The following is a 230686-nucleotide window of genomic DNA, read 5'->3' as shown; positions in this document are numbered from 1 at the left end:
GGACCTGTGCCGCGAGGCGTCTGGTTCGGTCCGCCCAATCGCGTCCGCTAGTCGCCAGGACGGCCATGTCGCGTTTGAGGTCCTCCATCAAGGCGAATCCATCCGGATAGGCCACCAGGATCTTAAGAACCGTCACCTGGAAGTTCACGGCCGCTCCGGATCAGCGCCACATGGTGGCCGCGTGAGACAGAGCCTCACGGCCAACCCGCCTGAGACCCTCGGGAGAAACTTCGCCCATTGTGGCTGCCTCGAGGATCTTCGAGGTTACATGGACACGTGCTCCGGTCTCGCTGCGCGAGACGCTCTCGCATACTACATCGCGAACCGCGCGCAAAAACGCGGTGGTGGCGGTGTCGAACATGAAATGCCCCACGAGAGAAAACCTCATCCTAGACCGAATTTTCTGGGCTGGTAATTCAGGCATGTTAAGCTTTTTGGTAAGGGCGCTCGGAATTCAGGGAAGCAGCGGGGCCGTGGCGTGCCAAGGTGCGAGGGGCACTGGCCTCGATGAAGCGGGCATGCTCTGCCCGCTTCTGCGCGAATCCTCGCGCCACCCGAAGGAAAACCTCAAGTCTGCGAACGTGGAGCTGACTGCAGCCGACCTCGATAAGATCGAGAAATCCGCCGCGGCGATACGAGTCGCAGGCGAGCGCTATCCGCCGCACCTGACGGCGACCACCGGACATTGATCAAGGCGTGTTCCGTTATTGTCACCCCCAAGAATCGCGGGAGTCCCCGCTCGCATGGTGGGCCACGTTGTGCGTTACTGGCGACCTCGTCGAGGTGCGAGGCTTCGTCCGCGCTGTCGTCGAGAAGGTCTCTCGGTCGCTCGCCGCCTCCGGGCCGGTCGCCTTTCCCGGTTAGTTACTATTACGTGCGGTATAGAAATGACCGCGCACCGCTTCATCATCAAGTATAAGCTATTTGAATTAACAGTCAACTTATTTGATCTACCAGTGCACCGCTTAGGCAAATTTTAGCTTATCTCCATCATCTCATTGAAACACAACAATGTGGTGGGAACAGCGATGAAGATCGGTCAGCTCTTTGCAGTGTCGATGGCCTCTGTGACCGTGCTGGCGGTGTTGCCCGCAGCGCAGATCGTCGTCGGACAATATCGTTCAATGGTCGACAAATCGGATGCGATCAAGGCGGTCGAGGCTTTCGGTGCTGTCCTGCTCTTTTCACAAAATGTCATTGGTCATCGCTTGCCCTACCTCGCACTGTTCCAGGATGGACCGGCCACCAACGCCCAGCTTGATGCGACGACCAAGACCAAACAGTCCTCTGATGCGGCCTTGGCAAAGGCCCGCCAAGCTTTAGCCGAGCTCGATGACGATCGCGGCATTGCCGACGCTCTCAATCAGGCCGCATCCAAATTGGCTGACATTCGCAGCCGGGCCGATGCTGCCCTGCTGGTGCCGCTCGCGTCCCGTGACCAACAAGCGACAATGGGGTTCATGCCCGTTGTGGCCCAAGCCGCCGCCACGCTCGAACCGGTGCTCAACCGGTTGCAAAACAAGGTCGCTAGTTCCGACGCTTCCCTGACGACGTTGTTGAATATCGCCCGCACCGCGCAGGACCTGCGTGCGAGCGTCGGAGGCCGCGCGGCCGCCCTGTCACCAGCGGTAAGCGCTCGTCGGCCAGTTGCTGCGGCAGAAAAGGCGATTATGGACCGCGCCCAGGGCCGGATCGAAGCCGACCGCGAAGTTGTGGAAGCTGGAATCGATCAGCTTGGCAATCCGGCCCCGCTCGCGGCAGCACTCAAAGATGCCAAGGATGCCTATTTCGGTCGTGCGGCTTCGATCATTGACAATGAAATCGCCGCCAGGATGGGCGACGCGAAGGACGCGCTCGATGCCGATCAATTTACGGCCTCGGTGCTCCCCGCCGTACAGAAATTCTTCGACATTCGCGATGCCGCGATCACGCAAGCCCGCGAACGTGCCACAAACGAACGCAATCGAGCTCGCATCCTCTTGGGTATCGCCACCGCCGTCGTCGTCGCCCTGCTCGGCCTGCTTGTCGGTGTGACCATGCTCTTGCGCCGCCGTGTGATTGCTCCGATCGTAAATCTGACCGAGGTGATTGGCGAGATGGCCGAGGGCCGCAACGATGTCGCGATCCCTGCCGGCGATCGTGCCGACGAGATCGGAGCGATGGCAGGGTCGCTCGTGACCTTCAAGGAAGCGCTCCTGGCAAAGAAAGCGGCCGAAGTTGCCGCTGCGGCGGACGCGCAGGCCAAAATCGAGCGGGGCCAGCGCGTTGAGCACTTCACTTCCGAATTCGAGACCGCGATCGGCGAGGTCATCAGTGTAGTCTCGGAGGCCGCAAGTGAGTTGGAGCGATCCGCCGGCACGCTAACGACAACGGCCGGGCGCTCGCTGGAGTTGGCAACAGTGGTCGCGGGCGCCTCCGAAGAGGCATCCAGGAATGTGCAATCGGTCGCCTCTGCCACCGAGCAGATGGCCTCCTCAGTCGATGAAATCAGCCGCCAGGTGCATGATTCTGCGAAGATTGCTCGTGAAGCGATGGAACAGGCCCGTACGACCAATGAACGGGTCAGCGAACTCGCCACGGCCGCGGCGCGGATCGGCGACGTGGTCGAATTGATCAACGCGATCGCGGGCCAAACCAACCTTCTGGCGCTCAACGCCACCATCGAGGCGGCGCGCGCCGGCGAAGCCGGGCGCGGCTTTGCAGTGGTCGCCTCGGAGGTGAAGGCCCTGGCGGAGCAGACCGCCAAGGCCACGGGAGAGATCGGCCAGCAGATTGGCGGCATCCAGAGCGCCACACAGGAATCGGTCGGCTCGATCAAGGAGATCAGCGACACCGTCGCGCGCATGTCGGAGATTGCCTCAGCCATCGCGTCTGCGGTCGAGGAGCAGAGCTCGGCTACGCGCGAGATATCTCGCAATGTGCAGCAGGCCGCGCACGGCACGCAGGAAGTCTCGGCCAGCGTCGCTGATGTGAGGCAAGGCGCCAACGAGACCGGCGCCGCTTCCTCTCAGATGCTCGCTTCGGCGAAGGCGCTCGCCGGCCAAAGCAGCCGGCTCGAGAACGAAGTCGCGGAGTTCCTAGATTCAGTACGGGCGGCGTGAGCGTTTCGGTCAGAGCACAGTTGCCCTCGACCTGTTTGCTTTCTCATTCGAGCGAGCCGGTCCGCATGAAGCGCGGCCGTAGGAGATCTCAAAAAGCGGCCCGCAAGCTCAAATCGCGATCGCTTGCTCCCATCTCCCGAACTCGGATGATTGCTTGGGCACGTTCTAGGCTGCGGTGTGCGCCTCCCGAAAATCGGCGCCGCGATCGTCCAGCCGCTCGTGCGCTTGCGCGGCGCGAATTCGCTCAAATTTCCCTGAAATAAGTCCAGCTCGTGTTGGCGTGCGACATGGAACAGGTCTCTCTGTTGCAAATAACGCCTGTGCTAAGTATCTAGAATATACCAAGCGTCAACTAGGCCCCCTAAATCGCCTTGGTATATCGGAGGAAACCGCCTTGCTCGAGCTACAGCCGCAATGCTTCTCATCGGACTGTCCGAGCCGCGCATTGTTCGACGAGATCGCCGACAAGTGGTCGGCGATGGTTCTGGCCGTTCTGAACGATGGACCGCAGCGCTTCAACGTGATCAGGCGCCGGCTCGAAGGGATCACCCAGAAAGCGCTTACCCAATGCCTTCGCCGCCTTGAGCGCAATGGGCTAGTTTCGCGTCAGGTGATGTCGTCGTCGCCGGTGGCCGTCCAGTATCAGATCACAGACCTTGGCCGTACTCTGCAGCAGCCACTTAGAGAGCTTCACGCTTGGACACTTGCCATGCTGCCACAGGTCCAAGAGGCGCGACAGGCGTTCGATCACATGTCATCAGGGCTGAGTGCCCGATCATCGTCGAGCCGATCGACTGAATCAGGTGCCGGCGAACAGAGGGACCGAACTTAGGGCTGTACTGGGTTGCCCGGAAGGGCACCGTTGGTTGGACCATGCTCGAACACGCTTGCCGGTCAAAGCGCAACGGGTGGAGTTCGCGCTCGAGATCAATTGAGGTCAACATATTCGGCCATCCGGGCAAAGCGCGGGGCTATTGCCGCATAAGGATCCTCCAGGTTTTCTTGCACAGCCCTTTGAACGTGTTCGACAGCGAGTCCGGAAAGACCTTGCCTCCTCCTCTCGCGCCCGTTTGAGGATCTCTCGAATTTGCTCTTGAGGTTAGCCAGGCGCTGACGCAGCGGGCTGCTGCGAAAATGACCGGGTAGCATGATGGCCAAAGTGGCGGCATCGCTCAAGAGCCGGCGGGCAGAAACGTTGGGCAGGCCGCATGAAGCGTGCATCCCCACGGCACAGCACTGTCACGTCACAAAGGTCGTGCTGATGAGCAACTTGCAAGAGCGCTCAACGCATCGTTCTCCCGCCATCGTAGCTCGGAAATACGAAATCCTCTGCGACTTGCTTTTCTCGCTTCGCCGGGCTCGGTCTGAACAGCTTTTGCACGACGGTGCTCGCGAAGGTCCTCTGAGTGAGACGCGTAAGTGAAATCCCGAACCAGGTTTTCGCATGCAGTATCCGAATGAGGCGGGGACTCAACTGGTTCTGTGACACTTCGATATAGGGGCGGACCAACTTTTCATAGGCGCCAAAGGCTTCAGTGTGGGTCTCGCATCGTCCGATCTCGCCAGCGAGCACATAGGCGCCAACCAAACCGAGAGCCGTACCTGTCCCCGTGAACGGCGTCGGAGAGTGCGCCGCGTCGCCGACCAAGACGAACCGGCCTTTCGACCAGGTGGAGGCCTTTACCTGGCTCATCGGCCCAAAATAAAAGTCCTCGACCGTATCGAGCTGCGCGGTGATCCGATCGGCGATCGTGCCTCGGCCTTTGAGCGCCTGGAGCAGCAACCGCCGTCTCGCCGCGACATTGTCGCCCTCGATGTCGAGTTTCTTCCGGAGAAAGGTCGTCAGGACGGTCGTCTCCGTCTCGTTCCCGGGTCGTAGCGTGATGAATGTGCCGCCCACGCCGTTGACCGAATAAGCCCAGTTGCCGTCCTCTGGGCGTCGAGGAATCTTGAAGAACGACATGTAGGCGCCGAGGTAGCGAAAGCGGATTTCTTGGGCCAGGATCCTGGCTCTGGTTGCGGAGTTGGTGCCCTCGGCGCAGATCACCAATTCGAAGTCTTCTACTGAGCCGTCGTCGAAGGTGACCGACATGCAAGCGCCGGTGTCTTCGAGGTCGGTGACGAACCTCCCGAAGCGATATTCGCAGTCGGCGTTCGTGGCTTCGAAGAGGACACGGGCGAAATCGCCTCGCAGAATCTCAAAATCGCTCGTCAGCGTGCCGATGGCTCCCTTCGGAAAGGTGGCGATCAGATTGCCCGCGGCATCGAGATACTTCTGGCCCTGTTCCAGGGTGTCCTTGGATTCGATCTCATCAACGAGGCCCATCATCTTGATGACCTGCTGCCCTGCACCCTTAATGTCGACGTTCTGACCGCCATCCCTGAGGGTCTGCGCCCTTTCCACGACGACGACGGCGTAGCCGTATTTGTGCAGCCAATAGGCGCATGCGGGGCCGGCAATGCCGGCCCCGCAGATCAGGATCTTCTTTCCGACTTTCATTTATCCTCACAAATGGCGATCCGGCCGCTTCCGTGCGGAGACCCATCGCGCCGGAGAGCGACCGAAGTTAGGGCCGTGTGGCGTTGTCCAGGAGGGCACCGATGGTTGGGGTATGCTCGAACAACAAACGGCACGCTTGCCGGTGAAAGCGCAATGGGTGGAATTCGCGTTTGAGGTCAACATATTCGACCATCTGCGCAAAGCTCACTCTCGCGGGGCATCTCTATTGCCGCATAAAGATGCCCAATGGTTTTCGTTGTACAGGCGTGTCCGGCAGTGAGCCTGGAAAGACGGCGCCTCCTCCCGTGCGTTGCTTTTCAGGTGAGCCAGGTCGTCGCCGACCATCAACGTTCATCGCTGGGCTTGGTCCGGTGAGGGGAAACCGAAACGCGTTGTTCCGCTTCTCCAGACCGGATCCAGTTCGTCAAACCTTTATGCGGATTGAATTCGTGTTAGCTGGTTCGAAAGCGGAGCGGGCCCGGTTATCAAATCAGCGCGCACGTCAGGCCGCTTTGCGGAAGCCAACGATCGCCTTGGTTTCCAGGAACTCGCCGAACGCGACCTCTCCCCATTCGCGTCCGTTGCCGGATTGCTTGTATCCACCAAACGGCGCCGCAAAATCCATGTCGGCATAATTTAGCGTCACCTGTCCGGCCCGCAGCTTCCGCGCCACCGCCTCTGCCGCAGAGTGTTCGCCCTGAACATAAGCGGCGAGGCCGAACACCGTATCGTTGGCGATCGCCACTGCATCCGCTTCGTCAGCGTAGCCAATGATCGAGAGCACCGGCCCGAAGATCTCTTCCCGCGCTATGGTCATATCGTTCGTCACGTCGGCAAAAACTGTCGGGCGGATATAGAAGCCTGTATCTAGTCCCTCGGGTCGGCCAAGGCCGCCGGTGACGAGCGTCGCGCCTTCATCTATGCCAGCCTTGATCAGTCGCTGGATCTTGTTCCACTGCGCCTCGGACGCGACCGGACCCATCTTGGCGTTGCTGGCCGGATGTCCGACGACCCACTCCTCTGCTGCAGCGCGGGCAAGCTGAGCGACTTCGGCCATCCGCTTAGCCGGTACAAGCATCCGAGATGGCGCATTGCACGACTGGCCGCTGTTGAGCATGACCTGGGCCACGCCAGCTTTCACCGCCGATGCCAGCTCGGCGCTGGGCAGGAGGATGTTCGGCGATTTGCCGCCCAGTTCCTGATGCACGCGCTTCACTGTCAACGCAGCGTTGCGCGCCACCTGGATGCCGGCGGGCGTCGAGCCGGTGAACGAGACGAGATCAACGTTGGGATGACTCGTCAGGGCGTTGCCTACGCCCTGTCCGTCTCCATGTACCAGGTTGAACACGCCGGCAGGCACCTGGGCATCCTGCAGGATCTCCGTTAAGATCGTCGCGGAAAAGGGCGATACCTCGGACGGTTTCAGCACCATCGTGCACCCCGTCGCCAATGCGGCGGCCACCTTGCAGGTCACCTGATTCACCGGCCAGTTCCACGGAGTGATGAGGGCGCAGACGCCAATCGGCTCACGCACGACCTCGGTGGTGCCGATGCCCTGCTCAAAGCTGTAGTTCGCCAGCGCGGCGCGAGCGATCTGGAAATGGACGAGGCCCACCGGTGCCTGCAACTGCTCTGCAAGCCACAGGGGCGCGCCCATTTCTTCCGACACCGCCAAGGCCAGGTCGCCGATCCGCCGTTGATAGGCGGCGATGATCCGGTCAAACAGCGCAAGCCGTTCCTCGACCGACGTCAGCGAGAACGTCTCAAACGCCTTGCGCGCCGCGGCGACCGCCTTGTCGACGTCGTTGGCGTCGCCGAGCGCGACCTGGCCGGCCACCGATTCATCCGCCGGGTTGATGACGTCGATCACGGCCTGGCTGCTGGGCTGCACCCACGATCCGTCGATATAGAACTGAAGATTGCTACGCATAGGGTCCTCATGATTCTCGAGTTGTCATTGGAAGGTTTCGCCGCCGCGGTCGTCGCGCACAGTATCGGCATCGAAGGCGCCTCGATAGAGGCATACGTATACTGAGCAAGCCCCACGTCAATCAGGCACTTGAAGTCGCGTCAGTAGGACAAAGCATACCGCAAGCATGCTATCGCATCGCTGGTTTCTCGAGAGCTGGAGCGCAACCCCCTCCCCGCTAAGTCGTCGCGCTTCGACCAGCGCCACCATTGTGCAGAGAGCCGGCCGATCGCGCAGCTTAGCCAGCCGACGGAAGCTCCGGATCCATCCGGCGTTGTTACCGCGCCGACCACCGCCCGAATATCTGACGGGCTGCACCGACCTCGCGCAACTTCACGGCTGTCCATTCAGGCAACGCCCGGAATGCATGTTGCAACGTTCGGCACCGCGGGGAGATCTGACGATCCACACCCAACGGCAAAGGCGAGATCACTTGTCGCGAAAACATGCGACTTCACGGCGGAAGCAGTAGGTAGAACCTCCAGCATCACGCCTTGCAGCCGTCGACGAATAGCTCGAAGCGCCGAGGCCATCATCGAACACGGTCAGATCCATCATCGACGATGTGATCGAACAAGGCACGGCTTGAGCATCCCGATTCAACACCTTCGAACGCCGAAGGTTGCCTGAGCAACATGTCGTGAGCCTGCGTGCGCCAACCGTCAGGTCTTGGAATGCCACGCCCGATCGCGCTTGAAACTCATCATTCCTGCCGCCGATAAGACCCTCATTGATTCTGAGCGTTTTCATATTCTTGTAAAGTTTGTTCGACGATTTCCGCGACTGTCTCGACGGCCCGCACGCCTGATACGGAATGGCCCGCACTTTGGAGACCGGTCCACCTCCTAGGACCGGTCGAGCGGGAGCCATACCGCTGCTTCGCTTCGGCCGCGGAAATTGACTCATCGAGCCTGTCCGGATCCAGCCCGGCCGCTACTATCGATGGACGAAGGTAGCTGCCCCAAAGGCCATTGAAGGCCTTCGTTAACACGATATCATCCATCGATGATCGGACCAACATCTCCCGGTAAGCATCCGCCGCCATGCTTTCGCGTGCGGCAATGAACTTAGTTCCCATGTAGGCGAGATCGCACCCCAAGACCTCTGCCGCCCGCAGCGCCACCCCGTCGCTTATGCCTCCAGCGAGCACAATAGGTCCGTCGAAGATTTCTCGGACGGCACGAGCGTAGGCAAATGGATTGAGCCATCCCGTCTGACCGCCAGCGCCAGCAGTGAGCAGAACCAATCCGTCTACTCCGACGTCGATCGCCTTCCGAGCATGTTCGACTGTGGCCACGTCGGCGAAGACGAAAACACCGGCCTGCTTGAGACGCGACATGATTGGCTTCGGAGAGCCGACGCTTGTAATCACCATCTCGACGTCATATCGCAGGATTGCATCCACGTGGTCGTCGAGATCATCGGCTCTCATGATCAAATTGGGGCAGATCGGCGCGAACGCCCCGGACTCCTCCCCAAGGCCGCGCTTGATGTCCGACAACCAGGCATCAAGCCCGCCACTGACCCGAAGTACCCTGGGATTGAGGGTCGGGAAGGCTCCAATGATGCCGGCTCGACACGCAGCAACGACCAGGTCGGGTCCAGAAACGTGGAGCATTGGAGCGGCGATGAGAGGAAGGCGAAGACGATCACGAAACCGCTTAGGGAGCCTCGAGCCGGGGACATGCGCAGACGATTTCATTTTGAGACCCTTCAAGCCAAAACACTGGAGCTAGTCGATCGACCGGAAAGAAAGTCCGCTTGATCCTGTTCCTGCTCGCTCGAGCGCTCAATGCTTCATCTCGGCTCACAGCCAGCGAGTCAGGCTATTGGTCCGAAAGTGAGGCAATGAAATGCAAGGCAGTTCGGTGAAAGCTGCTGCGCTCATCGCATAGCTCATTGAGAACGTCGAAATGGTTGCCCGGAACAACGTGGCGCGAGATATTCCTGTTCAACGATCGGAAGATCGATACGTAACGGTCGGACTGCCATTTGAACTCCTGCGTTTCATCTTTTCCGCAAGCAACAAGCTGCGGAACGTTGGATATTCTTGTCTGATTTACAGGGCTTTGGCTGTATGCTTCATCCGGGTCGAGATGAAGCTGGTCATTGTTGGACGTCGCCAGTAGTGGCCCCAAGTCATAGATGCCCGACACCAAGATGGCGCCTTTAACCAGATCTTGCGGTAGCCCCTCCGAAAAGGAGGGCCAGTTGGTCGTCATCATCATTCCTGAAATATGCGCTCCGGCTGAGTGGCCAACAATGGACAACTTTTCCCGGTCTCCGCCCAGACCATCGACGTTGTGCCACAGCCAGGCCATGGCCTTACGAGCCTGATCGACAATCTGGGTCATGCGCACCCCGGGGCAAAAATCGTAGTTGATCGCTGCAAAGGAAACGCCGTTTTTGACAAATGTTTCGGCAAGAAAGCTGTATGAGGATTTATCTCCTCTCTGCCAGTAACCACCGTGAATAAACACTACCGTGGGCGAGGACTTCGGCTCGGCACTCGGGAAGTAATCCAGCCGATCACGTGGGCCTGCTCCGTATGATAGATCCAACTGGCACTTGCTGGCTTGGCGAAATGCCGTGCTTCGCCCATTCCAGTCCGGAAGAAAATGCAGATCGGGTCGCAGATGCCCCAGCGCGTACTGCTTCTCTAGTCTGTCGTCTATCATCGCTGCCTGCCTGACGCTGATCATGAGTGAGACTTGGCCGAGAGCCCCATCGAATCGGATGTTCGCGCGGCATCTATCTCGGCATCGAAGATGTTGCCGCCGCTGACGCATATGAGGACAGCGCTACGGCTCCGGCTTAGGTCGAGCCAAAGGGCTTCCCGCCACCGAACTGTCGGCTAAGGCCGTCCCAGCAGTTCGGATAAGTGCCGTCGAGCAAGTGCAGCTGTGAAGCGTAAGCCGTGGCGCTCAGCGGATAACGGGTCTCGAACATGAAGGCCATCGTCCCCGACAAACGTTCGGGGGCCAAGGCCTTATGGCTCGCCTTCTCGAAAGCTTCCGCATCCGGACCATGCGCGATCAGGCCATTGTGCAAGCTCATTCCGCCCGGAACGAAGCCATCCGGCTTCGCATCGTAGACGCCGTAGATGAGCCCCATGAATTCGCTCATCACGTTCATGTGGTACCATGGCGGCCGGAAGGAATCCTCCATTACGATCCAACGCTCGGGAAATATCACGAAGTCCACGTTGGCTGTCCCGGCGATCTCAGAGCTCGCGGTCAGAACGGTATAGATCGATGGATCAGGATGGTCGAACAGAACCGATCCGACTGGCGAGAACCGGCGCAGATCGTATTTCACTGGCGCGAAGTTGCCATGCCAGGCGACGACATCAAGGGGAGACTGCGGAAGATCCGTCACGTACAGGCGGCCGAGCGACTTCACGAAAAGCTGGCATGGCTTCTCCTTGTCCTCGAAGCGCGCGACGGGCACCAGGAAGTCGCGTGGATTGGCAAGGCAGTTGGCGCCGATAGGGCCGCGTTCGGGCAGCGTGAGATAATTGCCGTAGTTCTCGCAAACGTAACCGCGGGCCGGTCCGTTCGGCAGATCGATCTTGAATTTCATGCCCTTGGGAACGATGACGATCTCGCCCGGGATAGCATCGAGGACTCCGCATTCCGTCAAGACGCGGATCGAATTCTCCTGCGGCACGAGCAGCAGTTCGCCGTCAGCGTTGTAGAGGTAACGGTTCTCCATCGAACGGTTGGCCACATACACATGCGCCGCCATGCCAAGCTGGAGGTGCACATCGCCTCCTGTGGCGATTGTCCGCAGACCAGAGAGAAAGTCGCACGGCTCTTCTGGAATGGCGATCGGCGCCCATCGCATTTGCGCGATCGGCAGGTTCGACTCATCACGGCAAGGAGCGGTCCGGATCAGTCCGGCATCGACCTGGCGAAAGCCGCGGCCATGCTGGACAGAGGGTCGGATGCGATAGAACCAGGTGCGCTTATTACTGTGACGTGGGGCCGTGAACGCGGTGCCAGAAAGCTGTTCGGCATACAGGCCGAGCGGCGCTTTTTGCGGCGAATTCCGCGCCAGAGGCAGTGCATTGGGAACCGCCTCGGTCGCGAAAGAGTTCTCAAATCCGGTCATGTAGGCCGGCGAACCGTCGCGGGGCGAGAGGACGGCCTCACTGAACTCGAAGGGAGGGACTGTCATGATACGAAACGCCTGTCTGGACGTGGAGTCGGGACGTTGATCATGCCGAGCCGCGCCGGCCTGGTCAGTCCCATGAGCGGGTGACACGAAACGGCTTAGTTCAGCTCACGAGCGACGCCGTTAAGCGGCCGGCAAAGACTGACCGGCGCGGGTGCACTGTTCGCCAGTTGCGCGGCCGACAGGGGTTTCTGCCTGGCGAACGTGCTGTTCAAATATGCGGTGGATCAGCGCGCGACGGTGAACCACACCGCTGCTGACCTGCGGGAAGTTGTCGGAGATATTTTGACTTGAACCGCAGTCACGGGGAGCTATATGCTAAGGGGGCAGTTCTTCCTCCGCCCCGGGCAATTGCTGAGAGCCACGGTGGTGCTGATCAGGACAACCGTTGTTTGTATTACCCGGTTGGGCCGCGATGCCTCTAACAGTCAGTGGCGGCATCGCTAACCCATACGCCTTAGGTATTCACCCTCTCCTGCCTTCCCTGCTAAGGCTCCACGCAAACGGTCTATCAGACTGAACGAATCGCTCGGCAAATCGTCTCCACGCCAAGCGACATGCTGATCGGGTCGCGCTAACACCAGCTTGGTCGAATAAAGCGCAGCTGCTTCTTTCGACACCACATCAAGCACCGTGAGTGGAAATCCACGCTCCTGCGCGGCGGCAACGATTCGGCCGACATCGACCGACGGATCGAATCGCAACAAGGTATATTCCGGCCCAAGAGCGTCGTAGAGCGAGCGGCCGTCGTCGAACCAAAAATGGGGAACACGACACCCGGGCACCGTCGACGAGGTAAAGCTCCCAAGTGTGTAGGTCGGATGCGCGCCACCATCGTAAGCGATCAATGGCGAACCGTCGTAGAAGTAACCAAAATTCAGGCCGGCAGCCGCGAATTGCTTGGTATTCGTCTCACAAGCAACACGACCAGCTTCGGCGCGGGCCTGCTCACCTTCAGGTCCTTCTTCAAGGATGTTGGCAGGAACAGAGCTGCGGCGCCGCGTCTCTTCTTCAGCTTGCGACATCGCCAGATGCGATACCTGCTCAGTGATTGGCCATCGCTCCGCCTCATAGGCATCGAGAATCGCCGCAGGCGCCCAGCCGTTGAGATTCGCGGCGAGTAGCCACGACAAATTCATCGCATCCGCAATGCCGGCATTCATGCCGTAGCCAGCATACGGTGCCCAGAGGTGGGCCGCATCGCCGGCGAGAAAGATGCGCCGGTTGCGAAATCTATCAGCAATCAGGCGCCGTCCGATCCAGTCTTGCTTCGAAATGACCTCATAGCTGAAATCACGGCTGACGCCGAGAATTGCGCGAATGCTGCCGTCACGATCCACCGCATCGAAATCGAATTGGTCGGGCCGGAGAAAGTTGAAGATCATCCATAGCTCACGCCCATCAATCGCGATCACATTGCCACTCAGCTTCGGATTGAGCGAGTAGGTCATCCAGGCTCGTTCGTGCTGCTGTTGAGCAATGAGCTGGGGGGCGCGAATAAAGGTCGCCTGCACGCGCATGAATTCTCCGTCGCCTTCGAGCTTGATGCCGAGCCCCCGCCTCACCGTCGATCGTGCCCCGTCGCATCCAATGAGATATCGGGCGGAATAGGTGTGGACCTCTCCGGTATCGCGATCGCGGCCAACGGCAGTGACTTGACCCTCATCCTGGGAGAAACTCTCGAGTTCTACGCGATTGTAAATTTTGACGCGTGGCGTTGCTGCGACGTAGTCGAATAGGATCGGCTCGAGCATGAGCTGGTTGACGCGATGCGGGAGCTCAGGCGTTGGCCAGTTCGAATCTACACCGGTCCGATCGGTGAAGCGGTCGCGCCGGCACGGGATGTGGATCCGACCGCACTCACGCCCGGTAAAAGCGGTGCGGTAAGCGACTGCGTGCGGATAATCTTCGGGTAGGCCGGCGTTACGCAGCTTTGATGCAACGCCGAGCCGTCGAAAGACCTCCATTGACCGAGAGCTGACATGGTTGCACTTCGGGTCGGGTGCATCGCCCTTACCACGCCGCTCAATGATCGCGACCTCAATGCCGCGCCGAGCAAGATCGAGTGCAAGCGTAAGGCCGACAGGCCCTGCACCGACAATCAGGACAGACGCTGCGCGCTCGCTGGACATGACAGACTTTCCTCGTGTGACGACACGCCGAGCTCACGGCACGGACCAGCCCCAATCACTTGACGAGGCCGGCTGAGCCCGCAAAATGCATCTAATCATGCAGACCCATGCTGCTCAGGTCAGTCCCATGAGCGGGTGACACGGGACAGCCCACGTCAGCCCGCGGCGGCGCCGTGGTGCGGCCGGCGCGGACTCCTGTCCGAGTGACTTCGGGAAGACGGCCTTGGCGTCCGCAGCATGCATCGCCTAGGACTGTCCCGGTTACAAAGAGATCGCCTGCGATGTTGCGGCGGTTGCTCGCCTGATGAGCAAGCATCTGCACTATAGTCGACACAGTTCGTCCATCGACGCCTTGCCGAACACTGCGGAGGCAAGCAGCGATACGTTCTACCCGCCGGTCGTTAAGCTTGGCCGTCCTGCGGCTTTCATCCCGGTGGGTTATCGGATCGGCTGCGTATGGACATTCAACAAAGCGGGGATTCCCGAGCGCACCTTCTTGAAGGCGCGCGCTAGCGCATCGGGAAGCAAAGCTGGATCGTCGACCGCCTCGCCCCAGCCTTGACAGCATTCCGCCACTCTCTCGAAGGCCGGAGATGGATCGAGGCCCTGGACAGGCATGGCGTTCACCCTCGATGCTGCACCGTCTGGATAGACGGCGAGCGTAGATTGCTTCACCGCAAGCCATTGGTGATTGTTCGCAACAATCGTCAGAATTGGTAGATTTTGTGCTCGCTGCACGTAGTGAAACGGAACGGGATTTCCGAACATGTACGAGCCGTCTCCTACGATCGCAATGACATCGCTATTTGGTGCGGCGAGCTTTGCACCAAGTGCCGTGCCGAGACCGCCCCCTAGTCCGCCAGCCGGCGAACTTCCAATGTAGCGATCCTGCCCCGAAAACTCCAAGCGGCTCACCGCCGTACCGAGTTCATTGATAATGATAGATCCTTCGGACGTCGCCTCATTTATGCAGTGCGCAAGCCACGCTGGGTGGATGGGCGATTCGTCTCGCGAACGTCGCACGAGATCGGTCCTAGCTTGCAACGTTTTCGCCCGCTCCGCGGCAATCCGATCCTGTCTCTTCCGTCGAACGTCATCTTCGAGCGTTCCTGCCAACTCATTTAACATCCCAAGTGTCGTTGCGACGTTCCCGGCTACCAACAGATCGGCTTCAAACTCTCGAAAGGGGTGGCGGCTCACTAGGGGATCAGCGCCGATATGCACCACCTTAGTGGCTGGCCTGGGTCTGGAAAAGCGGGGCAACCACGGTACCGCGCAGTCGATAACAAGAACGAGGTCAGCGTCCTGAAGATGAAGCCCAGGATCTTGCGCGAATCCAAGATTCATCAGGTGATTGCTGGGTAAGTTGGCGTCCGTTGCATTGATCTGAAGAACCGGAATTGCCTGAGAACTGCAGAGCCTCGACAGCGCGACCGCTCCCTCTCGCGATCGGCCCGCCGATGATGTCAGAATCAGGGGGGACTGCGATTCGGCCAACATCCGTAACACTTGATCCACGACATGTCTCGACGGTGCGCTTGACGAGACGCCAAGTGGTCGGACGTTATCGCGTCGCATTGGTACTGTTGCGTCGGCAAGTACCTCTCGCGGTAATGCCAAGTAAACCGGCCCGCGTGGCTCACTCATTGCTATGTCGAGAGCGCGATCGACTAGAGCTTCGATGGGTTGACCGGCTCGGAGTTCGTAGTCCCATTTAACGTATTCGCGAAGCATACTTCCCTGATCGAACGATTCCTGCCCCCAATGGATATAGACATCTCGCGAGGCGGCATGTCCGGTCTCCGTTGCTGGCGTACGACCTGCACAAAGGAATACCGGAATGTTATCACGCGCCATATTCATGATCTGGCAGATAGCGTTTGCCGTCCCGACGGTAACATGCAGCATTACGGCAGCCGGCTTCCCCGTGACGCGGTAATAACCATTGGCCATGGCCATCGCTAGGTTCTCATGTGGCACAGTCACGAATGTCGGGTACTTCCGGTCACCGTCGGCGGCCGACAACACTTCGATGATCGGCGCAAAATCGGTACCCGCGTTGGCAAATACATACTCGACGCCACGAGCTACCAACCGTTGCAGAAACGAGGACGCCGCAACCTCCTTGGGACGCATTGCTGAATTCTCAATCTGAGTCATGGTGCCTCGCTGATTTTCATCTTCTCGGCCGATTTGATTTCGCTTCCATCCGAATTAACCAACCGAGCTCTCATTCCGGGCGCCGTGTTCATAACAGGCCGAGGCTAGGACAGGCCACACCGACCGGTCTGGACCCTTGGGTCTGCCGCACTTTGATATCGAACCTCTTGACCACCGTGGTCAACAGGGACGGGACGACCTACTTCAACCCGCGGGCGACGCTGTGATACGGCCGGCGCATCGACCGAAACCGATGGGTGCGAAGCCATTCCGCGCGCAGCGGCCGGTGATGACGATCTCGTCGCCATCCTCCAAAAAAGTGCGCTGCTCGCCGCCTGGTAGTTGCAGCGGCTCCTTTCCGGCGCGAGTGATCTCGAGAAGACTACCCAGGGCGTCTTCCGCATCGCCCGAGACCGTGCCGCTTCCAAAGAGATCGCCCGCTTCGATATTGCAGCCGTTGCTCGTCAGATGAGCGACCATCTGCCCGACGGACCAGTATAGTTCGCGCGTGGAAGTCCTGCCGAGCACTGCGGAGCCGGCGTTCTCCTTTAGCATTCTCGTCGTCGCGAGCCGCGTCTCGAGCATCACATCCACCGCACCGCAAGCGCTATCTCCGTCATCAGCGAGATGCGGCAGCGGCGCAGGATCGCCCGTCGGGCGTTCGCGCAAGCGTACGCGGAAGGGACGGAGAGCGTCCGCCGTCACTACCCATGGTGAGATCGTGGTGGCGAAGCTCTTGCCCAGGAAGGGTCCAAGCGGCTGGTATTCCCAAGCCTGGATATCGCGCGCCGACCAATCGTTGAGTAGACAGAAGCCGAATACGTGTCGCCAAGCCTCCCGCAGCGTCACTGGCCTGCCGCGCTCCGAATAGCCGCCGATAAAGACGCCGAGTTCCGTCTCGAAATCGAGCCGCTGGCTGGGCCCGAACGACGGCGCTTCCTGCCCGTCTACGCGCGTCTGCCCCGCCGGGCGGCTGACCGGGCTTCCGCTGACCACGATGGTCGACGCACGGCCGTTATAGGCCACAGGCACGTATTTGTAGTTCGGCAGTAGAGGTGCGGTTGGCCGGAAAATGCTCCCTGCGTTGGTGGCGTGCTGAATGGAGGCGAAGAAATCTACGAAACTCCCCGGCCGTACCGGCAAGAACATTTCCACCCCGTCGCTTGCATGAAGATGCCGCTCAACACGCCTGTGATCTGCATTCCCCGCAGAAAGCAAGTCCGACAATGCGAGGCGCAGGGCCGTCCATGCACGAGGAGCGAGCGACATCAGCGGCCGTAGGTCGGTAGCGATCAGTGTGTCCGCGATAGGTTTGACCTCCCCCAGAAGCGACGACACGGCTGCGACGTCAAGGACGTGGCCACCGATCGCGACGCAGCCACGTGGAGCGTTGCCCGAGCCAGTTTCGCGGAAAACCCCGAAAGGCAGGTTCTGGACCGGGAAATCGGAGTTCGGCAGATTTGCGCTCGTCACCCAACTGAGGCGCAACGGGTCGTGGCTACGATCAAGATCTGTACTAGTCAACGAGTGCCTCCTTCATAGAACGGACACTCTATCGCTTCGGCCGACCATTCTATGTCCCACAATCAAGTGACATCCGAGTTCACGGGCCGCTTGACCGCGGGAACCAAGCGGCTCAGACCCGCGAGCCGGCAACACTCAGCGATGGTCTCTGATTCAGAATTTCAGGATCGAAGCCTGCTGCGATCTTGAAGCTTCGGGCGATGCTTTCAAGCTCATGGCGCGGAATGATCTCTTCAATGGACGTGAAGCCGTTGGGGGCTCTTTCCTCAGCCATCTGCATGACAATTTCAGGCCCGTACGCGCGATTGCGGAGCATGACTTCAGTGACGACCGGCAAGCGCTCCCTTTCGTAGGAGACCAACGCGCCGGCGGAATCGAGGGGCGACTCGGCGAGGGCCTTCGCAAGCACCCTGGCATCAATGATCGCCTGGGTACCCGCCTGCGAACCGATCGGGCGCATTGGATGCGCGGCATCACCTAAAAGAGTCACGCGTCCGAAACTCCATTTTGGTAACGCATCGCGGTCGACTTTTGGATGCTCGTAAATCTCTGTGGTCTGTTCGATCAGACCTGTGACATCGATCCAATCGAACTTCCAGTCCGCGAAAGGTGCGAAAAACCGCTCCTTGGGAACTCGTCGGTCCCAGACCTCTTGCTTGTCGAGGGTCCACTGCCCACCCAGGACCGTCAACCAATTGATCAGCGACTTACCGCTGGCGGCGATCTTTTTGCTCATCGGGTATATCACGGCGCGTTGCTCGCGGTGGCCAATCATCACCTGGGTCCGACCATCCAGAAAGGGATCAGCGATAACCGAACCGCGCCACTGGACCCGACCACTATCCACGGGTGGCCCTTCATTGGGGTATAAGATCCGGCGAAGCCGGGAATTGATACCGTCAGCTCCAATCAGGATATTTCCCTTGAACGTTCCGGCCGACCTCTGGTTTTGTCGGTCGATGAAATGCGCGCGGACTTCGTTCTCGTCCTGATCGAAGGACTCGAAATGAAAACCGACATGAAGACTGCCCTCGCCGGCCCGTTCGCGTAGCGCCGTAAGCAGGACAGCCTGCAGGTCGCCCCGGTGAATTGAATATTGCGGCCATTTGTAGCCGGCACGCAGACCGCGTGGTTCGCTCCAGATCAGTTGGCCGAGTTTGTTGTAGTAGGATAGCGTGGAAGTTTCGATCGCTGTGGCCGCGAGACCTTCGCCCAGCCCAAGTTCGGTGAACTCACGCACAGCATTCGGTTGCAGGTTGATACCCTGGCCGAGCGGCTTGATGTCGCGGACCGTTTCGAAGACTTCAACGTCAATGCCGGCTGCGTGCAGACTCAACGCGGCAGTGAGGCCGCCGATCCCGGCTCCAATGATAATTGCCTTCATCAAGATCTCCACCCTGGTTGAATTAGTGAGCAGCGACCAGCGCCGGTCGATCGCCAAATGACACCCCGGTCGGGCGCGTCACCTTTGCAGATTGACGTGTTTTCGACCTTCGAAAAGATCAGCTTGGACGGAATCAATACTCTCTAATCTTTTCGCATCGCAGGCCTCTCGCATGACCTCTATCCTGCGTATTTCACTTCTGATGTGACTGTCGCCGCCGAGTTTCGCTTCAACTGCCAAAAGACGGTGATCAAACACACCCCACCGAGCGCGGCAAGCAGGCCACCCGCGGTTGCCAGGGCGTATACCAGCGCGTCAGATCCACCGCCGAACCACTTATCCGCAAGCACCGCCACGAAAGTGGGAGCGAGCGCATAACCAGTAATACCAACCCAAGAGAAATGGATTCCAGAAATTTTGCCGATTGTTGTGCTGGGCGACACATGCACTATGGTCGTTGTACCAACGGTGAATAGTGCCGACGCAAGCAGATTGAAGAGCGCCAGCATCGTCCAGGTCACAATAATTGAATTGCTAAAGGGCGCTACGACGGCGGGAATTGCAATGAGGACGCATCCGATCGCGCCGACCAGTGGCACCCCAGGCTTACCCAGCCGTTTCAACGCGAAATCTATGGCAAAGCCTGAGAGAAATTGGCCGGCCGTACTCAAGAACAGAATGATTAAACCGAGCGCAAATCCAATCTGACTGGGCGGAATATGCCATGTGCGTCCGAGAAACGCCGGGACCCATGACGAGTATCCGACCAACAACATGATCGTTGCGCCGTTGGCGATAAAAAGCGGCACGAAGATCATCCAGCGTGAGCGCAGGTCGTCGAATGCTTGCCGCACCGTGGCTTCCTGGCCGGTGGCCGACGGACGACGCTTGGGTTCGGGAAAGGTGTAGACCAGCGCCGCGATCGGCAGAGATAAGAGCCCGCAAGTGATCAACACCACCTGCCAGCCGTGGAACGATCCCACGGAATCGCCAACGAGCAGAAGGATCATGCCTCCTCCAACCAGAGCCAAGCCGCCGCCCACGCTCGCGCCCATCGACCAAACACCAATCGCCCTCCCTCTGAATTCCGCATCGAAGACGTCCCTGATTAGAGACAAGGCGGCCGGGCCAGAGACTGTTTCGCCAGTCGCAACCCCCAAGCGTCCAGCGAAAAGCGTCGTATAATTGACAAACGCACCGCAAAAAATCGTCGCGGCGCCCCAAACAGTTATCCCGGTCGCCAGAATCTTACGGCGAGAGATCTTGTCGACCAGTGAACCGACTAATGGTGTTATGAAGAAGTATGGCAGAACGAACGCGGCGCCGATAAGAAAGCTCATCTCTGTATCGGTGATACTGAGATCGCGCTTGATGGGCTGCACCAGCAGCGGCAAGACGTTTCGGTCGATGAAAGCGACCGCATTGACGAGGCACAGAATCAGCACCATCCTCCATTGGACCCTTGTCGGTACAGCTGACGTGACGCTCGACTTCATTTTGTTACTCCCCCTCATATTTTGTTTTTAAGTTGACGTGGTTTGCACTTGCACTTTGTCGACAACGCTGATGACTCTCGATCAGCCAGTTCGGACCTATTTTGTCACCGCGTCCTTGAAGCTGGCGGCGTTGCTGCGACGGTTGCCATTTACAGCGCACTAGACGCTCGCCGGGGGCAGTTCGTCTCTATTCGGGGTTTCGGTTCGCGGTCACCTTACGGATCAGCGGCTTGTGGCGTCCCATGAACCTGCCCATTTTCACCGACGTAGCCGAGGCGTCGGGACAGGCTTCGGCCTGCGACACGTAGCGCCTCTGCAAGCGGACTATCGAGTCTTGGCTCGAACTGCCCTGTGTCGCCGACTGCCGTGATTGTAAGGACCGCATGCCCATTCGCGTCACGCACGGGCACGCTCAGGGCGGAGTCTCCGCCGCCAAGGCGGTTGATTGTCATGGCTAGACCATGCGCGCGTGCAGTCTGTAGATCCGCGCTCCAACGTTCGATCGCGGAAGGCGAAAGCTCTGCTTCGACGAACGGTTCGGTCACGCTCTTTGGCAAATGCGCGGCAAACGCGATTCCCGGTGCTGTCAGTGTGACCGGAAGCACGAGTCCGACAGGCAGGGTCTTTCGCGGCGAAGTCAGTGACGGCGCCCAATTAATCACAGTCGGTCCGTGGCTACCCCAGACGGCGAGGGCAAACGACTGGTCGAACTCTGCAGCCAACCGCGCAATGACGCGGCCGCCGAGGCGCATTGCGTGAAACGGACCATCGCCAAGCGGTTTTCCGCTTTGTGGCGGAGCCAGGTCATGAGTATCCGCAACCAGGTATTTCCCGCCACCGAACACCAACGGCTTCCTAGCCGTTCGCCGGATCTGTTCTACCTCCCCGAGGAAGATCGTGTGATCGCCTCCGGGAATTGCCGAAACAAACCTGCAGACCAGCCAGGCGCTGGTGTCCTTGAGGATGGGAAGGCCGTGGTTGCCAATGTCAATTTCCAGGTTCGAGAACTTGTCTGGGCCCGAGCGGGCGAACCTGTTCGAAAGGTCGATCTGATCTTCAGCCAAGATATTGATCACGAAGCGGCCGCTCTTCGAGAAGATCGGATAGCTCGGCGACGAATTCGATTGGCTCCAGAGTACCAACGGAGGATCAAGAGAAACCGAGCTGAATGAATTCACCGTCAGTCCGTGATGGCGGCTCTCCTCATCCACCGTCGTAACCACGGTCACCCCAGTGACGAAGGAACCCAATACATCGCGGAGTTCTCGATGATCAAATTGATAGCTCATCAGCTTACCTGGCTCTCGCAGAAGACTTGAGGACTTAAGCTGCCACGACCTCGACAGCCTCGAGTGCTGGCATCACCTCTTTGGAAAACAATTTGATCGAGGCACAGGCATCGGCAAAGGGCATGCTACCGAAAACGAAGCTCCCCATGAAGTAATTGAACCCGCCTCGGATAATCTGATCGGCCAGTGCGGACGCCACTGTCGTTGGGGAGCCCGCGACAGCCTGGCCGCTCTCGACGAGACTGTCGAAATCAGGAGGAAGCTTCATTCTGATCGGTTGGGCGTTGTTCTTCACCCACAGCTTCATGAAGCTGCTGTAAAATTTCGGCCATGCTTTGCGCCCGATCTCGCGAGCTCTGTCGTCAGTATCGGCCACGATCACGTAACGGTTGATTCCAATCAGGGGCTCAGGACGGCCGTCAACGTCCGATTTCCTCCATTCGGCACGGTAGGCGTCCGAAATTTCCCGCAGACGCGGCGCGGGTCCGCCGCATACAACATTGAAATTATTCTGCGCTGGCCACGCCACCGAGTCGGGTGATCCGACTGCGTACCAAATCTGGGGATGCGGTTGCTGGAAAGGCGTCATCTCGACGGCGAAGTCGTTGACCTTCCAGAACTCGCCCTCATGCGTCAGCGATTCCGACTTGAAATATGCTCTTATGATCGTCAGGGCCTCAGCATACATCTTCGCCGCTTGCTCGGGCTCAACGCCAAGCGCGGCAAGTTCAAAGGGTGAGGCCCCGCGACCAACCCCGAACTGGAATCGACCCTTGCTCAGATGGTCCAGCATGCAGATCTCTTCCGCAAGGCGGACGGGATGGTAGAGAGGCAGCAGATATACCAACGGGCATAAATGCAGATTTTGGGTGCGCTGCGTCAGCGCGGACATGAGAACGCTCGGAGAGGGCGCCGTGCTCAGCGAGGTCCCGTGGTGCTCGCTCATGTGATAGCAGTAGAAACCGCTCACATCGTAGAGCTCCGCCAGCTTCAGACGCTCTTCGTACTGCTGAGCCAGCGGCAAGCCGCCCCAATCGTTCTGGTCGAATATGCCGAACTTCATCACAGAATGCCTTCTACGTTAGAACGCCGCTAGCGCTTGCTCTTCACATCCGCCGACCATTGTGCGGTCCCGCGCTCTCTAATGCTCGGCATCTGAATTTTGGTACTCGACGCGAGCGGCATCGTTTAAGCACAATTGACGCAAGCTAGATGTCACATTCCGATGTGACATCTGAAACCGATCGGTGCCATTCGCTCGTTGTCGTGTTGACACTGCCTTTGCGGAGCGACTCCGCATTTGGATTTTCGCATCGCATGGCGATATGACGACCGGACGACTCGAATATGCCAGAACTCTAAAGACGCGCTCGCCGAACCGGGCCTGGTTCGCTGCTTCGCCCGATGAGGCCCGCTACCTTCCGCTCGAGATGAGAACTTGAAACTCGTTCCCATCCGGATCGGCGAAGGTCACGACGGTGCCGTGCGCTCCCATGTCCCGCAGAGCAAGGAAGGTGCCACCTGCATCTTCGACCTGCTCCCGAACGGTAGCTAATTGTCCGGCCTTGAAGACAACCATCACGCTCTGGGTACTTCCAGCTTCCTCAGGTGAGCTTAGGGAAAATGTCACGCTCCCCGTGTCGAACTGGCACCAGGACGACCGGTCGCGGAATTTCGTGACCAAGCCAAGCGCTTTTTCGTAGAACCGTTGAGCGCGATCCATGTCGCTGATCACCACATAGATGCCGCTAACACGGGCAGTTTGCATTGCTCTCCCCCCCGGTACACACTTGCGAACACTGCTTTTGTACTGAACAGCCTATTCGTGTTCGTGAATTAGAGCCGCCCGCAGTTTCGCACAGGCCGTCCAATCGATTGCGACCCGGCTAAGGCCGCTCCAGCAATGCCTCGTTCATCACAGGTACCAGCCGGGCCGGCTCGGTGATGACACTGCCGTGAGCGGGGCATATAATTTTAGTCGAGTACTCGTTGAGCATCTGCCGGAGTTCAACTACGACCGTGCTATTGTCCGCAAAGCGCGACCAATAAAGTGCCAAGTCCAGTATCTGACGCGCGTCATGCACCGTCGGCTTTTGCGAGAGCTCTTCACTCAACAAAACGCAGTCATTGGAGTCAGAGTGAGAGAACGCGAAACCGTCGGAGACAAAAAGCGCCTGATCAAAGTCATCGTAAGCCCAATATGATGCTTTCAGATCCCGGATCACCGCAGGCAGTACTGTTATGCGACGACCACCCAGGTCAATTACATCGCCGGCATCACTCTGCTGGAATCGCTCCCTAACATATTGATCCGGAAAATAGAGGTGCAGGTTCCGTGTTTCACCGGCGACTATGGCGCGAGGGAACGCGTCCAACAAAAGACCCAGATTTCCCGCGTGAGGATACTCTTCATGCGTAGGAAAGATGAAGGTCAGATCGTCGCCAACAACAGACCGGATGTACGAGGCAATCCTTCTAAAGTCCTTCGGGTGCCCTGTATCAATGAGCATATTGCCGCTTTCGCCGACAACGAGGTAAGCAGAAAGATGCGTATGAAACGCACGTCCGTCTACAGCCAGATGAAAACATCCCGTCATCAAATGAATGCCGTTAGTAAGCTTACGTGCCCCGAAGCCCACATATTTCATATCGTCTTCCATAGCCTCGCTCCCGTGACGTTCGATCCGAATTGGACAATCAGCGCGACAGCACAGACGAGGCATGAAGCGGCAGGTTGCGCGCATCCAGCATCTTCATTGCCTCGATCAGCCCGCACAGTCGCGAGTTAACGGCATCCGCTCCGATGATGACCTGCCCCCGAGTAGGCGCGAGAACCTCTATATTTCTCTTCGAGAAATACTCTTCCAAGATTGCAATGATCCCGCTCAACTGTCCTCGGGAGAGCCATTCGAATTTCATGGCGAGCTCACGCAGCATCAAAGCCATCGCCTCATCCTTGGAGAGGACGTCCGAGTTGGCTCGAATCGCGGGCGTCTTGGACACCGCGGCGCAGAAAATATCGGAGCAGAACAGCGTGCGCGTGTTTGCATCGTGAAACCACAGTGACGGCAGCACGCGGAGCGGTGTTTTAAACGGCTCAAGACGGACTTCACCATTAATGGAGATGCTCTCGCCTTCATCCGCGGCAATACATTGCACTCCAAACTCGAGCATCAACAATTCCGCGCTGCGCTTGTCGAAGCTTTCAGAACGCACTTCCGCAGAATCGCTAGGAAAAAATTGCAAAGAGCTCATCTGGGGCGCCGAATGAACGGCCTCAATTCCGAAGTCTCTGACCAGGTTGGGTATGTTGCACACACATTCCGGTTCATTGCGCGTGACCGCGATCCTCTTAAACTGGTCTCCATCACGCAGTAGATTCCGCAATTGCTCGCGAATGATCCCACGATGGGCAGCCGCGCCCGATTCCACCAGGAGGCAGTCGTTTCCGCTTCTCAACAAATATGAGTTATACGCAACGAACTTCCCTCGATCTTCCGCTGAATACCAGCTTATCCGTTCGTCGATCTGCTCGACGCCGCCCAGCAGAAACAGCTCTCCTCGAACGATTTCAAATGTCTGGTCTCGCATCGCAAGTCCTTTCGTGCCCACCATTATGTCGAGCGCACGGCTACAAGTTCGCAGCCATACTCGAACCGATTATCTGCAACGCGTCCTCCAGGAGACTGGTTGCGCGCCCAAACACACCTATCGAGAGTACCGCGACGAACGTGAGCTGCGCAGCTAGTCGAATGCAATGGGGAGCTAGTCGTATACCCACTGCCGACGTCACAGTGCGAACTAGACTATCCAGGCTGCGACCGCAGAAAGTTGGCCACTTCATCGTAAAGCTCCTCTGCGCGTGGAACGGCGCCGGACGACCAAAACGTTCCATGAATGAGTCCATCCATTCTGACGGCGCGAACGTCGACACCGGCGGCGGCCAACTTGGCGCCGTAAGCTTCGCCTTCATCCCGGCTCGGATCGTACTCCATCGTGACGATCAAGGTGCGAGGAAGGCCCGGAAGGTTTCCGGCGATAGGACTGGCATAGGGATTATTCCGGTCATCGGCGGCCGAGAGATAATGTTCCCAGAACCAGGACAGTGCCGCCGTGTGAAGGAAGTATCCCTCAGCATGCTCACGCATCGAGGGATAGTCCGACTTCGCATCGACTACTGGATAAAGCAGAATCTGACCGGCCAGCTTGGGACCACTCCGATCGCGCGCAATCAGGGCTGTCGCTGCCGCAAGATTGCCTCCAGCGCTGTCGCCCGCCACGAAAAGCTTGTCAACATTTCCGCCAAACGGAGCGATGTGCTGGGCCACCCACGTCAGTGCTGCGAAGGCATCATCTAGCGCCGATGGAAACTTATTCTCGGGAGCTAGCCTGTAGCTTGAGGCAACAACGATTGCGCCTGCTTTATTGGCTAACGCGCGGCATGGCTCATCAACAACATCAAGACCACCTCCGACCCATCCGCCGCCGTGAAAATAAACCACTACCGAGAGAGGCACCTGTCCTCTTGGCACGTAAATCCGGGCTTGCAGCGTTCCGGCAGGGCCAGGGATGTCGACCGAATGCACCTTCGCAACATCTTGTGGCGGCTTCTGCATTCCGACGGCGCTCCCAACAGCCCCACGAAACTCCTGAATGTCCATCAACTCGAACGATTTGGCTCCCGCCTGCTGCAAAAACGCGAGTAGCTCACTCACGTGTTGATCAAGTGCCATAACTTCCTCCGCTTGCAATTGCGCTGTTTAGCGAGCTCAGCCCCTGCAGGGCCAAAAGTGGACGCCTGCATTCTGCGGCTATCCGCACTACTCTTGTTCGATCGCTTGATCGTGGATCTAGCTGCAAAGCCCAAAGCGGAAGTCAGCGGCAACGATTGCGTTCGTTCTCTGATAGAACTCCGCCGCGGTAAACGGATAGTTTTGACCTACTCGTCCGCTTGCGTCCTTGTACCAGCTGTTTACTTTTGAATATCCCCAAGCCCTGGCCTTGTTTGCTTCGTCCACCCGTCTGTCGTAATCCGCGAATACTTCCTCCCGCACGTCCATAGTGCGCGCGCCCTTCTCCAGCATTACACGAACCGCATCGACGATGTACTTCGCCGTCAGTTCGGAAAACATCACGATGCTTGCGCCATGCACCACCAGATTCGTATTCGGGCCGTACATGCAGAACATGTTGGGGAATTGAGGAATCGTCATGCCGAGATAGGCGCGCGCGCCGTTGTTCCAGGCGTCCTGCAGAGAACTCCCATTGGCCCCCCGAACCTTGATTGGGAACAGAAACTTGGAGGCGTGAAATCCTGTCCCATAGACGATTACATCGAAATCGTGATTGGTGCCGTCGCCGCACGTGATCCCACCTGGGGTAATTTCCGAGATGTTTTCCTTAACTACAGCGACATTGTTGCGCTTCAACGTCTTAGCCCATGTACCGTTGTCGCGAAGAATACGCTTCGATCCCACCGGTGAGTTCGGAATAATTGCGCCGCGCAAATCTGGCCGGTCCGCAATCTGGACTTCGAGCCATTGCAGCAATTGTTGCCGGACGAAATTGTTGCTCTCGGAAACCGCCTGCTCGCTAGCAGCGTATTTCGGATCAACGACGACATGATCTAAAATCCCGGGTATTTGCAACATCAGGAGACTTCCGCGATACCACTGGGCGTAGCCCGGAAGGTTCTCTAGAAGCCATCGCTGGCTACCCTCGACCCGCTCGTGTAAATTCGGCGTCGGCAGAAGCCATGTTGCAGTTCGCGCGAACACCGTGACCGTCGCGGCGACATTCGCAATCTGAGGGATGAATTGGCACGCACTCGCGCCGGTACCGATGACTCCAACTCGCTTACCTTCGAATTTGAAGTCGTGGTTCCATTGCGCCGAGTGGAATGCCTCCCCCTTGAAGCTATCGATACCGGCGATCTCGGGCATTTTTGGACGGTTGAGCTGACCGACCGCGAAGACCACCATGTTCGGAGAGACGGTTTCAATCTTGCCAGCAATATTGACCGTCAACTTCCAACCTTGCTCTTCGTCGCTCCAAGCCGCCTCCGCGACCTCCGAGCCAAACTTGATATACTCGTAGAGACCATTGTCTTTCGCGACTTGTTGAAGATACGACAACGTTTCGTCACGTAGACCGAAATAATCGCTCCAGACACGAGGCGCTGAGGCGTAGCTGTAGACGAAGCTATTGATGTCCACCCGGCAACCCGGATAGTGATTTTCAAGCCAGGTACCGCCCACCTCACCATTCTTCTCATAGATTGTGAAAGGTATTCCGGCTTGCTTTAGCCTAACCGCCGCTATTATGCCGCTCTCGCCAGCGCCAATAATAGCGACATTAAACGGACGCTCCGGCGCGATTGCCTGCTTGTTCCATTGCGGCTGACGCAAATCATGCCCATCGAAGATCAATTCCTCGGCGAGCAATGGAATGAGAGGTTCGATGGAGCTACCGAGAAACCACTCCCCAATGCCACGGAGGAGATCATAGGTTGGCCGGACCGGCGCCCCCCCACCTCGCCTTTTATGGTCGGCCAGACGCCGATAGCACTCTTCGCGAATAATCGCTTTCTCTTCATCAGCAACATTACACTGGGCTACGCCGAGCACATCAACAGGGCGCCATTCGTTGCGTAGCACCGAAAGGTCGCCGGTCGTGTGGGCGGTTGTCATAAGAAGCGTCGGCAAGTCCGCGCCAACTCGGATATGACTCTGCAGTTCAGCTCCATCGGACAAACCTTGAAGAAGACCGGCAGCCTGACGCGTTTTCAACTCTTGCACAGTCACAGTTTCCTCCCCGACGGGATACTCGCTCGTTCCGTGCCGTGCGGACCCCTCTGCAAGCTGATATTTAGACGGCAACGCGGCACGCTGCTTGACGTCTAAGGCGAAACCGCTTTGCCCGCAGAGAACTGTGCAGCGCCGACGACGCGTAATTCACCGAATGGATGGATGAACCTCTTATGCAATCTCCGCTCTTAAGTTTCAGGGTCCTGACGAAGCCGAGCGACCCATTGCACGAACCCTTCCTGCATCGAAATTGCTTCGGTCATTCGCCCGCAAAAAAAATTCGGCGCGCTCGAATGCGAGTCTGCCAATGGCGCTTTGTGACCAACAATGGGATCGCAGCGTGATCTGACGATTTCCGGCCGCATATAGTCGAGAACCGCCTTCCGTAAACGATCGCCCGCGCTAACGAAGATCGTATCCGGCTGCTTGATGATGCGGGGCGTCGAGACAAACGACTCCAACGTGCGGATTGGATCCGCGATCGGAGGCTTTATGTCGCGCGAGCGGAGCTCGTGTTCGCCGCTTAACACAGCTCCAGGTAGCGGCCAATTTCTATGAGGTTGCTGTCCGGATCCCGAAAGTAGAGCGAGATCATCTTACCCTCCGCACCGTCGCGCTCAATCGGTCCGAGCTCGATCGTGACGCCGCAGCTTTCGAGATGGGCGCGCATCTCTTCTACTGGCATCCGGGTGATGAGACAGAAATCGGCTGCGCCCGGCGTTGGCGCCAAGGCCTTCGGATCGAAGGTGCGGCTGGCTTCATGAACGTTGATCTTTTGCTTGCCGAACGTCATGGCAGTGGGGCCCGCCGAATCAATGCGCTTAAACCCGAGCACACGCTCGTAGAAAGCACAGGTCGTTTCGAGCGAACGGACGGTGATAACGAAGTGGTCAATGCGCTCGATCATCGTCCGACTCGGAAATGGCGCTGGAAAAGCGAGATCGTCTTGCGCACTTTGCCTCTCCAATTCTGTGCTCAATGAAGCAGATTCGAACGATAGTTTAAACGCATACGCGCGCAGCGCTTAGCATCCAAGGCGAAACAGCTTTGCTTGCAGAGCACTCTGAAGGACAATGCATTATGCGCAACCGGGTCGAGCAAGGCACATAAAATTTACGATCCCAGGATCGGCATTTTCAGACAAATCGGTTGCGCGCGATGACCGAACGGGCCCCGTGACGGCTTCGCCATTTCATATGCAACCAAGCCGCCTGGCAATCAGACGGCCGGCCGGGTTCGCAAGTCAATGGGCGGCCGGGCGTCAATTCCTGTTTATCGGCATGACGTCTCGGGGGGCTTGTCCAAAGGCTTCACGAAACGCCCTGTTAAAACTTGGAATATTGCTGAAGCCGTATTGAAAGGCGATACTGGTGACAACGCCGGGGGTCCATGGCTGACGCGTTAGAGCCATCCTGCAAGACTCCAAGCGGCGAAGCATTACCCACCCCATTGGGGATTGTCCTTCAGACGCAAACAACTCGCTCAGATAGCGGGTACTAATCCCGATCGCGGTTGCAATCTTAGCCGGTGACAAGTTCTCGTCGCCAAGATGGCGTTCAATGTAGTCGCAGGCCCGCTCCCATGTTTTTCGGCTTGCTTTGACGCGGGGGAAGGAATGTGATGAGCCCCGTTCCGACGCTGCCGCAGAGATCAGATCGATCGCTGCTAGATTGATTTGCGAGGAGCAAGAATTGGCCAGGCTATCAGCTTCGGCTCCGACGGAGCGTAAAAACTTGGACGCAATAAGTCCAACTCCGCTCGATCCGCTTATTCGCCGTCCAACATTATCGGAAAGGCCCCTTAACCGCGCCTCGACTTGCGTAGGCGAAAAACTGAGCCAGAGAATATCGGAGCCCTCCGAAATGTCGATCGCGTACTCGTCGCGTGAATCGAGCAGTCCGATGTCGCCTTTTGAAATGTCTGACCGCCGCCCGTGTTGCTGAATAGTCAGTTCGCCAATGAGTGGCAAACATACGAAGACTGCCTGCGGTGACGCCTGGCGAATGTGTCGTGCGCTTCGGAGCACTTGATATCGGCCGCCGCGCGTAGTTCCACGAACGATGCGCATGCCCTCGAGTTCAGAGATGGTATACTGACCGAAGACTTCAGAGGCGTTGATCATGTCGATCTCGACAAAAACAGCTGACATGACGTTCGGCAGCAAGCCCTGCATACGCAGGACGCGACTGGAGTCCTTCCAACTCATGACGAACCTCCCTGTCGGTAAAGTTGTTATGCTGTCCTGGTAAGGACCGCGACGTTACTAATCGTTTAGGCTATTTTTGATCTTGTATCGGGTCAAGCTGTCACGTGGGTTGCTATTAGAGGTGAAAGCGCGCCGACGTGCCGCGGCTTTGGCCATACGTCGGACCGAGCATAAGCGTTGCACGCTGATTTTGAAGGAAGACCGAACGTGAGCCATATCACCTACGGCAGCGGACCTCATCGCGCGGTGTTGCTGCATGGATGGTTCGGGGACGCCCAATGCTTCAAACCCATGCTTCAGGGGATTGATCCGGATCGCTTTGCTTGTGCAATCCCCGATTTTAGAGGGTACGGCAGCGCTAAGGGCTCTACGGGTCCTTTCAACATGGCAACAGTCGCCGCAGATGCGATCGCAGTCTGCGACAGCCTTGGCTGGGCGCAGTTTTCAGTCGTCGGTCACTCAATGGGCGGCAAGGCAGCGCTTCGGACGGCGACACTTGCACCAGACCGCGTTCAACGCATCTGCGCCATTACGCCCGTCTGGGCCGGCAAAGCCCCGCTAGACGCAGACACCCTTGAATTCTTTCGCTCTGCTGCCGAGCACCTCGACGCGCGGCAGGCGATCATAAATACATCGACAGGGGGGCGCCTACCCTCTTACTGGTCGAAGAGCGTCGCAACCTTCTCGATGACGACCTGTTCTGCGCGCGCCTTTGCGGGATACTTCGAATCCTGGGCCCTGGACGATTTCGATCGCGAAGCGGCTGCGCTTACCACCGAAACGCTTGTCGTGACCGGAGGGCACGACTTGGGTATTCCTGAGCAGTTCGTTCGAGAAACATGGCTCAAGCGACTTTCAAACGCACGGCTGACCGTTTTGCCGGAATCAGGTCACTATCCGATGGATGAGTGTCCATTGATTTTGGCAGGGACTGTCTCGGCTTTCCTCGATCCTTCATAGGACGGACAGGTACATCGGCCGCCGATTTAGCATCGATTAATGCAATCACGTCCTATGCGCCATCACGAAGCAGCAGATCCGGAAAATAAGTCATCTCCGCATCGGACAGCCCCGCGAATGAAGCAATACGTTCCCAACAAATTGGGTGGAAGCCCCGGTAGGTTCATGCCAACCCAAATCCCTCATAGTCTTTGCCGGCCACTTCCTCGATAATTTTCTTGTAGACGTGTGCTCCCCCAAGATAGGGCATGAAGACCCGCGGTTTCCCAGGTATATTTGCGCCCACATACCAGGAGTTGCCCTTCGGCATGAGAGTTCCGTTTGCCACCTCATTGACGTGTGACACCCATTTGTCTTCCGCGTCGGGCAGCGCCTCGATGGACGACACACCCTTGCGCTTGAGATGCGCAATGCAGTCGGCGATCCAATCGACGTGCTGTTCGATTGACGCCACCATGTTCGTAAAGACCGACGGACTTCCAGGCCCCGTGACCATAAACATATTCGGAAAGCCGGAGACTGCCATTCCGATATAATTTTTCGGTCCCTCGGCCCATCGGTCTCGCAGCTTCAAACCATCGCGGCCGGTGATATCGATCTTGAGCAATGCACCAGTAATCGCATCAAATCCGATGGCGAGAATAACCGTATCCAGTTCGAACGATCGCGATTGCGTAGACAGGCCGTTCGGATTGAACGATCTAATCGGATCGCTCTTGACGTCGATCAACGTGACGTTATTTCGATTGAACGTCTCGAAATACGCGGTGTCGACACAGATGCGCTTGCCTCCGATACCGTAGTCGCTCGGCATGAGTTTCTTCGCCACTTCTGGATCACGAACAGATGCCGCGATCTTTTTCTTGACGAATTCAGAGGCGTGAGCATTCACGACCGGGTCGGTCATTATGTCGGTATAACCATGCACGAATCCGAATCCGCCGACTTTGGTCCAGCGGCGCTCGAACTCGCGTTCACGCTCCTCGTAACTGACCGAACTGCCCGGGATAGTACCAAAGTCGCTCAGCGTGTTAATGCGAGTGGCTAAAGCTGCTTTCCGCCGCTCAGGGTAGTTTTGCTTCCACGCCTGCTCGTACTCATCGTCGATCGGCCGATTCAGTGCAGGAATGGAGTAGTTCGGCGTGCGCTGAAACACGTAGAGATGCTCTGCTTGCTCGGCCAACACCGGCGTCACCTGTATCCCTGACGAGCCCGTCCCGATGAGCCCAACCCGTTTGCCTTTGAGCTGAACGCCTTCGTGAGGCCAATCCGACGTACGGTAGACGTCGCCCTTGAAATTTTCCATTCCAGGGAACGAGGGAACGATCGGAACCGACAAACAACCGGTCGCCATCACGCAAAATGGAGCCTCGAACGCCTCACCCGCTTCGGTGCGGACTGTCCAAGTCCGGGAGTCTTCGTCGAAAGTGGCGGCGACCACACGGGTTTCGAGTTGAATATCGCGACGAAGGTCAAGTTTGTCAGCAACGAAGTTAATATAGCTTAGAATCTCCGGTTGAGGCGCATACAGCTGCGACCACTTCCATTCGCGCTGGATTTCGTCCGAAAAGGAGTATGAATATTGCATGCTTTCGATGTCGCAGCGCGCGCCGGGATACCGGTTCCAATACCAGGTGCCCCCAATCGATTTGCCGGCCTCTAGAACGCGGACGGAATATCCGTCTTTCCGGAGCCTATGCAGCGCGTACAAGCCGGCGAAGCCGGCGCCAATGACGATCACATCCAAAGGCTTCGCGCTCTTCCTTTCAGACATTTTTGGACCTCCCGTGTAACCTTTTATGCTGGTTGATTCCTCAGTCGTGTCCCTGCAGAGGCTTGCAACTAGGGAGCTTCGAATGCCGAAGCCAAACTCCGCGAAATCAGGTAGTTCCTAAGTGATGCACGGCCACGCCTATTGCGGAGCGGTCCGACTGACCGTCAAGCTAGGACGTCGAGCTTTCCGTCGGCCGCCATGTCTTTCAACGCAACCTTTCGGATCTTTCCGCTTGGCGTGAGCGGAAAAACTTCGATTCGGAAGTATTTGGTTGGAATTTTGTATTTCGCGATTCGACTCGCACAGTGATCGACAAGTTCGGCTGCAGTAACGTTTCCGCACCTAACCGCGGCAGCGACTATTTCGCCGAAGTGCTCGTCCTTGATCCCGAACACTGCAACTTCGGTTACAGCCGGATGTAAAAAGAGAATTCGCTCGACTTCCGCAGGGTAGATGTTTTCGCCACCGCGAATGATCATATCCTTCAAGCGTCCACCGGCGAGTACCAACTTTCCGTCGAGGCGGATTTGCCCAAGATCGCCTGTTTTTAGCCACCCGTCTGCGTCGATCGCCTTTCGCGTTTCCTCGTCGTTTGCGAAGTAACCACGCATGATCAGATTGCTCTTGACCTGGACTTCTCCTATCGCGTCATGTCCAAGGACTGCACCGTTCTCCGCGTCTGCGATCCGAATGCTGTATCCCGGCAAGGGCAGGCCCGCGGCTTCGAAGCGACTCGGATCGTCGGCCTCGGGACAACAAGCGAGCCCCGAGGACTCGGTCAGCCCATACCCCTGAACCATGCATGGAATCGGGAATTCGGCTTCGCATCGGCGCAGCATGTCAGGCTCGACATCTGCTCCCCCACAGGTGCCAACTCTGAGTGACGATAGATCGAACTCTCTCCGGCGCGGGTGCTCAAGCATCATACGCAATGAAGTAGGAACAGCGATGTGGACGGTGGCTCGATGACGCTGGATGATCTCGAACATTTCAACAGCGTCGAAGGCTTCGATCCCAAGGAATGTCGCACCAACCGTCAGGCATCCAGCGATCCCGACGCAGAAGGATGCCGCATGGAACATGGGAACAATGGAAGTTACACGGTCATCAACGCCTATTTTCAGCCTCGAAAAAACGCTCCGACCATTGGCCATAACGCCCTCATGCGTCAGCATCGCTCCCTTCGGGAAGCCCGTGGTACCTGAGGTGTATATGATCGCGGCGTTGTCGCTGCCGTGCACAGATGGAAGAGACGCGCTCGAGGTAGTCCCCTGCGCGATCAGCTCGTCCATGGACAGACATTGCTCAGCGCGTCCGCCGATGATAATTTTGGTCGGATTGTTCTGGCTATGCTTGGTCGCCTCTCTAACCAATTCGAGATATTTATTCGTCCTGAAAGCGGGAGTGAAGAAGATCGCGCGAGCCTGCGAATGCGACAAAGCGTAAGTCAGATCTTCGACCTTGTAATATGTATTTAGTGGGACCAGCACCATTCCAGCTTTGGCGACCGCCAACTGAACAATCAGCCAATGGATCGAATTCTGAGCAAGTAGCGCGATATTCTCTGTAGGCTTGAAGCCGAGATCCAGAAGCGCCTTGGCTAAGGCAGTGGATTTGTCGTTCAGATCCCGGAAAGAGATTGCTTCGGCGGGAAAGGCGAAGGCGTCCTTGGTGGGGTGAGACTCGGCGATCGCAGCCAATGCTTTCACCGAGGTATCGAATGCCACGTTCGCTTGGGCCTGGGACATTGTTTTCACCGGCATGATGGAATCGGCTGTCGATCTGATGCGAGTATCGACCGGACGTCGCCGGTCGATCCCTGACTTTGGCTCGGCGCCGCGGCCGAACGGACAATACTTACCTAGGTTGCGCCCGACATGAGTAGCGCCTGTTCGTAAGTAAGCACCGTCTCGCTCTTTTGATTTTTCACTGTGATGGTCATCGAAACCACGCCCCGATCTTTCTTTTTGGCGCTTGGCCGAACCTCAGTGATCGCGGCCGTGGTCAACACGGTATCGCCGAATCTCACCGGATTGGAGAAACGAACCTTGTCCATGCCCAGAAAGCCGATCGTTGTTCCCTCGAACAAGCCCGTACCATTCATCTGACCGGAGGTCACGGCGAGCGTGAGAAGTCCATGCGCAATGCGCGTGCCAAACTGCGTCTTCTTGGCATGCACTTCGTTGATATGGGCGGGATTGAAGTCGCCGGATAGCCCCGCGAATAGGTTGACATCGCCGCTCTCAATGGTTCGGCCAGCGGTTTCGATTACTTCTCCAACCTTAAATTCGTTCCAATATTTCGCGTTCCGACCTTTGAACATTTGCCGCTCCTTGTTTGCTCTTCCCCTGGCTTCAGACGCGAAATTTGGGCTCGATCTCTCTGCCAGCCTTTGCAAGCAGGAAAATAGCCGGGCCTCGCGAATTGTCAATAGACCTATTTGTAAATTGGTTTGACTTAACAGTTGATTTCCGGCGCCTCAAATCGGCGCACTTGCCCCGCCCGGTCTCAGCGATTTGTGGAAAGCGACCTTCGCTGCGACCGGTGTAGGGCATCAAGCAAGTCGAGGCGGAGATCGCCGTAGCCCGCGGTGCCACGTATTGGAACGGTCAAACCGTCAGAACTGGAAAGTCCTGAATCCGGCATTTCGCAATGGATTCTGAAGACAATGGACCACCGACACCGAGTGGATCGAATTCACTGAACCATGGTCAGCGGCGTTTATCTTCAAGTTCCGGCCGTTTCGTTTCCAGACCCTTAAAGAGCACCTCTACGAGCGAGTCACTGAATGACGAGAGATACTCTTCACGCGTTATGTCCACCTCGTAAACCTCATCCATTAAGACGCTCAGGCTCGAGGTCATGGTACAAGCGGAAACGATGATGTTCGTTACGTTGATTATCGGAAGTGAGCGTATCATTCCCGCCTCGACCGCTTCTTCGATCGCCTGGTCAAAAAGTCTGTAACCGGCGATCATATATCGACGAGCCAGCCAGCGCATCCGGGCGCTGCGTACCATGCCCTCGTGCATAAGAATGCGATTGAGATTGGGATCTGCGGCATTAGCTGCGAGGAATTTCCTGATCATGACCTTTAGACGCGAAAGCGGATCGAGATCCTGAAGATCAAGGCGGCCAATAGGGAAAACGAGGCCGCGCTCGTACATGAGCCGCTCAATGGCGGCCTTCCATATCTTGGACTTTTTGCCGAAGTGGTAGTGAACCATCGATTGCGTGAGACCTGCAGCCGCCGCGATCTGTCCCGTGGATACCGGCTCGTATCCATGCCTTGCGAATAGCTCCATGGCTGCCTTAAGCAACTTCTCGCGCGGCTCTTGACCGTCCGTTTTGCGGCCCGCACGTGCCCGCTGGGGGGTCAGCTTCGCCATCATCTTCCTCAATTCCAAGTTTTGGACGTCAACACCTTTATCGCATCTAGGGGCGACACAGACGGGAAACGATGGCCGGCCGATAGATTTATCGGAAAAAGCGATTGATCAATTTGGGAGGTTGAACTAAGCTGTAGGATAGAAACAGGATATCGATTGGTAGCACCAACCGCTGTTGAGGCGGTCGGGCCGCGGGATAGATTTATGCGGTTCGCCTGCGTAGCGCTGTGCTCGCCGAGTTGTTTACGGACTGACTGCGGCCATCGACGATACCCTCATTGGCCGGCTCCGAGTCACCTCTCCGCAGCGAAGAACGTGGCGTACACGACGCTACCGCTCAGGTGAACAGAACCGCCCCGACACGACGAGGGGCTCTCCGTCAGGCAACATCTGGAGGACCGGCGACATCCTTACCGGTCAGCCGCCAGAAGACGGCGAACGTTCGCTTGATGTGAGCCCGCATCGCTCGTTCCGCGGCGTCTGCGTTGCGTTGGGAGATCGCCGATAAGATGAGCTCATGATCCGCATTGCCCAGCGCCAATTCGTCACCCGTCGCCGCCCGTGCGATCGGCGCGTTGAAATAGAACTGGCCCGAGTGGTAGATTGCGTTCGTCAACCGGCCGTTTCCTGAGGCGGACATAATCGCGTCGTGAAATTCGCGGTTTGTTTTTACCCGCATGTTCTCATTGCTGGAGTGAAGCGCGAGCCTCCGTTCGTGGATCGCCTTCAGCTCGGCAATCTGTGCTGCGGATGCGCGGATCGCCGCAAGGCCGGCCGCGTAACCTTCGAGAGCCAACCGTACTTCCGCGTTCTCTCGGATTTCTTCCGTCGAGAATTCGCGAACCGCCCAACCGCGTTTGCGGGGGACGACCAGTCCGGCGGCAGCAAGTCGCTGCAGGCTCTCGCGCACCGGTGTTCGGCTTACCTCAAAACGTTCCGCCAAATCGAGCTCGATAAGAGGTGAATTCGGGCGAAGCTCTCCCGCGACGATCTCGCGGCGCAGGGTTTCGAACACGCTGGTCAGCCGTGTGGGAGGCTCGAAGGCATACATCGGGGTCGGACGTTTCGTAAGCAATATTGCATACAAGATCGCATACCCTTATAACGAACGAAACAACATCGCAAGGTCGAGGAAAATCAGGGAGCTTATATGCGAGCCCATCGCCTCATCCGCCCCGCGCCCGGCACTGGTGACATTCCGGCCCTGACGAGCCTCATTGAGGACCTCGGCACGCCAGCCTTTTCGGCTTCGCTCTTCCGGGCCGCCTCCGCTTGGGTGATGCCCGAGCATATGACGGCCTTCGCCTTTGACGCCGACACGAAGCCATGGACAATTTTCGCCGAGAACACGGGGCCGGCAAAAGTGTCGCAGGACGTCGCCGTACGATACTGCCGCGAATACTACCAGTACGACCTCGCCAACGGCCAATTGCGCGAAGCGGGAAATCAAGGAAGCTGGATCCTGAAGACGAGCGCATCGGAGGTCATCCATTCGGAATACCGTCACCACTGCTACACCGCAGTAAGGCTGGACGATCGCATTAGTCTGTCTGACACCAGAGACGGCCGCACACTTCGCATCAACCTCTACCGACCCAAAGGAAACGATTTCACTGAGGACGAAATAAATCGTATCGGAGACAAGGCTCCCTTGATGCTCGCGCTGGTGCGTCGTCATGCCGATCAGCAAGCGGCCAACCGCCCGAATTCGCACGCGTACTATCGCGAACGTCTCGCGGCGGTCGCTCCGAACCTGACTTCACGCGAGGCCGACGTTTGTGCCGCCATTATCCGCGGCGTCACATCGGAGGGAATAGCGCTCGAACTTGGTGTCGGGTTGAACACCGTCCTGACCTACAAAAAGCGTGCTTACGCCAGGCTCAACATCTCGTCGCAAAACCAGCTAATGCGTCTCGTTCTAAACTGATGCGGCACCGGATGCTGTCGGCATTTTCGAGCGCCGGTTGTCCCGTGTTCGGGTGACAGAGCTTCCCGAATTGCTTTGATAGAAATCAATCAGCAAACAACGGGATGCATCTAATGAGTAAAAACGACCTCCTAGCCGGCCGCCTCGCAGTCATCACCGGGGGCAGTAACGGAATCGGCGCCGCGACCGTCCGATGCCTGGCCAACGCCGGCGCAGACGTGATCATCGGTTATCATCACAGCAAGGAGCGCGCCGACGCTCTCCTTGGCAGCCTGCCCCGCGGATCGCACGAAGTCGCAAGGTTGTCGCTGAACGATCCCGAAAGCTTCGCAGCGCTATCGGCGCACGTCGCCTCGAGGCAAGGAAAGCTGGACATCCTTGTCAATTCCGCCGGCTTCACGCGTGCCATCAATCATGCTGATCTCGTGACACTCACAGACGCGCTGTTCGAGGAGATCCTTATCGCGAACGTTCGTGGGCCCTACTCCGCGATCCGCGCGCTCCTCCCGGTGCTGCGCGCCTCAGGCGATGCCGTCGTGATCAACGTGTCCTCGATCTCTGGCTTCACGGCGTCGGGCAGCAACGTCGCCTACTGCGCTTCCAAGGCCGCCCTCGACAACATGACCGCGTCGCTCGCGCGCGCACTCGGGCCAGAAGTTCGGCTGCTGACCGTGTCCCCAGGCGCCGTGGCCACGGATTTCGTGCCAGGCCGGGACCGAGCGGCACTCGAGGCCGGCGCAAAAGCGACGCCCCTCAAACGTGTCATCGAACCCGACGACGTGGCTTCGGCCATCTTGGCCTGCGTCTCTCACCTCAGAGCAAGTACAGGTTCACGCATCGTCGTCGACGGCGGGAGACATCTATGAGCCCTGCCTGCCGCCGGTGTACATTCGGCTGCAGCCTCAACACACACATCGCGTACAAGGGCAGTTCGATTTCAAAGCGGACGAAAGCCGCTTTTACCTTGCGTGGCGAACGATCATAGCCGGCCCAACGCAGGTCGGCCGGACTTCCGTACGGTTTTCTGATTAGCGCCGATTCTCGTTCGTCGCGTGCATCAGGTCCGGACGCTCTTCGCACGCCCCGGTCGGGACGGAGCGGCACTCGAAGCCGGCGCCAAGACGACGCCTCTGAAGCGCGTGATCGAACCATGATGTCGCTTCGGCGGTTTTGGCCTGCATTCGCTCACCTTAACGCCAGCACGTGCTCGCGTATCGTCGTAGACGACGAGAGACATCTATGGGCCCAGCGCGCGCCACTCGACGGCTCCTGCGGCCTCACCAAAAGCTTAAGTACAAGACTCCCAAGGCCCCTTGCTTAAGGGCCTATGAAAGCACCGTACGTTGGCTGGGTCGTCGTTTCGGGTCGATCTGCCATTCACGCAGCAGATCATCGACGCCCACACCTAGCTCCGGAACCGGGCCCGGATCATTCGCCGGCGTGCGGCTAAAGCGAGGCGCTGCGGCCGGTTGCACAACCCCCTCAACGTCAACGAAAGTGCGGCGATGACGCAGGTGCGGATGTGTCGGGGCTTCCGACATCGACAGCACCGGCGCGGCGCAAACGTCGAGAGGCTCGAGTTGCGCCTGCCATGCGTCGCGTGTTCTCGTACGAAATCGCTCCTTCAGCAGCTCCCGCATGCGCGGCCAGTTCTCTCGATTCGCTCGTGAATCGGCCAGACCTGGATCAATGCCAATCTGTCGCAGCAATTCGTCATGGAAACGCTGTTCGAGCGCACCAATTGCCAACCATTTGCCATCTGCGCACTCATACACGTCATAGAAGTACGCGCCAGAATCGAGCAAATTGGTTCCACGCTCGGACGTCAAGTTGCCTGCCGCCGCCATGCCAAAGAAAGCAGCCATCAGCGACGCAGTGCCGTCGATCATAGCGGCATCAACTACCTGCCCGAGACCTGACTTCTGACGCTCCACCAACGCTGACAGGATGCCCAAAGCGAGATACAGCGCCCCGCCGGCAAAGTCGCTCACCAGATTGAGTGGAACCGTCGGGGGTTGATCCCTGCGACCTATCGCGTTCAACGCGCCGCTCAACGCCAGATACGTGATGTCATGGCCGGCTCGCATCGCCAGCGGACCGTCTTGTCCCCAACCAGTCATGCGGCCGTAAACCAGCTTCGGATTGAGCGCCATGGCGGGCTCCGGTCCTATTCCGAGCCGCTCCGCGACTCCGGGGCGGAAACCTTCAATCAGCACATCGGCTTTGCCCACTACGCTGAGTACGAAATCACGAGCATCGCTGTTCTTAAGATCGAGTTGCAGCGATGGCCGCCCGCGTAGAATTATGTTGCAGCCGCGAGGAAGATCATCAACGAGATCGGGGCTTCCATCGCGCTCGATGCGAAGTACGGATGCACCGAGGTCGGCCAACAACATCGTGCACATTGGCGCCGGGCCAATTCCAGCAATCTCAACAACACGGATCCCGCTCAACGGTCCCATTTTGTCATGCTCCGCAGTGATACGCGAGCGCACTTAGGGAACGAGGTTGCCGAGCACGATAGTGCTGCTTACGCTGAACATTCCGCCGACACCATGGGCCACCGAGATCTTTGCGTTCGGGACCTGAGCAGGTGCAATTCCTCGAACTTGGCGGACGCTCTCCTGCAACGCGTACATGCCGTACATGCCCGAATGCATGTAGCTTAGTCCGCCCCCATTCGTGTTTACGGGCAGAGAGCCGCCGGGTGCCGTATGGCCCTCCGCAATCATGTCCGCAGCTTCACCGCGTCCGCAGAAGCCCAGGTCCTCCAAGCCATAGAGCGGCAGGTGAGCGAAGGCGTCGTAAATCATCAGGTGATCGACGTCGTGGTGGCTAATACCGGCGTCTTTGAACGCCGCCGCGCCCGAGCTTCTGAAGGCCGCCGAGGACGTAAAGTCCTCCATCTGACTGATCATCGTCGTCTCGCTCGCTTCGCCCGACCCTAACACGTAGACCGGGCTGCTGGAGAATTCGGTGGCACGCTCCGGCGCAGTTATGATCAACGCCCCCCCTCCGTCAGTCTGCGGACAGCACATCAGCAGCGTGAAAGGATAAGCAACCATGCGAGAGGCGAGCACGTCGTCGACGGTGATTGGATCTTTGAACGTGGCCTTCGGATTCAACGCCGCCCACTGCCGCTGGATGACCGGCACCATGGCCAATTTCTCCAGGGATATCCCGTAGGTCTTCAGGTATCTCAGGACAGGTATGGTGAACATGGTGGGAGCGCCGACAACTCCGAACGGCGCCTCGAACTGACCAACCAGACTCATCGGTTGGGGAGGCCAAGGAAAGAAGGGGGCTGGGACCCTCGACTTTCCGCTCTCCCCGTGAGTGATGAGCACGGTGCTGCACAGGCCCTGTCGGATCGCGGCGACGGCATGGCGCACGTGCATCATGAACGAGCACCCACCGACCGCCGTACCGTCGATCCAAGTCGGCTTGATGCCCAGATAGTGTGCTAACAGGACAGGATCTTCGCCTGCCGTTGCTAAGCCGTCGATTTTTCCAGCGGCGATTCCGGCGTCCGCGAGCGCGTTAATCGCCGCGTCGGCGTGAAGCTGCAACTGCGACATGTCCGGCACGACGCCGATCCTCGTGGTTTCCGCTGCTCCGACGATAGCCGCTTGCGCCTTGCTCAAGATGCTTCTCCTTGGGGTTCGAAGAGCGGGAGTGTTATCTCGTTGGAGAGTTCCTTGAACGTCACTCGCAACAGCATGTCCAGGACGAGCGCCTCCGGAGTCTGCGGGACGTTGACGATATTCGTCATCAACCGTGGCCCCTCTTCCAGTTCGACGACCGCGATTGAATAAGGCGCTTCGAAGCCGGGTGCTGCGCGATGGCTGATCACATAGCTGTACAGCCGAGCCCGCCCGCTGCATTCTCTTGGAGCGACATCGCGGCTTCCGCATTTGCAGCAAAACGGTCGCGGCGGAAAATAGGTATGCTCGCATTGGCGGCACTGTTGAAGCACGAGACGACCTTGACGCGTACCGTCCCAAAAGTGCTTCGTCTCGGGCGTCGCGGTCGGAACGTAACGTTTTCCCTTGTCCATGTAGATGTTCCTTAGTGACTGGCTGAGCCGCTCGGATCGACGGTGGCGTTCGTAACCGCGTACTCGACAAAACCGTTGTCGAGGACCACCCTGTTGCGCTCGATCACCTTGCAGCGGAAAAGGGCCGAGCCCTGATGCTCTCGCCAGATTTCCGTTTGGATGGTTTCTCCGGGAAACACGGGCGCCGTGAATCGAACGTCCATCCGTTGAAGGCGCTGAGGTTCGTAGTCGCACAACACTTTAAGTAAGGCATGCCCCGCGATGCCGTAGGCACATGAGCCGTGCAAGATCGGGCGCTCAAATCCAGCGCCCGTTGCGACACTGGGATCGGCATGCAACGGATTGCGATCTCCTGTCAGTCGGTACAGCAGCGCACTCTGCGGCAGAGTCGACAGCGCACAGACGTGGTCGGGAGCGCGATCCGGAACAGCGCGAGGGGACGGCGTCTTTCTAACCTCACCGGAAAAGCCACCGTTACCCCGTAATACGAAACAGCCCCGCTCGGTGGCTAACGGATGATTGCTCTCAGCGTCCCGGATGCCACGCTCGAAGTAGAGCATCGCTCCCTTGCCTGCCCCCTTGTCGACGATGTCCAAGATGCGCATTCGGCTGATAATTCCGCCCACGGGCGAAAGAAGAGCATGAATCGTAAGGCTCGATTCGCCATGCAGCATCTTGCGCAAGTCGATGCCGATAGCCGGGTCAGTCAGGAATCCCGTGTCCGTCATGCCCAGAACGATGGGCATTGTCGGAAATGCCTGAAGGCTCTTCTCGTAGACGAACTTGAGTTGACGCGGATCGACCGGATCTGCCCCGACCCCCAAGCTGAGCGCGTAAAGGATAGTATCCTTGTCGTCGTAATGGCGAACGACGTCCTTGAAGGGCCAGTTCATCAGGCGGCTATGGTCAAGTGTCATGTCGAAGCCTCAGACCGGATCCCAGCTGAACACGTCCAGGTGCGACGTCAGCGGGAAGAAAGACGGCGAAAGCGCGGGCAGCATGACATCCGCAAGGCTTTGCATGCCCCACCCGCCATCCCGATGAACCGATCGGATGGGCCGGGGCTGGCTCATCAGAAATATCTCGTTGCCGCGCACCTTGAAGATCTGACCGCTGACCGACTTGGCAGCGTCACTTGCCAGGAAGGCGCAGAGCGGAGCGATCTTTTCCGGCCCCATCTTCTTCTGGAACATGGCCGCCCGCTCTTCCTCCTCCTTGGACCGAATCGGGACACTTGCGAGCAGACGGCTCCATGCCGAAGGAGCGATACAGTTCGATCTGACATTGTATTTGGCCATGTCGAACGCAATTCCGGTCGACATTCCCACGATGCCCATCTTTGCGGCGGCGTAGTTCGCCTGTCCGACCGCCCCGATCAATCCCGCCGGAGACGTGAAGTGGATGTAAGATCCGGAAGCCTGCGCCTTGAAGTGCGGCGCGGCCGCTCTCGAAACATAGAAGTAACCGAAAAGATGGACCTGCATGACCGAGGCCCACTCCTCCTCCGTCATGTTGTAGAACATGCGGTCACGCAGCATTCCGGCATTGTTCACGACCGCGTCGATTCGACCGTAGTTGTCGAGTGCCGCTGCAATGATTTGCTTGGCCGAAGCTTCGCTAGCGATGCTGTCGCTGTTCGCCACGGCCGTTCCCCCGGCCCGTTTGATTTCGGCAACAACCTCCTCGGCGATGGAGGCGTCGCTGCCGGAGCCGCTGGGTGCGCTCCCCAAATCGTTGACCACGACCCGAGCGCCTTCTTTTGCCGCGAAGAGCGCAATTTCACGGCCTATACCGCGCCCTCCGCCGGTCACCAGAAGAACCTTGTCAACGAGATCGATCTCGCTCATGCGGCGCCCCTCCCGAATTTCCTATGTGTTCAACTAGCAATCCTATTAGATCAACCAGTCACGGCCGTCAATATCCGCGCGCATGATTAAAGTCATTATTGCCGCAGCAGGCCGCCGAGGAAAAAGTCGAGCAGTGCGTCTGGGATCGCACCAGCAGCCTTCCGATCCTTCATGTCCACGCCGTGCGCAAGCCTTATCAGCGGAGCCAGGCAGAAGATGAACGAAGACGAAAGAAGTATACCGTGAGTAACCAGGAAGGGGGGCAAGTCCTTCGCAACCCCTGTGGCTATCGCCGCCTTCACAATATTCTCAAGCACATCTATTCTTTTTTGAAAATGCCTGCGCACAAGCCACTCCAGCCTCTCGCTATCCGCGATCGACTCTAGCACCAAAATGCTCGCAAGCTCGGTCCTCGACGCCGACATGGCGATGAACCTCCGCACAATGACACGGAGTTGATCTACGGGATTTAGATCACGCAGTTCCTGAAGATCTAATGGAAATCGCTTGTCAAGATCGTGCATCAGATAAGTCATGGCATCCTTCCACAACTGATCTTTAGACCCGAAATGATAGTGTATGATGGCCTGAGAGAACCCTGCGGCGGCCGCGATATCTCCGGTCGAAACGCCATCGAAGCCCTTTTTGGCAAACAGCTCAACTGCCGTCTGCAGCAAACTGTCGCGAGAGCTGAGGCTTGCCGCATCGGGCTCCGCTCCACGCTTCCCTGCGGCCCGTTTTGGTTTCTTATTGGGCCGGACAGCGGACGACTGCACCCTCTGATTCTTGCTGCTAAATCCCACAACCGATTCCTCTCGTGCCTCCAAGGCCCGTAGGATGGTTGTAAAGCATTTTTGGGCGACGGTACAACGAGTTCGTCGCTACCGTACTCGCGAAGGGGCTTGCGAGCACCGATGATTGGAAGTTACCGCAGATTCGATTGTGGGTGTTGACTGAGAGCTCGGATCAAAGACGACCACCAAGAATGGTTTCATGCGAAATAAGGATCTTGGGTTGATGGCCGCTGTTTCGCGGGCGGCACTGTGAAAGACTTACAGCACTTGGTGCACGTCGATCACTACGCGGTCACCGAGGCGGGCGATGGAGGCAATGAAGATATGCTGCATCAACCACTTATATTTTGCGTGACCGGTCTCAAATCTTGGCGCGGTACGACAGTATACTAGCTTGGGATCGACCGCCTCGCCGCGACTCAGCTTTTGCAACAATTCGGCGGGACCGAAGCGGAGACCTCTATTTTCGACATAGACAACGGCACCGTCGTCCGTCTCAAAAGCATACTTGGCTTCGATCTCCATCAATCCGTTGGGTCGGATCATCTGGAAGTCGGCACCGGCAGCGCAGAACTCACCGTTGATCTTGCCCCTCACCTCGCCGCCCAATATCGGAACGATCCGGCGGATGCCGGTACCGATGTCGCCCGCCGAGGTTACTTCGCCGACATGTGCCGTGATGGTGAATACGTATTTTGTTTCGAGGGCTGGGGTCATGATCTACATCCTTCGATGTCGACTAAGATGCTGAGGGAAAAAAAGCCCGGTATTCACTTATACCGGGCTTAGTTGAAGGACTCGCCGGCGCGAGCCCTTGGTCCGGCCGGGAGGCGGCCGAAGCGTAGAGTGGGCCCGGACACCCGGCTCGGAGCCGCAGCACCCGGCGCTCGGCGGTTCATTCAATTGGAACGAATCTTTTCCCGTCGAACTGCGTGAGTATTTGATCTGAGATGAGATGCCTTTGTGTAGGGGAGGTGTTTATCTTCACGCCCGGCAGCAGGAGACCGCCGAAGTCCACATTGTGGAGATTCATGGAGATGGAGTTGATATTCTCCCGCGTGAGGTTGTTGCCAGCTTCGCGCAGGATATGAGCGAGAAGTCGCCCGTATAGATAGCCTTGCACATTGATCACGGAATACGGATTTGCGCCGGGACGATACTTCTTCATGAACTCCTTGTACTCGAGCGCAGCCGGTTCTGTCTCCCAGGTCGGATCGTACGCGGATTGGATGTATTGATACGAGATAATACCGACCGCCTTTTCCATTCCGACCGGCTCGAATACATCGATATTGGCCCATTTCCCGTTCAAAAGATGAAGTGGCTTCCATTTTAGGTTTGAGAGCGTGCGAATTGATTGGACTGCCGCCCTGCCCGCACTGACGTTCAACAGGACGTCTGCTTCTGTCGCGGCGAGCTGAGTGATCTGAGAATCGATCGTCGGCTCCGTAACCTCGTAGGCAGCCTCCTTCACTATCTGAATGCCGGGAGACGACGCAATCGCGTCCTTAAATCCTTTTGCGTAGTCCTTGCCGAAGTCATCATTCTGAAACAGGATCGCGACTTTTGCAGTCTTGAACTTGCTGACTACATATTTCCCGAGCGCGACCCCTTCCGCAAGATTGCTGGGAATGACGGAACTGCTCCAAGGGAAGGCGGGATCGTTGAACCGCGAACTACCAGTACCCGCGAATAGCTGCGGGACCTTCTTGGCGTTGAGGTATTTTTGAGTAGCAGTGGCGGTTGGAGTTCCGAACGGGTTGAATATCGCAAGTACTTCGTCCTGCTCAACAAGCTTGCGCGTCTGTTCAATGGCTTTCGCGGGGCTGTAATTGTCGTCCAGCGAGATGAAGGTCACTTTCCTTCCGTTTATGCCGCCGCGCTCATTGATCATGGCCATGTAGGCCGCTTCAGTAAGCCCCAGCTCGCCGACCGATGAGAGCGGACCGCTATACGGATAGGTCTGGCCGATCTTGATTTCGCTGTCCGAAGCGCCCGGGTCGTATTTGCTGGGCGACTGAGCAAGGACTGCGTTTCCTATCAGCCCGAACACGCAAGCGAAGCTAAGGCACCTCAATGTGTTCATCTAAAGTCCTCCCCACTAATGGTTGATTGCTTCATTGCGATCTGCGTTTGAGACGTGCCGCTCACCGCGATCTTTTCCTACTTGTTCGCATATTTTTCCTACTTAAACAACCAGTTTTTGATACTCCATCTCAATCGAGTGTCTCGGCGCGCTACCCCGATTGGGCCGAACGCCCGGGAGATGCGCCCGGATAGCAATCGGCTCGACCCTCTGGTCACTCTCGCGAGCGCGATACTGTTCTCTAGGGGCAAATCCGAGCTTGTCGTTCCACGTGGCGTAAAGGTACCCAAATGGGCGGGAGAAACAGCAGCCGGTCCGCCTTACGCATACTGATGCTCTCGAACGCGCACCTTCGCGACGAACTCATGTACGTCCGAAACGATCGAGCGCGACGGACTGGATCATTGACTCAAAAGTAGGACTGATGGCCTTAGAGAAATAGCCGCGCCAGATATGCCTTCAGGTTCTCCTCCGCTCCACGAGTCTTAGAATATCCCTAGCCCCATGCGGCACGAGGTAGATGACGAGGAACAGCAGCACACCGAACACCGCGCCGGAGAGGCCCTTGGAGATGCCCTCCGCGATATTCGGCACGAAGATGATGAAGGCCGCGCCGACGAACGAGCCGGGCAGCCAGCCAACGCCGCCGACGACCATGCCGAGGAACAGCGAGATCGCCAGCGTGATGGTGTAGCCGTCGGGCGCCACGAACTGCACCGCGATGGCGCCAAGGCCGCCGGCGACGCCGGTGATGGCCGCGGAGACGCCGAAGGCCAGGGTCTTGTACAGCGCGACGTCAACGCCCATTGCGGAGGCCGCGATCTCGTTGTCGCGGATCGCCATGAAGGCACGGCCCGAACGGGAGCGCAGCAGGTTCACCGCGAAGATGTAGATCGCGATCGTCACGACGAGCGTGAAGTAATACAGCCACATGTCCTGCGACATCGGCAGGCCGAACGGCGCGTCCGGCTTGGTGACGACGAGGCCCTGCACGCCGCCGGTCCAGTACTCGAAATAACCGAGCTTCAGCAGTTGCGGCAAGGCCGTGGCGAGCGCGAACGTCGCGAGCGCGAGATAGACCCCGGAAAGCCGCAGCGCAGGCTGCCCGAACAGGTAACCGAAGCCGAAGCAGACCACGCTGGCAATCGGCAGCGTCAGCGCGTAGTTGATGTTGAATTGCTCCATCAGCACGGCGGTCGTATAGGCGCCGATGGCGTAGAACGCGCTCTGGCCCAGCGAGAACTGGCCCGAGCCACCTGTCAGGATGTTCAACGCCAACACCGCGAGCCCGTAGACCAGAAGCATCGTCATCTGGAAGATGATGAAGTTTTTGACGAAGACCGGTAGGATGACTAGTGCCGCGAGAACCACCAGCGAGGTGCCGGTACCCAACGTCATGACTCGCTTCGGAACAGCCTCTACGGCTTGACCTTCCGTGACGACGTCTTCTGCTGCGCTCATGATCACACTCGCTTGACGATAGGCCGGCCGAACAAGCCCGCCGGTTTCACGACCAGGACGGAGATGATCAGTGCGAGCGCGATTGGAAGCTTCAGCTCATTGCCGACGCCGGGGATGTAGGTTCCGACCAGGTTCTCGAAGATGCCGACCAGAAAGCCACCGGTGACGGCGCCGAGCGGCGAGCTCAGGCCGCCGAGCACCGCGGCGGCGAAGCCGTAGATCAGCACGCCGCCCATCATGTTGGGCTCGAGGAAGACGACCGGTGCGACCAGCATGCCGGCGATCGAGCCGATCGCGGTCGCCATGCCCCAGCCGAGCGCGACCATCCAGGAGGTGTTGATGCCGACGAGGCGGGCCGATTCAGGCACGGAGGCGGCCGCGCGCATGGCAAGACCGATCCGCGTGTACTGGAAGAAGAAATAGAGCCCGAGCAGCAGCAGCACGGTGACGCCGATCATGCCGGCCTGGTGGGTCGAGATCAGCTGGCTGCCCAGGAACGGCGAGGAGCCGAACGGGGTCGGATACTGCTTGATGGTGAAGTCCCAGATCAGGCCGGCCGAGGAGTTGATGATCGCGAACAGCGCGATGAAGCCGGCGACGTTGGTCAGCACCGGCGCTTTCGCAAGCGGCTTGAACAGGATGCGCTCGATCGCGATGCCGGCGACGAAGGAGAATGCCAGCGTGATCACGAAGGCGGCCCAGTAAGACACGCCCCATTGCATCAGCTGCCAGGATATGAAGGTCGAGAACATCGCCATCTCGCCTTGGGCGAAGTTGAGATGGTCGATGGCCTGGTAGATCATGACGACGGCGAGCGCCATGCAGGCATAGATCGCGCCCGTGGCAATGCCGGCCAGGACCTGGTTGGTGAACAGCTCCATTGTCCCGGCTCCCTCAGTAACCCAGATAGGATTTGCGGATTTCTTCGTTGTTCGCGATGTCCTTGGCGTTGCCAGACATCACGATGCGGCCGGTCTCGATCACATAGGCCTGGTCGGCGAGTTCCAGCGCGAGCTGGGCGTTCTGCTCGACCACCAGGATCGACACCTTGTCCTCGCGGTTGATCTTGCCAAGGATGCCGAACAGGTCGCGCACCACCAGCGGCGCGAGGCCGAAGGAGGGCTCGTCCAGCAGCATCAGCCGCGGCCGCAGCATCAGGGCGCGGGCGACCGCGAGCATCTGCTGCTCGCCGCCGGAGAGCGTGCCGGCCTGCTGGGTGTGCCGCTGCTTCAGCACCGGGAAATGCGCATACATGCGCTCGATGTCGGAGACGATGCCGGCGCTGTCCTTGCGGGTGATGGCGCCGAGCTGGAGATTCTCCTCCACCGTCATGGTGGTGAAGGTGCCGCGGCCTTGCGGCACGTGGGCGATGCCGAACCGCACGATGCTCTCGGTGGAGCGGTTGTTCAGCGGCTTGCCGTCGAACTCGATACCGCCGGTGGAGCGCACCATGTTGCAGATCGCGCGCAGCGTGGTGGTCTTGCCGGCGCCGTTGGCCCCGAGCAGCGTCACCAGCGAGCCCTCGTTGAGCGAGAAGGACAGGCCATGGAGCGCCTGGACCTGGCCGTAATAGGCGCGCAGGTCCTTGACGTTGAGCAATGTCGTCATTGGTCCTTGCTCCCGAGATAGGCCTTGATGACGTCGGGGTCCGCCTGCACCTGGGCCGGCGTGCCTTCCGCGAGCTTCTTGCCGAAATTCAGCGCAACGACATGGTCGGCGATCGACATCACCAGGCCCATGTGATGTTCGACCAGCAGCACGGTCATGTGCCGGTCGTCGCGAATGCGGCGAATGAGGTCGCCGAGCACGTAGACCTCTTCGTGGTTGAGGCCACCGGCGGGCTCGTCGAGCAGCAGGATTTTGGGATCGGCAGCCAGTGCGCGCGCCAGCTCGACGCGCTTCTGCGTGCCGAAGGGCAGGCCGGAGACCACGGTGTGGGCGACGTCCTCGAGGTCGAGATAGGCAAGGATCTCGTGCACCTTCTTGTTGACGCTGGTTTCGCTGCGGCGAACCCAGGCCAGGCGCAGCGAGTCGCTGATGATGTCGCTGGACGTCCGGGCGTGCGTGCCGACGCGGACATTGTCCATCACCGAGAGGTTCGGAAACAGCGCCACGTTCTGGAATGTGCGGCCAATGCCGATCTCGGCGATCCGGTGCGGCGGCCGCGTCAGGATGCTTGCGCCTTCCATCAGGATGTCGCCGGACGAGGGCTGATAGAGCCGGGACAGACAGTTGAACAGCGTGGTCTTGCCGGCGCCGTTGGGCCCGATCAAGCCGAGGATCTGGCCCTTGTGCATGTCAAAGGACACACCGTTGAGCGCGACAATGCCGCCGAACACGACGCTGACGTCGCGAACCGCGAGCAGGATATTCACGGCTGCGGATGCGCGCAATGTGCTGACCTCATTGGATAGTCGACAGTATTTTTATGCGCAGTCGGGCCACCTACTCAGCGGGGCAGCTCGTGGTTGAGCTGGGAGACCGCCGAATTAGCGCAGTCGGCACCGACATCCAGCGCGCAGTTCCCCTAACCCGTTCATTCAATTCGCATGAACCGTTGCCCATCGAAACCCCTGGCTGATCAAAATCCGCGAAAGGTCGTGAATTCTTCCACCGGCACGCGATCGGTCGTGAAGTTGTTGATAGGGTGAGCCAGATCGGCATAGCCCAGGGACATCCCGCAATAGACGACGAGGTTTGGTGGCAAGCCCAAATGCGCTGATACGGTTTTCGGCCAAGCGGACCACGCTTCCTGCGCGCACGTACCGAGGCCGGCCTCTTCCGCCAGCAGCATCACGGTCTGAATAAACATACCGAGGTGCACCCACTGCGGCTTGTCAAAACAACGATCGATCGCAAAGATCAGGCCCACGGGCGCGCCAAAAAACTCGTAATTCCGGGCGAACTGCTGCAGACGTCCTGTCTTGTCTTCGCGCGGCACTTTTATCGACGCATAAAGATCTTCTCCGTTTTTCTTGCGCCGAGCGTTGAACGTGTCCGGCAGTTGGTCCGGATAGACCTTGAATTCCCCACCCTCTCTTGCCCCTTTGAGGTTATCGAGAGTTTTCTTCTTCAGTTCAGCCAGGTCGTCACCGACCATCACGTAAACGTTCCATGGCTGCAGATTGCCCCCTGACGGTGACCTAGCCGCAGTTTCCAATATGCTTCGCAAGAGATTGGCGCTAACGGGCTTATCAATGAACGCCCTCGTCGATCGCCTCGCCCGCACGGCTTCGCTCACAGACATCATTCCAGCTTCCTCCCCGAATGCGCAGCGCCCGAGCAATGCAGGCCGCTTCATATTTTCCATGGTGATGCCGCGGGTCAGAGCTAGGCCTGCGATCGCGGTCCATCCTACTTCCTATTAGATTACATGTATTCCCTACTTGATCAACCAGTTTTTTCCATAGTTAAGTCAGTAAGCCGGTCGGATTGATTTCTTGAGGAGCCGGTGCTCACTCGCCCGCACCGTCGCGGTGATTGGCGATCGCTGGAGTCTGCTCGTACTTCGCGAGTGCTTTCTGCGCACCCGCCGATTTGACGACTTCCTGGCGTCGCTAGGGATTACCCACCATCTGCTCGCCGACAGGCTGAAGAAGCTGGTGCGCTTCGGCGTGCTGCGGAAAATTCCCTATCAGGAAGCACCAAAGCGTTACGAACATATCCTAACCCAGAAGGGCTTGGATCTGTACCCGATCATTATGTCGATCGTGCACTGGGGCAACGTGCATATGGTCGATTCCCGTGGTCGGCCGAGGCTGCACGAACACAAAAACTGCCAAAAGCTGTTCGACCCCGTCATGGTCTGCTCGGAATGCGGTGAACCGCTGGCAGCCAAGGCTGTGCACGTGCATCCTGGACCCGGTGCCCGGCCATCTTCGCCGGTTCATGCAAAAGCACAGGAACGAGCTAAGGGTGGTCGAGCGGGTCGAAGGTGAGGACGGCCCGCGGGAGGCGCTTCGCGTCGGACAGCATCAATCGAGACGATTCTTTCGCCTCAGTCGCGCTATGGGGTCGGCTGAAGTATCACGTTGTCGATAAGCCTCGTCGAGCCGACATAGGCCGCCACGCATAGCGCCGCAGGGCGGTGCAGCGGACTTACGGCGGGCTTGAGCGTGTCACCGTCGACGAGCTCAAGGTACTGCAGCCGGTCGAACGTTTCCAAATGCCTCTTGGCAATTGCAATTAGCTCGTTCACGTTCCGCTCTCCCAAGCGGAACTCCTCAGCCGCGGCGAATAGCCCACGACTGATGGCGAGCGCCCGCCTTCGGTCTTCCTCGCTGAGATACCGGTTGCGGCTGCTCATGGCGAGATGATCCGCCTCCCGAACGGTCGGCACGGTAACAATCTCGACCGGCAGATTGAGATCGATGGCCATGCGACGTTCGACCGCACACTGCTGAAAATCCTTTTGCCCGAAGAAGGCGACGTCCGGCTGTACCATGTTGAACAGCTTGCTTACGACCGTCGTGACCCCACGAAAATGTCCCGGCCTGAAAGCGCCGCAGAGTGGTTTCGCAAGCTCGCCCGGCTCGACAAAGGTCTCGAATTGAGCCGGATAGACTTCCTTCGCGATGGGCGCGAAGACGATCGCAACACCGGCATCGCGGCACAGTTCTTCATCGCGCTGGAAGTCACGTGGATACGTGCTGAGATCCTCGTTTGGCCCGAACTGAGTGGGATTGACGAAGACGCTAACCACGGTGACGTCGCATTGCGCCCGGCTGCCTCGATCAGCGCCAAGTGGGCGTCGTGCAGATAGCCCATTGTCGGTACAAATCCGACACGTTTGTCGGCTTTTCGAACCTCTGCGAGAGCGCGACGAAGCTCGGCGACTGTCGTGATTGTCTTCATTGTTCACATCGGGTCCGGTTTGAAGGCGTCCAGTTTGCGATCGTCTCACCGATGCCTTCGGGAAGCCGATAGGACTCTTGCGGCGTCGGAAATGCACCATTGCGGACATCGGTAACCCAACGCGACAGCGCATCCTGCAGCACCCGAAATCCGTCGGCGTAGGCACGGACGAATTTTGGGACGTGGCCTTCAATTAAGCCAAGCACGTCGTGAAACACCAAAACCTGCCCCGAACACCTAGGACCTGCGCCAATTCCGATGGTAGGTATCGTCAGCGTTTCTGTCGCTCGCGCGGCGAGCTCGGCCGGAATTCCTTCCAGGACCAGAGCGAAGCAGCCGGCCTCCTGTAGCCGATGGGCGTCGTCGAGCAGGCGCAAAGCGTCGTCAGCCTTGCGGCCCTGCACCTTGAATCCACCCATTGCGTTGACGCTCTGCGGGGTCAGGCCGAGATGCCCCATCACGGGAATCTCGCTGTCGACCAAGGCACGTATCATTTCGACGCGCTTGGCTCCGCCCTCCAGCTTTACGGCGTCGGCGCCCCGTTGCAAGAAACCTCCGGCGTTACGGACGGTCTCCTCTCGGCTGAGGTGAAAGCTCAGAAATGGCATATCGGCCACGAGCAAGGATCGAGGTTTCGCACGCGCAACGGCCTCGAGATGGTGATTCATCATCGCGATGCTGACCGGCAGCGTATTGTCAAATCCGAGGCAGACGTTTCCGACACTGTCTCCGACCAGAATCATATCAACGATCGGATCCGCAATGCGTGCGGTGACCGAATCGTAGGCAGTCGTCATCACGAGGCGCCGCCCCTCCTCCTTCCACCGTTGCAGCCTTGGCATCGAGACCCGCTCGACTGTGGCTTCCGAGGTGTGGCTCATTTTCCGTCCTTATGTCGTCAGCCGGCCTTAGTTCGATTCCGCCGTTCGAAGTGGCATGGGTTTCACGTCGCCTGCCTCACCTAAGATTTCGAAGCGATAGCGCTCCGCATCATCCCGAGTAACTGAATATGTCAGGCGATCAACAATGTGGTTGTTGCGATCGAAGGCGAGAATTTTTGGTCTTAGCCCAGCGATTTTGGCATCATTCACGTACGTCGAACTGCAGACGATGATCTGGTCGCCGACCTGGCAAGTACGCGCGGCAGCGCCGTTGAGAACACAACAACGCGAACCGGCTTCGCCAAATATTACATAGGTCGAAATTCGCGCCCCGGAGTTCTTGTTCCAGATCTCCACGAATTCCATCGGCAGAATTCCCGCCTCATGGCACTGATCCGGATCGAGCGTGATCGAGCCATGATAGTGAAGGTTGGCCTCCGTAACGTGAATGCCATGAAGTTTTGCTGCCAGCACTTTTCTCATCTGAACAATCCGTTGAAATTTGCGGGCGTCTACCGAGCCATCGATTTCCTAAGGGCGGCAACGAAGAACGGTCAACGGTCAGGCGAAAAAAAGAAAGACGCATCTCCAAAACAGGGGACGGCCGCATCGAATCCTCTAATGGTCGCGCGATCATTGAGGGATACTTCCAATTCTCATTCGAAGTCGGCCCTTCGTCAGTGCCTGATTATGAGGCGCGCTCCGCAGAGGTCGCTCCGCCAAGCTTCAATCTAGGCGGTTCCTTCGCCTACCCTCGACAAGATCAAGAATCGCTCGGGCAGCCTCGAGCACATTCGTACCTGGCCCGAATATGGCGGCCACTCCGGCGCGGAATAGCTCATCATAGTCCTGTCGGGGCACCACTCCACCGCAAACGACGATGATGTTCTTTCCACCAGCTGCTTTCAGCTCGTCAACTATCTGTGGGACAAGCGTCTTGTGACCAGCCGCAAGTGATGAGACACCAACCACATGTACGTTAGCGCGAACTGCCATCGTCGCCGCCTCTGCTGGCGTCTGAAACAACGGACCGGCAATCACATCGAAACCGATATCTCCGAATGCGGACGCAATAACCTTAGCACCTCGATCATGGCCATCCTGCCCAAGCTTTGCTACCATGATCCTTGGTGGCACGCCGATCGCCCGCGAGACTTCGCCGACCCGAGATACTAGATTCGTGAACTCGGGATCGTCCCCATAGGCAGCGCCATACACGCTCGAAACAACGTCCGGGATAGCCTCGTGATCACCGAAGGCCTCTCGCATTGCATCAGACATCTCGCCGACCGTGGCACGAGATCTGGCGGCGTCCGTCGCCGCTTCCAGCAGGTTGCCGTTCCCCGTTCGGGCCACGCGAGTTAGCGCGGCCAACGCCACTTCGACCTGTTTTGGATCTCGCGCTCTCTTCAGTTCCGCGAGACGCCTGATCTGCGACGCTCGTACGCTGGAATTGTCGATCTCCAGGATATCGAGGGGCTCCTCTTGTTCGAGCCGATAGCGATTAACCCCGACGATCACCTGATCTCCGCGGTCAACCGCAGCCTGTTTCCGTGTCGCAGATTCTTCGATCAGCCGTTTTGGCCAGCCGGTCGCGATCGCGCGCGCCATTCCTCCCATTTTTTCGATTTCTTCCATGAGCTGCCAAGCCTCGCGGGCTAAATTGTCCGTCAGACGCTCAATGTAGTAGGATCCCGCAAGAGGATCGACGACGTCGGTGACGCCTGTCTCATGCTGAAGGATCAATTGGGTATTGCGGGCGATCCGCGCCGAGAATTCGGTTGGCAGCGCAATTGCTTCATCGAAAGAGTTTGTATGTAGCGATTGCGTTCCCCCTAACACTGCAGCCAACGCCTCGTAGGCGGTCCGCACGATGTTGTTATAGGGGTCCTGCTCCTGAAGAGAGACTCCAGATGTCTGACAGTGAGTGCGAAGCATCAGGGACGATTGCTTTTTGGGCTGAAACTCCGCCATGACACGCGACCAAATAAGGCGAGCAGCACGCAGCTTTGCCGCTTCCATGAAGAAGTTCATTCCGATCGCGAAGAAGAACGAAAGCCGCCCGGCGAAGTCGTCGACATTGAGGCCCTTTTCAAGCGCCGATCGGACGTATTCACGTCCGTCAGCCAACGTAAATGCAAGCTCCTGGACGAGCGTCGCTCCAGCTTCCTGCATGTGATAGCCGGAGATCGATATCGAATTGAACCGGGGCATGTGCTGCGCCGTGTACGCAATAATATCTGCAATGATGCGCATCGACGGCTGTGGGGGATAAATGTATGTATTTCGAACCATGAACTCCTTGAGAATGTCGTTCTGGATCGTTCCGGACAGGGCCTCCCGCGGAACGCCCTGCTCTTCGCCAGCGACGATGAAGGCTGCCAGGATAGGAATCACCGCACCGTTCATGGTCATCGAAACGGACGTTTCCCCAAGAGGAATACCATCGAAGAGGATTTTCATATCTTCGACTGAATCGATGGCAACGCCGGCTTTGCCGACGTCCCCCACGGCGGGGGTGGTCCGAGTCATAGCCGCGGTGTGTCGCCAGATCGAACGCGACGGACAGGCCTTTTTGTCCAGATGCCAGTGCGGCGCGATAGAAGGTATTTGATGCCTCTGCCGTCGAGAATCCCGCATATTGTCGAATTGTCCAGGGCCGGCCGGCATACATCGTCGCCCGCGGACCACGAACAAACGGCCACATGCCAGGCAAGGAGTCCATGTGCCCGATACCGTTCAGGTCCGCCGCCGTATACACGGGCTTAATTACAATATTCTCCGGCGTTCTTCGCACGAGCCTGGCGGGGTCGCCCTTTAACTCCTTCTCGGCAATGTTCTTCCACTCGTCGGGGAACACGATTGACCTCCTTATCTCGCGGCCTCTTTAGGTCCAGTCGTAGATCGACGCACTGGCGATACAGGTTCTTTACTAGCCGCGATTCATGCGAAATCGAGAATCAGCGCGTCCACCGCCAGCGTCGCACCGGCGCTGGCGTGAACCTTCTTCACGGTGCCGTCCTGCTCGGCGCGCAGCACATTCTGCATCTTCATGGCTTCGACCACCGCGAGCGTCTCGCCGGCCTTGACCTCCTGCCCCTCGGTCACCGCGATCGAGACCACGAGGCCGGGCATCGGGCACAGCAGCTTCTTGCCGGTGTCGGAGGCCGTCGTCACCGGCATCAGCCGGGCCGAAGTCGCTTCCGCTTCGGTCCAGACATAGACCGGGACCTCGACGCCCTGGTGCGCGAGACGAATGCCGTTGGGAATCGGCCGCGCCTGCACCGCGACGAAGTGGCCGTCGATGCTGCCTTGCCAGACCGGATCGCCCGGCTTCCACGGCGAGGCCAGCAGATGTGCGTTGCCAGTCTTGCCTTCGGCATCGACGAAACGGATCGCGATCGCCTCGCCCTCGCGAGCGACCTCCAGCAATATCTCCTGGCGGTCCAGCCAGACCGCGCGGCGGCGCTCGCGCTGCACGACGCGGCCGCCCATTTGCCCCGAGATCTGGCGCTTGCGCTCGCCGAGCACGTGATCGATGGCGGCGCCGACCGCGGCGATCCGCCGGGCGACCTCACCTTCGGGCACGCGCACCGCAAAGCCCTTGGGGAATTCCTCGGCGATGAAGCCGGTCGACAGCCGGCCCTCGCGCCAGCGCGGATGATGCATCAGCGCCGACAGGAACGGGATGTTGTGCCTGATGCCGTCGACATAGAACGAATCCAGCGCGGTCGCCTGCGCCTCGATCGCGGCCGCGCGCGACGGCGCGTGGGTGACGAGCTTGGCGATCATCGGATCGTAATGGATCGAGATCTCGCCGCCCTCCTGGACACCGGCGTCGTTGCGGATGGTGATGCCGTCCTTGCTGGCTTCCGCGGGCGGCCGATACTTCACGAGCCGCCCGATCGAGGGCAGGAAGTTGCGGAACGGGTCCTCGGCATAGAGGCGCGATTCCACCGCCCAGCCCGTCAGCGTGACGTCCTTCTGCGCGATGCCGAGCTTCTCGCCGGCGGCAACGCGGATCATCTGCTCGACGAGGTCGATGCCGGTGACGAGCTCGGTGACGGGATGCTCGACCTGGAGGCGCGTGTTCATCTCGAGGAAGTAGAAGCTCTTGTCCTGCCCCGCGACGAACTCGACGGTGCCGGCGGAATCGTAGTTCACCGCTTTCGCCAGCGCGACGGCCTGCTCGCCCATCTTGCGGCGCGTGGCCTCGTCGAGCAGCGGCGACGGCGCCTCCTCGATGACCTTCTGGTTGCGGCGCTGGATCGAGCACTCGCGCTCGCCGAGATAGATGACGTTGCCGTGCTTGTCGCCCAGCACCTGGATCTCGATGTGGCGAGGATCGACGATGAACTTCTCGACGAAGACGCGGTCGTCGCCGAACGAGGCCTTGGCCTCGGCCTTGGCGAGGTTGAAACCTTCGGCGACCTCGGCCGTCGAATGCGCGATACGCATGCCCTTGCCGCCGCCGCCGGCGGACGCCTTGATCATCACGGGATAGCCGATCTCGTCGGCAATCTTGACCGCGTGCTTGCCGTCCTCGATGACGCCGAGATAGCCGGGGACGGTCGAGACCTTGGCCTTGGCCGCCGCCTTCTTCGACTCGATCTTGTCGCCCATGGCCGCGATCGCGCCCGGGTTGGGGCCGATGAAGACGATGCCTGCGGCCTCCAGCGCGCGCGGAAACGCCTCGCGCTCGGACAGGAAGCCGTAGCCGGGATGCACCGCCTCAGCGCCGGTCTTGCGGCAGGCCTCCACGATCTTCTCGATCAGCAGATAGCTCTCGGCGGCGGCCGGCGGGCCGATCAGCACGGCCTCGTCGGCCATCTCGACATGGAGGGCGTCGCGGTCGGCTTCGGAATAGACCGCAACCGTCTCAATTCCCATGCGGCGCGCGGTCTTGATGACCCGGCAGGCGATTTCGCCGCGATTGGCGATCAGGATTTTTTTGAACATGATCACAGAGGTAAGTTGTCGTGCTTTTTCGTTGGCATTTCCGTCTGCTTGTCCTTCAGCATCGCCAGCGCGCGGGCGATCCGCTTTCGCGTCGAGTGGGGCATGATGACATCGTCGATGTAGCCGCGCTCGGCGGCGATGAAGGGCGACAGGAAGCGGTCTTCGTATTCCTTGGTGCGCGCGGCGATCTTGTCGGGGTCGCCGATGTCACTGCGGAAGATGATCTCGACCGCGCCCTTGGCGCCCATCACCGCGATCTGGGCGGTCGGCCAGGCGTAGTTCATGTCGGCGCCAATCTCCTTGGAGGCCATGACGTCGAAGGCGCCGCCATAGGCCTTGCGGGTGATGATGGTGACCAGCGGCACGGTGCACTGCGAATAGGCGAACAGCAGCTTGGCGCCGTGCTTGATCAGGCCGCCATATTCCTGCGCGGTGCCCGGCAGGAAGCCGGGGACGTCGACGAAGGTGACGATCGGGATGTTGAAGGCATCACAAAAACGAACGAACCGCGCCGCCTTCCGTGACGCATCGCTGTCGAGCACGCCGGCCAGCACCATCGGCTGGTTGGCGACGAAGCCGACGGTGCGGCCGGCGATGCGGCCGAAGCCGGTGACGATGTTCTTCGCAAAGGCATCCGCGATCTCGAAGAAGTCGCCCTCGTCCACGACCTTCAGGATCAGCTCCTTCATGTCGTAGGGCTTGTTCGGATTGTCGGGGACCAGCGTGTCCAGCGACATGTCGACCCGGCCGATGTCGTCGAAGCTCGGCCATTCCGGCACGCCGTCGGTGTTGTTGGATGGCAGGAAGTCGATCAGGCGACGCATCTGCAGCAGCGTCTCGACGTCGTTCTCGAAAGCGCCGTCGGCGATCGAGGAGCGCGTGGCGTGCACCGAGGCACCGCCGAGCTCTTCGGCGGTGACGACCTCGTTGGTCACGGTCTTCACGACGTCCGGGCCGGTGACGAACATGTAGCTGGTGTTCTTCACCATGAAGATGAAGTCGGTCATCGCAGGCGAATAGACGTCGCCGCCGGCGCAGGGGCCCATGATGACGGAGATCTGCGGGATCACGCCGGAGGCGAGCACGTTGCGGCGGAACACGTAGGAATAGCCGGCGAGCGCAGCGACGCCTTCCTGGATGCGGGCGCCGCCCGCGTCATAGAGGCCGATGATGGGCGCCCGCGCCTTCATCGCCATGTCCTGGAGCTTTGTGATCTTGAGCGCGTGCGTTTCCGACAGCGAGCCGCCGAACACCGTGAAGTCCTTCGCGAACACGAACGTCTTGCGGCCGTTGACGGTGCCCCAGCCCGTGACGACGCCGTCGCCCGGCACCTTGTTCTTCTCCATGCCGAACTCGGTGGAGCGGTGCTCGACGAACATGTCGAACTCCTCGAACGACCCCTTGTCGAGCAAGAGCTCGATACGCTCGCGCGCGGTCAGCTTGCCGCGGGCGTGCTGCGCCTCGATGCGCTTCTCCCCGCCGCCGAGCTTTGCGCCGGCACGACGCGCGTCGAGGCTTTCGAGTACAGCAAGCATCAGTTGTGCCTCCGTTTTGGGCTACTTTGCGAGGGCCGAATTTTCTGACCTCTTGGCCAGCCCGAAAGCTTCGGCAGGAGGCAAGGTGAATCTTGAGGCCTAGGCGCAATCAATTCGGCGGAGCGGGCTGATACGTGCGAAGCCCCAGGCTGGGAAGGGTTGAAAAGGTATAAACGCGCATGGTATAAACTTGCGAATTGCAAAGTGCGAAATTGCAAAATGCGGTCTGGCAAGCTTTATATCGGACGAAAAATCCGCGAGATCCGCGGAACGGCGAAGCTGACCCAAACCGCCTTTGCGGACCGGCTAGGCATCTCAACCACCTATCTTAACCAGATCGAAAACAACCAGCGTCCGGTCTCGGCCGCTGTGCTCGTATTGCTCGCGGAGCGGTTCGGAATTGATTTCAGCTCGATATCGGCGAACGATAGCGACCGCATGATCTCGATGCTAACGGAAGCGCTGGCAGATCCCGTGTTTGCAGCCTATACGCCCAGCTTTCAGGAGCTAAAGCTCATCGCTCAGAACGCTCCGAGCTTCGCTCAAGCACTCCTCAACTGCCACCAGGCCTATCGGCGCAACAGCGAACAACTTGCAAGCCTGGACGGTCACCTCGGTAGCTGGACCGCCGAACCGACTCCATATGAGGAGGTCCGCGACTTCTTTCATTTCGTCGATAATTACATTCACGATCTCGATGTCTCCGCCGAGAAGCTCACGCAAGATCTCGACATACCCAGCAGCGATACGAGCCTAGCGCTCGCCAAATACCTGGAGGCTCGGCATGACCTGAAAATTGGCAGAACGAGCCCTGGCGATAGCGCTTTGAGACGCTTCGACCGATCGTCCAAGACTCTTTTTCTCAATCCATATCTGCCGGCCGCGACCCGCAGCTTTCAGATGGCGTTTCAGATCGCCGCGCTAGAGCACGAAGAGCAAGTTGAAAAGATTGCGGAGCGTGCCCAATTCCGCACGGCGGGCGCGCGTGAGGTTTGCAAAGCGGGGCTACGAAACTACTTCGCAGGCGCAACGATACTGCCGTATCAGCCATTTCTCGCGACCGCGAAGGACTTGCGTCACGATCTTGAGCTGATAGCGGCTCGTTTCGGCGCGAGCCTTGAGCAGGTCGCGCACCGTCTGTCTACCTTGCAACGCCCAAGTCAAAAGGGCGTGCCAGTTTTCTTTGCACGCGTCGACCGCGCCGGAAACATCACCAAACGTCATAGCGCCGCAAAGCTGCAGTTCGCGCGCTATGGGGCCGCGTGTCCGTTGTGGAATGTGCATCAGGCGTTCGAGTCGCCAAGTCGTATCATCCGTCAACTCGCCGAGACACCTGACGGAGTGCGTTTTCTCTGCATTGCGACTGAGCTTGCTAAAGGCCACGGTGGGTACGGCACACCCCGACCGCGCTACGCGATCGCGCTTGGTTGCGAAATTTCCTACGCTCGAGACTTCGTATACGCTGACGGTCTCGATCTGATGAGCAAGACGGCCTACGATCCAATCGGCATCTCGTGCCGCATCTGCGAGCGAGGGAGCTGCCCGCAGCGCGCCGTTCCTCCATTGAAAAGCAATTTGACGGTCCATCCCGATCGACGGGACATTCTACCTTACGACATCTCGTGAGTATCGATAGAGCCGCCGATGCCCTGGGCCATCGCTACCGCCGGAGAAGGCCCCTCCCTCGGGCATCAACAGCCAACCGTGGAGGCAAATGCCGCCCTGCACCGAAAATATCGAGCTTGCCAGTCATGAGCACTACTCATGTCATAGAACTTGTAGCATCGTTTGGCGCCTCCCCCAAACTTGCACCGCGTCTTTGATCTACTTCCGGAACTTCGAGATGTTTTCGCTCAGCCAACCCGCAACAGACCGCGGTGCGTTGCCCGTCAAATTTTCGACCGTCGACGTCGTTTCACCGAACGCGGAATCGTGGAAAAGGCGATCCAGTCCGACCAGCAAGTCGGCCACAAATTCATTCAATCCCCCAGCAAGCAGTTTTTCCCGTTGCTCCGCGGCGCTTCGCTGCTGATAGGTGATGGTCCGCCCAAGCAGTTTCGATATTTCTTCGGCGATCTCTGGCATGCTCACCGCCCGTGGCCCGGTCAAGTGATAGGCGCGCTGAGCAGTCGGGTGTGCGTCGTCCAGAAGAGCAGCGCGCGCGACATCCGCAACGTCGCGCGTGTCGATCAGGTTAACCAGTCCCTCCCCCGCCGCGCCGCCCCATGAATCATCGGCAACTTGGCCACCGGCACGTGCCAGGATGTCGACGAAGGTTGATGGCCGCAAAACCGTGTAGCCGATGTCAAAGGTCGCCAGATGCGCCTCGATTTGCATGTGCCAGTCCATAGGATGCAACCGTGAGGGCGGACCCATCGCGGACAATTTCACGATTTGACCGACGCCGGCGGCGACGGCTGCGTCAATCAGTGCGATCTCGTTGGCGACCTGCCGAGGCGAGGTGCCGTGGGCAAGAAAAAGCCGATCGACGCCACGCAGCGCGTCATCGAGACTAGACGGCACGTCGAAGTCTACGGCCGCGAGAGCGACACCGGACGGCACGCTTTCGGCATCCGGCTTTCGACTCAACGCTATTAGGTCAAGGGGTTCGGATACCAAGCTTGCGATCAGGCTTGATCCAACGCGGCCTGTGGCACCGGCGACGGCGATCCGGGGGCGGCTGTCGTTGGGCCGGGATGACTTGCACATCGAGGGTCCTTGTATATCTTGGAACGATCAGTCCACCATATCTGGAACGATCGTTCCAAGATGTCAAGCGAGAATCCGATGAGCGGAAAGCCCCAATTTGATGACAGTGCCGTGATCAGCGCTGCGATGGATATCTTCTGGCGCCATGGCTACGCAGCATCGTCGATCGATGAGCTGACGATGGCGACGGGTCTGTCCCGCTCGAGCATGTACAAGCGGTTTCGGGACAAGGACGGTTTGTTCCGGGAGGTTCTTTCGACTTACGCGGAGCGGGTCCTGAAGCGGATGAATGCGGTTCAAGCCAGTACGAAGCGCCAGCAGCTCCAAGCTCTCTTTCACGAATTCCTGCCCAGAGAGGACAAGACAGGGCGCCCCCCCGGCTGCATGCTCGCTCGATCCTGCGCGGAAATGGCTGATCTGCCACCCACGAGCCAGGCGGTCGCGCGGGAGGGACTCATGGGCCAGCGCGCCATCCTCAGCAGAATCTTGCGCGAGGCGATCGCCAGGGGAGAATTGGCACCGACTTCCGACATCGACGGTCTGTCCTGGCACTTCCTCGGTGTATTGCACGCCACGATGAACCTGCCGCAGGCCGGCGCCACGTCCGGAGAGCTTCGCCGCGTTGTCGAACTTGCGATGCTGGCATGGTCATCGGCACCAGCCGCCGTGGCGCCTCAACGGTCTGCCAAACGGAGATCATCCCGCGCAAGGCCTGGCGAGGTCAGTCTGCCGAGGCGCGCCAGCAGCAACGAAGACCGTTCATAAGAGAACCCTCACATCTTCATCGGCCCAAAAAAGGTCGACGCCAAGCGCATGCCCCTCGCTAAAGCAACTCGGATGCGTACCCAATCCCAGGAAGCACCATCACGCCTTGCTTGCTGGCAGCGATCCTACAAGCGTCTGCGCTTCTGACTTGAACGCTTAAGTGAAGTCCTCTCAGCCGATCGTCAATGACGGGTACCGCGGCCCCGCGGCCTCCGGATCGCGATTGCCGAAATAGCTCTGCCCCATCACCTGCACCGGCCCATCGCGCGCTCCATGGACGCGGAATGCGGCGGCCCGTGAGCGGAAGCAACCATGCTCCCGCTCACGCAACTTGCCGTCACACAAGTTCGGCCAGCGACGCTGCATCAAAACCTTTAAAGGCGGCCTGATCGCTCCCCTGAATCTTCGCGACCCAATTGGGATCGGTGATCAAAGCCCGGCCGACTGCGATCAGATCAAATTCTTCCCGCTCCATCCGCTCGATAAGCCGCTCCAGCCCCATCTTCCCCGATCCCTTGCCGGCGAAAGCGTTCAAGACGTCGCCATCAAGACCGACTGATCCGACGCTGATCGTCGCCGCACCAGTCAGTTTCTTGGCCCAGCCGGCGCAGTTGAGACCGTTTTCACCGTCGATCTCAGGGAATTCCGGTTCCCAGAAACGCCGTTGCGAGCAATGCAGAACGTCGACTCCGGCTTCCACCAGCGGGAGCAGCCAATCCGACATTAACGCGGGCGTTTCGGCCAGCCGCACGGTCAAATCCTGCTGCTTCCACTGGCTTACCCGCATGATGATTGGAAAATCAGGGCCGACCGCTTTACGAATTGCCGCCACGACCTCCCTCGCGAACCGTGACCGCTCCTTGATCGTCGCACCGCCATAGCGATCGCTGCGCTTGTTGGTGCCCGACCAAAAAAACTGGTCGATGAGGTAGCCGTGCGCGCCATGGATTTCTACCGTGTCGAAACCCAGCCGCTTGGCATCCGCGGCCGCCTTGGCGAAGGCTGCGACCGTATCGGCAATGGCTTCCTCGCTCATCGCCTCACCCCGCGGCGCGCCCGGCGCATCCAGCCCGGACGGGCTTTCCACCGGCGCCTCGGGCTCCCACGCCGAGTAGCGGGTCGCGCCGGTGTGCCAGATTTGCGGCCCCATTCGGCCGCCTGCATCATGAACGGCATCGATGACGCCCTTCCACCCTGCTAGGGCCGCTTCACCGTGGAAGTAGGGAATGTTCGGATCGTTGCGGGACGAGGGGCGATCTATAACTGTTCCTTCGGAGAGGATCAGGCCCACCTGCCCCTCCGCACGACGCCGATAGTAGGCGGCATTGGCCTCGGTCGGCACACCGTTCGGAGCGGAAGTTCGCGTCATCGGGGCCATGACGATCCGGTTTTTCAGCTTAAGCGTCTTGAGGGAGAACGGGCGGAACAGCGCGCTGGCGTCGGAAGAAGACATCGAGAAGGCTCCAATTGGTTTGAAGCGCTCTAGGTATCCACAATAAACCTAGCGTCAATTAGGCACCTTGGATCGCTCAAGTATCTCGAAGGATACCGTCGGATTGCCCAGCCGCCGTTTGATCACATCGCAGTCGTCGACGACGATGGTATTTGCGGTGCTACTGCTTAGCACTCTTGCGCTGCTCAGCGGTGAGCGGCAACGCTCGAGAGTTCAGCTCCGTTTCCTCGGCACTTCACGGGCCTCCAGGGGTTCGAAATTTCGGCCTAAGTACCCTTTTTGCGTCCGGCGACGGCCCGCCCCGCCTGGCGCCGAAGTTTGCTTCCGAACGCGCGCTGCAATTTAGTGACGAACTCGATTTCAGGCGGCAGCGAATAAGGTGGCAACTGCCCTCTGACGTGTTGAGCAATCCCTCCCGCAACGTCCGGTGACGGCCTCAACCCCGACTTCAAGACGACGAACGCCTTGACCACTTCGCCTCGCAATCTGTCGGGCTTTCCAACGATGGCCGCCTCGGCCACGGCGGGATGAGAAGTCAAGGCCGCCTCAAGCTGGCTCGGTACGACCAGATAGCCGCTGCTGCTGATCGCATCTTCTTTCGTTCCAAGGAAGTAGACATTGCCCATCGCATCCATCCGGCCGAGATCGCCCGTGAGGTAGTAGCGGCGGCCAAACCGATACCGAACTGTCGTGCCTTCCGTCTCGTTGTAGTATCGCTCAAACCAGTACAGCGGCGACTTCTCCGTATCAATTGCAATTTCGCCCTCTGCGCCCGTCGGGCATTCACGGCCGGCAGCATCCAAAATGACCACTTTGAAACCCGGGACTTGATGGCCGATAGACCCTAGCGGCCGACGGAATTGCAGCGTCACGGCCTGATGGTTGGATACGAACACGCCCGTCTCAGCTTGCCCATAGTGGTCGTGAAGTCGTACTCCTAATCGCTCGCCAGCCCATTGGATTAGTTCATCCGGCAGGAGCTCGCCGACGCTTGAAGCGACGCGAAGATGGAGTTCGCCGGAGTTAGGCTGATTTTTCTCGAAACTTCGCATCGCGTGATACCAGTACGGGGACGCCGCAAGATTAGTGACCTTGTGCTTGACCAGCACGCGATAGATTTGACCGGCATCAAAGGGGCCGTCACAAAGCACGGTGGCTCGCCCAAGCAGAAACGGGCCTATGATCGCGTAGTAAAGCCCGCCGCCCCAGGCCGGGTCGCCGAGATTCCAGTACACATCGTCATCCCGGAGGTCGAGGCCAAGTCGCATGTGTTCCTCGATTCCAGCCAAGGCCTTCACCGGAACAGGGATACCCTTAGGCGTTCCGCCGATGCTCAATGTGTACAGAAGGATGAATGGGTCCTCTCCGCGAAAGTTGGTGACTCTGTCCAGAGGTGTCGCCATGTGGAGATTGGACCAGAACGAGACATCCTTGGTATGTCCGGGCTGAGCTCCATAACCCTCGACAACTACGACTCGTATTCCACTCGCAACATCCGACAACGCGCTGCTTCGGAAGGAGCGGGTAGTGATCAGAACTTTACTTCCGCTCTGAGTTAATCGAAACGATATCGCGGGGCTTCCGAAAGCCGTGAAGAGCGGTACGTGGATCGCTCCGAGGCGCCAAGTGGCGAGCATTGCTATCAGCAACTCCGGCCCCTTCGGGAGTAGAGTTGCGACGGCGTCTCCCTTTCTTACTCCGAGGCCGCGCAAAACCGCTGCGAAACGCCTCGAGTGGTCGGACAACTCCGCATAGGTGAGACGGGAGGTGTGTCCGGCAGCGCTTTCGTACACGAGGGCCACCGCCGATCCCCGCTCCGAAGTCTTGTGCCGGTCGCACAGCAGTGCTGCGAGCGGAATCGAATCTCCGACGTATTTCGCATGCGACAGAGCCGACAGTCGGGCAACCGCATTTGCGCTGAGGTTATGCGTGCCGAAGCGCACCGCCGCGATGGTGCCAAGGACGAAGGTGTCGGCACCGAGATAGTAACGGCGCGTGCTTTCGTCCTGCTCCAAGAGGCTTTCTCTAATCAAAGCCGCAAGCAGCCGGCGCACCGTCGCTTTGCTGAGTCCGGAGTCTACGACAAGATCAGTCAGTCGCGCGCCGCGATTGCCATGCGATGCCACCTCTCGAAGCAGAGTAACAGCTCGTTCGAGGCTCTGGGTCCCCGTCCCTCCTTCGGCGACATCGGCATCTAGCATGAACACTCCTCCGGGTTGGCGACCTGCTGGTCCATATATTGGACCTGCCGAAGATGAAATAGCGTTTCGCGCAAGGCACAGTGCCTTGATAGCCGTTGTTTCGGTTCGTAGCATTGAGCAACACACAATCAAGGTCCACCATATGGACCTAAGAAATCAAAGACGGTCTGCGCAGACGGCAGGCGAGAGAAGGGAGGTCAAGCATGCACGTCAGCGCGAGCTGGCGGCACTTCTCCTCAATTTTCGGGTCGTCGTTGCTCGGAACCCAAATTGACAGCTCAGGCAATCAGGCGGGAGCAAGGGAGGGTGTAAGATGATCAAGAGCGAACGACGATGGCGAGGAGCCTCTAGATACTTGCAGTCCGCCGCCGCAGCCGCCGTGATCGGGTTCGCGGCATCACCGGCTTCGGCGACAACTTGCTCGCAACTTGCGAGCAGCTTCCATCGGCCGAATACGACAATAACGACAGCCGAGAGCGTACCGGGCGGAACGTTCGTCACGCCGACCACTCCGCCTCAGTCGATCACTGGTCTACCGAGCTTCTGCCGGGTGGCAGGTTTTACGACGCCGACTAGCGATTCGCACATTGGCTTTGAAGTGTGGATCCCGGAATCGGGATGGAATTCAAAGTATCTGCAAGTCGGCTGCGGCGGTTTCTGTGGTGCGATCTCGTACCAACAGATGGCCGACCCGCTCCAACGAGGTTACGCTGTCGCGGCGACGGATGATGGCCATCAGGCGGCTGTCGTCGACGCAAGCTGGGCGGCCGGGCATCCGGAAAAGCTCATCGACTTCGGTTATCGCTCTCTGAAAGAGACGACCGAGGTCGCCAAGGCCGTCATTGCTGCTTTTAAGTCTGCCGGTCCCCGTCGATCCTATTTCATGGGTTGCTCGGACGGGGGCCGCGAAGCGCTGATGGAGGCACAACGCTTTCCCCGCGACTTCGACGGCATCATTGCGGGCTCGCCTGCCAACAACTGGACGAACCTATTCACCGGCTTCTTGTATAACGAGCGAGCACTGTCCGCTACCAAGGCCGGCGATCTGTCCCAGGCCGACCTCGATCTCGTGAGCAGCGCGGTGCTCGCGCAATGTGCGGGTCGCGACGGCGGCTTGGGCACGGACAAGTTTCTCAACAACCCGCCAGCCTGTAGGTTCAGGCTCGATAGGCTGGCGTGCGGAGCCACGAATTCAGCAAGTTGCCTCGCGCCCGACAAGATCGAAGCCATTCAGAAGATCTTTTCGGGACCGTCGAGGATCTTTCCGGGCTACGGCCCGGGTGGTGAAGCGAACGTGACCGTCGATTGGCCGCTGTGGATTCTCGGCCCAGGTAGCCCCGCCCTGAGTCTGCAGGGGCTATTCGGTAACAGCTACTTCCAGAACATGGTGTATCCCAATTCCGGCTGGAATCCGTACACTTTCAGCATCGAAGAAAACCTCCGTCAGGCTCACCTTCGAACTGGCGCGGTTCTGAACTCCGTTGACCCGAATCTACGGTCATTCAAGCAAGCGCCTTCCGCGCAAGCGAGCGGCCCAATCCACGGACTTGGCAGTTCAGGGCCCACCTTCACCGATCTCGCGTCTAAAGCGTGCCAGTCACCACCTTCGTCTTTTCACTCTTTTGCGTCGTTCACAAACGCTCTTCATTCCTGACCCAGCACGGCGTCCGAAGCCGAAAGCTTAAATTCTCGACCGTGAGCAACCTCGAAAAACTCCCTCGTGTGTTCTCGCGCTGGGTTGCCGCTGGACAATGGTCGGAGGACCATTCGTGTAATAGATCCCCCGCTCAAATGCCGTTAGAAAACAAAAGGCCTCCGGCGGGCATGCCGGAGGCCTACTTGGAGATTTACTCTGAGTTATTATAAGAGCCTATCGTCCTCCTTCTGCTGTGGTTCGTCGTGGATTCACGAGACTTACCAGTTGCGCTGAGCGCGGAGGAGCAGAACGACCGAGTCCTGATCCTTCAGTTCGTAGGTCGCGGCCGGCTTCGCCGGGACAGCGATCAGAGCGGCCGGGGTCACGGTGCCGGAGTACTTCTGGTCGAGGTGCGTCCAAGCGAGGTCAGCTGAGAACGTCAGGTTCTTGACCGGGGTCCAGCGGGTGACGATACCCACCTGGCCGATCGCGAAGTCGGGGTTACAGCCAGTCACGCCAGCAACACCACCGAACACGCCACCAACACCGGTCGGACCGCAGAGGGTGGTCTTAGCCAGCGAGCCGTACTGGGCCTGAGCGTAGGCACCGTAAATCGCGCTGTTCCAGTAGGGATCCCAGTTGTGCGTGTAAGCGCCACGGAAGCCCCAGGTCTTGACTGTCTCCTGCGAGGAGCCGGTCACGAATACGGTGTCTGGAGCCGTGGCGAAGCCAATGCTCTGGTAGGCGATGCCCGAGCTGCCGAACATCGAGTAAGTGCTGCCCGCCAGGTTCTGGAAGTTGTAGCGCGTCGCGCCGTCGGTATAGACGCCCTGGATGTTGATCGTGTCACCCGCACCCGTCGGGATGTTCTTGATCGATAGAGCGAGCTGAACCGCCCAACCCCACTTGTCGTCGGGGTGGCCAGTCGGCTCGGTCGCGCCGTAGTAGGCGACGTGGTTGTCATGCGCAGCCACCGACGCCTGGAAGAGACCCCAAGCCTGGTCGACACGGACCATACCGACGAGGTTCGGCGAACGCGAGCCGCCGATGGCGTTGGTCCCATAGGCGCCCTGGAGCATGCCGTACGCTGACGCGCCGGTCATGTTTAGGTTGCCGGCCTGATAGTAGGAGGTGGTGTCTTCCGCTGAGAACGCCGCCGTCACGCCCTGACCGAAGTCAGCAGTGTAGGTAAACTGGTTGACACCAGTGACCGTGCCGCTGCCGCCGACGAGGCCGTCGAAGTTGTTGCCGGGATAGTTGGTCCAGGGCGCGTCGAACTGCGACACGGCCTTACCCATCGTGAAGCCAGCGAACTGAATGAAGGCATAGTATACGCCGAGCGAGCCGCCCGAGCCGCCGCCATCGGTCGGATTGATCGAGCCGGCGCCCGCACCATAGAGCGTCGCAGCGCCGGTCAGAGGGTTGGTACCAGCAGCCAGCGTGCCGCTATAGGCGGTGGTGCCGGTGCCGCTGTTGGTGCCGACGTAGTTGCCCGTCGTCCACGAAAAAGTCCCGTCGAAGAAAGTACGGACGACGCCGTACTCGGTCGCGGTGCGGGTGTCGATGTTGAGGTCCTCACGAGACCGAACGGTGTAATAGTTTGTCAGACGGTTCCGAGCACCGTTAGCGCCTTGGCTCGAAACGTTGAAGCCGCCAAGGAAGTCCGAGTTACTGCCCAGCGCGACTTCAGCGCGCAGGTAACCACCAAGCTTGATGCAGGTGTCAGTGCCCGGGATGTAGTAGAAACCAGCACCGTACAGAGAGCAGATCTTCACGTACTCGACCGCCTTGGCCTTTACGGGAAGATCGGCCGCCTGGGCCCCGCCAACAGTGGCGATTCCCGCCACTGTGCCCAGAATTGCTTGCCTAAGGGTAATCATTCAAATCTCCAGTTTGCTTGCGTGGTTGCCCCACCACGCTCCTGCGTTGCACGCTCGATCGGTAGCCACGCGACGCTTTTTCAGTTTGGCTCCCCCCCACTCAAACGCGACGAAGTGGAAATGTCCCCTTCGCCGGCAAACTCTCGCAGAATCGGACGGCGTTGCGCGCGCAAACACGGTACGTATCGTACCGGCGATCGGCGCCGCCCGCAGACTGTGCTTTCGCTTGATCAAGTTGGTACGATTTGCACCAACGTGTCGCAATTGATGGCGGCAGTCCTTATAGCTCCGCTTCGCCGACATTTCGCAAACAACTGAGATATTGGCGAATCCTGAACATCCGATTGCTGCTGTCACTTGCTCGGACGTCCGCGAATGCGGACACGTCGAACTCCGCCATCGCGTCCGGACCAGGGCACCCTTGGGCATCAAGCCCTCGCACTAGATGGCAGGTGTCCCCATCGCAGCAGCACCAGGCGACAGAGCTGCATCTTGCCCGTTGTTGAAGCGCTTCACGAGACCCGCGCTGAGATTGCAGCCACTTGCCACTGTCTCAATAGGCAAAACAGCCCAACACCGCGCGGCCCGGACTCACGGACATCCTGTCGGAGTCCGAGTTAACGCGACAAATGATCTGCGCGGCCGCCCTGCTGGAACACCTGTGTCATATTCTCGCGGCAAACAGGCCGTTCTCGCGATGGTGAGTTTTGATAATCTTGATGAGACATACCGAAGAGTAACGTCGTCCCCGGTGGAAGCCTGCGAATTGGGTGCCTCCTCGCGCCGGTCCACGAGTACACGCAAGTGCGCCTCACATGCACCGAAGCACCTTAAGGGCGCTGTTCGAGCGACGCATGGGCTTCAGCCGCCGTATAGGCGTCGGTGATCAGTGCGTAGCAACTGCACGCCTCCAGCTCGAGACGCTTTCGATCCCTCACACGCAATAGTCCTCTGCTCTTTTTTATCAGACCGTGCTGTTCAAATCGGGTGAGTGTCTCTGTTACGCTTGCGCGCCGCAGTCCAAGCACGTCCGCAAAGTAGTCGTGCGTCACCGGGAGACAATCATCGCCGAACGCGTCACATGCAATGCAGAGCCAAGAAGCGAGCCGTTGTTGCAGGGAATGCCGAACACCGCAGAGCCCTGCCTGCGCACTGTGTAGGGCAACCGCCTCTACGTAGCGCAGCAAATGTTCGCGAAGCCCAGGACGTTCGCCGATCAAATCACGCAAATGGTCTTGGCGAATCCTCAATGCATACGCAGGAGAAATGGCAACAAACTGGCTAGTGGGAATGTGCCCACCGAGTAAATATGGCACTCCGATTGCTCCGCGGTATCCGACTAACGTCGTTTCAAGCATGCTCCCAGCAGCAACGATCCTTACAGAAACGACTCCCCATTCGATAAAATGAACGAATTCAACGGTCCTCTTCGGCTCCTGCAAGATTGCCCGCCTCTTTAGCGCAACGGGTTCGAGATACCTCCCTACCGCGGCAAGATCTGGGACTGAAAGGCCGGCCAATAGCCGGTTCCTAACGAAGGCCTTCTTGACGGGCTCGCTCGGCATCTTACCTGGATATACAATCGATGCATGCTCCTGGTCACTTAATAACCGACGGAGCATGGCGTCGCGTGCCGCTTCAACTGACCGGATGCGCGCATTCATGGTCTTCCCCTCCTCGACGGCTTGGTCGCGCTATTTGATCGACCGTCAACGTCTGACGTGCCGTGCCGGGTCTTCTGCCCGGGAGGGTACCTAGAGCCGAATTTTCACCTGTTGCTAAATTTGCTCGCAATGCGATAGAGCTGCGAACACAAGCCTGCCTGTAAGACACTCTGCCGACTTTCTCGGTGCCGGTGCAAAGCGCACTCGAGATCGTCCCATCCTCCCTCTTTGACTGGCTCTCTCGCCGCGATCTAGTTATCGACAGCAAATTGAGGGTTGTATGAGTTCTTTTCTTGAGAAGATGTGACCCACAAGTGCAGCGACCTAGATCGGAGAGCGTTGCCCAATGCCTCCGTTTAAGCAGAATTGTCACAAACCACTTGTCACATTCCGATGTGACATCGACCAGCGTCGCTTGCATCCACCCCACTGAAACAGCTAACTCGATCAGGCTTTCAATTCGGTACGGAACGTACGGTCGAAGGCTGCAGAACCTCCTAGTGAGCCATTGAGCGCTTCGAGTTCGGTGAACGCGATAATTTACCGCGGATTGAAATGTCGAGCGCGATCGAGGTAGAGCCAACGAATGTCCATCGAGTGGAGACTGGCCTGCCGCGTTTCGCGCACACGCCGTCCTCCTAGCCTGTCCAAGAAGTTGAACTCTCGATCGGGCCGATCGTGGTGGTGCAATTTGAGCTAGATCTATCTGCAGATAAGCAACTAAAGGCGGTCAATTCGCATGTCGAGCGCTCGACCCTCGACCCTAAGCTCTGACCCCTCTTTCGATAATTAGAGATCATCAACAGAAGCGCTCGCGTGCTGACATGCAACGTCGTCCCTAATCGCAGCTGAACGCGTCTCTGGAGGCCGGCATGGTCCTCTCGATTGAAACCACGTTGCCCCACCCGCGCCAAGACGGCCGACATCCTCGACTGCTTGCGCGACGAACGACCCGCTTAGGGCCACGCCTGCATTGTTGACGGGACACCAATGCGGCGATCGTCACGTAGCGCTTTTCGACAGCCGCAAAGGTCGCCCTGGTTGGTGAGATCGGTCTGCAGGATGTCGATAGCAACACCCGTCCCGTCGCGAAGCCGCGCCGCGAGGGCCTCCATTCGCTCGCTGTCGCGGGCCACAAGCACCAGATCATGTCCGCGGCGGGCGAAACGGTTTGCGTAAGTCGCTCCGATGCCAGAGGAGGCTCCGGTGATGACGACTGTGGAATTTTTTGCCATGGCCTTGTTCTTTCTCAAGGTCCTGTTGAGCGGCATCGTGATTTCCGATGGGCCCGCCGTGGATGCTAGTCTGCCACCGTGATAACGACCTTGCCTTTTGCGCGCCCGGCCTCGACATAGGCGAGCGCATCACCGGTTTTTTCAAACGGAAACACTTTGTCCACAACCGGACGGATCGCGCCGGATTCGATCAGGGATGTGATTTCGCTCAGCTGCCGCCCCTGCGCTCGCATGAACAAGAATGAAAAGCGCACACCAAGGCTTCTGGCTTTTTTCCGCGCAGCGCGGCTCAGCAAGCGTATCACCAGCTTCAGGAAGAAGTTCATGCCCTGCTTCTTGGCGAATTCGGGGTCGGGCGGCCCGGAGATTGAGATGAGCAGGCCGTCCGGCTTGAGCACCCGCAGAGATTTTTCGAGTGCCTTGGCGTCCTGGCTGTGCAGGACCAAATCATAGCCCGACAAGATCTTCTCGAAATCCTGGGTCTTGTAGTCGATGACCAAGTCCGCGCCGAGGCTCTTGACCAGCTCGACATTTTTCGCGCTCGTCGTCGTCGCAACGACCGCACCGAGATGCTTGGCGAGTTGGAGTGCGAAAGTCCCCACCCCGCCGGAGCCGGCCTGGATGAAGACCTTATGGCCAGGCTTCAGCTTGCCCAACTCGACCAGCGCCTGCCAGGCGGTCAGCCCCACCAGCGGGATAGAGGCGGCCTCCTCCATGCTAATGTTCTTGGGCTTTGGCGCCACGTCCATTTCATTCATGGAAATGGATTCCGCGAACGTTCCGACCCGATGATCGCGCGGCCGTGAATAGACCTCGTCGCCGACCTTGAACCGCCTGACATTGCGGCCGACCCTGACGACTATCCCAGCAACATCGTGACCCAGAATGAAAGGCGGACGATACGGCAGTATGAGCTTGAATTCTCCGTCCCTGACCTTGGAGTCCAGAACGTTCACGCCGGATGCACCAACTTGAACCAGGACATCATCGTCCCGCATCTCCGGCTCCGGCAAATTGGCCAAGCGCAGAGCGGCTTTCTTTTTGTACTTGTCGACAACGAACGCCTTCATGATGTTCTCCATTCGAAATATTGCCGTGGCGTCAGGCTTCAAGGAAGCATAGGGCCTTCGGAACAAAGTCGGCGTAGTGCTGAAAAATTCCGCCATGCCCGGCATCTTCGTAGATAATCAATTGCGCACCCTGGATACGGCGCGCCATATCGGTGCTGTTTGCGGTCGGCACCATGATATCGTTGTCGCCGTTCGCGATAAGTACAGGGATGCGGATGCTGCCGAGATCCTGAGGCGTCTGCTGGCCCCAACTCTTGATTGCCTTGAGTTGCCGCAACAGGGCCGCTGGTGTGGCTCCTTTGTCCCGATCTGCTTTGCGCTCCTTCAGCCTTACCAGAAAGGCCTTTGCGGCTCTGCGGCCATTGGCCGTGGATGTGAAGAACAGGTAGAATTTTGGGTCTCGCAAAGTCAGCAAGCCCCTGATCATCAGCGGCCAGGACACAGGCCCAACCTTCTCGATACCTTTGCCGCCTGCCGGGCCCGTGCCGGTCAGAATGAGCTTTCGCACGAGACTAGGGGCCCTCAGCGCGATATCCTGCGCCACGAACCCGCCGAGGGAAAAGCCGAGCAGATCGATCTTTTCAAAGCCCAGCGCGGCGACCAGAGCAATCGTATCTCGCGCCATTTCGCCAACGCTAACAGGCGCTTTCCCGCTCGAAGCCCCGATACCCTGGTAGTCGATCGCGATCACACGATGCCTGGTGGCCAGGCCATCGACGATCCGTGGATCGAAATTGTCGAGAACCGCGCCCCAATGGTTGAGAAGGATCAATGGCACGCCACTGCGTGGACCGACATCTCGATATGCAAAGGTTGTTCCTGCAGCACGGATCGAAAGATTTGGCGCATCGACATAGCGCACAACCGATCCGGCGTGGCTGACATAACTGGACATCACTTACTCCATAGTTCGGCTGAAACCGGAATCCCTGAGATCGGAGGGACTTGGTCGGATCGCGCGGCTTCTCCTTTGCACACAAAAAGGTGCACCTATTGATCGCGCCGAATGCTGACGCCGCCGGAAGCACCTGGAATTCGCGCAATGGCGAAGTTCTGTCTTGCTCATTCCGGTTTTCTCAATTTGTCCTAGAACATCGACGAACAGCCCGTTACTATCAATTTAGTATTAAGTCACTACTAAAATGAGACTTACATGAAAAAGCTTTCGACCCAGCCCTGCATGATCGCCCGGAGCTTAGCGATCGTCGGGGACGCATGGAGCATGCTGATCATGCGCGACGCCCATGCGGGGCTGACCCGCTTCGACGACTTTCGTAAGAGTCTCGGTATCGCGCCGACTATGCTGACGGGGCGGCTTTCTGCGCTGGTCGACGAGGGGTTGCTGGAGAAACGTCGCTATTCAGACCGTCCGCCACGGGACGAATACGTGCTGACGGAAGCCGGGCGCGACTTTTTGCCGGTGCTCTTCGCGATAGGCGCGTGGGGACGCAAGCATCGTGGCGGAGGCAAGATGATCCGGTTCTTCGACGCCGAGAAGGGAACGGAGATCGATCCTCTTACCATCGACCGCGCGACCGGCGCTCCGATCGGAACACGTTCCATTCGTATCGCCGAACCCGAATGAGCTACTCGCTTGACATCTCCCGCTTGTGCGGTCGCGGGTGCAGCCCGGCAGGCCTTCAAAGTAATGAACTCAAACAGACTCACCTGTAAGTGGGAGGACGTTTCTTCAATAATAGCCCGAACGGCTTCGGCGTGCTGCGCAGCACCCGCTGCAACGGACCATCCTTTCGGGTACTGATCCAAGGACGTCAGGAAGTCGACAGCGCAAGATCGAGTTTAGGGCAAGAGCGCTCGCGGACCGTTCGCCAACGTCCTCGCACTGCAAATGCTTCGTGTTGCAATTCAGAATCGGACACGACGCGACTGACCATCCACAGCGCTTCGCGGCGCCGTGCATCGATCCGGGGCGACATCCAGTCGGAGATGAGATTACCGAGATCGGGATTGCTCCGCACTACGCCGGCAAGCTTCTGCGAAACGCCTCGGACCTTCGCAACGTCCGGCCCATGATTTAGCGTAGGTGCGAAACCAGTGGCGAAAGATGCGATGATAACACGAATATTATCGGTTTGACCTGGTAGCGACTAGGCGTAGCTGGAGGGCGTAAGTATCGCGATCTGGGCGCATGATGCAGCAAGTTTGCTAGTCTTGGTCTTGAGCCACTAACCGAAAGAATGCTGCAATGCTCATGGCCATCAGCTCTGTAGTCAAACCAGGTAACTGCCCGCACTGCCAACGTAGTTCGAAGTCTGGATCCGCCCCACTATCGTGCCGCGCAAAAAATTGAGCTTACGAGATGAACGAGTTCGGACAGAAGGGAGAGGTACCGCTCTCGGAACGACTCTCGGTGTCCCCTGAGGAGGCAAGCGCCCTCACTGGGATCGGGCTGACTTCCATTCGCGAGGCGATCAGCGCCGGTAAACTTAGAGCCAAGAAACACGGCAGGCGCACAATCATCTTGCGAGACGATTTGAGAGTGTGGCTCGAAACGCTGCCTGACGCTCGGAAGCCGATTGTAGAAAGCCCCGCTTAGGCGGGGCTTTTATTTTGAGCTGACGGCTAAAAGAAGTGGTAAGAATTTGGCAATCAAAAATCAAAACACCTAGAAAAAATCAATAGGCTCCGTGCCTTATCTGATCCCATCACGGATCATGTACCCGGCGCCGCGGATCGTGTGCAGCAGCGGCCGCTCAAAGCCCTTGTCGATCTTGGAACGCAGCCGCGAAATGTGCACGTCGATCACGTTGGTCTGCGGATCGAAATGATAGTCCCAAACGTTCTCGAGCAGCATGGTGCGCGTCACCACCTGGCCGGCATGCTTCATCAGATATTCGAGCAGGCGGAATTCGCGCGGCTGCAGCGTCAGCTCGTCCTTGCCGCGGGCGACGCGGTGGGAGAGCCGGTCGAGCTCGAGATCGCCGACGCGGTAGAGCGTGTCCTCGGCAGGTCCCCCGCGGCGGCGCGACAGCACCTCGACCCGGGCCAGCAGCTCGGCGAAGGAATAGGGCTTTGGCAGATAGTCGTCGCCGCCGGCGCGCAGGCCCTTGATGCGGTCGTCGACCTGTCCGAGCGCGGACAAAATCAGCACCGGCGTGGTGTTGTCCTGGTCGCGCAGCGCACCGATCAGCGAAAGGCCGTCGCGCTTGGGCAGCATGCGGTCGACCACCAGCACGTCGTAATCGCCGTTCTCGGCCATGGCGAGGCCTTCCTCGCCGTCTGCGGCGTGGTCGGCAATGTGTCCGACCTCGCGAAACGCCTTCACGAGGTAGTCGGCGGATTCGCGGTCGTCTTCAATGATGAGGAGGCGCATCGTGCGTTCGGCGGCGGTCAAGGAGGTCAACCTTCTCTAAACATGGCGCGAGCGGCAATCGCATGCAAGCCGAGTGGGAGACTCTGGCATCGAGAAAAAGGCGGGCGGTGAAGCTGGGGGGACCTCACCGCCCTAGGCCTTCCGACGGAGGGGGGCGTAATTCCACCGGAAGGTAGAGAGGGGAAGCGAACGTTGCGCTGCTTCCCCGAAGGGCGCCGTCGGCGGGGGCGACTGATGCCGGCGACACCCTTCATCTCGTAGGACTCCTGAAGCCTCAGCCCTTGGCGAGGGGCACCGCGACGAAGCGCGACTGGCCGCCGCTCTTCACGCGCATCAGGACGCTGTTCTTGTTGTCGGTCCGCGCCATGTTGATGGCGTCGCGGACTTCGCCGGCGGTGGCCACGCTCTTGCCGCCGACTTCGAGAATCACGTCGCCTTCCTTGAAACCGCGCTCGGCCGCGGCGCTCTTCGGATCGACCTCGGTGACCACGACGCCTTCCTTGCCGGCGCCGGCCACCGAATTGGCGGGGGCAACGGTCATGCCGAGCTTGGGCACGTCGGTGCCCTTGCTCGCACCCTTGCCGCTATCATTGTCGTTGTCGGCCTTGGCCTCGACCGTATTCGGCAGCTGGCCGAGCGTCATGTTCACGACCTTGTCCTGGCCCTTGTGCAGCACGTTGAGCTTCACGGTCGCGCCGGGCGCCATGCCACCGATGGTGCGGGCAAGCTCGCGGGCGTCCTTGACGGACTCTCCGTTGACCGCGGTGATCACGTCACCGGACTCGATGCCGGCCTTCGCGGCCGGACCGTTGGCCTGAGGCTCCGCCACCAGCGCGCCTTCAGCCTTCTTCATGCCGAGGCTGTCGGCGATGTCGGAGGTGACAGGCTGAATCTGCACACCGATCCAGCCGCGGCTGACCGAGCCCTTGTCCTTCAGCTGGGCGACCACGCTCTTGACGGTGCTCGCCGGAATTGAGAACGCGATGCCGACGCTGCCGCCGGAGGGCGAGTAGATCGCGGTGTTGACGCCCATCACCTCGCCGTTGGTGTCGAAAGCGGGACCGCCGGAATTGCCCTTGTTCACGGGCGCGTCGATCTGGATGAAATCGTCATACGGACCGTTGCCGATGTCGCGGCCGCTGGCCGAGACGATGCCGGCGGTCACGGTGCCGCCGAGACCGAAGGGATTGCCGACCGCGAGCACCCAGTCGCCGATGCGCGGCTTGGCGTCGGCGAGCTTGGCGAACGGGAAGTTCGAGCTGCCCTCGACCTTGATCAAAGCGAGGTCGGTGCGCTGGTCGGTGCCGATCACCTTGGCGGTGTAGGTCTTGCCGTCATCGGTGGTGACCTCGACCTTGTCGGCGCCGTCGACCACGTGGTTGTTGGTCACGGCAAAGCCGTCGGCCGAAATGAAGAAGCCGGAGCCCTGGCCCTGCACGACGCGGCCACGGCCGCCCTTCAGGCCCGGGAAACCGTCCGGACCGCCGAAGCGGCGGAAGAAGCGCTCCATCGGCGAGCCCGGCTGGAACGGCGCGGAGGAATCATCGCCATCGTCGTTGCTCGCGGTCTTCTCCTTGATGTTGACCTTCACCGAGATCACCGACGGCTTCACACGCTCGACGATGTCGGCGAAACCGACCGGGCGTTCGACCTTGCGGACCTCGTTGTTGACCTGCGCATGCGCCGGGCTCGAGAACAGATCGGCCGGCGAGGTCGAGGGGCTGAAGCCATAGACCGCCGCGCCGAGACCGGCGACGACCGAGGCCATCAGCGCGAACTTGCGCGCGGAAAACACCGACCGGCGCGGCTGCCGGTAGGACGGAAGGTTCGAGAGGTCGGGACGGTCGGTCATGCGAAGATCTCCAGGGCCTTGAAATCCATTTGGTGCCCGATGGCGGCACCTTACGGTCCTGAAGATGGGGGCTCCCGCCTTACCGTGCGCTGGCGGCGGGGTTAAACTTTTGTAATGAAGGGCTAGCTGCGATGCGGCAGTTCAGCGCACACCGAAAATTGTGGCCTCACAGGAACTTAACCGAGTTCCCGTGATGGCGTCGCAAGCGCGTTTTTAGCGCGCTCAGCTTGCCCTGACGCTGACGATGAACTCGTCGACTTCGCGCTTCAGGGTCGCGGCCTGCTGCGACAGGTCGACCGCGGAATCCCGCGCCTCGGCGGCCATGCGGCCGGTCTGCGCGGAGGTCGAGGTGATCTGGACAATATGGTTGGAGACGTCGAGGGTTCCGTGCGCGGCGCTCTGGGCGCTGCGCGTGATCTCCTGCGTCGCGTTGCGCTGCTGGGCAGTGTCGACCTCGATGCCGGACATGATGGACGAGATCTCCGACAGCGTCTTGGAAATGCCGTCGATCGCGCCGCGCGTCTCCGCGGTGATGCCCTGTATGCTGGCGACATGAGAGGTGATCTCCTCCGTCGCCTTGCTGGTCTGATGCGCCAGATTCTTCACCTCGGAGGCGACCACCGCAAACCCCTTGCCGGCCTCCCCTGCCCGCGCCGCCTCGATGGTGGCGTTCAGCGCCAGCAGATTGGTCTGCGATGCGATCGCCTGCACGAGTTGCACGACCTCGCCGATCTTGTCGGCGGCATCGGACAGCGTGTGGATGGTGTCGCGGCTCTTCTCCGCCTGGGACGCCGCGCCCTCGGCGCGCTGCGTCGCGTCGGTGACGCGGCGGCTGATCGTGCCGATCGAGTTCGTCATCTCCTCGGCAGAACCGGCGACCGTCTGCACGCTGGCGCTGGCCTGGCTCGCCGCGCTCGCAACCGCATTGGCCTTGGTGCTGGTGTCGTTGGCGGTCCGCGACAGCGTCTCGGCGTTGCTCTTCAGATGCACCGCCGATGAGGCCACGCTGTCGACGACGCTGGCGACGAGGTCGTTGAAGCGCTTGATCCGGTCGTCCAGGAAATTCGATCGCTCGGCCTGGTGCTGGGCTTCGCGCAGCTGCTGCTCGGTGAGGTGGCGTCGCTCGAGCCCGTTGGTCTTGAAGACCTCCAGCGCACCGGCGAGCAGGCCGATCTCATTGGTGCGGCCGAGCCCCGGAACCGATGTCTGGAACTTCTGGTCCGCGACCTCGCGCATGGCATGCACGATCGCGGCCAGCGGACTGAGGATGCCATTGCGCACGGCGAACCAGGTGGTGAGGCAGATCGCGACGGCGACGACGGCGATCACGCCGCAGGCCATCAGGAAATAGGAGAACGCGGTCTGCGCCTGCTGGTAGATCTGCATGGCATGGTCGCGCGCGGGGCCGCTCAGTGCTGCGAAGTCCGCCGACAGGCTGGTGATCTCGTTGTTGAGATAGAGCACCGCGATGAAGCCGGTGCCGCCGCCGATGCCCAGCAGAAACAATAATGCAGCGACGACGGCGCCGACCAGGAAGCGGATCGTCAGATTGCTGTTCGCGAACATCGGGGGACTCAAAGGCTGGAATCGAATCTTGCGACAAGCTTCCAGACAAAGGTCAACAGAGCATGAAACAAGCTGCGCCAAGCGGCCTAAGTATCACTACGTAGGCTAGGACGACTTCGCATCATCGGACATCAACGCGGCGAGCCGCGCCTGTTCGTCCGCAGTGAGCGGCGGAGCAGGTATGTCTGCACCACTCCGCGAGCGACGGCGGATTTGCAGCCACAGCGCCAGGCCACCGCCGATCAGAAGCAGCGGCCCGAGCAGCCACAGCAGCAGGGTCTGACGTTCGAAGCGTGGTTTCAGCAGCACGAACTCGCCGTATCGCGCGACCAGGAAGTCGAGCACCTGCGAGTTGCTGTCGCCGGCGCCGATGCGCTCGCGCACCAGGAGCCGCAGGTCGCGCGCCAGCGGCGCATCGGAATCGTCGATCGACTGGTTCTGGCAGACCATGCAGCGCAGCTCGCGCGACAGCTCCCGCGCGCGGGCTTCCTTGGCGGGATCCGGCATGATCTCGTCGGGCTGCACGGCGTGGGCCGCAGGCAAGGCCAGCAGCATCAGCAGGACGAACGCGGCCATCATCCGGCGCATCGGATCACTCCGCCGGCTGGAGGCGCTGCTTGGCCCGCGCCGGCTTCGGCGCGCCGACCCGCAGCCGCCGGTCGGACAGCGACAGCACGCCGCCGAATGCCATCAGCACCGGCCCCCACCAGATCAGGAGCACCAGCGGCTTGTGATAGATGCGCACGGCGATGGCGCCCTCGGCATTGGCCTCGCCGAGCGAAATGTAGAGCTGGCTCGCGCCGCGCGTCAGCAGCGCGGCCTCGGTGGTCGAGGAGCCGCGGGTGGTGAAGCTGCGCTTGGAGGGCGTCATGACGCTGAGTGGCTTGCCATCGAGGCTGACGTTGAACTCGGCGATCATCTCGCGGTAGTTCGGGCCCTGACGCTGCAGCACCCCGTCGAGCTTCACGTCGAAGCCGGCGATGTGAGCGACGTCGTTCTGCTTCATGGTCGCGATGTATTCGCTGTTCCAGGTGGTCTCGCAGACGATCCCGATCAGCGCGACGCCGAGGCCGGCATGCGCGAACGTCGTGCCCCAGGCCGAGCGCGGCAGGCCGCGTGCCCGGTGCAGCACCGTTGCAAACGGCAGCCGGACGAGCCCGGTCCGCTCGACGATGTCGGTGACGGCGCCGCCGATGACGAAGATGCCAAGCCCGATCGCGAGCGGCGCCAACGTGCTGCCGCCGCTGGCCCAGCCCCAGGCGATGGCGACGGCGACGAGCCCGGCAACGCCCGCCGCGAGCAGGCGCTGCGTGACGCCGAGCAGATCGCCGCGCTTCCACGCCAGCATCGGCCCGAACGGCACGGCAAGCAGCAACAGCGTAAACAGCGGCGCGAAGGTGAGGTTGTAGAAGGGCGCGCCGACCGACATCTTGAAGTCGGCGAGCATTTCCATCGCGAGCGGATAGAGCGTGCCGAACAGCACGACCGCGCAGGCCACGGTGAGCAGCAGATTGTTCAGCACCAGCGCGCCCTCGCGCGAGATCGGCGCGAACAGGCCGCCCTGCTTCAACGACGTGGCGCGGCCCGCGAACAGGGACAGGCTGCCGCCGATGAACAGGCAGAGGATCAGCAGAATGAACACGCCGCGGGTGGGATCGGTGGCGAAGGCGTGCACGGAGGTGATGACGCCCGAGCGCACCAGGAAGGTGCCGAGCAGCGACAGCGAGAAGGTCAGGATCGAGAGCAGGATGGTCCAGACCTTCAGCGCGTTGCGCTTCTCCATCACCAGGGCGGAATGGAGCAGCGCGGTGCCGGAGAGCCACGGCATCAGCGAGGCGTTCTCGACCGGATCCCAGAACCACCAGCCGCCCCAGCCGAGCTCGTAATAGGCCCAGTACGAACCCATGGCGATGCCGAGCGTCAGGAAGATCCAGGCGACCAGCGTCCACGGCCGCACCCAGCGCGCCCAGGCCGCGTCGATCCGGCCCTCCATCAGCGCCGCGATCGCGAAGGAGAACGAGATCGAAAAGCCGACATAGCCGAGATAGAGCATCGGCGGATGCACGGCGAGGCCGATGTCCTGGAGCACCGGATTGAGATCGCGCCCCTCGATCGGCGGGGCGGCGATACGCAGGAACGGGTTCGACGTCACGAGGATGAACAGATAGAAGGCGCTGGCGACCCATGCCTGCACGGCAAGCACGTGCGCGCGCAGCGACAGCGGCAGATTATTGCCGAACGCAGCAACGAGCCCGCCGAACAACGCGAGGATCGACACCCACAACAGCATCGAGCCTTCATGGTTTCCCCACACGCCGGTGATCTTGTAGAGCAGCGGCTTCATCGAGTGGGAGTTCTCGTAGACGTTCGCGACGGAAAAGTCCGAGTTCACGTGCAGCATCACGAGAGCTACGAACGAGGCTCCGACGAACAGGAGCTGCGCGAGCGCCGTGGATCGCGCCACATTCATGAGCGCGACATCGTTCAGGCGCGCGCCGATCAGGGGCACGATTGACTGGATCAGTGCGAGCCCAAGCGCCAGCACCAACGCGTAATGTCCGGATTCTGCGATCACCGCATTGCTCCCTGCGGATTGCCCTGCGCGGTCGTCGCCGCGGGCTTGCCCGCATCGGACGTCTTGCCGCTATCAGAGGGCTTGCCGCCGTAATCGTCCTTCCAGTGACCCTGCTTCTTCAGGGCATCGGCGACGTCCTTGGGCATGTAGGTCTCGTCGTGCTTGGCCAGCACGGTATCAGCCTTGAACACGCCATGGGCGTCAAGCGCGCCCTCGGCGACGACGCCCTGCCCTTCGCGGAACAGGTCGGGCAGGATGCCCTTGTAGGCCACCGGCAGCTTGGCGTTGCCATCGGCGACCTCAAAGGTCACCGCGAGATTGTCGCCGCGCTGGAGCGAGCCGGGCTGCACCAGCCCGCCGAGGCGAAACCGCTTGCCGGGCTCGACGTGCTTCTCGGCGACCATGGTCGGCGTCGAGAAGAACACGATGGAGTCGCGAAGTGCGTTGAGCACCAGCGCGGCCGCGAGCGCGAGCACGGCGAGCGAGCCGCCGATGATGGTCATACGTCGCTGCTTGCGCGTCATGGCGTATCCGTTCTCCGCGTCTCTTGTCCCGACATCGTCATCCGCCGAGCCCGAGAGTCCTGAGGCCTTCATCAAGTTGGCGCAGCCGCTCGGCGTCGCTGGCAACCGCCTGCCGGGCATCGGCCGATGCCCCCATGGCCTTGTCCCGCTCGCCCATCACGAGATAGGCGCGCACCAGCCGCAGCCATCCATCGACGTCGTCGCCGTTCTGCTTCAACCGGGTGGCCAGACGATCGACCATGCCGCGCACCATCGCGTTGCGATCGCCTTCGGCCATATCCTTGGACGCAGCAATCGTCTCGTCGGACAGCGCCGGCATCGTCCCGCCACCGACCCGCACCAGCGAGGACTGCACCAGGGCACGCCACGGCGCATCCGCGGGCGCTTTCGCAAGCAACGCGCGCCAGATCGTGGCTGCATCGTCCTTGCGGCCGTCCTGCTCGGCGGCAAGGCCGAGGAAGTAGTTCGCCTTGGGATCGTCCGCGTTCAGGGCGTGCGCACGCTCAAATTCCGCCTTGGCCTCGACGGTCACCACACCACCGGCGGCAGCCGAGATCGCTTCGCCGAGATCGGACCGGCGTTCCGCGCTCTCGCCATTGTAGGTGAGCGAGTTGCGATAGGCGCGCACCGCATCGTCGAAACGGCCGAGCCGCTCCAACACCGGCGCAAGCACATTCCAGCCGCGCCCGTCGGTCGGATTCTTCTCCAGATGTTGCTGGACCTGCACGACGAGATTCTCGAGCGACTGCGCCACGCCGGACCCGGATCCACGCTCGCGCTGCGCCAGGGGAAAGTCCTGAAGCCGGGGCGAGCCGAGTGGCATGTAGACGCCGATCGCAACGAGCGGCAGGCCAGCGAGCGCCAGCACGGCCGCCGCGCGGCGCCATTTGAGATTCGATTTCGGCGCCACGACGGGCTCGCTGGCGGCCGCGGCGAGCAGCCTGCGGCTGATCTCGACGCGCGCAGCCTCGGCGTCCGGCGCAGGAATCAAGCCTGCGGCGAGATCACGCTCGATCTCGGCCAGCTGGTCCTTGTAAACCGCGACCTCGCTGCCCTGGTCTTGCGCGCGTCCATTGCGGCCAAGCGGCCAGAGCACGGCGAAAATCGCCGCGACCGTCATCAGCGCGAACACGAACCATAGCGTCATCTGGCAAGCTTCCGGCAGCGCACGAACCGCGCCCATAGGTGGCTTTACACCACGGCCGGATGATGCGGCAATTGACAATTGTCAATTTGGCGCGACCGCGCACGGTCTCGAAACGGTGAAAATCCAACGGCTTAGCCGATCTCGAAGTCCGTACTTTGCGCGGCGTCCTCACCGTGGCCGTTGAAGGCCCTCAGGAAGTATGTTCCCGGCTTGACTGCGTCCGGCAATCTGATGCGCAGCGCTCCGACGGGAACCGGGGATGCAACCCTCGTGATTGTCTCGGAGAGTTGCCGACCGCTTGCCTTCTCGACCAGCACCACTTTGGCGCCGACCATCAGTCTTTGATACTTGGCAACAATGATGCGGTTCTCAATTTCGATGGAGCTGATTACGGGTTTCATGCGCCCACAAATAGAAGTTCCCCGGACTTGCACGGGGACCGTACGGCGCACCACCGGCACCGTCAACCACAAATTGTGATCACGAAAATATGCGCTTAAGTTAGCTTGCGCGCGACGATTTACGCTCGCCGGTCGCTGCGTTCTCCGCGGCCCGGCTCATCAGCGAGGCGTAATCATCGCCAAACAGCACCTGGCAGAAGCGAATCGCGGCCTGCACCTGCTGCTGCCGATAGGTGCGCACCTTGTGATCGGCGGCGCGCAGCGACTGCACCAATTGCTCGGTCGAGCGTTCGACATATTGCTGAAGGTCGGAATAGGTGCGCAGCGTCACCTCGTTGATCGCAAGCTCGCTCGCATAATTGCGGCAGGTCGCGACGAAATCGATCAGCGCCGCCGTTTCCTCCACCTCGGTGCTGTCGATCCGCGCCCCCGGCGGAATGTCTTTCTCGGGGCGCTGGCGCAGGATGCGGCGAACGCGGCCGGGAACGCTGTCGATCTCGGATTGCAGCGCATTGGAGATGTCGGCCCGGATCGAGGTCAATTGCTTGCCCCAAGCGGAATCGTTGCGCAGGTCGAGCTCGGTGCGCAGGCCGCGCACGCCGTCGTGCAACGCCTTGAGGTTGCCGGCAACGTTGTCGAAATGGCCGCGCTTGATGTCCATGCGCAGGGTAGCGGCAACACAGGACAGGTCATGCAGCGCGATCGTGACGGCAACGCCGTAAGGCGTCGCCGCGACGCGGATCTCGTCGTCAGACGCGGCAATCTTGATGGCGAGGCGGATGATCTGCCACGGGGCAGTCATCCGCTGCACCACGATCGACAGCGCGAAGGGCAGCATTTGCGGCGTCTGAAGGACCGGAATATTGAGCGCCGACGTCACCGAGGCGATCTGGGGATCGCCGAAAGCGCGCAGAGTGCGCGGCAGCTTCTCGTTCAAGCCGGCGATGGCCTCCCGGACCTGAAGCACCGCTCCGATCGAATAGAGGTCCTCGATCACGTTGGGCGCGCCGACCCGGGCGAGCGCGCGCGATTTGTCGCCGCCGCCGGGACCGGTCAGCTCGAAAATGGCATCCGCAGCCACCCCCTGGAGCTTCTGCGCGAGGGCCTCGACCTGCCCCGCACTATCGGGGGGCATCCGCGCCAGCGCGGCCTCGAACTCGTTCACCTTGTCCGGTGCGCCGTCGCGGCCGAGCCATTGCCAGATCGGCTGCAGCGAGGTGCGGCGGATCTGGCCGACCCGCAGCGGGACGCCGGCCTCGATCAGGAACGGTTCCAGCGCCTGGAACAACAGCCGCGACAGATCGTCCGTGCGCGGCGGCGGGGCTTCATCGGCTTCCGACTTGCGGACGATCTTGCGCAACTGCTCGAGCACGAGGGTCGCGACAGCCGTGTCCTGGCCGCGCTCGAGCGCGCGCTCGAACTCCCGCATCAGCAGCGCCTGCGCCTGCGGCGGGAGCTGCGCGAGATATTCCCTCAGCCGCTCGATCGATGTCTGGCTCATGCGCCCGGGTAATGCACGGTAAAATGGCGGACATGGGATGGGTCCGGCGCGATCATAGGAGGCCCCCACTTAAGAAGCCGTTTAGGACGTCGGAGCGAATCCCACAGGTTTGCTGCGGCCTGCGTCGGCGAGGACGAATATCCCTGTCGGAACAACGGATTATACGCCCGGAAGGACCAGCTCGGCACGCAGGCCGCCGGTCGGCGCACCACCGAGCGAGAGGCTGCCGCCATAAAGCGCGGCGAGATCGACCACGATGGACAGGCCCAGCCCCGAGCCGGGCTTGGACTCGTCGAGCCGCTGGCCGCGCCGCGAGACCTGCGCCCGCTCGGCTTCCGACAGGCCGCGGCCGTCGTCATCGACGATGATCCGCAGCCGCGGACCCACCCCGGCCTGGTGCGGCGCTTCCACGAGGACCTCGATGAAGACGCGCGAGGCCGCCCATTTGCAGGCATTGTCGACGAGATTGCCGACCATCTCCTCCAGATCCTGCCGCTCGCCGCGAAATTTTGCCGACGGATCGGCCTTGGCGTCGACCATGATGCCACGGTCGCGATGGATCTTCTCCATGGTCCGCCGCAGCGCCTCGATGGCAGGCGCCACCTCCGTCACCGTCCCAACCACCGAGACCCGCGCCGCGATGCGCGCACGCTCCAGATGATGGGCGACCTGGTCGCGCATCACATCCGCCTGCTCCATCACCTTGGCCGCGAAGGGATCGGCGATGTGGGCGCCGGCCTCGTTGACGATGACCGAGAGCGGCGTCTTGATCGCATGGGCGAGATTGCCGACATGGGTGCGCGCGCGCTCGACGATCTCGCGATTGGCATCGATCAGCGCGTTGGTCTCGCGTGCCAGCGGCGCGATCTCGACCGGGAATTCGCCCTCGAGCCGCTCAGCCCGCCCGGAGCGGATATCGGCGATCGATTCCGAGATGCGCTTGAGCGGTGCGAGGCCGAAGCGGACCTGAAACACGGTCGTCAGCAGCAGCACGATGCCGAGCGCGGTGAAGGTGCCGCCGAGATAGTAGTCGAAACTGCGCGTCTCGTCGAAAATCTCGGTATCGTCGCCGGCGACGCTGACCAGAAACTTGCCGTCGGCGCCGAGATCGACGGGACGCTCGACCATGCGCAGATTCTGCCCCTCGGGCCCGTCGACATAGGCCAGCCGGATTCCGGCGGCGGTGAGCTCGGTGCCCTGCTCTTCCAGCTTCGGCAGCTTCTTGTCCCAGAGCGAGCGCGAGGAGCGCACCTCCGGCTTTTCGGTGTCGGTCCGCGTGATCTGCCAGTACCAGCCGGACAACGGCAGCTCGAACAGCGGCTCGCCGAGCGACTGGAACTGGCGGTCCGGCGGCTCGTCGGGGGTCGCGACCTCGGCGATGAGGGTGCGGAGATAGAGATTGAGCCGGCGGTCGAAGGCGCGCTCGGTGGCGTTCTTGTAGACCGACGACAGCACCACGCCGGTGATGGCCAGAATCACCACGAGCCAGGCGGTCGCCGACAGGAACAGGCGGGTCGCAAGCGAACTAGCGGCCATCGGAATGATCCGGGAAGGCGCAGGGTGGCGGGCGTCAGAACTCATGTCCCGGACCAAGGCCCCTGTCAGGCTGCCCGTCAAGCCCCGGAACGCCTCAGGCGGCCGGCGGGGTCAGGAGATAGCCGAGGCCGCGGACAGTCTGGATGATGTCGACGTCGAGCTTCTTGCGGATGCGGCCGACGAACACCTCGATCGTATTCGAGTCGCGGTCGAAGTCCTGGTCGTAGAGGTGCTCGACCAGCTCGGTGCGCGAGACCACCCGGCCGGAATGGTGCATCAGGTAGGCCAGAAGCCGATATTCGTGTGAGGTCATCTTGACGGGATTGCCTGACACGCTGACGCGGCCGGTCCTGGTGTCGAGCGTGACGGGGCCGCAGCTGAGCTCGCTCTGGGCATGGCCGGTCGAGCGGCGCAGCAGCGCGCGGATACGGGCCAGCACTTCCTCCAAATGGAACGGCTTTGCGACATAGTCGTCGGCGCCGGCATCGAAGCCCTGCACCTTGTCGCTCCAGCGGTCGCGTGCTGTGAGGATCAGGACCGGCATGGTGCGGCCGTTGCGGCGCCAGGCCTCCAGCACCGAGATGCCGTCCTTCTTCGGCAGGCCGATGTCGAGCACGACGGCATCATACGGCTCGTTATCGCCGAGATAGTGCCCCTCCTCTCCGTCGAAGGCGCGATCGACGACATAGCCGGCGTCGGTCAACGCCTTGGTGAGCTGGCGATTGAGATCGGGGTCGTCCTCAACAACGAGCAGGCGCACGCTTCTCTCCAGACATAGGCCGCATCAACACCGCCCCAGATGAGCAATTCCGGCGTGAACTGAATATGAACGCGGGGAACCGGGCGCGTTACTTTTTGGTCATATACGATGTGTCCGCAGCCCATGCGACTGCGCCCGCCATGCGACCGGACGAGCCGGCAACATGGCGGGCGCAGTGTGCCGCGTCCTGCGGCAGGTCGGAAGGTCCGCCCTTCCCGTGAATTCGGCCGTCAGGTCCGGAAGAACACGAACCAGATGACGGCGAGGATCAGGATCGCAAGCCCGGTCGAGATGGCGAGCAATGCGGCAACTGACGGCCCAGGTTCGCCCTGACGCGCCTCGGTTGGTGTTTCGACGATCTGACGCTGCTCTCGCGTGGTTGCCATGATGCCCTCAATCTCTGCGTGTCGCCTCCGATGACCGCGACCTTCTCGCAGCCGTGCATGCGGAGCCAACGCCCGATCCGATGTGATGTTCCGGCTTTTCCCACCCCAATGGACCGCGACCCCACGCCCGGCGGCCGGTTAACGCAGTTGCAAGATTCAACGCCCGGCCTTGCTATGATTCGCTGTTTCCCGATGGTATCCTCATAAGTCTGTCCTTGTTGCGTTTGGAGTAGCCCATGGCCCCCCGCGCCAATTGGAAGGGTTTTCTGCGTTTGTCGCTCGTGACCTGTCCGGTCGCGCTCTATCCGGCCACTTCGGATACCGAGAAGGTCTCCTTCAACCAGATCAACCGCAAGACCGGCCACCGGATCAAGTATCTCAAGGTCGACGCCGAGACCGGCGACGAGGTGACGTCCGAGGACATCGTCAAGGGCTACAAGGTCGACACCGACACCTATATCGAGGTCACCAAGGACGAGCTCGACGACATCGCGCTCGACTCGACCCACACGATCGATATCGACGAGTTCGTGCCGAAGTCCGACATCGACAACCGCTATCTGATCCGCCCCTATTATCTCGTGCCCGACGGCAAGGTCGGCCATGACGCCTATGCGGTGATCCGCGAGACCATCCGCAGCATGGACAAGGTCGCGATCGGCCGCGTGGTGCTGACCAACCGCGAGCACATCATCGCGCTGGAGCCGCTCGAGAGCGGCCTGATGGGCACGCTGCTGCGCTACCCCTACGAGGTCCGCAGCGAGGCCGAATATTTCGACGACATCCAGGACGTGAAGCTGACCAGGGACATGCTCGACCTCGCCAAGCACATCGTCGAGAAGAAATCCGGCGCGTTCGACCCCGAGCTGTTCGAGGACCATTACGAGACCGCGCTGATCGATCTCATCAACAAGAAGCGCAGCGGCGCCCCGATCACCGCCAAGGCCGCGCCGAAGAGCGGCGGCAACGTCATCAACTTGATGGACGCGCTGAAGAAGAGCATCGCGAGCGAGAAGGACGCCGCGCCTGCGGCGAAGGTCGCCAAGGAGACCGCGAAAGCCAAGAAGCCGAAGAAGCGCGTCGCGGGCCAGCGCGAGATGCTGCTGCCGATCGCCGGCAAGGGCGGCAAGGATGCAGCTGCGAAGACGGCGACCAGGGAAACTTCGAAGAAGCCCGACAAGCCGGTGCGCGCGCCTGCTCGGGCGAAGAAGGCCGGCTAGCCGCATCCCCCCGCGATTGCGCCGTGATGCCACACCTCGCCGATCTGGCGGCCTGACATGCCCTGGTCGACGGCGTTCGACGATCCCGTTCGCGTCAGCGACAAGCGCGAGCTGCTGACGCTTCAGGAGGCGGCCGACTACATCATGCGGCTGCCCGAGGACGCCCAGCACGAGCCGCGCTGGCAGACCGCCATCGAGACCTTGATCAAGGCGGCCGAGACCGGCGGCGGCTGGGTGATGTTCGCCCGCATCGCCATGTTGCGGGCGCTGAATGCGGACGACCGGCGCGGATGAGCGCCCTGGTGTCCTCGCCGGCCCGTTGGCGAACAGGCTCAACAATCGGTTAAGCGGCGCCGCGATGACGCACTGACGGGCGCTGTGCCCGCGCAGCCCTAGGGTGGCTTGGCGATATCGATCCAGTTGGACGGATCGATGGAACCTTAATTTAATGAATGCCGTCGTATGAGCAGTGGCGCGCTCGCCCGGGCTTAATACTTTTGGCGCGCATGAAGACTTATTCGATCTATTTGCAAGTCCGATAACGACGCGGCCATACGTTGGATCGGATGAACGGGAGTTGGCAATGCGTTTGCTTAGGTCCTTCCTTGCCGATGAGAATGGTGCAACCGCGATCGAGTACGGCCTCATTGCCGCAGGCATCGCGCTGGCGATCATAACGGCCGTGAACACCATGGGCGGCGCCCTCCTCAACAACAAGTTTGTCGCGATCAGCACGGGGATAAAGTAGCCCGCTCCCCGATTTGGCCGGCCAACATCGGCGATATCGCCACGGCATTCGACTTCCCCTGTCATTTCCAGACCGACGCGCCTGCAGCAGCGCGCCTGCGTGACGGCCCGCCGCAGCCCACCCATGTCCCGCGCGCGGGCCATGATCTGGGTCAACAGCATCAGGACGGCGACGTCTAAGCATGGAGGTTGCGTTCCCTTCCTGCCGGCCTGTCCATGCATCCAGACCTTCCGCACTCCCAATTGAAAATCCGCCGCGTCCGGCTCGATACCGGCCGCGAGAACGTTGTCGTCGTCTCCAGGCAGTCGAAGGCGCTGCGCGCGGAGATCTTCCGCGGCTTCAGCCGCGTCGAGCTGCGTCAGGGCAGCAAGGTCCTGCTGGCGACGTTGCTGATCACGGACGACGATACGCTGGTGGCCCCGGACGAGATCGGACTCTCTGAACCCGCGTTGCGGCGTTTCGGGCAAGGCGCCGGCACGCTGGTCACGGTGAGGCCCGCGGCGCCGCCGGAGAGCCTGGAAGCGGTGCGCGCGAAGATCCGCGGGCGAACCCTGAGCCCGGCCGAAATCGGCGCGATCATCAACGACCTCGCACATTATCGCTACTCGGACATGGAGATCGCCGCCTTCCTGATCGGGTCGGCGAGCTTCATCACCAGCGACGAGTTGCTCGCCCTCACCGGGGCGATGGCCCAGGCCGGCACGCAGTTGGTGTGGCCGACGCCTGTCGTCGTCGACAAGCATTGCATCGGTGGCATTCCCGGCAATCGCACCTCGATGGTCGTGGTGCCGATCGTCGCCGCCCATGGCCTGCCGATCCCGAAGACTTCTTCGCGCGCCATCACTTCGCCTGCCGGCACCGCCGACACGATGGAGGTGCTGGCGCGGGTGAATGTCGGCGTCGAGGAGATGAAGGCGATCGTCTCGGCCTGCAACGGCTGCCTGATCTGGGGCGGACACGTGAACCTGTCGCCGGCCGACGACGTCCTGATCTCGGTCGAGCGCCCGCTGAGCCTCGATACCCGCGAGCAGATGGTCGCCTCCATCATGTCCAAGAAGATCGCGGCAGGCTCGACGCATCTGTTGATCGACATTCCGGTCGGGCCGACCGCGAAGGTCACCAATGGCGTCGAGGCGATGCGGCTGCGCAAGCTGTTCGAATTCGTCGGCGACCGTTTCGGCCGCACGGTCGAGGTGATCACGACCGACGGAAGCCAACCGATCGGCAACGGCATCGGGCCGGTGCTCGAGGCCAATGACGTCATGGCCGTGCTCGGCAACGACAAGGATGCGCCGCGCGACCTGCGCGAGAAATCGCTCCGGCTCGCCGCCCATCTGCTGGAATACGATCCGAAGCTGCGCGGCGGCGCCGGCTATGCGAGGGCGCGCGAACTGCTCGACAGCGGCGCGGCGCTGAAGCAGATGCAGAAGATCATCGACGCCCAGGGTCCGTCGACATGCAGCAGCGAGCTCGGATCGCTCAGCTTCGACGTCAAGGCGGCGCATGACGGCACCGTGTCCGCGATCGACTGCCTGCGTCTGAACCGCCTCGCCCGCACCGCCGGCGCGCCGCTCGACAAGGGCGCCGGTATCCGCCTGTTCAAGAAGATCGGCGATCGCGTCGAGCAGGGCGAGCCGCTCTATCGTGTCTACACGTTCGACCGCCCCGAGCATGATCTCGCCGCCGATGCCGCCACCGAGGAGACCGGGTTCGTCGTCAACGGTCATGACGCCCTGCAAGGCAAGTCGGCGCCGTGAGCACGATCGCGCTTCAGACCCTGCCCGGCGGCAGCGATGCGGCAAAGCGCCTCGCGGCGCGGCTCGGGCTTGCCTGCAGCGAGATCGCCGTGCATCGTTTTCCGGACGGCGAGCTGCGCGTCGCCGTCGCGCCGGCGGCCGACACCACAATCCTCTATGCCCCGCTCGACCAACCCAACGACAAGCTGATCGCCCTGCTGTTCGCTGCGGAGGCGCTGCGACGCAACGGCGCGAAGCGGCTGGTGCTGGTCGCGCCCTATCTCTGCTACATGCGGCAGGATGCTGCATTTCATCCGGGCGAGGCCATCAGCCAGCGGGCCATGGGCAATCTGCTTGCAACGATCGTGGACCGTATCGTCACCGTGGATGCGCATTTGCACCGCACCCCCGACATCAGATCGGTCTTTCCGGGTATCGAAGCGGAGAACCTGTCCGCCATGCCTGTCATCGCGAACGCGCTGGCGACGAGCGGCATCGATCCCGCGACAATCGTGATCGGACCCGACAGGGAGTCCGAGCCCTGGGTGAACGACATCGCGAGCCGGCTGCGACTGCAGCACACGGTGGCGCAAAAGACGCGGCACGGCGATCGTTCCGTAGCGATCAGTTTTGCCGATCCCGGCCTGCTCGCGGGACGGCCGGCGCTGCTGGTGGATGACATCGTCTCCTCCGGGACGACGCTGATGGCCGCGGCGAAGGCCGTGACGGCGATGGGCGCCACCGCCGTCGATGCGGTCATCACGCACGCGCTGTTTCCACCCGCGATGACCGTCGCGTTCGCCAGCGCCGGCATCCGGTCAATCCGCTCGACCGACAGCGTTCCGCATCCGACCAACGCGATTTCCCTCGACGAGAGTCTCGCGGCCGCCTTGCGGTCCGAGCTGACGACGACACTTCCTCCGGAGACGACGCCATGAGCATCACCGTTCGATTTTGCGGCGCCGCCCGCACCGTGACCGGTTCGAGCTATCTGTTCCAGACCGCGGCCGGCCGCTTCCTGGTCGATTGCGGCCTGTTCCAGGGCCAGAAGACGCTGAAGGAGCTCAACTACGGCGCCTTTCCGTTCCGCCCCGCCGATATCGATGCCGTGCTGCTCACGCACGCCCATATCGACCATAGCGGTCTCTTGCCGAAGCTCGTGCGCGCGGGGTTCGACGGACCGATCCTGGCGACGCGCGGCACGATCGACCTCTGCTCCTACATGTTGCCAGACGCCGGCAGCATCCAGGAATCGGAAGTCACGCAGCTCAACCGTCGCAATGCCTCGCGCGGACGAAAGCAGGTCGCGCCGATCTACACGCAGGCCGATGCCATTGCATCGCTGCAATCGTTTCGCGCGGTCGACTATGAACGCTGGACCGACGTGATCCCGGGCGTCCGCGCGCGCTACTGGAACGCCGGCCATCTGCTCGGCTCGGCCTCGATCGAGCTCGAAATCGCCGAACGGGGCGCGCCACGTCCACTGCGCGTGCTGCTGTCCGGCGATGTCGGGCCGGAGGCCAAGCTGCTGCAGCCCGATCCCGAGGCGCCGGCCGATTTCGACTACGTCATCTCGGAATCGACCTACGGCGACCGGCTGCGCGAGGCCACCACACCTGAGCTCCGCCGCAAACACCTCGCGGCCGAGGTGCGCGATGCCGCGACGGCCGGCGGCGCGCTGTTGATGCCCGCCTTCGCGGTCGAGCGCACCCAGGAGCTGATCGTCGATCTCGTCGACCTGATGGAGCACGGCGAGATTCCGACCGCACCAATCTTCCTCGATTCTCCGCTCGCGATCCGCGCCACCGAAGTGTTTCGCCGCCATGCCGAGAGCCTCGACCCGTCCGTCGATGCCGCGCGCCTGCTCAACTCGCCGCATCTCAAATTCACCGAGACCGCGGACGAAAGCAAGGCGATCATGCGCCTGTCCGGATTCCATATCATCATCGCCGCGAGCGGCATGTGCGACGCCGGCCGCATTCGCCACCATCTGAAGCGCTGGCTGTGGAACGAGCGCGCGACGGTGCTGCTCGCCGGCTTCCAGGCCAACGGTACGCTCGGCCGCTTCCTCCAGAACGGAGCCAAGGCCGTGCGGATCCAGGGCGAGGAGATCAAGGTCGCGGCTCGCATCCGCATGATCGACGAATATTCGGGCCATGCCGACGGCGCCGGCATCGCCAGCTGGATCGCGGCGCGCCGACCCATTTCCCGCGGGCTGTTCCTGGTCCATGGCGAGGAAGGCGCGATCGCGGGACTCGCCGAACGCATTGCCGAGCGCATCGTTCCGGCGGCCAGGGTCTACCAGCCGGTGCTCGACGATATCTACGAGCTCGCCGCGCCCGAACCGCGCGTGCTCGACGTCGATCACCGCCGGCGGCTCGCGCCGGAGGCCGTGACCCGTCTCGACTGGCACAACGAGATGTCGGAGCTCATGCTCGACATCAACGACAGGGTTGGGGCAGCCGCCGACGACCGCGCCCGCGGCGTCATCATCCGAAGGCTGCGCCGCGCGCTGGAGGAGAAGGCGTGACGGGACATGACGGCGCTGAAACGCGCCTCTCTCTTGTCCCGGACGCGCTGCAGCGTTCTTACGCTGCTGCGCAGAGCCGGGACCCAGACGGCTGCACATTCCGCCGGTGCATGGGCCCCGGCTCTGCAGCGCACCACGCCGCGAAGATGCGGCGCGCTGCGCTGCGTCCGGGGCACGAGAACGCCGTTTGGCGATAGACATGGCTGCTCATCCTCGCGGCGCGTTTCGCCCGAGCTTTGCTATCCTCTTCCGCCCTTATCTCAGCAAGGGCGCGGGGAAGGCCGGGCGCCGGCTGGCACCCGAGGTCCCGCGTGTGCGAAAGAAACGCGCACGGGGTGGACGACAGGTGATGCCGGTCGCCCGGCCTTCCCTGCGCGATGGTTTTCACGGTGTCCTTCGTGCTCTCCCCGGGGAGCGATGCACTATTGCCCCCGTCGCCTTGCAGATGGCTGATGCACGCGCCCGGTCGGGCCGCCACATCACCGCAAGCCTTGACGCACAGACCCCGGGCGTCAGGACCACACGACTTCTCCGTCCGCGCACATCCACATCCGCATCCCCGACGGCTGGCGTGCGCTCGCCATCGGGGCCGAACAAGGACGCTGTCAGCGCCGTGTCGTATCGCGCCTGCCGCTGCTCACGGGATCTCCGCCCTGCAACCAACATGACGCGCCGACGCCGTCGCGGCCACCGCATCCCGGCCCGCGTCTCGTGACGATCGCGAAACGCCCCTTGTGGCGGGCGGGATGTGTCGGCTTGTACGGCAAAACAGAATTTCTGTAAACGCGAATATTTTGAGGCGTAGCCATAGACCCACCGCTGGTGTGTTTTGCCCGACAAGCAACACAAGCGATCGTAGCCCCCGATGCCGCGGAGCCGAATTCGAGCGCCGCTCCCACAGATGCATCTTCCCCGGATCCGGCTGCGGAACTTTGACCGCCATGTGAGTCCTGATAGTCTTCAGCACGGCGTGGCTCGACGAACCATGCTGTCAATCGATGGACCGGAGCTGTTGAAGATGCGGATGAGAAGCGTGACGCTCTTGGCACTCAGCCTCTTGCTTGCCGGCGTCTGGTCTCAGGACAGCGCGAGGGGACAGACCGCGCCGCCGGTTTCGCTTGCTCCGCCCAAGGCATCGCCGCCACGGGCGAATGCCAAAAATTCCCCGGCAGCGTCGGACAGGATCTCACCGACACCCCCGACTGGCGGACTTCCACAAGCGCCGAATTCTGCCGCCGACTATGACGGCTTCCGTGCCACCAGTGACGACAATGACACTCCGGATCGGACGACGCGACCGATCAGGTCGCGCGCGGCAAAGGGCTCCACGCCCAATCCGGATACGCAAGGCAACACGGCTCAGCAATTGATCGATCAGGAAGATGAGGCGTTGAAGCGCAAGCTGATGATCTGCCGAAACTGCAAGTAGGACGGAGCTTCCCGTCGGCCGGATGGAGCGAAAGCGAAATCCGGGGCCGGCGCAGCGGGTGCAGCTATCCCCGATTGCACTTCGCTCCCTCCGGGCTATGGCAGCGCGCTGCATAGCTGACCTACCGCCTCCTTCGCGTCCCGCACTTTACCCTCCCGCAATTTCCTGATCCTCTCTCTCCCCAACGCCGGACCAACCGGCCTGCCCAGGGAGAGACGCCATGAAGCTCGGCACCGCCATTGCGGAAATCATGCGGCGCGAGGGGATCGAGATCCTCTGCGGCTATCCCGTCAACCATCTGATCGAGCACGCCGCCAAGGCCGAGATCCGCCCTGTGATGGTGCGGCAGGAGCGCGTCGGCATCCACATGGCGGATGCGATCTCGCGGGTGACGTCGGGACGCAGCATCGGCGCGTTCTGCATGCAGCATGGGCCCGGCGCGGAGAACGCGATGGGCGGCGTCGCGCAATGCTTCGGCGAGTCCGTTCCCGTCCTGGTGTTGCCGATGGGCTATCAGCGCCGGCTGGCGCATATCGAGCCGAACTTCAATTCCAGCGAGGCGATGAAGCCCTTCGCGAAATCGTCCGAGCCGATCATTCTGGCGACCGAGGTCGCCAACATCTTCCGCCGCGCCTTTACCAAGCTGAAGAACGGCCGCGGCGGCCCCGTGATCGTCGAAATCCCCTCCGACATGTGGAACGAGGAGGTGCCGGAGCCGCTCGACTACACGCCGGTGCTGCGCACGCGCTACGGCGCCGACCCCGTGCATGTGAAGGAGGCGGCCGGCCTGCTCGTCAACGCCAAGCGCGCGGTGATCTATGCCGGCCAGGGCGTGCATTACGCGCAGGCCTGGCCGCGATTGCAGCGGCTCGCGGAGCGGCTGGCAATCCCCGTCACCACCAGCTTAGGGGGCAAATCCTCGTTCCCGGAAACGCATCCGCTCTCGCTCGGCTCCGGCGGCCTCGCGGTGCCGCGCGCGGTGCCAAAATTCCTCGCCGAGGCCGACGTCATCCTCGGCATCGGCTGCTCGTTCACCGAAACGAACTTCGGCATCGCGATGCCGAAGGGCAAGACCATCATCCATTCCACGCTCGATCCCAATCATCTCAACAAGGATGTGGAAGCGAAAATCGGCCTCGTCGGCGACGCCGGGCTCGTGCTCGACGCGCTGCTGGAGGAGGTCGGCAAGTCCGTCACCGCGGACCGTGATGCCTCCGCGGTCGCGGCCGAGATCGCGGCCTCGCACAAGGAGTGGCTGGCGAAATGGATGCCGAAGCTCACCAGCAATGACGCCCCCTTGAGCCCCTATCGCGTGCTATGGGACCTGCAACACACCGTCGACATCGACAACACCATCATCACGCACGATGCCGGCAGTCCGCGCGACCAGCTCTCCCCGTTCTGGAAATCGACGAAACCCCTCACCTATCTCGGCTGGGGCAAGACGACGCAACTCGGCTACGGCCTTGGCCTTGCCATGGGCGCCAAGCTCGCAAAGCCCGACAAGCTCTGCATCAATGTCTGGGGCGATGCGGCGATCGGCTTCACCGGCATGGATTTCGAGACCGCAGTGCGCGAGCGCATCCCGATCATGTCGATCCTGCTCAATAATTTCTCGATGGCGATCGAGCTGAAGGTGATGCCGGTCTCGACCGAAAAATATCGCTCGACCGACATCTCCGGCGACTATGCCGCGATGGCGCGGGCCTTCGGCGGCTATGGCGAGCGGGTGACGAGGCCAGAGGACATCATCCCCGCGATCAAACGCGGCATCCAGAAGACGCAGGAAGGCGTTCCGGTGCTGCTGGAGTTCATCACCAGCAAGGAGACGGAGGTGTCGCGGCCGGGGACGTGAGATGGGCCTCCGCCGCAACCGCTGGCTCAGGGCGCGGAAGATGTGATAATCCGGGCAGGTGCCGCGCGTGTCGCGGCATCGAGCCGGATCAGGAATGACGTCCCCTTCCAACGAAATCGAACAACTCGAGCGCCGATTGCTGTCGGCCGCAGCCGAAACCGCGCAGCTGCGCAGTGAGCTCGCGACTGCGCGGGATCGCCAAAGCGCCAGCGCCGAGATCCTGCGCACCATCGCGGCCTCGCCCTCCGATGCCCGGCCGGTGTTCGAGGCGATCGCGTCGAGTTCCAAGCGCTTGCTCGACGGCTTCTCCGCCACCGTGCTTCAATTCATCGGCGACGAGCTGCAACTCGTGGCGTTCACGCCGACCAGTCCGGAAGCGGACGAAGGGCTCAAGGCGTCGTTCCCGCGCAAGATCGCGGAGTTTCCGACCTTTGCGCTGGTGCGTGGCGGCGAGACGATCCAGTTTCCCGACAGCGAAGCCGCCGACGTGCCGCAGCTGAACCGCGATCTGGCACGGCTGCGCGGCTTCCGCAGCGTGCTGTTCATGCCGCTGATGAACCAGGGCACGCCGGTCGGCATGATCAGCGTCACCCGCGCCGAGCCGGGCGCGTTCACGCCCGACCTCGTGCAGCTGCTCCAGACCCTTGCCGACCAGGCCGTGATCGCGATCGAGAATGCACGGCTGTTCAACACGACGCGCGAGGCACTGGAGCGCCAGACCGCCACGGCGGACATTTTGAAGGTGATGGCGGCCTCGCCCTCGGACGTGCAGCCGGTGTTCGAGGCCATTGCGGCCAACGCCAACCGGCTGATCGGTGGCTTCTCCACGGCCGTGCTGCGCTATGTCGACGGTGCTGCGCACCTTGCCGCCTTCACGCCGACAGATCCGGCCGGCGATCGCGTGCTGCAGGCCTCGTTCCCGGTGCCGTTCGCGCAGTTCCCGCCCTACCAGCTCGTGGCCAAGGGTGCGGCGGCGCAACTGCCCGACACCGAACTCGAGCCGGCCGCCCGCGACATCGCCCGCGCCCGCGGCTATCGCAGCATGCTGTTCGCGCCGCTGATGAGCGAGGGCGAAGCGATCGGCATCATCATCACAACGCGCCGTGCGACCGGCGCCTTCACTGAGCATCATGTGCGGCTGCTGCAGACCTTCGCCGATCAGGCGGTGATCGCGATCAAGAATGTCAGCCTGTTCAATGCGACGCGGGAGGCGCTGGAGCGTCAGACCGCGACCGCCGACATCCTCAAGGTGATCGCGGCTTCGCCTGCCGACGTCACGCCGGTGTTCCAGGCGATCTCCGACAGCGCCAAGGCGCTGATCGGCGGACATTCCTCCGCCGTCACCCGCGTCATCGACGGCCTGCTGCACCTGGCGGCCTTCACCACCGACAACGAGGCCGGCAACGCGGATCTGCTCAGCTCATTCCCGGCGCCGCTGGCGGCATCCGGCATTCACAGCCGGGTGGCGACGAGCGGAAAGTTCGCATTCCGCAGCGACATGCAGAACGAAGGCGACCTCACGGACGCCATGAAGGAGCTGGCGCGCACCAGAGGCTATCGCAGCATCCTCGTGATCCCGATGCTGCGCGACGGCGTTGCGATCGGCACCATTGGCGTGACGCGGCCCGAGGCCGGTCCTTTCCCGGACAAGGCGATCGCCCTGCTCCAGACCTTTGCCGACCAGGCCGTGATCGCCATCGAGAACACGCGCCTGTTCAACGAGGTGCAGGCGCGGACGCACGAACTTGCAGAGTCACTGGAGCAGCAGACCGCGACATCGGAGGTGCTCAGCGTCATCAGCCGATCGGCCGGGGATCTCGCGCCGGTGTTCGAGGCGATGCTCAGCAAGGCAATGCAGCTCTGCGGCGCCAGTTTCGGCGTGCTCAACACCTACGACGGCATGCAGTTCCGCACGGCCGCCACTTACGGCCTGCCGCCTGCCTACGATGAATTCCGGCGCAAGGCGCCCCTCAACTATGGTCCGGCCACTGCGCCGGCGCGTCTTTTGAAGGGCGAACCGTTCGTCGAAATCGTCGACCTGCTGGAGTCGGACGTCTATCGCAGCGGTGAGCCGAATCGTCGGGCGCTGGTCGATCTCGGCGGCGCCCGCTGCCTGCTCGCGGTGCCGTTGCTCCAGGACGAGCGCGTGGTCGGCAACGTCATGATCTTCAGGCAGGAGAACCGACCCTTCTCGGAGAAGCAGATCACCTTGCTGAAGCAGTTCGCGGCGCAAGCCGTGATCGCCATCGAGAACGCGCGGCTGCTCGGTGAATTGCGTCAGCGCACCGAGAATTTGACCGAGTCGCTGCAACAACAGACGGCGACTGCCGACGTGCTCAAGGTTATCAGCCGCTCGGCGTTCGACTTGCAGGCCGTGCTCGATACGCTGGTCGAATCGGCGGCGCGACTATGCGAGGCCGATATGGCGGCGATTACCCGCAAATCCGGCAGCACCTATTTCCGGGCGGGCTCCTACGGCTTTCCAGCCAAATTCGTCGAATATGTAAGAGATCTTCCGGTCCGGCCGGATAGGCGTACCATCACGGGCAGGACTCTGCTCGGCGACAAGGTTGTTCATGTCACCGATGTGCTCGAGGACCCCGATTACTCCTTTGAAGGCCAGGAATTGAGCGGAAATCCGCGTAGCTTCCTGGGTGTACCCCTGCTGCGCGAAGGCAGCACTGTTGGCGCTATTGTTCTCGCACGTCGCGCGATCCGGCCGTTCAGCGAAAAGCAAATCGAACTCGTTACCAGTTTCGCCGACCAAGCCGTCATCGCGATCGAGAATGTGCGCCTCTTCGACGAAGTGCAGGACCGCACGCGGGAGCTTGCGAAGTCGCTCGACGACTTGCGCGCGGCGCAGGATCGGCTGGTCCAGACCGAGAAGCTCGCCTCCCTCGGCCAGCTCACCGCCGGCATCGCGCATGAGATCAAGAACCCGCTCAACTTCGTCAACAATTTTGCCTCGCTGTCCGCCGAGCTGACCGACGAACTGAACGAGGTGCTCGCGCCCGTGACGCTCGCCGGTGATGTCCGCAGCGAAGTCGACGAGCTCACGGGGCTTCTCAAGGACAATCTCGGGAAAATCGTCCAGCATGGACGGCGCGCCGATTCCATCGTCAAGAACATGCTGCTGCATTCGCGCGAGGGCGGCGGCGAGCATCGGTTGAGCGACGTCAACGCCGTGGTCGAGGAGAGCCTCAACCTCGCCTATCACGGCGCACGGGCCGAGAAGCCGCAGTTCGACGTGACGCTGAAGCGCGAGCTCGATCCGGCGGCAGGCTCGGCCGATGTGTTCCCGCAGGAGATCACCCGGGTGCTGCTGAACCTGATCGGAAACGGATTCCATGCGGTCGCCAGGCGCAAGGCGGAGACCGCGGCGACGGGTTACGAGCCGGTCGTGACCGCCGCGACCCGCGACCGCGGCGATCACGTCGAGATCCGCATCCGCGACAACGGCACGGGCATCCCGGACGAGGTGAAGGAGAAGATGTTCAATCCTTTCTTCACCACCAAGCCGGCCGGTGAAGGCACCGGCCTCGGGCTGTCGATGAGCCACGATATCGTGGTGAAGCAGCATGGCGGCACGATCGACGTCGCGACCACGCCCGGCGAGTTCACCGAATTCACGATTGTGCTGCCGCGCAAGAGCAGCTTTTCGGACAAGCCCTGAGGACAACTTCGCCCGGGAGGCGTTTTGATGAATCTGGCGCGGTTCATTCGGCGACAACTCCTCTCGCTATCCGGCGTCGGCCTCATGCTCGGTGCGCTGTTCTTCGCGGCTGCACTGACGCCGACGCTGATCCCCAGGAGCTATCTCACGCAAGGTGTCCTCGCCGGCGGCTGCTTTGCGATCGGCTATTTCGCCGGCGTGCTGTGGCGGCGGCTGTGGCACTATCTCGAGCTGCCCGAGCCTTCGGCGCGCGCCAGATCGATTGCGAATGCGCTGGCGGCAGCCGCCTGCCTGCTCGTCGTCATCGTCTTCCTGTGGCGCGCAGCCGAATGGCAGAACTCGATCCGCGCCGTGATGAAGATGGCGCCGGTCGAGACCGCGCATCCGCTCAAGGTCTGCGTCATCGCCCTGGTCAGTTTCGTCGTGCTGCTGGTGCTGGGACGGCTGTTCGCACTCCTCGCCCGCTTCCTCGCCACGCATACGAGGCGCGTCATTCCGCGGAAACTCGCCAACGTCATCGGCGTACTCGCCGCAGGCCTGCTGCTCTGGTCGATCGCCAGCAATGTCCTGATCAACACGGCGTTTCGCGCACTCGATTCGTCCTTCCGCGAGCTCGACGCCTTGCACGAGCCCGAGCGGCCGCAACCGACCGCCGCCGATCGGACGGGAAGCCCGGCGTCGCTGGTGAAGTGGAACGAACTCGGACGCACGGGACGCCGGTTCATTGCCTCGGGTCCGAACGCAACCGAGATCAGCGCCGTCAGCGGAAGGCCGGCGCAGGACCCGGTCCGGGTCTATGTCGGCCTCGCCGGCGGCGCCACCGCGCAGGCGCGCGCCAGGCTTGCGCTCGAGGAGCTCAAGCGCCAGCGCGGTTTTGATCGCAAGATCCTGATCGTCGTCACGCCGACCGGCACCGGCTGGATCGACCCTGCTGCGATGGACACCGTCGAATATCTCCACCATGGCGACGTCGCCAGCGTCGCGATGCAGTACTCCTATCTCAACAGCCCGATGTCGCTGTTGTTTCAGCCCGAATACGGCGCGGAGGCGGCGCGCGCGCTGTTCGCGGAGATCTACGGCTACTGGACGACGCTACCGAGGGACAGGCGGCCGAAACTGTATCTGCACGGGCTCAGCCTCGGCGCCATGAATTCGGAGAAATCCGCGGAACTGTTCGAGATGATCGGCGATCCCATTGCCGGCGCGCTATGGAGCGGGGCGCCGTTCGAGAGCCGCCTGTGGCGCTCGATCACGGCGAACCGCAATCCGGGATCGCCGGCGTGGCTGCCGGAATTCCGCGACAACCGCTTCGTGCGCTTCATGAACCAGAACGGACCGACGGTCGCGGCAGACGCGCCGTGGGGTCCGATGCGCGTCGTCTACCTGCAATATGCCAGCGACGCGATCACCTTCTTCGCCTATCGCGATGCCTACCAGGCCCCGGCCTGGATGAGCGCGCCGCGCGGGCCGGACGTGTCACCGGAGCTGCGATGGTATCCGATCGTGACGATGCTCCAGCTCGCCCTCGACATGGCGGTTGCGACCAACACGCCGATGGGCTTTGGCCATGTCTATGCGCCCGAGCATTATGTCGATGCCTGGATCGCGGTGACCGATGTCCATGACTGGTCCGCCGAGGCGCTGGCACAGCTCAAAGCGCAGCTTGCGGCGAAAGCCCGGAAGACGGGCGCAGGCAATATCGACGACGATTCCGACCGCGGCGGCTAGGCGCCTACTCCGCCATCTCCACCGGCTGCGCCGTGGCGGGACCGGCCAGCGGCCGCTCCTCCATCGCGATCAGGCACAGCGCGGCAATGGTCATCAGCGCGGTGGCGGCGCCGAACACGTAGCGGAACGCGTGGCGCATGTCCTCAGTGGGAATAGCGACGGCGCCCGCGGCGTGGTGCTCGCCGGCGAGCGGAACGTCGATGCCGAGCGCGATCAGCAGGATCGCCGCGAACGCGGCGACCGTGAACGAGGACATCAGCGAGCGGAAGAAGTTCATCGCGCCGGTGATGGTGCCGACCTGCGGACGCGCCACCGAGTTCTGCAGCGAGACCACGCAGACCGGGAAGGTGGTGCCGAGCCCGAGCGCGAACGCCGCCATCAGCGTGAGCAAGCCCCACAGCGGCAGAGTGGTGAGCGTGAGGCCGAGGCCGCACAGCGCGGCCCAGGACGTGCCGATGATGGCGACGCGCTTGTAGTGTTTTGCACGGGCCATGGTGCGACCGGCGACGGCCGCACCGACGGTCGAGACCGCCGCGAGCGGGATCAGCGCAAGACCCGCTTCGCTTGCGCTCAAATGGTAGACCGACTCGTAATACAGCGGCAGCTGCACGGTGAGGCCGGTGATCGCCCCGAGCCCGCAGCCGCCGGCAGTCAGTGCGAACGGCGCGACCGATCCGGTCAGCAGCTTCAACGGCAGGAACGGCTCGTCGGCCCGCCGGGCGTGCCACACGAAGCTGACGGCGAGCGCGACGGCACCGCCCACCATCGCAAGCACGGTCGGCGACAGCCAGGGATAGCGCGTACCGCCCCAGGTCAGCACCAGCATGAAGACGACGGCGGACGCCATCAGCAAAACGCCGCCGAGCCAATCGACCTTGCGCTTGCGGTGGAACACCGGGATCTTCTTCATCTTCGGCAGCAGCATCACGATGGCCGCGGCCGCGAGCGGCAGGTTGATCCAGAAGATCATCGACCAGTGCAGATGCTCGGCGAACACACCGCCGATGACCGGGCCCAAAATCCCGCCGACCATCCAGACGCTGGAGAAATAGGCCTGGTACTGGCCGCGCTCGCGCGGGGAGACGACGTCCGAGATCACGGTCTGCACGACAGGCATGATGCCGCCGCCGCCGAGCCCCTGAAGGCCGCGCGCCAGGATCAGCATCGGCATGTTCGGCGCGACTGCGCACAGCACCGAGCCCGCCACGAACAGGCTGAGCGAGATGATGATCATGACGCGGCGGCCGTAGATATCGCTGAGCGTGCCGAACACCGGCGCGACCGCGGTCGAGGCGAGCAGATAGGCGGTGATGACCCAGGAGAGATTGGAGACGTCCTGGAACTGGCGGCCGATGGTCGGCAACGCGGTCGCCACGATGGTCTGGTCGAGGGCGGCCAGGAACATCGTCAGCATCAGGCTGATGACGATGGTGCGGACCTCGTCCTGCGACAGCGGCACCGGCGGCGCGATGGAGGGCGCATCATCGACGCTGATGACTTCGCTGGGAAGCCGGGACAGCTCCTCGGCGATATCGTCAGGCAAAGTCTGGATGTCGGCAGAACTGCTCTGCCGGTCGAACTTGTTCATCTCGCTCGGACGTCGTGGGGCGGCGCAACACCGCGAAGGATTCGTTCTATGCAGCCCAATGTAGACAGCAAAGTTCTTCCCAGGCAGACGCCGCGGCGCATGGGTGCATCCCGCCCCCGGGCCATCCCGAAGACGTGATCGCCGCGCAAAACCTGACGGCGGTTCAGTCCTTCGGACGTCGCTTCAGGCGGGCTCGTTTCGGCAGCAGCGCCGGCCATTGCACGATGTGGTCCTCGAGCTCCTCGTCCGGGATCTCGTCCTCGCTGCCTTCCACCCGTCCGCGCACGGAGACGCCGGCGTCATGCACGGTGTTGGGATCACCGGAGACCAGCGGATGCCACCAATAGAGATCGCGCCCTTCGGCGACCAGCTTGTAGCCGCAGCTCGGCGGCAGCCAGTTCAGGGTGCGGACATTGGCCGGCGTCAGGCGGACGCAGTCCGGAACCTTGTCGGAGCGATTCGGATAGTCCTTGCAGGCGCAGCTCATCCCATCGAGCAGCTTGCAGCCGATATGGGTGAAATAGATCTGCCCGGTGTCCTCGTCCTCGAGCTTGTTCAGGCAGCAGCGCCCGCAGCCGTCGCACAGGCTTTCCCATTCGCCCGCCGACATCTCTTCCAACGTCTTGGTTTTCCAGAAGAATCCTTCCTGGCCTGAAGGTCGTTTGGGAACTGCGGTCATGCGCCTCAACAAAAGTTCGAAAGAGCTACGGCTCGAGCCATCTAGGGCGTGCGGCCGGGGTGGTGCAAGCAACCCACCTTTGAGGCCCGTAATGATCCGGGGTCAATTAGGCCTGTTGTTCAAAATCGCGAGCGTGACCATTGGTTTATGGGCCCCGCTCGGCTAGAAGGAACAGCAAGCCCCTCGGATGCTGGCCGGGCGCCTTGGGTTTGCCGCAACATTCCCTCAAGACGTCTCGATGCCGCCCCCGGCCGGGTGCTTGAACGCTTTCGAACCAAGCCTCAAGGGTTCTAGGTGCGCCAGATCATACCACCGCATTGGAAGCAGAAGGTCCGGAATTTCTTCCTGGACCTCGATGCGCGCATCGACTCCTCGCTGTTCTCCTCGGCCAAGGGCATCCGCGAGCTCTACGAGCGCTACTCGACCTTCATGGACCGCTTCTATGTCGGACGCTGGAAGCGCTGGGTGTTCATCGAGCCGCTGTCGGAGGCCGCCACCCTCGGCCTCGGCGGCCTGGTCGTGATGCTCACCCTCGCCATCCCCGCCTTCCGCGAGACCGCGGACGAGGACTGGCTGAAGAAGTCCGATCTCGCCGTGAGCTTCCTCGACCGCTACGGCAACCCGATCGGCAGCCGCGGCATCAAGCACAACGACTCGATCCCGCTGGAAGATTTCCCGGACGTGCTGATCAAGGCGACGCTGGCGACCGAGGACCGTCGCTTCTACGAGCATTTCGGCATCGACATCGCCGGCACCGCGCGCGCGCTCGTGACCAACGCGCAGGCCGGCGGCGTCCGCCAGGGCGGCTCCTCGATCACCCAGCAGCTCGCCAAGAACCTGTTCCTCAGCAACGAGCGCACCATCGAGCGCAAGGTCAACGAGGCCTTCCTCGCGGTCTGGCTGGAATGGCGCCTGACCAAGAACGAGATCCTCAAGCTCTATCTGGACCGCGCCTATATGGGCGGTGGCACCTTCGGCGTCGACGGCGCGGCACATTTCTACTTCAACAAGTCCGCGCGCGACGTGACGCTGGCGGAAGCTGCGATGCTCGCCGGCCTGTTCAAGGCCCCGACCAAATACGCCCCGCACATCAACCTGCCCGCCGCCCGCGCCCGCGCCAACGTCGTGCTCGACAACCTCGTCGATGCCGGCTTCATGACCGAGGGCCAGGTGTTCGGCGCCCGTCGCAATCCGGCCTTCGCGGTCGATCGCCGCGACGAGGCTTCGCCGAACTACTATCTCGACTACGCCTTCGACGAGATGCGCAAGCTGGTCGACACTTTCCCGAAGTCCTACACCGAGCGCGTCTTCGTGGTGCGCCTCGCCATCGACACCAACGTGCAGAAGGCCGCCGAAGACGCGGTCGAGAACCAGCTGCGCCAGTTCGGCCGCGATTATCACGCAACGCAAGCGGCGACCGTGGTGTCCGATCTCGACGGCGGCATCCGCGCCATGGTCGGCGGCCGCGACTATGGCGCCAGCCAGTTCAACCGCGCCACCGACGCCTACCGCCAGCCGGGCTCCTCGTTCAAGCCCTACGTCTACACCACCGCGCTGCTGAACGGTTTTACGCCGAACTCGATCGTGGTCGACGGCCCGGTCTGCATCGGCAATTGGTGCCCGCAGAACTATGGCCATTCCTATTCCGGCTCGGTGACGCTGACGCAGGCGATCACGCGCTCGATCAACGTCGTGCCGGTGAAGCTGTCGATCGCGATCGGCCAGAAGGAGCAGCCGAAGGCGCCGAACCCGGCCAAGATCGGCCGCGCCAAGATCGTCGAAGTCGCGCGCCGCTTCGGCCTCAAGGCGCCGCTGCCCGACACGCCGTCGCTGCCGATCGGCTCGGACGAAGTCACCGTGCTCGAGCACGCGGTCGCCTACGCGACCTTCCCCAACCGCGGCAAGGCGGTGACGCCGCATTCGGTGCTCGAAGTGCGCACCGGCGCCGGCGACCTCGTCTGGCGCTGGGACCGCGACGGGCCGAAGCCGCGGCAGGCGATCCCCGCCTCCGTGGCCGCCGACATGGCGGGCATGATGAGCCACGTCGTCAGCGAAGGCACCGCGCGCCGTGCCGCGCTCGACGGCATTCCGACCGCGGGCAAGACCGGCACGACCAACGCGTATCGCGACGCCTGGTTCGTCGGCTACACCGGCAATTTCACCTGCGCGGTCTGGTACGGCAACGACGACTACTCGCCGACCAACCGCATGACCGGCGGCTCGCTGCCGGCGCAGACCTGGCACGACATCATGCTCGCGGCGCATCAGGGCGTCGAGGTCCGGGAGATCCCCGGCATCGGCATGGGCCAGAAGCTGCCGCCGCAGCATGTGAGCAACGCGCAGGCCAACGCGGCGCCGAAGGTGCTGGAGACCAAGCCGGGTCCGCCGCCGGTGCTGACCAAGCGCGGCGCCGACATCCTGGTGCGCGTCGAGAAGCTGCTGGATGACGCCGCCAAGACGGCGAAGAAATCGGCGGATGCCGACACCAAGGCGGCGAGGCCGCCCTCGGCGACGAGCGCGCTCGCCTTTCCGCAGAACTATGCGGAAGAGAATGCCAACGCCTCCGCCCCGCGCAAGAACTGATCGAAACAAGTGCGGCTGATCCTGATCACATTGACGGCCCTTCTGCTCGCGACGGTGGTCGGCTTGGGCGCGACCTGGATGACGACGACGCGCGGCACCGAGATCGGCGCGCTGACCATCGGCGCCTGGACCGCGCGCCCGCGCACCGGCACCGCCGACGTCGATCCCTATTCGCGCGCCACCATCGTGCGCAACGGCGAGCTGCCGATCGGCACCGGCGACGGCGTCGCCTTCACCGCCACCACCGACGACAAGAAGAAGGCGCTCGACGGCCGCTGCGACGTGATCGTCTCCGGCGTGACGCCGCCGGCGCGGTTCTGGACGCTGACGCTGTACGACCGCAAGGGCCATCTCGTCGCCAATTCGCTGCAGCGCTACGGCTTCACCAGCCAGGAGATCGTGCGGCAGTCGGACGGTTCGTTCGAGATCCGCATCGCCTCGCGCTCGCGCGCCGGCAACTGGCTGCCGACCGGCGGCATCGAGCGCTACGCCTTGATGCTGCGGCTCTACGACACCCCGGTCGGCGTTGCCACGCGCACCCAGCGCGATGCGCCGATGCCCACCATCACGACGGCGGGCTGCTCATGATCCGCCTCTTGTTCACCGTCGTTGCCGGCGTGGTGCTGGGCCTCGTGGTCCACCTCGTCAGCGTGCTGGCGCTGCCGCGGATCGCGACGCAGGATGCCTATTCGCGACTGACGCCGATGACGAAGCTCAATGGCGTCAGCCAGCTTCCCCTCGCCGATCCGCAGACATCACCGATGCCGTTCATGGACCCGGCCTTTGCGCTGGCGATCTGCCGGTATGACCTCACAAGCGGGCCGATCAAGCTGACGGTGCCGGTGAGCCAGGCCTACACCTCGGTGTCGTTCTACACCCGCAACGAGATCGCCTATTACGCCATCAACGACCGCTCGGCGGGCCGCAAGGTGATCGAGCTCGACCTGATGACGGAAGCGCAGCACAACGAGCTGCCCGAGGACGAAGAGGTCACCGCGGCCGACCGCCTGATCATCGATTCCCCCAGCACCACCGGCCTGATCGTGATGAAGGCGCTCGCCCCCGAGCCCGGCCTGATGCCGCAGGCGCAGGCGACGCTTGCGGCCGCGAGCTGCGGCCCGCAGACCGAGCCGCCGGCCAAGGCCGAGGCCCCGCGCGGCCGGCGCTGAGCGGGGCTGTTCAGGCGTTCGCAAAACAAAAGCGCGAATGCACAGTAGCGGATGCATCTCCTCAGATGCCGGAACTCGCCGTTTCGGCTTTCATCGCGGCCTGATGCATATCGATGACCGCCACCGCGATGAACGTAATCGCGACGCAGAAGGCGATGACGGCGAAGAACACGGTCGCACCGTAGTTGAGTGCGAATGTGCCGACATACGCGCTGACAATGGCCCCGGCCCGACCGAAGCCGGCTGCCGCACCGACACCGGTCGAGCGGACGTTCGTCGGATAGATGTGGGCCGCCAGCGCATAGAGAGAGCCCTGCGCGCCGAGCAGACAGAAGCCTTCGATGCACAAGAGAGCCATGAGCAGCGGCTGGGTTTCGGTCGATAGCGGTATCGATGCCAGGATCACTGCGCCGATGGTTGCTGCGCCGGCAACAGTCAGGATCGCAACGCGCGTTCCATACCTGCCGATCGCCCAACCGGTGACGATGCAGCCACCGACGCCCCCGAAGTTGAACAGTGCCAGACCGAAGCTCGCCGTCTGCACGTCAAAACCCTTGCCGGTCAAAAGAGTGGGAGCCCACGCGTAGAGGACGTAGACCGGCAACAAACAGAAGAAGAACGCGATCCAGAGCGCCGTCGTCGTACGACGAAATCCGGCAGCGAACAATGCGGTGAGCGAAGCACGTTCGACACCGACGTCGCGCCGGTCGATGAAGGCTTTGGAAGCGGCAGCGGCCTGGTCCAGGATCCGAACGGATTTCGCCACCTTTTCCATGTCAGCGCCACGCGCCAATAGATATTGCGGCGATTCCGGCAGTGCGAACATCAGGACCGCTGCGACGATCACCGGCAACACGCCGCTGACCACGAAGAGCATGCGCCAACCATATTCGGGCTGCAGCTGAGCGGCGATCAGGCCACCAATCATGCCTCCGATGGGGATGCAGACAATGCCCAGCATCACGGAAAGACTGCGATTCCGCCTAGGCGTGAATTCTGCGATCAACGCGGTCGCCGCCGGAAGGGCACCGCCAAGTCCAAGGCCCGCCAGGAAACGATACAAGCCGACCTCGCCGACACCATGAGCGACCGCAATCGCAAAGGTCGCCGCACCAAACAGGAAGACGGATGCGATGAGGGCAACCTTGCGTCCGAGCCAGTCGCCGACGACGCCCCCGATCGGCGTGCCGATCGTCATGCCCACGAAGCCCAACGCGAGGGCCGGAGCGAAATCGCTGCGCGTGACGCTCCACTCCTTGATCATCGATGGTATGGCGAAGCCGAGAATTTGATTGTCCAGACCGTCGAGGACGATGGCGAGAGCGCAGAGGAGGAGCACCTGCTTTCGCGAGGCGTTCCACGTCCCCTCCTCTGCGAGTGAACCGATGTCGATAACCCGCTGCTGCGGTGCGTCCAGGACCTGTGTCGTCACGTTCGTTCTCCCCCTTTTTGTAAACGCTTTCGAATATCTCTGCTTGGGCGACCGCAACTCGGCCGCCCAATTCTCGCCAGGCACGTTGGTCCGGGGCTCCAGTCAGACAGCCGTCGTCACATCCGCCTCTTTCGCCTTCGACCGGGTGGCTTCCATTCGGGCCGCGCCCAACGTGTTGGCGAGCAGACACGCGATGGTCATCGGCCCGACGCCGCCCGGGACAGGCGTGATCGCGCCGGCGACCTCAATCGCCTCGTCGAAAGCGACATCGCCGACAAGCCTCTGGGCTCCTGAACCGGACTTGATACGAGTGATGCCGACGTCGATGACCGTTGCGCCCGGCTTGATGAAATGACCGCGGATCAGGCCTGGAACGCCGGTTGCGACAACGAGGATGTCGGCTTCCCTGCAGCGCCGTTCCAGATCGGTGGTCCGAACGTGCGCGATGGAGACCGTGCACATCTCTTGCAACAGCAGCCGCGCCATCGGCCGGCCCACGACGTTCGATGCTCCCACGACCAGTGCTCCGAGGCCGGCGATGTCGTCGTGCACCGATTTGATCAAACGCAGGATGCCTAGAGGCGTGCACGGAACCAAGGCGCCTTCCATTCCGGCGGCCGTCCGCCCCACGTTCAACGGATTGAATCCATCGACATCCTTGTCGGGCCGGATAGTCGTCACGACGCGCGCGGCATCGATCTGAGGGGGCAACGGAAACTGAACCAATATCCCGCTCACCGCGGGATCGCGGTTCAACTGCTCGATCAAGTCGAGCAACAACCGCGCCGGCGTGTCCGCAGCGAGCACGAACCGGCGTGATCGCATGCCAACAGCTTCGGTCTGCCGCACCTTGTTCGAGACATAGACGTGGCTGGCGGGGTCGTCGCCGATCAGCACGACGGCCAACTCCGGGACCGCCGCGCCGCCGGCAACCAGGGCGGCGACGCCTTTGGCCACTTCATTCCGAACCTCGGCAGCGAGCGCCCTTCCATCGATGATGCGCGCGGACATGGGCAAGTCAGACCTTGGAGAGATCAGCGCGACGGTTGTCCTTCTTGTAGGGCGCCGGCGCCACCTTCGCGCGGATCTGCTTTTGCCGACGTCCGGGCTCGCCCCAGACCGCGACGACCTCATTGCCAATCTCGGAATGATCGACGTCGATGGTGCAGAGCGACAACATTTCGCGGAAGAAGTAGCTATATCCCCGCGACGTCGTCACGCCGACGTCCTTTCCGCCACTCAGCACGCGGTCGGCGTACATGAAGCCGCGCTGGTCGCGAGGCATCTCCATGTACTGGTACGGGTCATGCTCCTTCTGAAAGAGGGAGGCGTGAACGTCGGCCACGTCGTCTCCGTTCCAGACGAGCGTGCGGATCACGCGCTTTGGATGGGCAACTTCGTCCTCGAGCGCCGCGCGTCCGATGAACTCATGATCGAACTTGATGTTCTTGGCCCAGCCCAGCTCGACCGGGCTCCGGTACCAGTCACGGACGTCGTCCGACTGGAAGCTGCCTGCGATGTTGAAGGTCGACGCGAACCCCGGCATCGCTGCGCGGAACTCATCCTGATACTCCTTCATGTCCTCGTCGAAGATCGCGGGCATGTAGTCGGTGACGATCGTCGGGAAGCAGGCCTCGAGATGGTTGATGAAGATCGCGCGGCCGCCTATCCGGCGCAGGCCGAACTCCTGGCCGGCAGCGACGATGGCGTCGTAGACGGCCGCCGCCTGCCCCATAGGCCCCTGAAGCTCGAAGCCGATCTCGCCAGACATGCCCTGTCGCAGCGCGAGCATCTTGCAACCGGCAATCTCGATCTCGCCCGAATGCATGAACTTGACGTCTCGCAGCGACTGCTTCGCGACTTTTTCAAGAAGCGCGAGCGACGTCGGCCCCTGGACCTGAAAATTGAACCAGTCATCGGCTGCGGACGTCACCCTGTAGTCGCCGTGCCGGCGGATGTAGTCGACCCAGAATGTGCCGCGACCGAACAACATGAACTCGTCTTCGGACAACCGCGTCAGGATGCCCTCGGCGATGACTTTTCCCTGCTTTGTCGTATGGACGACGTGCTTGGACTGACGGATGTCGAACTTCTGGAAGCTGTTGACGGAAGTATCCGAGAAAAGCTTCAGGGCATCGGGTCCCTTGAAGCGCCGCTCCCAGAGGAACGACCAGTCGCCGATCGCGCAGGTCTCCTTCCACGACATGCTCTCGTCGATCCAGTCCGTGTATTCGGGAAGGCCCCAACGCGAGGTGAAATAGCCTTCGGGTGTCTTGCGCATGCCCTTGGGGGTCAACATTGTCGTGCTCCGTTTCTCAATTAGAGAAGACGATCGTTCGATCGCCGTTGATGATGACGCGGTCCTCGAGGAAGAGATGGACCGCGCGCGAAAGGACACGCCGTTCGATGTCGCGCCCCTTTCGGACCAGATCGTCCGGCGTATCGCGGTGGCTGACCCGTTCGACGTCCTGTTCGATGATCGGCCCCTCGTCCAGATCGCTCGTCGCGAAATGCGAGGTCGCTCCGATGAGCTTCACGCCGCGCGCGTGCGCCTGGTGATAGGGTTTTGCGCCCTTGAACCCCGGCAGGAAGCTATGGTGGATGTTGATGCAACGGCCATGGAGATGGCGCGAGAGATCATCCGAGAGGATCTGCATGTAACGCGCGAGAACGACGAGATCGGCATTCGTCATCGCGACAAGCGCCTTGATCTGCGCTTCCTGCTTCATCTTGGTTTCCTTCGTAACCGGAAGGTGATGGAAAGGGATGTCGCCGACGAGACTGACGGCAAGGGCCGAACGCGGATGGTTGGAAACGATTCCGACGACATCCATCTGAAGTTCGCCGAGCCTGTGGCGATAGAGGAGATCGCCCAGGCAGTGATCGAATTTGGAGACGAACAGGAGCACGCGCTTGCGTTCGGCCTGGGATCGGAGCTTCCACTCCATGCCGAACCTCCGGGCAATGACCTCAAGGCCTGCTCGCGCCTTCTGCGCGCCCCCTTCCGACAGTGTGACACCGACCCTCATGAAGAAGCGTTCGCTCATGATCTCGTCGACCTGCGCCGCCTCGATGATGTTGCCGCCGTTCTCGAACAGACAGCGCGAAACGTCGGCCACAATCCCAGGCACATCGCGGCATGACAGGGTCAGGATGTATTGAGAGCTTCCAGCAAGTTCAGGCTGCATCTACGGACGATTCCTCGCGCCACGCGCGGTCGTGGTCCGACGCACCGACGCGGTGAGCGGATGTGGGAAAGGTGAGAGTCTGACTGAGGAAGGGGACCGGACCAGCCTGTACGGCCGGCGACCTACGGCTTTGATTTCACTCCCAAAGTCGCCCCTGCGGGGGCGTTGCGGAGACCATCGCGCATAAAGCCGCCATTGAAAATCCGGTATTATTCAATACAAGCTATCAATGTGATGGATATCAGACGGCTCGACCTGAACCTTCTTCTGCTGCTCGACGGGCTCTTCCGCACCCAGAACCTGTCGGCGCTCTCCCGTGAGCTCGGAATGAGCCAGCCGATGGCCAGCACCGGTCTGCGAAAGCTGCGGGATTTCTTTGGCGATCCCCTGTTTCTCTCGACCGGGCGCGGCATGCGGCCAACGCCTTTCGCGGAATCAATCGCGGAGGCCGTGCGGACAGTGCTGTCCACCGTCGATCAGCAGATACTCCGCAAGCCGCGTTTCGTGCCGGAAGAGAGCGACCGCGTGTTCACGGTCACAACCTCGGATATTGGCGTCCTGATTTTCATCCCGCCGATCCTCCAACGCATTCGCAGCATGGCTCCCGGAGCGAGCTTGCGGTGCCTGCCGACGTCGCACGAGGATCTGGAAGACGCGCTCGAAAGCGGCGAGATCGATCTGGCGATAGGCTATTTTCCGGACCTCGTCGGTCCGAACATCGTGACAGAGGATCTGTTCGATCATCCCTTCACCAGCATCGTCCGAAAGGATCATCCGACGATCGGCGACACCCTCTCGCTCGAACAGTTTCTCGCCGCGGACCATATCGTCGTAAACCAGCAGGGGCGCAGTCAGGAGATCTTCGAAAGGCGCGTTCGCGAGCTCAAGCTGCAACGCCGCGTCGTGCTGCACCTGCCGCATTTCATGAGCGTGCCGCAATTGATTGCGACGAGCGACATGATCTCCACCGTGCCGTTCTCGCTCGGGGCCTGGTACGCGAACGCCGGGCTGAAGCTGCTGCCCCCGCCGGTCTCGATACCTCTCATCGAGCTGAAGCAGCACTGGCACCGGCGGATGGACAACGAACCCGCCGTGCGATGGCTTCAAACAATCGTGGCCGAGGAGCTCCGGGACCGCGACCCCGCGCTGGCGATGTCGGCCGATTATGCCAAGTCGCGCGCCAAAGCCGCGGCACCCGTCGCCGGGCGGTCTGCGACAACGATCGCCTCACGGCTGCGGTAACACCCCGCTGCCCGAGCTGGACGATCTTCAACCCTCGCACGGCGGGACGGTGATCTCGTACATCAGCGGGGAAAATGCAGTGAACGCGGTCTTGGCATTTAACGCTGCTGGAAAGATCGAGACCCTGAGCTGTGGTCCGCCAGCACCAACTCATGCGTCATGTCGTCTTTGACGCGGTGCCTTTCAATGAGGGGCGCCGGCGACCATTTCATCCATATTCCGGTGCCAGACGCCAGTTCGCGGTGCGGGTGGCCGGCTCGTCGACCCAGGCTTCCCGCGCGAACCACGCGTGATCGGTGCGGCAGATCGGACACCGGGTGCGGGAGAAAAACACCGCGCGGCGTCCAAAGCTCTCGCGATCAGTCTTGATGCCGGTGGGAATCGCGTGTCCGGTTTGTGGACATTTGACCATGACCATTCCCATGTTGCCCTCCCTTGCGATTTGTCTTTGTTGTGGTTTGCAGAAAAGCACCGGCCGGTTGGAATGCGCCTCTCGTCGGTGCGAGGCCCGAGAGGCATCGCGCACCTTGTTGGTCGAGCATGGGGCAGTGGGGCGTGCTCGCTCAGTTGGGCGTGTTCCAACCAGCCGGATCTCCTCTTCAAACGAATCCGAATGTGAAATTGAACGCGCTTTTAGCCGCCTGGGTGGAGGACCCTGGTGAAGTGCTTCCTGATCGGCTCACCCGTTTCCGTCGCGAGCTTCTGGGCAAGCCCCCACAACTCCCTGTTCTGGTCAGAGGCGGTGTCGAAAGCCTTGCGCGCGTGCGCCGCCGACAATGTATAGGCATCGGTCGCGGACTTGCTGCCGAACAGATGGACGAAGAAATCGAGCGCAGAAGCGGCATTGGCGTTTGAGATTTCGAACACCTTGAGCCCGTAGTCGGTCGTGCATCTCGCATTGCTCGAATAGGTCTCACGCAGCGTCTGCGTCATCTCTTCCGATGCGGCCTTGATCTTCTCGCAGCCTTCCCGTGCGCGGGCGAGGCCCTGCTCGGCAAGCTCGCGCCCCACGCCAGGCAACATGACCTTCGAGAAATCCAACCATGGCATCGCGAAAACGTTCGTTCCGTTCGGCGGCAGTTTCGTTTGGCTTTCAGTCACGCAACATTTCCTTTCTCAAGCGAAAGCATTCCTCGCAACGCTCGCTTGCGTCACGAGAGCTCACGCTCCGTGTTCGATCAGATTTTGGATGAGCCTTGATCTAGCCCCGACCCGGCACGACTTTGTGCTGCGAGAAGCGGGAAGTCGGTTCGGTTTGTGACTCTCGCTCAAACTTTTTTTGGGATTGTCAACACAGACGAAGGTATGTCGGGGAGTGACTGTGCATAACAGGGAAATCGCAAGGGGCAGGAAGTTCCTTCCTTAGCGCAAGCCTTGCAAAGGAGCTTCGCGCTAGCTGCGTTGGGATGCGCTACGTTTGCGCAAGAACGGACATCACGCGACGTGCCGGCGACGGTAGCTTGCAAGCCTCGAGCCGCTACCCTTCTGCTTCACCCTGCCTATCGCTCACGGGCTACTTTCGGACCAAACGAAACCGGCGGAGTGTGCTGGCGGAGTTCCTGAACGGCCCCTTCAGTAGCTTGTGCTCATCATCGCGCCGATCGCGGTGAAGGGCATGGTTCGCGCAACTCTCTCACCGCAGCGTTGGCCGCGCCCGGAAATTGGAACCCCTATGGTGTTACCCATACGCATTTTGCAATTGTGCCACACAGCGCTTGAATCTAAGTCCTGAATGATGGCGTAAGACAAAACGTCGCCTCGCGGCCGCGTGTGTTCGGAGTTTTATTTTTGAAACTGAGAGCTTACGCGGCTGGATTCGATTTCGGAGCGCGAGGCGTACGCGGTTTCAAACAAAGTTCGAGTTTGCCGTCCTGTGCCGCTCGAAATGCGGTTCGCGGTGGGCTACGGTGACGCATCCCAGCGGAATTGGTAACCGACTTCTCGCAGCCCTACCGGTGGCAGATTTCAGTCTGCTTGCATCCGAGCTGGAGATGGTCGCGCTCGATCGGGACGCGGTCATCTCGCGGGCGGGTGACCAGACCGAGCACGTCCTCTTCCCTCATAGTGGGGCCATTTCGGTGATGATCGACATGGCGAACGGGCAGACGGTCGCCAGCGTTGCGATAGGGCGCGAGGGAGCAGTAGGCACCCTTTCCGTTCTGGGGCCGTCCCCTGCGGCCGTTACCGCCGTCGTTCGTGCAGCTGGCACCGCCTCGCGGATCCCCGTATCGCGATTCCACGCGGCTTTTAGCCGTAGCCCCGCGATCCGCCACGCTGTCCAGCTTCACTTCAAGGCGATGCTGATACAGCTACAAATCGGCGGAGCCTGCAATGCGCTGCATCCGGTCCAAGCCCGCATGGCACGCTGGCTGCTCCATCTTCACGACCGCGTCGACCACGACGTCCTCCCGCTCACGCAGGAGACGCTTTCGCAAATACTGGGCGTGCGACGGACCACGGTGACGCTCCTGATGCGCAATCTGCGTGCTTCCGGAGCGATCAGATCTGAACGGCGAGGCGAAATCGAGATCGACCCATCGCGGCTCGCAGCGGCGGCGTGCGAATGCCGCGACACCATGCGTCTCGAAGTCGACGATATCTTTTCTATCGATCCAGCCTGAACTCGCGTTTGGTTCTGCCGAGGCACATTTGACCGTGACGATGACCGGTTTAGCCCGAAGTGCCGACGCCAAAGCGAGGATAGACATCCGGCGCCAGGGGGCAGAGGTCGACAAGGCGCGCGGGCTGTTGTCGTCGCAGCGTCTGACTATCTCTCCTCGGTCGGATGCACCCATTTGTACGGCGTGATGCTTCGCGTGGCCGTCAGCTTGATCATGTGGACGGGCGGCGCGGAACGTCCCTTTCGGCATGACCGGCACTTGAGCGAGGCTTCCAGCTTCCAGATCGGCGTATCGCGGGGACGGCGGATTGCGTCGAGCGGCAGGCTCGCACGCGCCTTGCACCTGTTGCACTCGACTTCGAGCCAGCCCATGCCGCCGTTGAGGCATTGGCCGATCGTCGGCGAGGGCTGTGAGGGACCACCATAACCTTCCATGCGGACCGACCAGGCTTCGGCTTCGGCGCGGTCGGCCTCGCGAACGGCCTTTTTGGCCTCCTCGCGCGCGTGCTTGGCCGAAATTTCCGCACCCAGAATTCGGCCGCTCCAGATGACCTCGCGTGATTTGGTGCTCATGCCGTCATCAAAGCTGCGCCCGATGGCGCTGGCAAATTATCGATCGCTAGTAGGTTGAGCGCGCAATTCGATACTGCGGGTCGTGGGTGTGGACAACCGAGGCTGAAGATCCCGTGGCGAAGCCGCGGCGCCGGCGATGGCGGAGCGCCACCATCGAAAGTCGTCACGCCCGCGGGGAACAATCCGGCGTAGGGCTTCTATGCCGAAGCAAGTGGGCTCACGATGGCTGCTTGCCGGCATGGTCCCGCCGCGACCACAGCAGCGCCAGCGGCCCCAGCGCGATTCCGGCTGCCAGAACGATAAACACCAGCAGCCAGCCGCTCGCGCTCTGCGGACCGCCGGCCATGTCGAGTGCGACGCCGGTTCCCCACGCGCCGGCGGCTGACAAGCCGAAGCCGACCGTGGAATGCAGGGCCAGCGTTGCGCCGCGATGCTCGGAGATTGCCGCGGCCGACATCCCTGCGGTCAACGCACCCGAATCTGCCGGCACCGTCAGGCCGTAGAGCATCAGCAGCAGCGCGAGCACCCATGCCGGTGCCGTTGCGTTGAGGCCGATCACGAGCGCGACGCTGGCTGACGCGATCATCACCACCGTGATGGCGCGATGCCGTCCGAACTTCAGGGCTGCCTCGTTGCCGAGGATGCTTGCGGGCATCGAGATCACCGCGAAGCAGAAGCTCATCAGCACGGGCGTCATCCAGGACGGCCCGCCCTGATGCGCAACGACGAAGGTCCAGAACCCGACCAGCCAGGTGCGAATGCCATAGAGCTCGAAGCAGTGCGCGCCGTAACCGAGGATGTAGCCGAGCGCCTCGCGATTGGCGAAGACAGGCGCGAAATTCAGCAGCCGCCCCGTCTTCGGGACAGGCCGGCGGCCCTCGATCAGGAGGCACGCAACCACCATCGCGATGGGGCCGACGCCGGTGACATAGAACGCGGTCCGCCATCCCCAGCGATCGGCGAGGACTTGCGCAACCAGGAACGACAGGCCGACGCCGACCGAGAAGCTCGAGGTGTACAGCGTCACCGCCCGCGAGGTGTCGCCGGCAGGCAACCGGTCCGTCAGCGCCTTCAGCCCCGGCATGTAGGCGCCGGCGAAGCCCAATCCTGCGAGCGACCAGATCAGTGTGCCCGACCAGAACCCCTGGGCAAAAATGCCGAGGGCCATGGTCGCAAGTCCGCTAACGATGGAGCCCCACAGCAGCACGATCCGCGCGTCGATGCGATCGGTCAGCGTCGTCAGCACCGGCACCGCCAGCATGTAGCCGAACGCATAGCCGCTCGCCATCAGCCCGCCTTCGGCGGCAGACAGCCCCCACGCCGGCATCAGATGCTGCGCCAAATTCGCCGACAGCGTGACGTGCGGCAGCAGATTGCCGAGCTGGCCGATACACATCACCGCAATCAGCGCCCCCCCGCTCAAGCTCCGAATGCTCGCCTCCCCTCAGTCCCTATCTCGTCTGGTCTGCACGCAGCAACAGAAGCGCAAAAAACGCGGAGATAGAAGCCAGCGCGCTGATCCATAGCGCGCTGCTGCCAAAATGCTCCACCATCAGCCCGAGTGCGAGTGGCGCGAGCGCGCCGGTGGCCCGCGACGGCAACGAGATCATGCCGACCCGTCTGCCAAAGCCCGCCGGCCCGAACAACGCCAGGGGAAGCGTACCGCGGGCAATGGTGATGATGCCGTTGCCCGCGCCATAGAGCACCGTGAAAGTCGATGCGAGGAAGGGGCCGCCCGCGACCAATGCAACAACCCCGATCGGATTCATGAGCATGGCGAGCCGCGCCGACAACAGCGGATGAAACCGGCCGAGCCATCCTGCTTCCACCAGGCGGGCACCGACCTGCGCGGGCCCGACCAGGGCTCCTGCGAGCAAGGCCTGCGCCGGCGTCGCGCCGAACGCAACCAGCATGGTCGGCAGAATGGCCGAGACACCCGAGCTGACGAAGCTTGCCGCCGCGAACATGTAAGCCAGCAGCACCATCGCGAACGTCTCGCTCTGCCGTCCGGATCTTTGGCTCGCGCCAGGATCCGGTCGCGGCTGCTGGTCCAATGGAACGGCGCGCGGCAGCGACAGATTGAGCGGCAACGCCAGGCAGAGATGGATCGCCGCCCACACCTGGCAGGCGACGCGCCAGTCATACTCAGAGGCCAGCCACGTCGTGAGGGGCCAGCCAAGCGTGCTGGCGAAACCCGCGATCAGGGTGATGCCGGTGATGGTTCGCCGTGCGTTGCTGCCGTAGATGCGCGCAAGCGTCGCGAAGGCCGCTTCGTAAAGCCCCATGCCCATGCCGATCCCGAGCAACACCCAGGCCGCAACCAGCACCGCAATGCCATGAGCCACAGACAGGAGGAGCAAGCCTGCCACGAAGACGAGGTTCGAAACGGCAAGCAGACCGCGCCCTCCGAACGTATCGATGGCATGCCCCACGCGCGGCCCGAGCAGGCCGGAGATGACGAGCGCTCCCGACAGCGCGCCGAACACATAGGTCGGCGCAAGACCGAGATCGCGCGCAATCGGCGCGGCCAGGATGGCAGGGAGATAGTAGCTCGACGCCCACGCAATTGTCTGCGCGGTTCCGAGTGCGACGACAATGGCGAGCGGACCGGCCACCCGGTCCGCCGGGACCTGCGTCATGAGCAGCCGCACCCCACGCGACCTGCCTTCTTGGCGGTTTCATCGTCAGCACAGCAGGCTGACGGCTCCTCCTTCGCCGGCCCGCCGCAGCATCCCGCTCCCGCCGTCTCGACACCGCCGCGCGTGCAGACGCCGGTCTCCGGCAGCACGAGCTCGACCCGTGCCGCAGCCGCCTTGTCGCCGGCGATGTCGGCGACGATCGAGCGGACCTGCTCGTATCCGGTCATCATCAGGAAGGTCGGCGCACGGCCGTAGGACTTCATGCCGGCGAGATAGAAGCCCGGCTCGTCATGCGCGAGCTCGCGCGCCCCGTGCGGCCGAACCGTGCCGCAGCTATGCTCGTTGGGATCGATCAGAGGCGCGAGCGCGGCCGGAGCCTCGATCGCCGGATCGAGCCGCAGCCGCAGCTCGGACAGGAACGAAAGATCGGGACGGAAGCCGGTAGAGACGATCAGTTCGTCCGCCACCACACTCTGCGCACCGCAGCAGCTGCCTGCCGAAATCCTGAGACGGCCTTCGGAGTCCGACAGATGCGTGACGCCGAAGCCTGTTTCGACCCTGATCTTTCCGGCAGCGACGAGCGCGGCGAAGGTGGAGCCCAGCTCGCCGCGCGCGGCAAGCTTGTCATTGCTGCCGCCCCCGAACGCCTTTGCGGGATCGGTGCCACGCAACAGCCAGATCGCTTGCGTGCCTGATACCTCGCCCGCGAGCCGCACGAGATCGATCAGAGTGCCCAAAGCGGAATGGCCGGCACCGAGCACGGCAACGGTCTTGCCGGCATATCTGGCGCGCTCAGTGCCCTGCACATCCGGCATGCCATAGGCGATGCGGCCGGCGCGTTCGCGTTCGCCGATCGCGGGCAAACCGTTGCTGCCGGCGGGGTTGGGAGAGAACCACGTGCCTGACACGTCGATGACGGCATCGGCGCGAAGCACCTCGGGGCCTTTGCCATTCTGATAGCGAATTTCGAACGGCGCCTGCTCCCTGCCCTTCGTCTTCGCCTTGTCGAAGCCGGCGCGGCTGATCGCCGTGACCCGGCTCGACGTCCGGATCGCCTCACGCAGCGGCGTGCGCGTTGCGAGCGGGGTGAGATATCGGTCGATCAGCTCGCCGCCGGTCGGATAGGCGTGAGGGTCCGGTGAATTCCACCCCGTCGGCGCGAGCAGCCGCGCCGCCGCCTTGTCGACATTGTATTCCCACGGCGAGAACAGCTGGACATGCTGCCACTGACGGACCGCGTGGGCGGCTTCGGGCCCGGCCTCGAGCACGATCGGGGACATACCGCGCTCGAGCACATGCGCAGCTGCAGCGAGGCCAACAGGCCCGGCTCCGATGATGGCAACCGACTTGGCGTTCATTCCCACTTCTCCCATCTTTCTAGAATCATCGAATAATTGGCTCCGAAAAATCAGGCCGCCGTTTGTGTATTCTTGCATCCGACTTCGTCGGCGCAGCACTCCGAGGCCAGGAAATCCACCAAGCCCCGCATCGCGTCAAAGTTTGCGTGGCAGATCAGGGTCGTCGATTCCCTGACCTGGCTGACGAGCCCGACCGCAACCAGGGTCTTGATGTGATGCGACAGCGTCGAGGCCGGGATCTTCAGCTTGTCCTGCAGGCGGCCGACGGGCATGCCCGAATGCCCGGCCCGAACCAGGGCCCGGTAGATTTGAAGCCGGGTTTGATTGCCCAGGGCCTCCAGACGTGCTGCTGCGTCGGCGATCTTCATGGTGCCAGGCTGCGCTCGTTCACGCCGGTCGTCAAACCATATTTCTAGAATATTCGAATTATTTTCCGACCGGCATGAATCAGATTCAGATTGACGGCCCGGCAACATTTCCATAAATCTGGATATATGGAAAACGAAGAAGCCGTCCTCGCCCTCGCCGCACTGGCCCAACCGACCCGCCTGGAGGCATTCCGGACGCTGGTCAGGCACGAGCCCGAAGGCCTTGCAGCGGGCGACCTCGCCCGCCTGCTGGAAGTTCCCCAGAACACGCTGTCGGCGCATTTGGCGATCCTGACCCGGGCACGCCTCGTCTCCTCCGAGCGGCACAGCCGCTCGATCGTCTACCGCGCCAATCTCGGCGAATTCCGCGACGTCACGCTCTTCCTGCTGCGCGATTGCTGCGGCGGACGGCCGGAGGTCTGCGATCCCGTCGTCGAGACGCTGCAAGCCTGCTGCTCGCCAAAACGGAAGGAGCGAAGCCGTGCCTGACCAAATCTACAATGTGCTGTTTCTGTGCACCGGCAATTCGGCGCGATCCATCCTGGCCGAGTCGATCCTTTGGAAAGACGGCGCCGGCCGCTTTCGGGCCTTCTCCGCCGGCAGCGCGCCAAAGGGCACGGTGCATCCGCTTGCGCTGCGCACGCTTGAGAGCACGGACTACCCCGTCGACGGGCTACGCTCGAAAAGCTGGCTGGAATTCGCGAGCGCCGATGCGCCCGTGATGGATTTCGTCTTCACCGTTTGTGACAACGCGGCCGGAGAAGCCTGCCCGATCTGGCCGGGCCAGCCGATGACGGCGCATTGGGGCATTGAGGACCCTGCCGCGACCGAAGGTTCCGAGCTGGAGAAGCAGGCGGCGTTCGTCACTGCGTTCCGACATCTCAAGAACCGGATCGACACCTTCGTGAACTTGCCGCTGAGGAGCATCGACAAGCTGTCGCTCGGCACCAGGCTGCGCGAGATCGGCCGCTCCGACGGCGCGACATCAGGCAGAAGCGACGTGGCATGACAATGAGCATCTTCGAACGATACCTCACTCTGTGGGTTGCGCTGTGCATCGTCGTCGGCGTCGCACTGGGACACGTCATGCCCGGTTTCTTCGGCGCGATCGCAGCCGCCGAGGTCGCCAAGGTCAACCTGCCGGTGGCGGTGCTGATCTGGCTGATGATCGTGCCCATGCTGCTGAAGATCGACTTCGGCGCGTTGGGCGAGGTGCGGAAGCATTGGCGCGGCGTCGGCGTCACCCTTTTCATCAATTGGGCCGTAAAACCGTTCTCGATGGCGCTGCTGGGCTCTTTCTTCATCGGCCACCTCTTCGCACCGTGGCTGCCGTCCGGCCAGATCTCGTCCTACATCGCCGGCTTGATCCTGCTGGCGGCGGCGCCTTGCACCGCGATGGTGTTCGTGTGGTCCAATTTGTGCGAGGGGGAGCCTCACTACACGCTGAGCCAGGTCGCCCTGAACGACGTGATCATGGTGTTCCTGTTCGCGCCGCTGGTGGGACTGCTGCTTGGCGTGGCCTCGATCAGTGTCCCCTGGGGCACGCTGCTGCTCTCCGTTCTGCTCTATATCGTGGTTCCCGTAGTCGTTGCTCAGCTGTGGCGCAAGGTGCTGCTGCGCGGAGGCGACGACGGCTTCAACCGCGCCATGCGGATGCTGCAGCCTGTGTCGCTAGTTGCGCTCCTCGCCACATTGGTGCTGCTGTTCGGCTTCCAGGGCGAGCAGATCGTCCGGCAGCCACTCGTCATTGCCATCCTTGCCGTGCCGATTCTGGTGCAGGTTTATTTCAATGCGGGCCTCGCCTATTGGCTGAGCCGGCGGTTCGGCGTGGCCTGGTGCGTTGCGGCTCCGGCCGCTCTCATCGGCGCGAGCAACTTCTTCGAGCTGGCGGTCGCCGCCGCGATCAGCTTGTTCGGCCTCGACTCCGGCGCTGCGCTGGCGACCGTGGTCGGCGTTCTCGTCGAGGTCCCGGTGATGCTGTCCGTCGTCCGCATCGTCAAGGCGACAAGGGGCTGGTACGAGGCCGGCGCTGGCAAAGTCCCGACGGCCTTGGAAGCCCACCGGTGAGGCATGGAGACCGACCATGAGCGTCACGATCTACCACAACCCCGACTGCGGCACCTCGCGCAACACGCTGGCGATGATCCGGCAGAGCGGCGCCGAGCCCGTCGTCATCGAATATCTGAAGACGCCGCCGTCCCGCGAGAAGCTGCTCGAGCTCGTCAAGGCGATGGGCATTTCCGTCCGCGCGCTGCTGCGCGAGAAGGGCACGCCGTTTCGCAATCTCGGCCTCGATGATCCCAAATGGACCGATGACGAGCTGATCGATCAGATGCTCGCGCATCCCATCCTGATCAACCGCCCGATCGTGGTGACGGCGAAGGGCACGCGATTGTGCCGGCCCTCGGAAGCGGTCATCGATCTGCTGGATCATCCGGTCGGCCGGTTCGTGAAGGAAGACGGCGAGGTGGTCGGAGCGCGCTGAGCCGGCTCCGATGGCAGCAGCTGTCAGGCGACAGTAGGACGCAACTTCAACTCGCTTGCAGTGTTGAAGCCGCACCTCTCGAGAGCTATCGATCGGCAAGATCGATCCATCGGAGGAACGCATGAGCACCATCACCGGCGGCTGTCACTGCGGCGCAATCCGTTATCAGGTCGAGGGCGACGCGATCGTGCATGCGCTGTGCCACTGCCGCGACTGCCGGCTCCACGCCGGCGCTCCGGTCGTCGGCTGGACGATGTATCCGGAGAGCGCTCTCAGGGTGACCAAGGGCGAGCCCAAGATCTACAATTCCTCGGAACACGGCCGGCGGCACTTTTGCGGCCATTGCGGCACCGGCCTGTTCTATATCAATGCCGACATGCTGCCGGGGGTCATCGACATCCAGAGCGCGACTTACGATGATCCCGAGGCCGTGCCGGCGACGATGCACATCCAGGTCGCCGAGCGGCTTCGCTGGATGGAGCATGCGCACGAACTGCCGGCGTTCGAGCGCTATCCTCCCCAGCCGTAGCGGCGAGAGGCGATGCCGGCACAGCTTCGCATCAGCTCTTCGTGCTGGCCGTCTTGTCGAGCGCGGCACGCAGGCCATTCGCCAGCTTGACCGCGTCGTCGTTGGCCCAGAAATGCATGAAGAACAGCCGCGGTTGCTCGTCCAGCATGTGGCTGTGCAGCGCCGTCACCTCGATGCCGTGCGTGCGCAGCGCCACGATGACCGGGTTCACCTCGTCGCTGGTCAGGACGAAATCGCCGGTGATGGCGGCCTTGCCTCCTCCGGTCGGTTGGAAGTTGATGGCGATCGCAACGCCCATCGCACCGACGGGGGTCAGCAGCATGCCGACCTCCGTGATCGGGTCGCGCCGCTTGACGTTGAACTGGTAGACGCCGCCGTTGGCCTGCCCCTTGACGCCGATGACCTGATCGAGCTTGGCGGTGTCGAGGTCGATGGCAGGCGGCGGGCCCGCCGGCGCCGCGACCGTCAAGGGAGTCTTGCTTTCGGCCAGCGCATCGTGGATCGCCGAGGCCAGCTTGACGGGATCGCCGTGTCCGGCGACGTGCATGTAAAACGTCGCCGGGCTCGCGCGCAGCAGATGATTGTGCACGGCGGTGATCTCCAGACCGCTCGCGATCATCTTCGCCATCACGGGATTGACCTCGGTCTCGAGGAGCACGAGATCGCCCATGACCATGGCACCGCCATGCGCGGGCTTGAACGCGAGCCAGCCGCCGAGCGCCAGCGCCGGCTTGATCGTCACCCCGTCCAGAGTCACGGTGAGATCGGTGCGGGGAAAGCCGTAGCGGTGGACATCGTCCGCAACGGCGGGCTTGCGGCCCAGCGTCTCGTCAACCTTATTCCAATCGGGATCCTGCGCATGAGCGCCCGCGATGAGGCAGGCACTGACGCCGATCAGCGCCGAGATGATCTTTCGCATTGCTCTGCTCCTCTAGCTGGATTTCAGCCGTCAGCGTCTCACTTCTGCTCCTTGATCTGGCCGGCGCTGTCGACGACGAGCCGCACGTCCTTGCCGTTCTTCACGGCTTTTGCGGTCATGCCCTCGGCGGTCGATTTGATGTCGCTGACCTGCGTGTAGCCGGCCGCCTGGATTTTGGCGACGACCTCCTCTTGTGTCAGAGCGCGTGCGCTCGACAGCCCGCTGGCGATCGCCAGAAAGAGGATGGTGTGAAAGATGACCTTTGTCCGCATGACATTCTCCTGGCGCCTCCTGCCCCAGGGTCGTTTTCGGCGCGGCGCGACGGGACCACGCCAACGCGCTTCGGCGCCGCCGCTGCGCACGAATGGAAAATTACGATTCGTCTGATGAGATTGGGAAACGATGACATGCTGCGCCCTTGGTGATCAGGACGCGATGCTTGGGCATGTCGCCTCGCGGGGAGATCGCAAATCCCCGTCACGTCGAATAGAAACCCGGGTGGCCCAGCTGTCAACACGCGCATGGCCGAGGCGCGTCACGAAGAGTTCACTCGGAACGGAACCGCACCAACCGGCATCTTGAAACGACCGGACGATCTCATTAGGGTTCGTCACGTGGGGACGAAGCAGACTCCCCGTGAGACCCCGGTCCAAGCTCTGCGCAGCACGCCATTCGTGGAGCTTGCGCATGGACACCGAACGACACCCTTCCCCCCGCCAAACACTGGCCATCCTCTCACGCGGCGATGCCGCCGCGTGCCGCGACACGACGGCGCAAAACAGCCGCTTCGTCCGCGTCTTCGAGGCCCTCGCCGCCCTCGGCATCGACGCGCACCCCGTGATCTACGACGAAAGCTTCGCAGGTGCAGTCCGCGACCAATTGCTCGCGGCCGACGGCGTGCTGGTCTGGGTCGATCCGATCCACCAGGGCAAGACGCGCGCCGAGCTCGATCCCCTGCTGCGCGACGTCGCGGCGCAGGGACCGTGGGTGAGCGCCCATCCCGACGTGATCCTGAAGATGGGCGTCAAGGAGGTGCTTTACCGCACGCGTCACCTCGGCTGGGGCGCCGACACGCATCGCTATGACACCGCCGCGGCGTTCCGCGCCGAATTTCCCTCGCGCCTTCGGGCGGACGGCCCCCGCGTGCTCAAGCAAAATCGCGGCAATGGCGGCCAGGGCGTCTGGAAGGTCGAAGCGCTTCCGCACACGAACGAGACGGTTCGTGTACTCCATGCCCAGCGCGGGAGCCGGCCCGAGGACATCAGGTTCGACGAGCTGGTGGCGCGCTGCGCGCCGTATTTCGGATGGGGCGGCTGCATCATCGACCAGGCGTTTCAACCACGCCTGCCCGACGGAATGATCCGCTGCTACATGAGCGGCGCGAGGGTCGCGGGCTTTGGGCACCAATTGATCAAGGCCCTGATCCCGCCGCCGCCGGAAGGCCCCGACGCGCCCGAGGCGCAACCGGGGCCGCGCATCATGCACGGGCCTGATGCTCCGCCGTTCCAGGCGCTGCGAAGGTCGATGGAGGACGAATGGACGCCGCAGATGATGGAAACGCTCGGTATCGATGAATTGTCACTGCCGGTGATCTGGGATGCGGATTTCCTGTGCGGGCCGCCGGATGCGGCGGGCGCCGACACCTACGTGCTGTGCGAGATCAACGCGAGCTCCTGCTTTGCGATCCCCGAGGAAGCGCCGGCGGCGATCGCACGAACGGTGACGCACCGCCTGCTGCGGAGCCGGGAGGCACGGTCCGGCTGAGAGCCGGATGACGTCTCGCGATCCTATTCGGCGGCTTGCGGAGCGCGCATGCCGTTCTCCGTTTCAACGGCAGGCTGGTCGGCGAGCGCCGGTTGCTCGCCATCAGGCAGCCCCCGCCCCTTCACCAGCCCGAAGATCGCCGGGATCACGATCAGCGTCAGCAATGTCGACGAGATCATCCCGCCGATCATCGGCAGCGCGATGCGCTGCATGATTTCGGACCCCGCGCCGGTGCTCCACATGATCGGCAGCAGGCCCGCCATGATGGCGACCACCGTCATCATCTTGGGCCGGACGCGCTCGACCGCGCCCACCATGATGGCGTCATGGAGATCGCGCCGGGTGAAGACCCCGCCCTCGGCGTCGCGCCTCGCCTTCATCTCGGCCAGCGCGTGATCGAGGTAGATCAGCATCACGACCCCGGTCTCGGCAGCAACGCCGGCGAGCGCGATGAAGCCGACGGCGACCGCGACGGACAGGTTGAAGCCAAACCACCACATCATCCAGATGCCGCCGACCAGCGCGAAAGGCAGCGACAGCATCACGATCAGCGTCTCGGTCAGCGCCCTGAAGTTCAGGTAGAGCAGCAGGAAGATGATCGTGAGCGTGACGGGCACGACGATCTTGAGGCGCGCCGCCGCGCGCTGGAGATATTCGTACTGGCCGCTCCAGACGACATAGGTGCCGGCGGGAAACTGGATGCTCTCCGTCACCGCGCGTTGCGCGTCCGCGACGTAGCTGCCGATGTCGCGATCGCGGATGTCGACATAGATGTAGGTCGCCAGCTGGCCGTTCTCGGTCCGGATCGAGGTCGGCCCCCGCGCGGGCTCGACCTTGGCGACCTCGCCGAGCGGCACGGCGCCGCCCGCCGGCATCGGCACCAGGATATCGCTCGCGATCGCCTTGGGATTGTCGCGCAGGTCACGCGGATAGCGCATGTTCACCGTGAAGCGCTGGCGGCCTTCCACGGTCGTCGTGACCGTCTGGCCGCCGAGCGCGGCCGCGATGGTGTCCTGAACGTCCTGGATCAAAATGCCGTAGCGCGCGAGCGCCTCGCGGTCCGGGACGATCTCGAGATAGTAGCCGCCGATACCGCGCTCGGCGTAGGCCGACGACGTGCCCGGGACAGTCTTGATCACCCGCTCGACCTGCCGCGCCAGCCGGTCGATCTCGACGAGGTCGGTGCCCATGACCTTGACGCCGACAGGCGTGCGGATGCCCGTCGACAACATGTCGATGCGGGCCTTGATCGGCATGGTCCAGGCGTTCGAGACGCCGGGGAACTGCAGCGCCTTGTCCATCTCCGCGATCAGGCTGTCGAGGGTGACACCGGGACGCCACTGCTCTTTCGGCTTCAGATTGACCACCGTCTCGAACATTTCGGTCGGTGCCGGATCGGTCGCGGTCGCCGCCCGTCCCGCCTTGCCGTAGACGGAGGCGACCTCGGGGAACGACTTGATGATGCGATCCTGCGTCTGCATCAGCTCGGCCGCCTTGGTCACGGAGATGCCGGGCAGCGTCGTCGGCATGTAGAGCAACGTGCCCTCGTTCAGCGCCGGCATGAACTCGGTGCCGAGCTGCCGCGCCGGCCATGTCGTGACGGCGAGGATTGCGAGGCAGGCCAGGATCACCAGCGTCCTGGCGCGAAGCACGCCCTTGATCACGGGCCGGTAGATCCAGATCAGGAAACGATTGATGACATTCCGGCTCTCCGGGACGATCCGGCCGCGGACGAAGATCACCATCAGCGCCGGCACCAGCGTGACGGACAAGAGGGCAGCGGCGGCCATCGAGAAGGTCTTGGTGAACGCCAGCGGGCTGAACAGCCGCCCCTCCTGCGATTCCAGCGTGAAGATCGGCATGAACGACACGGTGATGATCAGCAGGCTGAAGAACAGCGCAGGCCCCACTTCGGAGGCGGCATCGATCAGGATCTGCACGCGCGATTGGCTGGGCTCGGCGCGTTCGAGGTGCTTGTGGGCATTCTCGATCATGACGATCGCGGCATCGACCATGGCGCCGATCGCAATCGCGATGCCGCCAAGACTCATGATGTTGGAGCCGAGACCGAGCAGCTTCATGGCGCCGAACGCCATCAGCACGCCGACCGGCAGCATCAGGATTGCGACCAGCGCGCTGCGGACGTGGAGCAGGAACACGATGCAGACCAGCGCGACGACGATGCTCTCCTCGAACAGCGTGTGCTTGAGCGTGTCGATGGCTGCGTAGATCAGGTTCGAGCGATCGTAGACCGGGACGATCTCGACCGATGTCGGCAGGCTGCTCGCGATCTCCTTGAAGCGCTTCTTGACGTTCTCGATTACGTCGAGCGCGTTGACGCCGAAGCGCTGCAGCACGATGCCGCTGGCGACTTCGCCCTCGCCGTTCAGCTCGGTGATGCCCCTGCGCTCGTCCGGTCCGAGCTCGACATTGGCGACGTCGCGGAGCAGCACCGGCGTTCCGCCGGAGGTCTTCAGCACGATGTTGCCGAGATCGTTGATGCTCTTGATATAGCCCTTGCCGCGGATGACGTATTCGAACTCGGCGAGCTCGACGGTGCGCCCGCCGACATCGGCGTTGCTGGCGCGGATCGCCTCACGAATTTTTTGCATGCTGATGCCGCGATCGCGCATCCGCTGCGGGTCGAGCACCACGTTGTACTGCTTGACGAAGCCGCCGATGCTGGCGACCTCGGCGACGCCTTCGGCCTTGGCCAGCGCGAATTTCAGATTCCAGTCCTGGATCGTGCGGGTGTCCGCCAAGTTCAATTCCTTCGACAGGACCGCATACTGGTAGACCCAGCCGACGCCGGTGGCGTCGGGACCGATGGTCGGGGTGACGCCGGCAGGAAGCCGCGAAGCCGCGCCGTTCAAAAATTCCAGGACGCGCGAGCGCGCCCAATAGATGTCGGTGCCGTCCTCGAAGATCACGTAGACGAACGAGGCGCCGAAGAAGGAGAAGCCGCGCACGACTTTCGATTTCGGCACGGTCAGCATCGCCGTCGTCAAGGGATAGGTGACCTGGTCCTCGATCACCTGCGGCGCCTGGCCGGGATACTCGGTGTAGACGATGACTTGGGTGTCGGAGAGATCAGGGATCGCATCCAGCGGCAGATGGATCAGCGCATAGAGACCGGCGGCGGCCGCAAAGCCGGTGCCGAACAGCACCAGCAGCAGATTGCGCGCCGACCAGGCGATGATGCGGGCAATCATTTGCGCTCTCCCGCCGCATGGCCCGCATCGGACGCCTGAGGCGCTCCTTCCGCAAAACCCTTGAGCGCGGCCTTCAGATTGCTTTCCGCATCGATCAGGAAGGTGGCGGATGTGACCACTTCCTCGCCGTCGGCAAGCCCGTCCCGCACCTCGATGTAGCCGCCGCCACGCCGGCCGAGCTTCACCTCGCGCGGCTCGAAGCGCCCTTCCCCCTTGTCGACGAGGACGGCCTGGCGCGTGCCGGTGTCGAGCACCGCGCTATCCGGTATCGCCAGCACGGGCGCGCTATCGGCCGTGTCGATCTCGGCATCGACATACATGTCCGGCAGCAGCGCCGCATCGGGATTGGCAAGCTCGATCCGGACGCGAACCGTCCTCGTGTCGCGGTTCACCTGCGGATAGACGATTGCGATCTTGCCGCTGAAGATGCGGCCGGCAAAGCTCCGCGCGCGCACCGCCACGGACTGCCCCACCGCGATATGACCGAGATCGCGTTCGGCGATATCGACGAGGGCCCAGACGACCGAGGTGTCCGCAATCCGGAACAGCACGTCGCCGGGATTGGCGCGCATGCCTTCGATCGCGCTGCGCTCGAGCACGATGCCGTCGCGCGGCGCCGACCAATGGATGGTGACGGGCGCGAGGCGCGTCTTCTCCATCTCGGCGATGACCTGCTCGGGCACGTCGAGATTGACCAGCCGTTGCCGCGAGCCGCGGCCATACATCTCGACGCCGCCCACCGTCTTGGAGGTGATCGTCGCAAGATATTCCGCCGCGGCGGACGCAACCGCCGAACTGTAGATCTCCATCAGCGGCTGGCCCGCCTTCACACGCGTGCCAGTGGTGACGTCGGCGACCTTCTGCACGAAGCTTTCGGCGCGCATCGCGATGACAGAGACGCGGCGCTCGTCGAGCTGGATCGTGCCGGGGGCCTTGACCGTGACGCGGATCGTCCGTCGTTCGACCGGCTCGGACTTCACGCCGGTGCGCTGGATCTTGCCCGGCGAGAGCTTGACCGTGCCGTCGTCGGCCTCGTCGCCTTCGTAGACGGGGACGTAGTTCATCCCCATCGGGTCCTTCTTCGGCACCGGCGAGGTGTCGGGCAGGCCCATGGGGTTGCGGTAGTACAGGATTTTTCGCGAGGAAGTCGCCTGCGGTGGCTTTGGTGCCGTCGCAGTCGCCTGACCGTCCTCATAGACCGGCAGATAATCCCGGCCACGGTCGTCCTGCTTCGGACTAGCGGACCAGAGTGGCGCGCCGTTGGGGTCACGATAGTAGAGCGGAGTTCGGTCCGCTTGAGCTGCAGCCGGGGTCGCCTCGGCATGAGCGGACCAGCGTCCGTGCGAGGACCAGTATGCGCCCACGGCCAGGCCACCGGCCAGCGCGAGAAGTGTCAGGAGACGCAGCGTCTTCATGGTGTGTCTTCGCGCGCTTGGCACGCGTCCATGTGAGGGGAAGGAGAAAGTTCGGACGCCGCAAGCAGCGTCCGCACGCTCACTTGGTCGCCGTGACGATCACCTTGCCGGTGACGGTCTCGGGCTCGCCCTGCACTTTCGCCGACAGCGTCACCTGATAGCGGCCGGCCATCGGCAGGTCCGTCCGGAAGGCGTAGACGCCCGGCTCCTGCGACGGAAGCGGCGCGACCGCCGATTCCATCTCGGCCATCCCGTCCGGGGCCATGTCGACGCGGGTCTTGAAGATGACGGCGTCCGCCACCGGCTTGCCGGTTTGCTTGTTGGTAAGGCGAATCGAGAGCGTGACGTCGTCGCCCTTCTTCATTTGCGCAGTGACGGGCTCGAAGGCGTAGTCACTGGGGCCCGCCATCGCGGCGGAGGCGGCAAGCGAAAGGGTGGCGGCGAGCGCCGCGGTGCTGAATTTGGAAAGCATTGTCCTGTCCTCATGATCTGATCTTTCGCCGTGGCGCATGAAGCGCGCACGTCAGTTGTCGTCGCGCGCAAACGTGCTGCGCGCGTTCGGCTGTTGCGAGATCAGATTCGAGGAGGTCGGAAGGGAGGACTGCTGCCGCGGACGGAGACGACCTGATCCTCGGGGATGGCGATCGTGCTCACCGCTACGGCGAAATGCCCGAAGACGACGGGCCTGATGGCATCGAGCGCGATGGTGCCGCCGACGCAGCAGAAACCCATCCCGCATTTGTAGCCGATAGTCTGGGAGGGCGTCCCCTTCATGTCGGGGCAGCAATCGTCCATCGCCATCCCGGCGTCGCTGCCCATCTGCATGGTCGCCGGCATATCGTCCGACGACATGGCAAGCCCGGATGCGGACGCGCCAACGGGCAGCATCGCCAGGGATATGGCGATTGCGAATGCCAGGATGGTACGGACGAGGCGCATCTTTATCGAGTTACCTTATCAAGGTCGCAGCGTAACTCTCGTAGCATATCCCAGTGCCGGTGGCGCTTGTTGATCCGGATCAAGCATTCGTGACCAGGGGCCGGCCGGTACCGACCCTGCCGCCGGCCCGGGTCAGATCTTCGGGATCTTCGCGCGCTCGACCACGCCGGTCCATTTGGCGATCTCGGTCTCGATCAGCTTCTTCATCTCCTCCGGCGAGCTGCCGCGGACCTCGCCGCCGACGGCGGTCTCCAGACGCTGCCTGAGCTCGGGATCCCCGAGTGCGTCCAGCGTCGCGGCATGGAGCGCGGCGATCATGGCGGACGGCGTTCCCTTGGGCGCCAGCAGGCCAGCCCAGGTGCGCACGTCGTAGCCCTTGATGCCGGCTTCCTGCACGGTCGGGACATCGGGCAGCAACGCAGTGCGCGTCGGCGAGGTCACCGCCAGGCCACGGATCGCGCCGCTCTGGATCTGCGGGGCCAGCAGCACGGGCGTGCCGACGATGACGGGAACGTCGCCACCGAGCAGCGCGGTGGTGGACTGCGAATCGCCGCGATACGGCACGTGCACGATCTCGATGCCGGCTGTGGCGTTGAGCAATTCTCCCGCAAGATGATGCGTGCTGCCGAAGCCGACCGATCCGAAGCTGAGTGAACCCGGCTTGGCCTTGGCCATGGCGATGAGCTCACCCAGCGATTTTGCGGGATAGTCGCTGCGCACGGCGATGACGAGCGCGTAGTAGACCAGCGTCGAAATCATCTCGAAGCTTTCGGCCGGCTGATAGGCGAGACTCTTGTAGGTCGCCGCGGAAATCGCGTGCGCGCCGGTGACGAGGCCGAGCGTATAACCGTCGGGCGCCGCCTTGGCGACCGCATCCGCCGCGATGTTGCCGCCGGCGCCCGGCTTGGCCTCGACGATGATCGGCTGCCCGAGCTTCTTCGACAGCCCGTCGGCGATGATTCGCGACAGCGTGTCGGCGGCGCCGCCGGCGGCAAAGCCATGCAGCAGGCGGATCGGACGCGACGGATAATTGTCCGCCCATGCCGGGGTCACCAGACAACCACCGAACAGAAAAATGGCCGCAGCAAGCCGCTTCATCCCTCGCATGGATGCTCTCCCTCAATTGTTATGTCGTTGGCCGCAACGCGTGCGGCGTCTTCAAGTCATGATCGCGCTAACGCGCGAACTCCGTGCATTCAGGCGACGGCGGCATACCCCAGACGTCACGCGGCAGCTCGACCCAGACTTTGGGCCGCTGCGGGCGATCGCGATGCCAGGGACGCGGCTCGAAATAGCCGAGCTCCTCGTCCACCATCCGGTCGAGGTCATGAAACAACTCGACCAGATGCCCATCGGGATTGCGGTGATAGATCGCCGTGTTGTGCCCGGGGCCGTGACGCACCGGTCCCCAAAGCACCGGGAGCTTGTGACGCGCGAGATGGTCGCAGGCCCGATGCATGTGGTCGGGGCCCCGCAGCTCGAACGCAAAATGATGCAGACCGCGGCCAGGCGCGAGCGCAAAATTCAACGTGTGATGCTCGAAGCCGCTGCGCATGAAGACGAAGCGGTCCTCAATCCAGTCGGAGACCCGCAGGCCCATCACGCTCTCGTAAAACTCCGAAGCGGCCTTGGGATCGGGCGTGCGAAGGGCGACATGGCCGAGCTTGGCGACAGCGAGGCCACCGATCCGCTCCTGCGCGGGCGTGGGCGTCCAGCTCTGGATCAGCTCGAAGCGCGTGCCCTCTGGATCCGTGAACGACAGCAGCCGGGACACACCAGGCAGGGGATCGCTCCGAAGCTCGGGCCGTAAGTCCGCCTGCTTCAGCGCGGCGCCCAGCGCCTCGATCTGGACCTCCGGGGAGATCTCAAAGGCGATGCTGCTCAGTGCGGCATCGCCGGGCTCGATCACGAGCGAGAGCTGCTCGGAATCGCTGGCGAGGAAAATGCGGTCTCCGTCGCGGGCAACGAGGCCAAGTCCGATCACGCCGCGATAATAGTCGAGCAGCCGCTCCGGATCGGGCGAGGTGAAGGTCGCGTGTCGCAGCCGGGTGAAGCGTGCAATGGGTGCTTGTGTCATCGTGCGGTCCATCCCCTCATGGAATCATGATGATCTTGCCGAGCGCGGAGCCCTGCTCCAGCAACGTATGCGCCTTGCTGACTTCGTCGAGCCTCAGTACCGCCGAGATCGCCGGCTTGATCGCATTGCGGCTCAAGGCCTCGATCACGCTGCGCATCAGGGCACGGCGTCCGTCACGATCGTGGTCGTAGATGTGGAAGGAGAAGCAGCGGATCGCCGGACAGATGTCGAGATGATCGCGCATCGCCGCCATCAGATTTTCTTCCGGCAAACCGGCGAAGGCGTTGTAGGACAGTAGCGTGCCCCATTTGCCGAGCGCGCCGAGATAAGAGGTGAACTCGGGCCCGCAGACGTGATCGAGCACGAGGCCGACGCCCTCGCCATCCGTCAGCTCGCGGGTGCGCGCCACGACATCCTCGCTCCGGTAGAAGATGACGTGATCGGCGCCGTTCGCCCTGGCGAACGCGGCCTTCTCTTCAGTCGAGACCGTGCCGATGACGGTCATCCCGGCAAGCTTGGCCAGCTGCACCAGCGCCGTGCCGACGCCGCCGGCAGCTCCAATCACCAGCGCGCTTGCGGGCGCGCGCGGATGGCGGCACTCGTGCAGCAGTGCGTAAGCGACCTGGTAGTTCGACAAGCACACGGCCGCTTGCAGATCGACATTGTCCGGCAGCGCGTGAACGGCATCCGCGGGCGCGACCACGACGTCGGCATAGCAGCCGCCGCGCTGGGACAGATCGCGCGCGCTCAGCAGCACCTTCTGGCCGATGGCAAAGCCCTCGACGCCGGACCCGAGCGCGGAAATGCGCCCCGCGACGTCGTTGCCGGGATTGGCCGGCAGCGGCGGCATCCATTTGTAGACGCCGCGCCGGATCAGCACGTCGGGTTGACCGACCCCGAACGCCTCGGCCCGGATTTGAACATGGCCGGCTCCGGGCAGAGGCACCGGAAGCTCGACCAATTCGAGTGCATCCGGCCCACCCGGCTGACGCACCAGCACCGCCCTCATGACTTCACGCGCTCCCTGCGACCATATTTTCGAAAATCATACCGTTTACGAAAATTATTGCAAGATGGTCGTTAGCGCGGCATGTTGAGGCATCGATTCAGCGACAGGTCCCATGCCCGAGAGCGCCGTCCGCCCCCGCAAGGAATTCGGCAAGACCATCGCCGCCGACATCACGCATCGGCTGCGCGAGGAGATCATTGCCTGCGCCCTTCCGCCCGGCGAGCCGCTGCGCTTCGACGTGCTGCGCGAACGCTTCGGCGCCAGTTTTACCACGCTGCGCGAGGCGCTGACCGCGCTCGCCGCCGAAGGCCTGGTCGATGCCCAGGAGCAGCGCGGCTTTCGCGTGGCGCCGGTCAGCCGCCAGGATCTGGTGGAGGTCACCGATGCAAGGGTGCTGATCGAGGTGGAATTGATCCGCCGCTCGATCGAGCGGGGCGATGACGATTGGGAAATCGCCGTGATCTCCACACTGCACCGATTGAAGCGGATCGAGCAGCGCGATCCCGAGCATCCCCTGCGCGATCCCGAGTGGAAGATCGCGCATCGCCAGTTCCACCAGGCCCTGGTCTCCGCCTGCGGCTCGGCGACGCTGCTCGCCATTCGCGCCGAGCTGTTCGACCGTGCCGAACGCTACCGGCATCTCTCCGCCAATTTCAGGCCGCGCCCGCGCGACAAGGCCGGCGAGCACCAGGCGATCATGCAGGCCGCCATCTCGCGCAACGCGGATCTCGCCGTGCAGTTGATCGAGACCCATATCCGCTCGACCTCCGACAACGTCGCCAAATACGCCGGCCATCTGCTCGACGCCGAATAGGCGACCTGCATTTTCACGCGGCGGGCTTGCGCCCGGCCTAATTTTCGAAAATAATACATCAGATCGAAAATCAAAACCGTTAGGGCGAAATCATGAAGCTGCTGTCGTTCTTGGATGGAAATCGGGAAAGCTGGGGCGCCGTTGTCGAAAACCGCGTGGTGGATCTGGGCCGCGCCCTGCCCCAGTACCCCACGCTCGCGGACTTTCTCGGCAGCGATGACTACGCCAAGCGCGAGGCGATCGTCGCCGGGCACAAGCCCACGTTGGCGCTGAGCGACGTCAAATACCTGCCGGTGATCCCGCGGCCCGAGAAGATCGTCTGCGCCGTGCGCAATTATCTCGACCACCACAACGAAGCCGTGGCGTTCGGCATGAAGCGCGAGATCACGGAATTTCCGCCGATCTTCCTGCGGGTCTGGCGTTCCCAGGTTGCTCACAACGCGCCGGTGATCCGGCCGAAGGTCTCGGACAATTTCGATTGGGAGGGCGAGCTCGCCGTCGTCATCGGCAAGGGCGGCCGTCATATCAGCCAGACTGATGCATGGAATCATGTCGCGGGCTATTCGATCTACAACGACGTCAGCGTGCGCGACTGGCAGCGCCACGCCCAGCAGATCGCCTCCGGCAAGAACTTCGTCGGCACCGGCCCGTTCGGACCGTGGCTGGTCACGCCGGACGAGATCGGCGATCCCACGAAACTCAAGCTGGAGACGCGCGTCAACGGCGCGACCGTGCAGTCCTCCGACACCTCGATGCTGATCTTCTCGATCCCGCGGCTGATCGAATATTGCTCGACGATCTTCGATCTCGTCCCCGGCGACGTCATCGCCACCGGCACGCCGGCCGGCGTCGGCTTCACCCGCAAGCCGCCGATCTTCCTCAAGCCGGGCGATGTGGTCGAGGTCGAGATCGAGAACATCGGCGTGCTCAGCAATCCCGTCGTGGACGAGGCCTAGCTTCAGTATGTCGTCCTACGATATTCGCAAGACCGCGCTCAGCGTCGAGACCATCTGGCATGAGCGCGGCCCACGGCTGGAGAAGCCGCTGCTGGTCGGAACCGCCGTCGCGGTGATCCGCAATCCCTTCGCCGGCCGCTATGAGCCCGATCTGATGCCGTTCCAGGCGGCCTTGCGTGAGCTCGGTCGCGAGCTCGCTGGCGCGCTGATCGCACAGCTCGGCGGTGCGCCGCGGATCGAAGCCTATGGCAAGGGCATCATCGTCGGCGAAGACGGCGAGCTCGAGCATGGCGCCGTCTGGCATGAAGCGGGCGGTCACGGCATGCGCGAGGTGCTGGGTCAACCCAAAGCAATCGTGCCGGCGGCGAAGACCATCGGCGGTCCGGGCACGCGCCTGATGGTGCCGCTCGGCCACATCCACGCCGCCTATGTCCGCAGCCATTTCGGCACCGCGGAGATGACGCTGTGGGACGCGCCGCGGCGCGACGAGATCGCCTTCGGCCTGGTGATGGCAACCGGCGGCCGCCCGCATGCCCGCATCGGCGGCCTCGAGGCGTCGGAGATCTCCGTGCATGACGGGCAGCGGTGAGCGCCGCCCGGCTCCGCGTCACAGGAAGCCGGTCGAGATCCACGGGATCGCCGCGACGATCAGCGTGCCGATCAGCAGGGCCACGATATAGCCCACGATCGGCTTGATACCCTCGTCGGGACTGATGCGGCTGATGGCGCAGGCCGCGTAATAGCCGACGCCGAATGGCGGGGCGAACAGGCCGATGCCCATCGCGAGCACGACGACCATCGCGTAGTGCACTTCGTGCACGCCGACCTGGCGGGCGATCGGAAACAATAGCGGCCCGAACAGGACGATGGCGGGGATGCCTTCCAGCACGCTGCCCAGAATGACGAAGGCGAGGATCGTCACGCCGAGAAAGACAGGCGTTCCGCCCGGCAGAGCTGTCATGAACTTTGCAAGCGAGGCCGAGAAGCCCGATTGCGTCAGAGCCCACGCCATCCCTGTCGCAGCGCCGATGATCAGCAGGATCGCGCCGGACAATGACGCGGTCTCCACCAGCATTGGGTAGAGGCGGCGCCAGGAGAACTGACGATAAATCAGGAGCCCGGTGAGCACCGAGTAGACGATGCCGATGGTCGAAACTTCGGTCGCGGTGGCGACGCCCTCGACCACCGCGGCGCGGATGACGAAGGGCAGCGCCATTGCCGGGATGGCAATGACGAAGGCGCGGCCGATCTCCCTCCCCGTGGCCCGCTTCACATGCGACAGGTCCTCGCCCCGGTATCGCCACCAGACCACGGCGCAGAGACCGATGGCGAGCACGATGCCGGGCAGCAGCCCCCCGGTGAACAACGCCGCGATCGATACGCCCGTCACCGAGCCGATGGTGATCAAGACGAGCGACGGCGGAATGGTCTCGGTCTGGGCCCCGGTCGCCGCGAGCAGCGCCACGAGATCACCGGGCCTGGCGCCGCGCTTGGTCATCTCCGGAAACAGCACCGGCGCCACGGCGGCCATGTCCGCCGCCTTCGAGCCGGAGATGCCCGACACCAGGTACATTGCGCCGACCAGCACATAATGCAGGCCGCCGCGCACGTGGCCGAGCAGGCTGGCGAGAAAGCCGACCATGGCCCGCGCCATGCCGGTCATCTCAATCAGCAGGCCGAGGAACACGAAGAGCGGCACGGCCAGCAGGATCAGATGGCTCATGCCTTCGTCCATGCGACCAATGATGACCACATCGGGCGTGTTCGTCGTCAGCGCCAGATATCCGACGGTGGCAAGACCGAAGGCAAAGGCGATCGGCACCGCCGCCAGCACCATGGCGCCGACGATGACCACGAAGAAGATCAGCAGGTTGAGATTGCCGAGCGGTTTCAATACCGGCGCGATGAGGACGAGCGCGGCGATGATGCCGGCGACGAGCGCCCCAGCCGCGAGCAGGCTGCGCAGGCTCGAGATGCGGGCGAGCCGCAGGACCGCCGCGACCAGCATCAATCCGATGCCAACGGGTAACGCGGCAGCCCGCCAGCTGTTGACGATTTCGAGCGCCGGGGTCGTGACGAACACCTCGTCGGCCGCGAACTCGTAGGCAGGGTGGACCACCAGCAGCAGGAATGCCAGCGATGCCGCGGCGGCAACGACGTCCAGGAAGGCACGTGCGTCGGGACGGAGCATGCCGATGATGGCCGTCATCCGCATGTGCTCACCGCGCTGGAACGCGATCACCGATCCCAGCATGGCGAGCCACAGGAACAGGATGCCGGCAAGCTCATCCGCCCAGATGATCGGAGCGTGAAAGACATATCGTCCGACGATGCCGGCCGACAAAACGACGATCTCGGCGAGCACCAGGAGCGCCGCCGGGATCGCAACCACATGACCAAGCACCTTGTTGGCCGCGACGGCCCAGCGGTGCACACGGGATTGAGGCGCCGCACCCGCGGCGCCCTGATCGATCCCAGGCATATGGTTGATCGCGGTCATGACAGCTTGCCCGCCGCTTTCTCGAGCTGAGTCCAGGCCTCATCGCCGAACTTGGCCCTCCAGTCGGCGTAAAAGCTGGTCTTCGCCAGGGCCTGGCGGAATGCGCCGCGGTCGACGTCGATGAACTGCATGCCCTTGGCGGTCAGGTCGGCGCGCAAGGACTCGCTGAGCTTGGCGACGTCCGCACGCTCGTCCTTGGCCGAGCGATCCAGCTCGCGTGTGACGATCTGCTGCACATCCTTCGGCAGCTTTTCGAAGGCGCGCTTGTTGCCGAGGATCCAGTAATTGTCCCAGACATGCCCGGTCAGGGAACAGGTCTTCTGCACCTCGTACAGCCGGGCCGTCGCGATGATCGGCAGCGGATTTTCCTGACCGTCGACCACCTTGGTCTGGAGCGCGGAGTAAACCTCGTTGAAATTGATCGGCGCGGGGCCTGCCCCGAGCGCCTGGAACAACGACGTCAGATTGGGAGCGGCCGGCACGCGCAGCTTGAAGTTCTTGAGATCGTCCGGCGTCCTGATCTCGCGGCCGGACGACGTGACGTGGCGGAAGCCGTTATCCCAGGGGCTCGACACCGCCATGATCGGCGTCCGCGCGATCTGCGCGCGGATATAGGCGCCGAGCTCGCCATCCATCGCCTTCCAGACCGCGTCATAGTTCGTGAAGAGAAAGCCGAGGTTGACGATGCCTGCGGCCGGCACCAGCGTCGCGAGGATCAGCGAGGACAGGTTGAAGAACTCGACGCCGCCGTTGCGGACCTGCGTCAACAGGTCGGTATCCGATCCGAGCTGGTTCGCCGGGAACAGATTAATCTCGAGCCGTCCGCTCGTCGCCTCGCGAATGCGGTCGGCAGCTTCCTTGGCGCGGATGTTGACGGGGTGCGTCGGATCCTGCCCCGTCGCAAGCTTGTAGGTGAATTCCGCGGCCGAGGCCGGGCGGGTGAGAATGGCACATAGCGGCACGGCGGCGCCGGCCATGAGCAACTTGCGGCGGCTGAGAGTTATCGGCTTGCGCAAGGTCATCGTTTCCTCCTGTCGAGCATGGATTGGTTGATCTAAAGGCGGCTCTTCACCGCCCGTGTTGCTGCTGGCCGGCTCTCGATGCGCCGGCATTGGACAGCAGCCGTCGTTCTTCGCAGCGGCGCGACGAAGCATGTCCGTCGTGGATCGGGAAGACGGGCTGCTAGCGCAGCCACTCCTTGATCTGCCGCTTCACTTCCGCGGTCGAGATGCCGTAGCGGTCGTGCAGCGTCGGCAGCGCGCCGGCGGCGAGAAACTCGTCGGGAAGTCCGATCTGCCGGAACGCGGGATGAACGCCCGCGCGCATCAGCAGCGTCGCCACGGCCTCGCCGAGCCCGCCGATCACGGTGTGATTCTCGGCGACGACGACGAGGCGGCCGGGCTTGCCCGCTTCGCGCAGGATCGCTTCGGTGTCGAGCGGCTTGATGGTCGGAACGTGCAGGACAGCCGCATCAATGCGGTCATCCGACAAGGCCTGGGCCGCCTCCAGCGCGCGCATGGTCATGATGCCCGAGGAGATGATCAGGACGTCGCCACCGTCACGAAGCAACGCAGCCTTGCCGAGCTCGAACCGGTAATTGTACTCGTCGAGCACCAGCGGCACCTGTCCGCGCAGCAGGCGCATATAGACCGGTCCGCGATGCGCGGCGATCGCCGGCACGACCTGCTCGATCTCGTGCGCATCGCAGGGATCGATCACCGTCATGTTCGGCATCGCGCGGAACAGGGCGAGATCCTCGGCCGCCTGGTGGCTGGGTCCATAGCCCGAGGTCAGGCCGGGCAGCGCGCAGGCGATCTTCACGTTGCGGTCTTCTTCCGCAATGGTCTGGTGGATGAAGTCGTAAGCCCGGCGCGAGGCGAACACCGCGTAGGTCGTCGCGAACGGCATGAAGCCTTCGGCGGCGAGCCCCGAGGCTGCGGCGAACAGCAGCTGCTCCGCCATGCCCATCTGGTAGTAACGATCGGGAAAGGCCTGCGCGAAGATGTGCAGGTCGGTGTATTTGCCGAGATCGGCGGTCATGCCGACCGCGTCCTCGCGGCTGCGGGCGAGCTCGACGAGCGCGTGGCCGAAGGGGGCGGGCTTGGTGCGCTGGCCCTCCGCCGCGATCGAGGCGATCATGGCCGACGTGGTCAGGCGCGGCTTTGCCGAGGGGGTTCCGGCGGACTTCATGGCTGGTCTCCCGCGTTCAGTGCAGACAGCGCGAGCTGCCATTCATGCGGCTCGACGCGAATGAAATGGTTCTTCTCACGCTGCTCCAGGAAGGGAACGCCCTTGCCCATCAACGTGTCGGCGACGATCATGCGAGGCTTCGGCTCGGCATGCGCCGTCGCGGCATCGAAAGCCCCCACCACTGCGTCGAGATCGTTGCCATCGACGCGCTGCACGAACCAGCCGAAGGCTTCGAGCTTGTCGACCAATGGCTCGAAGCCGAGCATCTGCTTGGAGGGACCGTCGGCCTGCTGATTGTTGACGTCGACGACTGCGATGATGTTGTCGAGCTTGTGATGGGCCGCCGACATGATGGCTTCCCATTTCGAGCCCTCGTCGAGCTCGCCGTCCGAGAACAGGGTGAAGATTCGCGCCGCCGATTTCTTGCGCTTCAGCCCGAGCGCCATGCCGACGGCAATGCCAAGGCCAAGGCCGAGCGAGCCGCCGGACATCTCCATGCCCGGGGTGTAGGAGGCCATGCCCGACATCGGCAGACGGCTCTCGTCGAAGCCATAGGTCGCGAGTTCCGCTTCCGGAATGATCCCGGCCTCGATCAGCGCCGCATAAAGTGCGATCGCATAGTGTCCGTTCGACAGCAGAAAGCGGTCGCGGCCTTCCCAGACCGGATCTTCAGCGCGAAAGCGCATCGCGTGGAAATAGGCCACCGCCAGCACGTCGGCGATATCGAGCGCCTGGGCGATATAGCCCTGGCCCTGAACCTCGCCCATCAGCAAGGCGTTGCGGCGGATATTGCGGGCGCGCTGTGCCAGCGTCGGTGCGTTTGCGAGCGTCGGTGTCGTCATGTGTCTGCCCTCCTCGCTCAGTGGATCAGCATGCCGCCGTTCACGTCGATGACCGCACCGGTGACGTAGGCCGACAGGTCCGAGGCGAGGAAGGTGTAGATGCCCGCGACGTCGGCGGCCTCGCCGAGGCGGCCGAGCGGTATGCCCTCGAGGATCTTCGTCCGCATCTCGTCGGTGAGCTTGCCCGCGGTGATATCGGTGCCGATCAGGCCCGGCGTCACGCAGTTGACGCGGATACCGTCGGGCCCGAATTCGCGGGCCATCGCCTTGGCGAGGCCGAGCACGCCGGCCTTGGCTGCCGAGTAATGCGGTCCGCCGAAGATGCCGCCGCCGCGCTGGGCGGAGACCGACGACATGCACGCGATCGACCCGCTCCTGCGCTTGCGCATATGCGGGATCACCGCCTGCGACAGGAACAGGATGCCCTTCAGATTGACGCCCTGGATGCGGTCCCAATCTTCAGGGGTGATGTCGAGAAGCTTCACCGGCTGCGTCACGCCCGCATTGTTGATGAGGATGTCGATCTGGCCGAATTTCGCGATGACCGCCTCAACGGTCTTGATGCAGGCCTGCTTGTCGGTGACGTCCAAGGCGAGGCCAAGATGCGGCTCGCCAGTGCCGGATTCGAGTCCGCGCGCGGCGGCTTCCGCGGCTGAACCGTCGATGTCGAGAATGGCGACCCGGGCGCCTTCGGCCGCAAAGCGGCGGGCCGTTGCAAGGCCGATGCCCCGCGGCGAGGCCGCTCCGGTGATGATGGCTGTCTTGCCGCGTAGCAGCATTGTGATCCTCCCTGAATGGCTGTTGCCGGCACCGACGGCGCCACTGTTCTTGACCCGTTGATTATGCCCCTGCCTCGTTTCCGACAAACGCGCTGTTGTCTTGCATAGGTGAATTTGGTTCACTCGTCGGATGCTGCTGTCCAGTATTCCGATATCGTCCATCCGCGCGTTCGAGGCGGCCGCACGCACCGGCTCGTTCCGGGATGCGGCGAACGAACTTCATTTGACGCCGAGCGCGGTGAGCCACGCCATCCGCAAGCTCGAAAGCGCGATGGGCACGATATTGTTCGAGCGGAGCGCCCGCGCCGTCCGTCTGACGCCGGCGGGCGAGAACCTGATGCGTCATGCCGGCGCCGCCTTCGACAATCTGCGCCGCGGGATCGAAGAGGTCGCGGGCCGCGGCCCGCAATTGCTGAGAGTGCACTGCGCGCCGAGCTTTGCCGCGCAGTGGCTCGCCCCGCGCCTTGCCCGCTTCATGGCCGCAGAGCCCCAGCTCGAGGTCCGGCTCGCCGCCAGCACGGAATATGCCCGGTTCAGCAACGACGATTTCGACATCGACATCGTCTACGGGCAGCCGAGAGCCGAGGGAGTCGAGGTCATTCCGCTCGGCGAAGAGACCGTGACGCCGCTCTGCACGCCCGAGCTCGCGAAGAAAATCCGCAAGCCGAAGGACCTGCTCGATCAGGTGCTGATCCGCTCGGAAGTGAAGCAGGTGCAGTGGCACCAATGGTTCACCGCCAACGGGCTCGAGGCGCCTGCCATTCATGGCATGCGCTTCGATCGCAGCTTCCTGGCGATCGCGATGGCGTCGAGCGGCCTCGGCGTGACGCTGGAGTCAACCCGGCTTGCCGAACGCGAGATCGCCACAAGGCGGCTGGTTGCCCCCCTCGCCGGACGCTCCGTCGACATCCGCTATATCGGCCACCATCTGGTGTTCCCGCGCGCGAGCCAGCAGCGGCGACCGATCCGCGTCTTCGCCGAGTGGATCACGCGGGAGGTAGCTGTCGCCGGCGCGGCTTCAAGCCGATCGAGAGTCAAGTCGATGGGCTGACGGCTCCGACCGCTCAATACGTGCCGCCGAAGCGTCTTTTCTGCTCAGCCCTTCGAGATGACCGCGCGCCCATAGGGCGGTTGTGCCTGGACCGGCGGATTGGCGGTCTGGGCGGCGAGCTCGCCGATCAGGCGGTCGGCATCGGCGGCCATGCCGTCGGGGGCCTGGATCACCAGGCGCTCCAGTGCCCAGCGATAGGACGAGATGCGCTGCTCCAGACATTGCTGCACCCACTGCACGATCAGCGAGTTCTCCTGCATCCGCGCGACCGCGTCGTCCCTCTCTCTCGGCGAGAGCGCGGAGACGCGCGCCATGCTGGCGTTGCGCTTCCTGTCGAGGTCGATGACGCGGATCGCGGATGCGAAGAACGGCTCGAAGCGGGTGATGTCGTTGCGGACGTCCTCGATCAGCTGCGCATAGCGCGAGGAATGCGAGCGGTGCGGCTCGTCGATCAGCGTGCGGCCGTACATGGTGCGGTCGAACACGATCTTCTGCCGCCAGGGTGACGGCATCGCCTTGTAGTCGCCGAACACGCTCTTCCAGGCGGGGCGCGACAGCGGCGGCTCGATCATGGGATAGGCGAGGTCGCGCAGCTGGCGCTCCTCGTCGGTGAGCTGGAATTGCGAGGGTTTCAGACCGACGCTGGAGGTGACCTCCTCGCCGAGCCAGCGATGCATGTCGTCGCTGCGCATGTCGGCGCGGGTGCGGCCGAAATCGCCGCCGCTACAGGCACCGAGCGCAGCGCCAAGCATCGTGAGCAGCACGGCCGATCGGACAGACCGGATCTGGCGGATGGTGTCCGGCATTGCAAAAGCCCGGAATCAGCGACGGCGACGACGGCGCCCCGGCGCTGTGCCCTGCTCCGGCCCGTGATCGCCGCTGGTTTCGTCTGCCTCGCGCTCGATACGGATGACGGGAAGGATCAGGATCGTTCCCATGTCCGCGCGCGGAGCGACATCCCCCGACGAGCCCACCCGGCGACCGGCCGGAAATTCAATGATGGTCCCCATGTCAGCTCTCTTCAATTGCCGCGCGACCGAGCGCGCTCATGCAACATGCATTCATTAAGATCAGTTCATGGTTAACGGGGTGTAAACGTCGCGGTCGGACCGTAACCGCACGGGCCGCCCGCGACGTCCCGTTGCGGCACGAGATCGCTCCAAATCGAGCGTTCGGCTTCACGCCTCGTTTTCCTTAACGAGCCTTTAAAGGAGCCTGCGATAGGCTGGCGGGCAGTATCTCTTCCAGGTCGCGTATCTCTCCATGACCAAGTCGCTGTTTCCCGGATTCGACGGGCTGATGTCGCTCTCCCGTCGCGAAGGCGTCGATGTTCGGCCGACGCTGCTGCGCGTGCTGACCGACCTCTATGTGCAGACCCGCATCCACAGTGACGACGAGCAGCGCCAGTTCACCGAGCTTGCAACGCGGCTGATCGACCAGGTCGACGATGCGACCCGCGCGGCCATCAAGGCCAAGCTCGCGATCTATCCGTCGACGCCCGTCCCGGTTCTCCAGAAGCTCGGGCTGGTTGCCGCACATGAAGGCCGCAGGGTTCCACTGGCGCGTGAAATCCCCACGCCCGCACAAGCCCCCTCGCCGGCCCGCACGCCGACCGACGCCGAGCTGCGCATGGCCGCGAACATGGCGATGCAGCCGAAGGACGCCGCCGAGATCCACGACATGTTCTTCCGCGCCGGCGCCTCCGAGCGCGCGCTGATCCTGCACAACCTGGCGCAGACCCCGCTGAAGGCCGCGCCCCGCATTCCGACCGTGCGCGCCAAGCGCGCGATTCAGATCCTGGAGATGGCGGCGATCGCGGGCGACGTCGAGAATTTCACCCTCGAGCTCGGCGACAGCCTGATCCTGCCCTCCCGCGTCGCGGCCCAGATCGTCGACGATGCCGGCGGCGAGGCGCTCGCGGTCGCCGCGCGCGCGCTCGACATGCCGAGCCCCAACTTCCAGCGCATCCTGCTGTTCTTCAAGCCGGAGATCGGCACGTCCGTGAACGAGGTCTATCGGCTATCTCGGCTCTACGATCGTCTCAACGACCGCTCGGCGCTGGTGATGCTGGCAGCCTGGCGCGGCTCGACGCTCGCCGTCACCCGCGCAAAGTACCAGTCGTCACTGCACGACGGCGAACGCCAGCGCGCCCGCGCGGGCGCAAGCCAGACCCGGCCGGGCGTGCAGCCCGGCGCAATGCCACCGCGCCGCACCGGCACCGACGGGTCGTCGGAGCGTTGAACGACTCGCGTTGAGGGAGATCCCGCGTCGTCCAAGCTCGTCATTGCGAGCGCAGCGCGCAGTCGTGCCCCGGACGCAGCGCAGCGCCCCTCCGGCGATGCGCTGCTGAGCCGGGGCCCATCTCTCCGCCTTCGTTGATGCAGCCTTATGGGTCCCGGCTCTGCACGGCAACGCTGGCGCGTCGCCGCTTGTCCGGGACACAGCTACGCCTTCGCAAGCTCGAGGAAATGCCGTCCGGCACGATCCTCGGTCTCGACGATCCAGGCGTCCGGATCGAAGCGGATTTCCTTCGTCAGCCGCTCCTCGATCGTGTGCTCGGGCAGAGGTTGCTGCGCGACCGGCACGAAGAAGCGATCGACGGGGCGGCCGTCGTCGTAAGAGGTCTGCGGCGCCGGCGCGTACAGCATCGCATGGCCGTCGAGCAGCGACACTTTCACGAACACCGCGCCCGCCTCCTCGGCACCGCGACGGCGCACCGCGCCGAACACGCCCTCGGTCTGGCACCGGCGCAGGTAAGCCGCGACCCATATGTTGGATTTCAAACGCATGAGCCGAACGATAGGCCAGCGTGACGCGCGCCGCCAGTCTCAGCGTCCGATTGTCACGCCTTGCTTACACCTTGCCCGCCGTTGATCTGGCGCGCGACGAGGTATGACAGCGGCATCGCAAGTGCGAATCCCACGGCGACCGCATAGGGGATGTTCCTGATCGCGTCGGCGGCGAAGCTCGGCACCATCAGCACGACGATCAGACTGACGCCCGCCAGCACCGTACCCAGCATGATCCAGACCAGAACCGAGACCTTGAACATGACAACCTCTCTTCTTCGTTGAAGATGAGCGATCATGTTCCCCGAAGCCGTCGGCCGTCATTGATCCCAAGCAAATCGCCCGCGCGCGGGGCGCGGCGGCGCGCGATGCCCGGAATTGATCGGCGTCAATGACAGCGGGCGGTGGGGTTATTCGACGGGATGGCCGATCGCGGCGCCGAGCTCGCGCAGCAGCCGGTCGGACAACTGGCCGGTGACCTGCATCTTGTGCTCGCGCTCGAACTTCTGGATCGCGGACTGGGTCTCGCCGCTCATCGTGCCCGTGATCTTCAAATTCCCGTAGCCATATTCGGACAGCGCGCGCTGAACGCCGGCGATACGCCGGGCGGCGGGGCTCTGCGGCACGGGAATCGGCGCGGGTGGACGCATGGCGGACGGCGGCGTCGAGGTCGTCGCCTTGACCAGATTGGTCATGGGATCACTGCCCGCGCGCGGCGTCGATGCGGTCGCCTCGACGGGTTTCTCCGGCGGCTTCTCGGCGGCTCGCTCGGCAGGTTTCGGCTCGGCGCGGAACTCCGTCGCGCGCGGCTCCAGCGGCGAGGTATCGGCGCCGACCGGGCGCGGCCGCGGCATTGGGTTCGACAGCGCCACGGAGGACGGTGCGGGAAGATTGATCACGGTGCCGAACATCGGCGCCGGATGGCGGCCGGTCTGCAGGAACAGCGCATTGGCAACGATCGCGCCGATCGCGGCGACGGCGACGAGACCGGCCAGCGTGTCCTTGGGGCTGTGCAGCAGCACGCGCATCACGAGGTTGCGCTCGGTCTCGACATCGACAACCGCGGCCTTGGCGCCACGGCGGCGCGGAGCGGCTTCGTCCTTGGTAGACTTCCTAGGCACTTTTCTTCACCAGAGCGGGTTGGTCCTGAGACTGGTCGTGAGTTTGGTCCTGAAGATCCTGGCGCAGCACCGGCGTCAGCGTCGCGACCTTGCTTTCGACCGGCTTGACTTGCGGCGGCGTGTAGACGAGCGGCAGCCTGACGGTGACGGCGGTGCCCTCTCCCAAACTGCTTTGTACCGTCAATTCGCCAAGATGCAACGCCACGAGACTCTTCACGATCGAAAGTCCGAGGCCGGTTCCCTCGTGACGGCGCTGATAGGTCTTGCCCGCCTGGAAGAACGGCGCGCCGATGCGCTTGAGATCGTCGGGCGCGATGCCGACGCCGGTATCGCTGATGCGCAGCGTCAGCTGCGAACCCGACACCGAAGCGGTCACGGAGACCTGACCGCCACGCTCGGTGAACTTGATGGCGTTGGCGACGAGATTGAGCACGATCTGCTTGAACGCCCTGGGATCGCCGGTCATGACGGGCAGATCCTGCGGCGCATCGGTGATGAGATCGATGCCGTTCTCCCGCGCCTTCAGCGCCAAGAGATTGCAGCAATGCAACAGCGAGGCCCGCGGCGCGAACGGCTCGGACGCGATCTCGAAATTGCCCGACTCCATCTTCGACATGTCCAGGATGCCATTGACGACCGACAACAGGTGCTGGCCGGAATCGTTGATGAGCTGCGCGTATTCCTGGCGCTGGGCCGCACCCAGCATCAGGGTCTGCTCCTGCGCGATCATCTCGGAGAAGCCGATGATGGCGTTCAGCGGCGTGCGCAGCTCATGGCTCATGGTGGCGAGGAAGCGGGTCTTGGCGGCATCGGCAGCTTCCGCGGCGCTGCGCGCCTGATCCAGCGCCTGCTCGGACAGCTTGTGGTCGGTGACGTCGCGCATCACGGCGACGACCTCGGCCTCGCGCGTGACGTCACTGTGATAATTGTGGCCGATATCCCGGTCGAGCGGGCGGCAGCGCATCTCGACCCAGAGGAAATCGACCTGGCCGCGCTCCGAGCCGTCGGGCTCACGCCGCAGCCGGAACTCGATGCTGCGCACGTCGCCGCGCGCGGCATCGGAGAGCGCGGTGAGATAGGCCGGGCGATCGGCGACATGGACGCGGTCGAACAGGCCATGCCCCAGCAGTTGCGCCACCGGCATGCCGAGCATGGCTTCCGCCGCCGGCGAGATGAACTGCACCGCACCGTTGCGCTGATGCCGCGAGACGACGTCGCTCATGTTGCGGGCGAGCAGGCGATAGCGCTCCTCCTCGCGCGACAGCAGCGCAACGCTGGTGCGCGCCAGCGATTCCGCGCCGAAGGCAAGGCCGGCGGCATAGAGCGTCGCCGAGACGACGCCGCACGCCATCAGCACGCCGCGTTCAGCAGTGCTGGTGTCTGCAACCGGCAGCCAGCCGAGCTGGCCGACGAGAATCAGGAGTCCCGCACAGGACAGCGCGAGCAAGGAAGCGAAGGCAGCGACGCGGCGCGAGGCCGACAGCGCGGCTTCGAGGGGAACCACGACCAGCCAGACCGCGGCGAATGATTCGATGCCGCCCGTGGTGCCCGCGACCGCCATGATCAGGCCGGCGAGCGCCAGCGACGACAGCACATGGGCGCCTTCATAGCGGCCGGTGCGCGACAGGAACCAGGACAGCAGGATCGGCGCGATCAGCCAGGCGAACGCGGCGACCTCGACCGCGCTCGGTGCGCCGCGCATGGCGAGATAGACCGGGAATGCGGCAAAGGCGGCCAGGCTGCCGAGCAGCCGCGGCGCCATGAAGGCACGATGACGCGCCCGCATCAGCGCATCGTAACGCGCGGAGGGATGCAGCAGTGCATCGAGACAATCGCGGATGATACTCAAAACTGTCACGGGTCTCGCGCTTCGGCTCAATCGTCTTTGGAAGACGCGCCGCAACGCCTCCTTGTCGTTGAGCCACCGTGTCAGAGCGACCTTAAACGAGTGCTAAGGCGGCTCGGTGTGCGGCCGGACGCCGGGACATCGCGGGGCTTTTTAGACGATTTGGCGACGTCTTCGGCGAGGATGGTGAACACAGGGTTTCACACATCCCGGCATGGTTTCGAATTGGTGGATACGCATGCCAGCAGAATCACGGGCGCCGGCGTCAATCGAAAATTTACGACACCGTCGATCTCGAAGAATTTTGCGTAAATTTTCCGCGAATTAAGCTCAAGGCAATCACTTGCGATTTATCGAGAGTTGCTAGGTCGAAACGCGCGCGGACCATCGCCGCGGGCGGGATCTAACGAACAGGTCGATAAGATGCGCTTTCTGCTCCGCATCACATTCTGGCTCGGGCTGGTGCTGGTGCTCCTGCCCAGGGACAAGACGCCCGAATCGGAGAAGCTGCCCCAGATCGGTGCCGCCGACGCGGTGCAGGCTGCGACCGCGGCCGTCTCCGACATGACCCAGTTCTGCAAGCGCCAGCCGGCGGCCTGCGAGGTCGGCGGACAGGCCGCGACCATCATCGGCCAGCGCGCCCAGGACGGCGCGCGCAAGATCTACCAGATCATCAACGACAAGAAAGAGCAGATCTCCAACGACAAGAACGACAAGAACGACAAGAAGGCGCCCGACCATACCGGCTCGATCGCGATGGCCGGCGAAGGCGATGCCGCATCGACCGAGGCACCGCGCGATACCCTGAGCCAGGACGACCTCGCGCTGGAATGGCGCGGCCCGGCGGCGAATTAGCGCCCAAACCCTATCGATTTCATCTCCTCGCATCCTTATATTGGCCCTAACGGGAACACGGGCCAACATGACGACGATCGACGAAATCAGGGACAATTTCGAGCTTCTGGACGAGTGGGACGACCGCTACCGGTACGTCATCGAGCTCGGCCGCACCCTGGAACCGATGCCGGAGGCGGAACACTCCGCCGAGAACAAGGTCAACGGCTGCGTCAGCCAGGTCTGGCTGCAGAAGCTGGTCGACCGCGGCCATGGCGCGCCGATCCTGAAATATCGCGGCGACAGCGACGCGCATATCGTGCGCGGGCTGGTCGCGATCGTCCTCTCGCTCTATTCCGGCCGCACGCCGCAGGAGATCATCGATACCGACGCGATCGCCGTGTTCAACGAGTTCGGCTTTCGCGATCATCTGACGCCGCAGCGCTCCAACGGCCTGCGCTCGATGGTCGAGCGCATCAAGACCGATGCGAAAGAGGCGCTCGCGGAAGCGTCGTAGCGATCTTCACGTGAGGAGCGCGTGCTTCGAGCCACGCAGCAAGAATTCATAGGGTGGGCAAAGCGGAGCGTGCCCACGATCTGCGTGTGACTGGTTGAGAATTCGTGGGCACGTCGCGCAAGAGCGCGCCTTTGCCCACCCTACGAGAGCTGGCCGAGCGGACGAGCTACTTCCGCTTCCGCTGCTGCTGTCCGAGGCCCATCTGCTTGGCCAATTGCGAGCGCGCCACCGCATAGTTCGGCGCGACCATGGGATAGTCGGCCGGCAGGCCCCATTTCTCGCGGTATTGCTCCGGCGTCATGTTGTACTGCGTGCGCAGATGGCGCTTCAGCGATTTGAAGCGCTTGCCGTCTTCCAGGCAGACCAGATAGTCGGGCGCGATCGACTTCTTCAGCGAGACCGCCGGCTTGGCCGGCTCGAGCGGCGCGGTCTCGGTGCGGCCTGACGACACCCGCACCAATGCGCCATGCACCTGGCTGATCAGGTTCGGAATCTCCGCCGCGGGCGTCGGATTGTTGCCGAGATAAGCCGACACGATGCTCGCCGTCAGCTCGATGAAATTCTTAGCCCCGGCATCCGACATGGGCCCGCCCTCTCTGCACCTTGCGCTTCACGGGATAGACGACGCCGAACCTTTCCGTGTCAACAATACGTTCGGCTGAAACAAGGGACTGACGAGGCGACGACGATTGCGGCGCTTGACTGCTGCGCGGCAGAGTTCAGGACCGCTGGTCGAGATGGGCACGCAACTCGTCGATCGACGCAAAGCGCATCATGCCCTCCGGCATCTGCGCTTCGATCGAGCCGTCGGAATAGAGCGAATAGGCCATGCCGTCGACGATGCCGGATTTGAGGACGGTCACGGGCGCCTGCTCGACGGGTGGTGGTGGAGGCGGCGGCTCGGGTGCAGGCGGCGGAGCGGCCTCCGCAAAGGTCGATGGCGAGCGCGGCGGCGGCCGGCGCAGGGCGGCCGGCGGCTCCGACGGACGCATGCGGTCCGGCTTCGGCCAGGCATCGTCAAAGCTTGCAGGCGGAGTATCCAGGGCCTCACCGGGCTCCGCAGGTAGCTGCGGCGGCGCGTCCTCGATGGCCTTCGCCTCCGCACGCTCCCGCTCCTTGCGCGAGGTCGAGGCGAACAACAGGTTGCGCCGGCGCGGCGCTTCCGGAGCCGCGGGCGGCGTTGGAGCTTCCGGCACCGGCGGAGCCTCGACGCGCGGACGCTCGCGCGCGGCAGCTTCGCTCTGCCACGGCGGCGGGCCTGCAGCAGGTGGCGGCGGCGGTGGCTGCTCGATCCTTCCTTCGGCCCTTCCCTCGATCCTTGCCGCCGCAGCGGCAGCCATCGACTCGGGCGCAGCGCCTGATGCGGCGAGGCCCGGCAGCACGGGCCTGACCCGAACCTCGGACGGCGCACCGGCCAGCCGACGCGCGAGGCCCTTCAGTTCCGTGACCACGACATAGAGGCCGGCCAGTAACATTCCGGAGCAGACGGCGATCGTGCCCGAGATTATGAGGGGGCTGCCGAGGCTGAACTCCCTGACGGAGAAGCCAAACAGGATCGAAAGGAAGCCCGCCACGACGGCGAAAATCCCCGCGATCAACAATGCCAGATTCATCGAACTCACCCCCGGTCGCCATCCACACGCGACAACCGCAACGCCACGATACCGTCATCCGGTGTTCCACGCCAACGAGGAATCGTCGGTAGCGTTCCTAAAGGGAAGGAAATCAGGGACTTATTCACATTCCCTTCAGCTACGGCTCGCTACTGCTTAGACTGCTCTCAAGTAACCGGAATTGCTGCGTCGCATCAGGAATTTAGCCATAATGCCCAATTACTTGGTAATGGAACTGCGCTATAGGGAGTCCGGGGAACAGGCCCGCGCGCACCAGCAGGGCCAAGAGGGGATTCCGGGGCACCGATAGCCATGACATCCATCACGACTTCGGCGATCGACACGCCTCTGCGGCGCTCGGTCGAACGGACTTGCGACGATCTCGCCATGCTGGTGCTGGCCGCGGTCGCGGTCGTTGCAGGCCTGACGTTCCGCGACTACGGCCTCGGCTGGGACGACTACACCCACGCTGAATATGCCGATTTGCTGCTGCGCATGTTCGGTTCCGGCTTCAAGGATACTGCGGCGCTCTCCTTCGCCAATCTCTACATGTATGGCGGCGGCTTCGACATGGTCGCGGCCCTCCTGCACAAAATCATTCCGCTCGAGCTGTTCGAGACACGACGTCTGGTCGGCGCCATTGTCGGCGTGGTCGGACTTGCGGTGACGTGGCGGCTCGGCCGTCGCATCGGCGGGCCCCTTGCCGGTCTTGCCTCGCTGCTGCTGCTCGCGCTGTGCCCGATCTTCTACGGCCACATGTTCATGAATCCGAAGGATGCGCCCTTCGCGGTGGCCATGATCATCCTGATGCTCGGCCTGGTCCGGCTCGCCGAGGAATATCCCAAGCCGTCGCCGCGCACGATCCTGATCGTCGGCCTGGGTGCCGGCCTTTCGCTGGGCTGCCGCGTTCTCGGCGGGCTCGCGCTGGTCTACGCCGTGCTCGGCTTCGTCCCGCTGTTCCTGGAGGAACTGCGCAGCGAGGGCCTGCGCGAGTCGGTCCGCCGCTTCGCCCATGTCGTCTATGTGCTGCTGCCCGGCTTGGCGTTCGGCTATCTCGTGATGGGCCTGATCTGGCCGTGGTCGATCATGGAGCCCGGCAATCCCTTCGAGGCGCTGACCTACTTCTCGCACTTCTTCGAGAAGCCGTGGAAGGAGATGTTCGACGGCGCGATCGTGTCCGTGCCGGACATGCCCTGGTCCTATCTGCCGACGCTGTTCGCGCTGCAGCTGCCCGAGGTGATGCTGGTGCTGATGGCCGGCGCCGTGGTCAGCACCTTCGGCATGCTGCCGCGAAGCGAGGTGCCGGCGCGGCGCAAGACCATCATGCTGATGCTGACGCTGGCCGCGACCCTGCCGCTCGCGATCGCGATGGTGAAGCGGCCGGCGCTGTACAACGGCATCCGCCATTTCGTGTTCGTGATCCCTCCGATGGCGGTGCTCGGCGGCGTCGCTTTCGCGTGGGCCATGGAGCGCCTGCGCGCCAATCACCGCACCTGGCAGCCGGTCGTGCTCGCCACGTTCTGCTTTGGCCTTGCGCTCTCGCTCGCCGAGATGATCCGGCTGCATCCCTATCAGTACACCCACTTCAACCATATCGCCGGCACCGTGCGCGGCGCCGACGACCGCTTCATGCTGGACTATTGGGGTCTCGCGCTGAAGCAGGCCTCGGATGAGCTGCGCGAGCAGATCGTCGAACGCCAGGAAGTGCCGCCGACCAATCGCAAATGGAAGGTCGCGGTCTGCGGTCCGCAGCGCCCCGCCCAGGTCGCGCTCGGGCCCGACTTCACCATCGGCTGGGATTCCAACGCGGCCGATTTCGCGATGACGCTCGGCGAGTTCTACTGCAAGGGCCTCACCGCGCCCGTGATGGTCGAGATCAAGCGCGACGATGTCGTGTTCGCCCGCGTCTACGACATCCGCGGCCGCAGCATTTCCAGCCTGCTCTCGATCCCGGCGCCGTAATAATTTTCTCTAGGGCGTAGCCCGGATGAGCGAAAGCGACATCCGGAATCCCTCTCAGAGCGGCCCCGCATGTCGCTCCGCTCATGCGGGCTGCGCTTGACTGCCGCGCGCTTGTCGCGCCTTGCTGCTTGCCACGAGCGGTACTACGCTCCCGCCCCGCAACAACGATGTTCGGAGAGATCAGCCATGTCGCCAGCGGAAGCGCGCCTGAAGGAAGTGCCGTCTGATATGACGGAGGCTGAGTGGCAGCAACGGGTCAATCTCGCCGCCTGCTACCGCCTTGTCGCGCTGTACGGCTGGGACGATCTGGTCGATACCCACATCTCCGCGCGCGTGCCCGGCCCCGACCATCATTTTCTCATCAATCCCTACGGGCTGATGTTCGACGAGATCACCGCCTCGAGCCTCGTCAAGGTCGATTTGCACGGCAACCAGCTCTCCGAGAGCGAATACAGCATCAACCCGGCGGGCTTCACCATCCATTCGGCGATCCACGAGGTGCGCGAGGACGCGATCTGCGTGCTGCATCTCCACACCCTCGACGGCACCGCGGTGTCGAGCAGCGCGGAGGGCCTCTTGCCGCTGAACCAGACCGCCCAGCTCGTCACCCACGACCTCGCCTATCACGACTATGAAGGCATCGCGCTCGATCACGACGAGCGGCCGCGGCTGCAGAAGGATCTCGGCGACCACAACCACATGCTGCTGCGCAATCACGGCACGCTCACCGTCGGCCGCTCGGTCGCCTCCGCCTTCGAGCGCATGTATCACCTCGAGCGCGCCTGCTCGATGCAGGTGCGCACGCGCGCGCTCGGCACGCCGGTCTATCCGGTCGACGATATTGCTATCGACAAGAACACCGAGCTGCTCGCCAACCGCGACCGCGCCGAGCTGCGCGCCACCAACCTCGTGTGGCCGCCGCTGCTGCGCAAGCTCGACCGCGAGCTTCCGGGCTACCGGTCTTGAGATTTTCGGGATTTGGTGTAGGGTAGCGCCTAACGAACCTCTACGCCTTTTGGAATGAAACGCCGCCCAATTCCGGGCGGCGTTTTTATTTTGGGGCGGTGGTCGCCACGACAACAGAGCCGTAGGGTGGGCAAAGCGGAGCGTGCCCACGTTCTTTCATAATCACTGAGAGATTGGTGGGCACGGCGCTGCGCGCCTTTGCCCACCCTAATGCAGCTCCCTACGGCCCCGTGCCCTACTTCACCTCCGCCACCGCCGCGAGGATGCGGGCCCAGGAGCGGATGCCTTTCTGGAAGCTGCGAAGATCGTACTTCTCGTTCGGCGAATGGATGTTGTCGTCGTCCAATCCGAATCCGACCAGCAGCGAGTCGAGGCCAAGCGTGCGCTTGAAGTCGGCGACGATCGGGATCGAGGCGCCGGAGCCCATCAGCACGGTCTCCCTGCCCCATTCCTCCGTCAGCGCCTTGCTGGCGGCGGCGAGCGGCTTCAAGTTCCAGTCGAGCGCGACGGCGGGCGCGGCGGAATGGTCGCCGAACTCGACCTTGCAGTCGCCGGGAATGCGCGCCGTCACGTAGTCGCGGAACGCCTTGCGGATCTTTTGCGGGTCCTGCCCCTCGACCAAGCGGAACGAGACCTTGGCCGAAGCATGCGACGGGATCACCGTCTTGGAGCCCTCGCCGATATAGCCGCCCCAGATGCCGTTGACGTCGCAGGTCGGGCGCGATGAGGCCTGCTCGATCAGGAGGCGTCCCTTCTCGCCGGCGGGGATCGACAGGCCGATCGGCTTGAGGAATATCTCCGGCGTCAGATTGAGCTTCTTCCACTGCTCCAGGATATCGGGCGGCAGGTCCTTCACGCCGTCGTAGAAGCCGGGAATGGTGATGCGGTTGTCGTCGTCGAACAGGCCGCCCAGAATTTTGGTGAGCACCCGGATCGGGTTCATCGCGCTGCCGCCGAACACGCCGGAATGCAAATCGCGATTGGCGGCGGTGATCTTCAGCTCTTCGTAGAGCAGGCCGCGCAGCGAGGTCGTGATCGCCGGCGTGTTGCGGTCCCACATGCCGGTGTCGCAGACCAGCACGTAGTCGGCCTTGAACTCGTCCTTGTTGGCCTCAATGAAGGGCACGAAATTCTTCGAGCCGACCTCCTCCTCGCCTTCGATCAGGAAGGTGATGTCGACCGGCAGCGAGCCCGTCACCTTCTTCCAGGCGCGGCAGGCCTCGACGAAGGTCATCACCTGGCCCTTGTCGTCCTCGGCGCCGCGCGCGACGATGATCTTGCGGCCGTCGGCATGATCGGTGACGACGGGCTCGAACGGCGGACGGTGCCAGAGATCGAGCGGGTCGACCGGCTGCACGTCGTAATGGCCGTAAAAGATCACATGCGGCCGTCCACCGGCACCGGTCTTGCCGACGATGGCGGGATGCCCGGCCGTCGGCCTCACTTCAGTGGCGACGCCGAGGCTCGCGATGTCCTTGGCGAGATGCTCGGCCGCCGCCTTGCAATCCCCGGCGAAGGCCGGATCGGCGGAGATCGACTTGATCCGGAGCAGCGCGAACAGGCGCTCCAGGCTGTTGTCGAAATCCTTGTCGATGTGGTCGAGCACGGATTGAAGCTGCGCATTGGCCATGGTTGTGGGTCCTGACATTCGAGTCTCAAGAGGTACCGGGTTTTAGCGCCGCCGCAGGCTCGGAGCCAGCCGCAACGGGCGGATGCCGGATGTGCCATGCAAGACTACCTGCAAGTACGGCGGTCGCGAGGAGATTGTTGCCCCAGGCCTGGAGGACAGTTGGAAACCACGGCAGCGCCAGCAGCATGAGAATGCCGGCCGCGCCGAGCGCGAGCCAGGTTCCGAGACGCACATTCGCCCGCTCGTCGAAGGCGGCGCGATGCATCAGCACCGTCATCGGGAAGAACAGCCACATGAAGTAGTATTGCCGTGCCAAAGGCGAGGCCACCGTGATCAGGCAGAACAGGATGGCGAGCTCCTCCGCATCCGAGCGCGCCGTTCGCCGTGCTTGCTGCGGCATGATCGCGACGAAGCCGAGCCCGAGCAAGGCCGACAGCACCAGCACGATCCAGTTCGCCGTCCTGTAGTCGACGTCGATGATGTTCATCGTGCGCGGCGGCTTGCCGGGATCCTCCAGATTGAAGTTGATCGGACGGACCAGGCGGTGCGTGACGGCGATGAGGGACTGGTTGACCCACGACCAGTTCTGCTCGTCACGCTGGCCAAAGCCCTTTTCCGAGCTCGTTCCGACCATGCCCTGATACCAGGTCGCAAGCTCGGCCGCGTTGCGCTCGAAGCCGCGGATCGGCGCCGGCACCACATAGAGAAGGATGCCGGTGAAGGCGACCGTGGCGGCGGCCGCCGCCCATTTCCGCCGCCAGACCAGATACGGCAGGACCGCGATCGGAAACACCTTGATGGCAGCGGCGAGCGCGAACATGAAGCCCGCAAGCCAGGGACGTTGGTGCCGCAAGCTCCAGAAGCCGTAGAGCATCATGGCCAGCAGGACGAGGTTCGGCTGGCCGAGGTCGAACATGTCGAACACGAAGGGCACGGTGACGACGGCGGGCAGCGCCTCCAGCCAGCGGCCGGGGCTGCGCCCCGAGCCGGCCATGACCTGGGAGAACGTCCCGGTGTACCACCACGCTACGGCGTTCAGGATCGACAGGACGACATAGAGCGGGATCTTGCCGAACCAGCTCGGGATCGCCAGCAGGATCGCCGGCAGCGGCGGATAGATGAACTCGAAATACTCGACGGCCGTGGCGGGATAGAGTGGCTCACCCTGCAGGACCTGCTGCCCGGCCCACAGCCACAGCGGGTAATCCTTGGTCTTGCCGCTGCCGAAGATCTCGGGAACGAGCACGTCGGCGGCGAGCAGGACGCAGCAGAACAGAAACAGCAGATCCAGCGGCGCGCGCAGCGACAGGTGTCGGGGCGCGTCAGGCTTGGCTAACGGGGCGGGCGGGGTCACGGAGTGGTCCTGTGCGGCGGCGAACAGGACGTAGCAGACCGGCGCAGGCTTGGAGAGCCCCTCACCTGAAATTGTACCGGTGGTGGCCTCGGGCAACGGCAAGCGGAATTGCCCAAAGCGGCCTGCCTACCGCCGCAGCAATCCGCCGAGCGCGCCGCGAACCAGCGTGCGGCCAATCGAGCCGCCGAGCTGGCCACCGACCGACTTGCCGATATTGGCGGCCATCCCGCCGATCACCTGGTTGGTGACCGATCGCGTCACGTCCCGCGCAATGACCTGGCCGGTCGACAGGCGGCCGCGCTTGACGTTGGTGCCGAAGATGGTGCCGACGATCGAGCCGATCTGGCCGAGAAGGCCGCCGCCATTTCCGCCAGCCGGGCCGTCCGCGGTGGCCGCCGTGCCGGCAATGCGCTTCTGGATCATCTCGTAGGCGGATTCTTCGTCGACGGCGGTGTCGTATTTGCCCTTCACCGGGCTTGCGGCCATGATCGCCTTGCGCTCGTCCGGCGTGATCGGCCCGATGCGAGCCGACGGCGGCCGGATCATCACCCGCTCCACCATCGCCGGCGTGCCGTTGCCCTCGAGGAAGGACACCAGCGCCTCGCCCTTGCCGAGCTCCATGATCACCTTGGCAGTGTCGAGCTTCGGGTTGGGCCGGAAGGTCTGGGCCGCAGCGGCGACCGCCTTCTGGTCCCGCGGGGTGAAGGCGCGCAGTGCATGCTGCACCCGGTTGCCGAGCTGTCCGAGCACGCGGTCGGGGACGTCGACCGGGTTTTGCGTCACGAAGTAGACGCCGACGCCCTTGGAGCGGATCAGGCGGACCACCTGCTCGATCTTGTCCATCAGCGCCTTGGGCGCATCGTTGAACAGCAGATGCGCCTCGTCGAAGAAGAACACGAGCTTCGGCTTGGGCAGATCGCCGGCCTCGGGCAGCTCCTCGAAAAGCTCCGACAACATCCACAGCAGGAATGTCGCGTAAAGTCGGGGGTTCTGCAGCAGCTTGTCGGCGACCAGGATGTTGACCATGCCGCGGCCGTCGCGGTCGGTCTTCATGAAGTCCTTCAGCGTCAGCGCCGGCTCGCCGAAGAATTTGGTGCCGCCCTGGTTCTCCAGCACCAGCAGCTGGCGCTGGATGGTGCCGACGGTGGCCTTGGTGACGTTGCCGAACCCCTGCGCGGCCTTGCGGATGGCTGCGAGCGGATCCTCCCCCGCATCCGCCCCCTTCTTCCCGCTATCGGGCACGATGGCATCGAGCAGCGCGCGCAGATCCTTCATGTCGATCAGGGTCAGCCCGGCGTCGTCGGCGACGCGGAAGGCAACGTTGAGCACGCCTTCCTGCACGTCGTTGAGGTCGAGCATGCGTGCGAGCAGAAGCGGCCCCATTTCCGTGACGGTCGCGCGCACCGGATGGCCCTGCTCGCCGAACACGTCCCAGAACACCGTCGAGAACTGATCGGGCTGGAAATTCAGCCCCATTCCGGAGGCGCGCTTGACGATGAAGTCTTTGGCTTCGCCGACCTCGGAGATGCCGGAGAGGTCGCCCTTGATGTCGGCGGCGAAGACTGGAACACCGGCGCGCGCAAATCCTTCCGCCATCACCTGCAGCGTCACAGTCTTACCGGTTCCGGTTGCACCTGTGACGAGGCCGTGGCGATTGGCGAGCGCCAGCGTCAGCCAGGCCTGCTCCTCTCCCTTGCCGACGAAGATCTTGTCGTCGGTATCGCCGAGCTTGCTGTCCTGTGCGGTCATTATTCTCTCTGATCTCTTCTTGCCGGGTTTCGCGTACCGAAACTCGAATGCTCCAGTTCCGTAGTTTAACGCATGTCGCGCACCGATTAAAACGGTTCAACGCGCTCCAAGCATGCGACATTGTCGGAAACAGACGGACGGTATCAGCCGAAAGTAGGAACGAGCTGTTCGCAACGCGGCAATTTTTCGCCGATTCCATCTCCGCTCTTGCACCGCTGCAACACCTTTCGCGCGTTCGAAGGTGAATCGCGACGGCGCGTGCGTTCATCGCTTGAATTTCACATCACACCGGCTCAAGATCATTTTCGAAAGAAATACTCCGGCAAGCAAACCGGCTGAGGGGCGGGCCTTATGGACGAGCTGATCGGGCGGCTGGCGACAAACGCCAGCATAGATAGTGCTGTCGCTGAAAAGAGCGTCGGCATTATCCTGGGCTTCCTCCGCAACGAGGGTCCTTCCGATAGCGTGCAGGCCCTGATCGACCAGATCCCTGGAGCGGAAGCCGCGATCGAGGCATCCAGGAGCGGCGGCGGACTGTCGCGGCTGATGGGCGGCGGCTTGATGGCGGTCGGCACGCGCCTGATGGGCCTGGGGCTCGGCATGTCCGAAATTCAAAACGTCGCCCGTGAACTTTTCCGCTTCGGCCGAGACAAAATCGGAGCAGATCAGATGGGCAAGATCGTTGCGGGGACGCCAGGCCTCAGCCAGTTCGCCTGAAGCTTTGGCAATTCATATCGAGTATCATGACATATCCGATCTCCGAGATTGAGGGCCTGTCGGTCTTTGCCGCCAACAAGTTGAAGGCGCAAGGTATCCGCACCACCGACGGGCTGCTCGAGGCGGCCGGCACGGTGAAGGGCCGCAAAGCGCTTTCCGCCAAGACCGGCATCAGCGAGCAGCTGCTGCTGGAATGGGCCAACGTCTCCGACTACATGCGTATCCCCGGCATGGGCCGGGCCAAGGTCGGCCTGGTCCGCGCCGCCGGCGTCACCACCGTGCGCGAGCTCGCCTATCGGAATCCGGCAAGGCTCGCCCAGAGCATGCGCGACGCCAACGAGAAGAAGAAGCTGCTGCGCATCCTGCCTTCGGAGAAGTCGGTCGGCGACATCATCGCCAAGGCGAAGAAGCTGCCGCCGAAGATCACGTATTAGGGCGGTCTTTCGAGAACAGATTCCCGCGCCACCTTTTCGGTGTCGTCCCGGCGAACGCCGGGACCCATACCGCGGAATCTATCGGTCACAGACGGTGGCAGTACCGGACTACGAGTCTTCGCCAAACTTTACCCTGGGGGTATGGGTCCCGGCGTTCGCCGGGACGACAGCTGGGGTGATGCGCGAGATTGCCACAATATCGATGCCGCCCGCCGACACCGCCATCCCGTCTTGACTCCCCCTCCGCGACCGCGCAAAGCCACCCACATGAATGCCTCGCCCTCCCCATCCGTCCCGCCGGCCGGCTCGGCCGGGCCAGATGCGCTGCGGAAACTGCTGGAACGACCGATCCCGGCGGTGATGGGCGTGCTCAACATCACCCCGGATTCCTTCTCCGATGGCGGCGAGTTCATCGGGCCCGAGCAGGCGCTCGCGCGGGCGCGGGCGATGATCGCGGATGGCGTCGACATCATCGATATCGGCGCCGAATCCACCCGGCCCTACAAGGGTGCGAAGGCCGTCACGGCGGAAAGCGAACTGGCCCGGCTCAAGCCGGTGCTGGCGGGCGTCGTGGCCCTCGGCGTGCCCGTGTCGATCGACAGCATGAAGGCGGAGGTGGTGGCCTACGCGCTCGACCAGGGCGCGGCGATCGCCAATGACGTCTGGGGTCTGCAACGCGACGCCGCGATGGCGCCGCTGGTGGCCGCAAGAGGCGTTCCCGTCATCGTCATGCACAACCGCGACGACGCCGATCCCGCCATCGACATCATCACGGACATGAAGACGTTCTTCCTGCGCTCGCTGGACATCGCCGCAAAGGCCGGCATCGCGCGCGAAAAAATCGTGCTCGATCCCGGCATCGGCTTCGGCAAGACCGCCGAGCAGAGCATGACCGCGCTGGCGCGCTTGCGCGAATTCGAGATGTTCGGCCTGCCGATCCTCGTCGGTGCCTCGCGCAAACGCTTCATCGCCTCGGTGTCGCCGTCGGAGCCGAAGGAGCGGCTCGCCGGCTCGATCGCCGCGCATCTGATCGCCGCGCAACGCGGCGCGAAGATCATCCGGACTCATGACGTCGCCGAGACCTTGCAGGCGCTGCGGGTAGCGAACGCAATCGAGGGCAAGCAATGACCGATACGATCTTCGTCACCGGCCTGTCGATCCACGCCCGCCACGGCGTGATGGATCACGAGACCGAAGTCGGCCAGCGCTTCGTCATCGATCTCGAACTCTATACCGACCTGTCGGAGCCCTCGCGCAGCGACCGGCTCGCCGACACGGTGTCCTACGCCGAGGTCGTGGCGACGACGACGGCGGCGTTCAAGAATACCAATTACAAGCTCCTGGAGCGCGCGGCCGGCGCGGTGGCCGACGCCATCCTGTCGCACTTCCCGCGCATCCGCGCCGTGAAGATCACCGTGCACAAGCCGCATGCGCCGATCGCCGCGATCTTCGACGACGTCGGCATCATGCTGACGCGCTCGCGGCACCCCTGATGGCAAGCGTGCTGATCGCACTCGGCGGCAATGTCGGCGATGTCCGCGCGACGTTCGCCAAGGCGATCGCCCATATCTGCGGCATGGCGCAAGCTGCGCTAATCGCGCGATCCTCGGATTATGCGACGCCGCCGTGGGGCGACGAGGAGCAGGCTCCCTTCATCAATGCCTGCATCGAGATCGAGACCGGCCTCGATCCGCACGCTCTGCTGTTCGTGCTGCAGAAGGTCGAGCAGAAATTCGGCCGCACGCGGGACAAGGAGCGGCGCTGGGGCCCGCGCACGCTCGATCTCGACATGATCGCCTATGACGATGTCAGCTTGCAGAAGCCGGATCTGACCCTGCCGCATCCGCGCCTGTTCGAGCGCGCTTTCGTGCTGGTACCGCTGGCCGAAATCGCGCCGGACCGCGTGATCTCGGGCATTCCAGTGCGTGACGGGCTCGCCAGCGTCTCGACGCAAGGCATTGAGCGGCTTCCGGATACCGGTTAACCAAAAACAACCGTTTGCAGGGGCGGCCCGCCGTGGCAATTTCGCCTGCGAATAACGATACGTTTGGGAGCCCTTGGCCGCATGACCTCCGTGACCGACGACCTGCCGCTGGCGGCCGATTTTCCCAAGGCGAGCGTCGAGGACTGGCGCAAGCTGGTCGACGGCGTGCTGAAGGGCGCGCCGTTCGAGAAGCTGGTCGGCAAGACCTACGACGGAATCAAGATCGAACCGCTCTATCCGCGCGCCAGGGGCGTTGCGCCCGTGATGGGACGGCCGGCGGCGGCGCCCTGGCAAATCGTGCAGCGGATCGACCATCCCGATGCGGCGCTCGCGAATGCGCAGGCTTTGCAGGACCTGGAGAACGGCGCGACGGGGCTCGCGCTGGTGTTCGCCGGCGCCAATGGTGCTCGCGGTTTCGGTCTGGAACCGTCGGCCGAGGCGGTCGCAAAGGTGTTGAAGGACATTCATCTCGATGCCGGCATCGGCATCGAGCTTCAGATCGGTCCGCAATCGCGGATGGCCGCGATCCATGTCGCGGAATATGTGAAGAGCAATGGCCTCGATCCCGCCGCCTGCAATATCCGCTTCGGGCTCGACCCGCTCGCGGCGGGCGCGGTGTGGGGCCACAGCCCCTATACCTGGGAGGAGATCGCTCCCGCCGTCACCGGCGCGATCAAGGGCCTCGCCGGGCTCGGCTTCAAGGGACCGTTCGCGTCCGCCGACGGACGCGTGATCCACGATGCCGGCGGCTCCGAGGTGCAGGAGCTCGCCTTCGTGCTCGCCTGCTGCGTCGCTTATCTCCGCGCGATCGAAGGCGCCGGCATTCCGCTGGAAGCCGCGCAAGGCATGGTCTATGCGCGGCTTGCCGCGGATGCCGATCAGTTTTTGACCATGGCCAAATTCCGCGCGCTGCGGCTGTTGTGGGCGCGTATTGAAACGGCGTGCGGGCTGACGCCCAAACCATTGTTCATCGCCGCCGATACGGCCTGGCGCATGCTGACGCAGCGCGATCCCTATGTGAACATGCTGCGGGCGACCATCGCGACATTCGCGGCAGGGCTTGCCGGTGCCAACGCGATCACCGTGCTGCCGCACACGCTGGCGCTCGGCCTACCCGACCCGTTCGCACGCCGCGTGGCGCGCAACACGCAAGCCCTGCTGCTGGAAGAGAGCAACCTCGCCAAGGTCTCTGATCCCGCCGCCGGCGCAGGCGGCATCGAGACGCTGAGCGCGCAGCTTTGCGAGGCGGCCTGGGCGCTGTTCCAGGAGAGCGAGACAGCCGGCGGCGCCTTCGCCGCGCTTCAGCAAGGCGTATTCCAGAGCAAGGTCGCGGCCGCGCGAAAAGCGCGTGACGCCAACATCGCAAAGCGCCGCGACGTGCTGACCGGCGCCAGCGAGTTTCCGAACCTGCACGAGAGCGAAGCCACGGTGCTGAAGGCAACGCCGGTTGCGCTCGCGCCTTACGGGGAACAGAAATACAAGTTCGATGCGCTGCCGCCGATCCGGCTGGCGGAACCGTTCGAGGCGCTGCGCGACAAGTCGGATGCAGCACTCAAGTCGCGTGGTGCGCGGCCAAAAGTGTTCCTGGCCAATCTCGGCACGGCCGCCGATTTCACGGCGCGCGCGACTTTCGCCAAGAGCTTCTTCGAGGCCGGCGGCATCCAGGCTGTCGACAGCGAGGGCTTTGCCGATCCGGCCAAGCTCGCCGCCGCCTTCAAGACTTCGGGCGCCGAGCTTGCCTGTCTTTGTTCCAGTGACAAGGTCTATGCGGAACACGCCGAAGCTGCAGCGAAGGCCCTGCAAACGGCCGGCGGGGGATATATCTATCTGGCAGGCCGCCCGAGCGAGACCGAGGCGGCGCTGCGGGCCGCCGGCGTCACGGGTTTTGTCTTCGCCGGAGGCGATGCGCTTGCGACATTGCAAGACGCCTATCGACGGATGGAGCAGAAATGACCGAACCAGGCAAACCAGTTCTCAGCGGCGGCTGCCAATGCGGGGCCGTGCGCTTTGGCGTCACGACGGCGCCAACCAGGATTTCGATCTGCCACTGCCGCATGTGCCAGAAGGCGGCCGGCGCGCCGTTCGCTTCCTTTGCCGACATCAACAAGACGGACTTTGCCTGGACCAAGGGGCAGCCGTCGTTCTTCCGCTCCTCGTCGATCGCCGAACGCGGCTTTTGCGCCGGCTGCGGCACGCCGCTGAGCTTCGGCCGCATCGGCGGCGACCGGATCGAGATCATGACCGGCGCCTTCGACCGTCCTGACCAGATCATTCCGACGCGACAGTTCGGCACCGAATCCCGTCTCGGCTGGGTGGTCGGCATCGCCAATTTGCCGAGCCAGACCACGCAACAGAATTACGGACCGGAGAAGATGGCAACCATCGTCAGCCATCAGCATCCGGATCACGATTGAGCGCCTAGGATATGGTTGAAACATGAGCCGCATTCCCAATTTCGCTGATGTCGCCTTCGAGCGCGCCACGACCGCCGCGCCGTCAGGCAGCGCCGAACCGTGGCTGACGCCCGAGGGCATCTTAGTGAAGCCCGCTTATGGCGAGGCCGATCTTGCCGGGCTCGATTTCCTCGAGACCTATCCGGGCATCGCGCCGTTCCTGCGCGGCCCCTACCCGACCATGTATGTCAACCAGCCCTGGACGGTCCGGCAATATGCCGGCTTCTCCACGGCGGAGGATTCCAACGCGTTCTACCGCCGCAACCTGGCGGCCGGACAGAAGGGCCTCTCGGTGGCCTTCGATCTCGCCACCCATCGCGGCTATGACAGCGACCATCCGCGCGTCGGCGGCGATGTCGGCATGGCCGGCGTCGCCATCGATTCCATCTACGACATGCGCACGCTGTTCGCGGGGATTCCGCTCGACCGGATGAGCGTGTCCATGACCATGAACGGCGCGGTGCTGCCGATCCTCGCGCTCTACGTCGCGGCCGCCGAGGAACAGGGCGTGCCGCCGGAAAAGCTCTCAGGCACCATTCAGAACGACATTCTGAAAGAGTTCATGGTGCGCAACACCTACATCTACCCGCCCGCGCCCTCGATGCGGATCATCTCGGACATCTTCGCCTACACCTCGCAGAAGATGCCGAAATACAATTCGATCTCGATCTCCGGCTATCACATGCAGGAGGCCGGCGCGACGCAGGACCTCGAGCTTGCCTATACGCTCGCCGACGGCGTCGAATATCTGCGCGCCGGCCTTGCCGCGGGCCTGGATGTCGACCGCTTCGCGCCGCGGCTGTCGTTCTTCTGGGCGATCGGCATGAACTTCTTCATGGAGGTCGCCAAGCTGCGCGCCGCGCGCCTGCTCTGGGCAAAGCTTCTGAAGCCGTTCAACCCGAAGGACCCGCGCTCACTGTCGCTGCGCACGCATTCCCAGACCTCGGGCTGGTCGCTGACCGCGCAGGACGTCTTCAACAACGTGATGCGCACGACGGTGGAGGCGATGGCGGCGACACAAGGCCACACCCAGTCGCTGCACACCAACGCGCTCGACGAAGCGCTGGCGCTGCCGACCGATTTCTCGGCGCGCATCGCCCGCAACACCCAGCTGTTCCTGCAGCAGGAGAGCGGCACCACCCGCATCATCGACCCCTGGGGCGGCTCCTATTATGTCGAGCGTCTCACGCGCGACCTCGCGGCGAAAGCGTGGGGCCACATCCAGGAGGTCGAGGAGCTCGGCGGCATGGCGAAGGCGATCGAGGCCGGCCTGCCGAAGCTGCGCATCGAGGAAGCCTCGGCCAAGACGCAGGCCCGGATCGACGCCGGCAAGCAGGCGGTGATCGGCGTCAACAAGTACAAGCCCACCGACGAGGACAAAATCGAAATTCTGAAGGTCGACAACACCAATGTTCGTCGGCTGCAGATCGACAAGCTGACGCGGCTGAAGTCCGAGCGCAACCAGAAGGACGTCGATGCCGCCCTCGCTGCGATCACGCGCTCGGCCGGCGAAGGCAACGGCAATCTGCTGGCGCTCGCGATCGACGCGGCACGGGCGAAAGCAACCGTCGGCGAGATTTCGGACGCGATGGAGAAGGTGTTCGGCCGGCACCGCGCCGAGATCAAATCCATCACCGGCGTTTATAAGCGGGAAGCATCCAGCATGGGCAATCAGGTCGAGAAGGTTCAGGCGCTGATCGATGCCTTCGAGGAAGCCGAGGGTCGCCGTCCGCGCATCCTCGTCGCCAAGATCGGCCAGGACGGCCACGACCGCGGCCAGAAGGTGATCGCGTCGGCATTCGCAGACATCGGCTTCGACGTCGACATCGGGCCGCTGTTTGCGACCGCCGACGAGGCCGCGCGACAGGCCGTCGAGAACGACGTGCACATCCTTGGCGTCTCCTCGCTCGCCGCGGCCCATCTCACCGCCGTGCCGGAGCTGAAGGCCGCGCTGAAGAAGCAGGGCCGCGACGACATCATGATCATCGTCGGCGGCGTGGTGCCGCCGCAGGACTACGACGCGCTCTATGCCGCCGGCGCCGAAGCGATCTTCCCGCCGGGCACCGTGATTGCGGACGCCGCCGAGGAGCTGATCCGCAAGCTGAATGCGCGGCTCGGGCATAGCGAGGCGGCGGAATAGCTTCGCCGTCTACTTCCCGACAAGAAGGAATTTGCGTGATGTTTTTCGCGCCCACGCTCATGCGCGCGCTCGCTGCTGCCGCAGTTTGCAGCGCATTGTTCGGTCCCGCCCACGCCGCCGACCCCAAGCCAGACGCCGTCATCAAGACCAAGAGCATCGAGGCCCGCGTGTTCCTCGACGACAAGATCAAGGCGGATGCGGCGCTGGCGGCGGATTGCCTGGCCGAGGGCAAGAAATGGCTCGACAAGAACGCCGCCGAAGCGGCCGCCTCGCGCAAAGCCGATCCGCAGTTCTTCAAGGAAGGCGGCTGGGATTTCGAGCGCAAATATGAGATCCGCTCGGTCGTCGCCGACCGCTACGTCAGCATCCTCCGCAACGACTACATGAACACCCATGGCGCCCATCCCAATTCGAACGTAGATACGATCCTGTGGGACAAGGCCGACAACAAGCGCATCTCGATCCGCCCGCTCTTCACCGAGACCGCCGATAACGGGGCGACGATGAAGGCGATGGTGAAGGCCATCATCGCCTCGCTCCGCACCGAGAAGAAAAAGCGCGACGCCAGCGAGACCGCGACTGACGAATGGTTCAAGAGCGTCGCGCCGAGCCTGCTCAAGATCGGCGCGGTGACGCTGGCGCCCTCGACCGAGGCGGGCAAGAGCTCCGGGCTGACCTTCCACTATCCGCCCTACGCCGTCGGCCCCTACGTCGAGGGCGAGTATGTCGCCTTCGTGCCGTGGGAAACGCTGAAGCCTTATTGGACCGCGGAAGGCGCGCGCATCTTCGGCGGCGCGCGGCCGAAGGGCGACGCCGAGGAGCCGTGAGCGGTCGCTAACTGGCCCGCGCCAGCGTCCGCGCAAGTGAGTCCGTCCAATCGGGAATCCAGGAGGCGAATAGCGCCTGCCAGCGATCGGCATCCGCCGGCTCGGTATCAAGGGAGACCGACCATTCGATGAGGGTACGATCGCCCTCGACGATCGGGCGCAGATGCATGGTGCCTTGATAGCGCGTCGGCGCCGGCGTCTGGCTTCCGTCATCTTGCGGATACGGCAGCGCTTCGAGACCGGCATAGGTCAGGGTATGCTGCCGGTCCGAGTGATCGACCAGGCGCTGGCGGATCCAGTTTCCGAGATAGCAGAAGCGTCTGACGGCGCCGACTTCATCCCCGCGCTTGTCGTCTTCGATCTCGCTCTCGCTCACGCCGTCGATGTAAGCGGGATAGTTGTTGAAGTCGCGGATCAGCGACCAGACTTCGTTCAGCGGGCGGTCCAGCACGGCGCTGTAATAGGCTTGGGTCATCGGTAGCTTGCCTTTGGATTTCGTTACGCGCAGAGGTTGGCGAATTGCGCGGGCAAAACCCACCCGATTTCCGACTGCCCATCCGATGGGCATGCTGTTTTCACACAACATGGCGATCTCGTTGGTAGCGCTACCTTGCGGGGGCGCTGCAAAGCCGACTAGAATGGCGCATTGAGAAGAGCACCCGACGTCACGGGCGCCGCTGGGAGGATTCAATGTCCAAGATTTCGCGCCGCACCTTTGCGGCTTCGACCGCCGCAGTTGCGGCATCCGCCGCTTTCGGCTTCAAGCCAGCGCTTGCGCAAGCCTATCCGGCCCGGCCGGTCACCGTGATCGTGCCATGGGGCGCGGGCGGCGGAACCGATGCGACCGCGCGCATCGTCGCAGCGCTGCTGGAAAAGGACCTCGGCCAGCCCTTCAACGTGGTCAACCGCACCGGCGGTTCCGGCGTGGTCGGCCATAGCGCGATCGCGACCGCACAGCCCGACGGCTACACCATCGGCATGCTCACCGTCGAAATCTCGATGATGCACTGGCAGGGCCTCACCGAGCTGACGCCGAAGAGCTACACGCCGCTGGCGCTGATGAACGAGGACCCCCCGGGCATCCAGGTTTCCTCCTCGTCGCCCTACAAGACGGTCAAGGAGCTCGCCGAGGCGATCAAGGCGGCGCCTCCCGGCAAGTTCAAGGCCTCCGGCACCGGCCAGGGCGGCATCTGGCATCTGGCGCTGGTCGGCTGGATGCAGGCGATGGGCCTGCCCGCCAACCAGGTCGCCTGGGTGCCCTCGAACGGCGCGGCGCCTGCAATGCAGGATCTCGCCGCCGGCGGCCTCGACCTCACCACCTGCTCGGTGCCGGAAGCGCGCGCCATCATCGAGGCCGGCAAGGCCAGGAGCCTCGCCATCATGGCCCCCGCGCGCAACCCGATCTTCAAGGACGTGCCGACGCTGAAGGAAGCGATGGGCATCGACTATGCGACCGGCGCCTGGCGCGGCATCGGCGCCCCGAAGAACCTGCCGCCGGAGATCGCAACCAAGCTCACCGCGGCGCTGAAGAAGGTCTACGAGTCCGCCGAGTTCAAGGACTTCATGAGCAATCGCGGCTTCGGCACCGTGTGGGGCGATGCCGGCCAGTTCGCAGGCTTCATGGACAAGGGCGACGCCCAGATGGGCGAAGCGATGAAGGCGGCCGGCTTGAGCAAGGCGTGATGTTCACAGCTCACGCGTGAGATGACTTTGATTGATGGTCACGGCACTTCTTCAACCTCTCCCCGCTTGCGGGGAGAGGTCGGATCGCATCGCAGATGCGATCCGGGTGAGGGGGAGTCTCCGCAAATCCAATTCTCACCTCCCCCGCGGAGAGCCCCCTCACCCCAACCCTCTCCCCGCAAGCGGGGCGAGGGAGAACATCGTACGTAGGACTTCTCCCATGCGTCTTCCCGACTCCGTTACGGGATCGTTTCTCGTCGTGCTTGGTGCTGCGGCTGCCTATGGCGGCTGGATCTTGCCGCCGGTGCCGGGCCAGCCGGTCGGCCCCAACGTGTTTCCGCTCGTGATCGGCAGCGGCCTTGCGCTGTGCGGGCTCGCGATCGTGTTCGGGATCGGCCATTCCTTCGAGGAGGAGGAAGAGCTGATCCCGCTGGAGGACGGCCAGGCAGCCGCTCCACCGCCGCAGGGCAAGCTCTACGGCCTGCGCGCCTTGCTGCCGCCGGCGCTGCTGCTGTTCTACGTCGTCGCCGCCGACCGGCTCGGCTTCATCATCACTGCGGCGATCATGGTCTATGTGACGTCCACCGCGCTCGGTGCGAAGTGGAAGCTGGCGCTGCCGCTTGCCGCGCTGTCGCCGTTCGCCATCCACCTCATCTTCGGCAAGCTGCTGCGCGTGCCGCTGCCTGCCGGCCTGCTGCCGACGCCCTGGTAATCCCCCATGCTCAAGACCCTGATTGAAGCATTCGCGCTGATCTCCACCTGGGAGGTCATCATCGCAATGTTCGCAGCCTCCGTGTACGGGCTCGTGATCGGCTCGCTGCCCGGCCTGTCGGCGACGATGGCGACCGCCCTGCTCGTCCCCGTCACCTTCTACCTCTCGCCGATCGCGGCGATCGCAACCATCGTCGCGGCGTCCTCGATGGCGATCTTCTCCGGCGACATTCCCGGCGCACTGCTGCGCATTCCCGGTACGCCCGCCTCGGCCGCCTATGCCGACGAGGCCTATGCCATGACGCGCAAGGGCCAGGCCGAGCTCGCACTCGGAGCCGGCGTCTGGTTCTCCGCGGTCGGCGGCATCGCCGGCGTGCTGTCGCTGATGATCCTGGCGCCGCCGCTCGCCGAGATCGCGTTGTCGTTCTCGACCTTCGAATATTTCTGGCTGGCTCTGCTCGGCCTGATGTGCGCCACCTTGGTGGCGCGCTCCTCCCCGGTGAAGGCGATCGCCGGCATGTTCCTCGGCCTGCTGGTGTCCTGCATCGGCATCGAGAATCCCGGCGGCGTGCCGCGCTTCACCTTTGGCCTAACCGATCTGTTCGGCGGCATCGAGCCGATCCCGGCGCTGGTCGGCGTGTTCGCGGTGGCGCAGGTGATGCGCGCGATGCTGACGCCGGAGCCGCCGCCGCTGCCGCGGCGAAAATTCGGCAGCATCATGGCGGGACAGTGGAGGCTGACCAAGCTGTATCACTGGCAGATGACGCGCGGGAACATCGTCGGCATCATCATCGGCGTGCTGCCCGGCGCCGGCGCCGACATGGCCGCCTGGGTCTCCTACGCGATGTCGAAGCGCTTCTCCAAGGAGCCGGAAAAATTCGGCACCGGCCATGTCGAGGGGCTGGTCGAGGCCGGCGCCAGCAACAATGCCAGCATCGCTTCGGGCTGGGTGCCCTCGCTGCTGTTCGGCATCCCCGGCGACACCATCGCCGCGATCGCGATCGGCGTGCTCTACATGAAGGGCCTCAATCCGGGCCCGACGCTGTTCACCGAGAAGGCGTCGAGCATGTACGCGATCTACCTGATGTTCATCATCGCCAACATCATGATGATCCCGCTCGGTATCGCCATGATCCGGATCGCGGCCTACATCCTGCTGGCGCCGCGCTCGGCGATCATGCCGGTCATCATGCTGTGCTGCGCGGTCGGCTCGTTCGCGATCGGCAACAACATGTTCGGCGTCGTCACCGTCGCCGCCTTCGGCGTGATCGGCTACGTGATGGAGGCGAACGGCTACCCGGTCGCCGCCATGGTGCTCGGCATCGTCATGGGCACCATGGTCGAGCAGGCCTTCGTCACGTCGCTGATCAAGTCCGACGGCAGTATCCTGCCGTTCTTCGAGCGTCCTGTCGCGGCCATCCTTGCCGCGATGGCGATCGGCGCCCTGCTGTGGCCGGTGATGGTGTGGGTCTGGCGCAAGATGAAACCGGCGCAGACGGCGGTGGCGACAAGCAGGTGATTCCGGGCGAGCGGCCCTCGCCTGCCCCGCCTCGGCGTTGTAAAGCAGGGCATGACTGAGAAGAAGGCCTCGCTGGACATCAAATCCCTCGCCCGCGACTTGCGCGCCGGCAGCCGCGCGGCGCTGGCGCGGGCCATCACGCTGGTGGAGAGCCGGCGCGGCGACCACCAGGCGCTGGCGCGCGAGCTGGTGCAGATGCTGCTGCCCCACACCGGCAAGGCGTTCCGCGTCGGCATCACGGGATCGCCCGGCGTCGGCAAGTCCACCACCATCGATGTGCTCGGGACGCACCTGATCGAGCAGGGCCACAAGGTCGCGGTGCTCGCGGTCGATCCGTCCTCGGCACGCAGCGGCGGCTCGATCCTCGGCGACAAGACGCGAATGGCGCGGCTATCAGCCTCCGACGATGCCTTCATCCGCCCCTCGCCGTCCTCGGGCACGCTCGGCGGCGTCGCCGCAAAAACGCGCGAGGCGATGCTGCTCTGCGAGGCGGCGGGCTTCGACGTCGTGCTGGTCGAGACCGTCGGGATCGGCCAGTCCGAGACCGCGGTCTGCGACATGACGGATTTCTTCCTCGCACTGATGCTGCCGGGCGGCGGCGACGAACTGCAAGGCATCAAGAAGGGCCTGGTCGAGCTCGCCGACATGATCGCGATCAACAAGGCCGATGGCGACAATCTCAAGCGCGCCAAGATCACCGCCGCCGATTATCGCGGCGCGCTGCATATTTTGGCGCCGCGGTCCGAACATTGGCACCCACCCGTCGTCACCTATTCGGCGCTGGCCGGCACCGGCATCACCGAGCTCTGGCAGAAGGTTCTGGATCATCGCAAGGCGATGAACGCGTCCGGCGATTTCGCCGTGCGGCGGCGTCAGCAGCAGGTGAAATGGATGTGGTCGATGCTGGAGCAACGGATGCTGGCGCGGCTGCGCAGCGAGGCCTCGGTTCGCAGCAAGGTCCGGAAGATCGAAACCGAGGTCGCCGACGGCCATCTCACGCCGGCCCTCGCCGCCGAGCAGATCCTGGAGTTGCTGCAATGAGCGAAAAGCTCCGCATTCTTCTCACCGGCTTCGGCCCGTTTCCCGGCGCGCCCTTTAACCCGACCCGGCCGCTGGTCGCGCGGCTCGCGCAACTGCGCCGTCCGGCCCTCGATGATGTCGCGCTCTCCAGCCACATCTTCCCGGTCACCTATGCCGCAGTCGACCGGCAATTGCCTGAGGTGCTCGCGAAGGTGAAGCCGGATGCGCTGTTGATGTTCGGCCTCGCCGCGCGCACGCCTTACCTGCGCATCGAGACCCGCGCCCGCAACGCCGTCACCATGCTCTGGCCCGATGCCGCCAACACCCGATCGAGCAAGCGCGGCATCGCCGGCGATGCCGACGCGATGAATTTCGGTCCGCACACGGCAAGGCTGCTGCGCGCCGCGCGCCTCACCGGCATCGATGCGCGCGCCTCGCGCGATGCCGGCGCCTATCTCTGCAACTATCTGAGCTGGCGCGCGATCGAGAACGTGAAGGCGGGCGGGCCGCAGCTTGCGGCGTTCATCCACATTCCCCTGCTCGCGCGCGGCGGTGCCGTGCGGCGCAAGGGCGCGCCGCGGATCACGCTGGACGAGCTGGTGGATGCGGGGGAAGCGATGCTGATGGAGATGGTGGCGTTGGCACGGAAGGCAGGGAACACGGCTTCGTAGGGTGGATTAGCGAAGCGTAATCCACCATTTTGGCTTCAGCACACACCGTAGTCGCGGTGAGATGGTGGGTTACGCCGCGCGGACTGCGCTTCGCGCAGCCGCGGGGCTAGCCCACCCTACGGCACCGTCTCTGCGTAAACATTTAACCCTACCGCGAACAATCCTCACGACCCCGGTCGCCCTGCGCTACCTAGTCGGCGCGGACCCCCGCGTCCGCCGGAGGACGCGTCATGGACCTCAATCGCCGCCATCTCATCGGAGCTTCGACCGCAGGTATCGCGGGCGCCCTCGCCATGCCGGCCGACGCCGCGCGCGCGGCGCCGCTGACATCCCTGCTGGGCCGCGATGCCACGCAATACGGCGTGCGGCCCGGCAGCAGCGAGGATCAGACCCGCGCGCTTCAACGCGCGATCGACGAGGCTGCACGCGCACAGCTGCCGCTGGCGCTACCGCCCGGCGTCTATCGCAGCGGGCTGTTGCGGCTGCCCAACGGCGCGCAATTGATCGGTGTGCGCGGGGCAACGAAACTCGTCTTCACCGGGGGGGCTTCGGCGATCCAGAGCGACGGTTCGGACTCCCTTGGCCTCACCGGCATCACTTTCGACGGCGGCAACATCCCGCTGCCGGCGCGGCGCGGGCTGATCCATGTCCTCGGCGGGCGCGATACGCGCATCACTGATTGCGAGATCACGAATTCAGGCGGCAGCGGCATCTGGCTCGAGCAGGTGTCCGGCGACATCTCCGGTAACATCTTCACTGACATCGCGGTGACAGCGGTGGTCTCGTTCGATGCCAGGGGCCTCAGCGTCTCCCGCAATACGATCATCGGCACCAACGACAACGGCATCGAGATCCTGCGCACGGCGATCGGCGACGACGGCACGCTGGTTGCCGACAACCGCATCGAGAACATCAAGGCCGGCCCCGGCGGCTCCGGCCAGTACGGAAACGCCATCAATGCCTTCCGCGCCGGCAACGTGATCGTGCGCGGCAACCGCATCAGGAACTGCGATTACTCCGCCGTGCGCGGCAACTCCGCCTCGAACATCCAGATATCAGGCAACAGCGTCAGCGACGTGCGCGAGGTCGCGCTCTATTCGGAGTTTGCGTTCGAGGCCGCGGTGATCGCCAACAACACGGTCGACGGCGCGGCTGTCGGCGTCTCCGTCTGCAATTTCAACGAAGGCGGCCGCATCGCGGTGGTCCAGGGCAACATCATCCGCAACCTGATCCCGAAGCGCCCGATCGGCACCGCGCCCGACGACGACGCCGGCGTCGGCATCTACATCGAGGCGGATACCTCGGTGACCGGGAATTTGATCGAGAACGCGCCGTCCTACGGCATCGTCGCCGGCTGGGGCAAATATCTGCGCGACGTCGCGATCACGGGCAACGTGATCCGCAAGGCCCTCGCCGGCGTCGGCGTCTCCGTCGTGCCGGGCGCCGGCATGGCGCTGGTCAACAACAACATGATCTCCGAGACCCCGCGCGGCGCCGTGGTCGGCCTCGATCACGCGCGGGCCGTAACCTCGGATCTGTCAGCCGACGGCGCGCAACGATTTGCGCAGGTGGTGCTCGGCGGCAATGCAGTGCGAAGGTAGGCATCGGCCTGCAGCTGGGCCGTTCATCCTTCGAGGCTCCCCACGCGGCGCGTTGCGCCACGTGTCTCGCACCTCAGGATGACGCAAGAGAGCCGGCTGCCTCTCCTCCATCCCCACCTTAACGGCTAGAACGCGTTCCTGAGCAGCGGGTACTTGGCTTCAAGGCCGTCGAGGCTGAAGGTGAATTCGACGACGCGCTCGGGGGCTGCGACGATTTCGGCGGCCGGCGGGGCGAACTGCGGCAGGAGCGATGCCATCGCGGCAGGCGCGGCCTTCGGCGGCTTCGCGGCAGACACAGCCAGCGGCGGCCTCACTTCAGGCGCAGAGCGCGGCGCCATTGCGGCAGGCGCGGCGAGCGGTGACCTCACGGCAGGTGCGGTCAGCGGCGCCCTCGCAGCCGGAGCCTTGAGCGGCGGCATCTGGGCAGGCGCGATGAACGACGCCATCGCAGCGGAGGCTGCGGGCGCGGCGAGCGGCGCGATCGGGGCTTCGGTGATCTCGGCGAGAACGTCCGGCTTCGGGTCGAGCCTGACCGGCACGGCGGTCTCGGGGGCGATGTGGACGGCCTTTGGGTGCAGGGTCTTGGGCTGCAAGATCTGCGCCTGCTGCTCGCGCGGAAACACACGGGGCATGGTCGCCGGCGACCAACCGAATGCCGGCGTCACGCTTGCAGCGGCCTCGGCGACGTCAGCACCGGTCGCAAGCGCGCGCCAGGTCTGGACCGCGCGCTTGGCTTCCTGGATATTTTCGAGGAATGCGATCTCTGAGTGATAACGGCGCCAGCGGCCGGTCTCGAACATTTCGGAGAGATGTTGCAGCCGCTGCTCGGCGAGAGCGCACCAGCGCGCCGCGACGTCGCGGCCAGCAACCACGGCACGCGCAGACGCGCAATCAGACTCTTGGCGATGTGTCATGAACCAGCCCGTCAGGGGAAAACACGGACGCGGGGGACGCAACGCACACGAATCAATTTAGACGCGACATGAATATTTTGTGGAAAAGTTTTGACTTGTCCAGCAACGACACGCCAGTCGTCGTCAATCACCGTAGTCGTGCGGAGATTTGCTGTGTTTTCGAGTCAAGCCTCGCACAAGCATAGCGGAGGTGCGACGCGCTGAGCGAACAGCCGACTCGAACACAGGGGCGTCCGATCAACCGCAAGCTGAACGAACGCGAGGCTTCGAAGAATCGGATGCCCAAAAGAAAAGACCCGTCCGGGGGGACAACCGGACGGGTCAAGCCATATGGGCGCTTGGGGTGGATGGGCGCTCGCGCCTGATATGACTGATGGGGAGGGATGACCGCTCCCACATAATTTGGTCGTGGCAGCTGGCTGAACGTTCAATGCGGGGTTCGCTTTTTTGAGCTTGGACGTGCGCGCATCTTTGTCGCAGCCGCTATCGCGTCGCCGGCCTATCCGCCTGAGAAATCGTGGATTTATCGTCCGCACTCGACAGCGAGGGTTGTTCGATCGCGCGGGTGCCAGGCTCATCGCGACGCTTCCCGGCATCTTCACGTTTTGTTGTACCGGACGCAGCCGCAACCGGCCTCGCGCTGTCGGCGGGAACAGCCATGACCGCGGCAAACGCATCGGTCTGGCCGTCGCCGAAAAGCTCGTCACGCCCGGGGGAGCCGAGGTCGCGCGCGGTCTTCGCCAGCGTCATGCGCAGCGCCTCCGGCTTCAAGGTGTAATTGCGCTCGAGCAGCAACGCCGCGACGCCGGAGACATAGGCAGCCGAGAACGAGGTTCCCGACGTCATCTGGTACTTGCCGTCCGGCGCCGGCAGGAAGATGTCGACCCCGGGCGCCGAGACGGCGATGTAATTGCCGCGGTTGGATGCCGTAAACAGCCTGTCCTGCTGATCGGTCGCGCTGACCGCGATCACGTTGGGATTGGCGGCCGGATAGAGCGGCGGCGATTTTGCCCCGGCATTGCCGGCGGCGGCGATCAGCACGAGGCCGCGCGCGGCGGTCGCCGCGATGGCGCGCTCGATCACGGCGTCCTTCGGACCGGCAAAGCTCATATTGACGATCTGCGCGCCGTGCTCGGCGGCGTAATTCAGCGACCGCAGGATGATGTAGGACGAGCTCTCGGCGCCGCCATTGCTGCCACCGAAGGCACGGATCGCGATGATGCGCGCCTGGGGGGCGCTGCCCATCAGCCGGTCATGCGCCACGATGGCGCCGGCGATGCCGGTGCCGTGGACGTGCGGCCCCTCCGCGCTGCCGAGCGCATCGAAATTGTCGGCGACGGAATTGGCCAGCTCTGGATGCTTGGTGTCGATGCCGGAGTCGATCACGGCGACCGTGACGTTGGCGCCGTGCGCCAGCGTATGCGCCTGCGGCAGGCGGAGCTTTGTCAGTGCATATTGCGCAGGATCGCCTTCGCTGGGCGGCGTCGATTTCTGGTCCTGCAGCACATAGCGGAAGTTCGGCTGGAGCGAGCGCACGCTGCCGTCGGCCGCGAATTCGCGCCGCACCGCCTCGTACGGCCGGCCATCCGTGACACGAAACAGACCGAACGTAGCCCCGATCAGCGGGAAGCTCTCCGACGAGATCCGCGTCAAGCCGTGCCGGCGGGCCAACGCGTCAGCATCATCGGGCGACAATGTGCCGTCGATCTCGGCCACGAATTCGTTGGCGAAGCTGCGAAGATTGGCGGCGGCCGGCGTGGCGTTGCCGCGGCCCTTGCCGGCGCTCTTCTTGGCGGGTTTGCCCGAGCCACCGCCGCCGGCATTCGGCTGCGCCAGGCATTCGCCGTCGGCATCGCGATAGGGCGCGGTGCAGGCCGGATACAGGTTCGGCGAGTAGCGCGCATAGGGCAGCACCGTCGTCGTCGGCCGCAGGCGCGACGTCGTGGTGTGGGGAATGGTCGCCATCGTCCGCGGGCCGCGGTCGACGGACACCGCCCTGGCCGAGATGGTCGGAGCGATGCGCGGGGCGATGCTCGGAGAGATGGTCGGCGTTCGCGTGGGCACGCTGATCGTCGGCGTGCGCATGATCGCCTGCGCCTGCGCAACCTCGACGCCGAGACAGGCGGCGATCAAAAGCGCCGCGCCGACCGATGAAGCGTAGGCCCCGGCGCGCACCCTGCTCTCGGACTTGCCTGTCATCGGATCAGCGGCGCGCTTAAGGCGCCGCGACGGCGAGGTTGACGAACTTCTCGCGCTGCATCTTGCCGAGCAGCGAGGCGAGCTCGTCCTGGCTCATCGCCTTGTCGAACTGGAGGCGGAACATGCCGCCCTTGGCATCGCCGATGATCGAGGCCTGATAGCTGTCGAGCAGCGCGGTGATGTCGGCGACGCGGGCCTCGGGCGTGAAGCGCACCAGCGCGCGCGCCGGCGGAACAGTCGTACCGAGTTCGCGTGTGATCGGACCGCTGGTCGAGAGCGAAGCGGTCTGGAACGTCGCGGGCTGGTTCTTCATCAGCACGGCGCCGATGATTCCGGCTTGCAGCATCAGCGCGATGGCGCCGAGGCTCGCCGACCACGCCAGCGTGCGCGGCGACAGGCTCGCGAAGAAGGTCGAGATGCGCGCCGACAGCGGCAGCGAGCCGCTCGCCCGCGCCGGCTCGGCGTCGATCGAGGTGAACAGCTTCTGCAGCGCGCGCGCCGACGGAGCCCCCAAGCTCTCGTTCAGATGAATGGTCTCTTCGTACTCGCCGCGGATTGCCGCATATTGCCTGGCAAGCCCGGGATCGCGCGCCAGCGCTTCCTCGACCCGCCGCGCATCGCGTGCGTTCAGCGTGCCGGCCGCGTGCCACGGCAGCAGCAGTTCAATTTCACTGGGCTCTTGCTCCAGCATCTTCTTGCTCAAAGCCATCATGGCCAGCCTCGCTCAACGCCGGCTGCCTTCAGCAGTTCGGCCAGTTTCTTGCGCGCATAGAACAAGCGCGTCTTCACAGTGTTCTCCGGTATTCCGACGATTTCGGCCACCTCTTCCACGGACTTCTCGTGGTAGTAGACGAGATCGACGATTTCCCGATGGTCCGGCGAGAGGCCCGTCAGACACTCCCGCAACGCTTCACTGGTATCCTTTTTCTGCACCACCGTTTCCGGATTGTCGGACGTATCCTCGATCGCGTTGGCGGCGTCTTCGTCCAGCTCGAAATCCTTCCTGCGCCGGAGCGCAGACAGGGCCTTGAAACGGGTGATTGCCAGCAGCCAGGTAGAAACGGCAGATCGGCCCTCGAACTTGCCGGCTTGACGCCAGACGTCGAGAAACACCTCGCTGATGAGGTCTTCCGCCGCCTGCTCGTCCCGCACGAGCCTCAACCCGAACCTGTAGACCCTGACATGGTGCCGCCCGTACAGCACCTGCATGGCGAGCCGGTCACCTTGGGCGATCCTGGCGATCAGGACCTCGTCCGAAGCCGCCTGTGTCACGCTCAATGCCCGTCTCGCAAAGTTGGTCGGGTCGGCGCGGCGGACGGTTCGACCGGGGGTGCAAAATTGTTCAGCGTACCGCAGTCATACGGTGGCCTATGTGACCTACCCCACATACGCGTATTTTTCTTGTCCCATCCGCGGCCGTCGGCCGCCTTCATCCAGATCGGTAACATAATACTGCGATACTTCCCTGCGGAATGCCTGTCCGGCACAGGCGGCCCGGCCTCGTCCGGTTCCATAGCAGCCCTGCACGACATATGTCTCGCCAAGCCCGGCTTAGGCTCGATCGCATCGCAAACGGACACCTGATCGCCGGCAAAATTTCTCCCGCCAGCCGACCGCCTTGTTCCGCGCTGCACGGTTCGGATTCGGTTTCCAAGGATACCAAACCTAAAGGCTTGCCACGTAGATTTTTACGCTGACATCACCATTGGCGGGACCATGAGCACGGCCGCGACGTCCTTTCCCGAGAGGAATGCCGCTGAGGTCGCGGATCTCGTGCTCACGCCCGAGGCGGCGGCTTCCGAAGTGCTGGCGCGCCGGGCCCGGCAGCGCCGCCAGATGTATATCGGCCAGGTGGCGAGCTATTCGCTGGGCGCCTCGGTCCTGCTGCTCTACGCCTATGGCGGCGCCGTCTCCATGGCCGTTCCATCGCTGTTCTGGCTCGGCGGCCTCCTGATCATCGGTACGTTCACCGTGCTCTCGGAAGCCGGCTTCGGCGACCGGTTCGAGGATCATTACCTCACCGTCTTCCAGATCTCGGCGCATATGGCGTTGCAGCTGCTGTTCCTGCTCGCAGTGCCGACGGTCGGGGTCGCGTTCATCGCCGTACTGTTTCTGATCTTCGCGTTTGGCACGCTGCGGATGACCTCGAGCCAGGCGATGGTGACCTGGGGCCTTGCCACCTGCGGGCTCGCCCTGGTCTTCCTGGGCTCGGACCTGCCGATCGGACTGCCGGTTGCAACCCGCCTGGAGCGAACCGCCTCGATGCTCTGCTTCGTGCTGGTGATCGGCCAGTGCGCCTTCCTCGGCCTGTTCGGCGCCACCCTGCGCAAGATCCTGTACCGGCGCAGCATCGAGCTGAAGGCCGCCTATCAGCGCATCGAGGAGCTGGCCGAGCTCGACGAGCTCACCGGCTCCTACAACCGCCGCTGCATCATGCGCCTGCTCGACGCCGAGATCGAAAAGTCGCGGCAGACATCGATGCCCTGCGCGATCGCACTGATCGATCTCGACTGGTTCAAGCGCATCAACGACGCCCACGGCCATCCCGTCGGCGACGAGGTGCTGCGCACCTTCGCGATCACCATGTTCGCCAACATCCGCCCGGCCGACTGCTTCGGCCGCTACGGCGGCGAGGAATTCCTCCTGCTGCTGCCGGACACGTCGGACGACGCCGCACAGCGCATGCTCGAGCGCTTGCGCGGTATCATCGCCGATCTCGACTGGAGCGCATTCTCCCTGAATATGCGGGTGACCATTTCCGCGGGCGTGGTGACGCTGCGCGACGTCGATACTGCCGACACGTTTCTCGCGCGCGCCGATCGCGCGCTCTATTCCGCCAAGGCGCAAGGGCGCAACCGCATTGCAACGAGCTGACCAATCCATTTTTTCCCGCTGCGACAGAACCCGCCGCCGGACCGAGCGCTCCAGGACAGGGCCATGAGATCCAGATCCACAAAGACATCCGAGAATCTGCTCGAGGAACTACAGGCTGCACTCTCGCACGGCACCGTCGCGCGCCGGGTCGAGACGCTGCGCCGCGTCACCGATCTGTTCGTGGGCAATTCGGTGGATTATTCCGACGACCACATCCGCGTGTTCGACGACGTGTTCCAGTGCCTGATCGAGCAGATCGAGACCTCGGCCAAGGCGCTGCTCGCCGACCGGCTCGCACCGATCGCGGCCGCGCCGCCGAAAATCATCCGCACGCTCGCGCTCGACGAGGTCATCGAGGTCTCCGGCCCCGTGCTGTCGAAATCGGAACGGCTGGACGAGACGACCCTGATCGAGATCGCGCGCACGAGGGGCCAAGCCCATCTCAAGGCGATCTCGCTGCGGCGGGTGCTGTCGGAAGCGCTGACCGACGTGCTGGTGACGCGCGGCAACGAGGACGTGGTGCAGTCGACCGTCGGCAATCCGGGCGCACGGCTCTCCGAGGGAAGCCTCACCGATCTCGTCACCCGCGCCGAACGCGACGACGACCTCGCCACCTGCATCGGTCAGCGGCCGGACCTGCCGCGCCATCACTATTTGAAGCTGGTTGCGAAGGCGTCCTTGAGCGTGCGCAGGAAGCTCGAGGCCGCGCATCCGGAGCTCGTGGACGAGGTGTCGAGCGTGGTGCAGGAAGTGGCCCAGAGGGTCCGCGCTGCCGCCATGACGAAGCAGACCGAGATGGCGCGCGCGCTGGTGAAGTCGCTGCACGAGGACGGCCGCCTCAACGAATTCCAGGTCACCAGTTTCGCCGAGCAGGGCAAGTTCGACGAAACCAATGCGGGGCTCGCGGCGCTCGCCGGCGTCGCGGTCGAGACCGCCGAGACCATGATGATCGAAAGCCGCACCGAGGGCGTGATGATCCTCGCCAAGGTCGCCGGCATGTCCTGGCCGAGCGTGCGCGCCATCATCGCGATGCGCGAGAAGCTCTCCGGCGGCTCGCAGACCGACATGCTGACGCTGCGCGACGTTTACGAGGCGCTGCGCTCATCGACCGCGCAGCAGGTGCTGCGCTTCCACCGCATGCAGCTGGGCACGACGCCGGCGGCGTGAGGCCCGGCGCGGTCAGTATCTCAGGACCCTCGCCCCGACCGCCGCGCCGATCGCCGTCACCAGCGCGGTCGCGAGCGTGTACCAGGTCGCGACGAACAGGGGCGAATCGTCGGTGCAGTGCGAGGCATAGAGCGTCGCGGCAAGGCCGGCCGACACCAGGCCGGCGAGCGCTCCGGCAAGCGCCGGGCGCGACGGCGCGCCATGGCGCAGGCCGAACAGCGCCCCCGCAAGCAGCGGCAGCGACATCGCCGGAATTGCGACCAGGCACACCCTGGAGTTCTTGCCCATCAAGCGCATCGTCATCGGCATGGCCGGCGCCATCATCGCCTCACTGCCGATCGCGACCGCGAGCAGCCCGACGGGAAGCAGCAGCAGCCAGCCCCAGCCGCGCAGCAGGGCCTCGGGACGCGACAGATGCAGGCTGACGATGATGGCGGGAATCGCCAGCGACAGCGTCACCGCGAATTTCATGTCGAAGAACGGGTTGTGCATCGCGCTCATCACGTCGTGACGCACGCCGAGGAACGTCGCGAAGATCAGGATCGACAAGGGCGCGGCCACCAGGAGCGCCATGGTCAGCACCGCGCCGACGCGCGGCGCGCGATGCGCATTGTCGGCTGCGAGCGAACGGATGAGTTGATCGGTGTCCATGACTACTGGTCCCGCAGTTTAGTCGTCAGCGCCGAAAGTCCGCGATGCAGCGCGACGCGCACCGCGCCCTCGCTCATCGAAAACTTCGCCGCCGTATCCTTGATCGAGGCGCTCTCGACCGCGATCGACTGCAGCACGTCGCGCTGGCGCTGCGGCAGGGTGTTGAGCTGGGCTGCGACCTCGCCCGCGGAGGCGGTTTCCTCGGGCGCCTCGCCCGGCAGGGTTTCGGCGAAATCGTCGATATTGACGAAGACGCGCCTGCCGCGCCGGCGCAGCGAGTCGATCAGCTTGTTGCGGCCGATGGCAAACAGCCAGGGCGCGAAGGGGGCTTCGCTGTCCCAGGTGTGCCGCTTCAGATGCACCGCCAACAGAATCTCCTGCACGATATCCTCGGCCTGGTCGGGAGGCTGGCCTGCCCGTGCCAGGCCTCGCCTCGCTGCAGCGCGCAGCACCGGCGTGACCGCCCTCAACAGGCGATGATAGGCCGCATCATCGCCAGCCATGGCCGACCGCATCAGGCCGGTCCATTCGTCCTCACGTCCGCGCACGCGCGCCCCTCACCATGCAATTCGGCCGTCCGTTCAATTTGTTACGCGGGTCCGACGGAATCACGAATTCGTGATATGCCCCGGACCGCGCGACCGATCCGGCCGTAAACGTCTGCGACGGCTCATAACACCGATCGGCCCGTCCCGCACCCGGCGGCTGGCTTCAAGGGGGTCCGGTCTGCCCCGGTTTTGCCCGTTGTGGCCCGAAGATTCCCATTTTCTGCCCCGCTGTCGTCACGCCCCGGGGTCTCTGTTCGTTTCCGGGACGGGCGGAATTGGGGAGATCATCACCATGATGAAAGCCAGCGGGCGCGCGGCCCTGATTGTTCTTGCCGGCCTTTTGTTGCTGTTCGGAGGCCTTGCACAGGCGGCCCCAAACTCGGCCACAAGCAATTCGGACAGCGCGGGCAAGCAGGCCGACGCGGCCAAGCCGAGCAAGCACCGGCGCCATGAGTCACGCCGCACCACCACCAGCGGCAAGACAGCACAGAAATCCGACGACAAGGCCGACAAGAACGCCGCTCCGGCCAAGGCCGACAACAAGGCCGACGAGACGAAGGCCGACAGCACGGCCGACAATAACGTCCCGGCCTCGACCCAGATGCCGCCAGCGGTCGCCAACGCCAATGCGCAGCTCGCCACCACCGACACCCCGACTGCGGCAGCGGCCTCGGCAATGACAGACCGCGCCAACACCAATGTCCAGGCAGCGGCCGATAATACCAACGCTGCGAACGCCGAGAGCCAGGTCGTCGCCCCCGATCAGCTCAACGACATCGACCGCGCCGCGCAACAGGACAACCCGCCCGCGCAGAAGGCGGTGATTGCCGCAACCGAGGCCCAGCCCCGGCCGGCACCGGTGATGGCAAGCACCCAGCAGAGCTCTGCCTGGGACCAGAGCTCCCTGATCGGCAAGATCTTCATCGGCGTCGGCACGCTGCTGACGCTGGCGTCCGCCGCCCGCATGTTCATGGCGTGATTGCGGGCCCGATCCTGGCCCGAGAGACCTCCCCGGAACGCGCATCTTGCTGCGTGTTCCGGCGGCCGTTAGCCCCTTGAAGCTCACCGCGCCAGCGGGCACATTGCCCGCCCAATCAAAAGCGTGGGTGGAGCATGAGCACGTTCGAACACATCATCGTCGAAAGCAAAGGCGCGGTCGGCATCATCAAGCTGAACCGGCCGAAGTTGCTCAACGCGCTCTCCTTCGGCGTCTTCCGCGAGATCGCAGCTGCCGTCGACGATCTCGAGGCCGATGACGCCATCGGCTGCATCGTCGTGACCGGCAGCGAGAAGGCTTTTGCCGCCGGCGCCGACATCAAGGAGATGCAGCCGAAGGGCTTCATCGACATGTTCTCCGAGGATTTCGCCGCGATCGGCGGCGACCGTATCGCGCGTTGCCGCAAGCCGACGGTTGCCGCGGTTGCCGGCTATGCGCTCGGCGGCGGCTGCGAGCTCGCCATGATGTGCGATTTCATCATCGCCGCCGACACCGCAAAGTTCGGCCAGCCCGAGATCACGCTCGGCACCATTCCCGGCATCGGCGGTACCCAGCGCCTGACACGCGCGATCGGCAAGTCCAAGGCGATGGACCTGTGCCTCACCGGCCGCATGATGGATGCGGCGGAAGCCGAGAGAAGCGGCCTCGTCAGCCGCATCGTGCCTGCCGACAAGCTGATGGACGAAGTGATGGCGGCGGCCGAGAAGATCGCCGCGATGTCGCGCCCTGCGGCCGCGATGGCCAAGGAAGCGGTGAACCGCGCCTTCGAGACCACGCTCGCCGAGGGCATGAGCGTCGAGCGCAACCTGTTCCACTCGACCTTCGCGCTGGAGGACCGCTCCGAGGGCATGGCGGCGTTCATCGAGAAGCGCAAGCCGGTGAACAAGAATCGGTAACGTCAGGGAACGGGTCAGGCTGGTGTAAGGCTCGGCCGCGTTCCCTCAGAACTCCTGTGACGCACCTGCAACAAGCACGGATTTCATGGGGGTTTCCCCCGCGGCAGTTTGCCTGCGGGACCTCGGCTGGTTAAACAGTTAAGAGGCCACCGTCGGCGGGGGCGGACAGCCGGGGTAAGCGGGATTACATGATTGGGCGTACCGCCAGAGCTGGTCGCGAGATGACGCGGCATCGATCGGGCGTGGGTCCTGTGCTTGCGACATGGACCACGCTGGCGCTGTGTTGCGCCCTGCCCTCCGCCGCCTGGGCCGAAGCCCTGCCGGAGGCGCTCGCCAAGGCCTACCAGACCAATCCACAGCTCAATGCCGAACGTGCGCGACAACGCGCCACGGACGAGAACGTGCCGCAGGCCCTCGCCGGTTACCGGCCGCAGATCGTGGCGAGCCTCAGCGCCGGCCTGCAATCGGTTCGCAATCTGCTGCCCGACAACACAATCCAGACCGGCAATTTGAAGCCATGGATCATCGGCGTCACCGTGACGCAGACCCTTTTCAACGGCTTCCGCACCGCCAACAACGTGCGGGCCGCCGAGCTCCAGGTGCAGTCGGGCCGCGAGGCGCTGCGCAATGTCGGCCAGGGCGTGCTGCTCGACGCGGTCACCGCCTACACCAACGTGCTCGCTAACCAGTCGCTGGTCGAAGCGCAGCGTTCCAACGTCGCCTTCCTGCGCGAGACGCTCTCGGTCACCCAGCGCCGTCTCAACGCCGGCGATGTCACGCCGACCGACAGCGCGCAGGCCGAAGCGCGCCTCAACCGCGGCCTTGCCGATCTCAACGCCGCCGAGGTCGCGCTTGCCGTCAGCCAGGCGACCTATGCGCAAGTGATCGGCAATGCGCCATCGCAGCTTCGGGCCGCCGAGGCCGTCGATCGCTATCTGCCGAAGAGCCGCGAAGACGCCATGACCATGGCAATCCGCCAGCATCCGGCGGTGATGGCCGCCAGCTTCGACGTCGATGTCGCCTCCACCAACATCCGCATCGCCGAAGGCTCATTGCTGCCGAGCGCCACCATCCAGGGCAGCGCCAGCAAGAGCCGCAACAACGACCCGACGCTCGGCACCTTCGCCGAGGACCAGGCCTCGATCGTCGCCAATGTCACCGCGCCGATCTACGACGGCGGCCAGGCCGCCGCGCAGACCCGGCAGGCCAAGGAGATCACGGCGCAGAGCCGGCTCGTGCTCGACCAGGTCCGCAACCAGGCTCGCACGGCGGCAGTGAGCGCCTGGGTCGCCAATGAAGGCGCCAAGATCACCGTGTCGGCCTCGGAATCCGAAGTGAAGGCTGCGACCGTCGCACTCCAGGGCGTGCAGCGCGAGGCCGCCGGCGGACAACGCACCACGGTCGACGTCTTGAACTCGCAGGCCGATTTGATCCAGGCCAAGGCCCGCCTGATCGGCGCCAACCGCGACCGCGTCATCGCATCCTACACGCTGCTCAGCGCCATCGGCCATCTCGACGTCAAGACGCTGAGCCTGAACACGCCGGATTATCTGCCCGAGGTTCACTACCACCAGGTTCGCGACGCCTGGCACGGTCTGCGCACGCCGTCGGGGCAGTAGTTTCAATCTATCGGGCCGGTGCCCATGAAAAGCCGCCGCATCCATCTGACGGGCGCTTCGGGCTCCGGCGTGACGACGCTCGGCCGGGCGCTCGCGGGCCGGCTTCGTGACCGCGCCGCGCGAGATCCGGATGAAGCGATTGCGCGCCCGCGAGGCCGCCCATTTCGGCGCTGACGCCGTCGCGCCGGGCGGCTGGCGCCACGACGAGACCGAAGACTTCGTCGAATGGGCCTCTCATTACGAAGCGGGGGATCGCGAAGGTCGCAGTCTCGCCAAGCATGAAGCATGGCTCGCGGGCCTGCCCTGCCCGGTCGTGCGCGCGGACGGCTCACGTCTGCTTGCGGACATTGTCGAGCAGCTATGCAACGAAGCGCAGCTTCGATCCGGCTGATGTGGTACCGTCCCGGCACACTGCCAAATAAAACAACCAGGGAGAGAAACCGTGCTCGATCGACGCAGCGTCCTGCTTGCCTCCCTCGCCGCCGGAGTAGCCATGACCAACAGAGCCCACGCCCGCGCGGCGCAGCCTGCGACGCCGCTCAATTTCGACGTCCCCGCGCATGCCTGCGACTGCCACACTCACATTCATGGCGACGTCGAGAAGTTTCCGTTCTTCGCCGGGCGCGTCTACACGCCCGAGCCGGCAAGCCCCGAAGAAATGGCTGCACTGCACAAGGCGCTGCATATCGAGCGCGTGGTGATCGTCACCCCCAGCGTCTACGGCACCGACAATTCGTCGACCTTGTTCGGCATGAAGGCACGCGGCGCCAATGCGCGCGGCGTCGCCGTAATCGACGACAAGACGACCGAGGCACAGCTCGATGCGATGCAGGCGGACGGTTTCCGCGGCATGCGCCTCAATCTCGCAACCGGCGGCGTCAACGACCCCAATGTCGGCAGGTCACGCTTCACCACCGCCGTCGAGCGCATGAAGGCGCGCGGCTGGCACGTGCAGCTCTACACCACGCTTCCTATGATCTCGGCGATCAAGGACCTCGTCGAGACGGCGCCGGTACCTGTCGTGTTCGACCATTTCGGCGGGCTGGAAGCTTCGCTCGGCCTGGAGCAGCCGGGTTTCTCCGATCTCGCTGCGCTGGTGAAGTCCGGCAAGGCCTATGTGAAGATCTCCGGCGCCTATCGCTCGTCAAAGCTCGCGCCCGACTATCAGGACATGGCGCCTTATGCACGTGCGCTGATCGCGGCGAATCCGGACCGCATCGTCTGGGGCACCGACTGGCCGCATCCGGATTCGAGCCGTGTCGAGGGACGCAAGCCGACCGACATCGCGCCGCTCTATCAGATCGACGACGCCCGCCTGCTCAACCAGCTTCCGGTGTGGGCACCGGATGCCGATGTGCGCAAGAAGATCCTGGTCGACAACCCGGCACGACTCTACGGATTCTGACGGTCAGCGCGCGCGGCGCGAGAAGAATGAGATCAGGACCGGCAAGGTGACGAGGATCACGACCGGCGCCAGCATCATGCCGGTGACGACGACGACCGCGAGCGGCTTCTGCACCTGCGAGCCGATGCCTTCCGACAGCGCCGCCGGCAGCAGCCCGACGCCGGCGACGACGCAGGTCATCAGCACCGGCCGGAGCTGAAGCTCGCCGGTGCGCACCACCGCACTCATGCGGTCCATGCCCTCTTCGATGAGCTGGTTGAACTGCGACAGGATGATGATGCCGTCCATCACGGCGATGCCGAACAGCGCGATGAAGCCGATCGCCGCGGAAACGCTGAATGCCGTGCCCGATATCAAAAGTCCCAGCACGCCGCCGAAGATCGCCATCGGGATCACGCTCATCGCGAGCAGCGTGTCGGTCATCGAGCCGAAATTGAACCAGAGCAGCACGCCGATCAGCGCCAGCGAGATCGGCACCACGATCGACAGCCGCCGGATCGCGTCCTGGAGATTGCCGAACTCGCCGACCCAGTCCATGTGCGAGCCGGGCGGCAGCTGCACCTGCTCGGCAATCTTCTGCTGCGCCTCGCGAATCGCACTGCCGAGGTCGCGCTCGCGCACCGAGAACTTGATCGGCAGATAGCGCTCCTGCTGCTCGCGATAGATGTAGGCCGCGCCAGAGACGAGGCTGATGGTGGCGACCTCGCTGAGGGGAATCTGCGTGACGGTGCCGTTCGGCCCGGGTGCGCCGATGCGCAAATTCTGGATCGCCTCGGCACTCCTGCGGTATTCCGGCGCGAGGCGGACGATGATCGGGAAGTGACGATCGGAGCCGGACTCGTAGAGATCGCCCGCCGTGTCGCCGCCGATCGCGACCTTGATCGTGGCGTTGATGTCGCCCGGCGCAAGGCCGTAGCGCGCGGCCTTGGCGCGGTCGATGTCGATCTGGACGGTCGGCTGGCCGAGCGAGGTGAACACCGCAAGGTCGGTGACGCCCTGCACCGTGGCCAGCACCGACTTGATCTTGTTGGCGGTGTCGGTCAGCGCCTGCAGGTCGCTGCCGAACAGCTTGATCGAGTTCTCGCCCTTCACGCCGGAGACGGCCTCGGAGACGTTGTCCTGGAGATATTGCGAGAAGTTGAACTCGACACCGGGGAAGCGATCGTCGAGCTGCTTGAGCAGTTGCGCGGTCAGCTCTTCCTTGTCGCGGGTCCCGGGCCACTGACTGATCGGTTTGAGCGGCGCGAAGAACTCGGCATTGAAGAAGCCGGCGGCGTCGGTGCCGTCGTCGGGACGGCCGTGCTGAGACACGACGGACTCGACCTCGGGCCGGGCGCGGATCACCTTGCGCATCTCGTTGACGTAGCTGTTGCCTTCCTGGAGCGAGATGGTCGGCGGCAGCGTGGCGCGAATCCAGAGATTGCCCTCTTCCAGCTTCGGCAGGAATTCGAGGCCGAGCATCCGGCTGAGCGCCACCGTCATCAGCACGAGGCCGACCGCACCGCCGAGCACGATGCTGCGGTTGGCGACCGCCCATTGCAGCAACGGCGAGTACAACCGGTGCAGGATCCGCATCACCCTGGTCTCGGTTTCCTCGACATGCGCGGGCAGGATGATCGCGGACAGCGCCGGCGTGACGGTGAAGGTCGCAAGCAGCCCGCCGGCCAGCGCATAGGCATAGGTGCGGGCCATCGGCCCGAAGATGTTGCCCTCGACGCCGGACAGCGTGAACAGCGGCAGGAAGGCCGCGATGATGATCGCCGCGGCAAAGAAGATCGAGCGCGAGACGTCGGCGGCCGCGCTGAGGATGGCGTGGCTCTTCATGCCGAACAGCGTCTCGTTGGACATGTGCTCGGTCTCCGACATCGGCGTCGTCTGGGTCAGGCGGCGGAAGATCGCCTCCACCATGATGACGGTGGCATCGACGATCAGGCCGAAATCGATCGCGCCGACCGACAGCAAATTGGCAGATTCCCCCCGCAGCACCAGGATGATGACGGCGAAGAACAGCGCGAACGGAATGGTGGCGCCGACGATCAGCGCGCTGCGCAGGTCGCCGAGGAAGATCCACTGCAACAGCACGATCAAGAGAATGCCGACCACCATGTTGTGCAGCACGGTGTGGGTGGTGAGCTCGATCAGGTCGCCGCGGTCGTAGATGCGTTCGATGCGCACGCCGGGCGGCAGGATGCTGGAATTGTTGATGGTCTGAACGAGCTGGTGGACTCGCTTGATGGTCGGCGAGCTCTGCTCGCCGCGGCGCATCAGGACGATGCCCTGCACGATGTCGTCGGACTCGTCGAGGCCGGCAATGCCGAGGCGCGGCCTCTGGCCGACGGTGACGGTGGCGACGTCCTTGACCAGCACCGGATTGCCGCCGGTCTGCGCCACCATGGTATTGGCGAGATCGTCGATCGACCGGATCAGGCCGACGCCGCGCACCACGGCCGATTGCTGGCCGATATTGACGGTATTGCCGCCGACATTGACGTTGGAATTGCCGACCGCCTGGAGCAATTGCGGCAGCGTCAGACCGTTGGCGACCAGCTTGTTGAAGTCGACCTGGAGCTCATAGGTCTTGCTCTTGCCGCCCCAGCCGGTGACGTCGATGACACCCGGCACGGCGCGGAAGCGGCGCTGCAGGATCCAGTCCTGGATGGTCTTGAGATCGAGCACGCTGTAGTTCGGCGGACCCACGAGACGGTAGCGGAAGATCTCGCCGATCGGGCTGAGCGGCGAGATTTGCGGCTGCACGTTGCCCGGCAGCGGCGCGAGCTGCGCCAGGCGGTTCAATACCTGCTGCAACGCCTCGTCATAGGTGTATGCGAAGGAGAACTGGAGTTTGACGTCGGAGAGGCCGTAGAGCGAGATCGTGCGGATGGTCGTCAGGTTCTTCAGACCTGCGACCTGGGTCTCGATCGGGATCGTGATGTAGCGCTCGATCTCCTCCGCCGACAGCCCCGGGCTCTGCGTCACGATGTCGACCATCGGCGGGGTCGGATCGGGATAGGCCTCGATGTTGAGCTGGTTGAACGCGATGACGCCACCGATCAGCACGGCGACGAACATCCCGACCATCAGGAAGCGCCGGTTGACGGCAAGGGCGACGAGACGATCCATCAGGTCTTCAATTTGTCTTCAGTTTTTTTGGGTCGTCGATCAGCTGCCGGACGCCGCGCGGTCGATGAACAGGCTGCCTTTGGTGACGATCTGCTCGCCGGGTTTCAGATTGCTGGTGACCTCGACGAGGTTGCCGTTGATGAGGCCGATCTTGATCTGGCGCAGCTCGACCGACTTGTCCTCGCGCGCGACCCAGATGCGGACCTTGTCGGCTTCATAGATCAACGCCTGCTTCGGCACCGCGGGCGCGGCGCGATCGCCGGCCGAATAGATCGTGACGTTGGCGAACATCTCGGGCTTGAGCAGCCCGTCCTTGTTGTCGATGGTGGCGCGGACCTGCAGGCGGCGGGTGTTGGGGTCGATCGCGGCAGCGACGTAATTGATCTTGGCGGTCAAGGGGCGGCCCGGCAGCGCCATCACGTTGACGGTGATGTCCTGGCCGATGCAGACCGCGGCGGCGTCGCTCTCGCGCACGAAGGCGGTGAGCCAGACCGTGGAGAGATCGCCGACCACGAAGACTGGATCGCTGGCGCCGGAATTGACGTACTGGCCGGGGCCGATCTTGCGCTGCACGACCGTGCCGGAGATCGGCGAATAGATCGTGACTTCCGGATTGATGGCGCCCTTGTCCTGGAACGCCTTGATGGTCTCGTCGGTGAAGCCGAGGATGCGCAGCTTGTTGCGCGCGGCTTCCAGCGCGGTCCCCGAGGAGCGCATGTCGTTGCGCGCCTGAACCTGGGTCGCTTCGGCCTGCTGATAATCCTTCAGCGGAATGGCATGGCCCTCGTAGAGGTCCTTGGCGCGCTTGAACTGGATGTCGGAGAGCTCGAGCGCCGACTTCGCCTTGTTCTGCGAGGTCATCGCCGCGATGAAATCGTTCTGGGCCTGCACGGTGTCGGCGGCCTCGATCGTGAACAGCGGTTGGCCCTGCTTCAGCATCTCACCCGGCTTGGCCAGCAGCTTGGTGACGCGGCCGGCATAGGGCGAGAACACCGGTGTCGAGCGGTCCTCGTCGACGGCGACCTTGCCTTCCGTGACATATTCGGCGCGGAAGGCCTTGGCCTTGACCGGCTCGATCGTCAGCGTCGCCCATTCGGACGGCGTCGGCGTGAAGTTCTGCGCATTCCTGCGCGACTGGCTGGAGATCTCGGAGTGCTTCTTTTCCTTGGACCCGGAAGAGAGGAAGCCGTAGGCACCGGCGCCGACACCGCCAAGAGCTAGTAGAACTACGGATGTGATCACCCGTTGTTTTGTAAACACCTGCAATCGCTTGGTATTTTCAACTACCATGGAGCCCGGTCGTGTCTGCGACGATCTCGGCAGATGCCTGCCTTATCGGTTGCGCTAATAGTGCCGAATTGGGAGTTCAAACAACCTAAAAAACGCCGGGCGCCTTTCGGTTTGCGTTAAAATTTCGCGACATGTCAGCTTCACGTCAGCTTCGCGCCGGCCACTGTGCCGGATGACTGCCGAGCGGCATTGCCGGACGGCTCCATTGCGCCGGCGTCTTCGACAGCATCGCCGAATGGCGCACCGCCTTCAACATGCCGAAGCCAGATGGCACGCTCTCGATGAACGCAGCATGTACAGCGTCGCCCGTAAGATCCGGGGTGTTCAGTCCGCCATCGAGCCGGCCGAGATTCCAAAGCCAGCGCCCGGTCTGCGCCAGCGACACACGCACGTGCCAGCTGCCGCCTTCGCGGGCCTGACGCGCCTTGGCCATCATCGCGCCGAACGCCATCAGATAGCCGGTGGCGTGATCGAGCATCTGCGCCGGCAATTCCTTGGGGCCATCGAGACCGGCAGCGCGTCCCTCGGCGTGATTGAATCCGGTCGTGGTCTGCAGGAGGGAATCGAAGCCGCGCCGCTCGGCCCAGGGGCCGGCGTGGCCATAGGCCGACAGCGTCACATAGACGATGCCGGGATTGATCTGCGCTGCATCCTCGGGCGCAAAGCCGAGGGCGGCGAGCGCGCGCGGGCGATAGCCCTGCGAGAAGATGTCGGCGTCCCGCAACAGTTCGCGCAATTGCGCCCTGCCCGTCTCGCTCTTCAGTTCGATGAAGGTGGTGAGCTTGCCGCGGCCGGTATCGATGGTGAGCCAGGGAATGGCGGGCAGCTCCGGCCCTGACACCAGCAGCACATCCGCACCATGCGCAGCGAGCGTGCGGCCGGCGACGGGGCCCGCGATGACGCGGGAGAGATCGAGCACGCGCAGGCCTGACAACGGACGATCGCCTTTTGGCCACGGCTTTGGCGGGGCCTCACCGATCTTCTCGATCGAGAGCAGCGGCAACTCGGCGAGCGCGCGCGCCTGCGGCAGCGCGGACCATTCGTCGTAGGAGCGCATGAGCGCGACGACGCCGCCCGCGGCGTAAGCCGCAGTCTCGAAATCCTCGCCCCTCCATTCCATCAGCGCGGCCTGCACCTTGTCGCGCTCCGCCTCGCAGCCGAGCACCTTGCACACGGCGTCGCGATGATGCGGGAAATTGGTGTGGCAGCGAACGAAGCGATTGTCGCCGGTCCTGTAGACGCCGGCGATGGCGTCCCAGGCCGGGGGCGGCGGCTTGTCGTCGAGAAGCAGATAGCGCTCGGAGCGGCATTCGGCGACGGCGTGACACATGTCGACAAAGACATCCTGCGTCTGCCCGCTGCGCAATCGCCAGATCTCCGCAGCGGCGAGGCCGGCCGCGGCGATGGTCGTCCGTCCGGCAATTGCAACGCGGAACGAGGACGGAAGCTGAGGCTCCTCGCCGCTCAGCCGTACGCGTTCGAGCGCTGGTGCATCGCCCCCGGCGGAGGTCCAGATGTCCTTGAGAATGTCGGCAGGGCTTTGCATGGCCGCTTCTCTCCCTTAGTTTTTCAAGCGACCATCCATTAGCCCATAAGGAAATGCAATGGCCGCCATCGACCCCCTTACCGCAGGCGCCGTGTTCATCGCAACGGCGGCCACAGACGCGGTCTATGTCATGTTCACCTCGGCCGTGATCGCGCGCAAACGCATGTCAGCGGCGAACTGGAGCGCCGTCTGGTACATGCTCTCCTCCTACGCCGTGATCAGCTACACCGAGAACCCGTTCTATGTCGCTTTCGCGGCAATCGGATCATGGGCCGGCGCTTATGCCTCCCTGACCTTCCTGCACCGCCCGCCCGGCGGCCCGCCGGTGGGCGCCGCGCCGGAGTGAGGAGGCCCCACCTCTCTCCACGTCATTGCGAGGAGCTCGCGACAAAATTGCGTGGCAATTTTGCGCTGATGCGACCAAGCCAGTCTATTTCCGCAGATGCATTTCCGGATTGCTTCGCTGCGCCCGCAATGACGATGTGGAGGCTTCTGGGCGTCTTCCGAAACAGCTACACTCCCGCGACCAACAAAAAGGAAACCCAACAATGGATCTCAGTCTCAAAGGCAAGAATGCCATCGTCCTCGGCGGCACGCGCGGCATCGGGCGGGCGATTGCGGAGACGCTCGCCGGTGAAGGCACCAATGTCGCGGTGTGCGCGCGCAATGCAGATCAGGTTGCGGCCACCGTTGCCGAGCTGAAGGCGAAGGGCGTCAACGCCACCGGCGGCCCGGTCGACGTGACCGACGGCGCGGCGCTGAAATCCTGGATCGAGGGTGCCGCAAAAGAGCTCGGCGGCGTCGACCTGTTGTTCTCCAACGCCGGCGCGATGGCGCAAGGCCACGATCCGGCATCGTGGGAGCAGAACTTCCGGCTCGACCTGCTTGGCGCCGTGCACGCGTTCGACGCCGCGCGGCCGTTCCTCGAAGCGAGCGGCGAGAGAAACGGCGACGCCGCCTTCGTCATCATCTCCTCGATCTCGGCGGCGCAGGCCGACACGGCCAGTTCCTACGGCCCGATCAAGGCGGCGCTGATCCACATGGCCAAGGGGCTGGCGCGGCAATATGCAAAGAAGAAGATCCGCGTGAATGTCGTGTCGCCCGGCACGGTCTATTTCAAGGGCGGCGTCTGGGAGATGGTCGAGAAGAACATGCCCGAGCGTTACGCCGACGCGATGAAGCGCAATCCGACCGGCCGGATGGCCACGCCGCAGGAAATCGCTAGCGCCGCGGTGTTTCTGGCAAGCCCGGTGTCGGGGTTCACGACGGGATCGAATCTCGTCGTGGACGGCGCGATCTCGAACCGGGTGAATTTTTAAGGCGCGACGTCATCATCGAGGAGCTCGTAGGGTGGACGAGCAAAGCATGCCCACGTCTTCGCGACGAGCCGCAAAAGGAGGTGGGCACGGCGCTTACGCGCCTTTGCCCACCCGCCGTGCGTGTGGCAGCACTCCGCCCCACCCCTCAATGAAAATCCCGCGATGGCGGCAGGATGCGGACGTTGCGGGGGTGGCGGATTTTCTGCGCCGGCATGTCCACAAGCGCGCGGGAGTCTTCGTTGAGCGGCTCGACCACGGTGGCACCTGCCGGCACCGGATGCTTGCGGCTCAGCGCGTCGTTGGCGAGGCCGACCAGATCATGCGAGCGATCGATCATGCGCTGGGCGATGAGATGCGTCACCTTCTCGGGACTGCTCTGGATATAGCCTTCGACCAGGATGAGGCGCGCGCCCATGACTTCTTTCCGGTACTGCTCCATGATCTTGGGCCACACCACGACATTGGCGATGCCGGTTTCGTCCTCCAGCGTCATGAACACGACGCCGCTGGCGCTGCCCGGCCGTTGCCGCACCAGCACCACGCCGGCGCAGCGGACGCGGCGACGCTCGTTCTCGTGACTGATATCCTTGCAGGCGACGACGCGCTCGCGCGAAAACATTTCGCGCAAGAATTCCATCGGGTGCCCCTTCAGCGATAGCCGGATGGTCTGGTAGTCCGCGACCACCTGTTCGGAACGCGGCATCACCGGCAGCGGTTGCGCGTGCTCGTCCGGCTGCTCGCGCGCGGTCGCCGCCTCGAACAGCGGCAGCGGCACGTCGTCGGGCAGCCGCCGCACCTGCCACAGCGCCTCGCGGCGGTCGAGCCCGAGCGAGCGAAACGCGTCGGCATCGGCCAGCAGGATCAGCGCGCGCTTGGGCAGACCGGTGTCGCGGGCGAAATCCTCCAGCGAGGTGAAGGGACGTCGGTTGCGGGCGGCGATGATGCGGTCGGCCCAGTCCTCCTGAGTGACGTATACTTTTCTTTGTCGCTTCGCCTGCTCCTTCTTGAGGGCCTCCTCATCGGGATCGAGCCAGTGGAAGCCGTCGATCTGGCGAAAGCCAAGGCGGACGGCACAATACCTGCCGTCAGTATTCTCCAGCGTGTTCTGCGCAAAACTACAGGACACGTCGATATCGCGCACCTCGACGCCGTTCTTGCGGGCGTCGCTGACGATCTGTGCGGGCGCATAAAAGCCCATCGGCTGCGAGTTCAGGAGGCCACAGCAGAAGGCGTCGGGGTGATGATATTTCAGCCATGACGAGATGTAGACGAGCTGGGCGAAGCTCGCGGCGTGGCTCTCCGGGAAGCCGTAGGAGCCAAAGCCCTTGATCTGGTCAAAGCAGCTTCTGGCAAAATTGGCATCGTAGCCGCGCGCGACCATGTTGCCGATCAGCTTCTCCTCGTATTGGCCAATGGTGCCTACATTGCGGAAGGTCGCCATCGAGCGGCGCAGGCCGTTGGCTTCCTCGGACGTGAATTTTGCCGCCTCGATCGCGATGCGCATGGCCTGCTCCTGGAACAGAGGCACGCCCTTCGTCTTGTGCAGCACCTTGTAGAGTTCGTCCGCGGCACCATGCTCGGGCGATGGCGAGGGATAGGTCACCTTCTCCAGGCCGTTCCGCCGACGCAAATACGGATGCACCATGTCGCCCTGGATCGGACCCGGCCGCACGATCGCGACTTCGATGACGAGGTCGTAGAAGGTCCGCGGCTTCAGGCGCGGCAGCATGTTCATCTGGGCGCGGCTCTCGACCTGGAACACGCCGAGCGATTCCCCATCACACAGCATATCGTAAACCTTGGGATCGTCCTGTGGAACGCTCGCCAGCACAAAACGCTCGCCTTTGTGGTCTGCGATCAGATCAAAACATTTCCGGATGCAGGTCAGCATGCCCAGCGCGAGCACGTCGACCTTCATCATGTTGAGCGCGTCGACGTCGTCCTTGTCCCACTCGATGAAGGTGCGGTCGTCCATCGCCGCGTTGCCGATGGGGACATAGGTGTCGAGCCGGTCCTGGGTCAGCACATAACCGCCGACATGCTGGGAGAGATGGCGGGGGAATTCGATCAGCTCGGTTGCAAGCTCGACCGCAAGGTTGATCATGGGATTTTGCGGATCGAGCCCGGCCTGCCTGACCTGCATGTCGTTGAGGCCCTTGCCCCAACTGCCCCAGACGGTGTCGGCGAGCGCGGCGGTGACGTCCTCCGTCAGGCCCAGCGCCTTGCCGACGTCGCGGATGGCGCTGCGCGGGCGATAGTGGATGACCGTTGCGATGATCGCGGCACGATGGCGGCCGTAGCGGCGATAGACATACTGCATCACCTCCTCGCGCCGGGAATGCTCGAAATCGACGTCGATGTCAGGCGGCTCCAGCCGCTCCTTGGAGATGAAGCGCTCGAACAACAGATCGACCTTGGTCGGATCGACCGAGGTGATGCCGAGCACGTAGCACACGGCCGAGTTCGCTGCCGACCCCCGCCCCTGGCACAGGATGCTCTGGCTGCGCGCGTAATGCACGATGTCGTGCACGGTGAGGAAATAATGCGCGTATTTCAGCTCGGCGATCAGCGCGAGTTCTTTGTTCAACGTCGCGCGCAGCTTGTCGTCAATGTTCTCGATGCCGCCAAAGTATTTATCGACGCCCGCCCAGGTCAAATCCTCCAGATGTCCTTGCGCGGTCTTGCCCGGCGGCACCGGCTCATCCGGATACTGGTATTTGAGCTGGTCGAGCGAGAAGTCGATCTTCCCCGCAAAACGCATGGTCTCCGCGATCGCCTCGGGGACATCGCGGAACAGCCGCGCCATCTCTCGCGGCGTCTTCAAGAACCGCTCGGCATTGGCTTCCAGCTTACGCCCCACAGCCTCGATCGTGGTCTTTTCCCGAATGCAGGTCAGCACATCCTGAAGCGGACGGCGGCCGGGATCGTGATAGAGCACTTCGTTGGTCGCGAGCAGCGGCACTTTTGCTTTGGCCGCGAGGTCATCGAGCCGTGCCAGGCGGCGCCGGTCGTCGCCGCGATAGATCAGGCTCGCTGCCAGCCACACGCCCTCGGCGCGGCTCGCCCTCAGCTTTGCAAGCACATCCAGCGCCTGCGCCGGCTCGAAGCGATGCGGCAACGTCAGGACCAAAAGCTGCCCCTCGGAGAATTCCAGGAGATCGGCGAAGGTGAGACGGCACTCGCCCTTCTCGATCCGCGTGATGTCGTCGCCGCGCTTGCCTTTGGTCAGGAGCTGGCACAGCCGGCCATAGGCGGCGCGGTCGCGCGGGTAGACAAAAATGTCGGGCGTGCCGTCGATGAAGACGATGCGCGCACCGATCAGCAGTTTCGGCTTGTGCAGCACCTTGTCATTGTGGAGCTCATTCCAGGCCCGCACCACGCCGGCGAGCGTGTTGTGGTCGGCGATTCCGATCGCGGGAATGCCGAGCTTGCTCGCCTGATGCACATAGGCGCGCGGATCCGAGCCGCCGCGCAGGAAGGAGAAATTGGTGGTGATGCCGATCTCGGCATAAGCGGGGCTATTCATGCGAAGAGACCGTGCACATACCAGCCGGGAGAAGCAGGCTCACCGTCGCCGTCGAACACCTCCCCCTCGTAAAGTCCATCGCGAAAAATCCAGAAGCGCAGGCCCTCGGCGTCCTCGATGCGAAAGTAATCCCGGGTCAGCTGCTTGCCGTCCTGCCGCCACCATTCCATCGCGATACGCTCGGGTCCTTCCACCCGCACCACGGCATGCAGCGCGCGGCGCCAGGTGAACTGATGCGGCGGACCATCCGGCACGGCCGCGAACGGCACCTTGATCGGCTCCGGCTTGTCGAACAGCCTTAAGGGACGCAGCGGCGGCTCGCTTTCGGTCCGTGCCGGCCATTCGGCCTGCATGGCGGCGGCGAGATGATGCTGCGCCGGGGCGGCCAGCACCGCACATTCGGGGATATGGGTATCCTCAGGCAGGTGCACGACGACGCGCTTTCCGCCGATGCGCGCGGCAATGCGGTCGATCAGGGCGGCAAGCTCGTCATTGTCGTGGACATGGGCGTCGAGATCGCGCTGCTCCTGCACCACGATCTCGGTGCGGCTCGCCGACAGGCGCACCATGTCGAAGCCAAAACCGGGATCGAGGGGATCGGCGAGCGCATCGAGACGCTCGCGGAACAGCCGGTCGATCACCGCGCTTCGCGTCACCGGACGTCCGGTCTCGACCATGATCGCGCGCACCACGCCGTCGGTGCGGAAGAACGCGGCTTCCAGCCGGCGCGCGCCCTTGCCCTGCTTCTCCATGGAGGCAATCAGCGTGTCCGCCAGCCGCGACAGCGTCATCGCGATCATGGTGTCGGTCGCGATCGGCTCGGCGAAACGCTTCTCCACGATATAATCAGGCAGCGGTTTTCGCGGATTGATCGGCGCATCGCCCTGCCCCAGCGCATGCGCCAGCAGCGTGGAGAACCGCGCCCCGAACCGCGCCGTGATCTCGCTCGGCGAGCGCGCGGCGACGTCGCCGATGGTCTTGAGGCCGGCGCGGCGCAGGCCGGTGGTGATGGCCTCGCCCGCACCGAGCGCGGACACCGGAAACCGGCTGATCGCCTCCGCCTCGCCGCCATCGGCAACGATGGTGCCCGTGGTCTGCCGCGTCAGCGTGCGCGCGCAGACCGAGGTGCCGGCGATTGCCGCGCTGACGGCAAAGCCTTGTCGGCCGAGCGCCCGAACCAGCGCTTGCAACAGCGCAGCCTCGCCGCCGAACAGATGCGCACAGCCGGTGATGTCGAGGAACAGCCCGTGCGGCGGATCGAGCGCGACCAGCGGCGTGAAGCGGTCGCACCAGTCGGCGATGTCGCTAAGCGTCTTCGCATCGGCCGCGACATCGGCGTCGAACACGCGCAAATCCGGGCACATCGCCCGCGCATTGGCGAGCGGCTGACCTACGTACAGGCCGAGACGCTCGGCAGCCTCGTCCAGCGCATGGATCACCAGCGCATTGTTGTCCTTGATGACGACGATGCTCGGCTCATTATTGGTTTTACCCAGCCCGGAGCTGTTGAAGAACCGCTGGATCCGGTCGATGGGCAGGCGTGGCAGCCACAGGCTGAGAATACGTCGACGGTTCACTGAACTGGCACTCATCACAATTCCATTCCATGATCCACCGGCCGCAGGGGCCATGACGATTACGCAAGAGTTCGGCATCGAAGCGCGGCGCGCCCCATGCGTCCCACACCGACCCCGGCGGCGAATGCGCCGCGCGCAGCATCCACCTGGTCTCCGCGGTCGAAGGCAGCGGCTGCGCCGCCATCCGCAGCATCAGGCCGGTGACGCCGGAGCCTTGCGCGGCCAGCGTCAGCTTGCGGCTCGCCACGAGATCGAACTGCCTGGTTTCGCCCCAGAGCTCGAGCACGACGGCGCCCAGCGCATCGCAGGCGAGCGCATCGGCCGAGGTACGCAGCGCGCTCTCGACATCGGCGGCGCGCACCATCACCACGCGGCGCGGATCGAGGCCGAGCTCGGCGAGCCCGCTCATCGACAGCGCGCCGGCCTCTATCTCTGAAAAATCCTGCCGTACCCACAGCAGCGGCCGCTGCGCCGAGACGCGCCCGGCAAGCCCCATGACGAAGCCGGTCGCGGCCGTCCCCTGAGACCCAGTGCAAAACACCTCGTGGATCGCCGCGCGCGCGAGCCCGCCCTTCAGCGCGTTGTCGGCTTCGCTGTGACCGAGCGCGACGCGATCGTGCGGATGCACGACCGTCGCCGTCTCGATGCGCTCGATCTGGCCGCGCAAGGTCGCAAGCGCGCTTGTCCGTGCGCCGCTCATGCTCGCCGCTCCTTCAGGGGTGATTGCCGATGGCTCTCAAAAAGAGAACCAGCGGCTGGCTCATTTGTTCATGATATGTTCTAATATAAAGCTAACGGCGCGTAGAGAGTCAATCGAATTGGCGCGCAAGCGGATTCATGAGCTGAATCAAAGGGATTCCAAGATGGACGTACAACGCAAGCTGGAAATCCTGGCGGACGCCGCCAAATACGACGCGTCCTGCGCCTCCAGCGGCACGGAGAAGCGGGATTCCAGCGACGGCAAGGGCATGGGGTCGACCGCACCCGGCATGGGCATCTGCCATTCCTATGCGCCGGATGGACGCTGCATCTCGCTGCTCAAGGTGCTGCTGACCAACGCCTGCAATTACGATTGCCTCTATTGCGTCAACCGCGCCTCCTCGAACGTGCCGCGCGCCCGCTTCACCATCGACGAATTGGTCAAGCTGACGCTCGACTTCTACCGGCGCAATTACATCGAGGGCCTGTTTCTCTCCTCCGGCATCATCCGCAACCCCGACTACACCATGGAGCAAGTGGTGAGCGTCGCGCGAAAGCTGCGCGAGGAGCATCACTTCCGCGGCTATATCCATCTCAAGACCATTCCCGAGGCCGACGATGCGCTGATCGCGGAAGCCGGCAAATATGCCGATCGTCTCTCCATCAACATCGAGATGCCCGAGGAAACGAGCCTGCAGCAATTCGCGCCGGAGAAGGACGTGCGCGCGATCCGCCGCACCATGGGCCGGCTGCGGCTGAAGCTGGACGAGGCCGAGGAAGGCCGCAGCGCGAAGACCAGGGCAAAGCCGCAGCGCTTCGCGCCGGCGGGCCAAAGCACGCAGATGATCGTCGGTGCTGATGCAGCCTCCGACCACACCATTCTCCACACCAGCGCCAATCTCTACGGCGCCTACCGTCTGCGGCGCGTCTACTACTCCGCCTTCAGCCCGATCCCCGACGCCAGCCGCGCCTTGCCTCTGGTGCAGCCGCCGCTGCTGCGCGAGCACCGGCTCTACCAGGCCGACTGGCTGATGCGGTTCTACGGCTTCGACGTTGCGGAGATCGTCGACGACAGCGCGATGCTGCCGCTCGACATCGATCCGAAGCTGGCCTGGGCGCTGCGTCATCGCGACCGCTTCCCGCTCGACGTCAACCGCGCCAGCCGCGAGGAGCTGCTGCGCGTGCCGGGCTTCGGCACCAAGGCGGTCGAGCGCATCATTGCAACACGGCGCACCACCACGATCCGCCTCGCCGATCTCGCCCGCCTGCACGTGCCCCGCAACAAGGCGCTGCCGTTCATCGTCCTCAGCGATCACCGGCCCTCGCCGCACCGTCTTGATGCGGCCGGGCTGATCGAACGGTTCAAGCCGAAAGCAACGCAACTGGGATTTGGCTTCTGATGCAGTACATCACCCTCGACACCGAAACCGATTTCGACGGCTGGCGCAAAGCCGCGCGCAGCCTCGTGCTTCATCACGTGCAGCCCACCGATGTCACCTGGACCGTGCAGGGCGGCGAGGCGGAGTTGTTCGCGCCGCAAGCACCGTCTCCGATCCTCGAGGCGAACGAAGGCACCTTCAACGTATCAGGCAAATTCGTCGAGCTAGCCCAGGCCGCAATCCTGCACCGCGATATCCAGCGCTTTGCGATCCTCTATCGTCTGCTCTGGCGGCTGAAGGACAACCACGATCTCATCGAGGTCGCGACCGACCCTGACGTCGCGCAGGTCACGGCGATGGCTCGCGCGGTCCATCGCGACGAGCACAAGATGCACGCCTTCGTCCGCTTCCGCGAGATCGGACGCGAGCGCGCAGCACATTACGTCGCCTGGTTCGAGCCGGAGCATCACATCGTCGAGCTCGCCGCCCCGTTCTTCGCAAAACGCTTTGCCGACATGCCCTGGTCGATCCTGACGCCGGACCTCTGCGCACATTGGGACGGCCACGCGCTCGCGTTCACGCCGGGCGTCAGCAAGAGCGAAGCACCGGGCGAAGACCGGCTGGAAGAGACCTGGCGGCGCTATTACGCCAGCATCTTCAATCCGGCCCGGCTCAAGGTGAAGGCGATGCAGGCCGAGATGCCGAAGAAATATTGGAGGAACCTGCCCGAGGCCTCGATCATTAAGCCCTTGATCGAGGACGCCGAACGCATGACCGGCGCCATGATCGCCAATGCCGCAACCGATCCGCACAAGCCTCAGAAGCGGCCGGAGGCTCCGATGAAACGCAAGCCAGCTGCCGACGATCTCGAAGCGCTCCGCGAGGAGGCCGCGCATTGCCGCGCCTGCCATCTCTACAAGGACGCGACCCAGACCGTGTTCGGCGAGGGCCCGAGATCCGCCAACATCATGCTGGTCGGCGAGCAGCCCGGCGACAAGGAAGACCTCGCCGGCCATCCCTTCGTCGGCCCGGCCGGCCAGATGCTCGACCGTGCGCTGGAGGAGGCCGGTGTCGACCGCAAGAAGGTCTATGTCACCAACGCGGTGAAGCACTTCAAATTCGTGCCGCGCGGAAAGATCCGCCTGCACCAGAAGCCGAATACGCCGGAGATCAAAGCGTGCCGGCAATGGTTCGAACGGGAAGTTTCGGCAATCCAGCCTGATCTGATCGTGGCGATGGGCGCCACCGCCGCGCAAAGCGTGTTCGGCAAGATCACTCCGATCGGCAAGACCCGCGGCCGGCTCATCGACCTTCCCGACGGACGCAAGGCTTTGGTGACGGTGCACCCGTCCTATCTGCTGCGGCTGCCCGATCCGGAAGCCAAGGTTCTGGAATATCAGCGCTTTGTCGACGATTTGAAGATCGTGGCCGGCTTGCAGAAGAAAGCCGCGCGGGCCGCCTAAATACTGGCAGGAAAACGGTTTTCAACCGCCGCTTGTCATCCAGCCTTCAAATCCATCGCGGACAATACCCTTACTTCAAAGTTAAGGGGCGTCCAGACATGACCGATGTTGCATTCGACCGCGCGGTAGCCGATCCCGCGCCGATCCAGCCGGCCTCGCGGCCAAATCTCGACAAGGGCTTCAATCCGCTGACGATGATCCTGTTCTTCGGCATCCTCGCCGCGGGGCTGCTGTTCGTCGCCTACAGCATCTATGTCGACGTCAACGCGACCGGCGCACGCGTGACGAGCTACCTGCCCTACATCCTGTTGTTCGTCGCGCTCCTGATCGCGCTCGGCTTCGAATTCGTCAACGGCTTCCACGACACCGCCAATGCGGTGGCGACCGTGATCTACACCCATTCGCTGCCGGCCGAAGTCGCGGTGATGTGGTCGGGCTTCTTCAACTTCCTTGGCGTGCTCATGTCCTCCGGCGCGGTCGCCTTCGGCATCGTCTCGCTGCTGCCGGTCGAGCTGATCCTGCAGGTCGGCTCCAGCGCTGGCTTCGCGATGGTGTTCGCGCTGCTGATCGCCGCGATCCTGTGGAATCTCGGCACCTGGTTCTTCGGCCTGCCCGCCTCCTCCTCGCACACGCTGATCGGCTCGATCATCGGCGTCGGCGTCGCCAACGCCGTCATGCGCGGCCGCGACGGCACCTCGGGCGTGGACTGGACCAAGGCGACCGAGATCGGCTACGCGCTGCTGCTGTCGCCGCTGTTCGGCTTCATCTGCGCCGCGACGCTGCTGCTGCTGCTCAAGTTCATCGTGCGCAACCCGGCCCTGTATGCTGCGCCCGAAGGCAACAAGGCGCCGCCGCTCTGGATCCGCGGCCTGCTGATCGCGACCTGCACCGGCGTCAGCTTCGCGCACGGTTCGAACGACGGCCAGAAGGGCATGGGCCTGATCATGCTGATCCTGATCGGTACCGTGCCGACCGCCTACGCGCTCAACCGCGCACTGCCGGAATCCCAGGTCGCCCAGTTCCAGAAGGTCTCGGATGCAGCTTCCAAGGTGATCGCGGCCAAGGGTGCCGGTCACTCGATCATCGGCGATCCCCGTCCTGCGGTGACGCAGTACATCACCTCGCACCACATCAGCGAAGGCACCTACCCCTCGCTGTCGGTGCTGGTGAAGGATGTCGGCGACCAGGTCGCGAAATACGGCTCGCTCAACAAGGTACCGGCGGAAGTGGTCGGCAACACCCGTAACGACATGTACCTGACCTCGGAAGCGATCCGCTTCCTGATGAAGGACAAGGAAAACGACCTCAACAAGGAAGAGGTCGCGACCTTGAACGCCTACAAGGGCGGGCTCGACAGCGCCACGAAGTTCATCCCGACCTGGGTGAAGGTCGCCGTCGCCATCGCGCTCGGCCTCGGCACCATGATCGGCTGGAAGCGCATCGTCATCACGGTCGGCGAGAAGATCGGCAAGAGCCATTTGACCTACGCACAAGGCGCCTCGGCCGAGCTGGTGGCCGCCGCTACGATCGGCGCCGCCGACGTGTTCGGCCTGCCGGTTTCGACCACGCATGTGCTGTCGTCGGGCGTCGCCGGCACCATGGCGGCCAACGGCTCGGGCTTGCAAATGGCGACCATCCGCAATTTGCTGATGGCCTGGGTGCTGACGCTGCCCTGCGCGATCATGCTGTCGGCCACGCTCTACGTGATCTTCTCGCGGATGTTCTGAGAAGAACGACACTCCATCAACGCGAATGGCCGGGCTTGTCCCGGCCATTTGCATTCCAGGTTGTCATTCCGGGGCGGTCCGCAGGACCGAACCCGGAATCTCGAGATCCCGGGTTCACCTCTGCGAGGCGCCCCGGGATGACGTCGGTAGTCACGCCGCCAGCGATTCCTCGACCAGCTTGACCCAGTAGGACGTGCCGAACACGATCGCCTCGTCGTTGAAATTGTAGGCAGGGTGATGCAGGCCGGCGCTGTCGCCGTTGCCGCAGAAGATGAAGGCGCCGGGGCGTGCTTCCAGCATATAGGCGAAATCCTCGCCGCCCATCAGCGGCGGCATCTCGTGCACGTTGGCATCGCCGGCAACCTGCTTTGCAATGCGTCGCGCCACCTCGGTCTCCGCAGCGTGGTTGTTCACCACGGGGTAATTGCGCTGGTAGCGCAGGTCGATCTTGGCGCCGGTGATCTGCGCGACGCCCGCCACCACCTCATGCACGCGCTTCTCGACCAGCTTGCGCACCTCGGGCGAGAGCGTGCGGATGGTGCCCTTCAGTGTCGCGGTCTGCGGAATGACGTTGCGGGCGTTGCCGGCGTGGAATTCGCAAATCGAGATCACGGCCGATTCCAGCGGATCGACGCTGCGCGCGACGATCGACTGCAGCGCGGTAATCACCTGCGCACCGACCAGGACGGAATCCACGCATTTGTGCGGACGCGCAGCATGACCGCCGAGGCCCTCGATCATGATGTCGACCTCGTCGGTCGCCGCCATGATCGGGCCCGGCCGGATCGCGAACGAGCCGATCGGAATACCGGGGCCATTGTGCATGCCGTAGACCTGCTCGATGCCGAAGCGCTCCATCAGGCCGTCCTTGACCATGGCTGCGCCGCCGGCGCCGCCCTCCTCGGCGGGCTGGAAGATCACGACCGCATCGCCGGCGAAATTGCGGGTTTCGGCGAGGTAGCGGGCGGCCCCCAGCAGCATCGCGGTGTGGCCGTCATGGCCGCAGGCGTGCATCTTGCCCGGGGTCTTGGAGGCGTAAGGCAGGTTGGTCTGCTCCTCGACGGGCAGCGCATCCATGTCGGCGCGCAGGCCGATCGTCTTCAGCCCCTCGCCGGCCGGCTTGCTGCCCTTGATCACGCCGACCACGCCGGTCTGGCCGAGCCCGGTCACGACCTCGTCGCAGCCGAACTCACGCAGCCGGTCCGCAACGAATGCTGCAGTGCGATGAACATCGTACAGCAGCTCGGGATGCTCGTGGATGTCCCGGCGCCAGGCCTGAATATCGGGTTGAAGGTCGGCGACGCGGTTCACGATGGGCATGGAGGGTCTCGAGCTTTGTTGAAAATGCAGGACTGTCTACCATGCAAGCGCCAGTCCACCCAACTGCCGCGGGCCGAGGGTAACCCCTGTCCTCTCGTCATGGCCGGGCTTGGCGCCAGCTTGTCTTGGCCATCCACGTCTGACTATTAGGATAGAAAGTGCGTGGATGCCCGGGACAAGCCCGGACATGACGCGCTGGTTGGGTGGAAGCAGAATGCCGAGACGGCTCGAAGGTGAATTTGACTACATTGTCGTCGGAGCAGGTACGGCGGGCTGCATCGTCGCCAACCGGCTGTCGGCGGATCCCGGCAATCGCGTCCTCGTCCTCGAAGCTGGCGGCGACGACAACTGGATCTGGTTCCACATCCCGGTCGGCTATCTCTTTGCGATCGGCAATCCGCGCTCGGACTGGATGTTCAAGACCGAGGCCGAGCCCGGCCTGAACGGCCGTTCGCTCGCCTATCCCCGCGGCAAGGTGATCGGCGGCTGCTCGGCGATCAATGCCATGATCTCGATGCGCGGCCAGGCCGCCGATTATGATCACTGGCGGCAACTCGGCATGACCGGCTGGGGCTATGACGACGTGCTGCCGCTGTTCAAGAAGCTCGAGGATCACTTCCTCGGCGCCAGCGAGCATCACGGCGCCGGGGGCGGCTGGCGCATCGAGGCGCCGCGGCTGTCATGGGATGTTCTCGATGCCGTCGGGGATGCCGCCGAGGAGATGGGCATCAAGCGCATCCCGGATTTCAACACCGGCGACAATGAAGGCACCAGCTATTTCCACGTCAACCAGAAGCGCGGCCGTCGCTGGTCGTCGGCACGCGGCTTCCTCAAGCCCGCCTTGAGGCGCCCGAACCTGCGGCTCGAGAAGCATGTGCTGGTCGACCGCGTCATCATCGAGCGGGGCCGCGCCGTCGGCGTGCGCTTCATCCAGAACGGCGAGATGATCGAAGCGCGTGCGAAACGCGAAGTGATCCTGTCGGCCGGCTCGATCGGCTCGGTGCAGGTGCTGCATCGCTCCGGTATCGGGCCCGCCGACTGGCTGTCGCCGCTCGGCATCGACATCGTCATGGACAAGCCCGGCGTCGGCCGCAATCTGCAGGACCACCTCCAGCAGCGTGCGATCTACAAGGTCGAGGGCGTGCGCACGCTGAACGAGACCTATTACAATCTGTTCCGCCGCGGCCTGATGGGGCTCGACTACGCCTTCCGCCGCCGCGGTCCCCTGACCATGGCGCCGTCGCAGCTCGGCATCTTCACGCGCTCCGATGCGACACGCGCACGCGCCAACATCCAGTTCCACGTGCAACCGCTGTCGCTCGACAAGTTCGGCGATCCCCTGCACCGTTTCCCCGCCATCACGGTCAGCGCCTGCAATCTCCAGCCGACCTCGCGCGGCACCGTGCGGCTGCGTTCGGCGAGCCCTGACGAGAAGCCGATCATCGCGCCGAATTATCTGTCGACCGACGACGATCGCCAGGTCGGCGCCGACGCCATCCGCACCACGCGCCGCCTGATGCAGCAGAAGGCCCTGGCACGATATCGCCCGAGCGAATATCTGCCCGGCCCCTCCGTCGGCGACGACGATGCCTCGCTCGCAAAGGCTGCCGGCGATATCGGCACCACCATCTTCCATCCCGTCGGCACGGCGAAGATGGGCGCCGTAAGCGATCCGATGGCCGTGGTCGACGAGCGGCTGCGCTTCTATGGCCTCAGCGGCTTGCGCATTGTCGACGCCTCGATCATGCCGACCATCACGTCGGGCAACACCAACACGCCGACGGCGATGATCGCCGAGAAAGGCGCGGCGATGATCCTGGAGGATGCGAAGTAGCATCCTGTCGCCATGATCAATCCCCACCGCTTTTCAATCGGCCCGGCCGCCGCAGAGATCGCCATGCTGCAATGGGGCGAGAGCGGCAAGCCACCTGCCCTGCTCGTTCATGGCACCGGCTTCGTCGCCGACGTCTGGGACGAAGTCGCGCGCGAGCTTGCATCGACCTACACCGTCTATGCACTCGACCGCCGCGGCCACGGCGCCAGCCACAAGCCCGGCGCCCATCATTTCCTGGACTATGCGGAGGATGTTTGCCGGGTGGTCGATGCGATCGGCTTGCGAGACGTCTACGGCATCGGCCACAGTGCGGGCGCGACCGATCTCCTGCTCGCGGCAAAACTCTTGCCCGGACGCTTCACACGCCTGTTCGTGATGGAGCCGACCATCATGGACCCGCGCGCGGCGCGCGCCGGAGGGTTGGACGAGGAATCCTTATCGCGAGTAGAGGGCACGCTACGTCGACGCGCCGAGTTCGACAGTGCCGATGCCGTCTTCGAACGCTATCGCACCGCGCCAGCGTTTGCAGATTGGACCGTGACCTCGCTTCGAGCCTATGTGCGCCACGGCTTCGTGCCGCTGGAGAATGGCCGGGTGCGGCTCTGCTGTACACCGGAGACCGAGGCGGCGATCCTGCGCCCGATCTACGAAGCGATGGCGCAGGTTTACGTTGGCGATGCCCGCGGTAATCCGTTTGGGTTGCTCGCCGAGATCGACTGTCCCGTGCGCGTCACGACCGCTGCGAAGTCGGGGCCGATCTATTGGGAGATGGCGCGGCGCGCGGTGACGCTGATTCCGCAGGTCAGCACGATGGTGTTCGAGGACGCCGGGCATTGTGTGGCGCAGGAAGCGCCCACGGCCGTGGTGGAGGCTGTGCGAGAATTCGCGAAGTAGGTCTCGTGCCCCGGACGCGGCGCGCCACGCAGTGGTGCGCTGCTGAGTCGGGGCCCATCTCACCGCGTAACGTGAGGCCTTCCGGGTCCCGGCTCTGCAACGCATCACCAAGAGGTGCTGCGTTGCGTCCGGGACACGAGCCGCCCTCACGAAATCGTCAACACCTCCCGCGAATAAGTCCCCGCCTCCCCCAATCACCTCTCCAACGCCCAATTCCGGGCAAGCGGAGATGCGCGATGAGCGGACATGATCACGGGGGCGACGGCGTCAGCCGCCGCAAGGTGCTGGAATGCATGACCTGGGCCGGCACCGGGGTGCTCTGGACGGTCACCGGCGGCGTGCCGCGCTCGCTCGGCATCATCGATTCCGCGCAGGCCGCGACCGCAGCAGCGCCCGGCATGAGCTTCCTCCAGATCAGCGACAGCCATGTCGGCTTTGACAAGCCGGCCAATCCCAACGCACTCGGCACGCTGGAGGAGGCTGTGGGCAAGATCAACGCGATGCCGGCCAAACCGTCCTTCATGATCCACACTGGCGACATCACGCATTTGTCCAAGGCCGCCGAGTTCGACAATGCCGAGCGCATCATCTCGCAGAGCAAGCTCGACGTGCACTACGTGCCCGGCGAACATGACTTCCTCGACGAGGAGGTGAAGTTCTATCGCGAGCGTTACGGGCGCGGCACCAAGGGCCAGGGCTGGTACTCGTTCGACGCCGGCGGCGTGCACTTCATCGGCCTCGTCAACGTCGTCGACCTCAAGGCCGGGGGTCTTGGTAATCTCGGCGCCGAGCAGCTCGCCTGGCTCCAGGACGATCTGCGCGGCAAGTCGAAATCGACGCCGATCGTGCTGTTCGCGCACATCCCGCTCTGGACCGTCTATCCGGAATGGGGCTGGGGCACCGAAGACGGCGGCCGCGCGCTGGAACAGGTGAAAGGCTTCGGCTCGGTCACCGTGCTGAACGGGCACATCCACCAGGTGATGCAGAAGGTCGAGGGTAACGTCACCTTCCACACCGCGCGCTCGACCGCCTTTCCGCAGCCAGCGCCGGGAGCTGCCCCCTCGCCCGGACCGATGAAGGTTGAGGACACAAGACTGCGCTCCATGCTCGGCGTTGCCAGCATCAACTTCAAGCAGAACGAGCAGCGGCTCGCGATCATCGACACGCCGCTCCAGGGCTAGGGTGGAAGCTGACAATGAAGACACTCAACCGCCGCGACTTCGGCGTCGATCTCGGACTTGCTCTGGCCGCGGCCATCCTGCTGCCCGCAACAAAGGCCCGTGCCGACGACATGGACATTCATATCGACAATTTCGTGTTCCAGCCGGCCGAGCTCAAGATCAAGACCGGCACCACCGTGACCTGGACCAACCGGGACGACATTCCGCACACCATCGTGTCGGCCGGCAAGTTCAGGTCCAAGACCCTGGACACCGACGACAAGTTCTCGTTCACCTTCATCAACGCGGGCGACTACAAATATTTTTGTTCGATGCACCCGCACATGACGGGGATGATCAAGGTTGAGTAACGTCTCCAACCAAGGCATCAACGCCTTGCCCGGCCGGTGGTCCCACGCCGGCCGGGCTCCTGCGTCCCCGGCGACATCAGGCGAAACGGCAAAGCGAGCGGCGATGCCACCGACAAGCGACGATCCAGACAAGGCCCGGCGTTTTCGCGAAGCGGCGCTGCCCCATCTCGACGACGTCTACACGCTCGCGCGCTATCTGCTGCGCGACGCCTCCGATGCGGAAGATGCGGTGCAGGAGTGCTATCTGCGCGCGCTGAAGCACTTCGACAGCTATCGCGGGCCGGCGATGAAGCCATGGCTGTTCGCGATCCTGCGCAACGTCTGCAACGCAGAATACGCCCGTCGTGCGCACAGGCCCAGCGCGTTCGAGGATACGCCCGGCGCCGCCGAGCAGACGCCGATCTGGCAGGAGAGCGAGGCGAGCCCGGAGACCGAAGTGCTGCGCAGCCGCGATGCCGGCGCCATCCGCAAGCTGATCGAGGCGCTCGCCGAACCGTTCAAGGAAACCTTTGTGCTGCGCGAGATCAACAACCTGTCCTATCGTGAAATCGCAGAAGCCGTCGGCGCGCCCATCGGCACCGTGATGTCCCGCCTCGCTCGCGCCCGTGCCCTGCTGCGCGCGGCCTGGACGGCGGAAGAGGAGCAAGCGAAATGACCTGCGACGAAGCAAGGATCATGCTTCACGCGCTGCTGGACGGCGAGCTCGACGCCGGCCATGCGCGCGAGGTCGAAGCCCATATCGCGGGCTGCCCCGGGTGCGCTGCGGAATTGGCCGCACAGCGCGAAATGCAGCGCGTGCTTGCCGACACCAATTTGCGCTACGTCGCGCCCACCAGCCTGCGCAACAAGATCGAGGCCTCGCTGCCGAAGCCGCAGCCCCAGCCGAGCCGCCGCTCCGTGCTGCGCGGCTTTGCGATGGGCTCGGCGGTCTCCGCGCTCGCGGCAACCGGAATCGTCGCCATCGTGCTGCGCCAGGACGACCAGCAGCGCATCCTCTCGGAGGTCGTCTCCGCGCATCTGCGCTCGCTGCAGGCCGGCCACCTCACCGACGTGATCTCGACCGACCAGCACACCGTCAAGCCGTGGTTCAACGGCAAGCTCGACGTCGCCCCGCCCGTGATCGACCTCACCGCGCAGGGTTTTACGCTGGTCGGAGGCCGGCTCGACTATATCGACGCCCGCGCCATCGGCGCCGTCGTCTACAAGCGTCGCCAGCACGTGATCAACCTGTTCGTGGCACAGACATCGAGCACCGAGCACCAGCCGCCGAAGACCCAGACCATGCAGGGCTTCAACTGCCGCCGCTGGGGCGAGCGCGGCCTGAACTTCTGGGCCGTCAGCGACATCGGCGCCGACGAGCTCGCCGAGTTCGTCGACAAGTTCGAGGCGGCGATGAAGTCGAATGTGGAGGGGTAGATTCGGCCCTACGACACGCCCATGGAATATTCGCTGTGCCGCTCTGCCAGATCAGAGAGACCGCGCAAGGTCGAAGGTGTGAACAGCTTGTGTACCGGGGTTCCGCAGAACGGACAGAAACTGAGAACGATGGCCGATGAGAGGGTGACGTTGGCAACATCACCCTCAATCCTTAGCCGCGCCCGCTGCGTCGACAGGAGATCTTCCCCGCTTTTCGTGACCGCGCGAGATTGAAGGTCAAATCGGAAGCCGCCGGGCTTTCGGGAAATGGCCACTGACATTCCACGCTCGCCTGCGTTCGCGACCAGATTTCCGAAGCCCTGACAACAAAACACCGAGCCGTCTCCAAATCGCCCTGCGCTTACCTATACTTGTTGGCGATCTCGACGATCGCAACTAAGCTTTGGCATTGAGCAAGTGAAATTTGGGCAGCCGATGGCCAAAAAACTCAAGCCCATGCATCCTGGTGAGGTTCTGCGGGAAGAGTTTCTGATCCTGCTGGACATGTCCGCTGGCGCGCTCGCCAAGACCTGCGGCCTGCCGCGCACGCGAATCGAGCGGATTGCGAGTGAGCAGACTGGAATCACTGCCGACACCGCACTTCGGCTTGCGAAGGCGCTCGGCACGACGGCCGAGCTCTGGCTCAATCTTCAGAACGATTACGACATCCAGATCGCCAGGCGCGATCTCGGTAAGGCGCTCGATCGCATCGAGACAGTTAACAAGCCCAAGGCGGCCTGAGCGATCGACCTTACGCCGACCGTCGCACTGCGTTGTCCACCAACGTCTTGCCGAGCGACCAGATCGCGCCGGGGACCTTGTGGCTGCCGGCGATGACGTCGTCGAACGCCTTCTCGATCCAGCTGCAGTCTTCCTCGGTGATGGTGAGAGGCGGCAGCAGCTTGATGGTGTGGCTGCCGTGACCGGCGACCTGGGTCAGGATCTTGTGATCCTTGAACAGCGGCACGGTGATGAGCTGGCAGAACAGGCCCTTGTTGGCGGTCTCCAGCACGTTCCAGGAGGCGCGCAGCCGCAGCGATTTCGGCGGGCCGAACTCGACGCCGATCATCAGACCCTTGCCGCGCACTTCCTTCATCAGCTCATAGCCGGGCACCATGCGCGTCAGTGCGAGGCGCAGCTCGGCGCCGCGCTTGGCGGCAGACTCGATCAGCTTCTCGGATTCCATCACGTCCAGCGTGGCGATGCCCGCGGCCATCGCGAGGTCGTTCTTGGAGAAGGTGGAGCCGTGCACCACCGCGCGGTCCATCTGGTTGAAGATCTTGTCGAAGATGGCCTTGCGCGTCAGCACCGCGCCAACCGGCACGTGGCCACCCGACAGCGACTTCGACAGCAGCACCATGTCGGGCTCGACGTTCCAGTGCTCGACCGCGAGGAAACGGCCGGTGCGGCCCATGCCGGTCTGGATTTCGTCGGCGACGAACAGCGTGCCGTATTTCTTGCAGAGTGCGGCCGCGCCCGGCAGGAACTCGTCGGTGGGCATGTTGACGCCCTTGCCCTGGATCGGCTCGACCACGAAGGCTGCGACCTCACGCGAGGCCAGCGCCTTTTCCAGCGCGGCCAGATCGTTGAACGGGATCGAGGTGCAGCCGGGCAGCAGCGGCTCGAAGCCGGTGCGGAAATTCGAATCGCCCGTCAGCGACAGCGCGCCATAGGTCAGGCCATGATAGCCGTGGGCGCAGTAGACGATGCCCGGGCGGCCGGTGGCGCCGCGCGCGAACTTGATCGCAGCTTCGACGCATTCGGCGCCGGAATTGGCGAAGAACGCCTTGTCCAGATAGGGGACATATTTCAGCAGCCGCTCGGCGAGCACGCCGGCGAGCACGGAGACGTCGAACTGGACGAGGTTGGGCAGGTCGGCATCGAGCACGCTCTTGAGGGCGTCGCGCATGACCGGGTGATTGCGCCCGATCGCGAACACGCCAAAGCCGGACAGCAAGTCGAGATAGCGCGCGCCGTCGCGATCGTACAGATACTGCCCCTGCCCCTTCTGGAAGCCGACATCGTAGCCGATGGTCTTCAGAACCCGAACGAACTGCTCGTTCAGATACCGATTATGCAGGGCGCTGCGCTGGGCCTGACGGTCCGCGAAAAGCTCAGACATGTCTGGATTTGGGCTGTGCATCCGTTACATACTTCGGTTGAGGGCCGTCTCGTCAACTGAAAAGGGACCGTTACTGAAAACGGTCTGTGCGGCCTTTTGCCCTTTTTCGGACCATCTTCGCAAGCACAGCTTTAGCCCATGTTGCACTGCCAAGGAACTATCATGCGTTTAGCCCTTTACACCGGACTAATACTGGCTGGCGGCTACACCTGCCTGACCCCGGCGCTCGCCGCCGATCCCACCGGCGACTGGCGGGTTGCCGACGGCGTCGCCAACATTCGCGTCGCCCAATGCAATGGCAGCATGTGGGGCGCCGTTTCCTGGGAAAAGCAGCCCGGCGGCCGCGACGAGAACAATCCGGATGCCTCGAAAAAGACCAGGCCGACACTGGGCATGGCGACGCTGATCGACATGAAGAAGAAACCCGGCGCCGATCAGTGGGAAGGGCAGGTCTACAACGCCAAGGACGGCCAGCTCTATAGCGCGACCATCACGCCGGCCGGTGCCGACCAGCTCGAAATCAAGGGCTGCGTAATGGGCTTCCTCTGCGGCGGCGAGACCTGGACGCGAGTCGGACCGCCGATCCCCTCGAGCACCGCCAATGCCATGGCCAAGGGCGCGCCCAAGTCCACCGGCGCGGCACCGAAGGCTCAGGGCACGATGGGCGCGACAGCGGCGCCTGCTCCGGCTGCGGCGGCCCCGAAGAGCGCCACCGCCCTCGCAAAGCCGAGTCAGAAGGGTTCCGCCGACCCGGTCGGCGACATCTGCCTACTCCCTGAGATTGCGGGGTTTGCCCATTAGGGCCGGCTGGAACAGCAACACGGCGGCGAGCGTCGTCACCAGCGAAAGTGCCAGCAGCTTGCCCATGCTGGACGTGCCGGGATGGCTCGACAGCCACAGGCTGCCGAACGCGGTCGCCGTCGTCAGTGCGCTGAAAAAGATCGCGCGCGTCAGGCTGGTCTGGAGCAGATTTGTCCTGCCCGAGCGCCAGGCCACGACATAATAGATCTTGAAGGCGACGCCCACGCCGAGCAGCAGCGGGAACGCGACGATGTTGGCGAAGTTGAGCGGCAGGCCGATCAACACGCAGATCTCGAGCGTCACCGCGCCGGCAACCAGGAGCGGCACCAGCGTCATCAGCACGTCGACGAAGCGGCGCAGCGTGATCCACAGCAAGAGGCCGATCACCAGCAGCGCGTAGATGCCGGCGTGGATGAATGCCTTCACCACGGTATCGCCGGATTTCAGGATCGAGACCGGCCCGCCGATCGCGGTCGGCTCGGCAACGAGCACCGCCGCCGCAAATCTGCGCAGCGTGTCGTTGTCGTTGGGATCGCCCTTGGGCAGCGCCTCGACGCGGATGATGCCGTCCTTGCTCTTCCAGGCGCTGACGAGATCGGATGGCAGTGAACTCAGGGTGACGGGCCCGGCCTGCATCGCGTTCCTGAGCTGGTCAAACACGACCTTCATCGGCGTGACGAACACGTCCTGCGCCCTGTTGCGCGTGGCCTCGTCGCCATTGGCGAGCTTTTCGAGCGCGTCTGCCAGACGGCGCGAGGCGATCGAGCCCGGCCCCTTCGCATCGCCCGCGGTCCGGCGCAGATTGTCGACCGAGGATTTCAGCGCCTCGACGTTTTCCTTGTCGGTCGGCGCCGCATCGATCTGATCAGGGTTGAGTGCGGGGTTCAGCACCTTGGCGCCCTGCGCGAGCAGTTTCAGCTTCGGCGGCTGATCCTGGGGCACGAAGCTGTTGAGCGACATCACCCGGAGCACCTCGGGGACCTTCTCGAGCTTCGCCTCGACCTGCCTTGCCTGCTCCTCGGACGTGGTCATCACGTTGATGGCATTGGCGCCGGTGTTGGGATCCTTGCGCAGGTCGAGGAAGGTCGCGATCGATTCCGCCCTCGGGTTGCGCAGGTTCATCGGATTGAAGTCGAACTTCATGAAATAGAGCAGCGGCAGGCCGGCGAGCGCCAGCAGCAGCGTGCCGCCCACGACCAGCACGCGGTGCTTCTCCAGAAAGTGATCGAGCGGCGCCAGGAAGGCGTAGCCGACCGGCTCCTTCTCGCCGGGCGGGTTCAGCAGCTTCAGCATGGCCGGCAGAACGGTGATCGAGGAGAGGAACGCCACCAGCATGCCGACGCCGGCGATCTGGCCCAGCTCAGCGATGCCCTTGTAGTCGGTCGGCATGAAGCAAAGGAAGCCGGCCGCAGTCGCCATCGCCGCGAGCGACAGCGGCACCGCCGAGCGCTTCGCCGCCAGCACCAGCGCGCCCGAAAGGTCGTTGTGCTTGAAGCGCTCCGAGCGGTAGCGGACGCTGTACTGGATGCCGAAATCGACGCCGAGGCCGACGAAGAGCACAGCGAACGCGATCGACAGCAGGTTGAACGATCCGACCATCATCAGGCCGGCCGCGGTCGTCAGCGCGAGGCCGACGAAGAGATTGACGAACACCGCGAAGATGATCTTCGCCGAATGCAGCGCCAGCCACAGGATCAGCAGCACGACGAGAACCGTGCCGACGCCGTTGACGACGGCGCCTTCCTGAACCGTGGCGTATTCCTCGTTGGCGATCGGGATTGGGCCGGTCAGCCGCACCCGCGCCTGGTATTTGGTCGGAAAATCGAGATCGGCCGCGGCCTTGCGGATCGCGTCGGTGGCATCCTTGCCGGGCTCCAGCGCGTTGTAGTCGAGGATCGGCTTGAACTCGATGAAGGCGCGCTTGTCCGAATCCTTCAGCGGCTCGTCGCTGACGAGCTCGCGCCAGGAGAAGCTCGCATTGCCCTTGTTGAGCACGGTCTCGACCGTCTGCGCGATCAGGTTGAACGGACGCTCGGTGTTGTCGAGCTTGACCTGGCCGCGCTTGACGCCGGCAAGTCCCGTCTCCAGCGCGCCGGTCAGGCCGCGGATCGAGGGATCGCCAGCCATGATCTCGATCAGGGGCGCTGCAGATTCGAATTGGCTGGTGATCTTGCCGACCTCTTCGGTCGGCAGGAACAACAGTCCGTTCCTTTCGAAGAACTCGCCGCTGCCGAGTTGCTGCAGAGACTGGAAGTTGGTCTTGTCGTCCTTCAGCCTGGCATAGAGCGCGTCGGCCGCTGCGCTCGTCATCTCCGGGGTCCGGGCCTCGACCACAGCGAGGATCGTTTCGTTTTGATCGAACGCCTTGTCGAACTGCTGGTCACGCTTGCGCCAGTCGAGATTCTGGGAAATCAGCGAATTGATGTCGGTGTTGATGGCGAAGTGGCGCGCAGCGTAATAGCCCGCTCCCACCGACAGCAGGAGCCCGAGAACGACGACGAGGGAGGCAAACCGGGTGCAGGCCCTGACGATGGCAACGACTACGCTTTGCAGCACTTCTTTTCTTTCTGCGGTTAACAGCTTGCCGGAAACGCCCGCTGTTTATCGGAGTTCCCGGCGAAACCTATTGCTGTTTTGAGAGGCTCTCGCCGCCAGAAGGTTCGAGGTAAACGGCGGAAGACCGTGGCAAAATCATGCGGGGCGGTCGGTATAGCCGGGGAGTTGAGGCGGGAACGTGACCAAGGGCTGGTCACTGATGTCGCTGGCTTGCATACACCCTCGTCTCTACTATATTACCGCAAAATTGGCCTAGCGGGGAACCCGGGTCCATTCGGACTTTCCTTACCGCCGATTTTTTGACACAAAGTATTGCGCCTCCATGCGCCGGAGCCCCGACGGGGGTGGGTGGCTACCGCGTGCGGGGACCGATGGTGCGGATATTGCAACGCATTGGTCAGTATCGGGGTGCCGCCGGGAACTTGCGAAGCGGATTGGTGCAACTTGCGTGATGGACGTCCAATGGAAGTTTATCTGGCGCAGCCGCGCGGCTTCTGCGCGGGCGTGGTGCGTGCGATCGAGATCGTGGAACGGGCGCTGGAGAAGTACGGCCCGCCCGTCTACGTGCGCCATGAGATCGTGCACAACAAGTACGTTGTCGAGAGCCTGAAGAACAAAGGGGCAATCTTCGTCGAGGAGCTGTCCGAGGTCCCGCCGAAGGCGGTGACGGTCTTCAGCGCTCACGGCGTCGCCCGCAGCGTCGAGGAGGAGGCCGCCGCGCGCGACCTTCCCGTGCTCAATGCCACCTGCCCGCTGGTCACGAAAGTTCACAATCAGGGGAAGCGCTACATCACCAGGGGCCGCACACTTATCCTGATCGGCCATGCCGGCCACCCCGAGGTCGAGGGCACGATGGGCCAGGTTCCCGCCCCCGTGCTGCTTGTCCAAAGCGTTCAAGAGGTTACGGCCCTGACGCTGCCGGCCGATACGCCAGTGGCCTACATCACCCAGACCACCCTGTCGGTCGACGACACCAAGGATATCATCGCGGCCCTTCAGACCCGCTTTACAGATATTCAAGGTCCGGATATCCGGGATATCTGCTATGCGACACAGAACCGCCAATCTGCGGTAAGGGACTTGAGCAAGCTGGTCGACGTGATCTTGGTGGTGGGCGCTGCCAATAGCTCGAATTCGAACCGGCTTCGCGAAATCGGCACCGAGGCCGGCGTCGCGAGTTATTTGATTGCCGACGGCAGCGAGCTCAATCCGGAGTGGTTGAAGAATGCCAGGACTGTCGGCATCACGGCCGGCGCTTCGGCGCCCGAGGTACTCGTGGATGACGTGATCGAAGCGATGCGGCGGATCGGACCGGTCAAGGTCCAGGTACTGCCGGGCCGCGAGGAAAACATCGAATTCCGGCTTCCGGCCCAATTGGCTGCGAGCTGACCCACCCGAATTCCAAGCCCAGAAAGAAACTTTGTAATGGCTATCCCCTTCTTCAAGGAAATGCGTATCGGCGCCTATCTGCTCAAGCAGAAAATGCTTGGCCGCAAACGCTATCCGCTCGTGCTGATGCTGGAGCCGCTGTTCCGCTGCAACCTCGCCTGCGTCGGCTGCGGCAAGATCGATTATCCCGATGCGATCCTCAACCGCCGCATGACCGCGCAGGAGTGCTGGGACGCGGCCGACGAGTGCGGCGCGCCGATGGTCGCCATTCCCGGCGGCGAGCCGCTGATCCACAAGGAGATCGGCGAGATCGTGCGCGGCCTCGTTGAGCGCAAGAAGTTCGTCTCGCTCTGCACCAACGCGCTGCTGCTCGAGAAGAAGCTCGACCTGTTCGAGCCCTCCCCTTATCTGTTCTTCTCCGTGCATCTCGACGGCCTGAAGGACCACCACGACAAGGCGGTGTCGCAGAAGGGCGTGTTCGATCGCGCCGTCTCCGCGATCAAGGCAGCCAAGGCGCGCGGCTTCACCGTCAACGTCAACGCCACCATCTTCGACGGCCATCCGGCCGAGGAGATCGCGAAGTTCCTCGACCTCACCGTCGAGCTCGGTGTCGGCGTCTCGATGTCGCCGGGCTACGCCTATGAGCGCGCGCCGGACCAGGAGCACTTCCTCAACCGCACCAAGACCAAGAAGCTGTTCCGCGACGTCTTTGCGATGGGCAAGGGCAAGAAGTGGAATTTCATGCATTCCGGCCTGTTCCTGGACTTCCTCGCCGGCAACCAGGAATACGAGTGCACGCCGTGGGGCATGCCCGCGCGCAACATCTTCGGCTGGCAGAAGCCCTGCTATCTGCTCGGTGAAGGCTACGCAAAGACCTTCAAGGAGCTGATGGACACCACCGACTGGGAAACCTACGGCACCGGCAAGTACGAGAAGTGCGCCGACTGTATGGCCCATTGCGGCTACGAGCCGACGGCGGCCACCGCAGCCCTCAACAACCCGCTGAAGGCGATGTGGGTGTCGCTGCGCGGCATCAGGACCTCCGGTCCGATGGCGCCGGAGATCGACATGAGCAAGCAGCGCCCGGCGCAGTACATCTTCTCGGCGGAAGTGCAGAAGCGCCTGTCGGAGATCCGCAAGGACGAGGCCGAGGCCGCGCAGGCGAAGGCCGCGCAGAAGGCTTCGACTGCGGCTTAAGCGGGACAATCAACTCTCACCACGAAGGCCCGGCCGCGATCGCGACCGGGCCTTCTCTTTTGTAGGTCGTTGTGCCGGCGGTCCGTGTCCCGGACGCGCTGCAGCGCTCTTTGCGCTGCTGCGCAGAGCCGGGACCCAGCAGCCGCGTGCCGTGTCGATGCATGGGCCCCGGCTCTGCAGCGCATCGTCGAAGGGACGCTGCGCTGCGTCCGGGGCACGAGAGGAGATCGAGTCATTCTCCCTCGCCGTCATTGCGAGCGCAGCGAAGCAATCCAGAATCTTTCCGCGGGGATTGCTTCGCTGCGCTCGCAATGACGGAGTGTGCGGCAGCAGCTTGCTCTTGCAGTTCGCGCTCTCCATCGCAGACACACCTTCGCATTCCCGCGGCTTCTTTCGCCCGAGTTTTGCTGATCGTCGCCGCCCTCAACTGGACCAGAGGGCGCAGGGAAGGCCGGGCGCCGGCGGCACCCGCGGTCCGCGTGCATGGAAAACGCACACGGGGTGGACTACAGGTGTTGCCGGTCGCCCGGCCTTCCCTGCGCGGATGGTTTTAACGGTGTCCTTCGTGCTCTCCCCGGGGAGCGTTGCACTATTGCCCCCGTCACCTTGCAGCTGATCGATGTGCGCACCGGTTGGCCGCCACATCACCGCAAGCCTTGACGCCAGAACCCCGGGCGTCAGGACCACACGACTTCTCCGTCCGCGGACGGCCCTGCCTCAGTATCCGGGGCTCCATGTGCGTGCCCCCGACCATCAACAAGACCGCTGTGACCGCGCCGTGTCGTACCGCGTCGCGCATGACTCAACGGTCTCCCGCCCCTGTCATCGCCTTCCGCGCCGGCGCTACCGCGTCCACCGCACCCCGGCCCGCATCTCGTGACGATCGCGAAGCGCCCCTCTGGGAGGGCCGGGATGACCGCTCTATGCCATAAATCCGAAATTCTGAAAAGTGGAATATTTTTGCGAGGAGGGATTGACGGGTGTTCTGGTGTTTTGCCCGACGGGTCATTTTGACCCGCCACTCGCCGCGCCACTCGCCGCCATTCCACGCGCAGCACGAACCCAGCATCCATCGCGCGTGCCCTGCGGCCCTCCCGGATTCCGTCAGCAACTCGAAAAAACATCCCCCGACATCAATCGATAGGTTTCGCTTCGCTCTACCTATCCTACCATCTAAGATCGCAGCAGGTTTCAACCTGGAGTCCTGGCCTTGCGCGTCTTGTTTCTCATGCTGGCACTGCTGGTCGCAGGCCCATCCGCGAAATCCGATGCTCAGCCATTTCACGCAGGCGTCACGCGCATCACGGTGCAGGACACTATCCCCTTTGACGCATTGGTTGCGTATCCGACCGACGTGGCCGAACCTCCCTTTCAGGATGGCCCCCACATTGTTGCCGCTGGTCGTGACGCGCCGATAGCGGCCGGAGCACGTTTTCCGATCGTGCTTTTTTCGCACGGCGGAGGAGGAACGATCAAAGCGGGAGGCACTCCCCTGCCCTATGCCGATCTTTTGACGTCGTTGGCGCGAGAAGGTTTTGTCGTGGTCGCGCCGTTTCACCCGGGATCCAAGCGTCCTCGCGAGGCGCTCGAAGATCGACCACGCCAGATCCACAAGGCGCTCGATGCCATGTTGGCCGATCCCCGCTTCGCGACGCATGCCGATCCAACTCGCCTTGGCATGATGGGATTCTCTTACGGCGGCGCTGTCACACTGATCGTTGCGGGCGCAGCTCCCAGCCTGGCTCACTTGGCGACCTACTGCCGAGACCGCACAGACGACCCGTTGGCCTGCGACGGCGTCCCGACTGACGGCTCCCTGGCCAACGCCGTCGGCAGGAGATCGCCGGATGCGCTCGCCGTGAAAGCACTCGTGCTGTTGGAGCCGTGGGGCTCCTTGTTCGATCGGGACGGGTTAGCGTCGCTGGAAATGCCGACGTTGCTCTATCGTGCGGAGAGCAGTGCTCTCAAGGCTGACAGCAATATCCTCGCTCTTGCGGCGGGATTGCCTCGTCCGCCGCGGCAAGAGACCATACCGGGCGGCCATTTCATATTTTTCGGACCATGCCCTCCCGCGCTGGAAGCTGAGGCGCCCGCCGTCTGCAAGGATGCTCCCGGCGTCGACCGGGCAGCGGTCCACCGACGGATCAAGGTTGAGATCGGGGACTTCCTGCACCGGAATCTGTAGCTGGACAGGTCGAGCTTTTGGCGAAACCCACCCTCACCAATCGATGGGTTTCGCCGCAGCGAAACCCATCCTACGAGCCAAGAGTTTGCCGATGTTAGTAGCCGCCTATGAATTTGCTAAGGAGCGCTTGCCGGCGTCGCGCTTTCGAAGCGCAGCAAGAGCATTTTTCGCGATCTTGCCGGGGCCAATTGGAGGGGTCATTAACGCTCAATCGAATGCTCAGCCCCTTCCCGTCGGTCATGTGCAGGGAATAGGACATATCCTGACTTGCTCAGTTAGGCGGCGACAAGCTCAAACTGGTCGGGATATCGTCATGCGAGCAATAGCCGTCGCGCTGATCTCGTTTTCATTGCTTGCGTGCGGCATATCGCCTTGCGCCGCTCAGGAGGAGCAGAGCTTTCCCCATTTCATTTGGCAGGGAGATAAATCAACCGGGCTGGAAATCGCGGTGTCCAACGGCGAACCAACCCTTAATTTCTTTGATGTCGGCAACCTTTCGATGAACAGTCTCTATCTCGTTCAACAGGTTCTAGGTGACATCTCGCGAGCCGCCGGAAAGAAGGTCGATCGGAGCCTGGCGAGCGCTTCGATCGCAGTTTTTCATGACACGAACGTATTCCTTCGCTTGAAGACTGACAGAGCCGCCTTCACGACCATGGGAATCCCGGAGGACGTTATTGATGATCTCAAGGGGCGAATTACTGATGACGCAAGGTGCCTCTCAAATACTCGAACGGACGCCAAGGGCAATGTCATCTTCACTGTGATTCTCTTGTCCGAGAAATTCCATGATTGCCTGATCGGCGGGTTGTATTACTCATTTGGCGTCCGTGCGTCGAACGTCAGTATTGAAACGCTCCTTAGCGTTTGCGTTCTATACGAGGGCCGAAATCGCGGTCTTCGCGATCGTCAAAGTCTTTCCCGAGAAGCCCCGAAACTTCGCGATCTGTGCCTGGCTAAGGCTGAAGAAACCAAATGACAGACTTTCCGCGCCAGGTGGATGCCAACTAGTGTCTTGAACCAGAAGTTCGCAACATCGGGTCTTGTTTTTCCGGGGCACTGTAACGACAGAAGCGCTCGATG

At 63.0% G+C, this 230686-nt stretch carries 196 protein-coding genes and 4 pseudogenes (1 of these 200 cut by a window edge); 81 read left to right on the top strand and 119 right to left on the bottom strand.

All coding sequences use genetic code 11. From position 1 onward, the window contains the following. On the bottom strand, positions 1-148 hold the beginning of the coding sequence (locus tag XI03_RS28120) for a hypothetical protein (RefSeq protein ID WP_271593937.1). Its footprint begins 257 nt before the window's first position; 148 of the gene's 405 nt are visible here — the first part of the coding sequence; its start codon is at positions 146-148; the stop codon falls past the left edge of the window. A 370-nt stretch (positions 149-518) separates the two neighbouring features. On the opposite strand from XI03_RS28120, the gene XI03_RS28110 reads away from it, so the two are divergent. From XI03_RS28110 to XI03_RS28100, 3 genes are all read left to right on the top strand, one after another. Next, positions 519-689 carry a hypothetical protein gene (locus XI03_RS28110; protein ID WP_271593935.1) on the top strand — a complete coding sequence of 57 codons (171 nt, stop codon included), beginning with the start codon at positions 519-521 and terminating at the stop codon, positions 687-689. 339 nt (positions 690-1028) lie between these two features. Further along, a complete protein-coding gene (locus tag XI03_RS28105) occupies positions 1029-3101 on the top strand; it encodes a methyl-accepting chemotaxis protein (protein WP_271593934.1) in 2073 nt (690 codons plus the stop codon). A gap of 394 nt (positions 3102-3495) precedes the next feature. Continuing rightward, complete coding sequence (locus XI03_RS28100) at positions 3496-3933, top strand: winged helix-turn-helix transcriptional regulator (RefSeq protein ID WP_212401781.1); 438 nt, start codon at positions 3496-3498, stop codon at positions 3931-3933. Positions 3934-4383: 450 nt separating this feature from the next. Here the strand turns inward: XI03_RS28100 and XI03_RS28095 are convergent, their stop codons facing one another. The 19 genes from XI03_RS28095 to XI03_RS28005 form a co-directional block, all read right to left on the bottom strand. Next, positions 4384-5601, bottom strand: coding sequence for an FAD-dependent monooxygenase (locus tag XI03_RS28095; protein WP_271593933.1), 1218 nt, complete (start codon positions 5599-5601; stop codon positions 4384-4386). Between the two features lie 502 nt (positions 5602-6103). Then, positions 6104-7531, bottom strand: a complete 1428-nt coding sequence (locus XI03_RS28090; RefSeq protein ID WP_212401779.1) for an aldehyde dehydrogenase family protein — start codon at positions 7529-7531, stop codon at positions 6104-6106. A gap of 766 nt (positions 7532-8297) precedes the next feature. Continuing rightward, the gene (locus tag XI03_RS28085; RefSeq protein WP_271593932.1) at positions 8298-9272 is read right to left on the bottom strand and encodes an NAD(P)H-dependent flavin oxidoreductase; all 975 of its coding nucleotides are present in this window, start codon (positions 9270-9272) and stop codon (positions 8298-8300) included. Positions 9273-9396: 124 nt separating this feature from the next. Continuing rightward, positions 9397-10272 carry an alpha/beta hydrolase gene (locus tag XI03_RS28080; protein WP_271593931.1) on the bottom strand — a complete coding sequence of 292 codons (876 nt, stop codon included), beginning with the start codon at positions 10270-10272 and terminating at the stop codon, positions 9397-9399. Positions 10273-10384: 112 nt separating this feature from the next. Beyond that, on the bottom strand, positions 10385-11749 hold the full coding sequence (gene hmgA, locus XI03_RS28075; protein ID WP_271593930.1) for a homogentisate 1,2-dioxygenase: 1365 nt from the start codon (positions 11747-11749) through the stop codon (positions 10385-10387). Positions 11750-12189: 440 nt separating this feature from the next. After that, complete coding sequence (locus tag XI03_RS28070; protein ID WP_271593929.1) at positions 12190-13878, bottom strand: FAD-dependent oxidoreductase; 1689 nt, start codon at positions 13876-13878, stop codon at positions 12190-12192. A gap of 438 nt (positions 13879-14316) precedes the next feature. Then, a complete protein-coding gene (locus XI03_RS28065; protein WP_271593928.1) occupies positions 14317-16038 on the bottom strand; it encodes a thiamine pyrophosphate-requiring protein in 1722 nt (573 codons plus the stop codon). A gap of 204 nt (positions 16039-16242) precedes the next feature. After that, a complete protein-coding gene (gene fahA, locus XI03_RS28060) occupies positions 16243-17562 on the bottom strand; it encodes a fumarylacetoacetase (RefSeq protein ID WP_271593927.1) in 1320 nt (439 codons plus the stop codon). A 112-nt stretch (positions 17563-17674) separates the two neighbouring features. Next, positions 17675-18946, bottom strand: coding sequence for a flavin-dependent oxidoreductase (locus XI03_RS28055; protein ID WP_271593926.1), 1272 nt, complete (start codon positions 18944-18946; stop codon positions 17675-17677). 179 nt (positions 18947-19125) lie between these two features. Beyond that, positions 19126-20442 carry an MFS transporter gene (locus tag XI03_RS28050; protein ID WP_271593925.1) on the bottom strand — a complete coding sequence of 439 codons (1317 nt, stop codon included), beginning with the start codon at positions 20440-20442 and terminating at the stop codon, positions 19126-19128. 215 nt (positions 20443-20657) lie between these two features. Then, positions 20658-21731: a flavin reductase gene (locus XI03_RS28045; RefSeq protein ID WP_271593924.1), complete on the bottom strand. Its 1074-nt coding sequence runs from the start codon at positions 21729-21731 to the stop codon at positions 20658-20660. Positions 21732-21765: 34 nt separating this feature from the next. Next, positions 21766-22794, bottom strand: a complete 1029-nt coding sequence (locus XI03_RS28040; RefSeq protein WP_271593960.1) for an LLM class flavin-dependent oxidoreductase — start codon at positions 22792-22794, stop codon at positions 21766-21768. Between the two features lie 351 nt (positions 22795-23145). Then, positions 23146-23499, bottom strand: coding sequence for a VOC family protein (locus XI03_RS28035; protein ID WP_271593923.1), 354 nt, complete (start codon positions 23497-23499; stop codon positions 23146-23148). 118 nt (positions 23500-23617) lie between these two features. Then, positions 23618-24391, bottom strand: coding sequence for an MBL fold metallo-hydrolase (locus XI03_RS28030; RefSeq protein ID WP_271593922.1), 774 nt, complete (start codon positions 24389-24391; stop codon positions 23618-23620). A gap of 37 nt (positions 24392-24428) precedes the next feature. Next, positions 24429-25322, bottom strand: a complete 894-nt coding sequence (locus XI03_RS28025) for a hypothetical protein (RefSeq protein ID WP_271593921.1) — start codon at positions 25320-25322, stop codon at positions 24429-24431. 215 nt (positions 25323-25537) lie between these two features. Further along, entirely contained in the window at positions 25538-26464 is a 927-nt protein-coding gene (locus XI03_RS28020; protein WP_271593920.1) for an alpha/beta hydrolase, read from the bottom strand. Between the two features lie 117 nt (positions 26465-26581). After that, positions 26582-28534: a flavin-containing monooxygenase gene (locus tag XI03_RS28015; protein ID WP_271593919.1), complete on the bottom strand. Its 1953-nt coding sequence runs from the start codon at positions 28532-28534 to the stop codon at positions 26582-26584. A 526-nt stretch (positions 28535-29060) separates the two neighbouring features. After that, complete coding sequence (locus XI03_RS28010; RefSeq protein ID WP_271593918.1) at positions 29061-29444, bottom strand: VOC family protein; 384 nt, start codon at positions 29442-29444, stop codon at positions 29061-29063. 354 nt (positions 29445-29798) lie between these two features. Then, on the bottom strand, positions 29799-30743 hold the full coding sequence (locus XI03_RS28005) for a helix-turn-helix domain-containing protein (protein WP_271593917.1): 945 nt from the start codon (positions 30741-30743) through the stop codon (positions 29799-29801). A 207-nt stretch (positions 30744-30950) separates the two neighbouring features. Between XI03_RS28005 and XI03_RS28000 the strand changes: the two genes are divergently transcribed. Further along, positions 30951-31703, top strand: coding sequence for an alpha/beta fold hydrolase (locus XI03_RS28000; RefSeq protein ID WP_271593916.1), 753 nt, complete (start codon positions 30951-30953; stop codon positions 31701-31703). 163 nt (positions 31704-31866) lie between these two features. Here the strand turns inward: XI03_RS28000 and XI03_RS27995 are convergent, their stop codons facing one another. The 5 genes from XI03_RS27995 to XI03_RS27975 all read right to left on the bottom strand — a co-directional run bounded on the left by XI03_RS27995 (position 31867) and on the right by XI03_RS27975 (position 37917). Beyond that, positions 31867-33477, bottom strand: a complete 1611-nt coding sequence (locus XI03_RS27995) for a flavin-containing monooxygenase (protein WP_271593915.1) — start codon at positions 33475-33477, stop codon at positions 31867-31869. Between the two features lie 164 nt (positions 33478-33641). After that, on the bottom strand, positions 33642-35240 hold the full coding sequence (locus XI03_RS27990) for a class I adenylate-forming enzyme family protein (RefSeq protein ID WP_271593914.1): 1599 nt from the start codon (positions 35238-35240) through the stop codon (positions 33642-33644). A 98-nt stretch (positions 35241-35338) separates the two neighbouring features. Continuing rightward, positions 35339-35800 carry a MaoC family dehydratase gene (locus XI03_RS27985; RefSeq protein ID WP_271593913.1) on the bottom strand — a complete coding sequence of 154 codons (462 nt, stop codon included), beginning with the start codon at positions 35798-35800 and terminating at the stop codon, positions 35339-35341. A 388-nt stretch (positions 35801-36188) separates the two neighbouring features. Next, the gene (locus tag XI03_RS27980; RefSeq protein ID WP_212401757.1) at positions 36189-36869 is read right to left on the bottom strand and encodes a TetR/AcrR family transcriptional regulator; all 681 of its coding nucleotides are present in this window, start codon (positions 36867-36869) and stop codon (positions 36189-36191) included. 376 nt (positions 36870-37245) lie between these two features. Beyond that, complete coding sequence (locus XI03_RS27975) at positions 37246-37917, bottom strand: GntR family transcriptional regulator (protein WP_271593912.1); 672 nt, start codon at positions 37915-37917, stop codon at positions 37246-37248. A gap of 99 nt (positions 37918-38016) precedes the next feature. Here XI03_RS27975 and XI03_RS27970 point away from each other — a divergent pair, with 99 nt between their 5' ends. After that, complete coding sequence (locus XI03_RS27970; protein ID WP_271593911.1) at positions 38017-38793, top strand: helix-turn-helix transcriptional regulator; 777 nt, start codon at positions 38017-38019, stop codon at positions 38791-38793. A 113-nt stretch (positions 38794-38906) separates the two neighbouring features. After that, on the top strand, positions 38907-39659 hold the full coding sequence (locus XI03_RS27965) for an SDR family NAD(P)-dependent oxidoreductase (protein WP_212401754.1): 753 nt from the start codon (positions 38907-38909) through the stop codon (positions 39657-39659). Positions 39660-40118: 459 nt separating this feature from the next. On the opposite strand, the gene XI03_RS27960 is transcribed toward XI03_RS27965, so the two are convergent. The 13 genes from XI03_RS27960 to XI03_RS27900 all read right to left on the bottom strand — a co-directional run bounded on the left by XI03_RS27960 (position 40119) and on the right by XI03_RS27900 (position 52285). Beyond that, positions 40119-41255 carry a CaiB/BaiF CoA transferase family protein gene (locus XI03_RS27960; RefSeq protein ID WP_271593910.1) on the bottom strand — a complete coding sequence of 379 codons (1137 nt, stop codon included), beginning with the start codon at positions 41253-41255 and terminating at the stop codon, positions 40119-40121. Between the two features lie 33 nt (positions 41256-41288). Further along, positions 41289-42437, bottom strand: a complete 1149-nt coding sequence (locus tag XI03_RS27955; protein ID WP_212401737.1) for a thiolase C-terminal domain-containing protein — start codon at positions 42435-42437, stop codon at positions 41289-41291. Further along, complete coding sequence (locus XI03_RS27950; RefSeq protein ID WP_271593909.1) at positions 42434-42850, bottom strand: Zn-ribbon domain-containing OB-fold protein; 417 nt, start codon at positions 42848-42850, stop codon at positions 42434-42436. Before XI03_RS27950 ends, XI03_RS27955 begins: the two co-directional genes overlap by 4 nt. 11 nt (positions 42851-42861) lie before the next feature. Then, positions 42862-43767 carry a MaoC/PaaZ C-terminal domain-containing protein gene (locus XI03_RS27945; protein WP_271593908.1) on the bottom strand — a complete coding sequence of 302 codons (906 nt, stop codon included), beginning with the start codon at positions 43765-43767 and terminating at the stop codon, positions 42862-42864. A gap of 9 nt (positions 43768-43776) precedes the next feature. After that, positions 43777-44697 carry an SDR family NAD(P)-dependent oxidoreductase gene (locus tag XI03_RS27940; RefSeq protein ID WP_212401734.1) on the bottom strand — a complete coding sequence of 307 codons (921 nt, stop codon included), beginning with the start codon at positions 44695-44697 and terminating at the stop codon, positions 43777-43779. A 95-nt stretch (positions 44698-44792) separates the two neighbouring features. Then, positions 44793-45473, bottom strand: a complete 681-nt coding sequence (locus XI03_RS27935; RefSeq protein ID WP_271593907.1) for a TetR/AcrR family transcriptional regulator — start codon at positions 45471-45473, stop codon at positions 44793-44795. A gap of 276 nt (positions 45474-45749) precedes the next feature. Then, the gene (locus XI03_RS27930) at positions 45750-46208 is read right to left on the bottom strand and encodes a DUF3237 domain-containing protein (protein WP_271593906.1); all 459 of its coding nucleotides are present in this window, start codon (positions 46206-46208) and stop codon (positions 45750-45752) included. Between the two features lie 178 nt (positions 46209-46386). Then, on the bottom strand, positions 46387-47577 hold the full coding sequence (locus XI03_RS27925; RefSeq protein ID WP_271593905.1) for an ABC transporter substrate-binding protein: 1191 nt from the start codon (positions 47575-47577) through the stop codon (positions 46387-46389). Between the two features lie 459 nt (positions 47578-48036). Then, positions 48037-49038: a branched-chain amino acid ABC transporter permease gene (locus XI03_RS27920; RefSeq protein WP_271593904.1), complete on the bottom strand. Its 1002-nt coding sequence runs from the start codon at positions 49036-49038 to the stop codon at positions 48037-48039. A gap of 2 nt (positions 49039-49040) precedes the next feature. Next, positions 49041-49919 (bottom strand): branched-chain amino acid ABC transporter permease, encoded by an 879-nt coding sequence (locus XI03_RS27915; RefSeq protein WP_271593903.1) that lies wholly within the window; start codon positions 49917-49919, stop codon positions 49041-49043. Positions 49920-49932: 13 nt separating this feature from the next. Then, entirely contained in the window at positions 49933-50646 is a 714-nt protein-coding gene (locus tag XI03_RS27910; protein ID WP_018318824.1) for an ABC transporter ATP-binding protein, read from the bottom strand. Beyond that, complete coding sequence (locus XI03_RS27905; RefSeq protein WP_271593902.1) at positions 50643-51431, bottom strand: ABC transporter ATP-binding protein; 789 nt, start codon at positions 51429-51431, stop codon at positions 50643-50645. Before XI03_RS27905 ends, XI03_RS27910 begins: the two co-directional genes overlap by 4 nt. A gap of 188 nt (positions 51432-51619) precedes the next feature. Next, positions 51620-52285: a nitroreductase gene (locus tag XI03_RS27900; RefSeq protein ID WP_271593959.1), complete on the bottom strand. Its 666-nt coding sequence runs from the start codon at positions 52283-52285 to the stop codon at positions 51620-51622. 229 nt (positions 52286-52514) lie between these two features. Here XI03_RS27900 and XI03_RS27895 point away from each other — a divergent pair, with 229 nt between their 5' ends. Next, positions 52515-52976 (top strand): winged helix-turn-helix transcriptional regulator, encoded by a 462-nt coding sequence (locus XI03_RS27895; RefSeq protein WP_271593901.1) that lies wholly within the window; start codon positions 52515-52517, stop codon positions 52974-52976. Between the two features lie 68 nt (positions 52977-53044). On the opposite strand, the pseudogene panC reads toward XI03_RS27895, so the two are convergent. From panC to XI03_RS27865, 6 genes and pseudogenes are all read right to left on the bottom strand, one after another. Then, positions 53045-53892: pseudogene (gene panC / locus XI03_RS27890) on the bottom strand (pantoate--beta-alanine ligase). Continuing rightward, complete coding sequence (gene panB / locus XI03_RS27885) at positions 53889-54773, bottom strand: 3-methyl-2-oxobutanoate hydroxymethyltransferase (protein WP_271593900.1); 885 nt, start codon at positions 54771-54773, stop codon at positions 53889-53891. Before panB ends, panC begins: the two are co-directional and overlap by 4 nt. 27 nt (positions 54774-54800) lie before the next feature. Continuing rightward, positions 54801-55256, bottom strand: a complete 456-nt coding sequence (panD, locus tag XI03_RS27880) for an aspartate 1-decarboxylase (RefSeq protein WP_271593899.1) — start codon at positions 55254-55256, stop codon at positions 54801-54803. A 243-nt stretch (positions 55257-55499) separates the two neighbouring features. After that, positions 55500-57636: pseudogene (gene scpA / locus XI03_RS27875) on the bottom strand (methylmalonyl-CoA mutase). A gap of 80 nt (positions 57637-57716) precedes the next feature. Continuing rightward, the gene (locus XI03_RS27870; protein ID WP_271593958.1) at positions 57717-59732 is read right to left on the bottom strand and encodes an acetyl-CoA carboxylase biotin carboxylase subunit; all 2016 of its coding nucleotides are present in this window, start codon (positions 59730-59732) and stop codon (positions 57717-57719) included. Between the two features lie 2 nt (positions 59733-59734). Further along, positions 59735-61267, bottom strand: coding sequence for an acyl-CoA carboxylase subunit beta (locus tag XI03_RS27865; RefSeq protein ID WP_271593898.1), 1533 nt, complete (start codon positions 61265-61267; stop codon positions 59735-59737). A 219-nt stretch (positions 61268-61486) separates the two neighbouring features. On the opposite strand from XI03_RS27865, the gene XI03_RS27860 reads away from it, so the two are divergent. Further along, complete coding sequence (locus XI03_RS27860) at positions 61487-62893, top strand: helix-turn-helix domain-containing protein (protein ID WP_271593897.1); 1407 nt, start codon at positions 61487-61489, stop codon at positions 62891-62893. 198 nt (positions 62894-63091) lie between these two features. Here the strand turns inward: XI03_RS27860 and XI03_RS27855 are convergent, their stop codons facing one another. Then, positions 63092-63976 carry an SDR family oxidoreductase gene (locus XI03_RS27855; RefSeq protein WP_271593896.1) on the bottom strand — a complete coding sequence of 295 codons (885 nt, stop codon included), beginning with the start codon at positions 63974-63976 and terminating at the stop codon, positions 63092-63094. A 78-nt stretch (positions 63977-64054) separates the two neighbouring features. On the opposite strand from XI03_RS27855, the gene XI03_RS27850 reads away from it, so the two are divergent. Beyond that, positions 64055-64741 carry a TetR/AcrR family transcriptional regulator gene (locus XI03_RS27850; RefSeq protein ID WP_271593895.1) on the top strand — a complete coding sequence of 229 codons (687 nt, stop codon included), beginning with the start codon at positions 64055-64057 and terminating at the stop codon, positions 64739-64741. A gap of 337 nt (positions 64742-65078) precedes the next feature. Here the strand turns inward: XI03_RS27850 and XI03_RS27845 are convergent, their stop codons facing one another. Together XI03_RS27845 and XI03_RS27840 are read right to left on the bottom strand one after the other, a co-directional pair. Beyond that, positions 65079-66194, bottom strand: a complete 1116-nt coding sequence (locus XI03_RS27845) for an NADH:flavin oxidoreductase (RefSeq protein WP_271593894.1) — start codon at positions 66192-66194, stop codon at positions 65079-65081. Between the two features lie 266 nt (positions 66195-66460). Next, entirely contained in the window at positions 66461-68395 is a 1935-nt protein-coding gene (locus tag XI03_RS27840; protein WP_271593893.1) for an AMP-binding protein, read from the bottom strand. A gap of 313 nt (positions 68396-68708) precedes the next feature. On the opposite strand from XI03_RS27840, the gene XI03_RS27835 reads away from it, so the two are divergent. After that, complete coding sequence (locus XI03_RS27835; protein WP_271593892.1) at positions 68709-70049, top strand: tannase/feruloyl esterase family alpha/beta hydrolase; 1341 nt, start codon at positions 68709-68711, stop codon at positions 70047-70049. A gap of 260 nt (positions 70050-70309) precedes the next feature. On the opposite strand, the gene XI03_RS27830 is transcribed toward XI03_RS27835, so the two are convergent. The 5 genes and pseudogenes from XI03_RS27830 to XI03_RS27810 all read right to left on the bottom strand — a co-directional run bounded on the left by XI03_RS27830 (position 70310) and on the right by XI03_RS27810 (position 76775). Beyond that, the gene (locus tag XI03_RS27830; RefSeq protein WP_271593891.1) at positions 70310-71911 is read right to left on the bottom strand and encodes a porin; all 1602 of its coding nucleotides are present in this window, start codon (positions 71909-71911) and stop codon (positions 70310-70312) included. A gap of 830 nt (positions 71912-72741) precedes the next feature. After that, positions 72742-73575, bottom strand: coding sequence for a Crp/Fnr family transcriptional regulator (locus tag XI03_RS27825; protein WP_271593890.1), 834 nt, complete (start codon positions 73573-73575; stop codon positions 72742-72744). A gap of 894 nt (positions 73576-74469) precedes the next feature. Next, a pseudogene (locus tag XI03_RS27820) lies at positions 74470-74810 on the bottom strand (SDR family NAD(P)-dependent oxidoreductase); the annotation flags it as partial. 65 nt (positions 74811-74875) lie between these two features. Further along, positions 74876-75880 (bottom strand): NADP-dependent oxidoreductase, encoded by a 1005-nt coding sequence (locus tag XI03_RS27815; RefSeq protein WP_271593889.1) that lies wholly within the window; start codon positions 75878-75880, stop codon positions 74876-74878. Positions 75881-75911: 31 nt separating this feature from the next. Next, entirely contained in the window at positions 75912-76775 is an 864-nt protein-coding gene (locus XI03_RS27810; protein WP_271593888.1) for an alpha/beta fold hydrolase, read from the bottom strand. Positions 76776-77033: 258 nt separating this feature from the next. Here XI03_RS27810 and XI03_RS27805 point away from each other — a divergent pair, with 258 nt between their 5' ends. Together XI03_RS27805 and XI03_RS27800 are read left to right on the top strand one after the other, a co-directional pair. Beyond that, positions 77034-77465, top strand: a complete 432-nt coding sequence (locus XI03_RS27805; RefSeq protein WP_271593887.1) for a winged helix-turn-helix transcriptional regulator — start codon at positions 77034-77036, stop codon at positions 77463-77465. Between the two features lie 735 nt (positions 77466-78200). Next, positions 78201-78437: a helix-turn-helix domain-containing protein gene (locus XI03_RS27800; protein ID WP_271593886.1), complete on the top strand. Its 237-nt coding sequence runs from the start codon at positions 78201-78203 to the stop codon at positions 78435-78437. Positions 78438-78533: 96 nt separating this feature from the next. Here XI03_RS27800 and XI03_RS27795 read toward each other — a convergent pair whose 3' ends face one another. From XI03_RS27795 to XI03_RS27740, 12 genes are all read right to left on the bottom strand, one after another. After that, positions 78534-79214: a response regulator transcription factor gene (locus tag XI03_RS27795; protein ID WP_038947105.1), complete on the bottom strand. Its 681-nt coding sequence runs from the start codon at positions 79212-79214 to the stop codon at positions 78534-78536. 274 nt (positions 79215-79488) lie between these two features. Beyond that, positions 79489-81066: a Do family serine endopeptidase gene (locus tag XI03_RS27790; RefSeq protein WP_028143012.1), complete on the bottom strand. Its 1578-nt coding sequence runs from the start codon at positions 81064-81066 to the stop codon at positions 79489-79491. A 222-nt stretch (positions 81067-81288) separates the two neighbouring features. Next, positions 81289-82632 carry a methyl-accepting chemotaxis protein gene (locus XI03_RS27785; RefSeq protein ID WP_271593885.1) on the bottom strand — a complete coding sequence of 448 codons (1344 nt, stop codon included), beginning with the start codon at positions 82630-82632 and terminating at the stop codon, positions 81289-81291. 105 nt (positions 82633-82737) lie between these two features. Then, positions 82738-83220, bottom strand: coding sequence for a cytochrome c-type biogenesis protein (locus XI03_RS27780; RefSeq protein ID WP_038970597.1), 483 nt, complete (start codon positions 83218-83220; stop codon positions 82738-82740). Between the two features lie 4 nt (positions 83221-83224). Next, the gene (locus XI03_RS27775) at positions 83225-85207 is read right to left on the bottom strand and encodes a heme lyase CcmF/NrfE family subunit (protein WP_028143009.1); all 1983 of its coding nucleotides are present in this window, start codon (positions 85205-85207) and stop codon (positions 83225-83227) included. Then, positions 85204-85731, bottom strand: coding sequence for a cytochrome c maturation protein CcmE (ccmE, locus tag XI03_RS27770; RefSeq protein ID WP_028143008.1), 528 nt, complete (start codon positions 85729-85731; stop codon positions 85204-85206). Before ccmE ends, XI03_RS27775 begins: the two co-directional genes overlap by 4 nt. A 37-nt stretch (positions 85732-85768) precedes the next feature. Then, positions 85769-86878 (bottom strand): c-type cytochrome biogenesis protein CcmI, encoded by a 1110-nt coding sequence (gene ccmI, locus XI03_RS27765; protein WP_028143007.1) that lies wholly within the window; start codon positions 86876-86878, stop codon positions 85769-85771. A 131-nt stretch (positions 86879-87009) separates the two neighbouring features. Continuing rightward, positions 87010-87279, bottom strand: a complete 270-nt coding sequence (locus XI03_RS27760; protein WP_028143006.1) for a hypothetical protein — start codon at positions 87277-87279, stop codon at positions 87010-87012. Between the two features lie 100 nt (positions 87280-87379). Continuing rightward, positions 87380-88780, bottom strand: coding sequence for a hypothetical protein (locus tag XI03_RS27755; RefSeq protein ID WP_018315823.1), 1401 nt, complete (start codon positions 88778-88780; stop codon positions 87380-87382). Positions 88781-88939: 159 nt separating this feature from the next. Continuing rightward, positions 88940-90316, bottom strand: coding sequence for a sensor histidine kinase (locus tag XI03_RS27750; RefSeq protein ID WP_038947098.1), 1377 nt, complete (start codon positions 90314-90316; stop codon positions 88940-88942). Between the two features lie 94 nt (positions 90317-90410). After that, a complete protein-coding gene (locus XI03_RS27745; RefSeq protein WP_018315821.1) occupies positions 90411-91076 on the bottom strand; it encodes a response regulator transcription factor in 666 nt (221 codons plus the stop codon). A 230-nt stretch (positions 91077-91306) separates the two neighbouring features. Further along, positions 91307-91462 carry a hypothetical protein gene (locus tag XI03_RS27740; protein ID WP_018315820.1) on the bottom strand — a complete coding sequence of 52 codons (156 nt, stop codon included), beginning with the start codon at positions 91460-91462 and terminating at the stop codon, positions 91307-91309. 236 nt (positions 91463-91698) lie between these two features. Between XI03_RS27740 and ku the strand changes: the two genes are divergently transcribed. The 10 genes and pseudogenes from ku (at position 91699) to XI03_RS27690 (ending at position 106381) form a co-directional block, all read left to right on the top strand. Then, complete coding sequence (ku, locus tag XI03_RS27735) at positions 91699-92682, top strand: non-homologous end joining protein Ku (protein WP_271593884.1); 984 nt, start codon at positions 91699-91701, stop codon at positions 92680-92682. Between the two features lie 57 nt (positions 92683-92739). Next, complete coding sequence (locus XI03_RS27730) at positions 92740-92976, top strand: hypothetical protein (RefSeq protein WP_271593883.1); 237 nt, start codon at positions 92740-92742, stop codon at positions 92974-92976. A gap of 289 nt (positions 92977-93265) precedes the next feature. After that, positions 93266-93430: a Flp family type IVb pilin gene (locus XI03_RS27725; protein WP_018315817.1), complete on the top strand. Its 165-nt coding sequence runs from the start codon at positions 93266-93268 to the stop codon at positions 93428-93430. Positions 93431-93645: 215 nt separating this feature from the next. Beyond that, positions 93646-95187, top strand: coding sequence for a thymidine phosphorylase family protein (locus XI03_RS27720; RefSeq protein ID WP_028143001.1), 1542 nt, complete (start codon positions 93646-93648; stop codon positions 95185-95187). Beyond that, positions 95184-96104: a ribose-phosphate pyrophosphokinase gene (locus XI03_RS27715; RefSeq protein ID WP_271593882.1), complete on the top strand. Its 921-nt coding sequence runs from the start codon at positions 95184-95186 to the stop codon at positions 96102-96104. The genes XI03_RS27720 and XI03_RS27715 overlap by 4 nt, the downstream gene beginning before the upstream one ends. Next, positions 96101-97696 (top strand): MBL fold metallo-hydrolase, encoded by a 1596-nt coding sequence (locus tag XI03_RS27710; protein WP_271593881.1) that lies wholly within the window; start codon positions 96101-96103, stop codon positions 97694-97696. The genes XI03_RS27715 and XI03_RS27710 overlap by 4 nt, the downstream gene beginning before the upstream one ends. 901 nt (positions 97697-98597) lie before the next feature. Beyond that, positions 98598-99125, top strand: a complete 528-nt coding sequence (locus XI03_RS27705) for a hypothetical protein (RefSeq protein ID WP_312015357.1) — start codon at positions 98598-98600, stop codon at positions 99123-99125. A gap of 217 nt (positions 99126-99342) precedes the next feature. Further along, positions 99343-100980, top strand: a pseudogene (locus XI03_RS27700) (thiamine pyrophosphate-requiring protein); the annotation flags it as partial. A gap of 94 nt (positions 100981-101074) precedes the next feature. Then, a complete protein-coding gene (locus XI03_RS27695; RefSeq protein WP_271593880.1) occupies positions 101075-104653 on the top strand; it encodes a GAF domain-containing sensor histidine kinase in 3579 nt (1192 codons plus the stop codon). Between the two features lie 27 nt (positions 104654-104680). Continuing rightward, positions 104681-106381: an alpha/beta hydrolase gene (locus XI03_RS27690; RefSeq protein WP_271593879.1), complete on the top strand. Its 1701-nt coding sequence runs from the start codon at positions 104681-104683 to the stop codon at positions 106379-106381. A 4-nt stretch (positions 106382-106385) separates the two neighbouring features. On the opposite strand, the gene XI03_RS27685 is transcribed toward XI03_RS27690, so the two are convergent. After that, complete coding sequence (locus XI03_RS27685; RefSeq protein ID WP_271593878.1) at positions 106386-107969, bottom strand: MDR family MFS transporter; 1584 nt, start codon at positions 107967-107969, stop codon at positions 106386-106388. Positions 107970-108132: 163 nt separating this feature from the next. Continuing rightward, positions 108133-108648: a YcgN family cysteine cluster protein gene (locus tag XI03_RS27680; RefSeq protein WP_018315810.1), complete on the bottom strand. Its 516-nt coding sequence runs from the start codon at positions 108646-108648 to the stop codon at positions 108133-108135. A 294-nt stretch (positions 108649-108942) separates the two neighbouring features. On the opposite strand from XI03_RS27680, the gene XI03_RS27675 reads away from it, so the two are divergent. From XI03_RS27675 to XI03_RS27665, 3 genes are read left to right on the top strand one after another with little or no spacing between them, the layout of a single operon-like run. Next, complete coding sequence (locus tag XI03_RS27675; RefSeq protein WP_018315809.1) at positions 108943-111231, top strand: transglycosylase domain-containing protein; 2289 nt, start codon at positions 108943-108945, stop codon at positions 111229-111231. 9 nt (positions 111232-111240) lie between these two features. Beyond that, complete coding sequence (locus XI03_RS27670; RefSeq protein WP_038971507.1) at positions 111241-111819, top strand: DUF1214 domain-containing protein; 579 nt, start codon at positions 111241-111243, stop codon at positions 111817-111819. Further along, the gene (locus XI03_RS27665; RefSeq protein WP_028142993.1) at positions 111816-112400 is read left to right on the top strand and encodes a DUF1254 domain-containing protein; all 585 of its coding nucleotides are present in this window, start codon (positions 111816-111818) and stop codon (positions 112398-112400) included. Before XI03_RS27670 ends, XI03_RS27665 begins: the two co-directional genes overlap by 4 nt. Positions 112401-112461: 61 nt before the next feature. Here the strand turns inward: XI03_RS27665 and XI03_RS27660 are convergent, their stop codons facing one another. From XI03_RS27660 to purU, 4 genes are all read right to left on the bottom strand, one after another. After that, on the bottom strand, positions 112462-113832 hold the full coding sequence (locus XI03_RS27660) for an MFS transporter (RefSeq protein WP_271593877.1): 1371 nt from the start codon (positions 113830-113832) through the stop codon (positions 112462-112464). Between the two features lie 102 nt (positions 113833-113934). Then, positions 113935-114843 carry a bifunctional 5,10-methylenetetrahydrofolate dehydrogenase/5,10-methenyltetrahydrofolate cyclohydrolase gene (locus XI03_RS27655; protein WP_271593876.1) on the bottom strand — a complete coding sequence of 303 codons (909 nt, stop codon included), beginning with the start codon at positions 114841-114843 and terminating at the stop codon, positions 113935-113937. 7 nt (positions 114844-114850) lie between these two features. Beyond that, entirely contained in the window at positions 114851-116131 is a 1281-nt protein-coding gene (locus XI03_RS27650) for an aminomethyl transferase family protein (RefSeq protein ID WP_271593875.1), read from the bottom strand. 16 nt (positions 116132-116147) lie between these two features. Further along, complete coding sequence (purU, locus tag XI03_RS27645) at positions 116148-117020, bottom strand: formyltetrahydrofolate deformylase (protein WP_271593874.1); 873 nt, start codon at positions 117018-117020, stop codon at positions 116148-116150. Positions 117021-117254: 234 nt separating this feature from the next. On the opposite strand from purU, the gene XI03_RS27640 reads away from it, so the two are divergent. Beyond that, entirely contained in the window at positions 117255-118262 is a 1008-nt protein-coding gene (locus XI03_RS27640; RefSeq protein WP_028142989.1) for a LysR family transcriptional regulator, read from the top strand. A gap of 208 nt (positions 118263-118470) precedes the next feature. On the opposite strand, the gene XI03_RS27635 is transcribed toward XI03_RS27640, so the two are convergent. Together XI03_RS27635 and XI03_RS27630 are read right to left on the bottom strand one after the other, a co-directional pair. After that, positions 118471-118686, bottom strand: a complete 216-nt coding sequence (locus XI03_RS27635; RefSeq protein WP_028142988.1) for a hypothetical protein — start codon at positions 118684-118686, stop codon at positions 118471-118473. A gap of 209 nt (positions 118687-118895) precedes the next feature. Further along, positions 118896-119363, bottom strand: a complete 468-nt coding sequence (locus XI03_RS27630; RefSeq protein ID WP_240536376.1) for a phasin family protein — start codon at positions 119361-119363, stop codon at positions 118896-118898. Between the two features lie 806 nt (positions 119364-120169). Between XI03_RS27630 and XI03_RS27625 the strand changes: the two genes are divergently transcribed. Then, complete coding sequence (locus XI03_RS27625; protein WP_038947853.1) at positions 120170-120883, top strand: Crp/Fnr family transcriptional regulator; 714 nt, start codon at positions 120170-120172, stop codon at positions 120881-120883. 146 nt (positions 120884-121029) lie between these two features. On the opposite strand, the gene XI03_RS27620 is transcribed toward XI03_RS27625, so the two are convergent. From XI03_RS27620 to XI03_RS27600, 5 genes are all read right to left on the bottom strand, one after another. Continuing rightward, positions 121030-121455 (bottom strand): hypothetical protein, encoded by a 426-nt coding sequence (locus XI03_RS27620; protein WP_028142985.1) that lies wholly within the window; start codon positions 121453-121455, stop codon positions 121030-121032. Between the two features lie 217 nt (positions 121456-121672). Continuing rightward, positions 121673-122851, bottom strand: a complete 1179-nt coding sequence (locus tag XI03_RS27615; protein ID WP_271593957.1) for an MFS transporter — start codon at positions 122849-122851, stop codon at positions 121673-121675. 55 nt (positions 122852-122906) lie between these two features. Further along, the gene (locus XI03_RS27610) at positions 122907-124106 is read right to left on the bottom strand and encodes an MFS transporter (RefSeq protein ID WP_271593873.1); all 1200 of its coding nucleotides are present in this window, start codon (positions 124104-124106) and stop codon (positions 122907-122909) included. Next, on the bottom strand, positions 124091-125452 hold the full coding sequence (locus tag XI03_RS27605) for an NAD(P)-binding domain-containing protein (protein WP_271593872.1): 1362 nt from the start codon (positions 125450-125452) through the stop codon (positions 124091-124093). Before XI03_RS27605 ends, XI03_RS27610 begins: the two co-directional genes overlap by 16 nt. A 50-nt stretch (positions 125453-125502) precedes the next feature. Continuing rightward, positions 125503-125820 carry an ArsR/SmtB family transcription factor gene (locus XI03_RS27600; RefSeq protein WP_028142981.1) on the bottom strand — a complete coding sequence of 106 codons (318 nt, stop codon included), beginning with the start codon at positions 125818-125820 and terminating at the stop codon, positions 125503-125505. A gap of 126 nt (positions 125821-125946) precedes the next feature. Here XI03_RS27600 and XI03_RS27595 point away from each other — a divergent pair, with 126 nt between their 5' ends. The 5 genes from XI03_RS27595 (at position 125947) to XI03_RS27575 (ending at position 128834) form a co-directional block, all read left to right on the top strand. Continuing rightward, complete coding sequence (locus tag XI03_RS27595; RefSeq protein ID WP_038947848.1) at positions 125947-126309, top strand: ArsR/SmtB family transcription factor; 363 nt, start codon at positions 125947-125949, stop codon at positions 126307-126309. Further along, positions 126302-126829: an arsenate reductase ArsC gene (locus tag XI03_RS27590; RefSeq protein WP_271593871.1), complete on the top strand. Its 528-nt coding sequence runs from the start codon at positions 126302-126304 to the stop codon at positions 126827-126829. The genes XI03_RS27595 and XI03_RS27590 overlap by 8 nt, the downstream gene beginning before the upstream one ends. Positions 126830-126831: 2 nt before the next feature. Further along, positions 126832-127887 carry an ACR3 family arsenite efflux transporter gene (gene arsB, locus XI03_RS27585; protein WP_271593956.1) on the top strand — a complete coding sequence of 352 codons (1056 nt, stop codon included), beginning with the start codon at positions 126832-126834 and terminating at the stop codon, positions 127885-127887. Between the two features lie 16 nt (positions 127888-127903). Then, complete coding sequence (gene arsC, locus XI03_RS27580) at positions 127904-128305, top strand: arsenate reductase (glutaredoxin) (RefSeq protein ID WP_028142977.1); 402 nt, start codon at positions 127904-127906, stop codon at positions 128303-128305. Positions 128306-128426: 121 nt separating this feature from the next. Continuing rightward, the gene (locus tag XI03_RS27575) at positions 128427-128834 is read left to right on the top strand and encodes a GFA family protein (RefSeq protein WP_271593870.1); all 408 of its coding nucleotides are present in this window, start codon (positions 128427-128429) and stop codon (positions 128832-128834) included. Between the two features lie 31 nt (positions 128835-128865). Here the strand turns inward: XI03_RS27575 and XI03_RS27570 are convergent, their stop codons facing one another. After that, positions 128866-129753 (bottom strand): DUF1259 domain-containing protein, encoded by an 888-nt coding sequence (locus XI03_RS27570; RefSeq protein ID WP_271593869.1) that lies wholly within the window; start codon positions 129751-129753, stop codon positions 128866-128868. A 38-nt stretch (positions 129754-129791) separates the two neighbouring features. Next, positions 129792-130025: a hypothetical protein gene (locus XI03_RS27565; RefSeq protein ID WP_038971518.1), complete on the bottom strand. Its 234-nt coding sequence runs from the start codon at positions 130023-130025 to the stop codon at positions 129792-129794. A 415-nt stretch (positions 130026-130440) separates the two neighbouring features. Between XI03_RS27565 and XI03_RS27560 the strand changes: the two genes are divergently transcribed. Continuing rightward, positions 130441-131517, top strand: a complete 1077-nt coding sequence (locus tag XI03_RS27560) for a Cj0069 family protein (RefSeq protein ID WP_095426457.1) — start codon at positions 130441-130443, stop codon at positions 131515-131517. A 23-nt stretch (positions 131518-131540) separates the two neighbouring features. On the opposite strand, the gene XI03_RS27555 is transcribed toward XI03_RS27560, so the two are convergent. The 7 genes from XI03_RS27555 to XI03_RS27525 form a co-directional block, all read right to left on the bottom strand. Further along, positions 131541-134729 (bottom strand): efflux RND transporter permease subunit, encoded by a 3189-nt coding sequence (locus tag XI03_RS27555; protein WP_271593868.1) that lies wholly within the window; start codon positions 134727-134729, stop codon positions 131541-131543. Beyond that, on the bottom strand, positions 134726-136144 hold the full coding sequence (locus XI03_RS27550; protein WP_271593867.1) for an efflux RND transporter periplasmic adaptor subunit: 1419 nt from the start codon (positions 136142-136144) through the stop codon (positions 134726-134728). Before XI03_RS27550 ends, XI03_RS27555 begins: the two co-directional genes overlap by 4 nt. A gap of 79 nt (positions 136145-136223) precedes the next feature. Beyond that, positions 136224-136616, bottom strand: a complete 393-nt coding sequence (locus XI03_RS27545) for a FixH family protein (protein WP_038947844.1) — start codon at positions 136614-136616, stop codon at positions 136224-136226. Between the two features lie 101 nt (positions 136617-136717). Continuing rightward, complete coding sequence (locus XI03_RS27540; RefSeq protein WP_028142969.1) at positions 136718-137083, bottom strand: hypothetical protein; 366 nt, start codon at positions 137081-137083, stop codon at positions 136718-136720. A gap of 132 nt (positions 137084-137215) precedes the next feature. Then, complete coding sequence (locus XI03_RS27535; RefSeq protein ID WP_271593866.1) at positions 137216-138190, bottom strand: tripartite tricarboxylate transporter substrate binding protein; 975 nt, start codon at positions 138188-138190, stop codon at positions 137216-137218. 67 nt (positions 138191-138257) lie between these two features. Next, a complete protein-coding gene (locus XI03_RS27530; RefSeq protein WP_271593865.1) occupies positions 138258-139160 on the bottom strand; it encodes a VOC family protein in 903 nt (300 codons plus the stop codon). Positions 139161-139176: 16 nt separating this feature from the next. After that, the gene (locus XI03_RS27525) at positions 139177-140169 is read right to left on the bottom strand and encodes a zinc-dependent alcohol dehydrogenase family protein (protein ID WP_038947841.1); all 993 of its coding nucleotides are present in this window, start codon (positions 140167-140169) and stop codon (positions 139177-139179) included. Positions 140170-140281: 112 nt separating this feature from the next. Here XI03_RS27525 and XI03_RS27520 point away from each other — a divergent pair, with 112 nt between their 5' ends. From XI03_RS27520 to XI03_RS27510, 3 genes are all read left to right on the top strand, one after another. Next, positions 140282-140983, top strand: coding sequence for a GntR family transcriptional regulator (locus XI03_RS27520; protein WP_028142965.1), 702 nt, complete (start codon positions 140282-140284; stop codon positions 140981-140983). A gap of 92 nt (positions 140984-141075) precedes the next feature. Continuing rightward, positions 141076-141939 carry a fumarylacetoacetate hydrolase family protein gene (locus XI03_RS27515; RefSeq protein WP_095426452.1) on the top strand — a complete coding sequence of 288 codons (864 nt, stop codon included), beginning with the start codon at positions 141076-141078 and terminating at the stop codon, positions 141937-141939. 7 nt (positions 141940-141946) lie between these two features. Next, positions 141947-142528: an amino acid synthesis family protein gene (locus XI03_RS27510; protein WP_038947838.1), complete on the top strand. Its 582-nt coding sequence runs from the start codon at positions 141947-141949 to the stop codon at positions 142526-142528. Positions 142529-142546: 18 nt separating this feature from the next. Here the strand turns inward: XI03_RS27510 and XI03_RS27505 are convergent, their stop codons facing one another. The 5 genes from XI03_RS27505 to XI03_RS27485 all read right to left on the bottom strand — a co-directional run bounded on the left by XI03_RS27505 (position 142547) and on the right by XI03_RS27485 (position 148250). Further along, positions 142547-144439 carry a TRAP transporter large permease gene (locus tag XI03_RS27505; protein ID WP_271593864.1) on the bottom strand — a complete coding sequence of 631 codons (1893 nt, stop codon included), beginning with the start codon at positions 144437-144439 and terminating at the stop codon, positions 142547-142549. Next, the gene (locus XI03_RS27500) at positions 144436-145461 is read right to left on the bottom strand and encodes a TRAP transporter substrate-binding protein (RefSeq protein ID WP_028142961.1); all 1026 of its coding nucleotides are present in this window, start codon (positions 145459-145461) and stop codon (positions 144436-144438) included. The genes XI03_RS27505 and XI03_RS27500 overlap by 4 nt, the downstream gene beginning before the upstream one ends. 160 nt (positions 145462-145621) lie before the next feature. Next, positions 145622-146629 carry a transketolase family protein gene (locus tag XI03_RS27495; protein WP_271593863.1) on the bottom strand — a complete coding sequence of 336 codons (1008 nt, stop codon included), beginning with the start codon at positions 146627-146629 and terminating at the stop codon, positions 145622-145624. Beyond that, positions 146626-147471, bottom strand: a complete 846-nt coding sequence (locus XI03_RS27490) for a transketolase (protein ID WP_271593862.1) — start codon at positions 147469-147471, stop codon at positions 146626-146628. Before XI03_RS27490 ends, XI03_RS27495 begins: the two co-directional genes overlap by 4 nt. A gap of 17 nt (positions 147472-147488) precedes the next feature. Then, positions 147489-148250 (bottom strand): SDR family NAD(P)-dependent oxidoreductase, encoded by a 762-nt coding sequence (locus XI03_RS27485; RefSeq protein WP_028142958.1) that lies wholly within the window; start codon positions 148248-148250, stop codon positions 147489-147491. A gap of 133 nt (positions 148251-148383) precedes the next feature. On the opposite strand from XI03_RS27485, the gene XI03_RS27480 reads away from it, so the two are divergent. Next, the gene (locus XI03_RS27480) at positions 148384-149301 is read left to right on the top strand and encodes a LysR substrate-binding domain-containing protein (RefSeq protein WP_271593955.1); all 918 of its coding nucleotides are present in this window, start codon (positions 148384-148386) and stop codon (positions 149299-149301) included. Positions 149302-149345: 44 nt separating this feature from the next. On the opposite strand, the gene XI03_RS27475 is transcribed toward XI03_RS27480, so the two are convergent. Together XI03_RS27475 and XI03_RS27470 are read right to left on the bottom strand one after the other, a co-directional pair. Further along, positions 149346-150107, bottom strand: coding sequence for a hypothetical protein (locus tag XI03_RS27475; RefSeq protein ID WP_271593861.1), 762 nt, complete (start codon positions 150105-150107; stop codon positions 149346-149348). Between the two features lie 15 nt (positions 150108-150122). Next, positions 150123-150311, bottom strand: a complete 189-nt coding sequence (locus tag XI03_RS27470) for a hypothetical protein (RefSeq protein ID WP_018315770.1) — start codon at positions 150309-150311, stop codon at positions 150123-150125. A 253-nt stretch (positions 150312-150564) separates the two neighbouring features. Here XI03_RS27470 and XI03_RS27465 point away from each other — a divergent pair, with 253 nt between their 5' ends. Next, positions 150565-151542: a DUF2336 domain-containing protein gene (locus XI03_RS27465; protein WP_271593860.1), complete on the top strand. Its 978-nt coding sequence runs from the start codon at positions 150565-150567 to the stop codon at positions 151540-151542. A gap of 203 nt (positions 151543-151745) precedes the next feature. Here XI03_RS27465 and XI03_RS27460 read toward each other — a convergent pair whose 3' ends face one another. The 4 genes from XI03_RS27460 to XI03_RS27445 all read right to left on the bottom strand — a co-directional run bounded on the left by XI03_RS27460 (position 151746) and on the right by XI03_RS27445 (position 155069). Continuing rightward, positions 151746-152090, bottom strand: coding sequence for a DUF1491 family protein (locus XI03_RS27460; protein ID WP_028142953.1), 345 nt, complete (start codon positions 152088-152090; stop codon positions 151746-151748). A gap of 53 nt (positions 152091-152143) precedes the next feature. After that, positions 152144-152353 (bottom strand): hypothetical protein, encoded by a 210-nt coding sequence (locus XI03_RS27455; RefSeq protein WP_028142952.1) that lies wholly within the window; start codon positions 152351-152353, stop codon positions 152144-152146. Between the two features lie 147 nt (positions 152354-152500). Continuing rightward, on the bottom strand, positions 152501-153211 hold the full coding sequence (locus XI03_RS27450; RefSeq protein ID WP_038947830.1) for a peptidoglycan-binding domain-containing protein: 711 nt from the start codon (positions 153209-153211) through the stop codon (positions 152501-152503). Next, on the bottom strand, positions 153204-155069 hold the full coding sequence (locus XI03_RS27445) for an ATP-binding protein (protein ID WP_212429465.1): 1866 nt from the start codon (positions 155067-155069) through the stop codon (positions 153204-153206). Before XI03_RS27445 ends, XI03_RS27450 begins: the two co-directional genes overlap by 8 nt. A 411-nt stretch (positions 155070-155480) precedes the next feature. On the opposite strand from XI03_RS27445, the gene XI03_RS27440 reads away from it, so the two are divergent. Together XI03_RS27440 and XI03_RS27435 are read left to right on the top strand one after the other, a co-directional pair. Beyond that, positions 155481-155912 (top strand): DUF5330 domain-containing protein, encoded by a 432-nt coding sequence (locus XI03_RS27440; protein ID WP_271593859.1) that lies wholly within the window; start codon positions 155481-155483, stop codon positions 155910-155912. Between the two features lie 67 nt (positions 155913-155979). Then, the gene (locus XI03_RS27435; RefSeq protein ID WP_028142948.1) at positions 155980-156408 is read left to right on the top strand and encodes a SufE family protein; all 429 of its coding nucleotides are present in this window, start codon (positions 155980-155982) and stop codon (positions 156406-156408) included. A 166-nt stretch (positions 156409-156574) separates the two neighbouring features. Here the strand turns inward: XI03_RS27435 and XI03_RS27430 are convergent, their stop codons facing one another. Continuing rightward, a complete protein-coding gene (locus tag XI03_RS27430; protein ID WP_028142947.1) occupies positions 156575-156991 on the bottom strand; it encodes a MucR family transcriptional regulator in 417 nt (138 codons plus the stop codon). A gap of 136 nt (positions 156992-157127) precedes the next feature. Beyond that, complete coding sequence (locus XI03_RS27425; RefSeq protein ID WP_095425339.1) at positions 157128-158021, bottom strand: hypothetical protein; 894 nt, start codon at positions 158019-158021, stop codon at positions 157128-157130. A gap of 312 nt (positions 158022-158333) precedes the next feature. On the opposite strand from XI03_RS27425, the gene XI03_RS27420 reads away from it, so the two are divergent. Then, positions 158334-159983 (top strand): glycosyltransferase family 39 protein, encoded by a 1650-nt coding sequence (locus tag XI03_RS27420; protein ID WP_271593858.1) that lies wholly within the window; start codon positions 158334-158336, stop codon positions 159981-159983. Between the two features lie 186 nt (positions 159984-160169). Continuing rightward, positions 160170-160949 carry a class II aldolase/adducin family protein gene (locus tag XI03_RS27415; RefSeq protein WP_028142944.1) on the top strand — a complete coding sequence of 260 codons (780 nt, stop codon included), beginning with the start codon at positions 160170-160172 and terminating at the stop codon, positions 160947-160949. 235 nt (positions 160950-161184) lie between these two features. Here XI03_RS27415 and XI03_RS27410 read toward each other — a convergent pair whose 3' ends face one another. The 3 genes from XI03_RS27410 to XI03_RS27400 form a co-directional block, all read right to left on the bottom strand. After that, on the bottom strand, positions 161185-162579 hold the full coding sequence (locus tag XI03_RS27410; protein ID WP_271593954.1) for a M20/M25/M40 family metallo-hydrolase: 1395 nt from the start codon (positions 162577-162579) through the stop codon (positions 161185-161187). Between the two features lie 25 nt (positions 162580-162604). Continuing rightward, a complete protein-coding gene (locus XI03_RS27405) occupies positions 162605-163933 on the bottom strand; it encodes a glycosyltransferase family 87 protein (protein ID WP_271593953.1) in 1329 nt (442 codons plus the stop codon). Positions 163934-164059: 126 nt separating this feature from the next. After that, positions 164060-165682, bottom strand: a complete 1623-nt coding sequence (locus XI03_RS27400) for a helicase HerA-like domain-containing protein (RefSeq protein WP_271593857.1) — start codon at positions 165680-165682, stop codon at positions 164060-164062. A gap of 351 nt (positions 165683-166033) precedes the next feature. Between XI03_RS27400 and XI03_RS27395 the strand changes: the two genes are divergently transcribed. The 9 genes from XI03_RS27395 to XI03_RS27355 all read left to right on the top strand — a co-directional run bounded on the left by XI03_RS27395 (position 166034) and on the right by XI03_RS27355 (position 174237). Further along, complete coding sequence (locus tag XI03_RS27395; protein WP_018315753.1) at positions 166034-166399, top strand: hypothetical protein; 366 nt, start codon at positions 166034-166036, stop codon at positions 166397-166399. Positions 166400-166425: 26 nt separating this feature from the next. Further along, entirely contained in the window at positions 166426-166833 is a 408-nt protein-coding gene (locus XI03_RS27390; RefSeq protein WP_028142940.1) for a DUF4332 domain-containing protein, read from the top strand. Between the two features lie 267 nt (positions 166834-167100). Further along, the gene (gene folP, locus XI03_RS27385; protein WP_028142939.1) at positions 167101-167961 is read left to right on the top strand and encodes a dihydropteroate synthase; all 861 of its coding nucleotides are present in this window, start codon (positions 167101-167103) and stop codon (positions 167959-167961) included. After that, positions 167958-168326, top strand: a complete 369-nt coding sequence (gene folB, locus XI03_RS27380; protein ID WP_008553485.1) for a dihydroneopterin aldolase — start codon at positions 167958-167960, stop codon at positions 168324-168326. Before folP ends, folB begins: the two co-directional genes overlap by 4 nt. Beyond that, on the top strand, positions 168326-168817 hold the full coding sequence (folK, locus tag XI03_RS27375) for a 2-amino-4-hydroxy-6-hydroxymethyldihydropteridine diphosphokinase (protein ID WP_271593856.1): 492 nt from the start codon (positions 168326-168328) through the stop codon (positions 168815-168817). Before folB ends, folK begins: the two co-directional genes overlap by 1 nt. Before the next feature lie 81 nt (positions 168818-168898). Beyond that, entirely contained in the window at positions 168899-170770 is a 1872-nt protein-coding gene (locus XI03_RS27370) for a methylmalonyl-CoA mutase family protein (RefSeq protein WP_271593855.1), read from the top strand. Then, entirely contained in the window at positions 170767-171231 is a 465-nt protein-coding gene (locus tag XI03_RS27365) for a GFA family protein (protein WP_028142936.1), read from the top strand. Before XI03_RS27370 ends, XI03_RS27365 begins: the two co-directional genes overlap by 4 nt. Before the next feature lie 22 nt (positions 171232-171253). Further along, a complete protein-coding gene (scpA, locus tag XI03_RS27360; RefSeq protein ID WP_271593854.1) occupies positions 171254-173410 on the top strand; it encodes a methylmalonyl-CoA mutase in 2157 nt (718 codons plus the stop codon). Positions 173411-173448: 38 nt separating this feature from the next. Further along, positions 173449-174237: an RsiV family protein gene (locus XI03_RS27355; protein WP_271593853.1), complete on the top strand. Its 789-nt coding sequence runs from the start codon at positions 173449-173451 to the stop codon at positions 174235-174237. 7 nt (positions 174238-174244) lie between these two features. On the opposite strand, the gene XI03_RS27350 is transcribed toward XI03_RS27355, so the two are convergent. After that, positions 174245-174823: an SRPBCC family protein gene (locus tag XI03_RS27350; RefSeq protein WP_271593852.1), complete on the bottom strand. Its 579-nt coding sequence runs from the start codon at positions 174821-174823 to the stop codon at positions 174245-174247. Positions 174824-174927: 104 nt separating this feature from the next. Between XI03_RS27350 and XI03_RS27345 the strand changes: the two genes are divergently transcribed. From XI03_RS27345 to XI03_RS27320, 6 genes are all read left to right on the top strand, one after another. Further along, positions 174928-175920, top strand: a complete 993-nt coding sequence (locus XI03_RS27345; RefSeq protein WP_152103274.1) for a tripartite tricarboxylate transporter substrate binding protein — start codon at positions 174928-174930, stop codon at positions 175918-175920. Positions 175921-176140: 220 nt separating this feature from the next. Next, entirely contained in the window at positions 176141-176632 is a 492-nt protein-coding gene (locus tag XI03_RS27340) for a tripartite tricarboxylate transporter TctB family protein (RefSeq protein WP_152103275.1), read from the top strand. Positions 176633-176638: 6 nt separating this feature from the next. Next, positions 176639-178150 carry a tripartite tricarboxylate transporter permease gene (locus tag XI03_RS27335; protein ID WP_271593851.1) on the top strand — a complete coding sequence of 504 codons (1512 nt, stop codon included), beginning with the start codon at positions 176639-176641 and terminating at the stop codon, positions 178148-178150. Between the two features lie 51 nt (positions 178151-178201). After that, positions 178202-179191: a methylmalonyl Co-A mutase-associated GTPase MeaB gene (meaB, locus tag XI03_RS27330; protein WP_271593850.1), complete on the top strand. Its 990-nt coding sequence runs from the start codon at positions 178202-178204 to the stop codon at positions 179189-179191. Continuing rightward, complete coding sequence (locus XI03_RS27325) at positions 179188-179841, top strand: pyroglutamyl-peptidase I (RefSeq protein ID WP_271593849.1); 654 nt, start codon at positions 179188-179190, stop codon at positions 179839-179841. The genes meaB and XI03_RS27325 overlap by 4 nt, the downstream gene beginning before the upstream one ends. 230 nt (positions 179842-180071) lie before the next feature. Next, entirely contained in the window at positions 180072-181442 is a 1371-nt protein-coding gene (locus XI03_RS27320) for a TIGR03808 family TAT-translocated repetitive protein (protein WP_271593848.1), read from the top strand. A gap of 125 nt (positions 181443-181567) precedes the next feature. Here the strand turns inward: XI03_RS27320 and XI03_RS27315 are convergent, their stop codons facing one another. The 4 genes from XI03_RS27315 to XI03_RS27300 form a co-directional block, all read right to left on the bottom strand. Further along, entirely contained in the window at positions 181568-182314 is a 747-nt protein-coding gene (locus tag XI03_RS27315; protein ID WP_271593847.1) for a TIGR03809 family protein, read from the bottom strand. 525 nt (positions 182315-182839) lie between these two features. Beyond that, positions 182840-184555 (bottom strand): S8 family serine peptidase, encoded by a 1716-nt coding sequence (locus tag XI03_RS27310; protein WP_271593846.1) that lies wholly within the window; start codon positions 184553-184555, stop codon positions 182840-182842. Between the two features lie 16 nt (positions 184556-184571). Next, entirely contained in the window at positions 184572-185267 is a 696-nt protein-coding gene (locus tag XI03_RS27305) for a hypothetical protein (RefSeq protein ID WP_271593845.1), read from the bottom strand. Next, on the bottom strand, positions 185264-185833 hold the full coding sequence (locus tag XI03_RS27300) for a sigma-70 family RNA polymerase sigma factor (RefSeq protein WP_018315733.1): 570 nt from the start codon (positions 185831-185833) through the stop codon (positions 185264-185266). Before XI03_RS27300 ends, XI03_RS27305 begins: the two co-directional genes overlap by 4 nt. A gap of 438 nt (positions 185834-186271) precedes the next feature. On the opposite strand from XI03_RS27300, the gene XI03_RS27295 reads away from it, so the two are divergent. Further along, the gene (locus XI03_RS27295) at positions 186272-187429 is read left to right on the top strand and encodes a GGDEF domain-containing protein (RefSeq protein WP_028143182.1); all 1158 of its coding nucleotides are present in this window, start codon (positions 186272-186274) and stop codon (positions 187427-187429) included. A gap of 63 nt (positions 187430-187492) precedes the next feature. Then, complete coding sequence (locus XI03_RS27290; protein WP_271593844.1) at positions 187493-188596, top strand: DUF2336 domain-containing protein; 1104 nt, start codon at positions 187493-187495, stop codon at positions 188594-188596. A 12-nt stretch (positions 188597-188608) separates the two neighbouring features. Here the strand turns inward: XI03_RS27290 and XI03_RS27285 are convergent, their stop codons facing one another. Together XI03_RS27285 and XI03_RS27280 are read right to left on the bottom strand one after the other, a co-directional pair. Continuing rightward, positions 188609-189247: an NrsF family protein gene (locus XI03_RS27285; protein WP_095424620.1), complete on the bottom strand. Its 639-nt coding sequence runs from the start codon at positions 189245-189247 to the stop codon at positions 188609-188611. Between the two features lie 2 nt (positions 189248-189249). Then, complete coding sequence (locus XI03_RS27280; protein WP_271593843.1) at positions 189250-189795, bottom strand: sigma-70 family RNA polymerase sigma factor; 546 nt, start codon at positions 189793-189795, stop codon at positions 189250-189252. 292 nt (positions 189796-190087) lie between these two features. On the opposite strand from XI03_RS27280, the gene XI03_RS27275 reads away from it, so the two are divergent. The 5 genes from XI03_RS27275 to XI03_RS27255 all read left to right on the top strand — a co-directional run bounded on the left by XI03_RS27275 (position 190088) and on the right by XI03_RS27255 (position 194712). After that, positions 190088-190774, top strand: a complete 687-nt coding sequence (locus tag XI03_RS27275; protein ID WP_038971539.1) for a hypothetical protein — start codon at positions 190088-190090, stop codon at positions 190772-190774. Between the two features lie 134 nt (positions 190775-190908). Further along, a complete protein-coding gene (locus XI03_RS27270; protein WP_028143187.1) occupies positions 190909-191688 on the top strand; it encodes an enoyl-CoA hydratase in 780 nt (259 codons plus the stop codon). Positions 191689-191909: 221 nt separating this feature from the next. Continuing rightward, positions 191910-193307: a TolC family outer membrane protein gene (locus XI03_RS27265; RefSeq protein ID WP_049801717.1), complete on the top strand. Its 1398-nt coding sequence runs from the start codon at positions 191910-191912 to the stop codon at positions 193305-193307. Between the two features lie 106 nt (positions 193308-193413). Further along, positions 193414-193698: a hypothetical protein gene (locus XI03_RS27260; protein WP_370091933.1), complete on the top strand. Its 285-nt coding sequence runs from the start codon at positions 193414-193416 to the stop codon at positions 193696-193698. Positions 193699-193749: 51 nt separating this feature from the next. After that, positions 193750-194712: an amidohydrolase family protein gene (locus tag XI03_RS27255; protein WP_271593842.1), complete on the top strand. Its 963-nt coding sequence runs from the start codon at positions 193750-193752 to the stop codon at positions 194710-194712. 3 nt (positions 194713-194715) lie between these two features. Here XI03_RS27255 and XI03_RS27250 read toward each other — a convergent pair whose 3' ends face one another. The 3 genes from XI03_RS27250 to XI03_RS27240 form a co-directional block, all read right to left on the bottom strand. Then, on the bottom strand, positions 194716-197832 hold the full coding sequence (locus XI03_RS27250; RefSeq protein ID WP_271593841.1) for an efflux RND transporter permease subunit: 3117 nt from the start codon (positions 197830-197832) through the stop codon (positions 194716-194718). 39 nt (positions 197833-197871) lie between these two features. Continuing rightward, positions 197872-199122, bottom strand: coding sequence for an efflux RND transporter periplasmic adaptor subunit (locus tag XI03_RS27245; protein WP_271593840.1), 1251 nt, complete (start codon positions 199120-199122; stop codon positions 197872-197874). Positions 199123-199267: 145 nt separating this feature from the next. Further along, positions 199268-200668 (bottom strand): CoA transferase, encoded by a 1401-nt coding sequence (locus tag XI03_RS27240; protein ID WP_271593839.1) that lies wholly within the window; start codon positions 200666-200668, stop codon positions 199268-199270. A gap of 58 nt (positions 200669-200726) precedes the next feature. Between XI03_RS27240 and XI03_RS27235 the strand changes: the two genes are divergently transcribed. Further along, complete coding sequence (locus tag XI03_RS27235; protein WP_212251384.1) at positions 200727-201014, top strand: hypothetical protein; 288 nt, start codon at positions 200727-200729, stop codon at positions 201012-201014. Positions 201015-201216: 202 nt separating this feature from the next. Beyond that, positions 201217-201987, top strand: a complete 771-nt coding sequence (locus XI03_RS27230; protein ID WP_271593838.1) for an SDR family NAD(P)-dependent oxidoreductase — start codon at positions 201217-201219, stop codon at positions 201985-201987. A gap of 145 nt (positions 201988-202132) precedes the next feature. On the opposite strand, the gene XI03_RS27225 is transcribed toward XI03_RS27230, so the two are convergent. The 3 genes from XI03_RS27225 to XI03_RS27215 are packed head-to-tail and all read right to left on the bottom strand — an operon-like array spanning position 202133 to position 207790. Then, positions 202133-205513: an error-prone DNA polymerase gene (locus tag XI03_RS27225; RefSeq protein ID WP_271593837.1), complete on the bottom strand. Its 3381-nt coding sequence runs from the start codon at positions 205511-205513 to the stop codon at positions 202133-202135. Further along, a complete protein-coding gene (locus XI03_RS27220; protein WP_271593836.1) occupies positions 205510-207105 on the bottom strand; it encodes a Y-family DNA polymerase in 1596 nt (531 codons plus the stop codon). The genes XI03_RS27225 and XI03_RS27220 overlap by 4 nt, the downstream gene beginning before the upstream one ends. Further along, positions 207002-207790, bottom strand: coding sequence for an ImuA family protein (locus XI03_RS27215; RefSeq protein ID WP_038947799.1), 789 nt, complete (start codon positions 207788-207790; stop codon positions 207002-207004). The genes XI03_RS27220 and XI03_RS27215 overlap by 104 nt, the downstream gene beginning before the upstream one ends. A 163-nt stretch (positions 207791-207953) precedes the next feature. Between XI03_RS27215 and XI03_RS27210 the strand changes: the two genes are divergently transcribed. The 3 genes from XI03_RS27210 to XI03_RS27200 all read left to right on the top strand — a co-directional run bounded on the left by XI03_RS27210 (position 207954) and on the right by XI03_RS27200 (position 212358). Next, positions 207954-209189 carry a putative DNA modification/repair radical SAM protein gene (locus XI03_RS27210; protein ID WP_271593835.1) on the top strand — a complete coding sequence of 412 codons (1236 nt, stop codon included), beginning with the start codon at positions 207954-207956 and terminating at the stop codon, positions 209187-209189. After that, positions 209189-210631, top strand: a complete 1443-nt coding sequence (locus tag XI03_RS27205; protein ID WP_271593834.1) for a UdgX family uracil-DNA binding protein — start codon at positions 209189-209191, stop codon at positions 210629-210631. Before XI03_RS27210 ends, XI03_RS27205 begins: the two co-directional genes overlap by 1 nt. A 98-nt stretch (positions 210632-210729) precedes the next feature. Continuing rightward, positions 210730-212358, top strand: coding sequence for an inorganic phosphate transporter (locus XI03_RS27200; RefSeq protein ID WP_028143199.1), 1629 nt, complete (start codon positions 210730-210732; stop codon positions 212356-212358). Positions 212359-212508: 150 nt separating this feature from the next. On the opposite strand, the gene XI03_RS27195 is transcribed toward XI03_RS27200, so the two are convergent. Then, positions 212509-213678, bottom strand: a complete 1170-nt coding sequence (locus XI03_RS27195) for a M20 aminoacylase family protein (protein WP_028143200.1) — start codon at positions 213676-213678, stop codon at positions 212509-212511. Positions 213679-213892: 214 nt separating this feature from the next. Between XI03_RS27195 and XI03_RS27190 the strand changes: the two genes are divergently transcribed. The 6 genes from XI03_RS27190 to XI03_RS27165 all read left to right on the top strand — a co-directional run bounded on the left by XI03_RS27190 (position 213893) and on the right by XI03_RS27165 (position 219353). After that, on the top strand, positions 213893-215512 hold the full coding sequence (locus XI03_RS27190) for a GMC family oxidoreductase (protein ID WP_028143201.1): 1620 nt from the start codon (positions 213893-213895) through the stop codon (positions 215510-215512). Between the two features lie 12 nt (positions 215513-215524). Further along, a complete protein-coding gene (locus XI03_RS27185; RefSeq protein WP_271593833.1) occupies positions 215525-216406 on the top strand; it encodes an alpha/beta fold hydrolase in 882 nt (293 codons plus the stop codon). Positions 216407-216642: 236 nt separating this feature from the next. Continuing rightward, positions 216643-217587 (top strand): metallophosphoesterase family protein, encoded by a 945-nt coding sequence (locus XI03_RS27180; protein ID WP_271593832.1) that lies wholly within the window; start codon positions 216643-216645, stop codon positions 217585-217587. 14 nt (positions 217588-217601) lie between these two features. Continuing rightward, positions 217602-217937 (top strand): cupredoxin domain-containing protein, encoded by a 336-nt coding sequence (locus XI03_RS27175; protein ID WP_271593831.1) that lies wholly within the window; start codon positions 217602-217604, stop codon positions 217935-217937. Between the two features lie 103 nt (positions 217938-218040). Next, positions 218041-218592 carry a sigma-70 family RNA polymerase sigma factor gene (locus XI03_RS27170; RefSeq protein WP_028143205.1) on the top strand — a complete coding sequence of 184 codons (552 nt, stop codon included), beginning with the start codon at positions 218041-218043 and terminating at the stop codon, positions 218590-218592. Next, a complete protein-coding gene (locus XI03_RS27165) occupies positions 218589-219353 on the top strand; it encodes an anti-sigma factor family protein (RefSeq protein WP_271593830.1) in 765 nt (254 codons plus the stop codon). The genes XI03_RS27170 and XI03_RS27165 overlap by 4 nt, the downstream gene beginning before the upstream one ends. Positions 219354-219361: 8 nt before the next feature. Here XI03_RS27165 and XI03_RS27160 read toward each other — a convergent pair whose 3' ends face one another. Continuing rightward, the gene (locus XI03_RS27160) at positions 219362-219634 is read right to left on the bottom strand and encodes a hypothetical protein (protein ID WP_152036359.1); all 273 of its coding nucleotides are present in this window, start codon (positions 219632-219634) and stop codon (positions 219362-219364) included. Positions 219635-219788: 154 nt separating this feature from the next. On the opposite strand from XI03_RS27160, the gene XI03_RS27155 reads away from it, so the two are divergent. After that, entirely contained in the window at positions 219789-220094 is a 306-nt protein-coding gene (locus tag XI03_RS27155) for a HigA family addiction module antitoxin (protein WP_271593829.1), read from the top strand. 10 nt (positions 220095-220104) lie between these two features. Here the strand turns inward: XI03_RS27155 and hpnO are convergent, their stop codons facing one another. Then, positions 220105-221496, bottom strand: coding sequence for an aminobacteriohopanetriol synthase HpnO (gene hpnO / locus XI03_RS27150; protein ID WP_271593828.1), 1392 nt, complete (start codon positions 221494-221496; stop codon positions 220105-220107). A 141-nt stretch (positions 221497-221637) separates the two neighbouring features. On the opposite strand from hpnO, the gene XI03_RS27145 reads away from it, so the two are divergent. Beyond that, entirely contained in the window at positions 221638-222276 is a 639-nt protein-coding gene (locus XI03_RS27145) for a DUF2147 domain-containing protein (RefSeq protein ID WP_271593827.1), read from the top strand. Here XI03_RS27145 and XI03_RS27140 read toward each other — a convergent pair. Beyond that, positions 222244-224832: an MMPL family transporter gene (locus XI03_RS27140; RefSeq protein WP_271593826.1), complete on the bottom strand. Its 2589-nt coding sequence runs from the start codon at positions 224830-224832 to the stop codon at positions 222244-222246. The two genes, XI03_RS27145 and XI03_RS27140, sit on opposite strands and share 33 nt — an antisense overlap. A 462-nt stretch (positions 224833-225294) precedes the next feature. On the opposite strand from XI03_RS27140, the gene ispH reads away from it, so the two are divergent. The 4 genes from ispH to XI03_RS27120 all read left to right on the top strand — a co-directional run bounded on the left by ispH (position 225295) and on the right by XI03_RS27120 (position 230582). Continuing rightward, positions 225295-226221: a 4-hydroxy-3-methylbut-2-enyl diphosphate reductase gene (gene ispH / locus XI03_RS27135; protein ID WP_028143209.1), complete on the top strand. Its 927-nt coding sequence runs from the start codon at positions 225295-225297 to the stop codon at positions 226219-226221. A 36-nt stretch (positions 226222-226257) separates the two neighbouring features. Next, complete coding sequence (gene hpnH, locus XI03_RS27130; protein ID WP_038971554.1) at positions 226258-227418, top strand: adenosyl-hopene transferase HpnH; 1161 nt, start codon at positions 226258-226260, stop codon at positions 227416-227418. A 1210-nt stretch (positions 227419-228628) separates the two neighbouring features. Next, positions 228629-229603, top strand: coding sequence for an alpha/beta hydrolase family protein (locus XI03_RS27125; RefSeq protein ID WP_271593825.1), 975 nt, complete (start codon positions 228629-228631; stop codon positions 229601-229603). Between the two features lie 91 nt (positions 229604-229694). Next, positions 229695-230582 carry a hypothetical protein gene (locus tag XI03_RS27120; protein ID WP_271593824.1) on the top strand — a complete coding sequence of 296 codons (888 nt, stop codon included), beginning with the start codon at positions 229695-229697 and terminating at the stop codon, positions 230580-230582. Positions 230583-230686: the final 104 nt, after the last annotated feature.

The sequence above is a fragment of the Bradyrhizobium sp. CCBAU 65884 genome (assembly GCF_028128835.1).
GTDB classification, from domain to species: domain Bacteria; phylum Pseudomonadota; class Alphaproteobacteria; order Rhizobiales; family Xanthobacteraceae; genus Bradyrhizobium; species Bradyrhizobium ottawaense.
The sequence above is the reverse complement of the archived record's forward strand: the minus strand, read 5'-3'. Positions and strand labels throughout refer to the sequence as shown.

Bases quoted from the DNA above. Each gene is read 5' to 3' on its own strand.
- XI03_RS28110 (WP_271593935.1), top strand. From the start codon at position 519: ATGCTCTGCCCGCTTCTGCGCGAATCCTCGCGCCACCCGAAGGAAAAC.
- XI03_RS28105 (WP_271593934.1), top strand. From the start codon at position 1,029: ATGAAGATCGGTCAGCTCTTTGCAGTGTCGATGGCCTCTGTGACCGTG.
- XI03_RS28095 (WP_271593933.1), bottom strand. From the start codon at position 5,601: ATGAAAGTCGGAAAGAAGATCCTGATCTGCGGGGCCGGCATTGCCGGC.
- XI03_RS28090 (WP_212401779.1), bottom strand. From the start codon at position 7,531: ATGCGTAGCAATCTTCAGTTCTATATCGACGGATCGTGGGTGCAGCCC.
- XI03_RS28085 (WP_271593932.1), bottom strand. From the start codon at position 9,272: ATGAAATCGTCTGCGCATGTCCCCGGCTCGAGGCTCCCTAAGCGGTTT.
- XI03_RS28080 (WP_271593931.1), bottom strand. From the start codon at position 10,272: ATGATCAGCGTCAGGCAGGCAGCGATGATAGACGACAGACTAGAGAAG.
- hmgA (WP_271593930.1), bottom strand. From the start codon at position 11,749: ATGACAGTCCCTCCCTTCGAGTTCAGTGAGGCCGTCCTCTCGCCCCGC.
- XI03_RS28070 (WP_271593929.1), bottom strand. From the start codon at position 13,878: ATGTCCAGCGAGCGCGCAGCGTCTGTCCTGATTGTCGGTGCAGGGCCT.
- XI03_RS28065 (WP_271593928.1), bottom strand. From the start codon at position 16,038: ATGACTCAGATTGAGAATTCAGCAATGCGTCCCAAGGAGGTTGCGGCG.
- XI03_RS28055 (WP_271593926.1), bottom strand. From the start codon at position 18,946: ATGAAGGCAATTATCATTGGAGCCGGGATCGGCGGCCTCACTGCCGCG.
- XI03_RS28050 (WP_271593925.1), bottom strand. From the start codon at position 20,442: ATGAAGTCGAGCGTCACGTCAGCTGTACCGACAAGGGTCCAATGGAGG.
- XI03_RS28045 (WP_271593924.1), bottom strand. From the start codon at position 21,731: ATGAGCTATCAATTTGATCATCGAGAACTCCGCGATGTATTGGGTTCC.
- XI03_RS28040 (WP_271593960.1), bottom strand. From the start codon at position 22,794: ATGAAGTTCGGCATATTCGACCAGAACGATTGGGGCGGCTTGCCGCTG.
- XI03_RS28035 (WP_271593923.1), bottom strand. From the start codon at position 23,499: ATGCAAACTGCCCGTGTTAGCGGCATCTATGTGGTGATCAGCGACATG.
- XI03_RS28030 (WP_271593922.1), bottom strand. From the start codon at position 24,391: ATGGAAGACGATATGAAATATGTGGGCTTCGGGGCACGTAAGCTTACT.
- XI03_RS28025 (WP_271593921.1), bottom strand. From the start codon at position 25,322: ATGCGAGACCAGACATTTGAAATCGTTCGAGGAGAGCTGTTTCTGCTG.
- XI03_RS28020 (WP_271593920.1), bottom strand. From the start codon at position 26,464: ATGGCACTTGATCAACACGTGAGTGAGCTACTCGCGTTTTTGCAGCAG.
- XI03_RS28010 (WP_271593918.1), bottom strand. From the start codon at position 29,444: ATGATCGAGCGCATTGACCACTTCGTTATCACCGTCCGTTCGCTCGAA.
- XI03_RS28005 (WP_271593917.1), bottom strand. From the start codon at position 30,743: ATGAGTTGGAAGGACTCCAGTCGCGTCCTGCGTATGCAGGGCTTGCTG.
- XI03_RS27995 (WP_271593915.1), bottom strand. From the start codon at position 33,477: ATGTCTGAAAGGAAGAGCGCGAAGCCTTTGGATGTGATCGTCATTGGC.
- XI03_RS27990 (WP_271593914.1), bottom strand. From the start codon at position 35,240: ATGCCGGTGAAAACAATGTCCCAGGCCCAAGCGAACGTGGCATTCGAT.
- XI03_RS27985 (WP_271593913.1), bottom strand. From the start codon at position 35,800: ATGTTCAAAGGTCGGAACGCGAAATATTGGAACGAATTTAAGGTTGGA.
- XI03_RS27980 (WP_212401757.1), bottom strand. From the start codon at position 36,869: ATGATGGCGAAGCTGACCCCCCAGCGGGCACGTGCGGGCCGCAAAACG.
- XI03_RS27975 (WP_271593912.1), bottom strand. From the start codon at position 37,917: ATGTATGCCTTCGAGCCTCCCACACGGCTGACCAGCGTGTTCGAAACC.
- XI03_RS27970 (WP_271593911.1), top strand. From the start codon at position 38,017: ATGCGAGCCCATCGCCTCATCCGCCCCGCGCCCGGCACTGGTGACATT.
- XI03_RS27965 (WP_212401754.1), top strand. From the start codon at position 38,907: ATGAGTAAAAACGACCTCCTAGCCGGCCGCCTCGCAGTCATCACCGGG.
- XI03_RS27960 (WP_271593910.1), bottom strand. From the start codon at position 41,255: ATGGGACCGTTGAGCGGGATCCGTGTTGTTGAGATTGCTGGAATTGGC.
- XI03_RS27950 (WP_271593909.1), bottom strand. From the start codon at position 42,850: ATGGACAAGGGAAAACGTTACGTTCCGACCGCGACGCCCGAGACGAAG.
- XI03_RS27945 (WP_271593908.1), bottom strand. From the start codon at position 43,767: ATGACACTTGACCATAGCCGCCTGATGAACTGGCCCTTCAAGGACGTC.
- XI03_RS27940 (WP_212401734.1), bottom strand. From the start codon at position 44,697: ATGAGCGAGATCGATCTCGTTGACAAGGTTCTTCTGGTGACCGGCGGA.
- XI03_RS27930 (WP_271593906.1), bottom strand. From the start codon at position 46,208: ATGACCCCAGCCCTCGAAACAAAATACGTATTCACCATCACGGCACAT.
- XI03_RS27925 (WP_271593905.1), bottom strand. From the start codon at position 47,577: ATGAACACATTGAGGTGCCTTAGCTTCGCTTGCGTGTTCGGGCTGATA.
- XI03_RS27920 (WP_271593904.1), bottom strand. From the start codon at position 49,038: ATGAGCGCAGCAGAAGACGTCGTCACGGAAGGTCAAGCCGTAGAGGCT.
- XI03_RS27915 (WP_271593903.1), bottom strand. From the start codon at position 49,919: ATGGAGCTGTTCACCAACCAGGTCCTGGCCGGCATTGCCACGGGCGCG.
- XI03_RS27910 (WP_018318824.1), bottom strand. From the start codon at position 50,646: ATGACGACATTGCTCAACGTCAAGGACCTGCGCGCCTATTACGGCCAG.
- XI03_RS27900 (WP_271593959.1), bottom strand. From the start codon at position 52,285: ATGTCTGTGAGCGAAGCCGTGCGGGCGAGGCGATCGACGAGGGCGTTC.
- panB (WP_271593900.1), bottom strand. From the start codon at position 54,773: ATGAGCCACACCTCGGAAGCCACAGTCGAGCGGGTCTCGATGCCAAGG.
- panD (WP_271593899.1), bottom strand. From the start codon at position 55,256: ATGAGAAAAGTGCTGGCAGCAAAACTTCATGGCATTCACGTTACGGAG.
- XI03_RS27870 (WP_271593958.1), bottom strand. From the start codon at position 59,732: ATGTTCAAAAAAATCCTGATCGCCAATCGCGGCGAAATCGCCTGCCGG.
- XI03_RS27865 (WP_271593898.1), bottom strand. From the start codon at position 61,267: ATGCTTGCTGTACTCGAAAGCCTCGACGCGCGTCGTGCCGGCGCAAAG.
- XI03_RS27860 (WP_271593897.1), top strand. From the start codon at position 61,487: ATGCGGTCTGGCAAGCTTTATATCGGACGAAAAATCCGCGAGATCCGC.
- XI03_RS27855 (WP_271593896.1), bottom strand. From the start codon at position 63,976: ATGTGCAAGTCATCCCGGCCCAACGACAGCCGCCCCCGGATCGCCGTC.
- XI03_RS27850 (WP_271593895.1), top strand. From the start codon at position 64,055: ATGAGCGGAAAGCCCCAATTTGATGACAGTGCCGTGATCAGCGCTGCG.
- XI03_RS27845 (WP_271593894.1), bottom strand. From the start codon at position 66,194: ATGTCTTCTTCCGACGCCAGCGCGCTGTTCCGCCCGTTCTCCCTCAAG.
- XI03_RS27840 (WP_271593893.1), bottom strand. From the start codon at position 68,395: ATGCTAGATGCCGATGTCGCCGAAGGAGGGACGGGGACCCAGAGCCTC.
- XI03_RS27835 (WP_271593892.1), top strand. From the start codon at position 68,709: ATGATCAAGAGCGAACGACGATGGCGAGGAGCCTCTAGATACTTGCAG.
- XI03_RS27830 (WP_271593891.1), bottom strand. From the start codon at position 71,911: ATGATTACCCTTAGGCAAGCAATTCTGGGCACAGTGGCGGGAATCGCC.
- XI03_RS27825 (WP_271593890.1), bottom strand. From the start codon at position 73,575: ATGAATGCGCGCATCCGGTCAGTTGAAGCGGCACGCGACGCCATGCTC.
- XI03_RS27815 (WP_271593889.1), bottom strand. From the start codon at position 75,880: ATGAAGGCGTTCGTTGTCGACAAGTACAAAAAGAAAGCCGCTCTGCGC.
- XI03_RS27810 (WP_271593888.1), bottom strand. From the start codon at position 76,775: ATGTCCAGTTATGTCAGCCACGCCGGATCGGTTGTGCGCTATGTCGAT.
- XI03_RS27805 (WP_271593887.1), top strand. From the start codon at position 77,034: ATGAAAAAGCTTTCGACCCAGCCCTGCATGATCGCCCGGAGCTTAGCG.
- XI03_RS27800 (WP_271593886.1), top strand. From the start codon at position 78,201: ATGAACGAGTTCGGACAGAAGGGAGAGGTACCGCTCTCGGAACGACTC.
- XI03_RS27795 (WP_038947105.1), bottom strand. From the start codon at position 79,214: ATGCGCCTCCTCATCATTGAAGACGACCGCGAATCCGCCGACTACCTC.
- XI03_RS27790 (WP_028143012.1), bottom strand. From the start codon at position 81,066: ATGACCGACCGTCCCGACCTCTCGAACCTTCCGTCCTACCGGCAGCCG.
- XI03_RS27785 (WP_271593885.1), bottom strand. From the start codon at position 82,632: ATGTTCGCGAACAGCAATCTGACGATCCGCTTCCTGGTCGGCGCCGTC.
- XI03_RS27780 (WP_038970597.1), bottom strand. From the start codon at position 83,220: ATGCGCCGGATGATGGCCGCGTTCGTCCTGCTGATGCTGCTGGCCTTG.
- ccmE (WP_028143008.1), bottom strand. From the start codon at position 85,731: ATGACGCGCAAGCAGCGACGTATGACCATCATCGGCGGCTCGCTCGCC.
- ccmI (WP_028143007.1), bottom strand. From the start codon at position 86,878: ATGACGCTATGGTTCGTGTTCGCGCTGATGACGGTCGCGGCGATTTTC.
- XI03_RS27760 (WP_028143006.1), bottom strand. From the start codon at position 87,279: ATGAAACCCGTAATCAGCTCCATCGAAATTGAGAACCGCATCATTGTT.
- XI03_RS27755 (WP_018315823.1), bottom strand. From the start codon at position 88,780: ATGAGCCAGACATCGATCGAGCGGCTGAGGGAATATCTCGCGCAGCTC.
- XI03_RS27750 (WP_038947098.1), bottom strand. From the start codon at position 90,316: ATGGCCGCTAGTTCGCTTGCGACCCGCCTGTTCCTGTCGGCGACCGCC.
- XI03_RS27740 (WP_018315820.1), bottom strand. From the start codon at position 91,462: ATGGCAACCACGCGAGAGCAGCGTCAGATCGTCGAAACACCAACCGAG.
- ku (WP_271593884.1), top strand. From the start codon at position 91,699: ATGGCCCCCCGCGCCAATTGGAAGGGTTTTCTGCGTTTGTCGCTCGTG.
- XI03_RS27730 (WP_271593883.1), top strand. From the start codon at position 92,740: ATGCCCTGGTCGACGGCGTTCGACGATCCCGTTCGCGTCAGCGACAAG.
- XI03_RS27725 (WP_018315817.1), top strand. From the start codon at position 93,266: ATGCGTTTGCTTAGGTCCTTCCTTGCCGATGAGAATGGTGCAACCGCG.
- XI03_RS27720 (WP_028143001.1), top strand. From the start codon at position 93,646: ATGCATCCAGACCTTCCGCACTCCCAATTGAAAATCCGCCGCGTCCGG.
- XI03_RS27710 (WP_271593881.1), top strand. From the start codon at position 96,101: ATGAGCATCACCGTTCGATTTTGCGGCGCCGCCCGCACCGTGACCGGT.
- XI03_RS27705 (WP_312015357.1), top strand. From the start codon at position 98,598: ATGCATCTTCCCCGGATCCGGCTGCGGAACTTTGACCGCCATGTGAGT.
- XI03_RS27695 (WP_271593880.1), top strand. From the start codon at position 101,075: ATGACGTCCCCTTCCAACGAAATCGAACAACTCGAGCGCCGATTGCTG.
- XI03_RS27690 (WP_271593879.1), top strand. From the start codon at position 104,681: ATGAATCTGGCGCGGTTCATTCGGCGACAACTCCTCTCGCTATCCGGC.
- XI03_RS27685 (WP_271593878.1), bottom strand. From the start codon at position 107,969: ATGAACAAGTTCGACCGGCAGAGCAGTTCTGCCGACATCCAGACTTTG.
- XI03_RS27680 (WP_018315810.1), bottom strand. From the start codon at position 108,648: ATGACCGCAGTTCCCAAACGACCTTCAGGCCAGGAAGGATTCTTCTGG.
- XI03_RS27665 (WP_028142993.1), top strand. From the start codon at position 111,816: ATGATCCGCCTCTTGTTCACCGTCGTTGCCGGCGTGGTGCTGGGCCTC.
- XI03_RS27655 (WP_271593876.1), bottom strand. From the start codon at position 114,843: ATGTCCGCGCGCATCATCGATGGAAGGGCGCTCGCTGCCGAGGTTCGG.
- XI03_RS27650 (WP_271593875.1), bottom strand. From the start codon at position 116,131: ATGTTGACCCCCAAGGGCATGCGCAAGACACCCGAAGGCTATTTCACC.
- purU (WP_271593874.1), bottom strand. From the start codon at position 117,020: ATGCAGCCTGAACTTGCTGGAAGCTCTCAATACATCCTGACCCTGTCA.
- XI03_RS27640 (WP_028142989.1), top strand. From the start codon at position 117,255: ATGGATATCAGACGGCTCGACCTGAACCTTCTTCTGCTGCTCGACGGG.
- XI03_RS27635 (WP_028142988.1), bottom strand. From the start codon at position 118,686: ATGGGAATGGTCATGGTCAAATGTCCACAAACCGGACACGCGATTCCC.
- XI03_RS27620 (WP_028142985.1), bottom strand. From the start codon at position 121,455: ATGAGCACCAAATCACGCGAGGTCATCTGGAGCGGCCGAATTCTGGGT.
- XI03_RS27615 (WP_271593957.1), bottom strand. From the start codon at position 122,851: ATGTGTATCGGCCAGCTCGGCAATCTGCTGCCGCACGTCACGCTGTCG.
- XI03_RS27605 (WP_271593872.1), bottom strand. From the start codon at position 125,452: ATGAACGCCAAGTCGGTTGCCATCATCGGAGCCGGGCCTGTTGGCCTC.
- XI03_RS27600 (WP_028142981.1), bottom strand. From the start codon at position 125,820: ATGAAGATCGCCGACGCAGCAGCACGTCTGGAGGCCCTGGGCAATCAA.
- XI03_RS27595 (WP_038947848.1), top strand. From the start codon at position 125,947: ATGGAAAACGAAGAAGCCGTCCTCGCCCTCGCCGCACTGGCCCAACCG.
- arsB (WP_271593956.1), top strand. From the start codon at position 126,832: ATGAGCATCTTCGAACGATACCTCACTCTGTGGGTTGCGCTGTGCATC.
- arsC (WP_028142977.1), top strand. From the start codon at position 127,904: ATGAGCGTCACGATCTACCACAACCCCGACTGCGGCACCTCGCGCAAC.
- XI03_RS27575 (WP_271593870.1), top strand. From the start codon at position 128,427: ATGAGCACCATCACCGGCGGCTGTCACTGCGGCGCAATCCGTTATCAG.
- XI03_RS27570 (WP_271593869.1), bottom strand. From the start codon at position 129,753: ATGCGAAAGATCATCTCGGCGCTGATCGGCGTCAGTGCCTGCCTCATC.
- XI03_RS27565 (WP_038971518.1), bottom strand. From the start codon at position 130,025: ATGCGGACAAAGGTCATCTTTCACACCATCCTCTTTCTGGCGATCGCC.
- XI03_RS27560 (WP_095426457.1), top strand. From the start codon at position 130,441: ATGGACACCGAACGACACCCTTCCCCCCGCCAAACACTGGCCATCCTC.
- XI03_RS27555 (WP_271593868.1), bottom strand. From the start codon at position 134,729: ATGATTGCCCGCATCATCGCCTGGTCGGCGCGCAATCTGCTGCTGGTG.
- XI03_RS27550 (WP_271593867.1), bottom strand. From the start codon at position 136,144: ATGAAGACGCTGCGTCTCCTGACACTTCTCGCGCTGGCCGGTGGCCTG.
- XI03_RS27545 (WP_038947844.1), bottom strand. From the start codon at position 136,616: ATGCTTTCCAAATTCAGCACCGCGGCGCTCGCCGCCACCCTTTCGCTT.
- XI03_RS27540 (WP_028142969.1), bottom strand. From the start codon at position 137,083: ATGCGCCTCGTCCGTACCATCCTGGCATTCGCAATCGCCATATCCCTG.
- XI03_RS27535 (WP_271593866.1), bottom strand. From the start codon at position 138,190: ATGCGAGGGATGAAGCGGCTTGCTGCGGCCATTTTTCTGTTCGGTGGT.
- XI03_RS27530 (WP_271593865.1), bottom strand. From the start codon at position 139,160: ATGACACAAGCACCCATTGCACGCTTCACCCGGCTGCGACACGCGACC.
- XI03_RS27525 (WP_038947841.1), bottom strand. From the start codon at position 140,169: ATGAGGGCGGTGCTGGTGCGTCAGCCGGGTGGGCCGGATGCACTCGAA.
- XI03_RS27520 (WP_028142965.1), top strand. From the start codon at position 140,282: ATGCCCGAGAGCGCCGTCCGCCCCCGCAAGGAATTCGGCAAGACCATC.
- XI03_RS27515 (WP_095426452.1), top strand. From the start codon at position 141,076: ATGAAGCTGCTGTCGTTCTTGGATGGAAATCGGGAAAGCTGGGGCGCC.
- XI03_RS27510 (WP_038947838.1), top strand. From the start codon at position 141,947: ATGTCGTCCTACGATATTCGCAAGACCGCGCTCAGCGTCGAGACCATC.
- XI03_RS27505 (WP_271593864.1), bottom strand. From the start codon at position 144,439: ATGACCGCGATCAACCATATGCCTGGGATCGATCAGGGCGCCGCGGGT.
- XI03_RS27500 (WP_028142961.1), bottom strand. From the start codon at position 145,461: ATGACCTTGCGCAAGCCGATAACTCTCAGCCGCCGCAAGTTGCTCATG.
- XI03_RS27495 (WP_271593863.1), bottom strand. From the start codon at position 146,629: ATGAAGTCCGCCGGAACCCCCTCGGCAAAGCCGCGCCTGACCACGTCG.
- XI03_RS27490 (WP_271593862.1), bottom strand. From the start codon at position 147,471: ATGACGACACCGACGCTCGCAAACGCACCGACGCTGGCACAGCGCGCC.
- XI03_RS27485 (WP_028142958.1), bottom strand. From the start codon at position 148,250: ATGCTGCTACGCGGCAAGACAGCCATCATCACCGGAGCGGCCTCGCCG.
- XI03_RS27475 (WP_271593861.1), bottom strand. From the start codon at position 150,107: ATGCCGGACACCATCCGCCAGATCCGGTCTGTCCGATCGGCCGTGCTG.
- XI03_RS27470 (WP_018315770.1), bottom strand. From the start codon at position 150,311: ATGGGGACCATCATTGAATTTCCGGCCGGTCGCCGGGTGGGCTCGTCG.
- XI03_RS27465 (WP_271593860.1), top strand. From the start codon at position 150,565: ATGACCAAGTCGCTGTTTCCCGGATTCGACGGGCTGATGTCGCTCTCC.
- XI03_RS27460 (WP_028142953.1), bottom strand. From the start codon at position 152,090: ATGCGTTTGAAATCCAACATATGGGTCGCGGCTTACCTGCGCCGGTGC.
- XI03_RS27455 (WP_028142952.1), bottom strand. From the start codon at position 152,353: ATGTTCAAGGTCTCGGTTCTGGTCTGGATCATGCTGGGTACGGTGCTG.
- XI03_RS27440 (WP_271593859.1), top strand. From the start codon at position 155,481: ATGCGCTTTCTGCTCCGCATCACATTCTGGCTCGGGCTGGTGCTGGTG.
- XI03_RS27435 (WP_028142948.1), top strand. From the start codon at position 155,980: ATGACGACGATCGACGAAATCAGGGACAATTTCGAGCTTCTGGACGAG.
- XI03_RS27430 (WP_028142947.1), bottom strand. From the start codon at position 156,991: ATGTCGGATGCCGGGGCTAAGAATTTCATCGAGCTGACGGCGAGCATC.
- XI03_RS27425 (WP_095425339.1), bottom strand. From the start codon at position 158,021: ATGAATCTGGCATTGTTGATCGCGGGGATTTTCGCCGTCGTGGCGGGC.
- XI03_RS27420 (WP_271593858.1), top strand. From the start codon at position 158,334: ATGACATCCATCACGACTTCGGCGATCGACACGCCTCTGCGGCGCTCG.
- XI03_RS27415 (WP_028142944.1), top strand. From the start codon at position 160,170: ATGTCGCCAGCGGAAGCGCGCCTGAAGGAAGTGCCGTCTGATATGACG.
- XI03_RS27410 (WP_271593954.1), bottom strand. From the start codon at position 162,579: ATGGCCAATGCGCAGCTTCAATCCGTGCTCGACCACATCGACAAGGAT.
- XI03_RS27400 (WP_271593857.1), bottom strand. From the start codon at position 165,682: ATGACCGCACAGGACAGCAAGCTCGGCGATACCGACGACAAGATCTTC.
- XI03_RS27395 (WP_018315753.1), top strand. From the start codon at position 166,034: ATGGACGAGCTGATCGGGCGGCTGGCGACAAACGCCAGCATAGATAGT.
- XI03_RS27390 (WP_028142940.1), top strand. From the start codon at position 166,426: ATGACATATCCGATCTCCGAGATTGAGGGCCTGTCGGTCTTTGCCGCC.
- folP (WP_028142939.1), top strand. From the start codon at position 167,101: ATGAATGCCTCGCCCTCCCCATCCGTCCCGCCGGCCGGCTCGGCCGGG.
- folB (WP_008553485.1), top strand. From the start codon at position 167,958: ATGACCGATACGATCTTCGTCACCGGCCTGTCGATCCACGCCCGCCAC.
- folK (WP_271593856.1), top strand. From the start codon at position 168,326: ATGGCAAGCGTGCTGATCGCACTCGGCGGCAATGTCGGCGATGTCCGC.
- XI03_RS27370 (WP_271593855.1), top strand. From the start codon at position 168,899: ATGACCTCCGTGACCGACGACCTGCCGCTGGCGGCCGATTTTCCCAAG.
- XI03_RS27365 (WP_028142936.1), top strand. From the start codon at position 170,767: ATGACCGAACCAGGCAAACCAGTTCTCAGCGGCGGCTGCCAATGCGGG.
- scpA (WP_271593854.1), top strand. From the start codon at position 171,254: ATGAGCCGCATTCCCAATTTCGCTGATGTCGCCTTCGAGCGCGCCACG.
- XI03_RS27355 (WP_271593853.1), top strand. From the start codon at position 173,449: ATGTTTTTCGCGCCCACGCTCATGCGCGCGCTCGCTGCTGCCGCAGTT.
- XI03_RS27350 (WP_271593852.1), bottom strand. From the start codon at position 174,823: ATGTTGTGTGAAAACAGCATGCCCATCGGATGGGCAGTCGGAAATCGG.
- XI03_RS27345 (WP_152103274.1), top strand. From the start codon at position 174,928: ATGTCCAAGATTTCGCGCCGCACCTTTGCGGCTTCGACCGCCGCAGTT.
- XI03_RS27340 (WP_152103275.1), top strand. From the start codon at position 176,141: ATGCGTCTTCCCGACTCCGTTACGGGATCGTTTCTCGTCGTGCTTGGT.
- XI03_RS27335 (WP_271593851.1), top strand. From the start codon at position 176,639: ATGCTCAAGACCCTGATTGAAGCATTCGCGCTGATCTCCACCTGGGAG.
- meaB (WP_271593850.1), top strand. From the start codon at position 178,202: ATGACTGAGAAGAAGGCCTCGCTGGACATCAAATCCCTCGCCCGCGAC.
- XI03_RS27325 (WP_271593849.1), top strand. From the start codon at position 179,188: ATGAGCGAAAAGCTCCGCATTCTTCTCACCGGCTTCGGCCCGTTTCCC.
- XI03_RS27320 (WP_271593848.1), top strand. From the start codon at position 180,072: ATGGACCTCAATCGCCGCCATCTCATCGGAGCTTCGACCGCAGGTATC.
- XI03_RS27310 (WP_271593846.1), bottom strand. From the start codon at position 184,555: ATGACAGGCAAGTCCGAGAGCAGGGTGCGCGCCGGGGCCTACGCTTCA.
- XI03_RS27305 (WP_271593845.1), bottom strand. From the start codon at position 185,267: ATGATGGCTTTGAGCAAGAAGATGCTGGAGCAAGAGCCCAGTGAAATT.
- XI03_RS27295 (WP_028143182.1), top strand. From the start codon at position 186,272: ATGAGCACGGCCGCGACGTCCTTTCCCGAGAGGAATGCCGCTGAGGTC.
- XI03_RS27290 (WP_271593844.1), top strand. From the start codon at position 187,493: ATGAGATCCAGATCCACAAAGACATCCGAGAATCTGCTCGAGGAACTA.
- XI03_RS27285 (WP_095424620.1), bottom strand. From the start codon at position 189,247: ATGGACACCGATCAACTCATCCGTTCGCTCGCAGCCGACAATGCGCAT.
- XI03_RS27275 (WP_038971539.1), top strand. From the start codon at position 190,088: ATGATGAAAGCCAGCGGGCGCGCGGCCCTGATTGTTCTTGCCGGCCTT.
- XI03_RS27270 (WP_028143187.1), top strand. From the start codon at position 190,909: ATGAGCACGTTCGAACACATCATCGTCGAAAGCAAAGGCGCGGTCGGC.
- XI03_RS27265 (WP_049801717.1), top strand. From the start codon at position 191,910: ATGACGCGGCATCGATCGGGCGTGGGTCCTGTGCTTGCGACATGGACC.
- XI03_RS27250 (WP_271593841.1), bottom strand. From the start codon at position 197,832: ATGGATCGTCTCGTCGCCCTTGCCGTCAACCGGCGCTTCCTGATGGTC.
- XI03_RS27245 (WP_271593840.1), bottom strand. From the start codon at position 199,122: ATGGTAGTTGAAAATACCAAGCGATTGCAGGTGTTTACAAAACAACGG.
- XI03_RS27240 (WP_271593839.1), bottom strand. From the start codon at position 200,668: ATGCAAAGCCCTGCCGACATTCTCAAGGACATCTGGACCTCCGCCGGG.
- XI03_RS27235 (WP_212251384.1), top strand. From the start codon at position 200,727: ATGGCCGCCATCGACCCCCTTACCGCAGGCGCCGTGTTCATCGCAACG.
- XI03_RS27230 (WP_271593838.1), top strand. From the start codon at position 201,217: ATGGATCTCAGTCTCAAAGGCAAGAATGCCATCGTCCTCGGCGGCACG.
- XI03_RS27225 (WP_271593837.1), bottom strand. From the start codon at position 205,513: ATGAATAGCCCCGCTTATGCCGAGATCGGCATCACCACCAATTTCTCC.
- XI03_RS27220 (WP_271593836.1), bottom strand. From the start codon at position 207,105: ATGAGTGCCAGTTCAGTGAACCGTCGACGTATTCTCAGCCTGTGGCTG.
- XI03_RS27215 (WP_038947799.1), bottom strand. From the start codon at position 207,790: ATGAGCGGCGCACGGACAAGCGCGCTTGCGACCTTGCGCGGCCAGATC.
- XI03_RS27210 (WP_271593835.1), top strand. From the start codon at position 207,954: ATGGACGTACAACGCAAGCTGGAAATCCTGGCGGACGCCGCCAAATAC.
- XI03_RS27205 (WP_271593834.1), top strand. From the start codon at position 209,189: ATGCAGTACATCACCCTCGACACCGAAACCGATTTCGACGGCTGGCGC.
- XI03_RS27200 (WP_028143199.1), top strand. From the start codon at position 210,730: ATGACCGATGTTGCATTCGACCGCGCGGTAGCCGATCCCGCGCCGATC.
- XI03_RS27195 (WP_028143200.1), bottom strand. From the start codon at position 213,678: ATGCCCATCGTGAACCGCGTCGCCGACCTTCAACCCGATATTCAGGCC.
- XI03_RS27190 (WP_028143201.1), top strand. From the start codon at position 213,893: ATGCCGAGACGGCTCGAAGGTGAATTTGACTACATTGTCGTCGGAGCA.
- XI03_RS27185 (WP_271593833.1), top strand. From the start codon at position 215,525: ATGATCAATCCCCACCGCTTTTCAATCGGCCCGGCCGCCGCAGAGATC.
- XI03_RS27180 (WP_271593832.1), top strand. From the start codon at position 216,643: ATGAGCGGACATGATCACGGGGGCGACGGCGTCAGCCGCCGCAAGGTG.
- XI03_RS27175 (WP_271593831.1), top strand. From the start codon at position 217,602: ATGAAGACACTCAACCGCCGCGACTTCGGCGTCGATCTCGGACTTGCT.
- XI03_RS27170 (WP_028143205.1), top strand. From the start codon at position 218,041: ATGCCACCGACAAGCGACGATCCAGACAAGGCCCGGCGTTTTCGCGAA.
- XI03_RS27165 (WP_271593830.1), top strand. From the start codon at position 218,589: ATGACCTGCGACGAAGCAAGGATCATGCTTCACGCGCTGCTGGACGGC.
- XI03_RS27160 (WP_152036359.1), bottom strand. From the start codon at position 219,634: ATGTCAGTGGCCATTTCCCGAAAGCCCGGCGGCTTCCGATTTGACCTT.
- XI03_RS27155 (WP_271593829.1), top strand. From the start codon at position 219,789: ATGGCCAAAAAACTCAAGCCCATGCATCCTGGTGAGGTTCTGCGGGAA.
- hpnO (WP_271593828.1), bottom strand. From the start codon at position 221,496: ATGCACAGCCCAAATCCAGACATGTCTGAGCTTTTCGCGGACCGTCAG.
- XI03_RS27145 (WP_271593827.1), top strand. From the start codon at position 221,638: ATGCGTTTAGCCCTTTACACCGGACTAATACTGGCTGGCGGCTACACC.
- ispH (WP_028143209.1), top strand. From the start codon at position 225,295: ATGGAAGTTTATCTGGCGCAGCCGCGCGGCTTCTGCGCGGGCGTGGTG.
- hpnH (WP_038971554.1), top strand. From the start codon at position 226,258: ATGGCTATCCCCTTCTTCAAGGAAATGCGTATCGGCGCCTATCTGCTC.
- XI03_RS27120 (WP_271593824.1), top strand. From the start codon at position 229,695: ATGTTAGTAGCCGCCTATGAATTTGCTAAGGAGCGCTTGCCGGCGTCG.